Origin of the sequence: Herbaspirillum sp. (assembly GCF_017744395.1) — a bacterium.
Classification (GTDB): domain Bacteria; phylum Pseudomonadota; class Gammaproteobacteria; order Burkholderiales; family Burkholderiaceae_D; genus Herbaspirillum.
Genome location: NZ_JAGIBI010000007.1, coordinates 1 through 221,617, shown reverse-complemented (window position 1 = coordinate 221,617; position 221,617 = coordinate 1). Strand labels below are relative to the sequence as shown.

The following is a 221,617-nucleotide window of genomic DNA, read 5'->3' as shown; positions in this document are numbered from 1 at the left end:
TGCACGCTGGCTTAAAAGTCAGGCCGCAGCGGGTGCAACCTCCACCTTTTGCATCTTCGGCAGGAACGCCGCCAGCAAGCCGATCAGCGGCAGGAAGGCGCACACCTGGTAGACGAAGTAGATATCGGTCAGGTCGGCCAGCTTGCCCAGCAAGGCCGCGCCGATGCCGCCCATGCCGAATGCGAAGCCGAAGAATAGCCCCGATACGGTGCCGATCTTGCCCGGCATCAGTTCTTGCGCGAACACCAGGATGGCCGAGAATGCCGAAGCCAGGATCAGGCCGATGATCACCGACAGCACGCCGGTCCAGAACAGGTTGGCATAAGGCAGTATCAGCGTGAACGGCGCCACGCCCAGGATCGATGCCCAGATCACCGCCTTGCGGCCGATGCGGTCACCGATCGGGCCGCCGGCCACGGTGCCGACCGCTACCGCGAACAGGAAGACGAACAGGTGGATCTGCGCATCCTGCACCGACAACTGGAACTTGCTGATCAGGTAGAAGGTGAAGTAGCTCGACAGGCTGGCCATGTAGAAGTACTTGGAAAAGATCAGCAGCAGCAGGATGCCTACCGCCTGCGTGACCTTGCTCTTGGGCAGCGGCACATAGGCCGGCCCCTTCTTCTTGGCCTTGCCTTTGGCCGCGCTGTGTTGGCGCGCATACCAATGGCCGATCTGGCGCAGCACGACGATCGCCACCAGCGCCGCGATCGAGAACCAGGCGATGCTGGCCTGGCCGCCTGGAATGATGATCCACGCCGCCAGCAGCGGCCCCATGGCGCTGCCGGCGTTGCCGCCTACCTGGAACAGCGACTGCGCCAAGCCATGCCGTCCGCCCGACGCCATGCGCGCCACGCGCGAGGCTTCCGGATGGAACACCGATGAGCCGGTGCCCACCAGCGCCGCCGCCAGCAGCAGCACGCCGAAGTTGGGCGCCACCGACAGCAGCAGCAGGCCGCACAGCGTCGAGCCCATGCCCACGGCCAGCGAATACGGTTTCGGGTGCTTGTCGGTGTACAGGCCGACCAGCGGCTGCAGCAGAGAAGCGGTGACCTGGAAGGTCAGCGTGATCAAACCGACCTGGGCGAAACTGAGATGGAAATTGCCCTTCAACAGCGGATAGATCGCCAGCAGCAGCGACTGGATCATGTCGTTGAGGAAGTGCGAGAAGCTGATCGCGCCGAGTACGCGGAAGCCGGTTTTCTCGGCCGGCTGCGGAGCCGATGAGGGCGGCATGGACGGCGGACTGTCCGGCACGTTGTCGAGTGCTGTCTCCATAGTCATTATTGGTGTTCCTGCAAGATGGGATGACTCCGCCGGAAAGCCGCTCAGGCTTTGGATCGGAGGGGAAGCCGCAATTTTATGCCTGTCGGCGCGACTTGTCTTTTGGCGCCCCAATTTGGGCCTGATGCCTCAGCGCGCGCGCCGGAATGTCAGGTTGTAGCGGCAGCGTCCGGTCAACGGATGCTCGCCCTCGGCCAGCGTATCGACGCCATGGAACAGCAGCCGCGCCGGCCCGCCCCACACCACCACATCCCCGCTCTCCAGCCGCATGCGGCGCGGTCGTTCGCTGCGTTCCATGCCGCCGAACAGGAAGGTGGCCGGCAAGCCGAGCGACACCGAGACGATAGGCTGCGCCATGTCGATCTCGTTCTTGTCCTGATGCAGCGACATGCGCGCGCCGGGTTCGTAACGATTGACCAGGCAGGCATCCGGATCGAAGCCGGCGAAGCCGGCCTCCTGCGCCGCCTGCGCGGCCAGCTGCGCAAACGCCGCCGGCATCGCGGGCCAGGGTTGCCCGGAAAGCGGATCCTCATGCTGGTAACGGTAGCCACGGCGATCCGTCACCCAGCCGTATTGCCCGCAATTGCTCATCGCCACCGACATGCGGAAACCGCCCGGCGTCTGCATGTGGCGCAATGGCGATTGTTCAATGACCATTTCAATGGCTTGCACCAATTCCCGCGCTTGCTCCGCTGCGAATGCGCGCAGCAGCACCGCCCCTTGCGTGATCGGCTCACGGGCAGGCTGCGCGGGAAGATCGCTGAACAGGTCCAGGGTCATGGTTTGGCGGCGCGTTCCTTCTCCAGCAATGCTTGCTTACGCTCCACGCCCCAACGATAGCCGGAGAGCGAGCCGTCCAGCCGCACGATGCGGTGGCAAGGAATCAGCAAGGCGATCTCGTTATTGGCGCAGGCGCTGGCCACGGCGCGCACCGCCGCCGGACTGCCGATGCGTTCGGCCAATGCGGAATAACTCAGGGTGACGCCCGGCGGGATGCTGCGCAATGCCTGCCACACGCGCTGCTGGAAGGCCGTGCCGCGCACATCCAGCGGCAAATCCAGCCCGCGCTCCGGCGCCTCGATAAAGCCCAGCACCTGCGCCAGCATCTGCTCGAATTCGACGTCGCCGCCCACCAGCTCGGCCTTGGGGAAACGGTCCTGCAGCTCGCGCACCAGCACCTCCGGATCGTCGCCCAGCGTGACTGCGCAAATGCCCTTGGCGGTGGCCGCCACCAGCAAGGCGCCCAGCCAGCACTGCGCCACCGCGAAACGGATGCGCTCGCCGCTGCCGCCCTGGCGATAGGCGCTGGGCTTCATGCCCAGCCGTTCGCCGGTCTGTTCATAAAAGCGGCCGCTGGAATTGAAGCCGGCGTCATACATCGCCTCGGTCACGCTGGCGCTGCCCGGCAGGCGGCTGCGCATGCGCTCGGCGCGCTGGCCGTCGGCATAGGCCCTGGGCGTGACGCCGGTGTGCGCCTTGAACAGGCGATGGAAATGGTAGCGGCTCAGCCCCACCGCGTCGGCCAGTTCTTCAAGCGGCAGCGGCGCATCGGCTTGCTCGATCAGGCGGCAGGCTTGCGCCACCGCCTGCGCCTGGCGCTCCTCCAATGAAGGCTGGTCGGGCTTGCAGCGCTTGCAGGCGCGGAAACCGGCGGCCTCGGCGGCGGCGCAACTGGCATGGAAGGCGACATTCTTGCGCAAGGCCGGACGCGCCCCGCACGAAGGCTTGCAATACACGCCGGTGCTGTGCACCGAATAATAGAATTGGCCGTCGGCCGCCTTGTCGCGGCGCTGCACGGCTTGCCAGCGGGCGTCGTCATCGGCATAGGCAGGCGCCGCCGCATCCGGCATGGGCGGAACGGTCTTGACGCTGCGGGTGGAATGTCGGGTAGCCATGGTATGCATGATGCGCTCCTTTGATCGCGACTGGTAATGCATGCAGTCTACGAAGCGCCAGGGCCTGCCGCACTCCGGCGCTTGCTTTCAAATTCGCGCCCAGGGATTTACTGTGAAAACCGGATGCGCTGGCGCGATTTCACCGGCTGCATCACATGTTCCAGCGGCAGTTCGTGCGATTGCTTGACCTTCTTCAGGGTGATGTTGGACTTCACGTTGGTGACCCCGGGCAGGCGCAGCAACTGGGTCATCATGAATTCGGAAAAGCTCGCCAGGTCGGGCGCCACGATGCGCAGGATATAATCCGCCTCGCCGGTGATGGAAAAGCACTCGATCACCTCCGGCATGCCTTCCACCGATTTCTCGAACAGTTCGCCGCGGGTTTCTCCCTGGCGGTCCAGTGTCACGGTAGTGAAGGCGGTCACCCCCAGGCCGACCACGGCGGCATCGAGCACGGCGGTATAGCGCTCGATCACATGGGCTTCTTCCAGCCGCTGCACGCGGCGGCTGATCTGCGAAGTGGACAGGTGCACCTTCTGCCCCAGGGCGCTGTTGGTGATGTGTCCGTCGCGCTGCAGCTCGGTCAGCAAGGCGAGGTCGTAGCGGTCGACGTTGATGATGCTCATATCTCTCTCCAAAATCCCAATTTAAGAATTATTTGTGCATATTATCGACCATATCGCGCAAAAAACAATCACATATTGCGTCAATGGCACAATAAAATCCCAGCATGAGCCGGCGATATCGCGGTTCTCCCTTTAAAACACAGAGGATCAGCCTGCCGCACCCGCCAATCCATGCCGAAATGGCAAGCATGGCGTCCCGCGATCCGGGAAAGGCAAGCGCGGCGACCGATCCGCCCCGACACGAGGAGACAACTCATGGGCCACGCAGAAAGCAATCTCACCTCCGCCGCAAAACCGCAGGACCTGTTCGACAATCCGATGGGCACCGACGGTTTCGAGTTCGTCGAATACGCCGCGGCCGACACCAGCGCCATCTCCTCCGTGCTGGAACTGATGGGCTTCATCGCCGTGGCGCGCCACCGCTCCAAGAACGTCACCCTGTACCGCCAGGGCCAGATCAACTTCATCCTCAACGGCGAACCCGACAGCAGCGCCGCCGCCTTCGCCAAGGTGCACGGCGCCTCGGTCAACGCCATGGCGTTCCGCGTCAAGGACGCGGCCTACGTCTACAAGCGCGCGCTGGAACTGGGCGCCGAAGGCGTGCAAGCCAAGCTGGGGCCGATGGAGCTGAACATCCCGGCCATCCGCGGCATCGGCGGCTCGCTGCTGTACCTGGTGGACCGCTACGGCGACAACGGCTCGATCTATGACGTCGACTTCCAGTTCCTGCCCGGCGTCGACCGTAATCCCAAGGGCGTGGGCCTGACCTATATCGACCACCTGACCCACAACGTGGTGCGCGGCGCGATGGATACCTGGTCGTCGTTCTACACACGCCTGTTCAACTTCCGCGAGATCAAGTACTTCGACATCGAAGGCAAGATGACCGGCCTGAAGTCGCGCGCCATGACCAGCCCCTGCGGCAAGATCCGCATCCCGATCAACGAGAGCGCCGACGACAAGTCGCAGATCGAGGAATTCATCAAGCAGTACAACGGCGAAGGCATCCAGCACATCGCGCTGGGCACCGACGACATCTACCAGACCGTGCGCAACCTGCGCAGCCGCGGCGTGCCGCTGCAGGACACCATCGCCACCTATTACGACCTGGTCGAGCGCCGCATCCCCGGCCACGGCGAAGACCTGGAAGCGCTGCGCGAACTGAAGATCCTGATCGACGGCGCCCCCACCGCCGGCCAGGGCCTGCTGCTGCAGATCTTCACGCAGAACGTGATCGGCCCGGTGTTCTATGAAATCATCCAGCGCAAGGGCAACGACGGTTTCGGCGAAGGCAACTTCAAGGCCCTGTTCGAATCGATCGAGCTCGACCAGATGCGCCGCGGCGTGATCTGACCCGCCATCCTGCGCGGAAAAGCAAAGCGAGGCTGATGCCTCGCTTTTTTCATCCCAGGTAAATTTCAGGATTTGCGCTAAAGAAATTCCGGCCCGCGTCGTAACCGCATACAAGAACCCACTGAGGGCTCTGTTTGGCTGCGTCTTTGATCAGGGGCTGGAACTTTCATGACCGTTGTTTCCCAATTCGCCGAATCCGCCGATACGCTCGACAGCGATCCTTCCGAACTGGTCGCGCAACTGAACAACCGCATCGTGCTCCTGCAGCAGCAAATGCAGTCCCTGAACCGGTTCCCGGCCAACAAGGACGCCAAGCGGCAGCGCAGCATCCTGCAGCAGCAGATCCGCGCCTTGTACCAACAGATCTTCCTGCGGGAGCAGCAACATAGCGCCAGCCGCCAGCGCGGCGAAAACTACCTGAGCATGGCATTGTCAGTGGCAGCCCATGCCGCGCATGCGCGTCACCGCAAACTGGGCGCAGCCGGCTGACCTTGCCCTCTTGTCCATGAAAAAAGCGATCCCCGGGATCGCTTTTTTGTTTTGCGCGGCGCCTTTATCGCGTGTGATAGCGGATACGCGAAACGCTCACCAGACAAGCCGCCCCGGCCAGCAGGGCCGCGCCCCACAGCACCAGCGCATACGGCGCCGACGACAGCGTCAGCAGCAGCGCCACCATCGACGCGCCGACGGTCTGGCCGGCCAGGCGCGCAGTACCGAGCATGCCGCTGGCGCCGCCGGTGCGCGAACGCGGCGCCGCACTGATCAGGGTACGGTTGTTGGGCGACTGGAACAGGCCGAAACCGAAGCCGCAGAGCGCGAACAGCAGCACGATCGTGACATCCGATGTCGTCGGCTCCAACGTCAGCAGCGACAGCAAACCGATGCACATGATGCCCATGCCGACGCCGCCCAGCAGCCCTGCCGACATGCGATCCGACAGCTTGCCCGCCGGCGCGCCGGTCAGCGCCACCGCAATCGGCCACGCCGTCAGCAACAGGCCGGCGTGCGCCGCGCTCATGCCCAGGTGGTTCTGCAGCATGAAAGGCAGCATCACGAAGGTCGCCATCTGCGCCGCGAACGAGCAGAAGGAGGTGCCGATCGACAATGCGAACAAGGGGATACGCAGCAAATCCAGCGGCAGCATGGGAGCGGTGGTGGACTGCAGCTTCAGCAGCAAGACCAGGCTGAGCGCCGTCAGCAGCGCGCACAGCGCCACCACGCCCCAACCCTGCACGTGGCCGACCGCATCCACCGTGTACAGCAGGAAACCGACGAACACCATGCACACCAGCGCACTGGTCCGGTCGTACTTGCGCCTGGACAGCGGATTGAACGGCAACGCCTTCCAGCCGATCGCCAGCGCGGCAATGCCCAGCGGGATATTGATCAGGAACAGCCAGTGCCAGGAAGCGAAATGCAGGATGAACCCCGCCACGGTCGGCCCCAGCGCATTGGCGGTGCCGGCCACCAGCGCGTTGTAGCCGATCGCGCGGCCCAGCAGCCGGGTCGGGTAGATGAAGCGGATCAGCGCGGTATTCACGCTCAGGATGCCGGCCGCGCCAATGCCTTGCAGCACCCGCGCCAGGCTCAGCTGCAACATGTCGCCGGCGGCCGCGCAGGCCAGCGAGGCCACGGTGAACAGCACCAGCCCCATCAGGTAGACCCGGCGGTAGCCGGCCACTTCCCCCAGCGAAGCCAGCGGCAGCAGGCATACCGCCATGGCGATCTGGTAGCTGTTGATGATCCAGATGGCATCGGCATCGGTCGCCCGCAGGTCGTGCGCGATGGCCGGCAAGGCCAGGTTGGCGATGGAGCCGTCCATCACCGCGATGACCACCGCCAGCACCACGGCGGCGATGGCCAGGATGCGTTGCTTGCCGGGTAAGCCGTCGGCGTCCGGCATCGGGCCGCTATTGGTCTTTGCTTGCACGTCTTGTTCCTGTCTGGCCGCGCCCGCGGGCGCGATGAAAGGCCGTCATCCTATCACCGGACGGCCCGGCCGAGGCCAAGCGCCTCATGCGCGCAGTGGGGAAAAGCGGGTCACGCCCCAGGATTCTCAGGGCGGGTTCAAACAGGTGGCGGGATATTTTCAAAACTGAAACATCGGCTTGGGAGGGACAAGACCGGCTGGTACGCCAGGGAAACTGCCTGGAAATGATCCTCCGGCAACAATTTGGAGCGGACCAACGGCATCGGCGCCAACGCCGATGGCGTCACTGGAAGGCCGAAATCGGCGTCAGTTTCTTGCCGCGCGGGATGTTGAATTTGCTCCTCGGACCGTACCACTTGTTCCACAAGGCATCGATCTCGCCGGACTTCTCCAGGTTAACCAGCGCGGCGTTGACCGCCGCCAGCAATGCCGGCTCGCCCTTCTTCACGCCCATCGCGGTCGGCTCCCACGACAGGGCCCCTTCGACGAACCTGAATTTGCCGTCGGAGTCGTTGACGAAACGGATAGCCAACGGCTGCGACAAGGCCAGCCCGTCAACCTTGTTCTGCGCCAGCGCCAGGAAGGATGCGGCCGTATCCGGATAGGCCTGGACATGCGCTTTGGGCAGCATGCGCCGCGCCGCCTGCTCAGGCGTGGAATTGCGGTTGGCGCTGATGCGCTTGCCCGCCAGGTCGGGGATCCGGTTGATGCCGGAATCGCTGCGCACGATCACGCGGATCGGGGTCTGGTAATGGGAGGCGGTGAAATCGATCTGGCGGGCGCGCTCGCGCGTATAGCCCAGCGCCGCCACCACCAGGTCGGCATTGCCCTGCATCAGCGCGGGCAGGCGCCCCTCCACCGTCACGTCCTTGTGCTCCATCTTCACTCCCAGCTGGTGCGCGACGGCGTTGCACATGTCGACGTCGAAACCAACCACCTGGCGCGTCTGCGGATCGGGGAAGCCGAGCGGCTCGTTGTTGTTCAGCGTGGCGCAGACCAGTGTGCCGCGCGCCTTGATGTCGGCCAGGCGGTCGGCATGCGCCAAGGAGGAAAAAGCCAGCAAGGCAGCCAATGCCGCCGCGCCCATGCCGGTTTTCTTGATGCGCCCCGAAATCATTGCCCGCGTCTCCCTGAAATGAACCGAGAGCATAGCGTGAAACAAAGCCGGATGCCATGCCCGCGGAGGGGCCGGGCGCTCACCGCGCCGGCATCCCAAAGGCAGAAAAAAAGCGCATCCGAAGATGCGCTTTCCATCCTTGCCGGCAAGAACGATCAGCCATGCCCGAGGTAAGCCTTGCGCACATCGCTGTTGGCCAGCAGGTTGGCGCCGGTATCGTGCAGCACCACGTGGCCGTTCTCCAGCACGTAGCCGCGGTCGGCCACGCCCAGCGCCTTGTTGGCGTTCTGCTCGACCAGGAACACCGTCACCCCGCTCTCGCGGATGGTGCGGATGATCTCGAAGATCTGCGCGATCACCAGCGGCGCCAGGCCCAACGTCGGCTCGTCCAGCAGCAGCAGGCGCGGACGGCTCATCAGCGCGCGGCCGATAGCCAGCATCTGCTGCTCGCCGCCGGACATGGTGCCGGCGCGCTGCGCAGCCCGCTCCTTCAGGCGCGGGAACAGGCCGAAGACGTAATCGATGCCTTCTTCGATCTCGCTGTCCTTGGCGAAGAAAGCGCCCATCTTGAGGTTTTCCAGCACCGTCAGGCTGGGGAACACGCGGCGGCCTTCCGGCGAGATCGCCATCCCCAGGCGCATGATCTCGTGCGTGGGCAATTGCGTGATGTCGCGCCCTTCGAAGAGGATACGGCCGCTCGACGCGCGCGGACGGCCGCACAGCGTCATCAGCAGCGTGGTCTTGCCGGCGCCGTTGGCGCCGATCAGCGTCACGATCTCGCCCTTCTCCACGTTCAGGGACACGCCATGCAGCGCCTCGATGGCGCCGTAGTGGGTATGCACCTTGTCAAACTGCAGCATCATTCTTCTCCCAGGTAAGCCTTGATCACGCGCTCGTCGCTGCGCACCTGCTCCGGCGTGCCGATGACGATGGGCTTGCCGTGCTCCATCACCAGGATGCGGTCGGAGATGCCCATGATCAGGCTCATGTCGTGTTCGATCAGCAGCACCGCCACGCCATCCTCGCGGCGCAGGCGGTCGATCAGTTCGCTCAGCTCCTGCTTCTCGTGCGGGTTGAGGCCGGCGGCCGGCTCGTCCAGCAGCAACAGGCGCGGCCGGGTGATCATGCAGCGCGCGATCTCGACGCGCCGCTGCAGGCCGTAGGACAGGGTTCCGGCCTCGCGGTTGGCCAGCGCGGTCAGCCCCAGGCGATCAAGCCAGTAGGCGGCCCGCTGCAGCGCTTCCTTCTCGGACTTGCGGTAGGCCGGCGTCTTCAGCAGGCCAGACAGCAGGTTGGTGTTGACCTGGTGGTGTTGCGCCACCAGCAGGTTTTCCACCACCGTCATCGACTTGAACAGGCGGATGTTCTGGAAGGTGCGCACCAGCCCTTGCTGCGCCACCTGGTGACTGGGCTGGCGGGCGATCGAGGCGCCATCCAGGACGATATCGCCCGAGGTCGGCTGGTAGAAGCCGCTGATGCAGTTGAAGACGGTGGTCTTGCCGGCGCCGTTGGGGCCGATGATGGCGAAGACTTCCTTGTCCTTCACCGACAGCGACACGCCGTCCACGGCCAGCAGGCCGCCGAAGCGCATCGACAGGCCGGAGACTTCCAGCAGGTTTTTCACTTGGTCACTCATTGCGGCAGCTCCACATGCGGACGGGTGGCAGGCAGCAGCCCTTGCGGACGCCACATCATCATCAGCACCATCACCAGGCCGAAGATCAGCATGCGGTACTCGGCGAAGCTGCGCGCCAGTTCCGGCAGCACGGTCAGCAGGATGGCGGCCAGGATCACGCCCAGCTGCGAACCCATGCCGCCCAGCACCACGATGGCCAGGATCAGCGCCGACTCGATGAAGGTGAAGGATTCCGGCGTCACCAGGCCCTGGCGCGCCGCGAAGAAGGAACCGGCCAGGCCGGCGAAGGCCGCGCCCAGCGTGAAGGCCGAGAGCTTGACCTTGGTCGGGTTGATGCCCAGCGAACGGCAGGCGATCTCGTCTTCGCGCAACGCCTCCCAGGCGCGGCCCATCGGCATGCGCAGCAGGCGGCTGGTGACGAAGTAGGTGAACAGCACCATCAGCAGCGCCAGGAAGTACAGGAAGATCACCATATGGCCGCCCTGGTACTCCAGGCCCAGCAACTGGTGGAAGGTGGTGCCGCCCTCGGTGAGCGGATTGCGCGCCATCGCCACGCCGAACACGGTCGGCTTGGGGATGCCGGAGACGCCATCCGGGCCGCCGGTCAGGCTGGTCATGTTGTTGAGCAGCAGGCGGATGATCTCGCCGAAGCCCAGCGTCACGATGGCCAGGTAGTCGCCGCGCAGGCGCAGCACCGGGAAGCCCAGCAGGAAACCGAACAGCGCCGACATGGCCGCCGCCAGCGGCACGCACTCCCAGAAGCTCAGGCCGAAATACTGGTTCAGCAGCGCGTAGGTGTAGGCGCCCACCGCATAGAAGCCGACGTAGCCGAGGTCAAGCAAGCCGGCGAAACCGACCACGATGTTCAGGCCCAGGCCCAGCACCACATAGATCAGCGCCAGCGTCATCACGTCGACATAGCCGCGCGAACCGAAGAACGGCCACACCAGCGCCACCACCAGCAGCAGCGACACGGCGGCGCGCTGGCTGCGCGGCTGCAGGCGCGGCAGCGACGGCAGCTTGATGCCGGCCGAAGTGCGCGACAGCGCCGGCTTGAGCATCTGGAACACGAACACCGCCAGCATGGCCACCAGCACCGGCGTCCAGTGGGTGTTCAATACCACGCGATAGCCTTCAAGCTGCAATTGCATGCCCAACAGTGGGATCGTCAATACGGCGGTAACCAGCGCCGCCGCCACGGCGTTTTTAAAAGTGACAGGCATCATGCCTCCTTGGAGATTACGTTTTCCGTCAGGCCCATGGTTCAGACCTTCTCGACATCCGGCTTGCCCAGCAGGCCGGTGGGACGGAACAGCAGGATCAGCACCAGCAGTCCGAAGGACACCACGTCCTTGTATTCCGACGGCAGGTAACCCGAGGCAAAGGTTTCGGCCAGGCCCAGCAGCACGCCGCCCAGCATCGCGCCGGGAATGCTGCCAATGCCGCCCAGCACCGCGGCGGTGAAGGCCTTGATGCCGGCGATGAAGCCGATGTAGGGATTGAGCTTGCCGATGGTCAGCGCGATCAGCACGCCGCCGACGGCCGCCAGCATCGCGCCCAGCACGAAGGTGAAGGAGATCACGCGGTTGGTGTCGATGCCCAGCAGGTTGGCCATGCCCATGTCTTCGGCGCAGGCGCGGCAGGCGCGGCCCATGCGCGAACGCGCGATGAACAGCGTCAGGGCGACCATCAGCACCAGCGTGACGCCGACGATGACCATGCGCGAATAAGGCACGGTGACGGTGAAGTCGCCGCCCATCTGGAACTCCAGCGCGCCGGAGATCAGCACCGGCACCGACATGTCGCGCGCGCCCTGGCCGATCTGCACGTAGTTCTGCAGGAAGATCGACATGCCGATGGCCGAGATCAGCGGCACCAGGCGCGGCCCGCCGCGCAGGGGCCGGTAGGCCACGCGCTCGACGGTCCAGCCGTACAGGCCGGTGACCAGCACCGACACGACCAGCGCGCCGCCCAAGAGCAGCGGCAAGGGGTAGCCGCTTTGCACGCCGATGGCCGTCAGCGTAACCAGCCCGACATAGGACGCGATCATGTAGATCTCGCCGTGGGCGAAGTTGATCATGCCGATGATGCCGTAGACCATCGTGTAGCCGATGGCGATCAGCGCATAGATCGCGCCCAGGGAAAGCCCGTTGACGAGCTGCTGGGTCAGTTGTGGGAGCAATTCATTCATAGGAGGGAAATCTGATGTGGAAATGCCCCATCCTGACAGCGATGGGGCATTTCCGGGTTTTACGTCAGTCGGTACTCGACGGCGCCAACGAGACCGTAGAACTTACTTGGCTTCGGTCTTGGTGGCGTCCTTGTGCCAGGTGTAGACGACGAAGTTGAACGACTTCAGGTCACCCTTCTTGTCGTATTCGACATTGCCGATCGGGGTCTTGAAGCTGTTGGCGTGGATATAGGCGGCCACCTTGGTCGGATCGGTCGACTTCGAGCCGGCGATGGCGTCGGCGATGATCTTCACGCCCGAGTAGGCCGGCATCTGGAACGGACCGTTCGGATCGCGCTTTTGCGCGTTGAAGGCCTTCACCAGCGCGGCGTTGGCCGGGTCGGCGGCGAAGTCGGCCGGCAGGGTCACCAGCATGCCTTCGGAGGCGGGGCCGGCGATGGCGGTGATGTCCTTGTTGCCCACGCCTTCAGGTCCCATGAACACGGCCTTGACGCCCTGCTCGCGCGCCTGGCGCATGATCAGGCCCATTTCCGGGTGGTAGCCGCCGAAGTAGACGAAGTCCACGCCTTGCGACTTGAGCTTGGTGACGATGGCGGAGTAGTCGCTGTCGCCGGCGTTGATGCCTTCAAACAGGACCACGGGCACCTTGGCCGCATCCAGCGCGGTCTTGACCGAAGTCGCCACGCCCTGGCCGTAGGACTGCTTGTCGTGCAGCACGGCGACCTTCTTCGGCTTGAGCTTCTCGATCACGTAACGGGCGGCGGCGGGACCTTGCTGGTCATCGCGGCCGATGGTGCGGAAGATGTACTTGTGCGGCTTGGCTTCGGTCAGTTGCGGTGCGGTCGCCGACGGGGTGATCATCACCACGCCTTCGTTTTCATAGATGTCCGAAGCCGGGATGGTCGAGCCCGAGCACACGTGGCCGATCACATACTTGATGCCCTGGCTGACGATCTTGTTGGCCACCGCCACGGCTTGCTTCGGTTCGCAGGCGTCGTCCATCAGCACCACTTCGAACTTGTTGCCGTTGGCGCCGCCGGCGGCATTGATCTGCTCCACGGCGGTCAGTGCACCGGCCTTGACCATGTCGCCGTACTGGGCGACGGCGCCGGTCATCGGGCCGGCGATGGCGATCTTGACCGTTTCAGCGTGGGCGGCGCCCGAGAAGGCGGCAACTGCGGAGACTGCCAGAGCGATCTTGGTCAGACGGTTTGCGGATTTCATTGACGTTTCCTCCAGGTATTTTCGGTTCAAGGGGCGGCCAGCAAATGCTTGCGCACATTGGGACGCCGATTCTCTGACCCTTATTATTTTCGGGTCCGGCCGGCGCATGGGGGCAGAGTGTAACACCACCGTCATATACGACAACTTTTTTTTGAGAAATCGGCATACCCCGTCATTTCATCCCCTTTAAATTTCATTTTTCACACGTTTTGTTCGTTATTTATTCGATTTCAAAAAATATCGCCCTCTTCGCACCGCACCATCGGCATGTCTTTTCCACGTGCTGAGAACGCCCGGCAGATGCTGAACTTTTGCTGTGCATACTCACTCCAGAGGCATTTGCACATTTACAATGAGCGCCCGCCCTGCGCCCTTTCCCGCATGTCCAGGTCGGGACAGACCTGCACAACAAGATGCCCTCTCCATTTTCACTCTTCACGCCGCGCCAGCGCCATTCGCTGCTGGGCGCAATGTTCTTCGCGGCCGCCTGCGCGATGCCGGCGCTGGCCGCCGACCTGAAGCAATACCAATACCGGCAGACCTTCATCAGCGCCTGCCGCGCCGATCCGCGCACCGATGTCATCCGCACCTATTGGAAGGACGAAACCGGCGCGCCGCTGGGCACCTTCGTGCGGCTCGATGCCCTGCTGCACGCGCAGCACCAGGAAATGCTGTGCGCCACCAACGCCGGCATCTACGACAAGCAGCTGCAGCCGCTGGGCCTGTACATCGAGAACGGCAACGTGCTGCGCAAGCTCAACACGCGCCAGAACGCCTACGGCAATTTTTATATGCAGCCCAACGGCGTGTTCATCCTGGGCGAACGCCAGGCCCACATTGTGGAAACCTCGGCGTTTGCCGCCGAAGCCGACCGCTGGATCGCTATGAGCCGCTATGCCACCCAATCCGGACCGCTGATGGTCGTGAATGGCAAGGTCAACGCCCGTTTCGACCCCAACTCGCCCAATGCCGTCGTGCGCAACGCCGTGTGCCTGGACGCCGAGGGGATGGTGACGCTGGCCATCGCACGCAACCCGATCAACTTCTACGACTTCGCGGTGTTCCTGCGCGACGAGCTCAAATGCAGCGATGCGCTTTACCTGGACGGCAGCATCTCGCGCATGTACCCCACGCTGGAAGCCAATATGGGACCGGCTTTCGGAGCGATGATCGCAGTCATGAAAAAGCCCGCTGCAAAATAGAGATGCGCTGCGGCGCACCCCATCCCGCTGGCCGGGAAAATCCGAACCGGCAAAAAAAAGCCCGCAGCAAGTCACCGCGGGCAAGTTCCCTCGCATGAGGGAGGTTGAAGGAACAGTTCAACCTCCCCTAGGAGTCGGGGCCTGAAAAAAAAGTTCGGGGATATTTCTTCGCCGCTTGTCCGCGCCGGACGTTCGCCTGCGCCAATGTAAAACGCCGCAACGGCCATGCCGTTGCGGCGCATGCAGTGCTGTTCCCACTGCCAGGGACTTGCTCTGCGGCGTTGGCCGCCGTCCTGCCGCACCGCTGGTCCGGTGCCCAGGCTCAGGCTTACTTCTTCTCGCCGCTGTCGCCGGAAGCAGGCGCCGGAGAAGAGGAGTCGGCCGGCGGTACGGCTGCAGGCGCCGCCGGCGTTGCCGACGAGCTGCCCGAATCGGCCGGGCTTGCCGGCGCAGCCGAGGAGCCGGCCGGCGGAGGCGCTGCCGGCGCTTCGTCGCGCTGCTTGTTGCAACCGGCCAGGACAGCGGTGAATACGGCGGCAGCCAGGAGTGTGTGGCGAATCAACATATTTTTCCTCCAAAGGTTGTTAATCAGATTGGCCGAAAATCAACGGTTTGCCGACATTCGACCGTCTCTACCCGATCGATTATTCCCTCTTCGGCAACAGCCGCCTGTCAGAAAACGACGCATATTCATGTCAGCCATCCAAGGCGTATTTCCACTCAAACCGGCACGAAAAACCCGTATCATCGCCACCTATGACTGACACCATCGCCTCCCGCCTGAACCGTGCCGGCTACCGTGCCGCCGTTCCCGCCCTGTTGGCCGCGCTCCTCGTCGCGCCGGCCGCGCATGCCGACATCGTTCCGGTTTCTCCGGCGCAATGCGCCGCGATGAAAGCGCGCCACGTGATCACGCCGGCCAATCCCGTCCCCTGTTCGCGCCTGTCCACGGTCAGCTTCGACTACACCGGCTTCGACGGCGCCACGCGCAGCGGCTCGGTGGTCGTGCTCGATGCCGTCGCCCCGCAGGTGGAGTCGCTGTTCGGCGAATTGCTGCTGCGCTCGGTGCCGCTGGCCGGCGCCGTGCCGCTGGAGCATTTCGACGGCGACGACGAAAAGTCGATGGCGGCCAACAATACCTCCGCCTTCAACGGCCGCCCCATGACCGGCGGCGGCGGCTGGTCCAAGCATGCGTATGGCGTTGCGATCGATATCAATCCCTTGCAGAACCCTTATGTCGCCAAGCCCGGCAGCGCGCAGCAGCAGGTGCTGCCGCCGCAGGCCGCCGCCAGCTACCTGCAGCGCACGCCGGTACGGCCCGGCCAGGCCGAAGACCTGGTCGGCGTGTTCTACGACCACGGCTTCCTGGTCTGGGGCGGCAACTGGAAGGAACCGATCGACTACCAGCACTTCGAGATCGGCAGCCGCGCCTTCGTCCGCAAGCTGGCCGCCCTGCCGCGGGCGCAAGCGCGCGCCGAGTTCGAACGCTATGTGGCGCGCTACCGCAGCTGTGCCGGCAAGGCTACCCAGGCGCCAAACGACGATGACGATAACGAGGTACCGGAAGATATCGCCCTGCGCGACAGCTGCGCAGCGCGCATGCGCCGGTGAGCATGCGCGCCCGGCTGGCGTAAAGACCTGTAAGACCAGGTTAAAAAGCGTGATGCGGCGCCACTCCCGCCGTTTGCCCGCCTATACTCTGCCGGCAATCATCGAGTCCGGGCCGTGCGGCCCGGTGGCACACGCTTTCTCTTGAGGATGAACACCATGCCGATCAATGCCGTCACTTCCAGCCAGCACGCAACCGCGCACGCCGCCCCTGTGCAACCGGCGAAAAAGCCCAACATCTCGTTCGCCGACCTGATGGTGGCCAGCCAGCCGGTGGCCCAGCCGGCCAGCAGCCCTTTCAGCGGCACCCCGGCCACACCGGTCAACAAGGCCTGAGCGGCCCGGTTGGCACAGACCCGCTGCAATAACAACAAAGCCCGGAAGGCTGCCGCCTCCGGGCTTTTTCACATTGTCACCTGCTTGGCCGGCGCCGATATACTGTGCCTTCCATAAAAAAGGGAGGAAAGGCATGGAACAAGCCAAGGCTGCGGACATCCTCATCAGGCCGGCGCGCCCCGATGACTTTGCGCGATGGAAAATCCTCTGGGATGACTACAACGCCTTCTACGGCCGCTCCGGCCCCACCGCCCTGCCGCGGGAAATCACCGACACCACCTGGGCGCGCATCCACGACGAAACCGAACCGGTGCACGCGCTGGTGGCCGAAAGCGCCGGCCGCCTGCTGGGCCTGGCCCATTACCTCTACCACCGCAACACCATCCTGATCGGCCCCACCTGCTACCTGCAGGACTTGTTCACGGTGGAAGCCGCGCGCGGCAAGGGCGTGGGCCGGGCGCTGATCGAAGAACTGTACCGGCGCGCCGGCGCGGCCGGCGCCGAACGCGTCTACTGGCACACCCACCACACCAACGCCACCGCGCGCCGCCTGTACGATACGGTGGCGACCGACTCCGGCTTCATCGTCTATCGCAAGGCGATCTGAAGCCGGCCGGGACGCCGCAGCTCATTGCTGGGAGTTGGCCTCATTGAGCGCATTGACGATATCGGCGCGCGTCAGGTCCGGCGCGAACTGCAGGATGAAATCGTAGGCGTAGCCGCGCAGGTAAGCGCCGCGGCGCACCGCCAGGCGGGCGATGTTGGGCTTGAACAAGTGGGCCGCGTTGATCGCCGCCAGCCCCTGGTGCTGGCCCTGCTCCACCGCCATCGACGCCACCAGCCCCACGCCCATGCCCAGCGCCACGTATTGCTGGATCACGTCGGAGTCCATCGCGGTCAGCACGATATCCGGCTCGATGCCGGCCTGGCGGAACGCTTCGTCGATATGGCCGCGGCCGGTGAAGCCGACGTCATAGGTGATCAGCGGCCAGGTCGCGAGATCTTCCAGGCTGACCTGTTCCAGCCCCAGCAGCGGATGGCCCTGCGGCACCACCAGCACGTGGCTCCAGGTATAACAGGGGAAGGACACCAGTTCCTTGAACTGCGACAAGCCTTCGGTAGCGATGCCGATGTCGGCCTTGCCCGAGATCACCCATTCGGCGATGTGTTCCGGCGCGCTCTGCTGCAGGGCGATGCGCACCTGCGGGAAGGCGTCGCGGAAGGCCTGCACCACGCGCGGCAGCACGTAGCGCGCCTGCGTGTGGGTGGTGGCGATGGACAGCGTGCCGCTCTCCTCGCCGGCGTATTCCTTGCTGGCGCGGCGCAGGTTCTCGGCTTCCAGCAGCAGGCGTTCGACGATGCCCAGGATGCCCTTGCCGGGTTCGGTCAGGCCGGTCAGGCGCTTGCCGTTGCGCTCGAAGATCTCGACGCCCAGCTCCTCTTCCAGCTCGCGGATCTGGCGCGACACGCCCGGTTGCGAGGTGAACAGCACATTGGCCACTTCGGTCAGGTTGAAGCCGCAGCGCGCGGCTTCGCGGATCGATCGTAATTGCTGGAAATTCATTGCGCCTGCCCTCCGCCCTGGTCGGCAAATACCTGCAAGCGGCGTGGCTTGACCACCAGGGTCTCGCCGCTCTTCAGGTTCAATTGGGAAAAACGCTCGCTGGAAATCACCGCCTCGATCAGTTGCGCATTGTCGTCGCGCTCCAGTTCCAGCTGGGCCAGCGGGCCGATGGCGTGCGAGCGGCGTAGTTGCACCACGATGCCTTCGGCCCCGGGCGAATAGCGCTCCACCTCGATGTCGTGCGGACGCACGAAACCGACACCGGCGGCATCGCGCGCATCGCCGTGGCCGGGCGCATCGAACTGCACGGCGCCGGTATCGAGCACGCCTTCGTGCAGGCGGCCGTGGAACAGGTTGACGTTGCCCAGGAAGCCGTAGACGAACGGCGACGCCGGATGGTTGTAGACCTCGGCCGGGGCGCCGATCTGCTCGACACGGCCCTTGTTCATCAGCACCACCTGGTCGGCCACCTCCAATGCTTCTTCCTGGTCGTGCGTGACGAAGATGCTGGTGACGTGCAATTCGTCATGCAGGCGCCGCAGCCAGCGGCGCAGCTCCTTGCGCACCTTGGCGTCGAGCGCGCCGAACGGTTCGTCCAGCAGCAGCACGCGCGGCTCCACCGCCAATGCGCGCGCCAGGGCGATACGCTGGCGCTGGCCGCCGGAGAGCTGCGGCGGATAGCGGTCGGCCAGCCAGTCGAGCTGCACCAGCTCCAGCAGGCTCTTGACCTTCTCGCGGATGGCCGCTTCCGAGGGCCGCTGGCTGCGCGGCTTCACGCGCAAGCCGAAGGCGATGTTGTCGAACACCGTCATGTGCTTGAACAGCGCGTAATGCTGGAACACGAACCCGACCTGGCGCTCGCGCACGTGGCGCGCCGAGGCATCCTCGCCGTCCAGCAGCACCTGGCCGGAATCGAGCGATTCCAGGCCAGCGATGATGCGCAGCAGCGTGGTCTTGCCGCAGCCGGACGGCCCCAGCAACGCGGTCAGCTCGCCCGCCGGGAAGTTCAGGGAAACGTCGTCCAGCGCGGTGAAACTGCCGAAACGCTTGTTGATCTGTTTGACTTCGATGCTCATGGACTGCTCCTGTTATTCGTGGTCGGCCACGGCCTGTTGCGTGTGGAGGCGCCACTCGACCAGGCTCTTGGCCGCCAGCGTCACCAGGGCCAGGAAGGCCAGCAGCGACGCCACCGCGAAAGCGCCGGTGATGTTGAATTCGTTGTAAAGGATCTCGACCTGCAGCGGGATGGTGTTGGTCTCGCCGCGGATGTGGCCCGACACCACCGACACCGCGCCAAACTCGCCCATGGCGCGGGCGTTGCACAGGATCACGCCGTACAGCAGGCCCCACTTGATGTTGGGCAGGGTCACGTGCCAGAAGGTGCGCCAGCCGGAAGCGCCAAGCACCAGCGCCGCTTCTTCCTCTTCACTGCCTTGCGACTGCATCAGCGGGATCAGCTCGCGCGCCACGAACGGGAAGGTCACGAACACGGTCGCCAGCACGATGCCCGGCACGGCGAACAGGATCTTGATGTCGTGCTCGCGCAGCCACGGGCCGAAGTAGCCCTGCATGCCGAACAGCAGCACATAGATCAGGCCCGAGATCACCGGCGATACCGAGAACGGCAAATCGATCAGCGTCAGCAGCAGGTTCTTGCCGCGGAACTCGAACTTGGCGATAGCCCAGGCCGCGGCCACGCCGAACACCAGGTTCAGCGGCACGGCGATGGCGGCGGTCAGCAGCGTGAGCTTGATGGCCGACCAGGCGTCGGGTTCGACGACCGATGCGACATAGACGTCCCAGCCTTTGCGCAGCGCTTCATAGAACACCGCCACCAGCGGCACGAACAGGAACAGCGTCAGGAACACCAGCGCTATGCCGATCAGCGTGGCGCGTACCCACAAGGGTTCCAGCGTGGCGCCCGGCGTCAGCGGCGGCTCGCCGCGATGGGCCGCTTCGGCGGCAATGGAGGTTGCAGCTCCGCTCATCATCTCAATTCCTTTCCGACTGGCCGCGCTTGCGGGTCCAGGCTTGCAGCAGGTTGATCGCCAGCAGCAGGGTGAACGACACCAGCAGCATCACCATCGCAATGGCCGTGGCGCCGGCATAGTCGTACTGCTCCAGCTTGGTCACGATGAATAGCGGCGTGATCTCCGACACCATCGGCATATTGCCGGCGATGAAGACCACCGAACCGTATTCGCCGGTGGCGCGCGCAAAGGCCAGCGCGAAGCCGGTCAGCAGCGCCGGCAGCACCGTCGGGAAAATCACGTACCTGAAGGTCTGCCAGCGGTTGGCGCCGAGGCTGGCGGCAGCCTCTTCCAGTTCGCGCTCTGCCTCTTCCAGCACCGGCTGCACGGTACGCACCACGAACGGCAGGCCGATGAAGGTCAGCGCCACCAGCACGCCCAGCGGCGTGAACGCCACCTTGATGCCCAGAGGCGCCAGCAGGCTGCCCAGCCAGCCGTTCTGCGAATACAGCGTGGTCAGCGCAATGCCGGCCACGGCGGTCGGCAGCGCGAACGGCAGGTCGACCAGGGCGTCGATGATGCGCTTGCCGGGGAAGCGGTAACGCACCAGCACCCAGGCTACGATGCCGCCGAATATCACGTTGAGCACCGCGCCCAGCAACGAAGCGCCGAAGGTCAGGCGATAGGAAGCCATCACGCGCGGCGATGTCACCGCATCAACGAAGCCGCCCCAGGTCAGGGTGAAGGTCTTGAGGAAAATCGCCGACAGCGGGATCAGGACGATCAGCGCCAGATAGAAGATGGTAAAGCCCAGCGACAGGCGAAATCCCGGCAGCACCCGCTTGGGCCGGGCCGGGCTGGACGCCCTGCCGACGGCCTGCGACGCCGGAATCGATGCAGTGGAAGCGGTCATGGAGCGTTCTCTTTTTATTACAAATGCGACTATAGAGAGCCGATATTCGCATTCGAACGTTATAAAGAGAACGAAGTTTTTTGCATTCCTTTAGACGAAAAACGAATAATGATGGACTGATGCCCGCAAAAAATGAAAGGCCGGTGCAGCGCCCCCCCTTGGCCGAGATGGACGGACGGCCCTTGCAAGAGTAGGATTAAATCCTATCCGTATCGAAGGAGTCCTCCATGCGAACAACCCAGCAAATGAGCATCACCTTGCCCAACGACATGGCAGACGTGGTAAAGGCCAAGGTGCGTAGCGGCGAGTACGCCAGTGAAAGCGAAGTGATCCGGGACGGAATGCGGGCCTTGATAGCGCGGGATCGCGCTGTGGAAAACTGGCTGCACAATCAGGTTGGCCCTGCCTATGATGCGTTGAAGGCCGATCCAACCCGCGCCGTCACCGCTGACCAGGTGCGTGCCAGACTGGCCGCCGAACACACCAAGGCACGATGAACTATCGCGTCGTCTTCAGCCCGGAAACCCTGGAACAGCTTGCCGAGCTTTACCGCTACATCGCGGAAGCTGCATCGCCCGATGTAGCGGCGCAATATACCGAGGCTCTCGTGAGCCACTGCGAAAGCCTGAGTACGCTTCCCCTTCGCGGGACGCAACGCGATGACGTGCGACCTGGCCTGCGCATGACGAACTACAAGAAGCGGACGGTCATCGCCTTCGATGTGGACGCCGAGGTGGTGTCCATCATCGGTATCTTCTACGGCGGGCAAAACTACGAAACGATCTTGCGCGACGACGACATGGAACATTGAGCCCTTCGGCTGCGACAACACTTTCCGCTCAAGAAGCCCGATCGCACTAATTCTGTCATCCGATATCACCAATCTGACGGCTGCGCCTGCGCCAGCAAGTCCAGCAGCAGTTCCTGTCCTGCCAACCAGTCGTCCAGGCCGGATTCGGCATTGATATGCCCCAACGCCCCGGCATTGTAAAAAGACGCGCCCCAGGTCTTGGCCCATTGGCGGGCGCGCGGTGCGCTCATCCAAGGATCGTTTTCGCTGCCGACCACCAGCGCGGGAAACGACAGGCGATGGCTGACCTCATCGCTGACCTCGAACTTGCCTGGATCGGCCGGCGCCACCAACAGGGCTGCCGCGATGGGAGAAGCCGTGCCCGATCGGGCCTGCAAGGCGGCCGCGCGGTGCACCGTGGTCAGGCAGCCGAAGCTGTGCGCCACGATCACCACCGGCCGCGCAGATTGCGCCAACACCTCATCCAGGCGCTGCGACCAGCGCGGCAGCTCGGGCCGGCTCCAGTCGGTCTGTTCGACCCGTTCGAAAGCCGGGTAAAGCCGCTGCCAGCGCGATTGCCAATGCTCCGGTCCGCTGCCGTGCAAGCCAGGCACGACCAGCACGCGATAGTCCGCCAGATGCACCGGGGCGGGAGCGGTGGCGCGGCGGGACAACGATGTGCTCATGGGATCCTCGCGCAAAAGGGCATCACATAGAAAATACAGCAGCCGGCGTCAGGCCGCCTGCGCCCCCGGCAGCGACAAGCGCGCGCCCGGGGTATCCCACAGGTAGCCTTGCGCATGGATGGACTGGGCCAGCGCGCTGCCGTACTGCTCCAGCGTATCGAACACCTCGCGGTTTTCGACGCGCTTGAAGAAGATGCGCACGCCCTGCTCCGCCGCGCGCAGCAGCAGCAGGCCGACGCTGTCGGGGTCGGGCAGTTCGCGGGCATCGACCTTGATCAGGTCGGGCCGCACCTTGTCCAGCAGGCCCAGCGCCTCCAGCGGGCTGTTGGCGGAAACGCCGAGGCGGAAACCGTTGCGCCGGTAGTTGTCCAGCACATAGTTGAGCAGCCAGCGCTGGTTGGGCGTGACCACCGGCAATTGCAGCACGATGCGTTCGTGCGGCAGCTCCAGCGCCGACAGGATGCGGCGGTAGGCCACGCCGTGGTTGCTGTTGACCGCGGCCAGCAGGCGCGCATGCACCGACAGGTGCAGCTCGGGCGCATCGCGGCCGGCCTGGCGGTAGTAATTGATCGCGTGCAGCATGCGGCACAGCCGGTCCAGCTCCACCGACTCGTCGTCGCTGGCGGCCTGGTCGAGCAGTTTCCACAGGTGCAAGCCGTCGTCGATCCCGGAGTAGCTGCGCGCGAAAGCCTCGTAGGCCACCACGCCGCCGTCGCCGAAGGCGCGCACCGGCTGGAATGCCGAGGTCAGCGAAGTGTTGAAATAGCGCCCGACGGCACGTCCCTGCTCATCCAGCCAGACCTTCGAGGTGGTGTGCGCGGCTTGGTTGAGGCGCTCCAGATAAGCATCCAGTGCCTGAAATGTCATTCCGGCGGCTCCATGAAAAATACGGCGGCTGCCAGCCGCCGTGGAACGATGGCAGCTTGTTACAGCTTGGCGATGGAGACTTCGGTCGCCTTCACCAGCGCGACGACTTCGCTGCCGATGGTCAGGCCGAGATCCTTTACCGAACGGGTGGTGATGACCGAGGTGACGATGCCGGCCGGCGTTTCGACGTCGACTTCGGATACCACCGAACCTTCGATGATGGCTTTGACTTTGCCCTTGAACTGGTTGCGGACGTTGATGGCTTGAATGGTCATGCTGTGCTCCTTGGTGGATGATGCGGCGCCGGCACCTGCCTCGCCGCGATGGTTGAAATTCGGTTCGTGATTGATTGCTACACTGCCCACTGCACCTGCTGCACGCCGCGCGGCGCGAACAGTTCCAGATCTTGGTCGTTAGCCGGCTGCTCGCTGCCGGGATGGCGCAGCACGCGCGCCAGGATCGCCTCTTCCAGCAGCGCGAACTGCGCCTGGCCGCGGGAACGCGGGCGCGCCAGTTCGATGCGCTGGTCCAGCGCCACATGGCCGTCTTCGATCAGCAGCACGCGGTCGGCCAAGGCGATCGCCTCCTGCACGTCGTGCGTGACCAGCAAGGCGGTGAAGCCGCGCTCCTGCCACAGCGATTCGATCAGTTGCTGCATCTCGATGCGGGTCAGGGCATCGAGCGCGCCCAGCGGTTCGTCCAGCAACAGCAGTTGCGGATCGTGCACCAGCGCGCGCGCCAGCGCCACGCGCTGCCGCTGCCCGCCCGAGAGCACCGCCGGCCATTCGCCGGCGCGTGAATCCAGGCCGACATGGCGCAGCGCCTGCAAGGCTTGCGGCGCGGCCTGCTTGGGCAAACCCAAAGCCACGTTGGCCAGCACCCGCTTCCACGGCAACAGGCGCGCATCCTGGAACATGATGCGGATCTCCGGCGCGTCGTTGTCTTGCCCGTAGATCACCTCGCCCTGGCTGGCATCGTCCAGTTGTGCTACCAAACGCAGCAGCGTGCTCTTGCCGCAACCGCTGCGGCCGACGATGGCGACGAACTCGCCCGGTTCGATGTTCAAATTGATGTCGTGCAGGACTTCGCGTCCGCCGAACGACTTCGACAAGGCCTGCAGGCGGATGCCGATGCCGCGGCTGCCGGCGCCGGATGCAGCGCGGCTGAGTTCATGGTTTTCCTGTGCATGGATACGCATCGGAGTTTCCTCTAGATTCATTGATAACCCGGATGCCAGCGCAGCCAGAACCGTTCCAGCGCACGCGCCGCGCTGTCGGCCAGTTTGCCCAGCAAGGCGTAGAGCAGGATGCCGACCAGCACCACATCGGTCTGCAGGAATTCGCGGGCGTTCATGGTCATGTAGCCGATGCCGGCCTGGGCGGAGATGGTCTCGGCCACGATCAGCAGCACCCACACCAGCCCCAGCGCGAAGCGCAGCCCGACCAGGATGGACGGCAAGGCGCCCGGCAGGATCACGTCGCGGTACAGCGCCCAGCCCGACAGGCCGTAGCTGCGCGCCATCTCGATCAGGCCGCGGTCGACCGAGCGGATGCCGTGGTAGGTATTCAGGTAGACCGGGAAGAACACGCCCACCGACACCAGGAACAACTTGGCCGTCTCATCGATGCCGAACCACAGGATCACCAGCGGGATCAGCGCCAGCGCCGGGATGTTGCGCACCATCTGCAGCGTGGTGTCGAGCAGCAGCTCGGCCCAACGCAGGCTGCCCGACAGCAGGCCCAACACCAGGCCTAGGCCGGCGCCGACGGCGAAACCGGAGGCTGCGCGGGCGCTGGAAACGGCCAAGTGACGCCACAGCTCGCCCGACGCCGACAGGTTCCAGATCGCCTTCAACACCGCAAACGGCTCGGGCAGGATGCGGCTGGAGAGCCAGCCGGCCTGGGCCGCGATTTCCCACCAGACCACCAGTGCCAATGGCAGGATCCAGCCGATCCAGCTGCCGCCCTGCGCGGTCTTGCCCTTGGCGGCGGTTTTGGTTTTGGCTGCCGCCAGCACGCCGGCGGCGTCGACGGGAAGATCGGAAGTTGCAGTCGTCATGGCCGCCTCAGCTTGCCGACACGCGCACCGGCGCGGCCTTGGGCACTTCGGTATTGCCGACGATTTCGCCGAAAGGACCGGTCAGGTTGTGGACCTGCGGCGCGGAGCGCTGCGTACGCGGCAGCAGCGGGAACACCAGTTCGGCGAAGCGGTACGACTCTTCCAGGTGCGGATAGCCGGACAGGATGAAGGTGTCGATGCCGAGCTCGGCGTATTCCTTGATGCGCGCGGCCACGGTCTCGCCGTCGCCCACCAGCGCCGTGCCGGCGCCACCGCGCACCAGGCCGACGCCGGCCCACAGGTTGGGGCTGACTTCCAGCTTGTCGCGGCGGCCGCCGTGCAAGGCCGCCATGCGGCGCTGCCCTTCGGAGTCCATGCGGGCGAAGTTGGCCTGCGCCTTGGCGATGGTCTCATCGTCGAGGCGGCTGATCAGTTCATCGGCGGCGCGCCAGGCGGCTTCATTGGTCTCGCGCACGATCACGTGCAGGCGGATGCCGAAGCGCAGCGTGCGGCCGGCCTTGGCGGCGCGCTCGCGCACGCGGGCGATCTTCTCGGCCACGGCCGCGGGTGGCTCGCCCCAGGTCAGGTAGACATCGACCTGCTCAGCGGCGAGGTCGATCGCCTCGTCGGAAGAACCGCCGAAGTACAGCGGCGGATAAGGCTGCTGCACCGGCGGGTAAAGCGCCTTGGCGCCCTTGACCTTGAGGTGCTTGCCGTCGAAATCGGTCTCGCCGCCGGTATGGGTCTTGGCCAGCACGTCGCGCCAGATCTTCAGGAATTCGTCGGAGATTTCATAGCGTTCGGCATGGCTGCCGAACACGCCATCGCTCTCCTGCTCGACCGGGTCGCCGCCGGTGACCACATTGATCAGCAGGCGGCCGTTGGACAGGCGGTCGAAGGTGGCGGCCATGCGCGCCGACAGCGTCGGCGCGGTCAGGCCGGGGCGTACCGCGATCAGGAACTTGAGGCGGGTGGTCGCATCGATCAGGCTGGCGGCGGCCACCCAGGCATCCTCGCAGGAGCGCCCGGTCGGCAGCAGCACGCCGTCGTAACCGAGCGTGTCGGCCGCCACCGCGACCTGCTTCATGTAATCGTGGGTAACCGGGCGCGCGCCTTCGGCAGTGCCGAGGTAGCGGCTGTCGCCGTGGGTAGGAATAAACCAGAAAACGTTCATGCGTGACTCCTGCGGGGAAAACTGTTTCGCCCCGCCTTGTTCATTTATTTCAGGACGGCGTCGCTGACCTTGAGTTGCTTGGGGATCAGCTTGAGTTCGAAGAAGGCGTCGGCGATCTTCTGCTGCTCGGCCAGCACGGCGGCGTCGACCGGCTTGTAGATATGGGCGTAGCGCTTCAGGCCGGTTTCGATGATGTCGGCATCCAGCCCCTGGATCGGCGCCAGCTGGGCCGCGGCCTGCGCGGTATTGGCGCGCACCCACTGGCCCTCGCGGGTGATCTCTTCCAGCAGGACTTTTTCGATCTGCGGGTTCTTCGTCGCGAAGGGACGTGCGCTCAGGAAGAACTGGTGGTGATTGACTACACCCACGCCGCTGGCCAGGCGCCGTGCGCCGACCTGCTTCTCGGCCGCGGCCTGGAACGGATCCCAGATGGCCCAGGCATCGATCGCGCCTTTCTCGAAGGCGGCGCGGGCATCGGCCGGGGCCAGGTAAACCGGCTGGATATCGTGATAGGCCAAGCCGGCTTTCTTCAGCAACGCCACCACCAACCAGTGCACGTCGGAACCTTTGTTGAAGGCGACCTTCTTGCCCTTCAGTTCAGCCACGCTCTTGAGCGGCGAATTCTTCGGCACCAGCAGGCCTTCGGCGTCGGGGGTGGGAATTTCATAGGCGGTATAGACGAAATCGGCGCCCGCGGCTTGCGCGAAGACCGGCGGCGCTTCGCCGACATAGCCGAAGTCGACCGAGCCGACATTGAGCGCTTCCAGCAGTTGCGGACCGGCGGCGAACTCGGCCCATTTCACTTCCACGCCCAGCGGCTGCAGACGCTTTTCCAATGTGCCGTGCGCCTTGAGCAGCACCAGCGTGTTGGCTGCCTTTTGATAACCGATGCGCAGCACCTTGGCGTCCTGCGCCTGGGCCGTGCCCGCGCTGCCTACGCTCAGCGCCAGCGCGCCCAGGGTAATGGCCGACAGGCGCGCCAGGGTGGCGCGGCGCTGCTTGAATTTGTTCTTGGCTTTCAAAGGTGCTCTCCAGTTCTTGGGCGTGCAAGCGGCCTTCCGCTGCACCAGCCGGTGATGTAATCGGGTCAAGAGAATGCTGCGGCGGCGCTGCGCCGCCCAAGGTTCAAACGCTACATCGCACTTGCGAGAACGGAATCTCGCGGAATTCCTGCGGCGCCGCCTTGTGCAGCGCCAGCAGGCTGGAAGAAAGCTGCTCCACGCCCTCGTCCACGCGCGCGGCGATGGGCGCGTCCAGCGCCAGGCCGTTTTCCTCGCTCCAGGTGACCTGGGCTTCGGTGGCGTAGATGCTGGGCAGCACGTGTTTCGGATTGAGCGAAGACAGTACCGGGCGCAACGCGTAATCCAATGCCAGCATGTGCGACTGGCTGCCGCCGGTGGCCAGGGGCAGCACCAGCTTGTTGGTCAGGCCGAACTGCGGCAGCAGGTCGAGGAAGGCTTTCAGGATGCCGCTGTAGGCGGCCTTGTAGACCGGGGTGGCGATCACCACGGCAGCGGCTTCTTCCACGCTGGCCAGCGCGGCCTTGATCTGCGCATCGTTCCAGTCGGCGCGCAGGATGGCCTGCCCCGGCAAGTCGCGCACTTCCAGCCGCGCATAACGATGGCCGCGTTGCGCCAGCTTTTCGCCAACGTGGTTCAAGAGGCGGGTGGATCGTGACGGCGCCGAGGGGCTGCCGGCCAGTAACAGGATGGTCATGTCGTTCTGCTGTTCTTGCTTCGTTGCGCTTCGTTGCGTTAAGCGCAGGCCGGCTTCCGGCCTGCACTGCTGGTCAAATCACTTCTTGCTCGGCACGTACAGCTGGTCGAAGGTGCCGCCATCGGCGAAGTGCGCCTTCTGGGCCTTCTGCCAGCCGCCGAAATCCTTGTCGATGGTGACCAGGTTCAACTTGGGGAACTGCGACGCGTACTTGGCGGCGGTCTTCGGATCGACCGGGCGGTAATAGTTCTTGGCGATGATTTCCTGGCCTTCGTCCGAATACAGGTGCGCCAGGTATTCCTCGGCCACCTTGCGCGTGCCGCGGCGGTCGGCCACCTTGTCCACCAGCGCCACCGGCGGTTCGGCCAGGATCGAGATGGAAGGCACGACGATGTCGAACTTGTCCGGGCCCCATTCCTTGAGCGAGATCAGCGCCTCGTTTTCCCAGGCCAGCAGGACGTCGCCGATGCCGCGCTCGACGAAGGTGATGGTGGCGCCGCGGGCGCCGGAATCGAGCACCGGCACGTTCTTGAACAGCTTGGAGATATAGTCGCGCGCGGCGGTCTCATTGCCGCCCTTCTTCTGGCCGTAGGCCCAGGCCGCCAGGTAGTTCCAGCGGGCGCCGCCGGAGGTCTTGGGGTTGGGCGTGATGACGGAGACGCCCGGCTTGATCAGGTCGTCCCAATCCTTGATCTGCTTGGGATTGCCCTTGCGCACCAGGAACACGATGGTGGAGGTATAGGGCGAGCTGTTGTGCGGCAGGCGCTTTTGCCAGTCGGCCGGCAGCAGCTTGGCCTTTTCCGAGATCTCGTCGATGTCGTAGGCCAGCGCCAGGGTCACTACGTCGGCATCGATGCCGTCGATCACCGAACGGCCCTGCTTGCCGGAACCGCCGTGGGAAGCCTTGATGGTGACGTTGTCGCCGCTCTTGGCCTTCCAGTATTTGGCGAAGGCCTTGTTGTAGTCGGCGTAGAGTTCGCGCGTCGGGTCGTAGGAGACGTTGAGCAGCGAGACGTCGGCCGCCTGGGCCACGTGGGCGACTTGCGCCAGCACCAGTGCGGCGGCGATGGTTTTGATGATGTTCTTGAGTTTCATATCCGTTCCGTTCCCGATCAGTGTTGTCTACATGCGTTTTTGTTTGGAGAGCACAGGTTAATGAGCACCCTTCCAAAAAAGAACGAATACTTTCTTCTCTGGTTATGCGAAAAACAGATATGCAAGATCAGGCGCGGGGAATAAGGAACGACGGCCTTATATCAAAACCGATAGAAAATGCTGGTAGCGACGATGCCGCAAGGCACACATGCACAGTACCCGGCCACGAGGAAGCCATGCCAGCCAGGGGGATTGAGCGAACGCTGGTGCTTAAGCAGGTTTCCTGCAAGGAATGCCTTCGGCCGGATGACAGGTATGGAAACCATTCACATAAAAGCACGATCGGACTTTTTGTTGTTTTCACAATGTGGTATAACTATCCCATTGCAACGCACCAGACTGCATCATGAAAAAAGAAGCGGCAGGCGAAACGGAAAACATCTCAATCCAGGTCATCGAGCGCATGGTGTCGCTGCTCGACGCGCTGGCGGCCTATCCCGACCCGGTAAGCCTCAAGGAGCTGTCCGCGGCTACCGACCTGCATCCGTCGACGGCCCACCGCATCCTCAACGACCTGGTGGTCAAGCGTTTCGTCGACCGCGTGGAGCCTGGCACCTATCGCCTGGGCATGCGCCTGCTGGAACTGGGCAACATCGTTAAGAGCCGCCTGTCGGTGCGCGAAGCCGCGCTCGATTTCATGCGCGCCCTGCACCGCAAGACGCACCAGACCATCAACCTGTCGGTGCGCCAGAGCGACGAGATCGTCTATATCGACCGCTCCTTCTCCGAGCGTTCCGGCATGCAGGTGGTGCGCGCCATCGGCGGCCGCGCGCCGCTGCACCTGACTTCGACCGGCAAGCTGTTCCTGTCGGTGGACGATCCCAAGGCGGTGCGCGCCTACGCGACCCGCACCGGGCTGGCCGGCCACAACAAGAACTCCATCACCGACCTCTCCAAGCTGGAACGCGAACTGTCCATGGTGCGCGCGCTCGGCTACGCGCGCGACAACGAGGAACTGGAACTGGGCGTGCGCTGCATGGCCGCGGGCATCTGCGACGACTCCGGCAAGCTGGTGGCTGGCTTGTCGATTTCGGCCCCGGCCGACCGCCTGCAGGACGCCTGGGTGGAAGACCTGATCAGCACCGCCAACCAGATTTCCTCCGCGCTGGGGTTCGACCGCGGCCGGAACTGAACGCTTCCCGATCCCTTCCGGATGCGACGGACGTAAAAAAAGCGAACCATCGGTTCGCTTTTTTCTTGGCCGCCAGGCGACGTCGTCGTCAGCCCTGGTCGGCGCGCACCATCTTCACGCGGGTCAGGTTCTTCGGCGAGTCTTCCACCAGCCACTTGCGCATGCGGGCGGCATCGCCTACGTGCGACAGGCGGCCCTTGGAATCCAGGAACACCATCACGATGGGACGGCCTTCGATGCGGGTCAGCATCACCAGGCAATGGCCCGCTTCGTTGATGAAGCCGGTCTTTTGCAGGCCGATGTCCCAGTCCTTGCTGGAGGTCAGGCGGTTGGAGCTGTTGTACTGCAGCGCGTGGCCGCTCGGTTCGACCATGTATTTCGGGTCGGTCGAATACTGGCGGATGATCGGATACTGGTAAGCCGCCACCACCAGCTTGGCCAGATCGCGCGCGCTGGCGACGTTCTGGCTGGACAAGCCGGTCGAGTCGACGTAGCGGGTATCCATCATGCCCAGCGAGCGGGCCTTGGCGTTCATCGCCGCCACGAAGGCCGGCAGGCCGCCCGGATAGTTGCGGCCCAGGGCGGAAGCGGCGCGGTTTTCGGAACTCATCAGCGCGATGTGCAGCATGTCGTCGCGGCTCAGTTGCGCGCCTACGCGCAAGCGCGAGCTGCTGTGCTTTTCGCGGTCGACATCGTCTTCGGTGACGGTGAGGATCTCTTCCATGTTCATGTGCGCTTCAGCCACGACCAGTGCGGTCATCAGCTTGGTGACCGATGCGATCGGCAGCGCCACGTTGGAATTCTTTTCAAACAGGACTTGCGAGCTGGCCTGGTCGATCACCAGCGCCACGTTGGAACGCAGCGCCAACGGGTCCTGCGTCAGGTTCAGGCCGGCCATGTCGCCCGCGGTCATCACCGGCGGCACCGCGGCGACCGATGGCGCGGCCGAGACGCGCTGGTAGCTCACGTGGCGGCGGCCCTTGACCATGGTGACCTTGCGCACCAGTTTCTCGCGGTTGTTCAGCGAACCCTTGGCGACGGTTACCGGACGTTTGGCGACCGCTTTTTTGGCAGCAGCCTTCTTGACGGCGGTTTTTTTGGTGGCAGCGGTTGTCTGGGCATTGGCGGGCGCCAAACCAGCGTGTATGAATAATAGCGTTGTAAAAATGGCCAGCGCTGATTTGAACATAGGTGGCTCTCCCCCCAAATTAACCCGGATAATACATAAGAGAAACGTTGGCAGTGTAGCAAAAAGCAGAAATTCCGCAAGAGAATTAAGTAGTTAGCGCAATTAATTAAACGACTTTCTACTTATCGCCAGGCCCCGATCCCCACGGTAGCCCATATTTTTCTTATGTTGATGGCGATTCTTTGAATCCGCTGGGCGCAGATCTGCCAACGTCGGCGCAAAAACTGAGACATGATACCAGTGTAAAACCCTGCCCGGCACTGTTATCGCTATCGCAAAACTCATCAGTATCGGTATTGCGCAGGCTATCCAGGCCGATTCCACACACCCCGTCCGGGACCATCGGCCCGGATGGCGGGAATAACGGCGGAAGAGGCCCTGCCGTTGACGGTGCAATCGAGGAAAACGGGGGGATCCGGAAAAGCCCATCCTTTGCCACGGCAAGGATGGGCTTCGCCAACCATCAGGGCTTGCGCGCATCCAGCATGGCGACATCGATCGAGAACGAATACGTTCCATCCAGCGCGAAGTAGCCTTTCACCTCTTGCGGCGCGCTGTCCCACAGCGCCTTGATGGCGGCGACATTGGCGGCCGGGGTACGCATGCGCGCCACCCAGCTGTCGAATTCCAGGCGCAGCTTCCAGGTCTTGTCCGAGGCGATCGAAAAGCCCGCCTGCCCGAGCAGCTTGCGCCACGAATTGAGGCTGATGTTGCGCACGTGCGAAGTGTCGCGCAGCAGTTCGATGGCCTGCACATAGGTATCGGCCAGCACGTCGGCCGGCGCCGCCGTGTCGATGGCGATGAAGCGCCCGCCCGGCTTGAGCACGCGCAGCACCTCGCGCAATGCCTGCGGCACGTTGCGCCAGTGATGCACGCTGAAGCGGGTGCATACCAGGTCGAAGCTGGCATCGGGGAAATCGAGCTTGTCGGCGCTGCCCTGGCGCACGGCGAGATTGTCCAGGCCGCGCTCTTTGGCGGCCGATGCGACCACGTCCAGCATCTGTACCGACAAGTCGTAGGCGATTACTTTCTGCACCACCGGCGCCACCGCGAAACTGGCGTGGCCGCCGCCGCAGCCCAGGTCCAGCACGCGCGCGTCAGGAATGGACGAGGCGATCCGCGCCAGTTCCTGCAAGTCCGCGCCCTGCGCATGGACCGCGCTGGTGAGATAGGAAGCGGCGGTGGATCCGAATTGTTCTGTCACGACTTGCTGATGGCTGCGCATGGGCTTGGCTCCTGTTGCTGTGGTGGGATGAGGCAGCCCAGTCTAGACTTTTTTTATCCTGTTACAAGTTGGTCATTTATACTATTATCCAATGCAATAGCCTCCTCTCGATCACGGACCCGCATGGATAACGACCAGGCCAGACGCCGCGCCCTCGGCGAATTCATCAAGACCCAGCGCGAACAGACGCCGCCCGCGCAGGCCGGCCTGCCGCAGCTTTCGCTGGGACGCCGCCGCACGCCCGGCCTGCGGCGCGAAGAAGTGGCGCAGTTGTGCGGCATCAGCGTGACCTGGTACACCTGGATCGAGCAGGGCCGCACCGACTCGGTGTCGCCGCAGGCGCTGGCGCGCATCGCCGAAGCATTGCACCTGCCGCGCGCCAAGCGCGCCTACCTGTTCGAACTGGCGGGAAAAAAGGATCCGGTATTGCCGGAGCACGGCGGCGAATCGGCGATCGCGCCCGAGATATTGGAAACGGTGCGCCATTTCCGCGCCCCCGCCTACCTGATGGACCGCTACTGGAACGCGCTCGCCTGGAATCCGGCGGCGCGCAAGCTGTTCGCCGGCTGGCTCGATACCCGCGCGGGCAACCGCAACCTGCTGCACTTCATGTTCTGCACGGAAGAAGCGCGCCAACTAACCGGCGACTGGGAACAGCGCGCCCGCCGCGTGGTGGCCGAATTCCGGGCCGATTGCGCGCCCTGGTTGGACGACCCGCAAGTGGTATCGATGGTGGAGGAACTGTCGGCGCGCAACGCGCTGTTCAAGCGCGCCTGGCGCCTGCAGGATGTGGTGGAACGCGAAGGCGGGGAACGCCGTTTCCACCATCCGCAGATGGGCGACCTGAGCTACCGCCAGGTCAACTTCCGCGTGGCCAACCGGCCGGACCTGAAGCTGGTGACGCTGATGCCGGACAGCGCCGGCATCGAAGCAGCCTAGCCTATTTGCGCACCACGAAGGCCACGCCGATGACGCCGACCAGCATGCCCAGCGCGCCGATCAGGCTGAAGGCTTCGCCGAACATCAGCCAGGCCATCACGGCCGTGGTCGGCGGCGTCAGGTACAGCAGGCTGGTGACGCTGGTGGCGGCGCTGCGGCGGATCAGCGCGAACAGCAGGAAGATGGCGCCGATCGACAAGGCCAGCACCGACCACAGCAAGGCGCCGATGAATTGCGGCGTCCACGATACCTGGCTGAGATGCCAATCCAATCCCTCAAAGGCCACCGCGAACGGCAGCACCACCACCGCCGACGCCAGGAACTGGATCACGGTGCCGGTACGCAGGTCGAAATGGGCGCAATAGCGCTTCTGGTACAAGGTGCCCGCCGTGATGCAAAACAGCGCGAACACGCACAGCGCGATGCTGGCCGTTGAAAGCCCGATCAGCGAAATCTTGTTGGCCACCACCAGCCCGACGCCGCACAGCCCCAGCAGCAGTCCCAGCCATTGCCGCTTGCGCACCGACTCGCCCAGCAGCGGCGCGGCGAACGCGGTGAGGATGGGCTGCAGCCCGACGATCAGCGCCGACAATCCGGCCGGCATGCCGATCTTGATCGCGCACCACACACCCGCCAGGTAACCGGCCTGCAGCAGCACGCCGGCCACCGCCACATGGCGGATGCGGCCGTGCGGCCAGGGCGCGCCAAACAGCAGCACCAGCGGCAGCAGCACCAGCAGCACGCCGACAAAGCGCAGCAACAGGAAGGTCAGCGGCGGCGCGTACGGCAAGCCGAACTTGGCGACGATGAAGCCGGTGCTCCAGATCAACACGAACACCAGGGGAACCAGGCTCAGCAGAGCCTGCTTTTGCCGGCTGCTGCCGGCGGCGGAGTGCATCATTTCTTTTTCCAGGATCGGCCGCGCGCATGCGCGGCTTCGGTCATCTCATCCGTCGTTCCAGCCTCGGGCGTGGAGGTTGGCGAGCTTTATTGTTTGCAGGTGGACGGCCACGGTCTGTTCTATCTCCCTGCCGTAGCCGCCCGCCATCGTAACCGCAACCGGGATTTTGTGCTGGCGGGCAAAGGAAAACACCGCCTGGTCGCGCGCCGCCAGCCCTTGCATGCTCAATTTCATCTTGCCCAGCCGGTCGCCCTCGTGGGGATCGGCGCCGGCCAGGTAGATCAGCAACTGCGGCGCGAACTCCGACTGCAGCCTGTCCAGCGCCGGCGCCAGCGCGGCCAGGTAATCCGCATCGCCCGCGCCGTCCGGCAAGGCCACATCGAGGTCGCTGCGTTCCTTCTCGAAAGGATAGTTGTTTTCCCCGTGCAGGGAGAGCGTGAAGATCGAATCGTCGCGCGCCAGGATCGAGGCCGTGCCGTTGCCCTGGTGCACATCGAGGTCGACGATGGCCACCCGCGAGGCGCGCTGTTCGGCCTGCATCAGCCGCGCGGCGACAGCCGAGTCGTTGAACACGCAAAACCCGGCGCCGCGGTTGGCATAGGCATGGTGGGTGCCGCCGGCCAGGTTGACCGCGATGCCTTCAGCGAAGGCGGCGCGGCAAGCGGCGATGGTGGCGCCGGACGAACGGCGCGAGCGTTCGACCATCTCCGGCGTCCAGGGAAAACCGATCTCGCGCTGCTCGGCGGGACTGAGTTCGCCGCGGCTCACGCGCATGACGTATTCGGGATGGTGAGCCAGCGCCAGCTCGCCGTCGGAAGCCGGCATGGCCTCATGAAACTCCAGCTCCGGCAGCGACCGCTCCGCGCCTTCGCGGATCATGCGGTACTTGATCATCGGAAACCGGTGGCCGGGCGGCAACGGCAATACGAAATGGTCGCTGTAGTAGGCTTTCAAACCGGATTTCCAGGAAACAGTTCAGGGGATCGGGCGCATGGAAGCAGCGTCCCGCCCGCGCCAATGACGCGATGCAGGATGTTAGCACTTGCGGATGAGCAAATGCTTGCCAGACAAGCAAAACCAAACCCGGCCGTCCAGGTTCCCGGCCCGCACCACCTTATCTATCTGGCAGTCTTCTCACTGGTAAAACCACTGAAGAAACGCGAATTGCCATATTCAGAAAATTATATTTCCCATGAGATGAAAATCATTGACTTTATGTTTTTTTAAACTAGAATCATTTTGTGCAACGCATCATATTTCAATAAGAATTACATCGGAGATCATTTCCAGCCAGTTCAGATCGGTCCGTAAGCAATCCCTGTAGTCACAATCCTTTTCATCAACCCCCTCAAGCCAAAGGATGTACCAACATGACCACCTACACCGAACAATTTTCCGCCGCAGCCAAAGCCAACGCCGAAGCGCAGATCGCCCTGTTGAGCCAGCTGGCCAGCAAGACCTTTGAAGGCGTCGAGAAATTGGTGGATCTGAACCTGAAAGCCGCAAAATCCTCGCTCGAAGAAAGCCAGGCCACCGCGCAAAAGCTGTTCGCGGCCAAGGATGTGCAAGAGTTCTTCTCGCTGTCCTCCGCCCAGGCGCAGCCGACCGTCGAAAAATCGGTCGCCTACGGCCGCCACCTGAGCAGCATCTTCTCCAGCACCCAGGCCGAACTGGCCAAGGCTGCCGAAGCCCAGATCGCCGAAGCCAACCGCAAGGTCTTCTCGCTGATCGACGAAGCCGCCAAGAATGCGCCGGCAGGTTCCGAGCAAGCCATTTCCCTGCTGAAGTCGACCATCGGCAACCTCAATGCCGGCTATGAGCAGTTCACCAAGAGCGCCAAGCAGGCTGCGGAAGTGATCGAAGCCAACGTCACCAATGCCGTCGACCAGCTGTCGCAGGCCACCACCAAGGCGACCAAGAGCGCCAAGAAATAAATTGCTTGCAAGACGGCACCGACGGGCACGCGCAACAGCGTTCCGCCGGTGCTTCAAAAACGCGAGCCAGACAAGAGATTTTTGTCTATGATGAGTTTCAGGCAGTTGATGATTCTCGCGGTTGCCTGCGGGAAAAACTGCATGCCGTAGCCAGGGGATGGCGAAGCGGCAAACCAGGTGATTCCGTATTAGTGAATGGCCCTTGCGGCGAACAGCCGCCGGGCCGGCGCGAACAGATTGTCTCCTCGGTATCCGATTCCTCCTACGATACCGTTAAATGCCTCGGCGACGCTGGGGCATTTTTTTATGGGCAACCGGGATTCTTGGTCGCTTAGTTGTTCACCTGGAATTCCGCCTTCAACTGGCGCAAGCCTTCCTGCATCTTCTCGAATGCGGGTTCGACCTGCTGCGGGTCGCCCTTGACGCCTAGGTCGATGTGGCGGCGGGTCTTCTCATCGCCCACGTGCGGCAGGCTGAATACCTTCACCAGCGGGAATTGCGCCTCGATCAGCTCCATCAGGGGCGTGAGCGTCGATTCGGCCGCCTCGAACACCAGCATCGACTTTTCGGCCCAGGCGCGCCTGTGGAACAAGTCGGCGTAATGGCTCTCCAGCACCCACTCGAACATCGGCCAGGCCATCACCGGGAAACCGGGTGCAAAATAATGCGCGCCTTCACCGCTGGTGTTGCGCACCGAGAAACCTGGGATCTTGTTGTACGGATTGGGGATGATGGCAGCGCCCTGCGGGAACTCGCCCATCTTCAGGCGGTGCAGGTTCTCCGGCGCGTTGTAGTCGGGTTCGACGCCGGCTTCGCGCGCGACGTCGGCGATGCGTTCCTGGATCTTCTCCCTGGCCTGCGGATGCAAGGCCAATGGCACACCCAGCGCCGCCGCCGCGCATTGGCGCGTATGGTCGTCCGGCGTGGCGCCGATGCCGCCGGTGCAAAACACGATGTCGCTGCCGGCCAGGGTGCGCTTCAAGGTGGCGGTGATGCGCTCGGGCTCGTCGCCCACGTATTCCGCCCAGCCCAGCTGCATGCCGCGCTCGGACAACAGCTCGAGCACCTTGGGGAAATGCTTGTCGATGCGGCGGCCGGAAAGGATTTCGTCGCCGATGATGATGAGTCCGAATGCCATGCGTCTGCCCTGCCGGTAAGGTTGATCAAACTCCGGGAATTATGCCCGATTCCGCATGCGCCGTTCAGCGCGGCCCGGCGTCGATGATGTCCGCCGCCGGCTGGATAGGATCGCCGCCCGGCTCCGGGCCATCCGGCGGCTGGCCGCTGCGGTAGCGCAGCAATGCCTCCAGGCTGTAATACTGGAACCACAGGCCGGTGAACACGAACACCAGCACATACAGCCAGATCGCGCCGGCCGCCAGTATCGGGAAAAAGATCACCGACAACGCCCCGCCCAGCCATAGCAGCGTGGGCGCCGCGCCCATGGCGCCCGCGATGGTGCCGATCGCCAGCAGCGGCCAGCGATGCAGGCGCAGCACCGCGCGGCGCTCGTCGGCGCTGGCGAAGTCGGCCAGGGTATCGTAGGCCATCACGCGATAGGTCAGCCAGCCCCACAGCAGCGGATGGACGACGAAGGTCAGCGGCGGGATCAGCGACACCGGCAGCGTCACCAGCCAGCCCACCACGAACACCGCGAAGCACCACAGCGACGTCCACAGGCTGCCCCACCAGTTGCCGCCGCGGCGCCGCTCCAGCAGCGGGTAATGGCGCGTGCCGATATGGCTGGCGATGGCGGGAATGGTGAACAGGCCGACGAATACCAGGGCCGTCAAAATCATCAGCGGCAACAGCGCCCACATCGCCAGCATGGGCACGATCACGGTCTTCAGGGCGCCCATGCCGAACCAGTTCAGGACGGTGCCGGCAGCGCCGAACATGCTGTTGGTGACGAAGTAGTCCTGCAGCCAGTCGATCATCGGCTGCAGCCCCAGCCACAGCCCGACCGTCCAGATGGCGAGCGAAAACACGAACGGCAGCACCGTCAGCAGCAGCATGCGGATATGCAGCTGCGACAGCAGCGCGCGCCCGAAGGAGGACAGCAGGAGCCGCATCAGCGCGCCTTCCTGCGCGAGAATTCGACCAGGCGCTTCAGGCCCAGCCATTGCTGCATCCAGAAGCCGCGTCCGTAGTCGCGCCCCTTGCCGGCCGGCGGCGGCAGCTGGTCGCGCACGCCGGTCTGGGCGAAGCCCTGGCCGAAATGCGCGGTGCGAAACAGCATGTCCCAGACCGGGAACAGCACCGCGAAGTTGTGCCCGCCCAGGGTATTGCGGCCATGGCTTTCATGGCCGATGCCGATGGCGTGGTGCAGTCGGTGGAAGCGCGGCGACACCAGCAGGCGGTCGCCGATGCGGCCGAAATGGATGCGCACGTTGGCATGCTGCAGGCTTTGCAGCATGCGCGACAGCGACACCAGCAGGATGTATTGCGACGGCTCGACCCCGATCAGCAACGCCACCAGGCCGAGGAAGACGTCGTGCACCAGGTCGTCCAGCACGTGGTTGCGGTCGTCGCTCCACAGGTTCATGTTCTGCTGGCTGTGGTGCAGGCTGTGCAGCGCCCACATCCAGCGCACATTGTGCTGGGCCCAGTGGTAGGCGTATTCGCACAGGTCCAGCACCACCAGGTACAGCAGGAAGCTGGCCAGCGCGCGGTCGGTCACGCCCGGCCAGATCTGGTCGAGGTTGAAGGTGCCCCAGCCTTCCAGGTGCAGCAGCTCGGCCGCGTACGACAGCGCCGGGTCGAGCAGCAGGAAGGCGAGGATGGGGATCACGCCCAGGCGCTGCAGCACGGTGTAGATGAAATCGTTCCAGCGCGCGTAAGGGTCGGTGATCCTGTGCACCGGGATCACCGACTCCAGCGGACGCAGGATCAGGAACAGGATCACCAGCTCGCAGATGCCGACCAGCACCCACTCGGTGCCGGTGAAGGCTTCTTCGACGAATTCCCCCATGCCGATGAAAAACACCAGCGGCTGCACGATGGTTTCGAACAGCCAGCCCTGGACTGCGGCAAAGAGGTCGGAAATGGTCTGGATCATGAATCAGTCTTATGCGTATGTTCCATGGAGCGCCATGGCGCCTGCCGCTGCCCGCTCCACAGGCTCAACAGTACCCCGCTTCGATCAGGGACGCGCTTGCGCGTTCCCCGTCCCCGCGAACAAATGCCGGTAGGCCGGATGCTCGCGCAGCGTGGCGAAGCAGAACCCCTTCTGCTCCAGCCCTGTAATCAGCGGCTCCAGCACGGCCGGCGCCCAGGCATCCCGGCGCGACCAGATGCCCATGTGGGCCAGGAAGATATCGCCATCCTTCAGGCTGCCCAAGGCCTTTTTCAGCAGCATCTCGTTGGGAAACTTGTCGCTGGGCAGCTCGTCCCCCGAGAAACCTGCCGGCGCCCACGCCACGTGCGCATAGCCGCAGGCCTGCCCGGCCTTGAGCAGGTTGGGCGTGAGCTTGCCGCCCGGCGCCCGCCACAATGGATCGAGCTTGCGGCCGGTCAATTCTTCGAAGCGCTTGTCCACGCGCCGCATTTCCCCGCAATACTGGGCCGGCGTCCACTGCAGCTTCTGGCCGGCCTGGGCGCCGAATTGCGGTTTCACCTCGATTTTGCCGTCCGGCAAGTCGCGCAGCGCGTAGACATGGTCGAAGGTATGCGTGCCGAAGGCATGGCCCTGCGCCGCCAGGCGCTTCCACAGCGGCTGCCAGCCTGGATCCAGGGAATAGTCGCCGTGGACGGTTTTCTCGTTGGCCAGGAAAAAGCTGGCCTTGATATGGTGGCGCTGCAAGGTTTGCTCGATCAGCTCGGCCTGCGACTGGCTGCCGGTGTCGAAGGTCAGGTAAATGGTGCCTTTGCAGGCGGCCGGAGCCGGCACAGGCGCCTGCGCAAAGGCCTGGCCGGCCGCCAGGAGGGCGCACAGGACCAGGCCTTGGAATGGCTGTGCAGGCAATGCCTGCTGCAAGCGCTTGTCAGACATCGGGAGCGCGGTTATACAGGTAGATGCCATGCGGCGAGCGACCGACCGGGATCACCTTGGTCACCGAACGGCTGGCCAGGTCGATCACCGCCACCTTCTTGATCCAGCGCAGCGTGACCCACATGGTCTTGCCGTCGTCGGTCACTTCCATACAGTCCGGGCCGCCCGGCACCTTGATGGTGCCGACGTTTTCCAGCGTGTGCATGTCGACCACGTTGATGGTGTTGGAGACGCGGTTGGAGACATAGACAAAGCGCTTGTCGCCCTGGGCGCGGAAATTGTGGGCGCCGGCGCCGGTCTTGATCTGCTTGACCAGCTTCTGGGTGCGCCAGTCGATCACCTGCACGTAGTCGCTGCCCATGATGCCCACCAGCAGGTACTTGTTGTCGGGCGTCATCATGATGCCGGCCGGCAGCTTGCCGACCGGGAGCGTCCACTTCACCTGCTGGCTGGCCAGGTCGATGGCGCTGACCTGGTCGCTGCCCTGCTGGGTGATGAAGGCGGTGGTGCTGTCGCTGTCGAAGGCGATATGGCTGGGCGTCTTGGCCAGCGGGATACGCTTGGACAGCTTGAGGTCGGCGCCGTCATAGCTGTAGACGTCGACGCGGTCCAGGCGCAGGCCGGTGGCGACGAACCATTTCTGGTTGGGCGAGAAACCGATCTGGTAGGGGTCGACGATATTGCGCAGGCGGCGCTGGACTTCACCGGTCTTGGGATCGAGGAACAGCAACTGGTTGCCGGTGGCGCTGGCGACGATCAGGGACTTGTTGTCCGGCGTGGCCATCAGGTGGTGCGGCTCCTTGCCGACCGAGAAAGTGGAAATTTCCTTGTGGCTGGACTGGTCCAGCAACGATACCGAGGCATCGCCGGAATTGAGCACCACCACCACATTCGCCTGGGCGGAAGCCGCCAGGACGGCTGAAACGCATGCTGCGCGGAAAAAAGCGGTAACAAGTTGACTGGATCGACGCAACATGACTGACTTTACACAAAAAAGACTGATTTTATCGTGCGCAAGGCACATCCAGCCACCTTAACGCGCACCCATGCGATCCGGCTGACAGCGGGCTGACGCATTCTGCAAAAATTCCGGCATTTTGGTTTACACTGCCTGCCGTTCCGGTCTCTGCCCGCCACCGGGGCCGCCAGGCGCCGAAAAAGCTGCCAACCCAGGCTGAGGCAACCGCAATCCCCACCCTCCTGAAAGGAACAAGATGTCTGCAATCACCACAGCTTCCGGGCTGCAATATGAAGAAATCAACGTCGGCTCGGGCGCTGAAGCCAAGGCCGGCAGCCACGTCACCGTGCACTACACCGGCTGGCTGCAAAACGCCGACGGCAGCGCCGGCAGCAAATTCGACTCCAGCAAGGATCGCAACGACCCGTTCGAATTCCCGCTGGGCGCCGGCCATGTGATCAAGGGCTGGGACGAAGGCGTGCAAGGCATGAAGGTCGGCGGCGTGCGCAAGCTGATCATCCCGGCCGGCCTGGGCTACGGCGCGCGCGGCGCGGGCGGCGTGATTCCCCCCAACGCCACGCTGATCTTCGAAGTCGAACTGCTGGCCGTCTGAGCGGCCCGGAGAAGACCACGATGAGCACCCTGCAAGAGCAATTCGAAGCCGCCGTCGAGCAGTCCAAGAGCCTGCCCGAACGTCCCGACAACATGACGCTGCTGAAGATGTACGGCCTGTACAAGCAAGGCAGCAGCGGCGACGTCAGCGGCGAACGTCCCGGCATGACCGACTTCGTGGCGCGCGCCAAGTACGACGCCTGGGCCGCGAACAAGGGCATCGCGCAAGCCGATGCGCAACAGCAGTACATCGACCTGTTCAACGACTTGAAGGGTTGATCGCCTCCCGCCCTTTGGGCGGAAAGCGGCAAAGCAAACAAAACGGGCGCGCCTGCCATGCAAGCGCGCCCGTTTTTCATGCCGGCCCGGTTTAGGCTTTGGCTACACCGGGATTGAGCAGATTGGGGGGCGTCTGTCCCGACAAGGCCGCGATCAGGTTGTCCGCCGCGCAGTTGGCCATGGCCAGGCGGGTCGGCGTCGAAGCGCTGGCGATGTGGGGCGTGAGCACCACATTCGTCAGCGACAGGAACTCCGGCTTGAAGGCCGGCTCGTTCTCGAACACGTCGACCCCGGCGGCGGCGATGCGCCCGGCGCGCAGCGCTTCGATCAGCGCGGCATCGTCGACGATGCCGCCGCGGGCGATGTTGGTCAGCGTCGCGGTCGGCTTCATCAGCGCCAGTTCGGCCGCGCCGATGGTGTGGTGGGTCTCCTTCGAATACGGCAGCACCAGCACCACGTGGTCGGCACGTCGCAACAACTCTTCCTTGCCCACGTATTGCGCATTGTTGGCGCGCGCTTCCTGTTCCGGCTGCAGGCGCGAGCGGTTGTGGTACAGCACCTGCATGTCGAAGCCCAGCGAGCGGCGCGCGATGGCCTGGCCGATGCGGCCCATGCCGATGATACCCAGCGTGGAACCGTGCACGTCGGGGCCGACGAAGCTGTCGTAGCTCCACTTCTTCCACTTGCCGGCGCGCAGGAAATGCTCCGACTCGGTGATGCGGCGCGCGGTGGCCATCATCAGTGCCCAGCCGAAGTCGGCGGTGGTTTCGTTGAGCACGTCGGGCGTGTTGGTCGCCATCACGCCGGCCGCGGTGGCGGCGGCGATGTCGATGTTGTTGTAGCCGACCGCCATGTTGCACACCGCCTTCAGTTGCGGATTGGCGGCGAACAGCGAGGCCGTGATCGGCTCGCTGGGCGTGGCGAACAAGCCATCCTTGCCCCTGGCCTTGGCCAGCAGTTCCTCGGCCGAATAGATGCGGTCTTCCTGGTTCGACTCGACATCGAAATGCTGCTCCAGGCGCGCCAGCACCTCGGGAAAGATGGCGCGGGATACGAATATCTTTGGTTTCATGGCTGTCTCTTTATGATTCGCTCAGGGGTGGATTTTGCACTAGAAAAAAAGGAAGGTCATGGCGACGAACAGCGGCACCAGGATGCCGCAGGACCATGCCATGTAGCCGAAGAAGGACGGCATGCGGATGCCGCGCTCCTCGGCGATGGCCTTGACCATCATGTTGGGCGCATTGCCGATGTAACTATTGGCGCCCATGAAGACGGCCCCGGCGGAAATCGCCGCCAAGGTCGAAGCCAGCGGCCCCATCAGTTCACGCGCGTCACCCGAGGCGGTGTTGAAGAACACCAGGTAGGTCGGCGCATTGTCGAGGAACGAGGACAGCAAGCCCGTCATCCAGAAATACATGGCGTCGTCCGGCCGGCCGTCCGGCCCGGTCACGGCGCGCACCACCGCCGCGAAGGCGCCCTGCTCGCCGGCGCGCAGCATGGCGATGACCGGGACGATGGTCAGGAAGATGGCGGCGAACAGCTTGGCCACCTCCTGCATCGGCCCCCAGGTGAATTCATTGCCGGCGCGCGCTGTAGCCGGTGTCAGCGCCAGCGACAGCAGGATGACCGCGACCAGCGCGCCATCGCGCATCAAGTTCTGCCATTCCAGCGGCGTGCCCAACACTTCGAAGGCCACGCCCGGCTTCCAGATCCCGCTCATGAGCACCAGCGCCACGACCGCCGCCAGCAGCGCGAAGTTTGACTTGCCTTCGAAACTGAGCCGGGAATCCGGCGTCGGGTCGGCGCCGGCCGGCCTGCGCTCTTCCCGGTTCAGGTAATAGTGGCGGTCGATCAGGTAAAAGACCGCCAGCAGCGCCGCGCACAGGAACAGCATCGGCGCCAGGAGATGGCGCGCGGTCCAGAAGAAGTCGACGCCCATCAGAAAGCCCAGGAACAGCGGCGGATCGCCCAGCGGCGTCAGCGAACCGCCGGCATTGGCCACCAGGAAGATGAAGAACACCACCACATGCGCCACATGCTTGCGGTCATCGTTGGCGCGAATCAGCGGGCGGATCAGCAGCATCGCGGCGCCGGTGGTCCCCATCACGCTGGCCAGCGCCGTTCCCAGCGCCAGCAGCCCGGTATTGAGCGCGGGCGTGCCGCGCAGGTTGCCGCGCACGCAGATGCCGCCGGCCACGGTAAACAAGGCCGTCAGCAGGATGATGAAGGGAAGGTATTCGGCCAGCAAGGCATGCACCATCACCGCCAATGCCGCCTGCGCGCCTTGCGCGGCGGCGAACGGCAGCAGGAAAGCCAGACCCCAGCCCGCCGCGATCTTGCCGAAATGGTGGTGCCACAACGCCGGCGCCAGCAACGGCAACACGGCGATCGACAGCAGCATGCCGGCGAACGGCACGGCCCAGACGACAGAAAGCGTTACTGTCTGGGCAGCCAAGACAGTCGCCACACTCACCCTTTTATCTCGAACACCTGCCGCAGGTAATTCACATACGCCAGGTCGTCGCACATGTTCTTGGAAGGCGTGTCCGACAGCTTGGCCACCGGCTGGCCGTTGCAGCGGACCATCTTCATGACCACCTGCAGCGGCGTGTAGCCGAGGTCGTTGGTAAGGTTGGTGCCAACGCCGAAGGCCACGCGCGCGCGATCCTTGAAGCGCAGGTAGAGCGCGCTCACCTTGTCGAAATCCAGGCTGTCGGAGAACACCAGCACCTTGGACGACGGGTCGACGCGGTTGTCGCGGTAGTGCTGGATCAGGCGCTCGCCCCATTCGAACGGGTCGCCCGAGTCATGGCGGGCGCCGTCAAAGAGCTTGCAGAAATACATGTCGTAGTCGCGCAGGAAGGCGTCCATGCCATACACGTCGGAGAGCGTGATGCCGAGGTCGCCGCGGTATTCGCGCGCCCAGATCTCGAAGGCGAAGGTCTGCGAATCGCGCAGGCGCGGTCCCAGCGCCTGGCAGGCCTGCAGGTATTCGTGCGCCATCGTGCCCAGCGGCGTCAGGTCGTGCTGCATGGCGAACATGACGTTGGAGGTGCCGGCGAAGTGCGAACCCATGGTCTGCTTCATCTCGGCGATGACCTCGGCATGCCAGCTGCGCGAGAAGCGGCGGCGCGTGCCGTAGTCGGCGATGTTGCAGCCGGCCAGCTGGCTGTCGCCGGTGATCAGCGAAATCTTCTTGCGCAGCCGTTCGCGGCCTTCGGCAAGGTCGGGCGAGCGCTGGGTGCTGCGGAAATAGACTTCGTTGACGATGGCCAGCACCGGCACTTCGAACATGATGGTGTGCAGCCACGGCCCCTTGACGCTGATCTCGATCTCGCCGTTGCCGGAGGCGGCCGGCTGCACCGTGATGTATTTCTCGTTGAGGTGAAACAGGTCGAGGAAGTCGACGAAGTCGCTCTTGATGAAGCGCAGGCTGCGCAGGTAGTTCAGTTCCTCTTCCTTGAAGCGCAGCCGGCACATGGCGGCGATCTCGGCGCGGATCTCGTCCACGTAGGGAGTCAGGTCGACCCCCTCGTTGCGGCACTTGAAACGATATTCGACCTGGGCGCCGGGAAAATGATGCAGCACCACCTGCATCATCGTGAATTTGTACAGGTCGGTATCGAGTAAGGATGTGATGATCATGATTCCGATGCGGCCACGGCCGCATGCTGAGGTATTGATGTGCGGCCAGGCTCCCGGTGGAAGCCTTGCTGCGCCGTGGCCGCTATCTTAACCCGGATCGAAAAAACAGATTCCCCGCATCCCGCATGAGTTTTTTTAGCCTCAACCCCTATTTATTTCATCGCCGAAGCCGGGCGGCGGCTGCGCACATAGACGTCGCCGGGCAAGTAGGCCGCGCCGTCCAGATAGCGCCAGTTGCTCATGCTGCTGCGGCCGTCCTTCTGCGAAACCTGGCCGACGAAGGCGCCCATCGAGGCCTGCTGGTCGAGCGCGCGGAACGCGATCGGCCCCAGCGGCGACTCCAGCGGCATGCCGCGCAAAGCCGTGACCAGCGCTTCGCCGCCGGCGCCGCCCGACTTCTTCAGCCCGGCGGCGATCGCCATCATGGTGGTATAGCCGAACACCGACGACAACTGCGGATGCTGGCCGAACTTCTTCAGGTAAGCCTCCAGGAAACGCTGGTGCTCCGGCGTGGCGATCTGTTCCCAGGGATAGCCGATCGCAGTCCAGTCGCGGATGGCTTCGCTCTGCGCCGGGTCCAGGCTCTGGGCGCCGGCCGAGGCCATCGAGACCACCCGTATCCCGGCGAACAGCTGCTGGCGGTTGCCGGCCTGGACGAACTTCTGCAGGTCGTCGCCGAAGGTGGCGTTGAAGATGGCGTCCGGGCGCGCCTGGCGCATCACGCGCACCACCTCGTCGGCCTTGATCTTGCCCAGCGCCGGCCACTGGTCGCTGACGAACTCGACGTCCGGGCGCGCCTGCTTGAGCAGCAGCTTGAAACTGGCCACGGCGCTCTGGCCGTATTCATAGTTGGGCGCCACCACCGCCCAGCGGCGGCCCGGCATGCGCGCGGCCTGCTCTGCCAGCATGGCGGCCTGCATGTAGGTCGAAGGCCGTACCCGGAAGGTATAGCGGTTGCCCTTGTCCAGCGTAATGGCGTCCGACAAGGCGTCGCCGACCACGAACACGGTCTTGCTGCGCGCGGCTTCGCGCGACACCGCCAGCGCCACATCGGACAGCATGGTGCCGGTCAGCACCGCGACGCGCTCGTCACGCACCAGTGCGCGGGCATTGCGGGCGGCCTGCCCGGCATCGCCGTCGTCCTCGCGCGCCACCAGTTCCAGCGGCCGGCCTTGCACGCCGCCGCCGGCATTGATTTCTTCCAGCGCCAGCGCCAGGCCGTTGCGGTAGCCCTGGCCGGCCGTCGACAGGCTGTGGTGGCTGTTGATTTCGCCGATGCGGATGGCGTCGGCGGCGCCTGCAGCCGGGGCCAGGCTCCAGGCGACGGCCGCGGCCAGGCCGGCCAGCAGGGGGGGAAATCGGAAACGATATGCTTGTTTGGGCTGTTCAGCATCCACGCCGGGACATCCTTTTCTTGAATCTGGCAGTCCAGCGGCGTACTGCCCCGCCCTGCCCGCTCGCCTGGACAGCCCGGCCGGAACGGCCTTGCAGCGGCGCGCGACAGGCATTGGCGGCGGCTTTCCCTATCGCTGGATCATTATTTACTTATACGTAATCTGTATAAGCCTCGTTTGTGGGAAAAATCGAATTACCTTAAAATACAAGGCTTTGCAGCAGGGTGCGCAAGGGATTTCCGGCCGCGGGAAACAGCGAGGAAAGCACCCCGAAACAGAACAGCGCCAGCCTGCCGCAGATGATTTTAACCGTGCCATATTGCCATCAATTGCGGCGCAGTTAGCCATCGGTTTTAAGAATATTTACAGATAGGACAGTTATGACCCACGTTGTCACCGATTCCTGCGTTCATTGCCGCTACACGGATTGCGTGGACGTTTGCCCGGTGGATTGCTTCCGCGAAGGCCCCAATTTCCTCGCGATCGATCCGGACGAGTGCATCGACTGCGCGGTGTGCGTGGCCGAATGCCCGGTCAACGCGATTTACGCGGAAGAGGACGTGCCGGCCGACCAGCAGCATTACATCAAGCTCAACGCCGACCTCTCCCGCAACTGGCCTTCCATCACCAAGACCAAGGCTCCGTTGCCCGACGCCGAGGAATGGAAGGACAAGACCGACAAGCTGCAATACCTGCAGCGCTGACCGTCGCGGCGCTTGCGGCCCCGGGCCGGCGCCTCCACGAGCCGTAACAGCTCCAGCATTGCGGTTGCGCATCCAGCCCGGCCTTGCGTCGCCCCGCCAGATGCGCAACCGCTTGCGTTTTGCCTCCGGTAATTGAAACAGGAATCTCAAGAAATCATGGAAAACAACGTCAAGGCCGCAGCGGCCCAGGGCCTCATCGAAACCGATGCCGTCATCATCGGCGCCGGCCCGGTCGGCCTCTTTCAGGTGTTCGAACTCGGCTTGCTGGAAATCAAGGCGCATGTGATCGATTCGCTGCCGGTCGTCGGCGGCCAGTGCGTTGAGCTGTACCCGGACAAGCCGATCTACGACATCCCGGCCGTGCCTGTCTGCACCGGCCAGGAACTGACCGACAACCTGCTCAAGCAGATCGAGCCGTTCGAGCCGACCTTCCACCTGGGCCAGGAAGTGACCCTGGTGAACAAGCGCGAAGACGGCCGTTTCGACGTCGAAACCTCCACCGGCACCCGCTTCATCACCAAGACCATCTTCATCGCCGCCGGCGTCGGCTCGTTCCAGCCGCGCACGCTGAAGGTCGAAGGCATCGAGCAGTTCGAAGGCTCGCAGGTGTTCTACCGCGTCAAGGATCCCGCCAAGTTCGAAGGCAAGAACATCGTCATCTGCGGCGGCGGCGACTCCGCGCTGGACTGGGCGCTGAACTTCGTGGGCAAGGCCGAATCGGTGATCCTGCTGCACCGTCGCGAGGAATTCCGCGCGGCGCCGGCCTCGGTCGCCAAGATGAAGGACCTGTGCGAACAGTACGAAATGCAGTTCCTGGTCGGCCAGGTCACCGGCACCGAGATCAAGGACGGCAAGCTGGCCGAGGTCAAGGTCACCGGCGCCGACGGCGTCACCCGCCGCCTGCCGCTGGACATGCTGCTGGTGTTCTTCGGCCTGTCGCCCAAGCTGGGCCCGATCGCCGAGTGGGGCCTGGACATCGAGCGCAAGCAACTGAAGGTGGTCGATACCGAGAAGTTCGAGACCAACGTGCCGGGCATCTTCGCCGTGGGCGACATCAACACCTATCCGGGCAAGAAGAAGCTGATCCTGTCGGGCTTCCACGAAGCGGCGCTGGCGGCTTTCGGCGCGGCGCCCTACATCTTCCCGGAAAAGAAGATCCACATGCAGTACACCACCACCTCGCCCAAGCTGCACAAGATCCTGGGCGTGGAAACGCCGGTGTTCGACTGAGCAGAAATTTCCATTAGGAAATAAATTCGCGCAAAGCCCCTGCCATGCAGGGGCTTTTTTCATTTCCGCGCCGCGCCTGTATTGCCGCACGCTACACTTTCAGCCGGTTTTTCTGCATTTGGTCTTACCAGCATAAAAGTCCCTGGAGAAGCGTGCTATCCTACTGCGTCGCAACACGGTCAAGTTGACAACAATATGTAATCGGTGCGCTCCGTCATCGAATAACCATCGTCAAACGTTTGTTGCACATGCTAGCTTCCGCGCCGAACCGCGGCCAACCGGGCCACGAGCCCCGTTTCCCTGCCGGACGCCGCCAGCCAGCGCTTGTATAAAGGTCAGCTATGCTTTATCAATTGCATGAACTCAACCGCGCGTTTCTGAACCCGATGATGCAATGGGCGGAAACCTCGGCCAAACTGTTTTCCGATCCGGTTTCCCCGCTCGCCCATACTCCCTTCTCCCAACGTATCGCCGCCGGCTACGAGCTGCTGTACCGCTTGTCCAAGGAATACGAAAAGCCGCAGTTCAACATCCGTGAAGTCAACGTCGACGGCAAGCCGACCGGCATCGTCGAGGAAGTCGTCGAGACCAAGCCCTTCTGCCGCCTGATCCATTTCAGGAAGGACCTGGGCGCGCGCCAGGCCGCCGCGCTCAGGCAGCCGACCGTGCTGCTGGTGGCGCCGCTGTCGGGCCACCACGCCACCCTGCTGCGCGAAACCGTGCGCACATTGCTGCAGGAGCACGACGTCTACATCACCGACTGGACCGACGCCCGCATGGTGCCGGTCGAACAGGGCGATTTCCACCTGCACGACTACGTCTATTACGTGCAGGACTTCATCCGCCTGCTGGGCCCTGACTTGCACGTGATCTCCGTGTGCCAGCCGACCGTGCCGGTGCTGGCGGCCATTTCGCTCATGGCCAGCGCCAACGATCCCAAGCTGCCCAAGACCATGACCATGATGGGCGGCCCGATCGATGCCCGCAAATCGCCCACCGCGGTCAACGACCTGGCCACCGAGAAGCCCCATTCGTGGTTTGAAAATACCGTCATCTACAGCGTGCCGGCCAACTACCCCGGCTTCGGCCGCAAGGTCTATCCGGGCTTCCTGCAGCACGCCGGCTTCGTGGCGATGAACCCGCGCCGCCATGCGCAGAGCCACTGGGACTTCTACATGCACCTGCGCGACGGCGACGACGCCTCGGCCGAGGAGCACCGCCGCTTCTACGACGAGTACAACGCCGTGCTGGACATGCCGGCCGAGTTCTACCTCGAAACCATCAAGATCGTGTTCCAGGACTTCGACCTGGCGCGCGGCACCTGGAAGGTCGAAGGCAAGCCGGTACGCCCGCAGGACATCAAGTCGGTGGCGCTGTTTACCATCGAAGGCGAGCTGGATGACATCTCCGGCTCCGGCCAGACCGAAGTGGCGCACGAACTGTGCAGCGGCATCCCCAAGGCCCGCAAGCAGCACTTCACCGTGCCCAAGGCCGGCCACTACGGGATTTTCTCGGGCCGCCGCTGGCGCGAGGTGGTCTGTCCCAAGATCGCCGAGTTCATCCGCAGCAAGGCCTGATCCGGCCAAGCCGACACCCATCCGGCGCCCGCGTCTTCCGCGCGGCGCCGGATTTTTTATGGACGCCGCGCGGCATGACTTCATGCCGATTTCCCCGGATAATGTCGCCTTTACGCTGTTTGTCGAACTGTCCCACCGTGCCGCCATCCGCCACCACACCGTCCGCCCCGCCCAGCCTCGCCGACCGGATCGAAGACCTGCTGCCGCAAACCCAGTGCACCAAATGCGGCTACCCGGCCTGCCGTCCCTACGCCGAGGCGATCGCCGATGGCCGCGCCGCCTATAACCAGTGCCCGCCCGGCGGCGCCGAGGGTATCGCCCGCCTGGCGCAATTGCTGGAGCAACCGCTGTTGCCGCTGAACCCCGCCAATGGCCGGGCACAGCCGCGCCTGCTGGCGGTGATCGACGAACAGGCCTGCATCGGCTGCACGCTGTGCATCCAGGCCTGCCCGGTGGACGCCATCGTCGGCGCCGCCAAGCAGATGCATACCGTGGTCGACGACCTCTGCACCGGCTGCGAACTGTGCGTGGCGCCCTGCCCGGTCGATTGCATCGCCATGGAAGACGCCACGCCGGGACGCACCGGCTGGCAAGCCTGGAGCCAGCAACAGGCCAACGCGGCGCGGGCGCGCCACGACTGGCGCAGCATCCGCCTGCAGCGCGACAAGGCGGAGAACGACGCCCGCCTCGCGGCCAAGGCAGCCACCAAGCTCAAGGAAGTGGCAGCCGCCGAAACCGGCACGCCCGAGCAGCAAGCCGAACAGGCGCGCAAGAAAGCCATCATCCAGGCGGCGCTGGAGCGCGCCCGCCTGAAGAAACTGCAAGCCGAACAGGAACAGACGCCCAAGCCCTGACCCCACCCTACCGCCGCCGACCAACGATACAAGAAAAGCGACCGCCATGAACCCGACCAAACGCCGTGAAATCTTCGAGCGCCTGCGCCTGGCCAATCCGACGCCGACCACCGAACTGGACTACACCACGCCGTTCGAACTGCTGATCGCGGTGCTGCTGTCGGCGCAGGCCACCGACGTCTCGGTCAACAAGGCCACGCGCAAGCTCTACCCGGTGGCCAACACGCCCGAGAAAATCTACAAGCTGGGCGTGGACAAGCTGATCCCCTACATCCAGACCATCGGCCTGTTCCGCACCAAGGCCAAGAACGTGATCGAAACCTGCCACATCCTGATAGAGCAGCACGGCGGCCAGGTTCCGCAAACGCGCGAGGAGCTGGAAGCCTTGCCGGGCGTCGGCCGCAAGACCGCCAATGTGGTCCTGAACACCGCCTTCGGGCATCCGACCATCGCCGTCGATACACACATCTTCCGCGTCGCCAACCGCACCGGGCTGGCGCCGGGCAAGGATGTGGACGAGGTGGAGCGCAAGCTGATGAAGTTCGTGGCGCCGGAATTCCGGCAGGACGCCCACCACTGGCTGATCCTGCACGGCCGCTACACCTGCATCGCGCGCAAGCCGCAGTGCTGGAACTGCGTGATCGCCGACCTGTGCGAATTCAAGCAGAAGACGCCGCTGCCGGAAAAAGGCGTGTAAGCGAGGCGTATCGGCGTCCGTCAGCGCACCGTGCCGCCGTTGATCTGCATCACCGGCACCCAGCGCATCTCCTTGACCTCGTACATGGTGAAGAGAGGGTTGAGCAGGTCGCCCTCCCCGTTGAAGGAGATCGGGCCGCTCACGCCATTGAAGCGCAGCTTGTGCAGTTCCTGCACGATGGCCGACGGCTCCGTGGTATTGGCCTGGCGCACGGCATTGACCAGGGCCTGCGCGGCGTCGTAGGCGAAGGTGGCGTACAGGTCGACATCGGTATCGAAATTCTGCCCATAGCGCTGGCGGAAGGTTTTCCAGCCCGGCATCCTGTCCAGCGGCAGCCCCGGCTCCAGCACCAGCGCGCCATTGCCGTCGGCGCCCGCTTGCATCAGGAAAGGCAGGCCGATCGTGCCGGCCGAGGCCATCAGCCGGCTGCCGATCTTCAGGCGCTTGATGGCCTTGGCCAGCAGCCCGGCCTGCCAGTCGAGGCCGCCGAAGAAGATCAGGTCGGGGTTGCGCTTGCGGATTTCGATCAGCGGCGCGTTGAAATCCGAGGTCTTGCCGCTCACCGAATAACTGCCGGTCACTTCGATCCCCAGGTCGCGCGCGATCTGCGCCACCTGCTGCGCCAGTCCCTGGCCGAACGGCGTGCGGTCGTCGATGGTGGCCAGCGTCTTCACGCCCAGCTTGCGCGCCGCATATTCGGCCGAGAACCGGCCCAATGCATCGTTATTGGGAATCGTGCGGAATACGCCCGGGTATCCCTGCGCAGTAAACTTGCGGCTCATCGTCGCAGGCGATATCTGGGCCACACCCGCGGCATGGTACACAGACGCCGCCGCCAGGCTGGCGCCGCTGTTCCAGTGGCCGATCACGCCGACCACATGCTGTCTCACCAGGTAACGCGCGACATACTCGGCGGTGGCGGCATCGGCGCGGTCGTCCTGCGCCACCAGCCTGAAACGGTAAGACTTGCCGGCGATGAGCACGCCGCGACGGTTGGCTTCATCCAGTGCCAGTTGCACCGCATCGCGCATGCTCTTGCCCACGCCCCCGGACGGCCCCGACAGGGGACCGGCAAAGCCGACCGGCAGTATCTCGCCCTCGCCGGCGGGATCGGCTTGCGCCATTGCCTCGGCCGGCGCGCTCTCGGCAGCCTTCCTTTGCGCAAGCGGCTTGGCCTGCCCGGCGGACGCGACGAAAACGCCGGCCGCGGCCAGCAAGGCGATGGCAACGCAACGGAACCGAAAACGGCGCGGCAAACGGAGGCGCGGTAAAACGCTGCCTGCAGGACGCATGCGATTCCCCCCTCTTCGTATTTTTTCTCCCGGCAACAATATTACTCCAAGACAATCTTACCGGGGAACAGGAAACGATGAGCGGCAGGGTTCCCGAACCGCATGCCCGCCTGAAAGCGGCGGCAATGCGACGTAAAATAGAGGTTTCGGCTTTCGTTACCCCGCACCATATGTTCACCCCTTCCCAGCACGATGTCCGCCGCTTCTTCTGCGATGCCTACCGCAAGCACCGGAGCCGCGAAGTGCTGACCCCGCTCGAAGCGATCGCGCGCGACTGGATCATCCAGCATCCTGAATATGAAGACGCGCTGGGCGACGCCGAACGGGCCATCGCCGCCGACTATTCGGTGGAGAGCGGCCAGACCAACCCGTTCCTGCACCTGTCGATGCACCTGTCGATCACCGAGCAGATCTCGATCGACCAGCCGCCCGGCATCCGCGCCGCGTTCCAGATGCTGGCGCAGCGCCGCGGTTCCGAGCATGAGGCGCACCACGAGATCATGGAATGCCTGGGCGAGATGATCTGGAATTCCCAGCGCAACGGCCTGCCGCCGGATGGCGCTGCCTATATCGACAGCATCAGGCGCCGCGCGCAGGGCTGAAACCGGCCTGCCTGCACCTGAAAAAAAAGCCACGCATCAGCGTGGCTTTTTCATTGCGCCGGCAGGCGAACCGCTTACTTGCGCAGCACCAGCGTACCCGGCAGGCTATGCAGGTAGGCGGCGATATTGTTGATGTCCTGGTCGGTCAGCGGTTTGGCCTGCGCCGACATGATGGCGTTGGTGCGGCCGTTCATCGCGCTGTCGCCGCGGCGGTACGCCACCAGCGCATGCTTGAGGTAATCCGCATGCTGGCCGGCCAGCTTGGGATAGGCCGGGTCGATCGGGGAATTGAAATCCTTGCCGTGGCAGGAAGCGCAGTTGTACTTCTCGACCAGCGCGCGTCCGGCGGCAAGGTCGGCGGCCTGGGCGGACAAGGCGGTGGCGGACAATACGGCCAATGCTGCGGCCATACGGGTGGTAGTCATTTTCATCTCGTGCGTCCCCTTCACTTCTGCTGCGAATAATAGGCTGCCAGGTCGGCGATATCCTGGTCCGACAGGCTGGCCGCGATGCCATGCATCGACGGATGCTTGCGTTCGCCCTTCTGGTAGGCGCGCAGCGCGTTTTCGATGTATTGCGGGGACTGGCCGCCCAGCATGGGCACCTGGTAGACCTCGGGGAAGGTACTCTTGTAGCCGGGGATGCCGTGGCATCCGATGCACATGGAAACTTTATTTTCAGCAGCCTTGGCATTACCGACGATGTCCGCCGCGGACGCACTGCCGACAACGCCGCTCAAGGCAAGAAGCACGAGGTGTTTTTTCATGTTCGCAGGGTAAAAGTAAATTGGACTGACTTAAACGAAACGAATCTTTTGCACCAGAACAGTTTGTCTTACTGGTTCATTTGCACTGGTTCTGCAGGTTTGGCTGTTTTGCTGTGGCTCAACCGTTCTTTCGGCTTAAGCGTGTCTCTCCACTCCCCCTGCTTACGCAAAAAACCGTTCGATTCTAACCCAATAGGCTCAGCATCGTCATCCCTTCCCGGGAGCACCCGGAATCGGCGGCAATAGCCCGCCCGGAGCGGGCTTTCCGGGGTTGCGCCAATATATGCACCGCAATATGCCGGGTATTGTCTTGGCAATAAATCAATAATCAGCCATACCGTCGCATCCGCTCAGGGAGGACGCTGCGTTCATCCTCACCCGGTTGCCCGGCCTGCGTTTTCCTGCCGTCATCGATATCGGCGGGAGGCGCGCTGTCGCCACTATTGCCACCGCCACCGTCATCGTCACCGCTGTCGTCCTCTTCATGCGTTGCCGCATCGGCAGCCGCGCGGGCGCGTCCGGGAAAGATGAAAAACGCCGGCGCAGCGATGAAACGGCGCAACAAGGCCCTCTGGACGAAACGCCGCATGCGGCGCGGCACGTCGCGCGCGCGCAAGGCCAGCGTCAAGGCGCAGGCGAACGCCACGGCCACGCTCAGGAACGCGGTCACGGCAACGCCCGCGGCCGCCAGCCAGAATTCCGGCGTGGCCAGCGCTTGCCAGCCCAGGCTGAATGCGGCCGCCGTCAACGTGCCGGCAGCCAGCGTCACATGGCGCACATCCAGCGGCAGGCCGAAGAACTCCGCCAGCACCGGCGTCATCCCCAACAGCAAGCCCAGCACCACGCTGCCGGAAATGGTCGCGACATTGCGTTCCAGCCAGGCCGCGCAGCGCTCGGCGCGCAAGGGGCCGAGCGCATGCACCAGGCGGCGCTGGTTGGCCAACGTTTCGCGCACGCGGCGCAAGGCGAACCAGTTGTCGGCGAACCCCGCGGCCAGGCTCGACAGCCATAGCAGCACGCCGGTCAGCGCGGCATAGAGCGGCGTGGGGCCGACCAACGACAGGGAAGCCAGGTCCGCATGCGCCTGCGCGGCCTGCATCGGCACCACGCCGAACAGGAACCAGCCGGCCGTGCAAACCAGGGCCGCCACCGGCGCCACCGCCAGCAGGTTGCCGAAAATGGCGGCCGATTGCGAACGCAGCAGCAAGCCCGCTTCCGCGACCAGGCCGCGCATGCCCTCGGCATCCAGCTCGCCCATATGCGAGGCCAGCGTCGGCGCCGCCACGGCCGGCTGGCGCGTCGCCAGCACGCCGCCCACCGCGGCGATCAGCAGGAAGCTCACCGCGTAGTTGAGCGAGGCCAGCGCGCCTTCGAAGAAATGCGCCGTGCCCAACCGGGCCACGCCGACCTGCAGCAACGCGGTGCCCGCCAATACGGCGCCGCCCAGCAAGCCGCCGCGCACCACCTTGCGATAGCCGGCGGCATCGCGCGCGATCGCCTGTTCGCCATGGTCGGCGTTGCGCTCGACCATCTTGCGCGCCAGCAGCGCGAAGCTGCGGCGCATCAGGCCGCGCACCGAACTATGGTTGTGGTGCGCCGAAATCAGGTCGGACAGCAGCAACTGCACCCGCCCCGCCCCCGGCTCGCCGGGCACGGCCGCGCGCACATCGATCAGGCGGCCGATGCGCTGCAGGTGCGCGCGCATGCGCTCGACGCGGTACACCAGGCTGACCGAGACGCCGTACTCGTCCAGGTGGGCATAGATGCGGTCGGTCTGCGCATGGCATACCGCCACCAGCATGCGCACGCTGCGCAGCGCGCCCTGGTCGTGCGGGCTGGCGCGCAGCCATGCCTCGATCTCGCGCCGCAGCGCCAAGAACGGCGTGGCGCGCATCGGCATCTTGGGTTCCAGGCGCTGGCGGAAGGCCGGGCTGATGCCGTCGGCGATGACCGTAGCGGTGAGGTAGGTGATGGCCTCCTCGATCTGCTGCCAGTACATGTGGGAAATGCCGTCGTCGGCGAACAGCTTCCACAGCCGCGCCAGCAGCGCATTGTCGAGCTCGAGCAACCAGTTGGCATCATCCGGGTCGGGGAACAGCGCGGTGAAGAGCGCCGACAGGTCGGTCGGGGAAAAGTGGCGCGGCAGCACCATGCGCGCCAGGCGCTCGGACAGTTCGCCGAAGAAGCCAGGCTCGTGCGGCAGGCCGGTGGTGGAAAACAGTTCGGGGCCGTTGGCCTCGCGCAGCGTCTTTTGCAGCGCGTGCTGCACATTGCGGCGCACGTCGCGGTGCTGGTCCAGCCAGTCCAGCATGATCTCCAGCCGCTGGCTGCGCACCTTGCTCCATGACTGCCGGTCCAGCAGCGACACCGCCGAGCGGTGCCGCAGCCATTCGCTGACGTCGATCATCCAGTTGGCGCGCTCATGCCAGGCCGATGCGGGATCGGCGCGGCGCATCAGGCTGTCGAGTTGCTTGTCGACATCATGGCGGGCCATGTAGCGGGCTTGCATGCCGTGCCACAAGCGTCTCCACACCACCAGCATTTTGAAGAACAGGAATTTCATGTGTCTTGTCAACGTTATGTATGCGGAATCGCGTATATAAGGGCGATTTCGCAAATTTCAACCCGCGCGGCCGGCGCCGGGTTTTCCCTTATACTCGTTCAAATTGACAAGCCGATGTCTTGCACCGCAGTACCATGCGCAAGACGGTGCGAATCAACCATAGAGACATCACCTGAGACCGCGCCCATGAACGATCATTCCGCACGTCCGCAACGCTTTACCGGTTCCGACACCTACGTCGCCACCGACGACCTGAAACTGGCCGTCAATGCCGCGCTTACGCTGCAGCGCCCGCTGCTCATCAAGGGCGAGCCCGGCACCGGCAAGACCATGCTGGCCGAGGAAGTGGCCGCCGCGCTTGACCGCCCGCTGCTGCAATGGCATATCAAATCCACCACCAAGGCCCAGCAGGGCCTGTACGAATACGACGCGGTCTCGCGCCTGCGCGATTCGCAGCTGGGCGACGAACGGGTCAAGGACATCCACAACTACATCGTCAAGGGCGTGCTGTGGCAGGCGTTCATCTCGGACGAACCGGTGGTGCTGCTGATCGACGAGATCGACAAGGCCGACATCGAGTTTCCCAACGACCTGCTGCGCGAAATCGACCGCATGGAGTTCTACGTCTACGAGACGCGCGAAATGGTCAGGGCCAAGCACCGTCCGCTGGTGGTGATCACCTCCAACAACGAGAAGGAATTGCCGGACGCCTTCCTGCGCCGCTGCTTCTTCCACTACATCAAGTTCCCCGACAAGGACACGATGCGGCAGATCGTCGACGTGCACTTCCCGCGCCTCAAGCGCGACCTGCTGGCGCAGGCGCTGCAGAGCTTCTATGAAGTGCGCGACGTGCCGGGCCTGAAGAAGAAGCCCTCGACCTCGGAGCTGATCGACTGGCTCAAGCTGCTGATGGCCGAGGACATCCCGGCCGAAGCGCTACACAGCAAGGACGGCAAGGCGGCGGTGCCGCCGCTGCACGGCGCGCTGCTCAAGAACGAGCAGGACGTGCACCTGTTCGAACGCCTGGTATTCATGTCGCGCAATAATCGTTAACCATCACCAGCTGACTTCCATCCGCCCGGAGACGCCATGCAATTCCTCTCGCCGATCACGCTCAAAGGCCATTTCGCCAATGTCGAACCGCTGTCCCTGGAGCACCACGACGCGCTGATCGCCGCGGTCTCCGACGGCAAGCTGTGGAAGCTTTGGTACACCTCCATCCCCAAGCCGGAAAACATGCGCGCCGAGATCGAGCGCCGCCTGCACCTGCAGCAGCAAGGCAGCATGCTGCCCTTCGTGGTCCGGCGCAACGATACCGGCGCGCTGTGCGGCATGACTACCTACATGAATGCCGACGCCGCCAACCGCCGCGTCGAGATCGGCTCCACCTGGTACGCCGCCAGCGCCCAGCGCACCGGCATCAATACCGAATGCAAGCTGATGATGCTCACGCACGCCTTTGAAGACATGCACTGCATCGCCGTCGAGTTCCGCACCCACTGGATGAACCAGCAATCGCGCGCCGCCATCGCCCGCCTAGGCGCCAAGCAGGACGGCATCCTGCGCAACCATCAACGCATGGCGGACGGCTCGCTGCGCGACACCGTGGTGTTTTCCATTATCGAATCCGAATGGCCCTCGGTGCGGCGCCACCTGCAGTACAAGCTGGGGCGATGAACAAGTTCGCAACGCCATGCTGATCGATTTCTTCTTCACCGTGAAAGATGCCGGCGTGCCGGCCTCGATCAAGGAATTCCTCACCTTGCTGGAAGCGATGGACAAGCAGCTCATCGCGCCCTCGATGGACGAGTTCTACTTCCTGTCGCGCCTGACGCTGGTCAAGGACGAGGCCAACTTCGACAAGTTCGACCGCGCCTTCGGCGCCTACTTCAAGGGCATCGAGACCATCTTCGATAAGAAGCCCGAGATCCCGCTGGAGTGGCTGCTGAAGAAGCTGGAGCGCGAACTGACGCCGGAACAGAAGGCCGCCATCGAGAAGTTTGGCTACGACAAGCTGATGGAACGCCTGAAGCAATTGCTGGAAGAACAAAAGGAACGCCACGAAGGCGGCAGCAAGTGGATCGGCACCGGCGGCGTCTCGCCGTTCGGCCACGGCGGCTACAACCCGGAGGGCATCCGCATCGGCGGCGCCGGCAATAATCAGGGTAAAAACCGCAGCGCGGTCAAGGTGTGGGATGCGCGCGAATACAAGGACTACGACGGCGAGCGCGAACTGGGCACGCGCAACATCAAGGTCGCGCTGCGCCGCCTGCGCAAGTTCGCCCGCGCCGGGCTGGAAGAAGAACTGGCGCTGGACGACACCATCCGCGCCACCGCCAGCAACGCCGGCTATCTCGACATCCGCATGCAGCCTGAGCGCAAGAACAACATCAAGGTGCTGATGCTGTTCGACGTTGGCGGCTCGATGGACGACCACATCGCGCGCACCGAGGAGCTGTTCTCGGCGGCCCGCACCGAGTTCAAGAACATGGAGTTCTTCTACTTCCACAACTGCGTCTACGACTACCTGTGGAAGAACAACCGGCGCCGCCATGCCGAACGCTTCCCGACCTGGGACGTACTGCGCAAGTACACGCCCGACACCAAGCTGATCTTCGTCGGCGACGCCACCATGAGTCCTTACGAAGTGATACAGCCGGGCGGCTCGGTGGAATACAACAACGCCGAGGCCGGCGCGGTCTGGCTGCAGCGTTTCACGGCCGCCTTCCCGCACTTCGCCTGGCTCAATCCGGAACCGGAAGGCCTGTGGCAATACCGGCAATCGATCGCGCTGATCCGCCAGTTGATGAACGACCGCATGTTCGCGCTCACCATCGACGGACTGGAGCGTGCCATGCGGTTGTTGAGTAAATAAGCCTCTTCTTCAGGCAGCGACCGGCGTATAACCCGCCTCTGCAATCGCCTCCGCAAACTCCTGCGCCGGCAGCGTGCTGTCGATGACCACGCGCTTTTCTGCCACGGCGATGTCGACCTTGGCGTTGGCATCGACATCTTTGACGGCCTTGGTAATGACACCCGCGCAGTGGTTGCAGGTCATGTCGTTGACGGTGAATGTCGTGCTCATGCTGGTTCCTTTTCAGAAAATGAAGTAGACAAGCACAAGCTTAAACCTTCCAACAATGGCAAGGTCAAGCACTCCAAACACCATTCCATGCGAAAATCTCGCTTGACCTTACCATCATGGGAAGGATGATGATGCAGCCATGACCATCCTCTCCCCGGAGTTTTTGCCATGACCAGCACCACCCGTGAATTCAGCCTCGATATCGAAGGCATGAGCTGCGCCTCCTGCGTCAACCGCGTCGAGAAGGCCTTGAAGAAGGTGCCGGGCGTGTCGGCCGTCAGCGTCAACCTCGCCACCGAAACGGCCAGCATCTCGACCCTGGATGACGTCCCCCTCCCCACCCTGATCGCCGCCGTCGAAAAAGCCGGCTACCAGGCCAGCGCGCATGCGCAGCCTGAAGATGCGCCACAGAAGAAAGCAAGTCCCGCCCTGCCCTCCTGGTGGCCGGTGGCGCTGTCGGCCGCCTTGTCGCTGCCGCTGGTGCTGCCGATGCTGCTGATGCCCTTCGGTGTGCAGCTCGAATTGCCGCCGCTGTGGCAATGGCTGCTGGCCACGCCGGTGCAGTTCTGGCTGGGCTGGCGCTTCTACCGCGCCGGCTGGGGCGCGCTGCGTGCGCGCTCGGGCAACATGGACCTGCTGGTGGCGCTGGGTACCAGCGCGGCCTACGGCCTGTCGCTGTACCAATGGCTGGGTACACAGTCGATGGATGGCCATGCGATGGCCGCGCCGCATCTCTACTTCGAAAGCGCCGCCGTGGTGATCACGCTGGTGCTGCTGGGCAAATGGCTGGAAACCCGCGCCAAGCGCCAGACCGCCGACGCCATCGCCGCCCTGAACGCCTTGCGCCCGGACAGCGCCCGCGTGCGCCGCGACGGGCGCGACCTCGACGTGCCGCTGGCGCAAGTGCGCGTGGGCGACCTGGTGGTGCTGCGCGCCGGCGAGCGCGTGCCGGTCGACGGCGTGGTGTGCGAAGGCCGCAGCCACCTGGATGAATCCATGCTGACCGGCGAAAGCCGCCCGCAAGAGAAGGAACCTGGCGGCAAGGTGTCGGCAGGTTCCATCAATGCCGACGGCCTGCTGCTGGTCGAGACTACCGCCATCGGCGCCGAGACCGTGCTGGCTCAGATCGTGCGCATGGTGGAACAGGCGCAGGCTGCCAAGGCGCCGATCCAGCGGCTGGTGGACCAGGTCAGCGCCGTCTTCGTGCCGGCCGTGCTGGTGCTGGCATTGATTACATTGATCGGCTGGGGCCTCTATGCCGGTGACTGGGAGCAGGCCTTGCTCAACGCCGTCGCGGTGCTGGTGATCGCCTGCCCCTGCGCGCTCGGGCTGGCCACGCCGACCGCGATCATGGCCGGCACCGGCGTGGCCGCGCGCCACGGCATCCTGATCAAGGATGCGCAGGCGCTGGAGATCGCGCACCGCATCGACGTCGTCGCGTTCGACAAGACCGGCACGCTGACCGTGGGCCGCCCGCGCCTGACCGAATGGCAGGCGCTGCAGGACGACGCCCGACTGCTGGCGCTGTCGGCGGCACTGCAGGCCGGCAGCGAGCACCCGCTGGGCCGCGCGGTCGTCGATGCTGCCATGGCACAAACCGGATTGCCGGATCTGCCTGCCACCGATGTGCGCAGCGTGGCGGGCCGCGGCATCGAAGGCAGCATCGATGGCGTGTCTTATTGCCTGGGCAGCAGCCGCTGGATGCAGGAACTGCAAGCCTCCACGCAAGCGCTGCAGCAGCGCGCCGACGCACTCCAGCAGCAAGGCCGCACGCTGTCCTGGCTGGCGCGCAAGGATGGCGAGTGCGCCGAGATCCTCGGGCTGCTGGCCTTCGGCGACGAGATCAAGCCGGGCGCGGCCGACGCCGTGCGCAAGCTGCAGCAACTGGGCATCGCCACCGTCATGCTGACCGGCGACAACCGCGGCGCGGCGCAACAGGCAGCGGCGCAATTGGGCATCGGCGACTTCCGCGCCGAAGTGCTGCCGGCCGACAAAGCCCGCGCGGTCGAGGCGCTGCGCCAAGGCCGCGGCAACCGGCCAGCCGTGGTGGCGATGGTCGGCGACGGCATCAACGACGCCCCGGCGCTGGCGGCGGCCGATGTCGGCATCGCCATGTCCACCGGCACCGACGTCGCCATGCAGGCCGCCGGCATCACCCTGATGCACGGCGACCCGGGGCTGGCGGCCGACGCCATCGACATCTCGCGCCGCACCTACGGCAAGATCCGCCAGAACCTGTTCTGGGCCTTCATCTACAACCTGGTCGGCATCCCGCTGGCGGCTTTCGGGCTGCTCAACCCGATGCTGGCCGGCGCCGCCATGGCCTTCTCCAGCGTCAGCGTGGTGAGCAACGCCCTGCTGCTGCGCCGCTGGAAACCTCATCAGGAGTGACACCATGAATATCGGAGAAGCCGCCCACGCCTCGGGCGTGAGCGCCAAGATGATCCGCCATTACGAAGAGACCGGCCTGATCCCCAAGGCCGGGCGCACCGATGCCGGCTACCGCGTCTACAGCGAACGCGACGTGCACCTGCTGCGCTTCATCCGCCAGTCGCGCCAGCTCGGCTTTTCGATGAAGCAGATCGCCGACCTGATCGGCCTGTGGCTGGACCAGTCGCGCCCCAGCCGCAAGGTCAAGCAACTGGCCGAGGCGCATATCGGCGAACTCGACCAGCGCATCCGCGAACTGCAGGCGATGAAGTCGACGCTGGAACAACTGGCGCACAACTGCCACGGCGACAACCGCCCCGACTGCCCCATCCTCGACGCGCTCGGCGCCGATGACGGATGCTGCGCGCACGCAGCGGGAGCGTCAGTATGACAACACTGCGCTGGGGCATCATCGGCTGCGGCGCCGTCACCGAACGCAAGAGCGGCCCGGCCTACCAGAACACGCCCGGTTTCGAACTGGCGGCGGTGATGCGGCGCGACGCCGCGCTGGCCGCCGACTATGCGCGGCGCCATGGCGTGCCGCGCTGGTTCGACGATGCCGACGCGCTGATCGCCGACGCCGGCATCGACGCCGTCTACATCGCCACTCCGCCGGATACGCATTTGCATTACGCGCTGAAGGTGGCCGCCGCCGGCAAACCCTGTTGCGTGGAAAAACCGATGGCCGCCAGCCATGCCGAATGCCAGGCCATGCAGGCGGCATTCGAACGCGCCGGCCTGCCCTTGTTCGTGGCCTACTACCGGCGCTCGCTGCCGCGTTTCGAGCAGGTCCGCCAATGGCTGGCCGAGGGCCGCATCGGCGCGCCGCGCCACATCCACTGGCAACTGGCGCGCACGCCGGGCGCGGACGACCTCAACGGCATTTATCGCTGGCGCACCGACGCCCGCATCGCGCCGGGCGGCTATTTCGACGACCTGGCCAGCCACGGCCTGAACCTGTTTTCGCACTTCTTCGGCGAGGTGGAGCAAGCCTGCGGCATCGGCGCCAACCAGCAAGGCCTGTACAGCGCCTGCGACGCCGTGGTCGGCAGTTGGCGCTATGCCTCGGGCGTAACCGGCAGCGGCAACTGGCATTTCGGCAGCTTCGCCCGCGCCGACCGGGTCGAGATCACCGGCAGCGCGGGCAAGATCGAGTTTTCGGTATTCGAGGAGCAGCCGCTGCTATTGACGACGACTGCCGGCGTCGAACGCATGGAAATTGCGAATCCGGAACACATCCAGTCGCATCACGTGGCCAACATGCGCGCGCACCTGGCCGGCGGCGTGCGCCATCCGTCCTGCGGCGACAGCGCCGCTCATACGGCGTGGATGATGGATCGTATCCTGGGCAAGGCGGAAGACTGACACCTCAATGGCAGCCGCCGCCGTGGCTGCCGAGATTGGCCGGTTTCACCTCGTCGGGCAGGTTCGCCAGCCCCTGCAGGATGCCGCAGTCGCGCGCCGGCTGGTCGGCGTCGCATTGCGCGCGCAGCGTGTGCAATTGTTCCTGCAAGGCCTTCAATTGCTCGATGCGCTAGGCCACATGGCCGATGTGCTTGTCCAGCAGCGCGTTGACCTCGCCGCAGTTCTGCTCGGGCGCGTCGCGCAGGCGCAGCAGTTCGCGCACCTCGTCCAGCGTCATGTCCAGCGAGCGGCAGTGGCGGATGAATTGCAGCCGCTCGACGTGGCGTTCGCCGTACAGCCGGTAGTTGGCCTGCGAACGGGTCGGTTCGGGCAGCAGGGTTTCCTTCTCGTAGTAGCGGATGGTTTCGACCGGGCAATCGGCCAGTGTTGCCAGTTCGCCAATTTTCAGGGTATCCATGGTGCGCTTGACCTTATAGTTACTCCAGGGTTTTTAATATAGCTCAACCCCACATTCGCTGCACAAGGAGAAGCCGATGGCCGGACACAAGCACGAACATTCCCACCGCCACGACCATGATCACGACCATCATGCCCATTCGCACGCGCATGCCGATGCCTGCTGCGGCAGCCACGCGCACCAGGCGCTGGATGCAGCCATGCCGGTACCGCCGACGCGCAAGCTGGACGGCGCCAGCGAACAAGCGGTGTTCTTCATCCAGAAGATGGACTGCCCCACCGAGGAAAAGCTGATCCGCGAACGGCTGTCGCAGATGACCGGCGTCGGCGCGCTGGAGTTCAACCTGATCCAGCGCGAACTGACGGTGCAGCACCAGTTGCCCTCGATCGCGCCCATCGTCGACACCCTGACGGCGCTGGACATGCTGCCGGCGGTCAAGTCCGATTCGCTCGATGCGGCAGCCGGCGGCGCAGCCATCGACCAGGCCGCGGCCTACCGCATCCCGACCCGGCGCTGGATCATGCTGGGCCTGGCCGGCCTCGCCGCGCTGGGTTCCGAGGTGGTGGCCTGGACCAGCGGCGACGACCATTCGCTGCCGGTAATCGCGCTGGCCCTGCTGGGCATCGCGCTGGGTGGCATCGGCACCTTGAAGAAGGGCTGGATCGCGCTGCGCAACTTCTCGCTGAACATGAATTTCCTGATGTCGCTGGCGGTCATCGGCGCGGCCGCGATCGGCCAGTGGCCGGAAGCGGCGGTGGTGATCGTGCTGTTCACGCTGGCCGAGATGATCGAGGCGCTGTCGCTGGACCGTGCGCGCAACGCCATCGCCGGCCTGATGGCGATGGCCCCCGACCTCGCCACCGTGCGCGGCGCCGACGGCAGCTGGAGCGTGCTGCCCGCGCGCGAAGTGGCGCTGGACGCCGCCGTGCGCGTGGCCCCGGGCGAACGTGTGCCGCTGGACGGCGTGATCACTGCCGGCACGACCAGTATCAACCAGGCGCCGATCACCGGCGAAAGCATCCCGGTGGCCAAGCAGGTCGGGGATGCGGTATTCGCCGGCACCATCAATGAGCATGGCGCGTTCGAGTTGCGCGTCACCGCCGTCCAGGGCGACTCCACGCTGTCGCGCATCGTCAGGAGCGTGCAACAGGCGCAAGGCCAGCGCGCGCCGACGCAGCGTTTCGTCGACCGCTTCGCGCAAGTCTACATCCCGGCCGTGGTCGCCATTGCGGTCCTGGTGGCGGTGCTGCCGCCGCTGTTGATCGGCGCCGATTTCCAACCCTGGCTGTACAAGGCGCTGGTGCTGCTGGTGATCGCCTGCCCCTGCGCACTGGTGATCTCCACCCCGGTCACCATCGTCAGCGGACTGGCGGCGGCGGCGCGGCACGGCATCCTGATCAAGGGCGGCGTCTATCTGGAACAGGGACGCAAGCTGCGCGCGCTGGCGCTGGACAAGACCGGCACCATCACCTTCGGCAAGCCGGCCGTGACCGACGTGGCGGCGCTCGACAGCGGCGCCGACCAAGCCGCGCTGCTGCGGTTGGCCGTCTCGCTGGCGGCGCGTTCCGACCACCCGGTCTCGCGCGCCATCGCCGCGCAGCAAGGCGCAGCCGCACTGGAAGTGAGCGACTTCGAAGCGCTGGCCGGACGCGGCGTGCGCGGTCGGATCGACGGCGATCTGTACCACCTGGGCAACCATCGCCTGGTGCATGAACTGGGCATGTGCAGCCCCGAACTGGAGGCGCGCCTCCAAACCTTCGAGAAGCAAGGCAAGACCACCACCCTGCTGTGCCGCGGTGCCCGCCCCGAACTGCTGGTGGCGGTGGCCGACACGGTGCGCCCGAGCAGCCGCGCAGCGGTGGCCGACCTACAGCAGCTGGGCGTGAACGTGGTCATGCTGACCGGCGACAACACGCATACCGCACAAGCCATCGCCGCCCAGACCGGCATCGCCGACGCCCGCGGCGACCAGCTTCCGGATGACAAGCTCAAGGCCGTCGAAGAGCTGGGTATGCGTTACGGCGAAACTGGCATGGTGGGCGACGGCATCAACGACGCCCCGGCGCTGGCGCGCGCGCAGATCGGTTTCGCCATGGGCGCGGCCGGCACCGACACCGCGCTGGAAACCGCCGACGTCGCCCTGATGGACGACGACTTGCGCAAGATCCCCGACTTCATCCGCCTGAGCCGCACCGCGCACCGGGTGCTGGCGCAGAACATCGCCGTCGCGCTGGGCATCAAGGCGGTGTTCATGGCGCTCGCGCTGGCAGGCATGAGTTCGCTGTGGATGGCGGTGTTCGCCGACATGGGCGCCAGCCTGATCGTGGTGTTCAACGGCTTGCGGCTGGTGCGCGCCATACCGGCGCGCAACGGCTGAAAACAGGGTGTTATACTCCCCGCCATGATCCTGCGTGCAAAAATCCTCCTGTTGTGGCTGCTGGCGCTGGCGATCCCCGTCCAGGGTTTCGCCGCCGCGCTGCAGGCTTGCGCGCCGGCCTCCGTGGTACAAAGCGCTGCCGCCGGGCCGGCGGCGCAGGCAATGCAAGCAATGCACCAGCATGGCCAGCACGCCGGCCATGACATGCAAACCGTGCAGGCGACAGATGCCGCCCCCGCGCACGACATTGCGCACCACGCGCAACACCAGGGCGCTTCCTGCAGCTACTGCGCCGCCTGCACTACCGGCGCGGTACTGCCGCTGGCGCTGGCTGCGCCGCCCGCCCCCGATCTTCCCTCGCGCGAATTCATCGCGCTGCCGGCTTCCGGCTTCGTCGGCTACCTGCCGGAAAACCCCGACCGGCCTCCTGCCTCGCTCTGACCGTTGAACGCGCACCTGCCGGTGCGCCTGCCCTGCCGCGCCCAAGAACCTGTTCTACGCGGCGGATGACGTTCATCATCAGACGAGGATTACATGATTCCCCTGGTTTCACCTCCCTTGCGCGCGAGCGTGCTGGCAGCCTGCGCGCTGCTGGCCGGCTGCGCGCAGTTGTCGCCGGACGGCGGCTTCGGCCGGGTGCAGGATATCGCCGCGCAAAAGCTCGGCGCCGCACCCGCCTGGAACCGCACGCTGGAAGATACCCGGCGCAGCGAAACGCGCGTCGCCCAGTTGTTGCCCGCCGGGCAACTGGCCAATGCCGACGATGCGGTGCAGATCGCGCTCATCAACAACCCCGACCTGCAGGCATCCTTCGCCGAACTCGGCGTGGCCGAAGCCGACCTGGTGCAGGCCGGCCGACTGCCCAATCCCGGCTTCTCGTTCGCCCGCACGCATGCCGGCGACGACATCAAGATCGAACGCAGCCTGACGCTGGGCCTGCTGCAACTGGTCACGATGCCGGCCGCCTCGCGAATCGAGGCGCGCCGCTTCGAGCAGGTGCGCCTGCAACTGGCCGCGCGCGTGCTGGCCACCGCGGCGCAAACCCGCCAGGCGTACTACAAGGCGGTCGCCTCGCAACAGGGACTGGCGTATCAGGAACAGGTCGGCCAGGCTGCCGAAGCCGCGCATGAACTGGCGGCGAAGATGGCCGAGCGCGGCAACTACAGCCGCCTGGATGCGGCACGCGAGCAACTGTTCTACGCCGAAACGCAAACCCGCCTGCAACGCGTGCGCCGCGAAGCGCTGCAAGACAAGGAAACGCTGGCGCGCCTCATGGGCCTGCCACCCTCCTTCACGCTGCCGGCGCGCCTGCCCGCCTTGCCCAGGCAGATCGATACCGCCGACGACATCGAACGCCAGGCCGTCGAGCAACGCCTTGATGTGCAAGCCGCACGCATGGAACTGGAAGGCCTGCGCGCCTCGCTGGGGCTGACACGCGCCACCCGCTTCGTCAACGTGCTCGATCTCGGCGCGCTGCGCACCTCCGAAAGCGGCAAGGCGCCCGAGATCGGCTACCAGGTCAGCCTTGAGATCCCGCTGTTCGACTGGGGCCAGGCGCGCGTAGCCAAGGCCGAGGCGATCTACATGCAAAGCGCCAACAAGCTGGCCGCCGCCGCGCTGGACGCCCGTGCGCAAGCCCGGCTGGCCTGGCGCGAACGGCAGGACGCGTATGCCCTGGCGCGGCGCTACCGCGACGACATCGTGCCCCTGCGCAGCCGCATGTCCGAAGAAACCCTGCTGCGCTACAACGGCATGCTCATCAGCGTGTTCGAACTGCTGGCCGATGCCCGCGAACAGGCCGCCACCGTCAATGCCGCCATAGAGGCCGAACGCGATTTCTGGATCGCCGACGCCGGCCTGCAGCTGGCGCTGGGCGGCCCCGCCGCTACCGCAGCCCCACAACAAGGAAAGCAACCATGAGCGATACCAACATCAGCCGCCGCGCCTTCCTGCAAGGCTCGGCCCTGGCCATGACCGCCTCGGCCATCAGCCGCGCCGGCGCGGCCAGCCTGCCCGAAGCGCCGCTGCAGCAAAGCGCCCAGACCCAGCCGCCGCTGGAGCCTGGCGGCGGCCGCCCCTACCAGCCGGTCGTGACCTTGAACGGCTGGAGCCTGCCGTGGCGCATGAAGAACGGCGTCAAGGAATTCCACCTGGTGGCCGAACCGGTGGTGCGCGAAATCGCGCCCGGCATGAAGGCCAACCTGTGGGGCTACAACGGCCAGAGCCCCGGCCCCACCATCGAGGTGGTCGAGGGCGACCGGGTGCGCATCTTCGTCACCAACAAGCTGCCCGAGGCAACCTCGGTGCACTGGCACGGCCAGCGCCTGCCCAACGGCATGGACGGCGTGGCCGGGCTGACCCAGCCGGGCATCCCGCCGGGCAAGACCTTCGTCTACGAATTCACCGCGCGCCGCGCCGGCACCTTCATGTACCACCCGCACGCCGACGAGATGGTGCAGATGGCCATGGGCATGATGGGCTTCTGGGTCACCCACCCCAAGGATCCCGACTTCATGCGCGTGGACCGCGACTTCGTGTTCCTGCTCAACGCCTACGACATCGAGCCGGGCGCGGCCACGCCCAAGGTCAGCACCATGACCGACTTCAACCTGTGGACCTGGAACAGCCGCGCCTTCCCCGGCATCGACCCGCTGGTGGTGCGCCACAACGACCGCGTGCGCATCCGCGTGGGCAACCTGACCATGACCAACCACCCGATCCACCTGCACGGCCACGAGTTCACCGTCACCGGCACCGACGGCGGCTGGACGCCGCCGGCCTCGCGCTGGCCGGAGGTGTCGGCCGACATCGCCGTGGGCCAGATGCGCGCCATCGAATTCGACGCCACCGAGGAAGGCGACTGGGCCCTGCATTGCCACAAGGCGCACCACACGATGAACGCCATGGGCCACGGCGTGCCGACCATGATCGGCGTCGACCAGTCGAAACTGGCCGCGAAGATCGGCAAGCTGATTCCCGACTACATGGCCATGGGCGACAAGGGCGGCTCGATGGACGGCATGGAAATGCCGCTGCCCGATAACACGCTGCCGATGATGGCCGGCAACGGCCCCTACGGCGCCATCGAAATGGGCGGCATGTTCAGCACCGTCAAGGTGCGCAGGAACCTGGCGCGCGGCGACTACCGCGATCCCGGCTGGTACCGCGCGCCGGCCGGCAGCGTGGCCTACGAATGGCAAGGCGGCGCCGCGCCCGCGCCGCACAGCGCGCCGCAAAAGCATGGCGGGCACTAGAAGCCCGCCTCGCCATCACCATGGATTTGAATTGAACCGACCATCCCACCGAAAGGAAAGACCATGAAACTCCTGAAGACCTCCGCCTCCCGCCTGCTGGCAGCCTCCATCCTTGCTGCGGCACTGCCGCTGCCCGCGCTGGCCGCCGGCATGGAAGGCATGCCCCACGCCCAGCACCAGCATGCGGGCGAGGACGACGCCATCGGCCGCCCCGGCCAGCCAGGGCAAGCCGCGCGCACCGTCAAGGTCGACATGACCGACGGCATGCGCTTCTCGCCCGCCAGCGTGCAGGTCAAGCAAGGCGAAACCATCCGCTTCGTCGTCACCAACAGCGGCAAGCTGCGGCACGAGCTGGTGCTGGGCAGCGCCGACGACCTCAAGGCCCACTACGCCGCCATGCTCAAGAATCCCGACATGGAGCACGCCGACGCCAACCAGGTCACACTCGACGGCGGCAAGCACGGCGAACTGCTGTGGCAATTCGACCGTGCCGGCACCGTGCAATTCGGCTGCCTGCAACCCGGCCACTACGACGCCGGCATGAAGGGCAGCGTGACGGTTGCCGCCTCCCGCAAACATTGATGGCCACCGAAAGGAAAAACATGCAACGACGACACTTCAGCCTGGCCGCGCTGGCGGCCCTGGCCCTGCCCGTCCTGGCGCATGCGCAGAAATCCCGGCCGCGCATCGCCGTCTACAAGGACGCCAACTGCGGCTGCTGCAGCCAGTGGGTGGCACACCTGCAAGCCGCCGGCTTCGACGTGGCCAGCCACGACGTCGACGATACCGGCGCCTACCGCCGCCGCTTCGGCATGCCGGAGCGGCTGGCCTCCTGCCACAGCGCCCAGGTGGCCGGCTACGCCATTGAAGGCCACGTGCCGGCAGCCGACATCCTGCGCCTGCTCAAGGACAAGCCGCGCGCCATCGGCCTGGCCGTGGCGGGCATGCCGGCCGGTTCGCCCGGCATGGAAGACCCGCGCAACCCGAAGGCGCGCGCCGCGTATGAAGTGCTGCTGGTGGCCGGCGACGGCTCCACTTCCACCTACCGCCGCTATGAAGCCATTTCCGGCTGATCATCCGGACATCGACGAAAGGAACGCATGAACATCTTCACCCATACCCTCCCCCGCCTGCTGCTGGCCGCAGCGCTGGCGCTGCCCGCCATCGGCGCACTGGCGCAGGATGCCGCCCCGCAAGTACAAGGCGAAATCCGCAAGGTCGACGCCGGCGCCGGCAAGCTGACCATCCGCCACGCCGAGATCCCCAACCTGGAGATGCCGCCGATGACCATGGTGTTTCGCGCCGCGCCCGAACTGCTGGCCAAGGCCCGCGAAGGCGACAAGGTGCGCTTCACCGCGCAGCGCGTGGATGGCGCGCTGACCGTGACGTCGCTGGAAACGCAGCAGTAATGGCCTGGAAGCCCGTTCCCGCGCCGTCCGGGAACGGGTCCGGAGAGCGGCCAGCAAATTTCGTCGCCTGCAAGACAATCCGGGGCTGCCGTTGGCGTTATCATCTGACGCTTATTCCAAGAACAGGTCCCGGCCCCGCGCCAGGGAAACCAGAGGAGAACGGCATGCCCCACCCTATCGGCACCACCCCATCGGCCTACGGCTATCCGCTGCTGATCAAGCAATTGCTGCACAGTTCGCTGGCCACCGCCCCGGACCAGGAAATCGTCTACGGCGAACGCCGCCACAGCTATGCCGAGTTCTACCGCCGCGTGCAGCGGCTGGCCAATGCCCTGAAGGAAGTCGGCCTGCAGCCGGGCGATACCGTGGCCGTCATGGACTGGGACAGCCACCGCTACCTGGAATGCTTTTTCGCCGTCCCCATGATGGGCTGCGTGCTGCAGACGGTGAACGTGCGCCTGTCGCCAGAACAGATCGCCTATACGCTCAACCATGCCCAGGCCGACGTGCTGCTGGTCAATTCCGACTTCATGCCGGTGCTCAAGCAGATTCGCGGCGAACTCAACACGCTCACCCGCTGCGTGCTGCTGACCGACGACGGCACCGTGCCGCCCAACGGCCCCGGCTTCGCCGGCGAATACGAGGCGCTGCTGGCGCAGGCCGAAGCCGCCTATGACTTCCCCGACTTCGACGAGAACGCCCGCGCCACCACCTTCTATACGACCGGCACCACCGGCCTGCCCAAGGGCGTCTATTTCAGCCACCGCCAGTTGGTGCTGCACACGCTGGGCGCGACCGCCGGCCTGGCGCTGGCGCCGCAACAGGGCCGCCTGCACCGCGACGATGTCTATATGCCGTTGACGCCCATGTTCCACGTGCACGCCTGGGGCCTGCCTTATGTCGCGACCATGGCCGGGCTCAAGCAGGTGTACCCGGGCCGCTACGTGCCGGACAACATCTGCCGCCTGGTCGTGCGCGAAAAAGTCACCTTCTCACATTGCGTGCCGACCATCCTGCAGATGGTGCTGGGCTGCGAGGCGGCCAAGGAAGCCGACCTGTCCGGCTGGAAGATGATCATCGGCGGCTCGGCCATGACCAGCAGCCTGGCCCAGACCGCGCGCGAACGCGGCATCGACGTCTTCACCGGCTACGGCATGTCGGAGACCTGCCCCATCCTGACGCTGGCCCATGTGCCCACCGCCGAGCTCGGCGGCGAGACCGACGCCGCCCTGCGCGTCAAGACCGGCCGGCCGCTGCCGCTGGTCGACATCCGCACCGTGGACGAAGACATGCGCGACTGCCCGCGCGACGGCCACAGCACCGGCGAAGTGGTGGTGCGCGCGCCCTGGCTGACGCAAGGCTACCTGCACCAACCCGACGCCTCGGAGGAGTTGTGGCGCGGCGGCTGGCTGCACACGCAGGACATCGGCAACATCGATCGGCGCGGCTACCTGCAGGTGACCGACCGCATCAAGGACGTGATCAAGACCGGCGGCGAGTGGGTGTCGTCATTGCAGATCGAAGAGATCATCGCGCGCTATCCGGGCGTGGCGGAAACCGCGGTGATCGGCGTGCAGGACGGCAAATGGGGCGAACGCCCGGTGGCGCTGGTGGTGTTGAAGCCGGACGCGGCCGGCAAGGTGACGGCCGAAGATATCCGCAATCATGTGCTGGCCGCCTCCGACAGCGGGCAGATTTCGCGCTACGGCGTGCCGGACCGGGTGCAGTTCGTCACGGAACTGGCGCGCACCAGCGTGGGCAAGCTCAACAAGCGGGTGATGCGGGAGCAGTATCCCTCTGCCTGATTCGCTTTCCTGTCTCGCCGTCATCCCGGCGAAGGCCGGGATCCAGTGGCGTCCGTCATGCCGCGACAGCCGTCGAACGACGCTGGGTCCTGACTTTCGTCAGGACGACGGAGGGAAATGCACAAACAATAGTTGCAAACAAAAACGCCGTCCGGCCATCAAGCCGAACGGCGTTTTCACATGAAAAGCAGCTTCAGGCGATCAGTTGAAGATCACCGTCTTGTGCCCGTTCAACAGGATGCGGTGCTCGGTGAACCACTTCACCGCGCGCGCCAGCACCACCGATTCGATATCGCGGCCGATAGCGGTCAGCGTATCCGGGCCCATGGAATGGTCCACGCGCTCGACGCCCTGCTCGATGATCGGGCCTTCGTCCAGGTCGCTGGTGACGAAGTGGGCGGTGGCGCCGATCAGCTTCACGCCGCGGTCATGCGCCTGGTAGTACGGCTTGGCTCCCTTGAAGCTGGGCAGGAAGGAGTGGTGGATGTTGATGGCGCGCCCGCGCAGGGCATCGCACATCTCGGGCGACAGGATCTGCATGTAGCGCGCCAGCACCACCAGGTCGACCTTGTTGGCGTCGACGATTTCCATGATGCGCTGTTCCTGCGCGCGCTTGGCTTCCATCGGCGCGCCGGTGGCCAAAGGCAGGTGGTGGAAGGGAATGTTGTAGCTGGCGGCCAACTGGTAGAAATCGGTGTGGTTGGACACGATGGCCGGGATCTCCACCGGCAGCAGGCCGCTCTTGTAGCGGAACAGCAGGTCGTTGAGGCAATGGCCGATCTTGGACACCATCAGCATCACGCGCGGCTTCTTGGCGGCGTCGTGCAGTTGCCAGTTCATCTGCAAGGCATCGCCCAGCACGCCGAAATCGGTGCGCAGCTGGGCATCGCTCATTGCCGCGTCTTCCGAGGCGAAATGCACGCGCATGAAGAACAGCTTGGACTGGCCGTCGCCGAACTGGGCGGAGTCGATGATGTTGCAGCCGTGGTCGGCCAGGAAGCCCGAGACGCGATGCACGATACCGCGCTGGTCCAGGCAGGACAGGGTAAGGATGTATTCCGGGTGAGCCATGAGAATGAACTGAAAAACGCCAGCGTCCAGCCGCGCGGAGGATCCGGCAAGCCGTTGCCGGCGAATCGTTGCCGGCAAAGAAGACGAAAGGCGCTATTGTCGCATGGCGAGCCCATGCAGACAAAATCCCATCCCGTTTCCCCCGTTTTCCACCCCGTTTTATAGGCACACAAGCGCAGACAGCCCGGTTTTCCGGGCTATTCACGCAAAATATTTCAAAAGGGAAACAAAACGGCGCCGCCGAAGCGGCACCTGCTTCCCTGGACGCCCGGGCTGCCTCAGGCGGTCTTTTGCAGCAATTCCTTCTGTTCCTGGGCGCTGCCGACCTGCAGGTCGCCCGCCAGTTGGCCGCCTTCCTCGATGACCAGCTTGCCGTAGCGGATCTTGCCGGTGACCTTGCCGCTGGCGTAGATCACCAGTTTCTGGCGCACCGTCAGGTCGCCGTCGAATTCGCCGCGGATCTCGGCCAGGTCGATCTCGGCCGAGCCCTTGAAGGCGCCGCGCTCGGCGATCTGCACCACGCGGCAATTGATGGTGGCCTGGACGCGGCCTTCTACCACCAGCGTATCGCAGTCCTCGATCTCGCCCTTGACCTTGATGTTGGGGCCGACGGTGAGCTTGCTGCCGCTTTCCCCGGTGGCAGGCGCCGCATTGCTGCTGACCGAGGAAGGATATTGACCGGGTTTCTGTACGCTGGAGACGTTGCTGCCGGGTGCCTGGGAGGCGTTGCTGAAGGGTGAGTTGGTCGAACTGGTTTCGCGTTTGCCGAAGAGGGATTCTGAGCGAAGCATGTGATCTCCTGAGATTTGATAGAGCGTGCAAAACGGGAAGCACGAAAGAAACAAGACAGTGCGCATACCGGCCGCTGACCGAACCAGCGCATGCAGATGCTGCGCGAATTCGGAAGGCCTTCGGTCGGGCCTTGCTAACGGATGCCGGATGCGCTCCGCGGCACAAACAGGTTCATGAATTTGCAGTCTCCGCGGTCATGCCGGAAATGCTTGCCATGCAACAAACCTGTGCGATTCGGCAAAGTCTCTTTTCGAAAGTTCACGAGAATTTTGTAACAGCAAAACGCTGTGCCCCTCTTCGGCAACGGAACCAGAAAAGCGTCGCCTGCAGGCGACACATCTCCTCCAGAAATACGCGCCCCGTCTGGCATTGCGGCCCGATAAAATTTTTTATATAGATAAGCGGAATCGCCGAAACGGCGCCCGCTCCGCCGTCAACACCACGCCGAAAACTACGCCGCCGGTTTAATATGCGCGCCTTGCTTTTCAGGCGAAGCCAAGGCTCATCCGTACGCCGGCAACACATCGTGAAACCCTCGATGTTGTGACACCTTGTAAGCATGTGCAAGGGAATGTCACCCTTCCTGCATGGGCAGCCGAACCGTTTTATGATGCAGGCTTCGCGCAGCCCTTCCTTCCGGTCGCGGCCAGCAACGCCAACGTCAACTCCCGGATATCACCATGAGCAATCGCCCACTCCCTCCGCAGGAGCCGCTGGATTCTTTCGGCGCCAACATCTTCCCCGCGCAAGACCATCCGAACGCCGCCCGCATCCTGGCCGCGGTGATCGCAACGATCAGCTGGTTCGCCTTCGTCGCGCAGACCGACATCACCATTGGCCGCCTGCTCTCGCGCGGCGGCGGCGTGCTCGACGGCCTCGAACGGCTTTCGATGTACCTGACCAACCTCACCATCCTGCTGGGCGCGCTGTGCTTCACCTCGCTGGCGCTGTCGCTGAAGACGCCGCTCAGCCGTTTCTTCCGCCAGCCGTCGGTGGTCTCGGCCATCGTGACCTACCTGGCCTTCGTCGGCATCGCCTATAACCTGCTGCTGCGCCGGCTGTGGACGCCGACCGGGTTTCACGCGCTGGTCAACGAGAGCCTGCACACGGTGGTGCCGCTGCTGGCGATCGTCTATTGGATTTTCTTTGTGCCAGTCTTCCAGGCTTCATTGAGGAAGTCGCTGCTGTGGCTGGTCTATCCGCTGGGCTACCTGTTCGTCACGCTATGGCGCGGCGCCCTGTCGGGCTTCTATCCCTACCCATTCATCAATGTCAGCACCTTGGGATACCCGCGCGTAATCGTTAACTCCAGCCTGTTGTTCGCGGGTTTCCTGGCATTGATGGCGTTGTTCATCGTGGTCAACCGTTCCGGCAAGCCGGCCTTCCTGCGCAGATGAGGAAGGCCTTGCCGGGGAGCCGCTCAAGCCAGCGGCTCGGTGAGCGCCAGCAGCAGCATGAACAGGATGCATACGCTGAAACCGGCAGTGATGGCGATATATTGAACAGCCTTGAGCAGCATGGATTCTCCCAAAGACCGATGCCCGCCGCACATTGCCGCTATCGGCATCGGTTCACCTCTGTTAATGACGGAATGCATTTCATGGATAGGCTGGAAATGCGCTCCATGCAAGCCGGGCAATTCTAATTGCCCGCGCCGCGCCGAATGATGTCGGCGATGCCACATTTACTTCGTTTTTCACCCGTCCCCTCTGCCCCCGCCTGAAACGGCAACCGCCCCGGAGCTGAAGTCCTTCTCCCTCAAAAAAGACACATCCTTGTCATCCGGCCGCGCTATCCTCCTCCTGTTCCATGCCAGCCCCATAACAATATCGAACAGGAAACTCCATGAGCCTCCACGACGACTCCGCCCGCAGCGGCAGCAATCCGCCCGAACCCGAACAGCAAGCCCCGCAGAACAACAGCCGCCGCCGCTTCCTGGGCGGCATGGCGGCCCTCGGCGCCGGCGGCGCCCTGGGCGCCTGCGCCACCGACGGCCAGGGCGGCGGCGTGCCCTACCCCAGCGGCAACCCGGCCGACGCCGCCGCGCTGGACCAGGCCCTGCGCGACAACGTCAAGACCATCGTCGTGATCTACGCCGAAAACCGCAGCTTCAACAACCTGTTCGGCGACTTCCCCGGCGTCGAGAAGCCCTTGTCCGCCCTCAAGCCCTCCGACTACACCCAGCGCGACCGCGACGGCAGCGTCCTGAAACAACTGCCGCCGGTCTGGGGCGGCGTGCTCGGCAAGGAGCAAACCGTCGAAGGCGTGACCTACGAGGCCGGCAAGCAATACCAGAACAACCTGCCCAACGCGCCCTTCGCGCTCAAGGGCCCGCAAGGCGAAGCGCTGCCGCTGGGCCTGGTCACGCGCGACCTGTGGCACCTGTTCTACCAGAACCAGATGCAGATCAACGGCGGCAAGAACGACGGCTTCGCGGCCTGGGCCGATTCCGGCGGCCTGGTGATGGGCTACTACGGCGACACCAGCTACAACCTGCGCCTGTGGGACATCGCCCGCGAATACGTGCTGTGCGACAACTTCTTCCAGGGCGCCTTCGGCGGTTCCTTCCTGAACCACCAATACCTGGTTTCCGCCGCCGTGCCCTATTACCCGAACGTGATGGAGTCGGTCTCGCGCACCCAGGTCGCCAAGCTGGTCGGCAACGATCCGCAGGGCACCGAACTGGCGACCGCCGAAGGCAGCCCGGCCAGCGCCTTGCAAGGCGCGCCCAAGTTCGGCCCGAGCGCGCTCACGCCGGACGGCTACGCGGTCAACACCATGGCCCCGCCGTACTGGCCGACCTGGACCCGCGACCGCAACAACCCGGCCTATGCCGAACCCAACCAGCCCAGCGTGCTGGTGCCGCAGACGCACGAGCACATCGGCGACAAGCTCAGCAAGAAAGGCATCGAGTGGGCCTGGTACGCCGGCGCCTGGCAAGCCACGCTGGATGAATTCAAGGATTCCAAGGGCATCCCCAAGATCCCCAACTTCCAGTACCACCACCAGCCGTTCAACTATTTCAAGAACCTGGGCCCGGAAAACCCGGCCGAACGCAACAAGCGCCTGCGCGACGGCGGCCTGGGCGACGAAGTTCGCACCAACCGTTTCCTGGCCGACGTCGAAGCCGGCCGCCTGCCGCCGGTGACCTTCTACAAGCCGCAAGGCAACCTGAACATGCACGCCGGCTACGCCGACGTCGCCTCGGGCGACCGCCACATCGCGCACATCGTCAAGAGCCTGCAAGCCAGCCCGCAGTGGAAGAACATGGTGGTGGTCATCACCGTCGACGAAAACGGCGGCTGGTGGGACCACGTGGCGCCGCCCAAGGGCGACCGCTGGGGTCCCGGCACGCGCGTGCCGGCGCTGGTGGTGTCGCCCTTCGCGCGCCGCGGCACGGTGGACCACACGGTGTACGACACCGCCTCCATCCTGCGCCTGATCACCCGCACCTTCGGCCTGGAAAAGCTGGATGGCCTGAAGCAGCGCGACGACGCCATGATCGCGCGCGGCCAGAAGCCGATGGGCGACCTGACCAACGCGCTGCAGTTCAAGGGCTGAATACTGCTCAGCGCTAACGAAAACGCCGCCGCGAAGCAAGTCGCGGCGGCGTTTTTCATTGGCGGCGCAACAGATGCATGCATGCGCCTTAAATTTATATCACAATATGATATATTAGCCTCTTATCTCAATCCACATGCCGGTCGCTTCAAAGATATGGGTACGACCGGCCGACCTTTCCCGTAATGAAACACAAACGCGACTACACGGCGGACAACCGCCTGCTCTACCTCTCCGCGATCGCGCTGGGCATCGGCGCGCTCAGCACCTGCGCGGCATGGCTGCTGCTCAAGCTGATCGCGTTGTTCACCAACCTGTTCTATTTCCAGCGCTTCTCCTTTTCCGGCGCCTCGCCGGCCGCGCATGCGCTGGGCTGGATCGCCATATTCCTGCCGATCGCCGGCGGCCTGGTCGTCGGCCTGATGGCGCGCTACGGCAGCGAAAAGATCCGCGGCCACGGCATCCCCGAAGCGATCGAAGCCATCCTGTTCGGCAAGAGCCTGATGTCGCCCAAGGTCGCCGTCCTCAAGCCGCTGTCCTCCGGCATCGTCATCGGCAGCGGCGGCCCGTTCGGCGCCGAAGGCCCGATCATCATGACCGGCGGCTCGATCGGTTCGCTGCTGGCGCAGTTCCTGCACCTGACCGCGGCCGAACGCAAGACCCTGCTGGTGGCCGGCGCCTGCGCCGGCATGACGGCCATCTTCGGCACGCCGATGGCGGCGCTCCTGCTGGCGGTCGAACTGCTGCTGTTCGAGTTGAAGCCGCGCAGCCTGCTGCCGGTGGCGCTGGCTTGCGCGCTGGCCGGTTTCCTGCGGCCGCTGGTGGTCGATGCCGGCCCGCTGTTCGCCATGCAGGTCGCCGCTCCGGACACCCTCGCCTTCGCCTCCTGCATCGCCGCCGGCCTGGCCAGCGGCGTGCTGGCCGCCGTGCTGACGCTGGCCTTGTACCGGGTGGAGGACTGGTTCCACCACCTCAAGCTGCACTGGATGTGGTGGCCGGCCATCGGCGGCGTTGCGGTCGGCATCGGCGGCTGGCTCGAACCGCGCGCGCTGGGCGTCGGCTACGACGTGATCGCCGACCTGCTGCACCACAACATGCTGTTATCGGCCGCCCTGGCGCTGCTGGCGGTGAAAGCCGTCATTTGGCTGATCGCGCTCGGCTCAGGTACCTCCGGCGGCGTGCTGGCGCCGCTGCTGATGATGGGCGCCGGGCTCGGCCTGGTGCTTTCGCCCTGGCTGCCAGGCGGCTCGCCCGAGCTATGGGCGCTGGTGTGCATGGCCGGGGTGCTGGGCAGCGTGCTGGGCGCGCCGCTGACGGCCATCGTGTTCGCCTTCGGCCTCACGCATGCCGGCGAGGCGCTGCTGCCGCTGATGGCCACCGTCACCGTCGCCTACGGCGTGAACGTGCTGCTGATGAAACGCTCCATCATGACCGAGAAGATCGCCCGCCGCGGCCTGCACGTGCACCGCGAATACGGCATCGATCCGCTCGAACGCCAGCATGTGGAAGACCTGATGACGCGCGCGCCGCAAAGCATCGACATCGGCATGCGCGTGGACGAGGCGCTGGCGCTGTGCCGCGGCGGCGGCCATGTGCACCGCTACTATCCTGTGGCCGACAAGGGCCGGCTGGCCGGCATGCTGGCCCTGCGCACGCTGGAGCAAGCCGATCCGGCGCAGCCCTGCCGCGAACTGCTGGCGCAGCAGGAAGACGCCAATGACACCTTCCTGCTGCCGCAGATGAACGCGCGCATCGCCGCCGGCGCAATGGCGCGCCTGCAAGCCGGCCGCCTGCCGGTAGTGGCCGATCGCAAGCAAATGAAGCTGGTGGGGATACTCTCGCTGTCGGACCTGGCGCGCGCCAGCAGCACGCATGCGGAAGAGGAGTCGGTCAGGGAAAAACTGCTGGGATTCTGAGCCAAGAAGGCTCAGTGCATGCTGCCGTCGATGAATTCCTTCGACCACTGCAAGCCGGCGGTGCGCACGCAATTGAAATCGGGATAGACGTTGTCGCGGTCGCGCCAGTGCGCCACCGGCTGCCGTCCCCATTTGATGATTTCTACGGACAAATGCCAGCCGTCGGCCGATTGAAGGCCCACGATGCTGATATCGAAGCTCCGATACTGCGCGGCGTAGGTAAGCGAATGTATTTTTTTGTTTTCCATGGGCAACTTTCGCGACCTAGCATTATACGGCGCAAAAATCGCAAATGGCCAAGGATTCGAAACCCTTGGCCGGCAGGCTTTTTTCGGCCGCCAACGCCGTCCGCGCATTTTTGATAGCATGCCTGCATGGATACCTCGAACACCCCCGAACTGAGCGCCCTGGCCGATACGGCGGGACTGGGCCTGTCCGCCGTCGTGGCCGGCCTGCGCACCTCGCGTGAAGTCACCAACAAGATCCGCTACCGCGGCGAGATCCGCGAACTGCCTTCGCGCGAAGCGATGCAAAAGCTGCTGGAGCACCTGCGCGCGGCGCTGTTCCCCACGCATTACGGCCACACCGACCTGTCCGACGAAACCATCGACTACTTCGTCGGCAGCCAGCTCAACGCGGCGCTGTGCGTGCTGAAGGAACAAGTACGCCGCGGCCTGTATTTCTCCTCCGACGAACCGCAGGACGAAACCGAACTGCGCCTGCGCGCGACCGCCATCACCCGCGATTTCGCGCACCGCCTGCCGGGCATCCGCGACCTGCTGGTCAGCGACATCCAGGCCGCCTACAACGGCGACCCGGCCGCCTCCAGCATTTCGGAAATCCTGCTGTGCTATCCCGGCACCACCGCCATCATCTACCACCGCCTGGCGCATGCGCTGCACCAGCTCGGCGTGCCGCTGCTGGCGCGCCTGGTGGCCGACATCGCGCACTCGGCCACCGGCATCGACATCCACCCGGCCGCGCAGATCGGCCCTAGCTTCTTCATCGACCACGGCACCGGCGTGGTAATCGGCGAGACCACCATCATCGGCCGCAACGTGCGCCTGTACCAGGCCGTCACGCTAGGCGCCAAGCGCTTCCCGACCGATCCGGACGGCTCGCTGGTCAAGGGCATCCCGCGCCACCCCATCGTCGAGGACGATGTGGTGGTTTATGCCGGCGCCACCGTGCTGGGCCGCATCACCATCGGCCAGGGTTCGGTCATCGGCGGCAATGTCTGGCTCACGCACAGCGTGCCGCCGGGCAGCAACGTCTCGCAGGCGGAAATGCTCAGCGAGTGCGGCAAGCTGTAAAAATCAACATGCCGCCGGCGCTCAGCCGGCCAGCGGGAAGCAGCGCTGCAGGAAGAACAGGCCGCCCAGCAGCGCCAGTCCGATGAAGAAGATCGCGCCGATCAGTTTCTTCTCGGTCGGCTGCAGCGGTTCGATGGCGATGGGGCCGAGTTCCTGGTGCAGGTAGTGTTCGGTCATGCGGGCTCCGGGTGTCATGGCTATAAGCGCCATCCTAGCCAAGCCCGCCTCCCGCTGGAACGAAGCAATCCGCACATGCATATCCGCCGTGCGTATAACACCCGACAACGCCCGGCTATTCGGCAGTAGCCGCCACCTTCGGCTGCGCCGGTTCGCGGCCGCAAGCCAATGCCGCCAGCGCCAGCGCGGATGCCGCCAGGCTGTAAATCCACAACGACGACATCACCGGCAGCAGCAGCCCGGCCATGATCGGCCCCAGCCCGGCGCCGATGTCGCGCCAGATGGCCCGCCCCGCCAAGGCATGCACCCGTTCGGCCGGCGGCGTGCGCGCGGCGACGATGGGCGGCAGCAGCGGCAGCTGCAAGGCGCGCAGCACCACGATGAAACCGGCGAACAGCCACAGCACGCCGCCGCCGAAACCAACCAGCGCCGCGCAGGTCGCCAGCGACAGCACCACCAGCACCCGCACCGCGCCGAAACGCTCGGCCAGCCAGCCGCCCAGCGGGCTCAGCACGATCTCGCCGAAATAGCGCAAGGCCATCAGCACGCCCGCGATCAGCTCGGCATGTTCGGAAAACGACTGCTTGCTCATGTACGACAGACCGACGATGAACAAGCCGTCCAGCGTCAAGCCTTCCAGGAACGACCACCAGTCCAGCGCATTGGGCAGCTTCCAGCTGCGCGCCGGCGGTTCCGGATAAGCGTGGGCCGGCAGGCGGCGCGCGGCCAGCAAGCCGAGCGTGGCGGTCAGCGCCACCAGCGCGAACACCATGCGCGGTCCGTAGTGGCTGGCCAGCAGCGCCGCCAGCGGCAGCCACAGCATCGGGCCGACGGCGATCACGCCGCGCGAGCGGCCGGAACGGCGCGCGGCGCCGATCGGATAGGCGGTCGACATGGCCTGGGTCGACAGGTTCAGACCGGCGAAGGCCATGCCCCACAGCAGGCGCAACGGCAGCAAGGCCCAGAAGCCGCTGGCGACGGTGTAGCTCAGCGCGCACACCACGGCGGCGCAGACCGCCAGCGTGCAGGTCGGCCGGTCGCCGCGCCGGGCATAGAAGCGCGCCACCCAGCGGTAGCCCGCGATGCGCACCAGGCGATTGGCCGCCAGCAGCAGCCCGACCTCGGCCAGCGTCACATGGAACTGCTCGGCATACATCGGCAGCAGCAGGTAGAGCACGATATCGCAGGGCAAGGCGGCCGACAGCGATAGCGCGGCATGGCGCGAATCGATGTCGGCCTGGCGGAGTTCGGGAGGAGTCATGGCCATCATCATGCGGTGCGCAATGGCGGCCTGACAAACGATATTAATTCCAACCATGCGTGATAAAATCTGACGCATGGCCGACCTCACCCTCCCGCTCAACGCCATCCGCGCCTTCCTCGCGGCCGCGCGCCACCAGAGCTTCACGCTGGCCGCGCTGGAACTCAACGTCACCCACGGCGCCGTCAGCCGCCAGATCAAGAACCTCGAAGACTACCTCGGCATGCCGCTGTTCGAACGCCGCATCCGCCAGGTGACGCTGACCGAGCGCGGCCGCCAGTTCTTCGAAGAAGCCAGCCCGGCGCTGGAGATGCTGGCCGCCGCCGCGCGCCGCGTGATGAAGGATGCGCCGATGCGCTCGGTGAGCATCAACGTGCGCCCCTCGTTCGCGGTGCGCTGGCTGATCCCGCATCTCTCCGAGTTCGTCGAACGCTATCCCGGCATCGAGCCGCAGGTCATCACCAGCGTCGCCACCGTCGACCGCTCTGCTTCGCCGTTCGACATCGCCATCCGGCGCGGCGAAACCAACTGGCCGGAAACGCTGAAGGTGCAGCGCTTCCTTGAAGACGAACTGCTGCTGGTGGCCTCGCCGGCGCTGCTGAAGAACACGCCGCTGCCCGACGCGCGCGCCATCGCCGGCCACACGCTGCTGCTCTCGCGCAGCAGGAGCCGCGACTGGGATGAATGGAAAAAGCACGCCGGCCTGAAGCGCTCGCGCACCCAGGCCATGCTGCATTTCGACCACCTGCACTTCGTGCTGCAGGCGGCGGTGGATGGTTTGGGGCTGGCGCTGTCGCCGGTCTCGCTGGCCGACAACGACCTGCGCTCGGGGCGGCTGGTCTGCCCGCTGCCGGCGCTGCGCATGCCGCTGGCCCCCTACTACCTCGGCATCAACCCGCAGGCCGGCGCCGAGGCGCAATTATTCGCCAAATGGCTCAGCGGTGCGACCGCCACGGCGTGAGCGCATCCGACAAGCGCCGCATCGCCAGGTCGAACAGGTAGGCGATCAAGCCGATCAGTACGATCCCCATCACCACCACATCGGTGCGCAGGAAATTCGACGCATTGAGCACCAGCTGTCCCAGCCCCGCCGTGGCCGCCACCATCTCCGCCGCCACCAGCGTGGTCCAGCCGAAACCGATGGCGATGCGCAAGCCGGTCAGGATATCCGGCAATGCCGCCGGCAGGATCACATGGCGCAGCAGTTGCCAGCGGCTGGCGCCCATCGACAGCGCCGCATGCAATTGCTCGCCCTGCACCCCGGCCACGCCGGCGCGCGTGGATACCGCGATGGGCGCGAAGCAAGCCAGGTAGATCAGCAGCAGCTTGGCCGTCTCGTCGATGCCGAACCAGATCACGATCAGCGGCAGGTAAGCCAGCGGCGGCAGCGGCCGGTAGAACTCCAGCAAGGGATCGACGATGCCGCGCGCCACCCGGCTGCTGCCCATCAGCAGCCCCACCGGCACCGCCGTAACGGCCGCCAGCAGGAAGGCTCCGAACACCCGCCACAAGCTCCAGGCGATGTGCTGCAGCAGCGGCAAACCGCCCTGCACGTTGCCCTCCCAGGCCTGCACCGCCGCCAGCCACACCGCCGACGGCGGCGGCAGGAACAGCGGCGCGATCAGGCCGGCCGCCGTCACGCCCCACCAGCCCAGCAGCAATGCGATCACGGTGACTACGGTGATCGCGGTGGTCGGCCCACTGCCGGGACGCGGATAGGTGCGCGCCGGCGGTAATACCGCAGGTATGGCTTGCGGGCGATCGCCTTCGACGGCGATGCCCTGATGAATGACAGTATCGGCATTGCTCATGGTTTTCCTCCGTGAACCAGTTGCAGCAAGCGCTCGCGCCAAGCGATGAACTCCGGCGACGACTTGGCCGCGCGGGCGTCGCCGCTCTCGACATAGCGCCGCAGGAACGGCAATTCGAAATCATGCTCGATGCGGCCCGGCCGCGGCGACATCACGATCACGCGGCTGCCGAGGAACAGCGCCTCCTCGACGCTGTGGGTAATGAAGAAAACCGTCTTGCCGGTACGCGCCCACACCTGCGCCAGCAACTCCTGCACCGACTCGCGGGTGAGCGCATCGAGCGCCCCCATCGGCTCGTCCATCAGCAGCACGCGCGGATCGTTGGCCAATGCGCGGGCGATCCCCACGCGCTGCTGCATGCCGCCCGACAGCTGGTAGACCGGCGACGCCGCATGGCGCTCCAAGCCGACCAGTTGCAGCTTCTCATGCGCCACCGCCAACCGCTCGGCGCGCCCCATACCGCGAAAGCGCAGCCCCAGGGCGACGTTGTCCGCCACGTTCAGCCACGGCATCAGCGCATGCTTCTGGAACACCACGCCCAGCGCCGGTCCGGGTCCGGTGACCGGCTCCCCATCCAGCAGCACCTCGCCCTGCGAAGGCCCGATGAAACCGGCCAGGCAATTGAGCAAGGTGGTCTTGCCACACCCGGACGGCCCCAGCGCCACCACGAACTCGCCCGGCGCGATGGACAAGTCGACCCCGGCCAGTGCCAGCGGATCGTCCGGCCGCGCAGATGCAAAACGCACCGACAAGCGGTGCGCTTCGATCCGTCCGCCGGCGGGTTGGCCGGCGTTCAAGGGAGCGGAATGGCTCACTGCGCCGCCTTGCGCACCCAGGCGGCATTCACGCCGGCCGCGTAATCCGGCAGCACGTTCTGGATCGTGCCCTGGCTCTTCAGGAACGCCGCGGTCGCCGCCAGCGACTTGGCCGCACCGCCGCCCAGCCACTCGGCCGATGCCTGCTGCTGCAAGGTCGGGAATTCATACAGCGCCAGGCTGGCCGGCACCTCCGCCGCCTCCGCGCCGGACCACTTGGCCACCGCCTTCACCTGCGCCGAATCAGCGCTCCAGGCGGCCTTGTTCTTGCGGTAGTTGTCGTCGGTCTCGGCCAGCACCTTGACCAGGTCGGTCAGGAAGGCGTCGTTGTCCTTGGCGAATGCCTTGGAGACGACGATGCCGTCGAAGGTGGCCTTGCCGGTTTCACGGGCGATCTTGCCGGAGGTGGTCAGCACGGCGCCGTTCTTCTTGGCCTTGGCCAGCACCGGGTCCCAGATGAAGGTGGCATCGATGTCGCCGCGTTCCCATGCCGCTGCGATCTCGGGCGGACGCAGGTTGACGATCTTCACGCCGCGCGGATCGACCTTGGCGTTTTCCAGCGCCAGCAAGGTGTGGAAGTGCGAGGTCGAGACGAACGGCACGGCCAGGCGCTTGCCCTTGAGGTCGGCCAGCGCGTTGACGCCGCTGCCGTTGCGGGCAACCAACGCTTCGGCGTCGTTGATGTTGTCGAGGATCCAGAACAGCTGGATATCCAGGCCTTGCGACAGGCCGGAAGCGATCGGGGCCGAACCTGCCTCGCCGATCTGTACCGAACCGGAGGCCAATGCGCGGATAACGTCGGCGCCGCTGGCCAGTTTGCGGAAGGTGATCTTGTAGCCGGTTTTCTTTTCCAGGGCCTGGGCGTCTTGGGCGTAGCGCCATGGCACCACCATGTCCTGGTAGGCGATGACTACCTCTTTCGATTGGGCCAGTGCGTTGGTTGCTGCCAGCAGGGTGGCCGAGATTGCCAAGGTCTTCAGGAATTTCTTCATTTTTTGTTTTGGTGGATTTTGGGGAGTCTCAGTATAGGAAGGGCTGTTTTTCTGAGACACGAATATTTCCGTGGATGCTTATTCGGTTTTTTGTTTTGTTGTTTTGGGTAGTCTGGTCTTGCTGCGTGCAGATGTACTGGCTTTAGTCTTTTCTTTCTTCGGTCGAAGCGGAGCGCCGGGGGCGGCCCGGCAGCCGCTCACTTTCTTTGGCCCGCCAAAGAAAGTAAGCAAAGAAAACGGCCCCTAAGTGCCAGCCCCTTCGGGGTTCCCGTTGGAGCGCCATGAAAAATGGGCTCGGCAGAGTCGCTTCGCTCCGACTGCCGCGCTGATCCATTTTTCATGGCGCTCCAACGGCTGGCCCACAAGGGGAAATGCTTAACTGCCTCGCCTGCGGCATCGGGATGGGGATCGTGGTTTGCTATCTTCTGGGGACTTGCTGGCGTCTTAACGACACTGGATCCTGACCTTCGTCAGGATGACGGCGACAGCAAAATAGCGAGCCACCGCATCGATGCCGCAGGCGAGCAGTAAGCACCGCAAGGCCGAAGGCGAGCCGGACACGTAGTCCGCTTCTGACCAGCCGCTGGAATGGGGAGAAAAATGGATCAGAAAGGACGCCGGAGCGAAGCGACTTGCGGCCTTTCCCATTTTTCTCCCCATTCCAGCGGGAACCCCGAAGGGGCTGGTTAGTAGCGGTCGCCTTCTTTTGCTTACTTTTCTTGGCGAGACAAGAAAAGTGAGCGGCTGCCGGGCCGCCCCCGGCGCTCACCTCCGACCGGAGAAAGAAAAACCTAAAGCCAGTACATCTGCACGCAGCAAGAGCAGACTACGCAGCAGCAGCCTTAACACAATAAGCAGAAATAGCCTGCAACACAGCATCATCCTCACCAGCAGCCGGCACATCATCAATCCGCACTTGCGGATAAACCTGCCGCAGTTGCGCCAGCAATTGCGGCAAGTCGCGCCGCACATGCCCGCCCTGCCCAAGAAAGACCGGCACGACGGTAATTCGCTGCGCACCGCCAGCCACGGCTTGCGCGGCGGCAGCAGGCAAATCGGGCTGCATCAGTTCCAGAAAAGCCAGTTGCACATCCACGTCAGGCATGGCGGCCTGCACCAACGCGCGCAGACGTTCGAACGGCGCCGCCCAGGCCGCATCACGCGCACCGTGGGCGAACAAAATCAGGCTTTGGGAAACAGGAGCAGGCATGATTGTCAGGTACGTTCAACCCACCACAACGCGCCGATGGCCAGCACCATGAACAGCAAGCTGGGCAGCGCCGCCGTCACGAAGGCCGGCCAGGTATTGAGCAAGCCGAGGTGCGAGAACAGGCTGTTGATCAACTGGAAGCATACGCCGATCATGATGCCGGTGAAGATCTTCAGGCTCACGCCGCCGGCGCGGAAATGCAGGTAGGCGAACGGCAGCGCCAGCGCCATCATCACGAAGATCGACAGCGGATAGACGATCTTCTTCCAGAACGCGATTTCGTAGCGGTCGGTGCGCTGGTTGTTGGCTTCCAGGTGCTTGGTATAGGCGCGCAGGTCGTAGGCCGACATGCGGTCCGGATCGGCGAACAGCACCGACAGGATTTCCGGCGTCACTTCCGACACCAAGCGCATGCTGTCCAGCTTGACGGTCTTGATCGGATCGGTGATCTTGCGGTCCTTGCTGCCGCCGGAGAAGTCCGATTGCTGCACATTCGACAGCTTCCAGACATGGTCGCCTTCGTAATCCCCGCTCTTGGCGGTGACCATGCGCGCCATGTGGAAGTCCTTGTCCAGCTCGTACAGCTTGACGCCTTCGATACGGCCATCCGGGGAAATCGACTGGATGTTGATGAAGCGGCTGCCGGTGACATTGCCGTCCAGGCCGTTGTCCCTGATCACGTCCTTGGCCCACATACCGGAACGGAACTGCGACGACAGCGATGCGCCCTGGGCCTGCAGCTTGAGCTTCTCGGCCCATTCGGTGGCCTTGGGGGCGACGATCTCGCCGAACACGATCGTCAGCACCGCGAAGCCGACGCCGATGCGCGCCAGCACGCGCGCGGCCATGCCGGTGGACATGCTGGACACGCGCATGATGGTGAACTCGGAGCGCGCCGCCAATTGCGACAGCGTATAGATGGTGCCGATCAGCACCGCCGTGGGCATCAGTTCATACACGTTGCCCGGCAACCCCATCAGGACATAAAGCACCGCCTGCTGCAACTGGTAGCCGTTGCGGCCGACCTGATCCAGCTGCCCCATCATCTCGAAGAAGGCGAACAGCGCCAGGAAGGCGGCCAGTGCGAACAGTACCGAACGGGTGATCTCGGTCGTGAAATAACGTTGGATGACTCTCATCTCAGGCCTCGCGCTTGAAGATCAGGGCGCGGCGCACGGCCGACCAGATGACCGCCGGATGATAGCGGCTGTTGATATTGAGCCGCAGCGCGAACATGCCCACGATCAGCAACGCCACCACCGCATGCACCGGCCACCAGCCCAGCATGAAGGACATGCGTTCCTGCGCCACCGATGCCTGGAACACGCTGACCGTGTTGCTGTAGATCACGAACAGCAGCAACGCCACCAGCAGGCCCAGCGAACGGCCCGCGCGCGGGTTCACGAAGGACAAGGGAATGGCCAGCAGCATCAGGGAAATCCCCATCAGCGGCAACGCGATGCGCCACAGCAATTCGCCGCGGGCAAAGCCATCCCTCTTCGCCAGCAGCTCGTTCATCTGCAGCGCCCGCGCCGACCGGTCGCCGGCGGCTGACTGCGACTGGGCGCCGATCAGGAGGCCGTAGCGTTCGAAATCGACGATCTGGAAATCCGGCAGGCCCGGCGCGCCGTCATAGCGGCGGCCCTGGTTCATGACCACGAACTTTTCGCCGTCCTTGTCGATCACGGTCTCGCCTTCCCTGGCCACCACCACGCTGTTCTTGCCGTCGGCGCCGATGGTATTGACGAATACGTTGCGCACCTTCGACGCATCTCCGGAAATGCCTTCGACGAAGAAGATGCGGTTGGCGCTGGCCGATTCCTGGAACTTGCCCGGGGAGACGCGCGCGATATCCTCGCGCTTTTCAAAACGCTCCCGGTATTGGCTGCTCTGCTGGTTGGCCCAGGGCGTGACGACGAAGGAAAGCAGCGCCACCAGGGCCACGATGGGCCAGCCGAACAGCAGCACCGGCTTGATCCAGCGCGTCAGGGACAACCCCGCGGAAAACCAGACCACGATCTCGGAATCCTGGTAGCTGCGGGTCATCACCAGCAGCACCGAAATGAAGCCGGTCAAAATCAGGATCACCGGCATGTAATTGAGCGACTGGAAACCGATCAGGGCGATCACGTCCTGCGACGCGACCTCGCCGCCGGCGGCCTGGCCGAGAATCTTGATCAGCATCACGGTCAGCGTGATGGTGAAGAGCGTGGTGAAGACGGCACCTGCGGTGCTGGTCAATTCGCGTCGAAGTGCGCGCTGGAAAATCATTCGAAACCGGGAATGTGTGTAATTGGCGGAGGCAAATCCGGAAAGGCCCTGTTTGCCCCGGCAAGCCAGACATCGACGAAGCATCTTCCGACGCGCATGGCGGCGAAATGGGCTCTATAATCGCCGGGTAAACCTAACAAAGGCCAAACAAAGGACGAACGATGGACTTTAGCACAAAATCATTGGACGCAAAAAACGCTGTAACCGCCGTCAAGACTGGCGCACTGGTGGTCGGCATCCATGAAAACCGCAAGCTGACCAAGGCTGCCGCCGCGCTGGACAAGCTGGGGGCGATCAGCGCCGCGCTGAAGTCCGGCGACATCTCCGGCAAGCCCGGCTCGACCCTGCTCCTGCGCGGCGTGACCGGCATCGCCGCCGAACGCATCGTGCTGCTGGGCCTGGGCGCCGAAGACGACATCTCCGACAAGAACTTCGCCGCCGCCGCGCAAGCGCTGGTGCGCACGCTGGCCACGCTGGGCTGCGACGACGCGGCGCTGGCGCTGCCGTTTTCCGGCATCAAGGGGCGCGACCTGGCCTGGGCCATCCGCAACGTGGTGCTGGCCGGCCGCGACTTCACCTACCGTTCCGACGCCCTGAAAAGCAAGAAGGACCCCGCCCCCACCGGCGTGAAGAAAGTTACCTTCCTGACATCGGCGGACAACGCCGCGGCCGCCAAGACCGCCCTGGCCGAAGCCGTGGCGCTGGCCAACGGCATGGCGCTGACCAAGGAACTGGGCAACCTGCCCGGCAACGTCTGCACCCCGACCTACCTGGCCAACACCGCCAAGAAGCTGGCCAAGGACTACAAGCTGGGCGTGGAAGTGCTGGACCGCAAGCAGCTCGAGGCGCTCAAGATGGGCAGCTTCCTGTCGGTCACCAACGGCAGCGAGCAGCCGCCCAAGTTCATCGTCCTGAAGCACATGGGCGGCAAGGCCAAGGATGCGCCGATCGTGCTGGTCGGCAAGGGCATCACCTTCGACACCGGCGGCATTTCCTTGAAGCCGGGCCTGAACATGGATGAGATGAAGTACGACATGTGCGGCGCCGCCTCGGTGCTGGGCACCTTCCGCGCGATCGCCGAACTGGGCCTGAAGCTGAACGTGATCGGCGTTATCCCGACCTGCGAGAACATGCCTTCCGGCCGCGCCACCAAGCCGGGCGACATCGTCACCTCGATGTCCGGCCAGACCATCGAAGTGCTCAACACCGACGCCGAAGGCCGCCTGATCCTGTGCGACGCGCTGACCTATGTCGAGCGCTTCAAGCCGGCCGCCGTGATCGACATCGCCACCCTGACCGGCGCCTGCATCGTGGCCCTGGGCCACCACAACTCGGGCCTGTTCACGCGCGAAGACGAAGCCCATGACCGCCTGGCCGACGAACTGCTGGCAGCCGGCCGCGCCACCGGCGACACCGCATGGCGCATGCCGGTGCAGGACGTCTACCAGGAACAGTTGAAATCCAACTTCGCCGACATCGCCAACATCGGCGGCCAGCCGGCCGGCAGCGTCACCGCCGCCTGCTTCCTGGAGCGCTTCACCCGCAAGTACACCTGGGCCCACCTGGACATCGCCGGCACCGCCTGGAAGAGCGGCGCCGCCAAGGGCGCCAGCGGCCGCCCGGTACCGCTGCTGACCACCTACCTGCTGAATCAGGCGCGCGCCGCCAAGCCGGCCCGCGCTTGACGAACGATGGCGCGGCGCCCCTAGCGCGCCGCGTCGTCCCGCCCCCCGAATCGGAACCATCATGAAAACATCCATCGCGATCTCACTGGCCTTGCTGTGCGCCGCCCCTGCCATGGCGCAGCAGGCGTCGCCCGACAACGCGGCGCTGCCGGATCGCATCGTCGGCGACCTCGGCGCCGGCGTCTACCACCTCGAACCCAATGTGCTGGGCAAGCGCGACCGCAACACCGTGCTGCCTTACGCCTACTTCGATTACGGGCGCTTCTTCGCCCGCCTCGATACGTTCGGCGTCAAGACCGCCAGGATCGGCGCCGGCTACCTGGAACTGGCGGCCCGCGTGAACTTCGACGGCTTCGATGCCGAGCGCGGATTGCGTCGTCGCTCCAACCCCATCCCGCTGGGCATCGGCACTTTCCAGGAAACCCCTTACGGCGCGTTTTTCCTGAATGCCTTTTATGACTTCAACCAATCGCACGGCACCCTGGCCGAAGCGATTTACGCGGCCCAGATCGATGCCGGGCCGGTCAGCATCTATCCGCAGATCGGCGTGGAGCGCCGCAGCGCCGGCTACAACGATTATTTCCTCGGCGTGAGCGCTGCCGAGTCGGCCGCCAGCGGCTACCGCGAATACCATGCCGGCGCTTCCACCAACGCCATCTTCGGCCTGAGCGCGGACATCCCGGTGAACGCCGACTGGCGGGTCAACCTCACCTGGCGCCGCAAGTGGCTGGGCAGCGGCGCATCCGACAGCCCCCTCATCAACCACAAGATCGAGGACATGGGCCTGGTCTCGTTGAACTACCACTTCAAATAATCGGACAGCACTGCCGGCGGCGGTTTTGCCGTCGGCAAAAAGCGACGCTCCGGCCGCCGAAAATTTCCCTCCGGAATAATCCCGTCCGGTTTTGTAAGACAAGCCGGAAACGGCCCCCTCCCCCACTCCTACGACGCAACGAAAATCCCCTGCGGCCGGCAAGTTTTTGTTGTGGTTTCGCCATCCAGACGCTACGCTTTTGGCGTCTGCTCTTCAAACAAAGTCCCTCCGGGACAAATACAAACCGAGGCGGCAAGCGCTCCGGCATAACAATTCAAGCACCGGATTTTCCTTCAGGGTCTGTTTGCATTTGATCTGAACGGCAAATGCCGGATGTGGTTTATCCGAACGAAAATTCCTTCGCGATGATGAGGCATACGTACGCCATCTTCGTTCGGACCAAATGCAAACAGGCCCTGGATATGCATTCTTCGGAATGAATTCAAAGAAAGAGGTATCGCATGAACAAACTCGCAAGCAGCCTGATACTGGCCACATCCCTGGCCGCAAGCGCATCCCTGGCCAACGCGGCACAGATCGAGAAGCAAAATCATATCAACCTCAACGGCGGCACGTCCGATCTTGGCGCCAGCTTTAGCGCCAAGGACAGCGGCAAGACCTTCCTTGAAAACTTCACATTCAAGTACAGCGGTCTTTTCGCCTTGTCGGCGGCCACGATCTCCACGGCACTGGGCAGCGACTCCGCGCTTGACCTGAGCAACTTCACGCTCAGCGGCAACGGCCACAGCTACACCGGCACCAAGAGCACGGTCGGCAATACGCAGTACTACACGCTCGACCTCTCCAACCTGACGGCCGGCAAATATACGCTGGCCGTGGCCGGCACCGTCCTCGGCTCGCGCGGCGGCAGCTTCGGCGGCAACATCAGCGTCTCGGCAGTACCGGAAGCCTCCACGCTGGCCATGATGCTGGGCGGCCTGGCAGTGGTCGGCTTCGGAGCATGGCGCCGCCGCAAGTCGGATAAGGCATCGCCGTCCAACGGATCGGGGTTGATGCCTGCATAAAGAGCGGCAAAAGCAGCACCGCAAGCGCAAAGCTGCGTTACAGGCCTTGCGCTTGCTGATGTATTACGATCAGGCGGCAATGAATACGGTAAGATGACGGCCTTCGTCCGCAAGGGCGAAACTGCCCGTTCATCCTCTGCCATCGACACAATGAAAATCGCCACCTGGAACGTCAACTCCCTGAAGGTCCGCCTGCAGCAAGTGCTCAAATGGCTGGAAGACAATCCGGTCGACGTGCTGTGCCTGCAGGAAACCAAACTCACCGACGACAAGTTCCCCGTGGCCGAGATCGCCGCGGCCGGCTACATGGTGGAGTTCAGCGGGCAGAAGACCTACAACGGCGTGGCCATCCTTTCGCGCCATCCGATGAGCGAGGTCGTCAAGAACAACCCGCTGTTCCCGGACGAGCAGCAACGCATCATCGCCGCCACCATCGATGGCGTGCGCTACGTGTGCGCCTATATCCCCAACGGGCAGGCGCTGGATTCGGAAAAGTATCCGTACAAGCTGAACTGGCTGGCGGCGCTGCACGAATGGCTGCTGCAGGAACAGGCCAGGTATCCGCGCCTGGCGCTGCTGGGCGACTACAACATCGCGCCGGAAGACCGCGACGTGCATGACCCGGCTGCCTGGAAAGACCAGGTGCTGGTGTCGGAACCGGAGCGCGAGGCCTTCCGCAAGCTGCAGGCGATGGGACTGACGGACTCGTTCCGCCTGTTCGAACAACCGGAAAAGATCTATAGCTGGTGGGATTACCGCCAGATGGGCTTCCGCCTCAACCGCGGCCTGCGCATCGACCACATCCTGCTCTCTCAGGAATTGAAAGAGCGTTGCACCGCCTGTGTGGTCGACAAGGTGCCGCGCAAATGGGAACAGCCGTCCGACCATGCGCCGGTGATCGCGACGCTGGAAGACTAAGCCCCTGTTTTCAGGAAGCGTCTTCTTTCTTGTTGCGCATGTTCTTCTCGAACTGCGCATCCAGCTTGCTCACCCGCTTGGGCGTCTGCGGCCCGTAGGCGTTGACGAAGGCGACGAAGTCGTCCAGTTCCAGCGCCTCGCTCAATTTCTCCATCGGCTGGCCGGCCACGCGCTGGATCAGCTGGAAACGCTCATCCGACGTGCGCAGCATCGAATACTGCCTGGTGGCCGCACGCTTGTTGAGGCGCTCGATGGCGCTGGCGGCGCGAGTCGATCTCATATGCTCGCCTCCTCCAGGTTCAGTTGCCAGTAGCCGACATCCAGCCAGCGGTCGAACTTGCGGCCGACCTGGCTGAAATGCGCGCATTTCACGAAACCCATGCGCTCATGCAAGGCCACGCTGGCCTCGTTGGGCTGGGCAATGCCGCCGATCACCAGGTGCACGCCCTGCGCTTTCAACATTTCGAACAGGCGCGCATACAGGCGCTTGCCGGCGCCGCGCCCGGCCGCATCCCGATGCAGGTAGACCGAGGCTTCGACGGAATGGCGATATGCCGCGCGCGGCTTCCACTTGCTGGCGTAGGCGTAGCCCAGCACGACGCCATCCTCTTCAAACACCAGCCAGGGGAACTGCGCCTGCACTTCGGCCATGCGCGCCTGCATGGTCTCCACGCCGACCGCTTCGGTCTCGAAGCTGATGGTGGTGTTTTCGACGTAGTGGTTGTAGATGCCGCAGATGGCTGCGGCATCGGAAGCAAGGGCGTGGCGGATGGGATCGGACATGGCAATCGGGGACGTGGCCGGTAAGCGGCAAAGCGTACAGTTTAACCAAAAGCCGCCTGCCGCGCCCGCCGCACCAGCCGCGCGCCAGCGTGGCGCATTAACCGCGCCACGCCGCCTGCACCTGCTCCAGCGCCGCCGGATCCTCGATGGTGGGCAGGTCGCCCGGGTCGCGTCCTTCGCAGATGGCCTGGATCGCCCGGCGCAGCAGCTTGCCCGAACGCGTCTTGGGCAGCAGCCCGACGAACAGCACGCGCGAAGGCCGGCCGACGGCGCCGATCTGCTTGTCCACCACGCCCATGATCTCGGCCTCCAGCGCCTGCTTCTGCTGCGGCGTGGCGGCGGCATCGGGATTCTTCAGGATGACGAAGGCATAGGCCGCCTGCCCCTTGAGCTTGTCTTCCACGCCGACCACCGCCACCTCTGACACGTTCGGATGGCTGGAAATGCTTTCCTCGATCTCGCGCGTGCCCAGCCGGTGGCCGGCGACGTTGATGACGTCGTCAGTGCGCCCGAGGATGAAGTAGTAGCCGTCCGCATCGCGGATGCCCCAGTCGAACGTGGAGTAGGTCTCGTGCGCGAAGTTGCGCCAGTAGGTGTTGACGAAACGCTGGTCGTCGCCGTACACGGTCTGCATGCAGCCCGGCGGCAAGGGACCGTCGATCACCACCACGCCCTTCTCGTTGGCGCCGCATGCCTGGCCGGTGGCCTCGTTGATGATGGACATCTTGTAGCCGGGCATCGGCACGCCCGGGCTGCCCAGGCGCGTAGGCTTGTCGTCCACGCCGCGGGCGATCGAGATGATGGGCCAGCCGCTCTCGGTCTGCCAGTAGTTGTCGATCACCGGCACGCCCAGTTCGCCGCTGATCCAGCTCGAGGTGGTTTCATCCAGCGGCTCGCCGGCCAGGTACAACGCCTTGAGCGAGGAAGTGTCGTACTTCTTCATGCATTCCGGCGGCTGCTTCTTCAGCACGCGAATGGCGGTCGGCGCCGAGAACATGCGCGTGACCTTGTACTTCTCGACGATGCTCCACCAGATGCCGGCATCGGGCCGGATCGGCAAGCCTTCGTAAAGCACGGTCGCCATGCCGTGGATCAGAGGGCCGTAGACGATGTAGGAATGCCCCACCACCCAGCCGATGTCGGAAGTGCAGAAATAGGTTTCCCCGGGCCGGCCGCAGAAGATGTGCTGCATGGAGGAGGCCAGCGCCACCGCGTAGCCGCCGACGTCGCGCTGCACGCCCTTGGGCTTGCCGGTGGTGCCGGAGGTGTAGAGGATGTAGCTGGTCTCGTTCGATTCCAGCCAGGTCACCGGCACCTGCGTTTCCCGGTACTTCTCGCGCAGCGGCTCGTAGTCGACGTCGCGCTCCAGCGTGCGCGGCATTTCCGCCAGGCCGCGGTCGACCAGCAGCACGCGCGCCGGCCGGTGCGAAGCCAGCCGGATCGCCTTATCGAGCAAGCCCTTGTATGGGATCACCTTGCCGCCGCGCGAACCGGCGTCGGCCGACACCACCAGGCGCGGCTTGGCGTCGTCAATGCGCGAAGCCAGGCTGTTGGAAGCGAAGCCGCCAAACACCACCGAATGCACGGCGCCGATGCGCGCGCACGCCAGCATGGCGAACACCGCTTCGGCGATCATCGGCATGTAGATCAGCACCCGGTCGCCGCGCGCCACGCCCAGCGACTGCATGGCCGCGGCCATGGCCATCACCTCCTGCTGCAGTTCGGCGTAGGTATAGGTGCGCTCGCTGCCGGTCTCGGTGGAAACGGCGATCAGGGCCGGCTGCTGCGCGCGCTGCGGCAGATGGCGGTCGACCGCGTTATGGCAGAGGTTGGTGCGGCCGCCGATGAACCAGCGCGCAAACGGTGGCTGCGAGTAATCCAGCGTCCGGGAAAACGGCTGGTCCCAGTGGATACGCTCGGCTTCCTTGGCCCAGAAGGCTTCCGGCTGCTCGATGGACTGCTTGTAGAATTCCTCGTATTGCATGACGTCTCCTCATGTCTTTCGAATTGGAATCTGGAACATGAATTGCCCTGCCCGCCGGCATTCATTGTTTGTTATTTGCGGGAGATATGGAGAAGCCGGGCAGCGAGCGCCGCCCTGAGAGGAGAAGCGCGCATCCGCCAGGCCGGACCCAACGCATGCGCGAACAGGCGGCGGACCTACCTGGTCGTGCAACCGTTGGCGAGCTGCTGTCCGATCTTCGAATTGAGCAGCATCGACTTGGCCGGGATCTGGATCCACACCAGCCCTTCCCCCTTGTTCTCCAGCCGTACCGCACCGGTCGTCGTGCCGACCGGAGTCATCGTATACGAATTGCCCTTCCACACCAGCGTCGCGCCGTCGGTGGCGCGGCCGTCCATGCGCAACTCCACCTTGTTGCCCAGCTCGCAATTGAAGTTGCCGGTCACCAGTTGCGTGGCCCAGGCCGGACGGCCGGCGGCCGGCGCATTGGATATCTGGGACAGCGCCGGCTTGGTGTCGCTCACCGGTACGGGTGTCGAAGAACAGGCGGCAAGCGCAGCCGTGGCGGCGCATGCGGAACAGAACTTGAAGGCGGAGGAAAAGCGCGAAGCGTTGAATGCGGTCATCGGGATATCCAAAAGATGATTGAATCCGGATCAAGGAGGGCAAAACTGATCCGACCGCATCTTAGCAATTTATTGCAATTCGCTCGTACTTCTCCGATCTCTTGTTACAAATCTCCGCATCTCCACAGCAGCCGGCAGCGTACGGATGAGCTGCCGGCGGCGCCTCCTTACTTGCGCTTGGCGATCGGCACGAACTTCAGGTCTTCCGGGCCGACATAGTTGGCCGACGGGCGGATGATCTTGTTGTCCACGCGCTGCTCGATGATGTGCGCGGCCCAGCCCGAGGTGCGGGCGATCACGAACAGCGGCGTGAACATCGCGGTCGGCACGCCCATCATGTGGTAGGACACGGCCGAGAACCAGTCCAGGTTGGGGAACATCTTCTTGATGTCCCACATCACCGTTTCCAGGCGTTCGGCGATGTCGAACATCTTGGTCGAGCCGGCGTCCTTGGACAGCTTGCGCGCCACTTCCTTGATCACCTTGTTGCGCGGGTCTGCGATGGTGTAGACCGGGTGGCCGAAACCGATCACCACTTCCTTGTTCTCGACGCGGCGGCGGATGTCGGCCTCGGCTTCGTCCGGGTTGTCGTAGCGCTTCTGGATCTCGAACGCCACCTCGTTGGCGCCGCCGTGCTTGGGGCCGCGCAGCGCGCCGATGGCGCCGGTGATGGCCGAGTACATGTCGGAACCGGTGCCGGCGATCACGCGGCCGGTGAAGGTGGAGGCGTTGAATTCATGCTCCGCGTACAGGATCAGCGAAGTGTGCATCGCCTTTTCCCACTGCTCGGACGGCTTTTCGCCATGCAGCAGGTGCAGGAAATGGGCGCCGATGGAGTCGTCGTCGGTCTCGACTTCGATGCGGTTGCCGTTGTGGCTGTAGTGGTACCAGTACAGCAGCATCGAACCCAGCGACGCCATCAGGCGGTCGGCGATGTCGCGCGCGCCGGGCATGTTGTGGTCGTCCTTCTCCGGCAGCACACAGCCCAGCGCGGAGACGCCGGTGCGCATCACATCCATCGGGTGCGAGGCCGCCGGCAGCCATTCCAGCGCCGCCTTCACATTGGCCGGCAGGCCGCGCAGCGCCTTGAGCTTGGCCTTGTAGGCGCGCAGTTCGGCCGCGGTCGGCAGCTTGCCGTGCACCAGCAGGTGGGCGATCTCTTCGAATTCGCAGCTATCGGCCACATCCAGGATGTCGTAGCCGCGGTAGTGCAGGTCGTTGCCGGTCTTGCCGACGGTGCACAGCGCGGTGTTGCCGGCGGCCACGCCGGACAGCGCCACGGATTTCTTGGGCTTGAAGCCTGCTGCCTGTTGTTCGCTCATCGTGTTCTCCTCAAGGTGTCGGTAGTTTTGGTCTTACTTATTTTTCTGCTGCGCAAACAAGGCATCCAGCTTGTTCTCGTAGGCGTGGTAGTCGATGCGGTCGTAGAGCTCCATGCGCGTCTGCATGGTGTCGACCACGTTCTTTTGCGTGCCGTCGCGGCGGACCGCGTTGTAGACGTTCTCGGCCGCCTTGTTCATGGCGCGGAACGCCGACAGCGGGTACAGCACGATGCCCACATCCGCGCTCTTCAATTCGTCCACCGTGAACAGCGGGGTCGAACCGAACTCGGTGATGTTGGCCAGGATCGGCACCTTCACCGCGTTGGCGAACTGCTTGTACATCTGCAGGTCGGTGATGGCTTCCGGGAAGATCATGTCGGCGCCGGCTTCGACGCAGGCCACCGCGCGCTCGATGGCGGCATCCAGGCCTTCAACAGCCAGCGCATCGGTGCGCGCCATGATCACGAAATTGTCGTCGGTACGGGCATCCACCGCGGCCTTGATGCGGTCGACCATCTCCTGCTTGCTAACGATTTCCTTGCCCGGGCGGTGGCCGCAGCGCTTGGCGCCGACCTGGTCTTCGATGTGCACGGCGGCAGCGCCGAACTTGATCATCGACTTCACGGTGCGCGCCACGTTGAAGGCCGAGGCGCCGAAGCCGGTGTCGATATCCACCAGCAACGGCAGGTCGCAGACGTCGGTGATGCGGCGCACGTCGGTCAGCACGTCGTCAAGGTTGGAGATGCCCAGGTCGGGCAAGCCCAGCGAGCCGGCCGCGACGCCGCCGCCGGACAGATAGATCGCACGAAAGCCGGCGCGCTTGGCCAGCAGTGCGTGGTTGGCGTTGATCGCGCCGATGACCTGCAACGGGGATTCTTCCTGGACTGCCTTGCGGAATGCCGCGCCTGCGGAATGGATAGCCATGTGACACCTTCTGAGTGGGTTGCTGGATACGCTGGGGGCCGGGGCTGGTCACGACAACAGCGGCGGCGTTTCAGCGGACAAACTGGCAGACCGTATTGCAACGCCCGTGCCACCCTCCCGGCCGGAACGCGAATCTTCTCGCCGGCCGCGCCCCTCCCCTCGTACCAAATGAAGAAAAATCAATCACTTAGGCAAGCCCCGGCCATAGTGGCAATACGACAGCTCCCCGTTTCATCAGCCTTCGCCCAAACGATGCAGATGTTTCATATGTGTTACATTCATGTTTCATGAAACACATCTTGAAACACCACTCTTTACGATGAAACGCCCCGCCTACCGCGATGCCGACCGCCCGGCCGACAAACCCGTCGTCTGGACGGTATCGGTTTCGCGCCTGTCCGAGCTGTTCCGCGACATCACGCTGGAATTCGACGACCTGGCCGATATCGAGCCGATCCAGCTCGGTTTCGACGATGCGGTGCGCCATATCCGCGAACGGCTGGCGACCGAGCGCTGCGATGTGGTGATCTCGGCCGGCTCCAATGGCGCCTATCTCAAAAGCCGCCTGCCGGTGCCGGTGATCGTGGCCCGCGCCAGCGGTTTCGACGTGATGCAGGCGCTGGCCCGCGCCCGCAAGCTGACCCCGCGCATCGGCCTGGTCACCTACCAGGAAACCGTGCCGGCATTGGCCGAGTTCCAGCAGATGTTCGGCCTGGACATCGTGCAGCGCACCTACGCCACCGAAGAAGACGCGCGCGCCCAGGTCAACGACCTCAAGGCCGCCGGCATCGAGGCGATCGTGGGCGCCGGCCTGATCACCGACCTGGCCGAGGAAGCGGGCCTGCAAGGCGTCTTCATCTATTCCTCTGCCTCGGTGCGCCAGGCCTTCGAGGATGCGCTGGAACTGGCGCGCCTGACCCAGTTGGAGTCCACCCGCGGGCGCAGCCTGCCGGTGGCCGACACGCTGCGCGCACGCCACCACCTCAACGACCTGCGCGGCGAGTCGCCGGCGATGGAAGCGGTACGCCATTCGATCACGCTGTTCGCACGCTCCCCGGCCACCGTGCTGATCCAGGGCGAAACCGGCACCGGCAAGGAACTGGCGGCGCAGGCGATCCATCGCGCCCATCCGCTGATGCAGGGCAAGGTGCAGGTCGCGCATCCCTTCGTGGCGGTCAACTGCGGCGCGCTGGCCGAGTCGCTGCTGGAATCCGAACTGTTCGGCTACGAGGAAGGCGCCTTCACCGGCTCGCGCCGCGGCGGACGCGCCGGCCTGTTCGAAGCGGCCCATCGCGGCACGCTGTTCCTGGACGAGATCGGCGAGATGCCGCTGCCGCTGCAAACGCGCCTGCTGCGTGTGCTGGAAGAACGCGAGGTGGTGCGCGTGGGCGGCACGCGGCCCATTCCGGTGAACGTGCGCATCATCAGCGCCACCCATTGCGACCTCGATGCGCGCGTGCGCGAAGGACGTTTCCGCGCCGACCTGTATTACCGGCTGGGCGTGCTGCGCCTGCAACTGCCGCCGCTGCGCGAACGCCGCGAAGATATCCTGAACCTGGCCGAATGGCACCTCAAGCACGCGCTGGCGGCGCTAGACGTGCGCCCGCATGCCAACCTGCATGCCGAAATCGCGCACTGCGCGCCGCTGCTGGCCGCCTACGCCTGGCCGGGCAATGTGCGCGAGCTGCGCAACATGATGGAACGGCTGGCGCTGTTCCTCGCGGCCGAACCGCTGCAGGCGCTGACCCCGGCGCTGATACAAGGCATCGCCCCGGAAATCGGCACGGCCGGCGCGCCGCCGGCGATACCGCAATCCGAACCGGCACCCCTGCCCGATGCGCAGGACATCCTGGCGGTCCTGCAGCTCTGCCGCGGCAACCGCGCGGCGGCGGCGCGCCAGCTCGGCATCAGCCGCACCACGCTGTGGCGCAAACTGAAGGAAGCCGGCGCGCAATGACGCGCCGGACGTGATTCACCGCCTATTTTCACAGCCCATTTTCCGCCCGTTTCCTGCGGCCTGATAATAGGCATACACTGCGTCTTGACAGCGCCTCCGCCCGCAACCTATTCTCAGCCGCTATACCAAGCGGCAGCCCACTGCCATCATCCACACGCAGCCAGCGTCACTCAAAAAAGGGAGAACCCATGACCAGCACCACTGCCGCACCGGCAGCCGGATACACGCATCCGCAAGCCCGGCGCGCCATCGTTTCATCGTCCATCGGCAATGCGCTGGAATGGTTCGACATCCTGATCTACGGCGCCTTCGCGGTCGTCATCGCCAAGCAGTTCTTCCCGACCGGGAATGAGACCGTCTCGCTGCTGCTGACCTTCGGCACCTTCGGCGTCTCCTTCTTCATGCGCCCGCTGGGCGCGGTGGTGCTGGGCGCCTACTCCGACCGCGTCGGCCGCAAGTCGGCGCTGATGCTGTCGATCATGCTCATGACGCTGGGTACCGCGCTGATCGCGTTCATGCCCAACTATGAAAGCATCGGCCTGCTGGCCCCGGCCGGCATCGCGCTGGGCAAGATGATCCAGGGTTTCTCGGCCGGCGGCGAATTCGGCAGCTCGACCGCCTTCCTGGTCGAACACGCGCCGCACCGCCGCGGCTTCTTCTCCAGCTGGCAGGTCGCCAGCCAAGGCGTGAGCCTGCTGCTGGCGGCGATCTTCGGCGCCGTGCTCAACAACATGCTGACGCCGGAACAACTGGCTTCCTGGGGCTGGCGCGTACCGTTCGTGTTCGGCCTGCTGATCGCCCCGGCCGGCGTCTATATCCGCCGCCACCTGGACGAATCGCCTGAATTCAAGGATGCCAGCGAGAAGACCGATTCCCCGCTGCGCGACACCTTCACCAGCCAGAAACTGCGCCTGCTGATCGGCGCCGGCAGCGTGATCATGGCTACCGTCTCGGTCTACCTGTCGCTGTACATCCCGACCTACGCGGTCAAGCAGCTCGGCCTGCCGGCCTGGTCCTCGTTCGCCGCCATGTCGGTGGCCGGCCTGATCATGGCGGTCGGCTCGCCGCTGGTGGGCACCTGGTCGGACAAGTTCGGCCGCACCCCGTTCATGATTGCCAGCAGCGCGCTGTACATCGTGCTGACCTACCCGATGTTCGTGTTCCTGACCAATTCCCCGGGCTTCCTGCAACTGCTGTTGCTGCAAACCGTGATCGGCGTGCTGATGACCATGTACTTCGCCGCGATGCCGGCGCTCTTGGCCGACATCTTCCCGGTCAAGACCCGCGGCACCGGCATGTCGCTGGCTTATAACATCGCCGTCACCATCTTCGGCGGTTTCGCCGGCCTGATCATCACCTGGCTGATCGACTTCACCGGCAACAAGCTGTCGGTGAGCTACTTCGTCATCTTCGGCGCCGCGCTGAGCCTCCTGGCCAGCCTGTCGGCGCGTGTGGTGCTGCGCCTGCGCTAAACCTCGCGCAACAGAGCCCCAATGCAAATGGCCCGGATCGCATGCGATCCGGGCCATTTGTCTTTGTGCCTGCCGTTTGTTCCGGCGGCCAGGCGCTCAGTCGTCCTCGGCGCCGCCGATACCCAGCTCCTGGATCTTGCGCGTGATGGTGTTGCGGCCGATCCCCAGGCGCACCGCCGCATCGTTCTTGCGGCCATGCGTATGCTTCAAGGCGATCCTGATCAGCGCCGCCTCGAACTGGCGGCCCAGGATATCCATCACTTCCGGCTGTTGCTGCGCCAGCATCTGCGCGGCCTCGGCTTCCAGCAGCGCAACCCAGTTGGCATGGCCGGCGGGCTCGGGCGCCGCCGCATAGGCTGCATCGCCGGCGGCCGGCGCCGACATGGCCGGCGAAGCCGCGGCCGACAGCGGCTGCGGCGCGTGCGTGCGCTCTTCCACCAGGTCTTGCGGCAAGTCCTTGACCTCGACCGTCTGGCCGGGCGCCATCACGGTGATCCAGTTGCACAGGTTTTCCAGCTGGCGCACGTTGCCGGCGAACTCCAGCTTCGACAGGAACTGCATCGCCTGCGGCGACAGGCGCTTGGCTTCCACGCCCAGCTGGCGCGCGCTTTGCGCCAGGAAGTGGCGCGCCAGGATGGGGATGTCCTCGCTGCGCTCGCGCAGGCTGGGCAGGCGCAGGCGGATCACGTTCAGGCGGTGGTACAGGTCTTCCCGGAACAAGCCTTCGCGCACGCGCTGCTCCAGGTTCTGGTGGGTCGCCGCGATCACGCGCACATTGGCCTTCAGGGACTGGTGGCCGCCGACGCGGTAGAAATGCCCGTCCGACAGCACGCGCAACAGGCGCGTCTGCAGGTCCAGCGGCATGTCGCCGATTTCGTCGAGGAACAGCGTGCCGCCCTCGGCCTGCTCGAAGCGGCCGCGGCGCATCGCCTGCGCGCCGGTGAAGGCGCCGCGCTCGTGGCCGAACAGTTCGGATTCCAGCAAGTCCTTGGGGATGGCCGCGGTGTTGAGCGCGACGAAGGGCTGGCTAGCGCGCGGACTGTGCTTGTGCAACGCGCGCGCCACCAGCTCCTTGCCGGAACCGGATTCGCCGGTGATCAGCACCGTCACGTTGGATTGCGACAGGCGGCCGATGGCGCGGAACACGTCCTGCATGGCCGGCGCCTGGCCGAGGATTTCCGGCGTCTGCGCGGCTGACTGCTCGACATCGGTTTCGCGCAGGCTCTCTTCGAGCGCGCGGCGGATCAGTTCGACCGCCTTGTCGACATCGAACGGCTTGGCCAGGTATTCGAAGGCGCCGCCCTGGAATGCCGAGACGGCCGAATCGAGGTCGGAGAAGGCGGTGATGATGATGACCGGGATGCCGGGGTGCCGGGCCTTGACGGTCTGCAGCAATTCGAGGCCGGACGCGCCCGGCATGCGGATGTCCGACACCAGCACCTGCGGCGTGCTGCTATCGAGGGCCTGGATGGCGTCGCGTGCGCTGGAAAAACTTTGCGTGGCCAGGTTTTCACGGGCCAGCGCCTTTTCGAGTACCCAGCGTATCGATTCGTCGTCGTCAACAATCCAGATTGGCTTCATAAATAACTTTTCCTGGGTGGGTCATGCTGTTAAATGCTTCTGTTTTTATTTCGCGCCGCTTGCATCCATCCGCTTACGGCAGCGGGATGAGTATCCGGAAATCGGTACATCCCGGCCGGCTCTCGCATTCGATCACCCCCATGTGCTGGTGGACGAAGGTCTGCGCCAGCGTCAGTCCGAGCCCGCTGCCGCCCTCGCGTCCCGACACCAGCGGATAGAAGATCCGTTCCTGGATGTCGGGTGGGATGCCCGGGCCGTTGTCGATGACATGCAAATCTAGTGCCAGCCGGTAGCGCACCTTGGACAGCGTCACCTGCCGGCTCACCCGCGTACGCAGGATCAGTTCGCCGTCGCCGGCGCGGATGCGCTCGGCCAGCGCTTGCGCGGCGTTGTGGACGATGTTGAGCAGCGCCTGGATCAGCTGTTCCTTGTCGCCGCGGAATTCGGGGATGGAGAGGTCGTAGTCGCGCTTGATGGTCAGTCCCTGCGGGAACTCGGCCATGATCAGGCTGCGCACGCGCTCGCACACTTCGTGGATATTGACGTCGCCCACGATGTGCGGATGGCGGTGCGGCGCCAGCAGGCGGTCCACCAGCGTCTGCAGCCGGTCGGCCTCCTTGATGATGACCTGGGTGTATTCGCGCAGCTCCTTCAGGTGGCGCTCAGGCAGTTCCAGTTCCAGCAACTGGGCCGCGCCGCGGATGCCGCCCAGCGGGTTCTTGATCTCGTGCGCCAGGTTGCGGATCAGCTCCTTGTTGGCCTGGCTCTGGTCGAACATGCGCTCTTCGCGGTCCAGCTTGAGCTGCTGCACGTTCTCGCGCAACTCGAGCAGCACCGGCGTGTCCGGGTTGTCCAGCGGCGTGACGATGGCGTGCACCTGCAAGGGCTCGCGACTGGCGCGCTCCAGCACCAGGTCGAGGCGCTTGTCGGCGAACTGGTGTTCGATGGCCTGGGAGAACAGCGCCGAGAGTTCGGCGCCGTTGAGGAAAAGCTCCGGCAGCTTTTGCTGCGACAAGACCTTGAACGAGCTTTCCAACAGGTTTTCTGCCGCGGCGTTGGCATACACGATGCCGCCCCGCTGATCCAGAATGATCACCGCCGAAGCCAGCAGGTCGAGGCCGTCAAGCGAGGGTAAATTAGTCTTCATCCGGATATCCCGCCCTTGAAATCGTTGATGGCCAATGACGCGGCGCGATCCTTCGCGCCCCGCATTCGCCGCCTTTGAGAATGTTCTAGCAAGTTTCGGGCAAGCCCATGCGGCGCGCGCGTTGCGCCTCATTCCCGCAGCGCCTGCTCGAATGCGGCGATGGCCTTCCCGCTTTGGGCGATCGCCTCCGCCAAGGCCGCGGTGCGCGCCTGGTAGCGCGCGTAATTGCGCTCCTCGCCGCGACGCTCGGGAGCGCCGCCGTTGTATTCGCGCCTGAGCTCATCGAGCCTCTTGCGTTCGGCCGCAAGGCGTTCGCGCATGACTGCCTTCCTGTCGCCATCCACCGCCGTTGTTACCGGCACCGGCGACGCATCGTTCATCGCTTTACCGGCACTGGTTGCGCCGATCCGGCCTATCGGCGCCAGCGTACGCCTGCGGCAATTCGCCGCCTGCGCATCGTCGCGATACTCGACACCATCGACGCCATCGGCGCCGTCGCACACATACATCGCCGCGGCATGGCCCCACGCCGCGCCGGCCAGCAATGCCGATGCCAGATACTGCCCATACCTCACATACTCATACTTCATCGCATCCTCCGGAAAACCTCCACCGCCTTATGACAAGGCGGCGCGCATTCCGGCGGCGCATAAATAAAAAGGGGAAGCAAGCTTCCCCTTTTTTGAACACCCGTCTTCGATTACAGCGAATAGTACATATCGAATTCGATCGGGTGGGTGGTCATGCGATAGCGCTGCACTTCCTGGCGCTTCAGATCCAGGTAGGCGTCGATCATGCTGTCGCTGAACACGCCGCCGCGGGTCAGGAACTCGCGGTCCTTGTCCAGGTGATCCAGCGCTTCTTCCAGCGAGGAGCACACGGTCGGGATCAGCTTGTCTTCTTCCGGCGGCAGGTGGTACAGGTCCTTGGTCGCGGCTTCGCCCGGGTGGATCTTGTTCTGCACGCCGTCCAGGCCTGCCATCAGCAGGGCTGCGAAGCACAGGTACGGGTTGGCCAGCGGATCCGGGAAGCGGGTCTCGATGCGGCGGCCCTTCGGGTTGGCCACGTGCGGGATACGGATCGAAGCCGAACGGTTGCGTGCCGAGTAGGCCAGCTTGACCGGAGCTTCAAAGCCGGGAACCAGGCGCTTGTACGAGTTGGTGCCGGGGTTGGTGATCGCGTTGAGCGCCTTGGCGTGCTTGATGATGCCGCCGATGTAGAACAGCGCGAATTCCGACAGGCCGGCGTAGCCGTCGCCTGCGAACAGGTTCTTGCCGTCCTTCCACACGGACTGGTGCACGTGCATGCCCGAACCGTTGTCGCCGACCAGCGGCTTCGGCATGAAGGTCGCGGTCTTGCCGTAGGTATGGGCGACGTTCCAGATCACGTACTTCAGGGTCTGGGTCCAGTCGGCGCGCTCGACCAGGGTCGAGAACTTGGTGCCCAGTTCGTTCTGGCCGGCGCCGGCCACTTCGTGGTGGTGCACTTCAACGGGGATGCCCAGCGATTCCAGGATCAGGGACATTTCCGAACGCATGTCCTGGAAGCTGTCGACCGGGGGAACCGGGAAGTAGCCGCCCTTGACGGTCGGACGGTGGCCGGAGTTGCCGCCTTCGATCTTGGCGCCGGTGCTCCAGGAAGCTTCTTCGGAGTCGATCTTGACGAAGCAGCCGGACATGTCTTCGCCCCAGCGCACGCCGTCGAAGATGAAGAATTCGGGTTCCGGGCCGAAGTAGGCGGTGTCGCCCAGGCCGGAGGACTTCAGGTAGGCTTCGGCGCGCTTGGCGATGGAACGCGGGTCGCGGTCGTAGCCCTTGCCGTCGGACGGCTCGATCACGTCACACTGCATGTACAGCGTGGTTTCTTCCATGAACGGGTCGATGTTGGCGGTGTTCGGATCCGGAATCAGCAGCATGTCGGAGGCTTCGATGCCCTTCCAGCCGGCGATCGACGAACCGTCGAAGGCATGGCCGGATTCGAACTTGTCGATGTCGAAATGCGAAACGGGCACGGTCACGTGCTGTTCCTTGCCACGGGTATCAGCGAAACGGAAGTCGACAAACTTGACTTCGTTGTCCTTCACCATCTTCAAAACCTCTGCGGCCGTCCTTGCCATGCGAATCTCCTAAAACGAGGAAGTAGTATAAATTTGGGTATTGAGCCGTTTTCTGCGACTGGATCTTTGCATTTGATACAACGGTCTTGCGCCGGAACTCAGCCCGGGATGATAGCAGATTCCATGCCACCGCCCTTTGAAGATGCAACAACGGAACATTTCAGGGAAAATCAGGGGCTGGACGGCCGCTTCGCTGAATGGATGAGCATGAAATACATGCATCATTTTAGTGCAATTTAGTAAAAATGCACCAATAAATAACATTTTTGTGCGCGAGACAGATAATTGGCACTTTTGCGGTGCATTCGGTCGCACCGTGAATATGGCCCTGCACGAAAGGCTTGCTCTTTCCAATTCGCAATTTTTGACAATTTCCTATCAAGACAGCCCCAGCGAGACACCATGACCCAAGAACAGCTCCTCATCACAGCAAGCCAGCGCGCCCAGGACGGCCAGCTTCCCTATCGCGGCGCCGTCACCCCGCAAGAAGCCTTCGCCCTGATCCAGGGCGATCCCGCCGTCAAGCTGGTGGATGTGCGGACCAAGGCCGAACGCGACTGGGTCGGGATGGTGCAGATCCCCGCCGCTCAGCACCTGTTCGTCCAATGGAACCTGTATCCCGAAGGCAAACCCAATCCGCAGTTCCTCGAACAGCTCAAGGAAGCGGCCGGTCCGGATGACATACTGCTGTTCCTGTGCCGCTCCGGGGTGCGCTCCAAGCACGCGGCCAAGCTGGCGACCGAAAACGGCTATCGCCATTGCTTCGACATCGTCGAAGGCTTCGAAGGCAACAAGGATGCGGATGGCCACCGCAAGACGGTGGAAGGATGGTGCAAGGCCGGCCTGCCTTGGGTGGGCGCCTGAAGAAGCGGGCAAAACGGATCGCCCGTTTTGCCCGTTCTTGAAACGCCTCGCGTTTTATTTATAAGATTTCCGGAACAGGAAACTGCCGGTCAGGCACCCAGCAGCGCGTCCAGTTCCGCCATCAGCGCGGCGATGGATGAGAAACCGGCAGCGCCGCTGTGCGCCGCCGCCTCGATGCGTTCCAGCAGCGCGACGATGCGTTCGCGCCGCATCGTCAGCGCCGCCCCCTTCATACGGTGCGCCAGGCGCTGGACGGCCGCGATGTCGGACACGGCATGGGCCGTGCGCATCGCCGCCAGGTCCTGCAGAGAGGTCGCGCGAAACAAGTCCTCAAGGTCGACCGGCCGCGCCTCCGCCGGCACGCTGGTGGCTTGCCCGTCCGCCTCGTAATCGCACCACAGCGACAGCATTTTCTCGAATTCCCCTACCGGCAACGGCTTGCCCAGGATGCCGTCCATGCCGCTTTCCAGGCATAGCTGCACATGGGCGGCATCGGCTTCGGCCGAGATACCGATCAGCGGCGTGTAGCCGGCGTCCGGATCGCCCGCCTCGGCCTCGCGCACCCGGCGCGCCACTTCATAACCGTTCATGTCCGGCATGTAGCAATCGAGCAGCACCAGGTCATAGCGCTGCGCCTGTATGGCCGCCAGCGCGGACCCGCCGTCCTCGGCGCCGGCCACGCGGCAGCCGAGCCGGCGCAACTGCTTCTCGATCGCCAGCCGGCTGGTCGCCGAATCGTCCACCACCAGGATCCGCGGTCCTTGTTCGCTCATTTGTCGATCGTCCTTATCTTGGGAGGTCTGTGCTCAGAGGTCCGTAAGCTGATGCTGAATCTTGAACAGCTCGCTGTCGTTGCGCACGCCGAGCTTGCGGAATGCCGACTGCTTTTGCCCGCTGATGGTCTTGACGCTGCGCGCGAATTTCTCCGCGATCTGGGTCACGGTCATGCCATCCAGGCAGCAGCGCAGCACCTCGCGCTCGCGCGGCGACAGCTCCGAGCTTTCGGAAAGGGAATCCGAAACCGCCCTGCTCCCCGCGGCCTCCTCGCCCGGGTCGGAGGAAAGCATCGAAGACAATTCCGCGGCCATGTCGTTGTTCAGGTAGACACGCCCCACGGAAATGGTGCGGATCGCCTGTATCAGTTCCGACAGTTCCTGCGACTTGCCGACAAAGCCGCGCGCGCCCGCCTTCATCGCCAGCGCCACCGTGGCCGGGTTGTAATGCGAGGAGGAAACCAGGATCTTGCTGTCGGGGAAACGCACCCGCAGGGCGCGGATCAGGTTCAGCCCGTCGATATCGTTGGCGCCCAGCGAGTAGTCGATCACCAGCAGGTCGGCAGGCGTGGCGCGCAAGGCCGCCATCATCTCCTTGCTGCTCGAAAACGTCCCCACGATCTGGAAGTCCGGTTCCTCGGACAGGCGCCCCGCCAATCCGTAGCGGACCACGGCGTGGTCGTCGAGCAAGGCGATGCGAACCGTCGATACAGATGCCCAGGTCATCATGGATTCCTTTTATTCTGGCTGATGGCCCCCCCGGGCCGCGACTGACTCCTGTCAAAGTGTATCAATAGCGCGCCTCGCCAAACGGGCGAATAAGACCATGATTCCCCGCCCTTCAGGCCGGCAAACGCCTGTCGCAAGAGGATGCCCCCGTCGCGCGGCGCACGGCGCGCAGGAACTCGGACGCCTTCATCGGCGGCGAGACAGCGCCCTGCACCAGCCGACATCCCAGCTTGCGCATGGCCTCGGATGTTTCCATATCGTCCACGCCGCAAGCCACGACCTCCAGGCCCAGGCGCGCCCCGATACCGAGGATGCCGTCCACCATGCTGCGCGCGAGGCCGTGGCGCGGCACCTGGTCGATCAGGCCGGCATCGATATGGATGCCGGTGAACGGCATCTCGGAGAGCATGCTGATATTGGCGCTGCCCGCGCCAAAGCCGTTGAGCAGCAGGCCGAAGCCCTTGATGCGCAAGCGGTTGAGCGAAGCCGACAAATGCACCTGCCGCACCGGCGCGCCGGTTCCCGTGAGGACGATGGAGACTTGCTCCGGGCTCAGCTGGTGCTGGCGTACCCGGTCGGCCAGATAGTCGGCGATTTCCGGCGTCTGCAACGTCTGCGCGGAAGCCTTGATGCTGCACGACAGGCAATGGCCGGCCGCCTTCAATTTTTGCTGCATCCGCAGCACGTGGTTGGCGGTGCGGTAAAACAGCACCAATCCCAGCCCCTGCTGTTCGATCAGGGCCATGAAGCGCTCCGGGCGCAACTTGCGGAACCGGGGATGGTTCCAGTGCACCTCGGCCGCCGCCGCGGCCATGCGCAAGTTTTCCGGCGCCACCTGCGGGCAGTACCACACGTCGAACTCGTCGACATCGCAAATGGCCCGAAGCAAATCGTCGTCGTTAATGTCCGGCAAGGCATCGTCGGCGCCTGCGCGGCGGCGCGGCTTGCCCAAGGCGAGCGCCAATTCGACCACATAGCGCAGGGCAACGCCGGACAGCGGCTTGGGCAGCGCTTCAACGACCGCGAATCCGGCGCTCCTGGCCAGCCGGATATGCGACTCCAGCATGCCCGCGCCCAGCACGCTTACCCATACCAGCATCGGGAACTGCCGCGGCGCCCCTCGCCCCGCTCCCTGAGCGCCGTGCGCCAGCTCCGCATGCCGTACGATGAATTGCGGCCCATCCACATTGGGCATGCCGATGTCGCAGAAGACCAGGTCGGCCCCATGCGCGCCCATGAGCCCGATCGCCTCCTGGCCGTCGGCCGCCTCCAGCACCTTTTGCGCCCCCATGCGCCTGAGATTGCCGGCCAGGACCGCCCGTTGCAGCGGCTCATCCTCGACAATCAGAATGGACAGGTCCGAGATCGATTTCATGATATTTCAGGTTGTTTGCCCAGCGTTTCCGGCCACGCTCCAGGCTGCGATTCTGTTCCCGCCCCCTCTCGCCTCCAATAGGAATCCTCTGGAATGCCTCCCGAAAAAATTAAAGAAATGACGGAAACACAATCAAATGCCGGTCCTCCCTGTTGGCGCCGGAATCCACAGCGGCGCCGATATTCCCGCACCGCCCCCGCAGACTGAATTAGAATCGGACAGGCCAATCCCCAAGCATCCAACCGATCATGAAAAGGCGGATCTTCCGTACACTCTGGGCACTTGCCGTTCCCGCCGCAGCGCTTGCCGGGCCGACCGCGCACTTGCGCGTCACCGGGCACATCATGCCCAATGCCTGCGTGCCGCATTTGATCGGCGGCGGCGTGGTCGACTACGGCGCCATCCCCTCCAGCCGCATCTCGCAACATGCCCCGACGTTGTTGCCCGTCAGGTCGGTCGGCCTGCAAGTGTCTTGCAACACCCCGACCCGCGTGGCGATCCGCCTGGTCGACAACCATCCGCAGGCCACCACCAATAGCATGGTCAAGGCATCGGCTCGCCCCAGCATGCTGCGCGACGAGCGCTATTTCGGCCTGAAGAGCGAGGATGGACTGCGGGTGGGCGGCTATGTGCTGCGCTTCCAGGCGCGCGGCAACGACGCCGCCCCCAACCTGCAAATGCAGGCCGCCGGCAATGCGGCAAGCGGCGCCTGGAGCGCGCGCACCGATGGCATGCTGCAGCAGAACACGCTCTATACCTGGGCCGCCGACCAGCGCAACATCCCGGCCAACATCCAGGAAAGGGGCGCCACGCTGAGCATCCAGCCCGTCATCGACAGCCGCGGCGAAGGGCTCAAAGATGACATTCCGCTGGATGGGTCCGCGACAGTCGAACTGGTCTATCTCTGAATCTGAAACCGGCCCGCCACGCTCCCGATACCGCCATGACCGTCCTCCGCGCTCCCCGCCGTTCGCTGCTCCATCCGTTACTGCTGTGCGCGGGACTTTGCGCTGCCGGCGCCGTCGACTCGGCCAATACGGTACCGATGGAAATCACCGCCACCCTGACCCCGGCCGCCTGCACACCGACGCTGTCCAGCGGCGGCGTGGCCGACTATGGGACGATGAGCGCCAGCATCCTGCGCCAAGGCCAGTTCACGACCTTGCGGGCCATGAGCATGACCTTTTCGGTCAACTGCGATGCCGCCGCCAAATTCAGCGTCAAGGTCATCGACAACCGCCGCGCCTCGGTGGTGCCGGGCATCGTCGCCGCCGCCTCGGGCGACGGTTCGCTGGGGGACGACTACAACTTCGGCCTGGGCGCCGTCGCCGGCCGCAACGTCGGCGGGTACACCATCCGCTTCATGCCCGACACCTATACCGGCGACTATCAGCCGGTACGGCTGATGTCGTCCTCTGACGGCAATATCTGGAACAATAGCGGCAACGGCATCGCCTCCAAGCGGCTGCAGTTCTCATGGGGAAGCAGCAGCGGCACGCCCGACGCCTACAAGGCGGTCTCCGGAAGGCTGTCGGTGCAAGCCTATATCAACAAAGCCGAAAACCTGCCCCTGACCCAGGACATCCCGCTCGACGGCTCCGCCACGCTGGAGTTGCATTACCTGTAAGAACCTGCCCCCCCTCCTTCGCTCCGGAAAAACGGCCAAAACAACTGAAAAAGAGGCATAAACCGCCTGTTTTTCCCTCGCTTGCCATCGCCGCATATGGGCGATGATCGAAGGCAAAACTTCGTTCCGGGGGGAAACAAGATGGCCGCTTTCACCATGCAACAAAAACCGGTTTTCCAAACGCGCGGCATGGCCTGCCTGGCGCTGCTGGCACTGGCCTGCGCCGCAGCGCCGGCCGCCCGCGCCAGCGGCATGCTGCCGGAAACATCGGTCGTGATCGTCAACGAGGCCGATGGCGAAGCCAGCATGAACGTCAAGAATACCGACGCGGCCGCCACCCTGCTCTACACCTCCATCCAGAACCTGCCGGAAGACAAGGAGGCGCTGCTGGTGGTCTCGCCGCCGGTGGCGCGCGTGGAACCGGACCAGACGCAACTGGTGCGCTTCATCCTGCAATTGAAGGAGCCGCTCAAGACCCAGCGCCTCAAGCGCGTGACGTTCGAGGGCATTCCCCAGAAGGGTCCCGACGGCGGCGTCAAGGTGACCATGAACGTGCGCCAGAACCTGCCACTGATCATCCATCCCAAGAACCTGCCCCTGAACCGCGAACCCTGGAAACTGCTGACCTGGTCCATCAACGGCGACTCGCTGGTGATGAAAAACGACAGCGCCTATGTGGTGCGCTTCGCCCAGGCGCTGGCGCTGCTGCCATCGATGACCGAAGTCGACATGAGCCGCACCTACATCCTGCCGGGCGAACAATTGAGCGCGCCGATCCAGGGCAATCCGGCCGGCACCACCGCGGTCCGCATCGCGCCGGCGACGGTGTACGGTTTCTCGGTCGACCATTTCGACGCTCCGCTGGGCAAACCCTGAGCCCTGACGGGTGGCGACCGCGGACAACGACGGCCTGTCTTCTTCCGGTACGCGGCAACGGCATACCGGCGCCATGGTCGCGCCGCCTCTTCCCATCGGTGAAATTCCGGCGGCCCTTTCACGGCGCCGCCATCGCTTGCTCGCCCTTGGCGGCGGCCTGGCCGCGGCGCTCCCGGCCTGGGCGCAACTGCCGGCGGGGTTCGACCTGGACATGCTGCGCGAGCGCGGCATCGATCCGCAAATCGCCGAATACTTCAAGGACGCCGCCCGCTTCCGCCCCGGCATCAACATCGTCACCCTGTTCGTCAACGGGCAGCAGCGCGGACGCATCGATGCGCGCTTCGACGACAAGGGCGAACTCTGTTTCGACCAGAACCTGCTCGACAAGGGAGGCCTGAAGACGCCCGAAAAAACGCTGCCGGCAAGCGCGCAATGCCATGACTTCAAAGGCGCCTATCCGCAGACCGGGATCGAACTGCGGCCGGGCAAGGAAGAAGTCGCGCTGGTCGTGCCGACCGATGCGCTGCGTCCCAACGAAAGCGACTTCTCCGGCTTCGCCACCGGCGGCAGCGCGGCCCTGCTCAACTATGACGTGATCGCTTCGCGCAGCCAGTTCGGCAACAGCTCCAGCAGTTTCCTCGGCGCCAATCTCGAATACGGATTCAACACGCGCGACTGGATCGTGCGCGGGCGCAGCATGTATTCGGAACAAGACCGCACTTCGCAGCGCCAGCACCTGTACGCTTATGCGCAACGCACGCTGGTCGGCTACAAGTCGATCTTCCAGGGCGGCCAGATCAACATCCTCAACAGCCCCTTCGCCGCCGGCCCCATCACCGGGCTGCAGATCGTGCCGGAAACCGCCCTGTCCTCCAGCTCGCTCAACAACGTGATGGTGGAAGGCATCGCCCAGACCCAGGCGCGCATCGAAGTGCGCCAGAACAATGCCCTGATCTATTCCACGGTGGTGCCCAGCGGCCCCTTCGCGCTGGCCGACCTGCCGCTGCTCAACGGCACCACAGACCTGGATGTCACGGTGATCGAAGCCAATGGCGCGCAGCGCCGCTTCACGGTGCCTGCGGCATCGCTGCACGGCGGCAACCTGGGCATGCAGCGCGGCTATTCCTTCGCGCTGGGCAAGCTGCGTTCGCTGGGCAACGCCACCGGCAGGCAACCCTGGCTCGCCACCGCCAGCGGCGGCTGGCCGCTGGGCCGCAACAGCACGCTCAACGCCGGCCTGATGGGCGCCACCGGCTACCAGGCGGCAAGCTGGGGCGGCAATACCCAGATCGGCGGCCATAACCTGAGCTTCCAGCAGCGCTTCTCGCATGCCTCCGGCGAGGGCGAACGCGGCACCCAGTTCACGCTCGCCACCAACAGCATCCTGACGGCAAGCACGTCCCTGGGCTTGTCCACCACCCAGCACACCCTGGGCTACCGCGACCTCAACGATACCGTCATCGACCAGCGCAGCGAACTGGCCGAGCAACTGCTGCTCACGCCGGGCCAGGCGCCGACGACGCAGTACGCGCGCTACCGCGGCCAATACACGGCTTCGCTCAACTGGAGCAATACGCTGCTGGGCGGCTTCCATCTCTCGTACTCCCGGGCCACCTTGTTCTACGGGCAAAGCACCCAGCGCGTCATGGCTTCCTGGGGGCGCAGCTTCGACAACGTCAGCGTCAACCTGAATATCGAACACCAGATGGGCGGCACCGGCACGCTGGGAGGCAACGCCAATACCTTCTACCTCACCGTCAGCATCCCGCTGGGCAAGCGCAGCGTGCGCAGCTACGTCAACAACAGCGGCGGCTACCAACGCCTGGGGGCCTCGTACAACGAACGCTTCAATGACTATGTGAACTACACCGTCACCGCCGAACGCAACCAGCAGACCGGCGACAACGACCTGTCCACCCAGTTCGCAATGCTGCCGCGCTATGCGCAGGCCAATCTCGGCTACGCGCGTTACGGGTCGGGCAATACGGCCTACAACGGCGGACTGCGCGGCGGCATGGTGCTGCACCAGGGCGGCTTGACGTTCTCGCCCTACGCGGTGCAGGACACCTTCGGCATCCTGCGCGTGGGCGATGTGTCCGGCGTGAAGGTCGGCACCCCCTACGGCCCGGTCTGGACCGACTGGAAAGGCCAGGCCGTGATCTCCCAATTGCCGCCCTACGCCAGCACCCGCCTGGAAATCGCCACCAAGAGCCTGCCCCGCAACATCGACATCAAGAACGGGCTGAAAGTGCTCGATCCCGGCCGCGGTTCGGTCAGCCATGTCGACTTCGATGTGCTCAAGGTCCGGCGCATCCTGCTCAACGCCAAATCGCCGGATGGCCTGGCCTTGCCCAAGGGCGCATTCGTGCTCGACGCCGACAACCAGTTCGTGACCACCGTGGTCGACGACGGCCAGCTATTCCTGCTCAACGGCGTGCCGGCCGGCGCCCTGCGCGTCATCCTGCCGGACGAGAAGAGCTGCGTGCTGCAATACAGCTTGCCCTCCGCCCCCGATCCCAATATGTTCTACGAGACGGCCGACGCGGTATGCCGGCCCGACATGCACGCGCAATCGAAAGGAATCTCCCATGCGCCGGCCTGACTTCGTCCTTGCCCTGGCCCTGCTGGCGGCCGCGTCGCTGACGGCGGCGCCGGCCCGTGCCGACGGCGCCGACAACTGCCAGATGCAGATCAGCAACCCCGCCGTGGACTATGGCTCCACCACGCGCGCGGAACTGCTGAAAAAGCAGGTCTCGCCGCTGGCGATGAGCCTGGGACGGCAAAGCGTCACGCTCTTCGCCACCTGCAAGGTGCCGACGCTGATGACGCTGTTCTTCCACGGCGCCGCCGACAATGCCGACACTTATCGGCTGGGCAATGGCGGCGCCTTCACGCTGCGCGTGCTCAATGCCAGGCTGGACGGCCATGTGGTCGGGCTGGGCAGCGTCATGGTGCCGGGCCAGCAACCGGAAACCCAGGCCGAAAGCGTGATACTGCGGCCCGATACCGGCGCCGTGCCGATCCTCAACGACGTGCCGGTCAAAGGCAGCTCGCTGCAATTGCAAGTCGACATCGATGCCGTCATCTCCACCACCGGCAGCCGCGTCAACGACCTCACCGTCTTCCGCGGCGCGGGCAACTTCGAGCTGTTCGAACATTGATACAACGGCAATTCCTCCAGCCTGACAACGGCCAGGGGCTTTGTAACGCCGTGTAACGCTCTCCCATCCTGCCAACCTAATCCGCACAGCGGCGTTATAGGACGTGTCCCCCCATCTCCCGGCCCGCCATCGTTGCGGGCCGGGACATTGTCGGCAGCCAACATCAACGTCGAGGCCCGTTCATGCGCCCGTTCCTGCGTCCGTCTTGCCAAGCGATTCCCCCGGCCACGCTGCCGGCTCTCCTGCGCCGGCAATGCCTGCTGCTCCTGCTCGCATGCTGCGCGGCATCGGCCGTCGGCGCCGACCTGTCGCCGCAGGAGCGTGCCCTGCATGTGCTGGACCGGTTGGCCTACGGCCCGCGCCCCGGCGACCTGGAGCAGGTCGAGAAAATGGGCGTCAAACGCTACATCGACCAGCAACTGCACCCCGAACGCATCCCCCTGCCGCCCGACCTGCAAACCCGCCTGGATGCGCTGCCGGGCCTGCAGATGACGCCGGCGCAATTGTTCGTCGACTACGGCCCGCCCTCGTTCGACAAGAATGCCTCGAATGAGGAAAAACAAGCCGCCCGCCAGCGCGCCGCGCGCGAGCTGACGCCGCAATTCCACCAGGCGCGGCTGCTGCAGGCCACCGAAAGCCCGCGCCAGCTGCAGGAAGTGATGACCGAATTCTGGGCCAACCACTTCAATGTCTTCGAAGGCAAGGAATGGGTGCGCTACTGGGTCGGCGACTATGAGAAGAACGCCATCCGCCCGTACGCGCTGGGCAATTTCCGCGACCTGCTGGGCGCGGTCGCCCACCATCCGGCGATGCTGTACTACATCGACAACTGGCTTTCCAGCGGCGCCGGCACGCCGGGCGCGCGCGGCCGCGTCAAGGGCCTCAACGAAAACTACGCGCGCGAACTGATGGAGCTGCATACGCTGGGCGTGGACGGCGGCTACCAGCAAGCCGACGTCGTCGCCCTGGCGCGCATCCTGTCGGGCTGGACCATCGACGTCAACGCCATGAAAGGCGGCGCCGCCCCCTTCTCCTTCGACGCCCGCCGCCACGATGCCGCGCCCAAGGTGTTCCTCGGCAGGCCGCTCGCCGGCGCCAGCGGCTACCAGGAGGGTGAAGCGGCGCTGGACATCCTGGCCAACCATCCGTCGACGGCGCGTTTCATCTGTACCCAGCTGGTCCAGTATTTCGTCGCCGATAAACCCGATCCGGCGCTGGTGCGGCAACTGTCGCAAAAATTCCTGGCCACCCGCGGCGACATCCGCGCGGTGCTGCAAACCTTGTTCGACAGCCCGCAGTTCTGGTCGCGCGCCAATTACCAAACGCAGTTCAAGACGCCCTACCAGTTCGTGGTCTCCGCGCTGCGCGCCACCGCCACGCCGGTGGTGAACGGCAAGGCGGTCAACGGCGCATTGGGCCAGTTCGGCATGCCGCTGTACGGCTGGCTCACGCCCGAGGGCTACAAGTACTCCCAGGAAGCCTGGCTCAATCCCGATGCGCTGCTGCGCCGGATCAACTTCGCCGGCGGCCTGGCCGGCGGCAAGTCGCCGATCGCCCGCGCCGAGGGCGCGCCGCCGCCGTCCAATGCCGACGCGCGCCCGGCCGATCCGCAGCAATTGCTGGCCACGCTGGGCCCGGCCATCACGCCGGACAACGCGGCCAGGATCGCCGGCGCGCCCGGCAACCTGCAGGCCGGCCTGATCCTGGGCAGCCCGGATTTCATGAAACGCTGAACACTCCCACGCCAAGGACCGACATGAACCGCCGCGACTTCATCCGCTATCTCGGCGCCGCAGGCAGCGGCGCCATCCTGGTGCCGGTCGGCTTGTCCGGCTGCGCCGTGGTGCCCACCGGCGACAAGACCATCCACCGGGCCGCCGCCGCTACCCCGGCCAAGCTGGCCTACGGCTCGCCCAGGCCGCGCGCGCATGCCGATGGCGACGGCGCGCCGCGCATGGTGGTGGTATTCCTGCGCGGCGCCGTCGACGGCCTGAACGTGGTGGTGCCGCACGGCGAGCCCGAGTACTACCGGGCGCGCCCGACCATTGCCGTGGCACGTCCCGGCCAGGCCAACGGCGCCATCGACCTGACCGGCTACTTCGGCCTGCATCCGGCGCTGCAGCCGCTGATGCCTTACTGGGAAAGCGGCCAGTTGGCCTTCGTCCACGCATCCGGCTCGCCGGACGCCTCGCGCTCGCATTTCGAAGCGCAGGACTACATGGAAACCGGCACCCCGGGCCAGCACAACACGCGCGACGGCTGGATGAACCGCCTGATGGGCTACCTGCCGCCGTCCGAATCGCCGTTGCAGGCGCTCTCCGTGGGCGACGCCACGCCGCGCATCCTGAGCGGCAGGAACGTCGTGGCCAACCTGCAGACCGGCCGCGCCGCCGCCCGCCCCGGCCTGATCGACCAGCCGCGCATGATCCAGGCCTTCACGCCGCTGTACGGCGGCGACGATCCGATCGCCAAGGCCTACCGCGACGGCATCGCCGCGCGCCGCGAACTGATGGCCGAAATCAACAGCGATGAACAGCAGATGGCCAACAACGGCGCGCCGCTGCCCAACGGCCTGTCGCTCGATACCGCGCGCCTGGGCCGCCTGATGCGCAAGGACCCGCGCATCCGCCTGTCGTTCCTGGCGGTGGGCGGCTGGGACACGCACACCAACCAGGGCAACGGCGCCGGCCAGTTGGCCGGACGGCTGGGACCGCTGGCCACCGGGCTGGCGACGCTGGCGCGCGAACTGGGGCCGGCCTTCAACGACACGGTGATCGTGGCGGTCTCGGAATTCGGCCGCACCTTCCGCGAGAACGGCAACGGCGGCACCGACCACGGCCACGGCAACGCCATGTGGCTGCTGGGCGGCAACCTGCGCGGCGGCAGGATCTACGGGCAATGGCCGGGCTTGAACCAGGCGGCCCTGAACGAAGGGCGGGACCTGGCGATCACTACCGATTTCCGCGCGGTGCTGTCCTCGGTGGCGGAACGGCATATGCGCATCAGGGACCAGGAGCTGGAAAAGATCTTCCCGCAATATGCGGCCGGCGGGCATGGGGTGCCGGATTTGTTCATTTGACTATCGACGGGCGTGCTCCAAAAGAAAAATGCCGTTCAGCATCTCACTGAACGGCATTTTTTCTGCAAGCTGTCGAAGCTTACTCAGCCTCTTCGATCCACGCGGCCTGGATCGCCTCCAGGATGCGCTCGCCCACGTGCTTGGGATCGTCATCGAAACCGTCGAGCTCCATCACCCAGCGGTACAGGTCGGTGAAGCGGATGGTCTTGGGGTCGATGTCCGGAAACTTGTCATACAGCTCCTCGGCGATCTGCTGGGTGTCTATCCATTTCATGTTCGGTTCCCCCGGATCAATGGTTTTCGGAAGCGTGGTTGATCGTGTACTTGGGGATTTCGACGGTCAGGTCGTCCTCGCCCAGCACCACCTGGCACGACAGGCGCGAATTGGCTTCCAGGCCCCAGGCCATGTCCAGCAAGTCTTCTTCCTTGTCTGAAGGATCATTGAGGGTATCGAAGCCTTCGCGGATCACCACGTGGCAAGTGGTACAGGCGCAGGATTTTTCGCAGGCGTGCTCGATCTCGATGTCGCTGTCGAGCAGCGCATCGCACAGGGTCTTGCCGGCCGGCGCGTCGATCACCGAGCCTTCGGGGCACAGGACCGGATGGGGGAGGATGACGATCTGAGGCATAGGATGACTTTCAGCTGTTCAATTCAGTTTGATTACGACACTTCGTCGAGTTTCTTGCCGGCCAGCGCGGCATGCACGCTGCGGTCCATGCGGCGCGCCGCGAATTCTTCGGTGCCGCGCGCCAGCGCATCCACCGCGGCCTTGATGGCGAGGTGGTCGCTGCCTTGGGCGGCGGCGGTCACGGCCGCCAGCTGCTGCTCAATGGCGGCGCGCTCTTGCGCGCTCAGCAGCGCGCTGTCGGCCGCCAGTGCGGATTGCGTGGCCAGCACGATGCGCTCGGCCTCGACCTGCTCTTCGCGCAAGGCGCGGCGCTGCATGTCTTCGTCGGCCGAGCTGAAGGATTCCTGCAGCATGCGCGCGATCTCGTCGTCGGCCAGGCCGTAGGACGGCTTGACGCTGATCGAGGCTTCCACACCCGAGGTGACTTCGCGCGCCGACACCGCCAGCAGGCCGTCGGCATCGACCTGGTAGGTCACGCGGATGCGCGCCGCACCGGCCGCCATCGACGGGATGCCGCGCAGCTCGAAGCGCGCCAGCGAACGGCAGTCGGCCACCAATTCGCGCTCGCCCTGCACCACGTGGATCGCCATCGCGGTCTGGCCATCCTTGAAGGTGGTGAATTCCTGCGCGCGGGCGCAAGGGATGGTGGAGTTGCGCGGGATGACCTTCTCGGCCAGGCCGCCCATGGTTTCGATGCCCAGCGACAACGGGATCACGTCCAGCAGCAGCCAGTCGTCGCCCGGGGCGCGGTTGCCGGCCAGCAGGTTGGCCTGCACGGCCGCGCCCAGCGCCACCACCTTGTCGGGGTCGATGTTGGACAGCGGATTGGTCTTGAAGAACTCGCCCACCGCGCGGCGGATGGTCGGCATGCGGGTGGCGCCGCCGACCAGCACCACGCCGTCGACGTCTTCCACGGTCAGGCCGGCGTCGCGCAGGGCCTTGCGCACCGGCGTGATGGTCTTGGCCACCAGGTGCTGGGTCATGGCCGCGAATTGGTCGGCGGTGATCGACAGGTGCACCTGCTCGCCCGATTTCAGCGCCGCATCGATCTGCACTTCCGCCTTGGTCGACAGCAGTTCCTTGACTTCGCGCGCCTTGACCATCAGCAAGCGCGTGTCTTCATCCGACAACGGCTGCAGTTGCGCTTCCTGGCTGATCCAGCAGAACAGGCGGTGGTCGAAGTCGTCGCCGCCCAGGGCCGAGTCGCCGCCGGTGGCCAGCACTTCGAACACGCCGCGGGTCAGCTTGAGGATGGAAATGTCGAAGGTGCCGCCACCCAGGTCGTAGACCGCGAAGATGCCTTCGGAATTGTTGTCGAGACCGTAGGCGATGGCCGCGGCGGTCGGCTCGTTCAACAGGCGCAGCACGTTGATGCCGGCCAGTTGCGCGGCATCCTTGGTGGCCTGGCGCTGGGCGTCGTCGAAGTAGGCCGGCACGGTGATGACGGCGCCGACCAGGTCGTCGCCGAGCGCGTCTTCGGCGGTCTGGCGCAATGTCGCCAGGATCTGCGCCGAGACTTCCACCGGGCTCTTCACGCCGGCCACGGTCTTCAGTTGCACCATGCCCGGCGCATCCTGGAAGTCGTACGGCAGGTTCTCGGCGTGGGCGATGTCCTTCAGGCCACGGCCCATGAAACGCTTGACCGAGACGATGGTGTTGCGCGGGTCGGTAGTCTGCGCGGCTTGCGCCTTGTAGCCGATGTTGGCGTGGCCGTTGGGCAGGTAGCGCACCACCGAAGGCAGCAGCACGCGGCCCTCGTCGTCGGCCAGCACCTCAGGAATGCTGTTGCGCACGGTAGCCACCAGCGAATTGGTGGTGCCGAGGTCGATGCCCACCGCCAGGCGCCGCTGGTGCGGCGCGGTGGACATGCCCGGTTCGGAAATCTGGAGTAAGGCCATAAGAATTAGATCGGTTCGTTATTCACGCATTATTCGGGAAGGGCCATCCGGATGCCGAGGCCGATGAAAGCGCAGCCTGCAAGGCGGTTCAGATGGACGGAAGCGGATGCGCGGCGGCGGAAGTACGCGCCGACCGCGCCGGAAAACAGCGCGATGGCGCTGAAGATGATGAAGGCCTGGACGATGAACACCAGCGCCAGCAGCAGCATCTGCAGCGGCACACGGCCGGCTTCGGGATGTACGAACTGCGGCAGGAAGGCGATGAAGAACAACGTGACCTTGGGATTGAGCATATTGGCCAGCACGCTTTGCCAGTAGATGCGCTTGAGCGGCACGCCGGGCGCGCCCTCATCCTGAGCCAGCGAAATGCCGGCCGCGGCCGAACGCAGCGTGCGGTAGCCGAGGTAGGCCAGGTAGGCCGCGCCCGCGTATTGCAGCGCGTGGTAGGCCGGCGGGTAGGCCTTGATCACGGCGGCGAAACCCAGCACCGCCAGCAAGGTATGGAACACCAGTCCGGATGAAAAACCGGCGGCGGCCACCAGGCCGGCCTTCCTGCCCTGCGCGATGCCGCGCGTGAGCACATAGATATTGTCCGGCCCAGGCGCCAGGGTCAGCGTCATCGCGGCCAGCAGGAACAGGAAGATGTCGGGCATGTCGTCGCCTATCCTTCGACCAGCGCGAACGCGTCGCCGATCTCGCCGCCGAACTTGTCGAGGAACATCAGCTGGCGCACCAGCTGCGCCGCCTGGACGTAGTCGCCGGCGTCCAGCAGCTTTTCGATGCGCGCCACCTCGGCCTTCTTCTCGGCCTGCAGCTCGCTGTTCAACTGCTCCAGCGCGTCGATGTCCTTGCCGGCCTTGGCATCGTCCAGCGTCTCGCGCCATTCCATCTGCTGCATCAGGAAGGCAGGCGCCATCGCGGTGTTGGATTCGGTCTGCAGGTCCACGCCGTTCAGCTCGCACAGGTAGCGCGCGCGGCGCAGCGGGCTTTTCAGGGTCTGGTAAGCCTCGTTGGCGCGGGTGGCCCATTGCATCGCCACGCGCTTCTCGGCGTCGCTGGCGTGCGCGAACTTGTCGGGATGGGCCTGGCCCTGCACCCGGTGGTACGCCTGCTCCAGCGCCTTCATGTCGATGGCGAAGCGTTGCTGCAACTGGAACAGGTCGAAATGGTTTTGCATGGCTGAAAAATAAAAAGCCTGTCGGACTGCAACAGGCTTGGCACATCGATACCATTGGAACGCTGGAACCGCCGCATCGTCGGCCGGACGATGGCAGCGCTGTCACAGGTTCGGCTAAGCACTGGCCGCGGGCGATGCGCCGCGGCGGAACAAGCGGGGACGGCCAACCGCGCCGTCGCCGCATCACATCAGATGCGGAAGCTCTCGCCGCAGCCGCACTCGTCCTTGACGTTGGGATTCTGGAACTTGAACCCTTCATTCAATCCTTCGCGCGCGAAGTCCAGTTCGGTGCCGTCGATGTAAGGCAGGCTCTTGGGATCGACGAAGACGCGGATGCCGTGCGATTCGAACACGGTATCCTCGGCGACCTGCTCATCCACATATTCCAGCTTGTACGCCAGGCCGGAACAGCCGGTGGTGCGCACGCCCAGGCGCAGGCCGATGCCCTTGCCGCGGCGCTCCATGTACCGGCTGATGTGTTTTGCTGCCTTCTCTGTCAATGTGATTGCCATGATGCCTGCCTTGCTGCTGTCAAATGATGCTGCGAACCCGATCGAGATCAGGCCGCGGCCTTCTGCTCGGCGCCGTGCTTGGCCTTGTAGTCCTGCACGGCGGCCTTGATCGCGTCTTCCGCCAGGATCGAGCAGTGGATCTTCACCGGCGGCAGCGCCAGTTCTTCGGCGATCTGGGTGTTCTTGATCGACAGCGCCTGGTCCAGCGTCTTGCCCTTGACCCATTCGGTCACCAGCGACGACGAAGCGATCGCCGAGCCGCAGCCGTAGGTCTTGAACTTGGCGTCCTGGATCACGCCGTCGGCGCCCACCTTGATCTGCAGCTTCATCACGTCGCCGCAGGCCGGCGCGCCGACCATGCCGGTGCCGACGGTCTCGTCGCCCTTTTCAAAGGCGCCGACGTTGCGCGGGTTCTCGTAGTGGTCGAGTACTTTTTCCGAATAAGACATGTTGTGCTCCTTGAATTTAGTGTGCCGCCCACTGGATCGTGGAAAGGTCGATGCCGTCCTTGTACATGTCCCACAGCGGGGACAGTTCGCGCAGCTTGCCGACCTTGCTCTTGATCAGGTTGACGGTGAAGTCGATATCTTCCTCGGTCGTGAAACGGCCGATGGTGAAACGGATGGAACTGTGCGCCAGCTCGTCGCTGCGGCCCAGCGCGCGCAGCACGTAGGACGGCTCCAGGCTGGCCGAGGTGCAGGCCGAGCCGGACGACACGGCGATGTCCTTGATCGCCATGATCAGCGATTCGCCCTCGACGTAGTTGAAGCTCACGTTCAGGTTGTGCGGCACGCGGTGTTCCATGTCGCCGTTGACGTAGGTTTCCTCGATTTCCTGCAGGCCCTTGGCCAGGCGGTCGCGCAGCGCGCGGATGCGTTGCAGTTCCTCATCCATCTCTTCGCAGGCCAGGCGGAAGGCTTCGCCCATGCCGACGATCTGGTGCGTGGCCAGCGTGCCCGAGCGCAGGCCGCGCTCATGGCCGCCGCCGTGGATCTGCGCCTCGATGCGCACGCGCGGCTTGCGGCGCACGTACAGCGCGCCGATGCCCTTGGGGCCGTAGGTCTTGTGGGCCGAGAAGCTCATCAGGTCGACCTTCCAGTTTTCCAGGTCGATCTTGACCTTGCCGGTGGCCTGGGCGGCGTCGCAATGGAAGATGATGTTCTTGGAACGGCAGAATTCGCCGATTTCCGGGATCGGCTGGATCACGCCGATTTCATTGTTGACCAGCATCACCGACACCAGGATCGTATCCTCGCGCACGGCGGCGGCGATCTGCTCGACCGTCACCAGACCGTTGTCCTGCGGCTGCAGGTAGGTCGCCTCGAAGCCCTGGCGCTCCAGTTCGCGGAAGGTGTCCAGCACCGCCTTGTGCTCGGTCTTGACGGTGATGATGTGCTTGCCGCGGGTCTTGTAGAACTGCGCCGCGCCCTTGATCGCCAGGTTGTTGCTTTCGGTGGCGCCGGAGGTCCAGATGATTTCGCGCGGGTCGGCATTGACCAGCTTGGCCACTTCCTCACGCGCCTCTTCCACCGCCTTTTCCGCCGACCAGCCGTACATGTGGCTGCGCGAGGCCGGATTGCCGAACTGCTCGCGCAGGTAGGGAATCATCTTGTCGGCCACGCGCGGATCGACCGGGGTGGTCGCCGAGTAGTCCATGTAGATCGGGAAGTGCGGAGCCTTGATGGTCTCCAGCAAGCTTTTTTCCAGCGGTGCGTTCATAAGTAAAAACTCCAAATCAGGCTACGGCTTGCGGGCGGTGCATGACCACCACGCTTGGCTTGTCGGCGGCGCGATGCTCCGCCATCTTGTGTTCCTTCTGCTGGTCGACCAGGTCCTGCAAGGACACCGAGTCCAGGTACTCCACCATCTTCTCGGTCAGGGTCGACCACAAATCGTGCGTCATACAGCGCGGGCCGCCCGGATGGGTGGCGCTGTGGCAGTTTTCCTTGCCGCCGCACTGCGTCGCGTCCAGCGGCTCGTCCACCGCGATGATGATGTCGGCCACCGACACCTCGGCCGCCTTGCGGGCGAGGTTGTAGCCGCCGCCGGGGCCGCGCACGGATTCCACGATATTGTGGCGGCGCAGCTTGCCGAACAGTTGCTCCAGATATGATAAGGAAATTTCCTGCCGCTCGCTGATCGCGGACAGCGTGACCGGGCCGTTGCCCTGGCGCAAGGCCAGGTCAATCATCGCGGTCACGGCAAAACGGCCTTTGGTGGTTAGTCGCATGAAATTCCTGCTCCAGAAACAATTGAATCCCGGTTCCCTGAATTCCCGAATATTTGAGTCAAGTATATCAAACCCGAGTAATCCTGTCAGGTACTAATTGCTGCCGGGCAGGCGCTTTCCAGGGGCGGCAACAGCCCTGCCTAGGAATGTCCGCCAAGTCCCAGCTTCCGGCAGGCTTTTTCCCGTCATCGGCCGTTAACGGTCTGGTAAGATGTCGCAACTCTTTTCTCATCCGGCGTTCGCGCCGGCGGCATTTCAACAACGGTAACGTCATGGAAGCAAGCGACACCCCCAACCCGCCGCTGCGCCCGCGCCGCAAGCCCCAGAGCCTGTCGCAGGAAGTGGTCGCCGCGCTCTCGCAGATGATCGACAGCGGCAGCCTCAAGCCGGGCGACAAGCTGCCCACCGAATCCGAGATCATGCAAAGCCAGGGGGTCTCCCGCACCGTGGTGCGCGAGGCCATCTCGCGCCTGCAGGCCGCCGGCGCGGTCGAGACCCGGCACGGCATCGGCACCTTCGTGCTGGAGCCGAAAAAGGGTTCCAACATCAATATCGATCCGGCCACCATCACCACCATGCGCGACCTGCTGGCCTTGCTGGAACTGCGCATTAGCCTGGAAACCGAAACCGCCGGCCTGGCCGCGGCGCGCCGCACCGATGAGCAGTTGCGCGAGATCCGCGAAGCGCTGGACGCCTTCCGCGCCAACCAGTTGTCCGGCGGCGACACGGTCGGCCCCGACTTCCGCTTCCACTTCGCCATCGCCAACGCCACCGGCAACCGCTACTTCATCGAGATCATCAGCCACCTCGGCATGGGCGTGATCCCGCGCAAGCGCATCAATACCGCCGAGCTGGCGCACGACCAGCAGGCCAGCTACCTCGACCGGGTGCAGCGCGAGCACGAAGACATCTATGAAGCGATCGCCCGCGGCGACGCCGAAGCGGCCCGGGCCGCCATGCGCAACCACCTGACCAACAGCCGCGAACGCCTGCGCCGCGCCCAGATGGAAGCCGAATCCGGCGCCTCTGCCGCCTGACCGCCCTCTCTTCCTTCCCGCAACACCCGACAGCCGGCACCTAAAAAATGCTGGCTTTCTTAAAATTCATGTTGTACGATGACTGATATCCTATTTGGATACGTAAGCAAAACAAGAATACGCAAGCATCCCATCCAATTCTTAACGGCGTAGCGAAACCATGTACACACCCCAAGACCTGAAAACGATCCTCTCCTCCGGCCTGCTGTCGTTCCCGCTGACCGACTTCGACGAGCAAGGCGACTTCCGCCCGAAGACCTACATCGAGCGCCTGGAATGGCTGGCCCCGTACGGCGCTAGCGCCCTGTTCGCCGCCGGCGGCACCGGGGAATTCTTCTCGCTGGTGCCGGGCGAGTACTCCGACATCATCCGCACCGCCGTCGATACCTGCCGCGGCAAGGTGCCCATCATCGCCGGAGCCGGCGGCTCCACCCGCGCCGCCATCGCCTATGCGCAGGAAGCCGAGCGCCTGGGCGCGCACGGCATCCTGCTGATGCCGCACTACCTGACCGAGGCCAGCCAGGACGGCATCGCCGCCCACGTCGAGGCGGTCTGCAAGTCGGTCAAGTTCGGCGTCATCATCTATAACCGCGCCGTCTGCAAGCTCAACGCCGACACCCTGCAAAAGCTGGCCGACCGCTGCCCCAACCTGATCGGCTTCAAGGACGGCATCGGCGAGATCGAGCCGATGGTGCACATCCGCCGCAAGCTGGGCGACCGCTTCACCTACCTGGGCGGCCTGCCGACCGCGGAAGTCTATGCCGCGGCCTACAAGGCGCTGGGCGTGCCTGTGTACTCCTCGGCCGTGTTCAACTTCATCCCCAAGACCGCCGTGCAGTTCTACCAGGCAATCGCCAAGGACGACCACGCCACCGTCGGCCGCCTGATCGACGAGTTCTTCCTGCCCTACTTGGCGATCCGCAACCGCAAGGCCGGCTACGCCGTCTCCATCGTCAAGGCCGGCGCCCGCATCGCAGGCCACGATGCCGGTCCGGTGCGTACGCCGCTGACCGACTGCACGCCGGAAGAACACGAAGAACTGGCCGCGCTGATCAAGAAGCTGGGACCGCAGTAACGCCTGTCTCCGCCGCCCCGGGCAAACCGGGTGGCGGAAACGCAGGAACGAAAAAAAACCTTCGCCAAGGCGAAGGTTTTTTCATGCTTGCCGGTCGCGCAACCGGCGCCGGATCAGAACTCTTCCCAATCCTGGCTCTCATCCTTGGCGCGGCTGCTGCCGGCGGCGGGTTTCGGCGCCGGCGGCGTAGCCAACTTGGGCGCGCTGGCGGGCGCCGCGGCCGGCTTCGGTGCCGGTGGTGCTGCCGGCGCCCGCTTGGGGGCCACCGGCAGTGGCTTGGCCGCCTGCGCATGCGCCTCGATCTTGAAGATGCTCACCGCCCCGACCAGGTTGGTCGCCTGCGACTGCAGCGATTGCGCGGCGGCGGCGGCCTGTTCGACCAGCGCGGCGTTCTGCTGGGTCACCTCGTCCATCTGCGCGATAGCCTGGTTGACCTGCTCGATGCCGGTGCTCTGCTCGCGGCTGGCTTCGGCGATCTCGCCGACGATGTCGGTCACGCGCTGCACGCTGTCGACCACGTCGCTCATGGTCATGCCGGCCTGCTCCACCAGTTGGCTGCCGGCTTCCACCTTGGCTACCGAGTTGTCGATCAGGCCCTTGATCTCCTTGGCCGCCGCCGCCGAACGCTGCGCCAGCGAGCGCACTTCCGACGCCACCACCGCGAAGCCGCGGCCCTGTTCGCCGGCGCGCGCGGCTTCCACCGCCGCGTTCAACGCCAGGATGTTGGTCTGGAAGGCGATGCCGTCGATCACGCTGATGATGTCCACGATCTTGCGCGAGGATTCGTTGATGGCCTGCATCGTGTCGACCACCTGGGATACCACTTCGCCGCCGCGGCTGGCGGTGGAAGAAGCCGAGTGCGCCAACTGGTTGGCCTGCATGGCGTTCTCGGCGTTCTGGCGCACGGTGCCGGTCAGTTGCTCCATCGAGGCGGCGGTCTGCTCCAGCGAACTGGCTTGCTGCTCGGTGCGCGAAGACAGGTCCAGGTTGCCGGCCGCGATCTCCTTGGCGCTGGTATCGATGCTTTCCGAACTGCCGCGCACCCGCGAAACGGTATTGAGCAGGCTCTGCTGCATGCTGCGGATGGCATTGAACAGGCGGCCGATCTCATTGCTGCTGCCCACCTCGACCTTGGCGGTCAGGTCGCCGTTGGCCACCTGGTCCAGCACGGCGACCGCGCGATTCAAGGGCGTCAGCACGATATTGCGCAGCATGAAATGCACCGCCAGCACCAGCAGTATCGCCCCGGCCAAGCCTGCCGCCACCAGCCACACCACCATCCGGTATTCATGCTCGCGCTGGCTGGCCGTGTTGCCGTTGAGCTCCATCGCCAGTTTCTGGTACTTGTCCAAGGCCACCGACATCCGGGAACCCGCTCCGCGGATCTTCTTTTCGTTCAGTTCGGCATAGGCGGCCGCATTGTCCGCCCTGAGCAGGTCATCGGCCTGCTTGAGCAAATCGGACAAGGCCTTGCCCGACTCGACCAGTTCGGTCTTGATGGCCGGATCCTGGCCCGGCAGGTCAGGCAGCGCGGCGAATTCGTCGAGCTCCTTCAAACCGCGTTCATAAGTCGTCTTGGCGCTCTTGAAAGTCGCCTCTTTGATAGCGGCTTCATTCTGTTCCTTCAGATTGGCATAGATGCTCGCATGCGCGGAACGGGTGCGCGTCGTGTCCTTGTAGACATCGTTGATGAGCACGGCGCGCACCGTGAGCTGATGGACGAATTCCGTATCCTGGTTGGCCCGTCCCAAGGCAAAAACGCCGACGCCGGCGCCGACCACGATCATGCATGAAAACAGCGCCAGCGCGCCCATCAAGCTGAAGCGAACCGTTAAATTCCGCATTCCCTCTCCTCTTTTCACTTAGTTTTTGCAATCAATACGCCAAGAACGTCGTACTGGAAGATACCGCAACAGCCCTTGCCCCAATATCCCGGTAAATCGGCAAAAACGGCCTTGTTTCCCCATTAGGCCCGCCATGCCCCATTGCAGGCGGGCTTTCCCGTACCTATTTTGCAACGCAAACCCGCGCCCGCATCTGCTCTGGATCAAATGCAAGCAAATCCCGGGGCGGATGCGGTTACGTCGGATAGCGTCGGTTCAGGGCAAATCGATGATTTCGACTCCGCCAGCGGGAAACCGCAGGAGGGTCTTGTCCTGGTTGGCCTGGCTGGCGGCGGATGCAAAAAAGGATCCGCGAACGGATCCTTGCGGGCGATCAGGTCACCGGCGCCGGGTTGAACAGGGTCAGCGCATTGTGCAGCTTCCAGTGTTCGGCCCAGGTCTTCTTGCCGCTGGCCACGTCCAGCATCAGCCGGAACAGCTCCCAGCCGACGTCTTCGATCGTGGCCTCGCCGCTGGCGATGCGGCCGGCGTTGACGTCCATCAGGTCGTGCCAGCGGCGCGCCAGGTCGTTGCGGGTGGCGACCTTGATCACCGGCGCCGCGGCCAGGCCGTAAGGCGTGCCGCGGCCGGTGGTGAAGATGTGCAGGTTCATGCCGGCGGCCAGCTGCAGCGTGCCGCAGATGAAGTCGGAAGCCGGCGTGGCGGCGTAGATCAGGCCCTTTTGCCTGAGCTTGTCGCCCGGCGCCAGCACGCCGGAGATCGGGCTGCTGCCCGACTTGACGATCGAACCCATCGCTTTTTCGACGATGTTGGCCAGCCCGCCCTTCTTGTTGCCGGGGGTGGTGTTGGCGCTGCGGTCGACGCCGCCTTGCTTCAGGTAATTGTCGTACCAGTCCATCTCCCGGATCATGGCCTGCGCCACTTCCTCGTTGACCGCGCGCGAGGTCAGCTGGTCGATGCCGTCGCGCACTTCGGTCACTTCCGAGAACATCACCGACGCGCCGGCGCGCACCAGCAGGTCGGTGGCGAAGCCTACGGCCGGATTGGCGGTCACGCCCGAGAAGGCGTCACTGCCGCCGCACTGCACGCCGACCACCAGGTCGGAGGCCGGGCAGGTCTCGCGGCGACGCTTGTCCAGTTCGGCCAGGCGCGCCTCGGCCATGCGCATGATCGAATCGATCATCGAATTGAAACCGACGTGTTCCGCATCCTGCAGGCAGACCACGTAGGGCTCGCCTTCCTTGTGGATCGGGATCATGTTTTCCGGCAGCAGGCGGTTGGGCTGCAGCTTTTCGCAGCCCAGACTGACCACCATGGCTTGGCCGCCGAAATTGGGGTTCAGGCTGATATTGCGCAGCGTGCGGATCGGGATGCCGGCATTGGGCGCGTCGATGGCCACGCCGCATCCGTAGGTGTGCTCCAGCGCCACCACGTCTTCCACGTTCGGATACCTGGGCAGCAGCTCGGCGCGGATGCGCTTGACCGCATGCTCGACCACGCCGGCCACGCATTGCACGGTGGTGGTGATGGCCAGCAGGTTGCGCGTGCCGACCGAGCCGTCGGCGTTGCGGTAGCCCTCGAAGGTATAGCCTTCCAGCGGCGGCAGCGGCGCCGGCTTTTTGGTGGCGATCGGCAGGTTGTCCAGCTCGCGCGCCGGCGGCATCTGTACCAGCGATTCCTCGATCCAGCTGCCCTTGGGGATGTCGCGCACGGCGTAACCGATGGCCACGTCGTAGCGCACGATGGCTTCGCCCTGCTTCAGGTCGCGCAGCGCGATCTTGTGGCCTTGCGGCACGCGGTCGACCAGGGTCAGGCCGTCGGGGAACACGGTGCCGGCCGGCAAGCCGCCGTCGTTGACGACGATGGCGACGTTGTCCGTGTCGTTCATCATGATGTAGCGCGGGCTGGCTGCGGCGCTGGAGGTGGTATCGATGCTCATGCTGTTTTCCATTGAAACGAAAACGGCGACCCGTCTTTCGAGGGGCCGCCGATAACTGCGGATCAGGCGTCTTTCAATTCAACGCGCTTGATTTCCTTGACGATGACGAGATAACTGATCACGGTGATCAAGGCATTGATGCCGACGAACACCAGGGCGCCGGCGAAGGAACCGGTCTCCTTGACGATGTAGCCGATCACGATCGGGGTGGTGATGCCGGCGACGTTGCCGAACATGTTGAACAGGCCGCCCGACAGGCCGACGATCTGCTTGGGCGCGGTGTCGGCCACCACGGCCCAGCCCAGCGCGCCCACGCCCTTGCCGAAGAAGGCCAGCGCCATGATGCCCACCACCATCCACTGTGCCTCCACGTAGTTGCACAGGATCATGGTCATCGACAGCAGCATGCCGCCGACGATGGGGATCTTGCGCGCCCAGGTCACCGAGAAGCCGCGCTTGATCAGGCGGTCCGAGATGATGCCGCCGACCACGCCGCCGATGAAGCCGCACACCGCCGGGATCGAGGCCACGAAGCCGGCCTTGAGGATCGACATGCCGCGCTCCTGCACCAGGTACACCGGGAACCAGGTCAGGAAGAAATAGGTGATCACGTTGATGCAGTACTGGCCGATGTACACGCCCAGCAGCATGCGGTTCGACAGCAATTGCTTGATGTAGCCCTTACCCTTGGCCGAGGACGCCGCCGGCTTCCGGGTATCCATGTCGACCAGGCCGCCGCCCTGCTCGATATGTTCCAGCTCGGCCGGGTTGATCATCGGATGATCCTTGGGGCTGTAGATGATCCTGCCCCAGATCATCGCCAGCAGCAGGCCGAAGATGCCCATCACAGTGAACACATGGTGCCAGCTGAACGCGTGGACAATCCACGCCATCAGCGGCGTGAACAGCACCGCCGCGAAATACTGCGCCGAGTTGAAGATGGCCGAGGCGGTGCCGCGCTCATTGGTCGGGAACCAGGCGGCGACGATGCGGCCGTTGGCCGGAAAGGACGGAGACTCCGCCAGCCCCACCATGAAGCGCAGCAGGAACAGCGCCACCACCGCGGCGGCGGTACCCATCCAGGTCACGCCGGCCTGCAGGACGGTAAACACCGACCACAGGGCGATGCTCCACATATAGATCTTCTTGGAACCGAAGCGGTCCAGCAGCCAGCCGCCCGGCAATTGCGCCAGCACGTAAGCCCAGCTGAAGGCGGAGAAAATGTAGCCCATGGTGACCGGGTCCAGGCTCAGCTCGCTCTTCATCGCCGAACCGGCGATCGACAGCGTGGCGCGGTCGGCATAATTGACCGTGGTCACGATGAACAGCATGAACAGAATCAGATAACGGACATGGCTGGCCTTGACCGCTCCTGCGGCAGCCGCCGTGATATTGCTTTGCGCCACTTTTTTCTCCAGATCTCGTTCGCCTTCAAGAGGATTCGGTGGTCCCGGCCGCACATTTCGCCCTTCTGTCCTCCCGGCCTTTCGCACCGAACGAGGCCGGAAAACCGGGAAAACGAGCCAGGATGGGCAGGCGTCTCTTTTTAGCGTTTTGTTTTTAATGAAAGAATATTAATTGTCGTAAGACATCGTACAACAATGAGGGCGAGTATATCAGGAGTCCCAACTTTCGCAATAGGCTTTGTGAAGCCACGCCGCAAGGCCAGTCCCCAAGCCGGATAGCGCCAAGCTGCGGTATCATGCGCGCATTCTTCCAATCCCCCGCCAAACCGCAACATACGATGAACAGTTCCCCTTCCCTGCAGCCGCCCGCCGCGCGCGGCGCCTCTTCCTGGCTCAAACCCGCCCTGTTCCTGCTGGTGGCGGTCATCGGCTTGTACTACGTCAAGTGGTCGCCCTATTACCTCAAGTCCTTCGTCGCCGCCGACAAGCACAGCATCGGCGCCTCGATCCTGGCCGACACGCCGGATTCGCCCTGGGCCGCCGCGCTGGCCTATGCCCAGGTCTATTTCCTGGCGATCTGGAAGGCGGCCGTATTGGGCGTGCTGCTGGGTTCGCTGGTGCAGGTGCTGATCCCGCGCGACTGGCTGCTGCGCATGTTCGGCCGCGCCGGCCTGGGCTCGACCATCCGCGGCGGCCTGTTCGCGCTGCCGGGCATGATGTGCAGCTGCTGCGCCGCGCCGGTGGTGGCCGGCATGCGCCGCCAGCAAGTGTCGGTGGGCGCCGCGCTGGCGTTCTGGATCGCCAATCCGGTGCTGAACCCGGCCACGCTGGTGTTCATGGGCTTCGTGCTGGGCTGGAATTTCGCCGCGCTGCGTTTGGTCGCCGGCGTGCTGCTGGTGGTGGGCGTGTCGCTGGTCGCGCAGCGCGTCTCGCAACCGGAAGCCTTGCCGCAAGCGGCGCTGGAAGCGGTCGCCGAAGCGGAAGAAGCGCCCGGACAGCGCGGCTTCCTGGCGCGCTGGGCGCAGAAGCTGTGGCAACTGTTCTGGAGCACCATGCCGGTCTACATCCTCGCCGTACTGGCGCTGGGCGCGGCGCGCGTGTGGCTGTTCCCGCAGGTGGACGCGGCGATGGGCAACAGCCTGCTGTGGATCGTGGCGCTGGCCGTGATCGGCACGCTGTTCGTGATCCCGACCGCCGCCGAAATCCCCATCGTGCAATCGATGCTGACGCTGGGCCTGGGCGTCGGCCCGGCGGTGGCGCTGCTGCTGACGCTGCCCAGCATCAGCCTCCCCTCGCTGCTGATGCTGCGCAAGTCGTTCACGCCCAAGGTATTGGTGACGGTGGCGCTGCTGACCATGCTGGTCGGCGTGGTCAGCGGCCTGGTGGCAATCGTCGTTCTCTAAGGACGGTACCGGCGCAGGAAATCCACCACTTCGGACTGGTTTCCTGCGAACAGCAGGCGGGAGCGCTTGGACTCCCGCTGATAGTCGTACATCGGATCGTAGTACTCGCTCAGCAGGCTTGCGATCCAGGCGCGGTGCAGGTCGACCTCGCCCTCCTTCTCCTGGCGCGCAAGCGCGTCTTCCATCATCTGGTTCAAGCGCCGGTAGCGCTCGTCGCCCAGGCGCCTGGATAGCTTGCCCAACGCCGCCAGCAGATGCTCGCGGTAGCGCGCAAAACCGTTCTCCGCATCCAGCGCCATGTATTCGGCGCACAGCCCGCTGACGTAGTCGCGCAGGATGCGCTCGATGCGTCCCTCGCGGCTGTCTTCCAGCCACACCATGGGAAATTTCTGCATGCTCTGGTGCAGCGACAACGGCAAGGCGCAAGTGCCGATCAGGCGGCTCTCGTCCTCCAGCGCGAACCAGGCATGGCCGCGCGCCTGCTGCTTGATCAGCGCAATCGCCAGGCGGTGTTCGAAGTCGATCGGCGACGGCTGCGCGGTGGCATGCTTGCCGAAGCTGGAACCGCGGTGGTTGGCATAGGCTTCCAGATCCAGCGCGTTGTCCAGCAAGGCCAGCACGTCGGTCTTGCCCGTGCCGGTCATGCCGCCCACCACCACGAAGCCGGCCTGCGCCACCGCCTGTTCCACCGCCTCCATCAGGAAATGGCGCATCGCCTTGTAGCCGCCGGCAATGCGCGGATAGTCGATGCCGGCCTCGGACTTGAGCCATTGCTGGGTGATCCCGGAACGCAAGCCGCCGCGGAAGCAATACAGGCAACCGTCCGGGTTGGCGCGCGCGAAATCGGCCCAGGCCCGGATGCGCGCCTCCTTCACGGCGCCGCTGACCAGTTCATGGCCCAGCTTGATGGCGGCATCCTGCCCCTGCTCCTTGTAGCGGATGCCCACCGCGTGGCGTTCGTCGTCGTTCATCAGCGGCAGGTTGACCGCCGTCGGGAACGCGCCTTTGACGAACTCGACGGGCGCCCGCGCGTCCAGCATCGGCGTGTCGCCGATGAACAGGGCGCGGCTGGGCTGGATATCCGCCATCAGACGACCTCGACCGCGTAACGCTGTCGCTCCACCAGTTCGCCGATCGGCGCCAGTTCCAAGCCCAACGCAGCGGCGGCCGCCAGGAATTCGGGATTGCCGTCCGGCTTCACCGCCACCAGCAAGCCGCCGCTGGTTTGCGGGTCGCACAGCAGGTTCTTCTGCGCTTCGCTCAGGGGGCTGATCTTGGCACCGTAGCTGTCGTAATTGCGGCCGGTGCCGCCCGGCACGCAGCCTTCGGCCAGGTAGTGCTCCACGCCGGGCAGGCTCGGCACGAGGGCATGCTGGATGCGGGCCGACAAGCCGCTGCCCTCGCACATCTCGACCAGGTGGCCCATCAGGCCGAAGCCGGTGACGTCGGTCATCGCCGCCACGCCGGCCAGCTTGCCGAAGCGGCTGCCGGGCTTGTTCAGCACGCACATCCAGTCGCGCGCCGCGCCGACATCCTCGGGACGCAGCTTGCCCTTCTTCTCGGCGGTAGTCAGGATGCCGATGCCCAGCGGCTTGGTAAGGTACAGCAGGCAGCCGGCGCTGGCGGTGTCGTTGCGCTTCATGTGGCGCTTCTCGACCACGCCGGTCACGGCCAGGCCGAAGATCGGTTCGGGCGCGTCGATCGAATGGCCGCCCGCCAGCGGGATACCGGCGGCATCGCAGGCCGCGCGGCCGCCGCGCACCACTTCGCGCGCCACTTCCGGCGCCAGCACGTTGACCGGCCAGCCGAGGATGGCGATCGCCATCAGCGGGTCGCCACCCATGGCGTAGATGTCGCTGATGGCATTGGTGGCGGCGATGCGCCCGAAGTCGAACGGATCGTCGACGATGGGCATGAAGAAATCGGTGGTGGAGACCACGCCGCGCTCATCGTCCAGCGCGTACACGGCCGCGTCGTCGCGCGAGGCATTGCCGACCCACAGCTTGGGGTCGAGGTGCTGCGCGCCGCTGCCGGCGAGAATGACTTCCAGTACCTGCGGCGAGATCTTGCAGCCGCATCCGGCGCCATGGCTGTACTGGGTCAGGCGGATCGGTTCGCTCATCGGGATATCCTGGCAAATCAAGGGAAGCCGATTCTAGCAGCGTTTGCGGCGAACGACAGATTAAGCGGCCCGCCGCTCATCGGCCCCGGAAACGAAAAAGCCCCGCAAGAAACTTGCGAGGCTTTGGAATGCTTGGCTCCCCGACCTGGACTCGAACCAGGGACCTGCGGATTAACAGTCCGTCGCTCTACCGACTGAGCTATCAGGGAATTGCCGAGGGCGCGATTATGAACGAATTTTTCTTTGGCCGCCAGAGTGCGCGGAAGAAATTTTTTACATCATTCAGTATCGCCGTTGCGCTTCTCATCCCATGCGCAAACTGAACTCTTTAAACTCTTTATTCAGCCCCGTCGATTGCCGTCGCGTCTGCATCGAGATGCACTGCCGACGACCACCAACCGGGTTCAATGAAAAGGCCCCGCAATTTCTTGCAGGGCCTTTCGTATTCTTTGGCTCCCCGACCTGGACTCGAACCAGGGACCTGCGGATTAACAGTCCGTCGCTCTACCGACTGAGCTATCAGGGAACAGCTGAGAAAAAGATTATGACCTGAATTTTTGATTCTGTCAAAAACTTTTTCACACAAGCCGTTTTCCCGGGGACGGGAAAACGGCCCGCGGAAGTATTACAGCACCTTGGCGATGGCGTCGACCACCACGTCGATGTTCTTGCTGTTCAGCGCGGCCACGCAGATGCGGCCGGTGTCGACGGCGTAGATCGAGAACTCGTTGCGCAGGCGGTCCACTTGCGCCTTGGTCAGGCCCGAGTAGGAGAACATGCCGCGCTGCTTGATGACGAAGTCGAAGTCGTGGCCGGGAGCCTTTTCCTTCAGCTTGGCGACCAGCAGCTGGCGCATTTCGCGGATGCGCACGCGCATCTCGGCCAGTTCGTCTTCCCACAGCTTGCGCAGTTCGGGCGATGCCAGCGCGGTCGCCACGACCTGGCCGCCATGGATCGGCGGGTTGGAGTAGTTGGTGCGCACCACGCGCTTCAGTTGCGACAGCACGCGGGCAGCTTCTTCGGCGCTGGCGGCAGCGATCGACAGCGCGCCGACGCGCTCGCCGTACAGCGAGAACGACTTCGAGAACGAGTTGGAGACGAACAGCGGGCCGCCGGCGTCGGCGAAGCGGCGCACCACCTTGCCGTCTTCTTCGATGCCGTCGCCAAAGCCCTGGTAGGCCATGTCCAGGAACGGCACCAGGCCGCGCGAGGTCACGACTTCGATGACTTGGGTCCACTGGTCGGCGGTCAGGTCGGCGCCGGTCGGGTTGTGGCAGCAGGCGTGCAGCAGCACGACCGAGCCGGCCTTCATGGTCTTCAACGCATCCAGCATGCCGGCGAAGTTCACGCCGCGGGTGGCCGCGTCATAGTAGGGATAGGCGTTGACCTTGAAACCGGCCATTTCGAACAGCGCGCGGTGGTTTTCCCAGCTCGGGTCGCTGATCCAGACTTCGGTGCCGGCCGGCGAGAAGTGCTTCAGGAAGTCGGCGCCCAGCTTCAGCGCGCCAGTGCCGCCCACGGCTTGCACGGTGATCGCGCGCTTTTCCTCGATCACGGCGCTGCCGGCGCCGAACACCAGTTCCTGCACGGCGCGGTCATAGGTCGCCAGGCCGTCGATCGGCAGGTAGGTGCGCGGGGCCAGCTTGGCGATCAGTTCCGCTTCCGCTTTCTTCACGCATTCCAGCAGCGGCACCTTGCCGTTGTCGTCGTAGTAGACGCCCACGCCCAGGTTGGTCTTGGCTGGGTTCTTGTCGGCGTTGTAGGCTTCGGTGACGCCCAGGATGGGGTCGCGCGGCGCCATTTCGATGGCGGAAAACAGGGAGGCGGAGACAGGTGCGTTCATCGTGATAACATGAAAAGTTAGCTGCAACGGAGCGCTGCAGGAATGGATGGATGCATGGCCTAGGCTGCCAGCCCTGCACCGATTTGCAACATCGCATTCTAGCAAATGTCGATGCCCAATCACAGATACAGGCAGGCGTAAAACCAGGCCGAATCTGCATGCGCCCATGCGGAAATGACATAGCCGCCGGCATTGCCGGCCCGCAACGCCCTGTTTCCGGCACGCCGCCGCCCCGAAACAGGCAAACCTCAACCGAAGCGGGTTACCGACCACCATGGCTGAACTGACAACGATTACCCCCGAACTCGACGACAGCAAGTTCGTCACCTTCCCCGATTCGCCCTACAAGCTCTACCAGGTGTTCCCGCCGGCCGGCGACCAGCCCGCCGCGATCGACAAGCTGGTGGAAGGCATCAACGACGGCCTGTTCTTCCAGACCCTGCTGGGGGTGACCGGCTCCGGCAAGACCTACACCATGGCCAACACCATCGCCCGCCTGGGCCGGCCGGCCATCGTGTTCGCTCCCAACAAGACGCTGGCGGCGCAGCTCTACAGCGAATTCCGCGAGTTCTTCCCGCACAACGCGGTCGAATACTTCGTCAGCTACTACGACTACTACCAGCCGGAAGCCTACGTCCCGCAGCGCGACCTGTTCATCGAGAAGGATTCCTCGATCAACGAGCACATTGAGCAGATGCGCCTGTCCTGCACCAAGTCGCTGATGGAGCGGCGCGACGTGGTGATCGTGGCGACCGTCTCGGCCATCTACGGTATCGGTAATCCCAACGAATACCACCAGATGATCCTGACCCTGCGCGCCAAGGACAAGGTAGCCCAGCGCGACGTCATCGCGCGCCTGATCCAGATGCAGTACAAGCGCAACGAGACCGACTTCGGCCGCGGCACTTTCCGCGTGCGCGGCGACACCATCGACGTGTTCCCGGCCGAGCATGCCGAACTGGCGGTGCGCATCGAGATGTTCGACGACGAGATCGACAGCCTGCAGCTGTTCGACCCGCTGACCGGCCGCGTGCGCCAGAAGATCCCGCGCTTCACCATCTACCCCGGCTCGCACTACGTGACGCCGCGCTCGACCGTGCTGCGCGCCATCGAGACCATCAAGGAAGAACTGCGCGAGCGGCTGGAATTCTTCCGCAAGGAAAACAAGCTGATCGAGGAACAGCGGCTGGAACAGCGCACCCGCTTCGACCTCGAGATGATGACCGAGATCGGCTTCACCAAGGGCATCGAGAACTACTCGCGCCACCTCTCCGGCGGCAAGCCGGGCGACCCGCCGCCGACGCTGGTGGATTACCTGCCGCCGGACGCGGTGATGTTCCTGGACGAGTCGCACGTGCTGATCGGCCAGTTGAACGGCATGTACAACGGCGACCGCGCGCGCAAGGTGAACCTGGTGGACTACGGATTCCGCCTGCCTTCGGCGCTGGACAACCGGCCGCTGAAATTCGACGAGTTCGAAAAGAAGATGCGCCAGACCGTGTTCGTCTCGGCCACCCCGGCCGAGTACGAGAACAGCCACGCCGACCAGGTGGTGGAACAGGTGGTGCGCCCGACCGGCCTGGTCGACCCGGTGATCGCGGTGCGCCCGGCCACCACCCAGGTCGACGACCTGATGCAGGAAATCACCGACCGCATCGCCCGCGACGAGCGTGTGCTGGTGACCACGCTGACCAAGCGCATGGCCGAGCAGCTGACCGAATTCCTGTCCGACAACGGCATCAAGGTGCGCTACCTGCACAGCGACATCGACACGGTGGAACGTGTGGAGATCATCCGCGACCTGCGCCTGGGCACCTTCGACGTGCTGGTCGGCATCAACCTGCTGCGCGAGGGCCTGGACATCCCCGAAGTGTCGCTGGTAGCGATCCTGGACGCCGACAAGGAAGGCTTCCTGCGCTCCGAGCGCAGCCTGATCCAGACCATCGGCCGCGCCGCCCGCAATCTGAACGGCATGGCGATCCTGTACGGCGACAAGGTCACCGACTCGATGCACAAGGCGATCAGCGAAACCGAGCGCCGGCGCGCCAAGCAGCTGGCCTTCAACGAAGCCAACGGCATCGTGCCGACCGGCATCAAGAAGGAAATCCGCGAACTGATCGACGGCGTGTTCAACCCGTCGGAAGCGCGCGCCGAGCTGATGGTCGCGCAGGAGCAGAAGAACTACGAGGCCATGAGCGAAAAGCAGATCAGCAAGGAGATCAAGCGCCTGGAGAAACAGATGCAGGAGCACGCCAAGAACCTGGAGTTCGAAAAGGCGGCGGCCGCGCGCGACCAGTTGCACCTGCTGAAGCAGCAATTGTTCGGGGCGCCGGGGAGCGATACGGCTGCGGCTTGAGTCGTTGCGCCGGAGGCGTGCCGGCAATACCGTTATAAAATGCGGCCACTTTCCAAAAGCGGCCGCATAAATTACTTGTCATGACTACGCCTTCAAACGCCCTTCCCCCCGTCTTGCTGGATTTGATCCAAAGCGCCGATCCCTCCTGGCACGCCGCACTGCGGGCAGGACTGGAAGCGATCGCCAAAGCCGACCCGGCGTATCTGGCCGTACTGGCGCAAGACAACTACCTGCCCACCGAAGGCCGCCTGTTCGCCGCGTTCAAGCAAGCGATGGACAAGGTTCGCTACGTGCTGGTCGGCGAAGGCCCCTACCCGCGCGCGGCCAGCGCCACCGGCGTGTGTTTCATGGACGGCGCGGTGGGTTCATTGTGGTCGGACAAGGGCTTGTCCAAGCAGGTCAATCGCGCCACCTCGCTGCGCAACTTCATGAAGATGCTGCTGGTGGCGGACGGCAGCCTGCAGGCCGGCAATACCAGCGGCGACGCGCTGGCCGGCATTTCCGCCCGGGCCCAGGCCGATGCGCAAGGCACGGTCCAGACCCTGGCCGACCTGCAAGCCAACCTGGAAGCGCAAGGCTTCCTGCTGCTCAACGCCAGCCTGGTGTTCCGCGAACACGTGGCGCCGGTCAAGGATGCCCGCGCCTGGAAACCCTTCTTCGAAACCGTGCTGCGCGCCCTCGCGGAGCATGCGGCGGCCCGCGGCGCAACGCCGCCGATGCTGGTCCTGTGGGGGAAAATCGCCGAGCAGCTGGATAGCCTGCCGCTGGCCAGGGCCTTCCCGCGCGCGGTGGCGGAACACCCCTACAACCTGAGCTTCATCGAACACGGCGGCATGCAGCAATTGTTCGGCGGCATGCGCTTGCTGACGAAACAAGCCTGAAGACATGAAAGCAGGCATCCGCGCATCATGCGATGCGCGGATGCGAAACCTCAGAACTCTTCCCAGTCGCCGCCGTCATCCGACTTGGGCTTCGACACGGCCGCCGGCGCTGGCGCAGGCTTGGGTGCGGGCGCCTTGGCCGTGGCGGGCAAGGCCGCCGCAGGTTTGGCAACGGCCGGCTTCTTCGCCGCCGGAGCCAGGGCCGGCGCTGCCGCGGCATGTACCGGCGCCGCCGGGCGCGGCAACGGCGCGGCGGCGTGCCGCGGCTCGCTGTCATCCAGCTTGAATCCCGCCACCACATCGGCCAGGTGTGCCGCCTGCTCCTGCAAGGACTGGGCAGCCGCGGCGGCCTGCTCCACCAGCGCCGCATTTTGCTGGGTGGCCTCGTCCATCTGCGTGACCGCGCGGCCGATCTCGGCGATGCCCGAACTCTGTTCCTGGCTGGCGGCGCTGATTTCGCCGACGATATCGGTCACCCGGCGCACGCTGGCCACCACTTCGGTCATGGTGCTGCCGGCCTGCTGCACCAGTTCGCTGCCGGCTTCCACCTTCTGCACGGAATCGTCGATCAGGCCCTTGATCTCCTTGGCGGCGGTTGCGCTGCGCTGGGCCAGCGAGCGCACTTCGGAAGCCACTACCGCGAAGCCGCGTCCCTGTTCGCCGGCGCGCGCGGCTTCCACCGCCGCGTTCAGCGCCAGGATGTTGGTCTGGAAGGCGATACCGTCGATCACGCTGATGATGTCGACGATCTTGCGCGAAGATTCGTTGATCGAGCTCATCGTATCGACCACCTGCCCCACCACCTGGCCGCCCTGCACCGCCACTTCCGAGGCCGATACCGCCAGCTGGTTGGCCTGGCGCGCGTTGTCGGCGTTCTGCTTGACGGTGGAGGTCAGTTCTTCCATCGCCGAGGCGGTCTCTTCGAGCGATCCGGCCTGCTGCTCGGTACGGCCGGAAAGATCCAGGTTGCCGGTGGCGATCTCGCTGGACGAAGTCTTGACCGATTCGCTGGCGCGGCGGATTTCCAGCAGGGTTTTCGAAATCTTGTCGGCGAAACTGTTGAACGCACTCGAGATCTGCGACAGCTCGTCGCGCCCTTGCGTGTCCAGGCGGCGTGTCAGGTCGCCCTCGCCGGAAGCGATGTCTTCCATCGCATCGCGCACCACGCCCAGCCGGCGCAACAGGGCGGTGATGGTCAGCGTCAGCAGCACCGCCGCGACCACGATGGCCAATACCGCCAGCACCGCCGACAAGGTCATCAGCGAGCGGATCGAATGGGTCGCCTCGGCGTAGTCGAGCGCCACCGCCAACGACCAGTCGGTGCCCTCGATCGGCTGCACGAACAGCAGGTACCTGGTGCCGCCGATGACGGCCTCGCCGCCCTGGTGCATGGAGGCCAGCGACTGCGCGCTCAGGTTCTGGTCGAGCGCGGATACCGGCTTCAAGGCCAGTTCCTTGTTGGGATGGGTGACGATCACGCCGTCCTTGCCGACGATGAAGGCGAAGCTGCCCGGCGTGGGCTTGATGCCGGCGACGTTGCGCACCACGTTATCGAGCTGCACGTCGGAACCAACCACCGCCTGCAAATTGTCCTTGCCGCCCACCGGTTCGGCGAAAGTCACCACCAGCTTGCCGGTGGTGGCATCCACATACGGAGCGGTCAGCACCGGTTTGCCGGCGTTCGCCGCAGCCTGGTACCAGGGGCGGGCAGTCGGGTCATAGCCGGGCGGCATCGGATGCAGCGACAGCATGCGCTTGTCGGGATAGCCGATGTAGGCATCGTCGAAGGAGCCGGCCTCCATCGCCGCCGCCACGATGGGCAGCACGTCGCTCTGCTTGAGCGCCTGTTTCATGGAAGCGGTGATGGTGCGCTTGCTGCGCACCCAGTCGGCGATATTGGCCGCGTTGCTGCCGGTCAGCTGGGCAGTCTGGGCCTGCAATGCCTCCAACGTGTCGCGCCGCACGGTAAAGATGTTGGCGGCGGAAAGGATGATCATGGCGGCCGCCACGATCAGGACGCAAATCACGATCAAACGCGCGCGTAAGGACGACAGCATGGTTTTCCCCTTGGGTGATGGCACAAACAATGTAATTAACAGGAACGTCGAACGCTGCTGCCGGCACCCGTGCGCAGCGCCCGCCCTTCCGCTAGGCGGGCCATGCGGCGACACTGCCCGACTCCCCTCGGCAACATCGGCCGCGCACGGCTATTCGTTCTCTGCAGATCAATATAGCAGCGCCTCTTTTCATTGTCATTTCGAACAGAGGTTGCGCCGCAACAACCGTCATACGGGAATATGGGTTTCAAAAATGAAAAACCCCGCATCAGCGGGGTCATGGCGGAATTTGCGGTACAGCCCCGGGGGCTGCCTGCGCCTGGCATCTGCAGGTCTGGACGGGACATCGTCAGGTCCGTCCGCGGCTCCGACGATTACGCTATCGAAGGATCGGAGCCGGTCTCTTTATTTACTATGATGTCGCGACTCGCCGAGTCGGACAACTTGCTTCAATGGCTTGCGGCTTCATGCCTGGCTTGCCGGCCTCGACGGCGCGGCCTTACATCTTGCCCCTGCGGGCGGCTTGGATCAGATATCAGATCTGCGACTGCAGCTTCCAGACGGCTTGCATATGGCCGTTTTCGAGTTGGCGCAGGCGGTTTTCCAGTTCCACGTGGTCTTCCACGCCGGCAAAGCTGTCGGCATCATACAGTTCGGAGGCATCGTTGCGCACCGGCTTCAAGGCATGGGCGGCGGCGATACGCTGGACGACGAACTTGGCCAGTTCGGCCAGGGCGCGCAAATTGTTAGAAAAACCGGCATCTTTTACAAATATACTCACGGTAGACATGATCTTCACTCACTGTTAAACGTTTCGGTGATTGAAGAATAAGGTCGCCATACGCTTTTGCAAAGCAACATTTTCCGACACCAATATAAGTTTTTCTAACACCATGTCCTCTTCCCTGCCCCCGCTCAAGACCCTCAAAGTGTTCGAAGCGGCAGTCCGGACGCGGAGTCTGACGCTGGCGGCCCAGGAGTTGTTCATCACCCACAGCGCTGTCAGCCAGCAGATCAAGACCCTGGAGGAGTACTTCGGCCAACCGTTGTTTTTACGCCAGTCGCGTGGCGTGGAGCCAACAGAAGCGGCGCTGGCCTTCTACGGCGAGGTCAAGGCCAGCCTGGACCGCATCGCGCTGGCGGCCGAGCAGCTGACGCTGGCCGGCAAGAGCCGCGTGGTGCGCCTGATCGCCGCGCCTTCGGTAGCGATGCGCTGGCTGATCCCGCGCCTGTCGCAGTTCCAGATCGACAACCCGCGCATCGAGGTGCGCGTGGCCACCACCATGTCGGAACATTTCGAAGACGTGAAGGACCCGTTCGACGTGATCATCTGGCGCAGCCCGCTGGAACGCAGCGGCTATGAATGCGTGCGCTTCCTGGACGATGTCTCGGCGCCGCTGGCCTCGCCGCACTTCCTCGAGCTGCATCCGGTCAGGACGCCGCGCGACCTGGTGGAAATGCCGCTGATCCACCTTTCCAGCCGTTCGCTGGCCTGGTCGCAATGGCTAGGCAAGGCCGGCGTGGCGGTGCGCAAGAAGATGCCGGGCACGGTCTATGAACACTTCTTCCTCAGCCTGCAGGCGGCCGCCACCGATCTCGGCGTGGCCATGGGCACGCTGGCCCTGGTCGACGACGACCTGGCGCACGGGCGCCTGGTGCAACTGTTTCCGGAAGTGGTGCTGCATGGGGAGGGATTCCACATGATGTACCGCAGCGCCGCCGACTCCAATCCGGCGCTCAAGACCTTCATCACATGGCTGACGCAGATGGGGCAGGCTTCCGCCTACGATGCGCAGCGTACGCATCCGGCGGATTTCCCCGGCGAGCATTGAAACCCCGCGGCCCCGGCCGGGGCCGGCGGGGCGGCCGCACTCAGTCGGCCGACTTCAGCACGTGCACGGAACGGCTGGCGATCAGGTCCTTGGCCTTTTCGCGGTAGTCGATCATGTGCGGCAGCGTGAAGTGCAGGCGCAGCGCATCTTCGCTGGCCCATTTCTCGATGAAGGCGAAGGTATCGGGTCCCAGCGGCGCCTGGTTGGGGCCGAAACCGTCCACATCGACCGTCAGGCCGTATTCGATGCAACCCTCTTCCGCGCGCACGGCGGCGAGGTTGGCGCGGCCCAGCGCCAGCAACTCTTCGCGCTTGCCGGGCTTGGCGGTGATGATGGCCACGACGGTGATGGTGCTCATGCTTGTCTTCTCCTGATGAGGGGTAAATGGAGCCGACAGCATACGCGATTTGTCCTCAAGCCGTCCGCGCTCAGTTCAGGCGGATCTTCTCCAGCAGTTGCCCGATGTTGTAGCGCATCAGCGCCAGATAATCCGGCGCCGGCCCGCCGGCCCTGGACAAGGCATCGGCATACAGCTTGCCTCCGGGCGTGACGCCCGTTTCGCGCGCGATCTGCTGCAGCAGTTTCGGGTTGCTCATGTTCTCGAAAAACAGGGCCTTGATCTTCTCGGCGCGGATCTGGCGGATCAGCGCCGCCACTTCCCGGGCGCTGGGCTCGCTGTCGGTGGACACGCCCTGCGCGGCCAGGAAGCGCACCTTGTAGTGCGCGCCGAAGTATTCGAACGCATCGTGCGAGGTGATCACACGGCGCTTGGCCTCGGGAATCTGCGCGAACTGCTGGATGGCCCAGCGGTCCAGTTCCTGCAGCTTGCCGACATAGGCCTCGCCGTTCTTGCGGTAGGCGGCGGCGCCGGCGGGATCCAGCCTGGCTAGCGCGGCGACGATGTTGCGCGTGTAGACGATCACGTTCTGCGGATCCTGCCAGGCGTGCGGGTCGTCCTTGCCGTGGTGATGCCCGTCGTCGTGTCCGTCATGCTCATCTTCGCCGGCCAGCTCGCGGCTATGGATGCCGGCCGAGGCGGTGACGATGGCGCCGCGGTAATTGGCCGACTGCGCCAGGCGCTCCATCCAGCCCTCGAAACCGAGACCGTTGACCACTACCAGCTTGGCGCGCGACAGCGCCTTGATGTCGTCCGGCGCCGGCTGGAACACGTGGGCGTCCTCGTCCGGGCCGACCAGCGTGGTGACGGCGATGCGGTCGCCGCCTACATTGGCGACGATATCGCCCAGGATGCTGAAGCTGGCCACCACCGGAATACGCCCGGCAGCGGCCGCCGGCAGGCTGGAGACCAGCGCCAGCGCGGCCAGCAGAATGGAAAAGGGACGAAGGATGCGCATACGGACTCCGGAAAACACAGACAAAAATCAGCCCCGCAGGTGCGGGCGCTTGAGCAGTCGCGGCAGCCAGCCGCGCGGCGCGAACAGCAGCGAAAGCGCGTACAGGGCGCCGGCGCAGACGATGATCACCGGGCCGGACGGCACCGAGGCGTAATACGAAATCAGCAGCCCGGCATAGCCGGCCGCCACCGCCTGCAGCACGCTGTTGCACAGTTGCGCCGGCAAGGTGTCGTGCCACAGCCGCGCCGACACCGCCGGCAGCATCATCAGGCCGACCGCCATCAGCGTGCCCATCGTCTGGAACGAGGCCACCAGGTTCATCACCACCAGCATCAGGAAGGCCTGCTGGTACAGCTCGCCGGCGCGCCCGTTGCCGCGCCCGACCGACATGTAGCCGGGATCGAAACTCTCCAGCAGCAGGCCGCGGTAGAGCGCGGCGATCGCCAGAACGCTGGCGCTGGCGACGCCGGCGATGAGCAGCAGGCCCTGGCTGTCCACGCCCAGCACGTTGCCGAACAGGATGTGCAGCAGGTCGAGCTGGGTGCCGTGGCGCGAGATCAGGATCACGCCCAGCGCCAGCGCCACCACGTAGATGGCAGCCAGGCTGGCGTCTTCCTTGATCTCGGTATGGCGGCTGATCCAGCCGGCCATCGCCACCACCAGCACGCCGGCGGCGAAGCCGCCGATCGACAGCGCCGGCAGCGACAGCCCGAAGAAGATGAAACCCACCGCCACGCCCGGCAGCACCGCATGGCTCAGGGCCTCGCCGAACAGGCTCATGCGCCGCAGCGTCAGAAGCACGCCCAGCGGCGCGCTGCCCAGCGCCAGCGCGAACGCCGCCACCAGCGCGCGGCGCATGAAAGAGAATTCCTGGAAAGGTTCGATGGCGAATTGATGGAAAGCCGACCACATCGTCATTGCAGGCCGCCCTTTCCGGTCGCGCCATGATGATGATCGTGATGGCTGTCGTGTCCATGCCCATCATGCCCATGATCGTGATCGTGCGATTGGACGCGCGACAAGGCCAGCAAGTCGTCCTCCCGGACTTCGCATACCGGCGCGTGCTCGTCCACCGCCTCGGCCATGGCGCGGGCGCGCACCAGGTTGTCGTCGCACAACACCTCTTCGGTATCGCCCCAGGCCACCACGTTGCGCGCCAGCAGCAGCGTCTGCGGGAAGGAGCGCCGCACCTGGTCGTAGTCGTGCAGCACGGCGATCACCGTGCGCCGCTCCGCATGCCAGGAGGCGATGATGCGCAGCAGGTCGCTGGTGGTGCGGGTATCGATGGCGTTGAACGGTTCGTCCAGCAGGATCACCTCGGCATCCTGCAGCAGGATGCGGGCGAACAGCACGCGCTGGAACTGCCCCACCGACAAGCTGGAAACGGCGCGCGAGGCGAAACCATCCAGCCCCACCGCCGCCAGCGCCTGGCGCGCACGGGCCGCCATGCCGGCGTCGATGCCGCCCCAGTTGCCCTTGCCCGGCCAGTAACCCAGCAGCACGCAATCCAGCACCGAGATCGGAAAGCTGCGGTCGATCTCGGCCTGCTGCGGCAGGTAGGCGATGCGGCGCGCATCCACATGCGTGACGACCCGGCCGCCGTTGCAGCGGACCAGGCCCAGCATGCTTTTGAGCAAGGTGCTCTTGCCGGCGCCGTTGGGGCCCACCACCGCGGTCAGCGAACCGCGCGCGAAGACGCCGCTGACGTGGTGCAAAGCCGGATGCCGCCGGTAGCTGACGGTCAGGTTTTCAAGAGAAATGGCAGCCGTCATGTCAGCCCTCGCCCAATGCCCACGACACGCCCAGCCACAGCAGCAGGCAGACCGGAAGCACCGCCAGCACGCGCAGCCACCATGGGCTGGCGAGCACGCCTTGCTTCATCAACAAACGAGAGAGAACCGACACGGCAGACAACCTGACCAAGAAGGATGCAACGCGGCCGGCATCCCCGGGAAGTACGGCTTCCGGGAGGATCGCAACCGAGTTGCAAAAAATGGGAAAGCACGAATTATAATGCAACCCTGTTGCAGAATGTAACAAGACTGAATTTTTCCGTCGGCCAGGCTCAAAATGCTGAGCCAGACCAGCGCCCTTGCCAAGCCGGCAAGCCGCCGAAGTCCCAACACCAACGAAAGACTCCCATGCCCCGCCTGCCCTTCGCCGCTTCCATCCTTGCCGCCACGCTGCTAAGCCTGCCCGCCCTCGCCGCCGACAGCCACGACCACCACGGCAACCATCCGGCCCATGAACACGGCGTGGGCAAGCTGGATGTGGCGCTGGAAGGCAATACCCTGACGCTGCACCTGGATACGCCGCTGATCAACCTGGTCGGCTTCGAACATGCCGCCACCTCGGCCCGCGACAAGCAAACCGTGCAGGCGATGGCCAAGACGCTGCGCGATGTCGGCGCCATGTTCGCCACCGACGCCGCCGCCCAATGCAAGCCGGCCGAGATCCAGCTGGAATCGGCCGTGCTGCCGCCGGCCCTGCTGGGAGAAAAAGCCGCATCCGGCGCTGCCGAGGCCACCGCCTCCAACGACGGCCATGCCGACCTCGATGGCGACTTCGCGCTGGTCTGCGCCAGCCCCGGCATGCTCAACACCGTGGACGTCGGCGGCCTGCTGCGCGCATTCCCGGGCTTCCAGCGTATCGACGTCCAGTTGGCCACGCCCAAGAAACAAGCCGCATTTCAACTGACGCCAGGCAATACCGCCATCCCTCTCAATTGATCCGCGCCACGAAGTCAGGCCATTGACAGCGGGTCGGCGTATCATCGCGCCAGCCCGCTCCAGCATCTCCCCTGTTGACATGACCCAGCCGCAACCCGCCATCCACCTGCGCAACCTCAGCTTCACCTGGCCCGGCCAGCCGCATCCCGCGCTGGCACTGGACGAATTGCGGGTGGCCGCGCGCGAGCACCTGTTCATCAGCGGTCCCAGCGGCAGCGGCAAGAGCACGCTGCTGGCGACCATCGGCGGCATCATCGCGCCGCAGGCCGGCAGCGTGGAAGTGCTGGGGCAGGCGTTGCAAGGCTTGCCCGCCGCGCGGCGCGACCGTTTCCGGGTGGACCATATCGGCTTCATCTTCCAGCAGTTCAACCTGCTGCCTTATCTCTCCGTTACCGACAACGTGCTTTTGCCCTGCCAGTTCTCGCCCTACCGCAAGGAACGCGCCTTGCAGCAAGGCGGCAGCTTGCCGGAGGCCGCCCAGGCGCTGCTGGCGGCGCTGGACCTGGCGCCCGCCTTGTGGGCGCGCCCGGTGACCCAGTTGTCGATCGGCCAGCAGCAGCGGGTGGCGGCGGCGCGCGCGCTGATCGGCCGCCCCGAGATCATCGTCGCCGACGAGCCGACCTCGGCGCTGGACAGCGACCGCCAGCAAGCCTTCCTCGACCTGCTGCAGCGCGAATGCGGCCACGGCGAATCGGCGCTGGTGTTCGTCAGCCACGACCAGCGCCTGGCCGCACGCTTCCACCGGCGCATCGCGCTGGAGCAGCTCAACCGCGCCGCCGATATCGGAGCCGCCGCATGAAGACGCTGCTGCGCCTGGCCATGCACAGCGCATGGAACCGCCGTTTCACGCTGGGCCTGATGCTGCTGGCCATCGCCCTCTCCACCACCATGCTGCTGGGCATCGAACGCGTGCGCCATGAAGTGCGCGCCGGCTTTTCGCAATCGGTGTCGGGCACCGACCTGGTGGTGGGCGCCCGCACCAGCCCGATCCAGCTGATGCTGTACGCGATCTTCCGCATCGGCGGCGCCACCAACAACATGGGCTGGGACAGCGCCCAGACGCTGGCGCGCAACCCGGCCGTGGCCTGGACCATCCCGATCTCGCTGGGCGACTCGCACCGCGGCTTCCCGGTGCTGGCCACCAATGGCGACTACTTCCGCCACTTCCATTACGGCGATGGCAAAGCCTTGCAACTGGCGCAGGGCCGTCCCTTCGCCGACGTCTTCGAGACCGTGCTCGGCGCCGAAGTCGCCGCCAGGCTGCACTACAAGCTGGGCGACCATATCGTGCTGGCGCACGGCATGGGCAACGCCCACCTGGCCCAGCATGCCGACAAGCCCTTCGTGGTGACCGGCATCCTGGCGCGCACCGGCACCCCGGTCGACCGCACCGTGCACATCGGGCTGGATGCGATGGAAGCCATCCACCTCGACTGGGAAGGCGGCGCGCCGCTGCCCGGCCTGCACATCGCGCCGGCGCTGGTGAAGAAGTTCGACCTCACGCCCAAGAGCATCACGGCGGTGCTGGTCGGCCTCAAGAACCGCGCGCGCGTATTCGCCGTGCAGCGCGACATCACCGACGGCGAAGGCTACAAGGAACCGCTGATGGCGGTGCTGCCCGGCGTCGCGCTGGACCAGTTGTGGGACGTGGTCGGCATCGGCGAAAACGCGCTGCTGGTGGTGTCCGGCATGGTGGTGGTGGTCGGCCTGGCCGGTCTGGTGGCGGCGATCCTCGCCAGCCTGGGCGAACGCCGCCGCGAACTGGCGATCCTGCGTTCGGTCGGCGCGCGCCCCTGGGATATTTTCCTGCTGCTGTCGATCGAAGGCTTAGGCGTGATGCTGGCCGGCGTCGTCTCGGGCGTGCTGTTGCTGACTGTCCTGCTGCTGGCGCTGGGGCCGACGCTGGCGGCGCAATTCGGTATCGCGCTGCAGCCGGCATGGCCTGCGGCCGGCGAATTACAATTGCTGCTCTGGACGGTGGCCGCCGGTTTCGCGGCCAGCCTGCTGCCGGGCCTGCGCGCCTACAAACTCAGCCTGTCCGACGGCCTGACGCCAAGAATCTGATCGACCGACACCTATGAAATCTCTCTACTGGATAGGCGGCATCGCCGCCGCCGGCCTGCTGATCGGCACCGGCGTACGCCTGGCCGCGCACTCCGGCGACGAAGCGCCCGCCGCGCCTGCTGCCGCTGCCACGGCGCCACAACCCGCAGGCGGCCCGCTGGCCGGCGCGGTGCCCGCCGTCACCGCGCGCGCCGATGCCGGCAGTACCGTGGCCGGCGTGGCTGCCGCAAGCAACGGCCAATACCAGGTCGGCGACCACCTCAGGCAAAGTCCCGCCGTCACCGACCAGCCATACAAAGCCTCCGGCAAGGTGGTCGACGGCTACCGCGAAATCGCCTGGGAAAGCCTGATCCCCAAGGACTGGGATGCGATGGCGCCGTTCAAGGGCCTCAAGCTGGACCAGCTGGACGACAACGACCCGCGCGCCGATGCCGCCTTGTGGAAGGCCAAGAAGTACTGGAAGGACGCGCCGGTCGATCCGTCCATGCAAGGCGCGGCTGTGCGCCTGCCCGGCTTCGTCGTATCGCTCGACCGCGAAGGCGAGGCGCTCAAGGAGTTCCTGCTGGTGCCCTATTTCGGCGCCTGCATCCACGTGCCGCCGCCGCCGGCCAACCAGATCATCCACGTCAGCAGCAGCAAGGCCGTCAAGAACGTGCGCACCATGGATGCGGTGTGGATCAGCGGCGTGCTCAAGGTCGAGCGCTCCGACTCGTCGATGGGTTCCGCCGGCTACAGCATGACGGCCGTGAAGGTCGAGCCATATACCGCGCCCGATAATGGCTGAGCACGGCCTGGCCACTTATGCACAGATTTTGGGTACAAGCCTGTGGATATGGTTTTGAAAAACCACCTAAACCATTGAAATAAAAAGAAATTCCATTGCCGTTGCATTGTGGAGCATGCAACGGCGGCGCCTCCCTCAAGCTCCCACTCCGCAATCGCATGCGCCAGCCGCAATCCCTTTTCCGGCAAGGCTTTCTGCTCATCGCCGAGAACTGGTGGACAAGTTCTCCACAAGCTCTCCGTCCCCCACTGGAATACGGCTTATCCCCAAGGCGCCGCTTGTGCACAAGCGGCGCGCTTATCCACACATTTTGGTGGCAAGCCTGTGGAAAACCCTTGGGCAAGCAGGCTAAGCCATTGATCTGAAAGACATTTCCATTTCCGTAGCAAAGCGCGGCAAAACCGTGCCCTGCGCTGCCGCCCGACCGGCCCGCGAAGATATCCACACTTTTTGGGAGTAAGCCTGTGGAAAAGATTTTGACAAGCGACTCAAGTCATTGAAAAGAAAAGGTATTCCATTTCCGGTGCAACTTTGTGCCAAGGCCGGGCAATGCGGAGAAAGGGAGGGAAAACAGGCAGAGGGATCGGAGCGTCACCCGCCCACAGCCCACGACAAGACCGTGGACGGGTGTGGACGCACCCCGCGCCGCGTGACCGGATCAGGCTTGCGCCTGCCGGGAAGGGAGGATCGCGGCTTCCAATACGTGTGCGTACTGCCGGGTTACAACGCCACTTCCGGCATTGGCGTGAAGCGCTAACAGCAGAAATCGAATCCGGTGGCGGGTAGAACAACCCGCAGAAAAAAATAGCCTGCGATGCGCTCGCATCGCAGGCGAAACATCTGCAACAGGTACAGAGGAGACGGACTGGAGTGTAGCGGCGGCTTGTGACATGGAAATGACATCGCGCCGCGGTGAAACCGGGTGCGATTATTTTTTGCCGCCGCGGCGGCATGTCATGCTGCCGTAACACATACCGGTTATCGTGGCGTCTCTAGTGCGGTACATGCAACCGATATGCATGATCGCATGGTGTGTTGGACACTCGTCCAGCACACCCTCCTCCGGAGGCCTGCCCTCCACACCCGATATCTCCCCAGGTTTTCAGGCAACGCTTACCAGACGCCGTCGACGGCCACCGGATTGAGCTTGATGCGCGAGACTTCGCCATCGCCGCCTTGCAGCGCCAGGTTGTCCGGCATCGCCTTGGGCGGCTTGCGGTACCACTCCAGGCACACTTGCGACAAGTTGGTCAGCGCTTTCTTGGCCATGAACTGCTGCAGCAGCTCGCGCGTCAGTTCCAGGTTGGAGGACAGGAAGAAATCGCCCGGCGCCGCCAGCGCGGTCGCCGATGCGCTCATGCGTCCCAGGTCCTTCTGGAACATGCGGCGCGGCACCGGTACCGCATGGCCTGCCGCGGCGAGCAGTTCCTGGAATACCGGCGCCATGAAATCGATTGCGTAGCCATCGCATTGCACCCAGGCGTGGAATGCGTCATGGTTGCTCGAGACGGCCCGGGCGTCGTCGTCCAGCACGCCGAAGGACAGCGCGCCGCCGCCCTCCTGGTTGATCAGGTAGAACGCCGCGCCTGCGACCGGAAACGCATTGCGTTTATAGAACTTCTTGAGCACTTGTGCCGCGGTGACGCTGAAGAAAAAACTGGCGGCCGGAATATCCGCCTCGACGCTTTGCAGCACGGAATGCACGACGCGGAAGATACGCTGATAGTCGGCCAACGGGATCAGCGGGCGCAGGTTCTGCGCGGAAGGATGTGAGTTTTGCATGCCGCTATTTTCTCACGGAAAAGAACGGGCAAGCCGCTGGCTGCCCCCGGGAGTGCGACTGCACACTCCCGCTGCGTGACGCGCCTTGGTACTGCCATGCAGCTTCACGACTTGCCGTTCCACCCTCAAGACACTGCTTTACTGCAACTGCACTTGCTCACCCGTGCTACTGACTGCGGGTACTGCCACTACACTTGCCACTTGCTGCTACTGCTGCCGCAAACATTGTTGCGGCATTCCCCCTCTGCTACTCCCCCCCTCAAGATTCTTCCTTATTCTGCCCCTGCAAAAAGCAGGAACAGTTCAGGGGATGATGTTGCGCGCAATGGCGCAACGACTGGCCGACATCCATCTCCGAAAACGCCCACATGGGATCGGCGCCGGCTTCCTGGAACAACAGGGAGGAAGCCGCCTGCTCCTCGCCGCGCTTGCCTGCATCCGCATCATCCAGCGCCATTTCCAGGCGGCCCCATTCGCGGTCGGCCGTCACGAACAGGTACATCAGCACGGTGCAAAACAGCAGGTAGCTGATGAACATCAGCGTGACCTCACCGGGTACGGTTTCAGCGATTGCATACATGACGGCCTCCCATCGACATTCATTCGCAAGAGATCCATATGGCAATCCGGCATTCGCACTTCGAAATCCGGAGATACGGACCGCGTTTCATTGATGTTCATGGTAGGCATTCCCCGCCCCGGCAACCATCGGGGAATTCCTGAATCTGCGCAGGGCGTATGGCATGCGCGCCACATAGGGAAAAACCTGAGAACGGGCGCGAAGAAGGAGCAAAAAAGAAAACCCGCCAGGCTTGCGCGTGGCGGGTTCAAACTCAATGTCCAAGTCCATGAGGTATTGAGGAGACGGGACAACTATATCGAAGCCGCCTGCCGCACGGAACGAAGCATTCGTCATGCGCTTATGCGCCGACGGCATAAGCGGCGGCAGCTTGACGGGAATTCAGCCCGGCCCGGCCGCCAGCCAGCGCTCCACCAGGCGGGTCCAATACGCGGCGCCGACCGGAATGTTCTCGTCGTTGAAATCATAGTGCGCGTTATGCAGCATCGGCTGTCCCTGGCCGTTCCCTACCCGCAGGAAGCAACCGGGGCGCTGTTGCAGGAAGTAGGCGAAATCCTCGCTGCCGGCAATCGGGCCGAACGGCGCGATCACATTCTCTTCGCCTACCAGCTCGACGGCCACGCTGCGCGCGAACTCGGTCTCGGCGTCGCTGTTGACCAGCACCGGATAGCCGCGCAGGTACTCGATCTCGGCGCGCGCGCCATAACTGCCGGCATGCGCCTCGGCCAGCGCGCGGATGCGCGTTTCCAGCAGTTCGCGCACTTCAGGCTTGAAGGAGCGCACGCTGAGTTCCATGGTCGCGTACTCCGGGATCACGTTGGAGGCGTTGCCGGCATGCAGCGCGCCGACGGTGACCACCGCCGTTTCCATCGGATCGACATTGCGCGAGACCACCGTCTGCAACGCCATCACCAGGCTGGCCGCCGCCACCACCGGATCGACCGACAGATGCGGGCGCGCCGCGTGGCTTCCCTTCCCGACGATCCTGATCTTGACCGTATCGCAGGCCGCCATGAACGGGCCGCTGCGAAACATGAAGGTGCCGGCCGCCACGCCCGGATGGTTGTGGATGCCGAACACCGCATCGCAGGGAAAGCGTTCGAACAGGCGGTCTTCCAGCATCTTCTGGGCGCCGCTGTCGAAACCCGCCTCCTCGGCCGGCTGGAAAATCAGGTGCAGCGTGCCGTCGAAATTGCGCGTGCGCGCCAGATGGCGCGCCGCCCCCAGCAGCATGGCGGTATGGCCGTCGTGGCCGCAGGCATGCATGGCGCCGTGGTGGCGGCTGGCATACGCAAGTCCCGTCTGTTCGACGATGGGCAAGGCATCCATGTCCGCCCGCAAGCCGATGCTGCGCGGGCTCGCGCCCACGCGCAGCGTGCCCACCAGGCCGTTGCCGCCGATGTTGCGCGTGACCGCGTAACCCCACTCTTCCAGCCGCGCCGCCACCAGCGCCGCGGTATCCGCCTCCTGGAAGGAAAGTTCGGGATGCTGGTGCAGATGGCGGCGGATGCCGACGATGTCTTCCCTGATGTCGTCCAGGTCATCGACCCGGCAATAGGCCTTGGTGGCAGTGGCGTCAGTCAATCTCATTCTCCGATGAATACAAAGGCAACAAAGACAAAGTCATGCTGCCGCGCGGCGCGCCATGACTTGCGTGCCTTGCTCCGCCAGATCCCAGAACAGCCCCGCCATCACCTGCAGCGACTCGCGCGATACGCTGGCCAGTATATGCTCGTTGGGCGCGTGCTGCGAGCAGGCCGGATAGGAGTGCGGCACCCACAGCGTAGGCAGGCCCAACGTCTCGGAGAACACGTCGTTGGGCAGCGAGCCGCCCAGGTTGGGCAACAGCGTCGGCTTCTTGCCGCTGGTCTCCTGCATCGAGGCCAGGCCCCAGCGCACCCATTCGTCGTCCGGATCCAGCCGCGTGGCGGCGAACTGCACGCCCGACAGCGTCACCTCGACGTCGTCGTAGCCGTGCGCATCGAGATGGGCGCGGATGTTGGCGATGAAGTTGCCGTCATCGCTGCCGACCACGAAGCGGATCTGGCAATGCGCGCTGGCGTGGCCGGGAATGGCGTTGACCGGTGCTTCCGGATTGCCGGTCTTGAAGGCCAGCACTTCCAGCGTGTTCCAGCCGAACACGCGCTCGGCCGGCGTCAGGCCGGGTTCGCCCCACTCAGCGTCGACCTCGGGATCGGTCGCCCCGCCGCCCACCTTCACATCGGCCAGCGCGTCGCGCACGCTTTGCGGCAGCGAAGCCGGCAGCAGGCTGGGCACGCGGATGCGGCCGCGGCCGTCGACCAGGCAGGCGATCGCATTGGCCAGGCGCACGCCGGGATTGCGCAGCAGCCCGCCCCAGTTGCCGGAATGGTGGCCGCCGTCGCGCAGGTTGATCTTGAGATCGAAATTGCAGCCGCCGCGCGAGCCGAGGAACATGGTCGGCGTCGGCGCGTTCACGCGCGGGCCGTCGGAGGCGATGAAGACGTCCGACTTCAAGCGTTGCGCATACTGCTTGCACACCGCGTTCAGGCCGGGCGATCCGGTCTCTTCGCCCATCTCCAGGATCAGCTTGACGTTGTAGCCGAGCTTGCCGCCGCGCGCCTTGATCACCTGCTCCAGCGCCACCAGGTTGATCGTATGCTGGGCCTTGTTGTCGGCGGTGCCGCGGCCGTACCAGCGGTCGCCGTCGACCACGATCCGCCACGGCGAGAGACCCTCGCGCCATTGCTTGTCGTAGCCGCGCACCACGTCGCCGTGGCCGTAGGTCAGCAGCGTGAAGGCAGCGCCCTGTTCCATGCGCTCGGCGATCAGGAAGGGACTACCGCCGGGCAGCGGGTTCTCGATGATTTCGCTGGTGAAACCCAGGCCGGCCAGATAAGGAGCGATTTCCTGCGTCAGGTAGTCGTACAGGATCGGGCGGCTGGCCGGCTCCTGGCTCTCGGTGCGGATGGCCACGCGGCGCTGCATCGTCTCCATGAAGCGTCCGTCGTCGAAATAGGCCTCTACGCCGGCGATGGCTTGTGCTCTGCTCATGCTGCTTCTCCTCTGTTCAAACGCGTTTCGTCAAAAATCGGAATGCGACCGCCCCTGCCGGCTTCGGCGTCCCTGCTTCATCGGGGCGGGTCTTACGGGTCTTACGTGCCGTACTTCATGCCGCAGCCAGCTCCGGCAACCCGCGCCCCGGCTCGGGCGTGAGCGCCGAAGCCAGCAGCATGCGGGTATAGGGATGCTGGGGATCGCTGAAAATCTTCTCGCGCGACTGCAGCTCGACGATGCTGCCCTTGTTCATCACCGCCACCCGGTCCACCAGGTGCTCCACCACGCCCAGGTCGTGGCTGATGAACAGGTAGGTCAGGCCGAATTCGGCCTTCAGGTCCAGCAGCAGGTTCAGGATCTGCGCCTGCACCGACACGTCCAGCGCCGAGGTCGGCTCGTCGCAGATCAGGACGTCGGGACGCAGGATCAGCGCCCGTGCGATCGCCACGCGCTGGCGCTGGCCGCCGGAAAGCTGGTTCGGATACTGGCCGTAGGTGCGCTCGGGCATGCCGACCAGGTCGAGGATCTGGCGCACCATCCGGTCGCGCTCGGCGGCGTTGCCGATGCGGTGGATCTGCAGCGGCAGGCCGACGATCTCGGCCACGGTCTTGCGCGGGTTCAGCGAGGAATACGGATCCTGGAAGATCGGCTGGATATGGCGCGCATGTTCCTTGCGCTGGCCGGGGTCGACCTCGCGGCCGTTGAACAGCACATTGCCCGAACTGGGCTCCAGCAGGCCCAGCAGCATCTTGGCCAGCGTGCTCTTGCCGCAGCCGGACTCGCCCACCAGGCCCAGCGTCTCGCCGCGGTACAGGCGCAGCGAAACGTCGTTGACCGCGCGGATCTCTCCCGGCTCCCGGAACATGCCGCGCTTGAGGCGATACACCTTGGACAGCGTGCACAGTTCCAGCGCGATGTCCCCCTGTGGCGCTTCAGGCGGCGCCAGCCGCAGTTTTTCCATATCGTCCATGTTCATGCCAACGCCTCCATGCGTTCGGTGAGCGGCGCTGCATCCAGCTTGTGGCAGCGGGCCAGATGCGGGCCGGCGGCGCCGCCCCGGTCGGCCATCGGCGGCTCGGCCTCGCACCCCTCGTCGGCCAGCGCGCAGCGGTTGCGGAAGGCGCAGCCGGAAACCTTGCCGACCAGGCTGGGCACCACGCCCGGAATGGCCTGCAGGCGGCTTCCCGGCAAGGTCTTGCCGCGCACCGGGATGCAGTTGAGCAAGCCGCGCGTATAGGGATGGCGCGGCGCGGCGAACAATTGGCCGACATCGGCGGTTTCCACCACCTGCCCGGCATACATCACCGCCACACGGTCGGCGATGCGCGAGACCACGCCCAAGTCATGGGTGATGAAGATGACGGCGGTGCCGAACTCCCGCTGCAGCTCGCGGATCATGCGCAGGATCTGCGCCTGGATGGTGACGTCCAGCGCGGTGGTCGGCTCGTCGGCGATGATCAGGTCGGGGCCGCACATGAGCGACATGGCGATCATCACGCGCTGGCGCAGGCCGCCGGAGAGCTGGTGCGGATACTGGCGCAACCGGTCCTCGGCATTGGCGATGCCGGTGCGGTGCAGCAGGTAGATGGCCCGCTCGCGTGCCTCGGCGCGGGTCACGCCGGGCTGCTGCAGCATCGCCTCGCACAATTGGTTGCCCAGCGTGTAGGCGGGATTGAGCGAAGTCATCGGCTCCTGGAAAATCATCGACATGCGCGTGCCACGCAGCCGCATCAACTGCTTCTCGGACATGCCGTTGAGATCGGCGCCATCGAACAGGATATGGTCGGCGCCGCACTTCGCCTTGCGCGGCAACAGGCCCATCAGCGCCAGCGACGTCATCGACTTGCCGCAGCCGGACTCGCCCACCAGGCACAGCATCTCGCCGCGCCTGACCTGGAAGTCGATGCCGCGCACCGCATGCAGCATACCGTTGTCGGTGGGCAGGTCCACCTTCAGGTTTTTCACATCGAGCAGTACGCTCATGGTGCTCTCCTCGTTTCGCTCAGTTGCGGCCATCGGGCGCATTGACGTCGCGGATGCCGTCGCCCACCAGGTTGATGGCCAGCACCAGCACCGCCAGCGCCAGGCCCGGGATGACGATCACCCAGGGCTTGAAAAACATGTAGGACTTGCCTTCGGACACCATCAGCCCCCACGACGGCGTCGGCGGCTGCACGCCCAGGCCGAGGAAGGACAGCGTGGCCTCCAGCAGGATCGCGTGGGCCATCTCCAGCGTCGCCACCACGATCAGCGCGCCCATGATGTTGGGCAGGATCTCGCGCACCAGGATGTAGGGCGTGGAGGCGCCGATGGACTTGGCGGCGGCGATGAATTCGGCGTCGCGGATCTGCTGCGTGGCCGAGCGCGTCACCACGGCGAAGCGGTCCCACAGCAACAGCCCCAGCAGCACGATCACCACATTGAGCGAACCGCCCACCAGCGAAGCCATCGCCAGCGCCACCAGCACCACCGGCATGGCCAGGCGGGTGGTGATCAGGTAGCTGATGACGGCGTCGGTGCGCCCGCCGAAGTAGCCGGCCAGCACGCCCAGCGTGGTGCCGATCAGGCCCGAGATGAGCGCGGCGGCGAGGCCGATGGTCAGCGACACGCGGGCGCCGTAGATCAGGCGCGAGAGATAGTCGCGCCCCAGCTTGTCGGTGCCGAGGATGTGTTCCCAACTGCCCTGGGCGTTCCACACCGGCGGGATCAGGCGCGCCGAGACGTCCTGGTTGAACGGGTCGTGCGGCGCCAGGAGCGGCGCGAAAATCGCCGCCAGCACGATCAGCGCCAGCACGGCCGAACCCAGCACCAGGCCGCGGTGGCCGAGCAGGCGGTTGAGCTTGCGGCGCCAGGCCGGCGCCGGCTTGACGGCGACCTGCAGCAGCGCGCCCGGCTGCAAGGTAGGGGAAGTAAGGTTCATGTCTGTTCCCTGCGGATTAACGGGTACTTAACGGGTACGGATGCGCGGATCGAGCAGCGCATTGATGACGTCGGCCAGGAAGGTCAGGCCGATGTAGAACATGGCGATGATCAGCACCACCGCCTGCACCACCGGATAGTCGTTGCGCGAGATGGCGTCCCAGGCCAGCTGGCCCAGGCCCTGCATCGAATACACCGACTCGATCACCACCGAGCCGCCCAGCATGAAGCCCAGCTCCACCGCCGCCAGCGCCACTACCGGGATCACCGCGTTGCGCAGCGCGTGCTTGAACACCACCTTCGATTTCGACAGGCCCTTGGCGCGCGCGGTGCGGATGTAGTCCGAGCCCAGCACCTCCAGCATGCCGGCGCGGGTCAGGCGCATCATCGCCGGCATCGCGTAGTAGCCCAGCGCCACGGCCGGCAGGATGAAGTTCTGCCAGCTCTCGTTGCCCGCCACCGGCAGCCAGTGCAGCGTGACGGCGAACACCAGGATCAGCGTCAGGCCGAACCAGAAACTGGGCATGGCCTGCCCCACCACCGCCACCAGCAGCGCGGCGCGGTCCAGCCAGGTGTCGCGGTAGATGGCGGCCAGCACGCCCAGCGGAATGGCGGTCAGGATCGCCAGCAGCAAGGCGCTGCCGCCCAGCTTGAAGGTGATCGGCAGGCGCTCGGCGATCATCTCCATCACCGAACCCTGGAAGTAGAAGGAATTGCCGAAGTCCAGGCGCACGGCCTTGCCCAGCCACTCGAAGTATTGCGTGGCCACCGGACGGTCCAGCCCGAACTGCGTGCGCACCGCCTCCACCTGGGCCGCCGTGGCTTCGGGACCGGCGATCGAGACGGCGAGGTCGCCCGACATGTGCAGCAGCGAGAAGCTGACCACGGAAACCGTCAGCGCCACGCACAGGGCGATGGCCAGACGGCGCAGGATGTAGATCAACATGGCGGCCTTTCCTCTTTGGGTTGGCGGGGCGGCGGGTCAATGGCGCCGGGCAGTGCTTGCAAGTTGCGCGCCTGCCCGGCGCAGGCACATTATTTCCACGACGCCTCGTAGAAGCGCGGCAGCTCATCCGGATAACCCTGGAACTTCAGCTGCGCGTTGTACGCGTAGAAGGTCGAATACGAGAACATCGGCGCCACGTATGCCTGCCTGGAGATCAGCTCCTGCGCCTTGGTGTAGTTGGCCTTGCGCACCGCCGGGTCGATCGAGGTGTCGGCGGTCTGCAGGTACTTCTGCAGTTGCGGGTCCTTGGTGATGTCGTCGGCGCTGCCCTTGAAGTAGACGCCGGCGAAGGCCGAGGTGTCGTTCATCGAGAACGAGCCCCAGGAATAGAAGCTCATCGGCGTCTTGCCGGCGCGGTATTCGTTCTGCAGGGCCGCGAACTTCATGTAGTGCAGGCGGGCGCGGATGCCGACCTTGTGCAGGTCGCCGATGATGGCCTCGGCCACCTCGCGTTCGCGGTAGGCGTAGATGTCGGTGTCGAAGCCGTTGGGATAGCCGGCTTCGGCCAGCAGCTGCTTGGCCTTGGCCGGGTTGTAGTCGAACTTGATGGCGGCGTTGCCGTCGCAACCGAACTGGGTGCGGAAACAGGCGGTATAGACCGGCTGGCTGCCGCCGCGCATCAGGTTGTCGGCGTAGCCCTTGCGGTTGATCGCATGGTTGACCGCCTGGCGCACGCGCACATCCTTGAACGGCGAATTGGGCGCCGAGGTGCCGGTGGCGTCCAGCGTGATGAAACCGACGCGCATGGTCTCGCCGCTTTGCACCGTCAGCTTGGGATTGGCCTTGAGCGAATCGGCCTGGTCCGGCGGCACGCGCCAGATCCAGTCGATGGCGCCGGTCATCAGCTGGGCGGCGCGGGTCTCGGGGTCGGGGATCACCACGAACTTGATGTTGCCGATCGAAGGCTGGCCCTGCGGGCTGTCCTTGAAGTAGTTGGCGTTCTTGACCAGGGTCACGCCCTGCCCCGGCGTCACGCTGGTGACCTTGTACGGGCCGGTGCCGATCGGCGCCTTGGAAAAGCCTTCCAGGCCGACCTTCTTGAAATAGGCGGCGGGATAGATCGGCAGCGGGCCGGCCAGATACTCCAGCGCCGCCGGGAACGGTCCCTTCAAGTTCAGGCGTACCTTGTAGTCGCCCAGCTTCTCGGCGTTCTTGATCCAGTCGGTGTTCTGGCGCGTCACGGCCTTGGATTCGGACGACACGGCGTAGTTGAAGGTGAACACCACGTCGTCGGCGCTGAACTTGTCGCCGTTCTGGAATTGCACGCCCTGGCGCAGGTCCAGCACCAGCGCGGTGGGCGACTCCCACTTCCAGGCGGTGGCCAGTTGCGGCTTGTATTCGTTGGTCTTGGGATCGCGGTAGACCAGCGTGTCCCAGATCAGGTGGGCCAGGATGACGCCTTCACGCAGGTTGTTGTGGTACTGGCTGATGTTTTCGACCTCGCTGTCGGAAGCGTAGATCAGGGTGTCGTTGGCCTTGTTGGCCATGGCCGACCACGATGCCGCCGCGCCGGCGACCAGCAGCGCACAGCGTGACCAGCCCAGTACGGATTTCCTTAGTGCGTTCATTCCACCCCCTTCATCCGATAAGAGAAATTTGAAAAAACAGCGACGTCGAGGGCATACTAGGCCACGATTTAGCGATGCCGCAATAAGCAAATTTCTAAGCCTGCGTTGCCAAAAACAGATGGCAGAATTTGTGCACCACAATGTGATGCCGCCCTGAGAACCGGCATCGCAGCTGGGCTGCAAACTTGAAAGCAGGTGCAGCATTTTTTCCGGCGGCATGGCGGCATCGGCTGCACCAAAGGCGTGAAGCGCGCACCAAATAAATCGTTTGAATATTTTTCCCCGTGCCTTGGCCGGCGGGGGATCATCACAGCAGGCAAAGCCTGGAACGAGGTCGGAAATGAAATCGCAGCATCTGCAAGACACCGCCCTGCGCTACTTCCTGGAAGTGGTCCGCTGCGGCTCGATCAGCGAAGCCTCGCAACGGCTCAACGTGGCCAGTTCGGCCATCAGCCGCCAGATCAGCAGCCTTGAGGAAACCCTGGACACGGTGCTGTTCGAGCGCCGACCGCGCGGCATGGTGCTGTCGGCCGGCGGCGAGATGCTGGCCGCGCATGCGCGCAAGATGGCGCTGGAAGCCGACCGCGTGGTGGCCGACCTGCAGGCCTTGAAGGGATTGCGCAGCGGACGGGTGCGGCTGTCGGCCTCGGAAGGTTTCTCGATCGATTTCCTGCCGCGGCTGATCAACGCCTTCCAGAAGAAATACCCGGGCTTCGTGTTCCAGCTCTTCGTGGGCGCGCCGGCAGTGGTATCGCGCCAGGTGCGTGAGGGCAATGCCGATATCGGCCTGACCTTCTCGCGCCTGCCCGAGCCGGAGATCAAAGTGGTCCACCGCCAGCCCGGCCCGATCGCGCTGGTGATGCGCAACGAGCATCCGCTGGCGCGCTTCCGCCAGATCTCGCTGTCGCAGATCCGCCCCTATCCGATGGCCCTGCCCGATCCTACCACCACGCTGCGCCAACTGTTCGACATCGCCTGCAGCCGCCAGCAGGTGGTGATCGAACCGGTGATGACCAGCAACTACATCCAGTCCCTGCACAACTACGTGCTGGACAACGATGCGCTGTCGATCACCGGCGAGGTCACCGTGCGCTACCGTATCGCCAGCGGCGAACTGACCATGCGGCCGATCCGCGACTGTCCCGACGACGGGCGCTTCGTCGAGGTGCAGACGCTGGCCGGGCGCACGCTGCCGCGCAGCGTGGAAATCTTCCTCGAATACCTGGTGGCGGACTTGAGCAAGGACCTGTAGCCGCGCCGGCGGCTGGCAAGGGGCGCCCCTCGCCTCATTTCAGCGATCCGCAAACGCGTCCGTGGCCCGGATCAGCTTATCCAATATCCCCGGTTCGCTGTATGCATGGCCGGCGCGGTCGACCAGGTGCAGTTGCGCATCCGGCCAGGCACGGGCCAGCTCCCATGCCGACCGGGCCGGCGTGGCCAGGTCGTAGCGGCCCTGCACGATGACGCCGGGAATGCCCTTCAGGCGCGCCGCATTGGCCAGCAACCGTCCCTCTTCCATGAAGCCGCGATGGAAGAAGTAATGGTTCTCGATGCGCGCGAAGGCCAGCGCGAACAAGGCATCGTTGAAGGAGTCGATCATCTTTTCGTCGGCCACCAGCGTGATGGTGCTGGCCTCCCAACGGCTCCAGGCGCGCGCCGCTTCCAGCTTAGCGGCTTCATCGGCGCCGGTCAGGCGCTTGCGGTAAGCCGTCACCAGGTCGCCGCGTTCGGCCTCGGGGATCGGCGCCAGGAACTCGTCCCAGCGATCCGGCGCCATCCACGACGCGCCTTCCTGGTAGTACCAGTCCAGCTCCGCCTTGCGCAGCAGGAAGATGCCGCGCAACACCAGCTCCGTCACGCGTTCGGGATGCGTCTGGGCATAGGCCAGTGCCAGCGTACTGCCCCAGGAACCGCCGAACACCTGCCACTTGTCGATTTTGAGCATCTCGCGCAGGCGTTCGATATCGGCCACCAGGTCCCAGGTGGTATTGGCGTCCAGGTTGGCATGCGGCAGCGAGCGACCGCAGCCGCGCTGGTCGAACAGCACGATGCGGTATTTCTCCGGATTGAACAGGCGCCGGTGCGAGGGGCCGCTGCCGCCGCCGGGGCCTCCGTGCAGGAACACCACCGGCTTGCCGCGCGGGTTGCCGCATACCTCCCAGTACACGCGATGGCCGTCGCCCACGTCCAGCAAGCCCTTGTCGTAGGGTTCGATGGGCGGATAGAAGGTACGCAGCTCAGGAGTGGCGTCGGCGGACTGGGGCGCGGCTGAAGTCATTGGCAGTTCCTTATCGGGTTGATTGCAGTGGGACAGTATAGGTCTTGTCGACCGATCCTTCACTCAACCACGAGCTCGGTATTGTTCTTCACCTCGTTCAACACGAAGAAGGAACGCAACTGGCGCACGCCCGGCAGGCGCAGCAGGGTGTTGGCGTGCAGCCGGTTGAAGGCTTGCAGGTCCTTCACGCGCAGCTTGATCCAGTAGTCGAACTCCCCCGCCAGCAGCAGGCACTCCTGCACTGCGGCGATCTCGCGCACCGCCTTCTCGAATTCGGCGAAGCTCTCCGGCGTCGAGCGGTCCAGCACCACGCCCACCGTCACCAGCACCGGCAGGCCCAGCTTTTCCGGATCGAGGATGGCGCGCACGTCCTTCACGTAGCCCTCGTCCATCAGCCGTTTGGTGTGGTTCCAGCAGGCCGTGGCGCTCATGCCGACCTTCTTGGCCAGCTCGGCGTTGCCGATGCGGCCGTCCTTCTGCAGCGCCTTGAGGATGCGCTTGTCCATGCGATCGAGTGACATGATGATTCTTCCGATTAATGTTTATCTTAAGGATTTTTATTTTAAAAAATAAAAAACCATCGATTTAACCAACCAGATAATGGCATAAATTCGGAAACACCATTTAAACGGCCAAGCGTAAAGTTGATCCCGGCGATTCGATGCGGATCGGACCATTTTCCTGAACTGAACCTGAACCGGAGCAACCCATGCTGGCACTCGACAAACTCTTCCCGCGCAAGACGCTGGGCTTCTTTCCTTCCCCGATCCACAAGCTGGAACGCCTGTCGGCAATGCTGGGCACCGAAATCTGGGCCAAGCGCGACGACGTCTCCTCCGGCCTGGCCTTCGGCGGCAACAAGATCCGCAAGCTGGAATGGCTGGTGGCCGACGCGCTGGCCAAGGGCTGCGACACGCTGGTCTCGATCGGCAACATCCAGTCCAACCACACGCGCCAGGTATGCGCCGCCGCCGCCGCGGTCGGCATGAAGTCGTACACCGTGCAGGAAACCTGGCTGGAATGGGACGACCCGGTCTACGACAAGGTCGGCAACATCCTCTTGACCCGCATCATGGGCGGCAATCCGATCATGGGCGGCTACGGCTACTCGACCACAGAGAAAGACACCTGGGCCCAGGCGCTGGAAGATGTGCGCAAGAAAGGCGGCAAGCCCTACCCCATCCCCGCCGGCGCCTCCGACCATCCGCTGGGCGGCCTGGGCTACGCCAACTTCGCCGACGAAGTGGCGATGCAGGAACAGCAACTGGGCATCTTCTTCGACAACATCGTGGTGGCGACCTGCACCGGCTCCACGCAAGCCGGCATGGTGGTCGGCTTCGCCGCGCAGGAAAAGCGCCGCCGCGTGATCGGCATCGACACCGCCGACGACGAGGCGATGACCCGCCGCGCCGTCACCAAGATCGCCAACGACACCTGCGAGCTGATCGCCTCCAAGGGCGGCAAGAAGGTGGTGCTGAAAGACGCCGACATCGAGATCATCCCCGACTACAGCGGCCCGGCCTACGGCCTGCCCAGCGAGCAGACCATCGCCGCCATCCGCACCGCCGCCGAAATGGAAGCGATGCTGACCGACCCGGTGTACGAAGGCAAATCCATCGACGGCCTGATCGACATGGCCAAGAAGGGCCACTTCAAGGGCCAGCGCGTGCTGTATGCCCACCTCGGCGGCGCGCCGGCGCTCAATGCCTACTACAAGGCCTTCGAGGATCCGGAAAACCTGACCAAGCTGGCGCGCGAAGCGCGCTACAAGGAATAAGCGGCGAACAAGGTCTGCAAAACAAAAGCGGCACGCAATCTTGCGTGCCGCTTTTTTTATCTTCAGAGACTTGGGATTTGGATACGCCGCTCAGGACAGGACATCGATACCGTGCTTGCGCACCGCATTGAGCAAGGTGCGCGCCATGCCGCTTGGTTGCTTGGCGCCGGATTCCCATTGCTTCACGGTCGACTCGCTGGTGCCAAGGTAACGGGCGAATACCGTCTGGCTCAGCCGGTTCTGGTGACGGATGGCACGCACATCCTCCGCACTGAGCATGACTTCCGACAAACACATCTGGTCAAAATGCCGCATGGTCAGCACATCAAGCACGCCTGCCTCATGCAGATCCCGCGCCGCGCTATGCACCGCTTCCAACGCAGGGCTTTGGGCGTGAGGCCGTTTGCGCCTCACGACATATGCACCAGCCAATTGCCTGACCGCACGTTGTCCGGAGCTCGCTTTAAGCTTCTTGCCGGAGTCTTCGGCCGCCAAGCGGCTTTTGTTTTTTCTTTCAATCATGTTTCACCTCCACCAATGTCCCCTGCCTCACCAGCCGGCTCAAACAGTGTTCGTCGAACTTCGCGTATTGATCGGCAAGGCTGCGGAAAGCTTGCAGCTCATTGCGCCGGATATTCGCCATATCGCTCTTGGCGAACAGGAACACAAAGAAAAAATGCCCGCCACTACACGCAAGCACGATGGCCCTGTCGGCATTCTGGCTGAGGCGCTTCTTCCACACCCCGCCCCCCAGATCATCGGCCTGTCCCTTCAGCAACTGGTTAATCGCCATCTGCGGCTCGCCATCGGCAATGCCAAAGCGGCGAGCCTCGCGTGCAAACCATCGGGTCTTGAAAATTCGGCGGACATCGTCATCCTCCGTAGACCGGGACAAGAATTTCGACATTTCAAATCAGTTCACTGAGTGTACCACTTCAGTTTTGCAAAAAAGAACAAGGCTGAAAACATAGCGGTTTCTCGCGGCAAAAATGCCACATCGTTGCCGATCGCACTGACATTTCCATCAACTTCGATTCCCCCTCGCTTGATCAGCATCAAAGCTCCGCCCCCGCTTCACGCGTACCTTTCGGGCATCTTCACTCGTCAGGTAGAAACCGTGAAAAAACTCGTGACCATCGCTGCCGCCGCTGCGGCTTTCGCTTCCACCTTTGCCGCTCCCGCCGCCTTCGCCCAGGAAGCGCAAAGCCCCTGGCTGGTGCGCGTGCGCGCCGTCAACATCAGCCCCGAGAACAAGTCCGACCCGGTCGCCGGCGTGACCACCCAATCGGATCAACTGACCGTCAGTTCCAAGACCATTCCGGAATTGGACATCAGCTACTTCTTCACCCCGAACATCGCGGCTGAGCTGATCCTGACCTATCCGCAAAAACACGACGTGCGCCTCTCCGGCCAGAACATCGGCAGCTTCAAGCAACTGCCGCCGACCCTGCTGCTGCAATACCACTTCACGCCGGAATCGCGCTTTTCACCTTATGTCGGCGCCGGCATCAACTACACCCGCATTTCCAACACGAACGTGCTGGGCGGCGCGGCCGAGCTGGACAACCACAGCTTCGGCGGCGCCCTGCAGGCCGGCCTGGACATCAAGATCGACAAGCACTGGCTGGTCAACTTCGACCTCAAGAAAGTCCAGATTCGCAGCGACGTGAAGATCGGCGGCGCCAAGGTCAGCAGCGTCAGGATCGATCCCTGGCTGTTCGGCGTCGGCATCGGGTACCGCTTCTAAGCGCCATTCCCGAACGCACACCGCAAGAAGAGGTTCCCTCACATGCCGCCAACTTCGCACACCTCGCCGGTCGCCCCCGGCGCGCCGATGCCACACCGCAAGGTCATCCGCTCGTGGGTGGTTCCGATCAGCCAGCGCAACACCGCCGTGGCGCTGCTGCTGTCGGCCATCGACTACTGCCTGTTCGGCCTCGGGCTGGCAGCCATCGTCTGGATGCCATGGATGATCGGCAAGATCCTGCTGGGCATGGCCACCGGCTTCGTCATCGGCCGCCTGTTCATCCTCGGCCACGATGCCTGCCACCAGAGCTTCACGCCCCATCGCAGGCTCAATACCTGGCTGGGCCGCATTCTCTTCATTCCGTCGCTCACGCCCTACAGCCTGTGGGCGATCGGCCATAACGTGGTGCACCACGGCTACACCAACCTGAAGGGGTTCGATTTCGTCTGGCAGCCACGCAGCCTCGAGGAATTCCGCGCCCTGCCGCGCTGGCGCCGGCAGCTGGAACGCATCTACCGCAGCGGCTGGGCGCCCGGCCTGTACTACATGGTGGATATGTGGTGGAAGCGCATGTACTTCCCCTCGAAGCGGCAGATGCCCACCCGCCGCGCAGAATTCATGTGGGACGGCGTGCTGGTCAGCCTCGCGGCCGCAGCCTGGATCGCCATGCTGGCCTGGGCCGCGCAAGCCACCGGCCAGTCGTTCTGGGGCCTGTTCGTCGCCGGCTTCGCGGTCCCCATCCTGTTCTGGAAAGCGATGATGGGTTTCGTGGTCTATGTACACCACACGCACACCGCGGTGGCGTGGTACCAGGACAAGGCCACCTGGGCCGCGGCCCAGCCCTTCGTCTCCACCACCGTGCACCTGACCTTCGGCCGCTGGTGGGGCGCGGCGCTGCACCACATCATGGAACACACCGCGCACCACGTCGACATGAGCGTGCCGCTGTACCGCCTGAAGCAGGCGCAGAAGAAACTGGAAACCATGCTGCCCGGCCGCATCGTGATCCAGAAGTTCTCCTGGCGCTGGTACTTCGATACCGCGCGCCGCTGCAAGCTGTACGACTTCAACCGCCTGTGCTGGACCGATTTCCGCGGCCGCCCCACCAGCAAGCCGCTTCCCATGCCGGAAACCGCAAGCCCAGGCTGAACCGTTCCGGCATTTCGCTCCCAATAACAAGACGGCCGCATGGAAGGGCAATCGCGGATCCCCGGTAAACCCGCGATACCGCCCAACTATCCCCATCAAGGCCGCCCCTCTCCCTTCCCTTTTCCCGCAGCCTTTCCCGATTACTTTCCGCTTGCTTGATCTGGGACAAGAAATACCGTCTGATTTCGCCATGGCGCCGATACACGGCTGCCCTGCAGACTTAGAATGGGGCCATCACAGATTGCCACATCTTCGCCGGGACATCGTATGAACCAGTCTTGCCACTCCACCCTCAACGCCGCCGCGCCGCTGCACCAGGCATCGCCCCTGGCCGCCGCGCGCGAAGCCGCCAGCAGCTCAGCCCTGCGCAGTTGCACCGCCTGCGGCATGCACCAGCTGTGCCTGCCGATGGGCCTGGACGAGGCCGACATGAAGCGGCTGGACAAGATCATCGGCCGCCGCAAGGTGGCGCGGGACGACTTCCTGTACCGCATCGGCGACCGCTTCACGGCCCTCTACGCGGTGCGCGTGGGCCACTTCAAGACCTACCAGGAAAACCTCGACGGCGACCGCCAGATCACCGGCTTCCAGATGCCCGGGGAATTGCTGGGCATGGACGCCATCAGCACCGAACGCCACCAGTGCGACGCCGTGGCCCTGCAAGACAGCGAAGTGTGCGAGATCCCGTTCGCGCGCCTGGAGCAGCTGTTCGGCCAGATCCCGCACCTGCTGCGCCATTTCCACCGCATCATGAGCCATGAGATCACCAGCGAGCAGAACGTCATCATGCTGCTGGGGAACATGCGCGCCGAACAGCGCTTCGCGGCCTTTCTGATCAACCTGTCCTCGCGCTACGCGGCGCGCGGCTATTCGTCGACCCGCTTCCAATTGCGCATGACGCGCCAGGATGTGGGCAACTACCTGGGCCTGACCATCGAAAGCATCAGCCGCCTGATCTCCAAGTTCCGCAAGCAGGGTCTGCTGGCGGTGGAACAGCGCGATGTGGAAGTGATCGACCTGCCGGCGCTGAAAAAGCTGGCCGCGGGCGTCGACGCCTGCACCCCGCCGGGCGCCCGCGCGGCAAGCTGAGCCGGTCCGCAACGATTCACGCCAGACGGCGCGCCCGCCCCGGCGGGGCCGATTGCGTCAGCCGCACGGCCAGCAGGCCGGATGCGGCGAAACTTCCCCAAAAGCAAAAGAACCCTATCGTGTAGGCGCCCAGCGCGTCCCACTCGCGGTGACCCGCGGCGACCGCCAGGTCGGCCGGATCGAACAGGGAAAAGAACATGCCTTCGGCCGCGGTGGCCATGAGAAATGCCACCCAGCCGACGATGGCGTAATTGCGTAGCTTCCTGCGCATTGCCTTCTCCTTTGCGTTTTGCCTGCATCCGTGCCCGGGATGCGTACCGGTCTTGCCGCCGGCTGGGATTGAAACGTTTGCCGCGCTGCCCCTATTCCGCCGGCGCATAAGCCTGCGCGCTCATTTCCAGTTCACGCTGCTGCGGCCAGGCCCAGTTGCCGTGCAGGCGCCAGGCATGGCTGCCGTCTTCGGCCACCAGGCGCCAGCGGGCCTGCTCCAGTTCATCCAGCGGTACGGCAAAGCTGCCGTCTGCCGCCGGCCTGGCGAGCAGCGCGCGGTCGCGGGCAGGCTGGGTCGGGTGCGCCAGGTTCAGATAGAGTATGCCGCCCTGCGCCGGTTTCTCCGCCATTTGCAGGCGGCCGCGCAGCATCCCCGCCGCCGGGTCGTAGGCCAGGCGGATATCGGCGCCCAGGCGCCAGGCTTCGCGGTCGCGCCGCAAATCCTTGTTGATGGCCTTGCCCTGCTTGTAGTAATCATCGGCCACCAGCGCGTCGCCATGCCTCACCGCCAGCCAGGCGGTGAACAGGCCGGCCACCACCACCACGGCCGGCCCCGCCATCAGCAGCCAGGGCCAGCGGTGGCGGTACCAGGGAATGGCGGCGGCGGACAAGGTCTGGGCGTTCGGATACATGGTCGGTCTTCCTTCAAAAAATGGTCAGCGGCGCGGCACGATGAATACCGCCTTTTCGCTCACATGCAGCGCCGGATCGTCTTCCGCCTGCAATTCGAAATAGATCTTGTTGGAGCCGCTCTCGCCGGCCCCGTGCGGAGCCCGCACCCGCACCGGCACCGACAGGGTCTGGGTGGCGGCCATGTCGATCACGTCGGACGGCGCCACCGTCAACCCGGCGATGCCGCTGGCGGCAATGCGGTAACGATGGCCACGCTCGTCGGTGTTGATGACTTGCAGGCGGTATACGTTCTCGATGATGCCGTCTTCCACTTCGCGCCCCATCGAGCCGCGGTCGCGGATCACGTCCAGCTTGAGCGGCATGCGCACCCACAACGAAGCGCAGAACAGCCCCGCCACCGCCGCCAGGATCGCGCTGTAGGCCAGGATGCGCGGGCGCAGCAGCCGGCGCCTGATGGCCGCGGCCGGCAAGCCCTGCTCCACGGCGTTCTCGGTGGAATAGCGGATCAGCCCGCGCGGGCGCCCGATCTTGTCCATCACGCTGTCGCAGGCATCGACGCAGGCGGCGCAGCCGATGCACATGTACTGCAGGCCCTGGCGGATGTCGATGCCGGTCGGGCATACCTGCACGCACATCGTGCAATCGATGCAATCGCCGGCGCTGGAAGCCTTGGCTGCCTTGGCTGCCTTGGCCGCATTGGATTGCCGCATGCGCGGCTCGCCGCGGCGCGCGTCATAGGTGACGATGAGCGAATCGCGGTCGAACATGGCGCTCTGGAAGCGCGCATAGGGGCACATGTACTTGCACACCTGCTCGCGCATCCAGCCGGCATTACCGTAGGTGGCGAAGCCGTAGAACAGGATCCAGAAGATCTCCCAGGGGCCGAAGGCAAAGGCCGCCAGTTCGGGCAGCAGCGCGCGCATGGGCGAAAAATAGCCGACGAAGCTGATGCCGGTCCACAGCGCCACCGCGCCCCAGGCCGCATGCTTGGCCGACTTGCGCCACAGTTTGTCCAGCGACCACGGCTGGCGGTCCAGGCGCATGCGGGCGCTGCGCGAGCCTTCGATGTGGCGTTCTATCCACATGAAGATTTCGGTGTAGACCGTCTGCGGGCAGGCATAGCCGCACCAGACCCGCCCCGCCACGGCGGTAAACAGGAACAGGCCGAAGGCGCAGATGATCAGCAGCGCCGCCAGCCAGATGAAATCCTGCGGCCACAGCACCAGGCCGAACAGGTAGAACTTGCGCGCAGCCAGGTCGAACAGCACCGCCTGGCGGCCGTTCCAGTTCACCCAGGGCAAGCCGTAGAACACCAGTTGCGTCAGGAACACGCACAGCCAGCGCAGGCTGGCGAAGCGCCCCTTGATCTCGCGCGGGTAGATCTCTTCGCGCGCCTGGTACATGCGGATGACGGCGAACTCGTCCTTGCGCGGCTTGCCTCCGGACGGAGGTTCGGCATCCGTGCCTTGCCTGGTTTTCATCGCAGCTTCTTTCATGGTCTTGCCCGATCTGCCTTCAGTTCGCACGCGGCCATCCCGGCTTTCGCCAGGACGACGGCGCGGCATTACTTCGCCGCCGCATTGCTCGGCCGGTTCGACAAGCTCCACACATACGCCGCCAGCACATGCACCTTGGGTTCGCCAAGGAACTCGCCGAAGGCCGGCATGGTGTTGTCGCGGCCCTTGGTGATGGTTTCCTTGATGGTGTCGATGCTGCCGCCGTAAAGCCAGATCTTGTCCGACAGGTTGGGCGCGCCGAGCGCCTGGTTGCCCTTGCCGCCGGCGCCGTGGCAAGCCATGCAGGCGCCGAACCTGGACTTGCCGAGTTCGGCCTTGATCGGGTCATGGGTGGAGTCCGACAGGCTCAGCACGTAGTTGGCGACGTTGTCGACATCCTTGTCCGAACCCAGCGCGGCGCCCATCGGCGGCATGACGCCGTGGCGGCCCTTCATGATGGTTTCCTTGATGGTCTCGGGCGCGCCGCCGTGCAGCCAGTCGTCGTCGGTCAGGTTGGGAAAGCCCTTGTTGCCGCGCGCGTCGGAGCCGTGGCATTGCGCGCAGTAGGTCAGGAACAGGCGCTCGCCGATGGCATGGGCCTGCGGATCGGCGGCGACCTGCTTCAGGTCCTGCTTCAGGTAATTGTCGAACAGCGGGCCGTACTTGGCGTTGGCCGCGCGCACATCGTCGTCGTGCTCGGCGGTCGACTTCCAGCCCAGCGTGCCGGCGAAGTTGCCCAGGCCGGGATACACCACCAGGTAGCCGACCGAAAAGACGATGGTCAGGTAGAACAGCCACATCCACCAGCGCGGCAGCGGGTTGTTCAATTCGGTCAGGTCTTCATCCCAGACGTGGCCGGTGGTGGCGCCGGCGCCGGGCTGCTCGCCCTTCTTGACCTTCCAGGTCGATTGCTGCCACAGCAGCAAGGCGCAGCCGATGATGCCCAGCACCGTCAGCACGACGATCCAGATGTTCCAGAAACCGCTGGTGAAATCAGCCATGGCGCGCCTCCCCATCCTGCTCGGCCGGGGCCGGCTGGCCGATGTCGCCATCGGCGAACGGCAGCATCGCCGCCTGGTTGAAATCGGCCGGCTTGTGGCTGACGTAGGTCCACCAGATGATGCCGGCAAAGGTGACGAAGCTGGCCAGCGTGATCAGGCTGCGCGCGTCAGTCAGGAAATCGATGTCCATGTTCTTATCTCTCCGCCTTGATCAGTACGCCCAGTTCCTGCAGGTAGGCGATCAGCGCATCCTGCTCGGTCTTGCCGGCCAGCGCGGCCGGGGCTTGCTTGATCTCTTCTTCGGTGTAGGGGTCGCCCAGGCGCTGCAAGGCGCGCATGCGCGAGACGATGTCGTAGCGGTCCAGCCTGGTCTGCTCCAGCCACGGGTAGGCCGGCATGTTGGACTCCGGCACCATGTCGCGCGGATTGTGCAGGTGAGCACGGTGCCATTCGTCGCTGTAGCGGCCGCCCACGCGGGCCAGGTCGGGGCCGGTGCGCTTTGAGCCCCACTGGAACGGGCGGTCGTAGACCGACTCGCCGGCCACCGAATAGTGGCCGTAGCGCTCGGTTTCGGCGCGCAGTGGCCGGATCATCTGCGAGTGGCAGTTGTAGCAGCCTTCGCGGATGTAGATGTCGCGCCCGGCCAGGCGCAGCGCCGGATAGGGCGTTAGCCCGGCGATCGGCTCGGTGGTCGATTTCTGGAAGAACAGCGGCACGATCTCGGCCAGCCCGCCGATGCTCACCACCAGCACCACCAGCCCGATCAGCAGCCAGGGATTCTTCTCGATCCATTCATGTGAAAACTTCATTCTTTCCCCCAATCAGTGCGCAGCGTTGGCCACGGCAGGAATCGGCGCGTGCGCCAGCTTGGCGCCCCACATGGTGCGCACCGTGTTGTAGGCCATGATCAGCATGCCGGACAGGTACATCAGCCCGCCGATGAGGCGGATCACGTAATACGGATAGGTGGCCTTGACGCTTTCCACGAAGGTGTAGGTGAGCGTGCCGTCGCTGTTGACCGCGCGCCACATCAGGCCTTGCATCACGCCGGCGATCCACATGGCGGCGATGTAGAGCACGATGCCGATGGTGGCGACCCAGAAGTGGATTTCCACCAGATCCTTGCGCCACATCTCGGTCTTGCCGGACAGCCGCGGGATCAGGTAGTACATCGAGCCCATGGTGATGAAGCCGACCCAGCCCAGGGCGCCGGAGTGGACGTGGCCGATGGTCCAATCGGTGTAGTGCGACAAGGCGTTGACGGTCTTGATGGCCATCATCGGGCCTTCGAAGGTGGCCATGCCGTAGAAGGACAGCGACACCACCAGGAACTTCAGGATAGGGTCGGTGCGCAACTGGTGCCAGGCGCCCGACAGCGTCATCATGCCGTTGATCATGCCGCCCCAGGACGGCGCCAGCAGGATCAGCGAGAACACCATGCCCAGCGACTGGGTCCAGTCGGGCAGCGCGGTGTAGTGCAGGTGGTGCGGGCCGGCCCACATGTAGGTGAAGATCAGCGCCCAGAAGTGCACGATCGACAGGCGGTACGAATACACAGGCTTGTTGACCTGCTTGGGGATGAAGTAATACATCATGCCCAGGAAGCCGGCCGTGAGGAAAAAGCCCACCGCGTTGTGGCCGTACCACCACTGGATCATCGCGTCCTGCGCGCCGCTGTAGGCCGAGTAGGACTTGGTCAGCGTGGCCGGCATGCTGATGCCGTTGACGATGTGCAGGAGCGCCACCGCGATGATGAAGGCGCCGTAGAACCAGTTGGCCACATAGATGTGCTGCACCCGGCGCTTGACGATGGTGCCGAAGAACACCACCGCGTAGGCCACCCACACCACGGCGATCAGGATGGTGATGGGCCATTCGAGTTCGGCGTATTCCTTGCCGCGGGTCAGGCCCATCGGCAACGTAATGGCAGCGGCCACGATCACGAGCTGCCAGCCCCAGAAAGTGAAGGCGGCCAGGAAGTCGGAAAACAGCCGCACCTGGCAGGTGCGCTGCACGACATAGTAGGACGTCGCCATCAGCGCGCTGCCGCCGAAGGCGAAGATCACCGCGTTGGTATGCAGGGGCCGCAGCCGGCCGAAGCTCAGCCAGGGAATCCCCATGTTCAGTTCGGGCCATGCCAGCTGGGCGGCGATGATCACCCCCACCAGCATCCCGACTACGCCCCACAGGATGGTCGCCACCGTAAACTGGCGCACCACCTTGTAGTTGTAGCTATTGTCTTTGCTCACGAAACTCTCCCCGCTATGTTGAGTACTTGTCCGCTGCCAGCTTACGGAGGGCGCCCCCGGCGGGCATTGACATGCATCAAAATGGGGAAAAACAAAGGGGGAAAAGGCGGGAACCCGGCTACCCTGCCGCCTGGTCATCGGCGGCGACCGGGCTGTCGTCGTCATGCAGGATCCGCAGCGCCGGCCCTTCCAGGTCGTCGAACTGACCGCCGTCGCTGGCGCGGAAGAAAACCCCGATCGCCAGGAACACCAGCACGGTGCTCAGCGGGATCAGCACATACAGCGCCTCCATCAGCGCGCTCCTTCCCATGCCGGCAGCGCTGCCGCGGCCGGGCCGGCCGGCTGCCGGCGCGCCCGGCTCAGGCGCAGGGCATTGCCCACCACCAGCAGCGAACTCAGGGACATCCCCACCGCCGACATCCAGGGATCGAGCCAGCCGAACGCCGCCGCGGGGATCGCCAGCAGGTTGTAGGCCGTGGCCCATGCCAGGTTCTGCCGCACCACGCGCATGGCGCGCGCGGCCGTCTGCGCGCAATCGGCCACCGCTTGCAGCCGGTCCGACATCACCACCGCGTCGGCGCTGGCCTGCGCCAGCGCGGCGCCGCGGCCCATGGCGAACGACACGTCGGCCGCGCGCAGCATGGCGGCATCGTTGATGCCGTCGCCGACGATAGCCACCACCGCCCCGCCCTGCTGCAGCGCCTGCACGTATTCCAGTTTCCGCTGCGGCGAACATTGCGCCACCACCTGGTCGACGCCGGCCTGGGCGCCGACCGCGGCGCATACGTCGGCCTGGTCGCCGCTCAGCAGCACGGTGCGCACCCCGCGCGCGCGAAAGGCCGCCACGGTGGCGGCGGCATCCGGGCGCAAACTGTCGGCCAGGTCGAAACGCGCCAGCCAGCCATGCTCGTCGCCCAGGTAGACGCTGCCGGCGCCGGGGACGGCCGAACCGGGCAAACCCGGCGGCAGGCTGCCGCTCAATTCGGCCACGAACGCCTGCGCACCGATGCGGTGGCGGCGCCCGCCGATCTCGCCTTGCATGCCGGCGCCGGCGAAAGACTGCACATTCCCGCAAGGAACCACAGCGATCCCGCGCCGTTCGGCCTCCTCGTTCAAAGCCTTTGCCAGCGGATGCAGGCTGCCGCGCTCCATCGCCGCGACAATCGCCAGCACTTGCGCGTCATCCAGCAATCCCAAGCGCTGCGATTGCACCAGGCGCGGCCGGCCCTGGGTCAGCGTGCCGGTCTTGTCGAACACCGCGACATCGGCGCGGCTCAGGGTTTCCAGCACATTGCCGCGCACCACCAGCGTGCCCTCGCGCAACAGGCGGTCGGCGGCCGCCGCCAGCGCCGATGGCGTGGCCAGCGACAAGGCGCACGGGCAGGACACCACCAGCACCGCGATGGCGGTCGGCCAGGCCTGCGCCGGGTCGATCAATTGCCAGGCCAGGAAGGTCGCCGCCGCCAGCGCCAGCAGCATCAATACGAAGCGCGCCGCCACGACATCGGCCCACTGCGCCAGGGCCGGCTTGCCGGCGCCGGCCTGCTCGGCCAGGCGGGTAATAGCCGCCAGCGTGCTCTCGCGGGTGGCGCGCACGACCCGCAGCAACAGCGGATGATTCAGGTTGACCGCCCCGCCCGGCGCTTCCTGCCCGGCCTGCAGGCGCTGCGGGCGGCTTTCTCCGGACAGCAGGGACAGGTCCAGCGCGGCCTCCCCTTCGATCAATTCGGCATCTGCCGCGATGGTATCCCCCGGCCGCGCCAGGATCACGTCGCCGGGCTTGAGCCGGGCGGCCGGCACCAGCGTGGCCTCACGGCTGTGCGGATAAGCGGCCAGCAATAGCGCCGAGGCCGGGAAGGTCTGGTGCATGCGTTCCAGCGCGCCGGCCGAACGGCGCCGCGCCGCCGCCTCAAGATAACGGCTGGCCAGCAGCAGGAAGATGAACATGCTGACGCTGTCGAACCAGATCTCGCCCGTGCCGCGGAAGGTGGCGACCGTACTGGCGGCAAAGGCGGCGGCGATGCCGATGGCCACCGGCAGGTCCATGCCCGGCCTGCGCGCGCGCAGGCCGGCCCAGGCGCCGGCGAAGAACGGCAAGGCCGAATAGAACACTGCGGGAATGGTCAGGAACAGGCTGGCCCAGCGCATCAGCGCCATCATCTCGGGATCGATGCCGTCGCTGCTGAGGTAGGCCGGCACCGCATACATCATCACCTGCATCATGGACATGCCGGCCACGAACATCTGGCGGAACAGCCGGCGTGCGGCGCGCCGCGCCTGCTCGCCCTGCCGCAGCGGGTCGAAGGGATAGGCGGTGTAGCCCAGCGCGCGCAAGCCGCGCAGCACCGCCGAAACCGGGCACAGGGCCGGATCGCGCCGCACGCGCAGGCGACCGGTGGCGACGTTCATCTCGGCCGCCAGCACGCCGGGCAGGCGCGCCAGGTAGCGCTCGATCAGCCACACGCAAGCCGAACAGCGCAAGCCGTCCACCGACAGCAGCAGATCGGCCGCCCCGCTATCGCCGGGAAAGTCCGGGCCGGCGGGCAGGTCGGCCAGCGCCAGTTCGTCCGGCAGCAATTGTTCGGGATCGACGCGCGCGGAAGGGGCGCTGCGCCGCAGGTAGAAATCTTCGCAGCCGCTGTCGACGATCAGTTGCGCCACGCTGCGGCAGCCGACGCAGCACAGCTCGCGCGGCGCGCCGCCGATGAGCAGTTGCAGCGGTTCGCCGGCCGGCACCGGCTGGCCGCAATGGAAACACGGTTGTCTCTCCGCCTTCGCTATGCTCATCGCGCGCCTCCATGCGGCGTGACACACAACACGTCGAGCCATCCCTGGGCGATGCCGAGGCCGCCGATTCCGGCCGCGCGCAGCAGGCCCAGTACGCCGAAGGCCAGCACCGCCAGCCCGGCGCCGCGGCGCCAGGATGGATGCGCGGCCAAGGACCGCAGGCGTTCGCCAGACAGCCCTGCCGCCATCAGCACCGGCAGGGTGCCGGCGCCGAAAGCCAGCATGGTGAGCGCGCCGCTGGCGGCGTCGCCGGACAGCATGGCGGTCAACAGTACGCTGTAGACCATGCCGCACGGCAGCCAGCCCCACAGGCTGCCCAGCAGCAGCGCCTTGGCTTGGCTATCGACCGGAACCAGCCGCATGGCCAGCGGCCGCAGCCGCGCCCACAGCGCCTGCCCGAAATGTTCGAGGCGCGCCAGGACGCCCCACCATTGCGTCAGGTACAGCCCCAGCAGCACCAGGATCAGGTTGGCCGCGACGTAGGCGGCGCGCTGCAGCGGCGACATCCAGCCCAGCACATCGGCGCCGCGCAGCAGGCCGGAGGCGATGCCGCCCGCCAGCGCGCCGGCGGCCGCATAGCTGGCCAGGCGTCCGGCGTTGTAGCACAGCACGCGGGCCAGCTCGCCGATGGCGGCGCCGGCGGTTGGAACGGTCTTGATGGCGATGACGCGGCCCCCCGCATAGGCCGGCTTCCCGGGGGCGGCGGAACTGAGCGCGCCGACGATGCCGCCGCACATGGCCACGCAATGGACACTGCCCATCAGGCCCACCAGGAAAACCGGGAAGAGGTTCAAGGCTCGCGCTCCCGGCGGCTCAAACCGTCTGCGAGTAGCGCTGCGGCGCATCCGCCTTCTCGCGGTCCTGCGCCAGGTAGCGGTCGAACACCATGCAGATGTTGCGGATGAGCAGGCGGCCCTTGGGTTCGACCGTGATCCACTCGGGCTCGATCTTGATCAGGCCCTCCGCTTCCAGCGCCTGCAGCTTTTCCATCTCGGCCGCGAAGTATTCGCGGAAGACGATCGGGTAAGCGATCTCCAGGGAGTTGATCGACAGTTCGAAGTTGCACATCAGGCGCTGGATGATCAGGCGCCGCAGCACGTCGTCCATGCCGAGCTGGATGCCGCGGGCGATCGGCAGCGTGGCGTTTTCCAGGCGCGCATAGTAGCCGTCCAGGGTCTTCTCGTTCTGGCTGTAGCTGCCGCCCACGGCGCTGATGGCCGAGACGCCGCAGGCCACCAGGTCGGTCTCGGAATGGGTCGAGTAGCCCTGGAAGTTGCGGTGCAGGCGGCCCTGGCGCTGGGCCACGGCGAGGTCGTCGGTGGGCTTGGCGAAATGGTCCATGCCGATGTAGACGTAGCCGGCCGCGGTCAGCTGGCGGATGCACAGCGACAGCATGTCGAGCTTGCTGTCGGCGCCGGGCAGGTCGTCTTCGCGGATCTGCCTTTGCGTCTTGAACAGTTGCGGCATGTGGGCGTAGTTGTAGACGGCGATGCGGTCGGGGCTGGCGGCGATCACCTTGGACAGCGTGCGCACCATCGACATCACGTTCTGCTTTGGCAGGCCGTAGATCAGGTCGATGCTGACCGAGCGGAAACCGGCGTCGCGCGCGGCGCGGATGATCTCCAGCGTCTGCTGCTCGGATTGCACGCGGTTGACCGCGCGCTGCACGTCGGGATCGAAGTCCTGCACGCCCAGGCTGATGCGGTTGAAGCCCTGCGCGCGCAGCGACTGCACGCGCGCGGCCGATACCGTGCGCGGATCGATCTCGATGGAATATTCGCCGACGCTGTCCGGGGCCAGCGTGAAGCAGGAGCGGATGTGCGCCATCAGGTCGCCCATCTGCTCATCCGACAAATAGGTCGGCGTGCCGCCGCCGAAGTGCAGCTGCTCGACCTGGTTCATGCCGGAGAACAGCGAACCCTGCATGCTGATCTCGCGCTTCAGGTAGCTCAGGTAGAGCGCCGCCTTGGCGCGGTTCCTGGTGACGATCTTGTTGCAGGCGCAGTAGTAGCAGATGGTGTCGCAGAACGGGATATGCAGGTACAGCGACAAGGCGCGCCAGGCGCTCATGCTGCGGCGGTCGGACACCGCATGCAGGTAGTCGGCGACGGCGAAGTCGCCGGAGAAACGGTCGGCGGTCGGATAGGACGTGTAGCGCGGACCGCGCTGGTCCATCTTGCGCAGCACGCTCTTGCTCATGCCAGCCAGGCTGGCGGAATCGGGCGTCTGGGACGGGTAAACGACTTGCATGCGATGCTCCTGGCCGGCCGCCCGGGAGGATGGCGGGCGGGATGCGCGACAGGCGCAACGCGCCGCGGGCCGCTTCGCCGGGCGAACAGGGATTGGTTGGAGACTGCAGGATAGGCGCGGCGGGCGATGGGTGCCTTGATATGCATCAAACAGGCGGGAACGCCCGCCGCTTGCGGGAGCGGCCGGCCCCGGCGCTGGGCGGGACCGGCGCGGTATGGTAAAGTAGCGCCTCTTCGCGTCCCGCGCGCGTGCGCCGGATGCCCATCCATGGGTTCCCTAACCCCATTCATCAAAAAGGTCCATATGACAACTTTTGATTGGCGCCGGCACGCGGCTGTGCTGGCCTGGCTTTCGCTGTTCCACCTGCTGGTGATCATTTCCAGCAACTACCTGGTGCAGTTGCCGGTAGCGATCTTCGGCTTCCATACCACCTGGGGCGCGTTCAGCTTTCCGTTCATCTTCCTGGCCACCGACCTGACGGTGCGTTTCTTCGGCGCGCCGCTGGCCCGGCGCATCATCCTGGCGGTGATGCTGCCGGCGCTGTTCGTCTCCTACGTGGTGTCGTCGCTGTTCTACATGGGCCAGTGGCAAGGCTTCGCGGCGCTGGCGCATTTCAACCTGTTCGTGGCGCGCATCGCCGTGGCCAGCTTCACGGCCTACGCGCTGGGCCAGATCCTCGACGTGCACGTATTCAACCGCCTGCGCGCCAGCCGGCGCTGGTGGCTGGCGCCTTCGGTGTCCATGCTGTTCGGCAATGCCAGCGATACCCTGGCCTTCTTTTCGATCGCCTTCTGGCGCAGCGACGATCCCTTCATGGCCGCCCATTGGGTGGAAATCGCGGTGGTGGACTACTGCTTCAAGATCGCCATCAGCCTGGTGTTCTTCCTGCCGGCGTATGGCGCGATGCTGTCCATGCTCAAGAACTGGATGGCGCGGCCGCTGGCGGCAGACCCGGCGTAATCGGCTCCGCCGATTACCGCCCTGCAATATTTCCCGCCAGACGGTAAACTTGCGGTTTCGCGCGGCGATCCCCGCCGCGCCCTCCCTCCTTCCAGGAATCCGCATGAACTGGCCCCTGTTCGCCCTCGCCGTCGCCGCCTTCGGCATCGGCACCACTGAATTCGTCATCATGGGCCTGCTGCCCGATGTCGCCCGCGACCTCGGCGTCTCGGCGCCGGCGGCCGGCATGCTGGTCTCCGGCTATGCGCTGGGCGTGGCGGCAGGCGCCCCGATCCTGGCCATCCTCACCGCCAAGTGGCCGCGCAAGCAGGCGCTGGTCGGGCTGATGGCCCTGTTCATCCTGGGCAACGTGCTGTGCGCGATCGCCCCGACCTACGGCTTCCTGATGGTGGCGCGCGTGGTGACCGCCTTCTGCCACGCGGCCTTCTTCGGCATCGGCTCGGTGGTCGCTGCGGAACTGGTCGCGCCGGAAAAGCGCGCCCAGGCCGTGGCCCTGATGTTTACCGGCCTGACCGTGGCCAACATCCTGGGCGTGCCGCTGGGCACCGCCTTCGGCCACGCGGCCGGCTGGCGCTCCACGTTCGGCGTGGTGACCGGCATCGGCGTGCTGGCGGCCGTGATGCTGTGGGCCATGCTGCCCAAGAAGATCCCCATGCAGGGCGGCGACATCTTCCAGGAATTCCGCTCCATCATCGACACCCGGGTGCAACTGTCACTGCTGACCTCGACGCTGGCCTCGATCAGCATGTTCACCGTGATCACCTACATCGCCTACATCCTGCTCGACGTGACCGGCTTCAGCGCCAGGGAAGAAAGCTGGGTGCTGCTGCTGTTCGGCGCCGGCATCACCGTGGGCGGCCTGGTCGGCGGCAAGCTGGCGGACTGGAAACTGATGCCGGTGCTGTGCACCGTGTTCATCTGCATCGCCATCGTGCTGGGCCTGTTCTCTTGGACCAGCCATTACAAGTGGCCCACGCTGGTGACCATGTTTGCCTGGGGCGCCTTCTCCTTCGCGGTGGTGCCGGGCGCGCAGATCCGCGTGCTGGACACCGCGCGCGGCGCGCCCAACCTGGCCTCGACGCTGAACCAGGGCGCCTTCAACCTGGGCAACGCCACCGGCGCCTGGCTGGGCGGCACGGCGATCGCGGCCGGCCTGCCGCTGACCGACCTGCCGCTGATCGGCGCGGCGGTGGCCTTGCTGGGGCTGGCGACCGTGGCCTTGTCGGCCTCGCTGGACAAGCGTCCCAAGCTCGCCGCCTGAGGCCGTACGGCGCAACGAAAAAGGCGCTTGCCCTTGACGGGGCAAGCGCCTTTTCTTTTACAGCACCGGCAATGTTCAGGCGGGATTGAGGTTGGCCGAAGCCAGATAGTTGTCGAAGAAATGCTCGCAGCGGGCCAACTGTTCCAGCGTGACAAATTCGTTGGGCTTGTGGGCCTGGGCGATATCGCCGGGACCGCAGATCACGGCCGGCATGCCGGCTGCGCCGAACAGGCCGCCCTCGGTGCCGAAACCGACCTTGTGCGCGCGCTCATCGCCCAGGATGCGCAGCGCGGACGCGACGATGGGATCGTCGGCCGGGGTGTTCATGCCGGGATACGCGGTCAGGGTTTCGAACTCGATGCGGCCCTGCGCCCCTTCGATGGCCATCTGCGGCACCACTTCCCGCTGCGCGTACGACTTCACTTCCTCGAACACCTGCTGCGGATCGACGCCCGGCAAGAAACGGTGTTCGAACACGAACTCGGCCTTGTCGGGAATGATGTTGGGGGCGTTGCCGCCATTGGACAGGGTGGTGACGATGGAGGAATACGGCACATCGAAGTCGTAGTCCCGGGCTTCCGAATCGCGCACGCGCATGGCGATCTCGCGGATCTTCAGCTGCATCATCGCGGCGAAGTCAATGCTGTTGATGCCCAGGTGCGGGCAGGAAGAGTGCGCCGCATGGCCATGCACCGAGCAGCGGTAGGAACGCTTGCCCTTGTGCGCGATCACGGCCTGCATCGAAGTCGGCTCGCCGATGATGACGCCGGTCGGCTTGATGTCGTTATGCTTCAGGTCGGCCAGCAGTTCGCGCACGCCCAGGCAACCGACTTCCTCGTCGTAGGAAAACGAAAAATGCAGCGGCGTATGCAAGCGGCCCTGGTCGACGGCGGCCAGGCGCGCCAGGCAGACGGCGATGAAGCCTTTCATGTCGCAGGCGCCCCGGCCGAACAGCTTGCCGCCGGCCACGTGGGCGGCGAAGGGATCGGTATCCCAGTTCTGGCCGGTGACCGGCACCACATCGGTATGGCCGGAAAAGACGGTGCCGAAGCGGGACCGGCCCTGCGCCGCGCCGGCCACGGTCGCGAACAGGTTGGCCTTGCGCCGCTGGGCATCGTAGGTCAGGCGGGTCTGCGCGCCCAGGCCTTCCAGGTAATCGCGCACCCATTCGATCAATCCGAGGTTGGATTCGCGGCTGACGGTGTTGAAGCCGATGAGGGTCTTGAGGATATCCAGCGTCTGCTTCGTCGGCTCCGAAGCGGCTGTCTTGAGAGGTGGGTTCATGATGTGTTTGCCTGTTCGATTCTGCCCGGATTCTGCCCGAATACGCGCGCGTTACCCGGCACTCCCGCCATTACACCCCATTTCAGCCGCCCGCGCTTGCCGCGCCGCACGAAAATCCGCCGCCGGGAAACGCAAGCTCATCCGCGGCGACCAAGAAAAACGCCGCCCGGAATCGCTTCGGGGCAGCGTTGCCGGCCTCCGGCCGAACGGCAGGAAAGAGGCTTACTTTTCGCGCGTGCCGATATGCGCATCGAACTCGCGCTGCGCTTCTTCAAGCTTCTTCAGCGCGGTCTGCCAAGGCTCGTAATCGGCCAGCGTCAGCCATTGGCCGGCGGGATTTTTCTTCCACTCCTCCAGCTTAGCGGTCATCAGCTCATATTCCTCAAGCTGGGCTTCGAGCAAAACCTCAATTTGCTTTTTCAGCGCTTCAGCGCGTTCAATCCAGGGATCCTGCGTTTCCATACTCGCCTCCATAAGATCGGCGCATCGTAACATGAACGCCGGCAGGCAAAACAGTCGCTTTCCTCGGAATCCAGTCCAATCGCCGGACGAAACTCCGGCGATTCCTTATCTGGTAATCAGCGAGCATCAATTCCTGGCGCCTGATACATTGGCACTTCTCATCCGCATTCCGCCATTTTTCATGTCCGACTTGCCCCAACTCTTGCTGATCGCCGGTGTCCTCTTGCTGAGCGTCGCCAGTCCCGGCCCCAATTTCGCCTTGGTGACATCCACGTCGATGGGCATTTCCAGGCGCGCGGGCATCCTCACCGGACTGGGCTTTTCGCTGGCATCGGGAACATGGGCGCTGCTGGCCATCGGCGGAGTGAATTTCCTGATGAGCCACGCTCCCGCCGTCCATACCGCCATCAGGCTGGCTGGTGGCGCCTACCTCCTGTGGCTCGGCTTGAAAATGATTGCCACCGCCCGCCAGCCCATCAGGAACGAGTCGGCGCGCCAATCAAGCGGCGCATCGTCCCTGGGCAAGGCCTTTGTCGTCAGCATGACCAATCCCAAGTCGATCGGGTTTTACGGCAGCATTTTCTCGGTCATGGTCCCTTCAGCTGCGCCGCTTTGGTTCGACGCCGCCGTGGTTCTTCTCGCGCTGTCCATTTCAGCGCTCTGGTATTGCAGCCTGGCGCTCCTGTTTTCACACCGGCTTGCGCGTTCGGTCTATGGAAAGCTCAAGGTATTTGTGGAAACGGCGATGGGGATATTCCTTGTCGGGATGAGCGGCCGGGTTCTTTTCGGCCGATGACATACCTCGGCCGGCAGTATTGCGCGGCTAAGAGTTCGACATCTTCATCAGCACCAGAGCGGCGACGATCAGTATCCCTGCGATGACGCGCATGGCGCTGATTATGAAAACGATCATGTGCTGGCGTTCATGGATATCGGCCCGGTCAACCCTGGCCATGTGCTGGTCGCCCCCAAGAAGCACTACGCCAGCATCTTCGATATTCCGCCAGAAACGGCGCAGGAAGTCATGGCCGTAGCGCAGCAGATCGCTATCGCCGTGAAAGAGACCTTCCACTGCCCCGGCCTGATGCTCTTCCAGGCGAACGGGAAGGAAGGCGAGCAGACCGTTTTCCATTTCCACATGCATATCGTCCCGCGCCATCAAGATGACGGTGCGGGCCTGATCTGGCCCCGCCGCCAATGCACATCCGAGCAGCTCGCCGCGCACGCCTGCTTGCTTCAGGGCAAGCTCCAGATCAATTAGTCCAGCCGGTTTGCGGCGACACTTATCGCTGCTCCGCAGCCGGCAGAACCCAGGATGGATGGCGATTAGTAAAGCTGGCTGGTCGGCCTGAAAAGCACCTCGTTGATATCGATGTCTTCGGGCTGGCTGATGGCGAATGCGACCACACGGGCAAATGAGTCGGCGGAAATAGCCCGCTCGTAAACCGCTTTCATGCCGGCGGCGATATCGGGATCCGTGATCGTTTGCGTCAGCTCGGTGGCGACGGCGCCGGGAGAAACAATTGTCGTCCTGATGTTGTGCGGCTTCACCTCCTGGCGCAGCCCTTCGGAAAGGGCTCGCACCGCGTGCTTTGTCGCCGCATAGACCGCGCCGCCCGCGCCAACCTTGTGGCCCGCAACCGATGACACATTGATGATATGGCCGCTCTTTTGCCGAACCATGTGGGGCAACACGGCCGCTATGCCATGAAGCACGCCTTTGATGTTCACGTCGATCATGCGGTCCCATTCATCCACGTGAAGCTTTTCCAGCATGGAACTCGGCATCAGGCCCGCATTGTTGAGCAGCACATCAACCCTGCCGTAGAGCTTGATCGCTCGCTCCACAAGCCGCTGCACCTCTTCCAGGCGCGTCACATCGGTGGCGACCACAGCCTCACCGCCGGCATTGATTTCGCCGGCCAGTTTTTCCAGCCGGTCGACACGCCGGGCACCCAGCACAAGCCTGGCGCCAAGCGCCGCGAGATGCCTGGCAGCCGCCTCTCCCAGGCCGCTGCTCGCGCCGGTGATGACAACGACTTTGTCTTTGATATTGTCTTGCATGGCAATTCCTTTGTATGGTTTTGGGATGCTAGAACTGGGAAGGGTCGTAGCCGGGCTTCTGGTACAACGTGTCCCATTTTCCGAGGATGTCGGGGTTGTAGACCTCATCCAGCCAGGCGGCTGGCTGCACCACTTCAATTCCGACGGAAACGGACTCCTTGCCATATCCGAGGATGGCGGTCACGGCCTTGGTGATGGCGTCGGCAAGCTGCTGCTTTTGCTGCTCCGACTTGCCTGGCCATTGCTTTACGATGACATGCGGCATAGTCGCCTCCCTTATTGCGTTTGCGGATACTGCTCGTCGCTGACGTGCTCCAGCCAATCGACGACTTTGCCATCAAGCGATTCCTGGATCGCGATATGGGTCATGAAGGTACCGGCGCTGGCGCCATGCCAATGCTTGACGCCGGCGGGAATCCAGACCACGTCGCCGGGCTTGATGGCCTCAAGGGGGCCGCCCCACCGTTGCACGTAGCCGGAACCGGCCGTCACAATCAACGTCTGGCCGCGCGGATGCGCATGCCATGCGGTGCGCGCGCCGGGTTCGAAAGTCACACTGCCGCCCGAAGCGCGTGCCGTGTCATTGGCCTGGAACAACATGTCCACCCGGACGGTTCCGGTAAACCAGTCGACCGGCCCTTTCATGGAAGAAACGCTTCCACAACGCTGGACTTCAATTTCCATTTCCGACTCCTGTTCCTGTGCCTGCCTGCGGCGGCGGGATGCGCCGCATAGCGGATGCCTGAACTATAGGGATCACCTGGTTCCACCGGTAGCTGCTAGACTTGGCAAACAGATATGAGCCAAATTCATGATGAAGAATATCGACCTTAACGTCCTGCGGGCATTCTTCGTGGTTGCGCGAGAGCGGAGCTTCACCCGCGCGGCGGCGCAGCTCGGGGTCTCGCAGTCCGCCCTGAGCCATTCCATGCGGGGGCTGGAGGAAAAACTGAAGCTCCGCCTGCTGACCAGGACGACGCGCGGAGTCTCTCTTACTGAGGCGGGAGAAAGGCTGCTTCTGAAGGTCGGGCCTTACTATGAAGGGATTGCATCGGAACTGGATTCGCTAAGCGCCCTACGGGAAAAGCCCGCAGGCCTCATCCGCATCTCCGCCCACGATCATGCCGCGGACACCATCCTGTGGCCGAAGCTGAAGGATTGGCTCAAGCAATATCCGGAAATTTCCGTAGAAATCAATATCAACTATGGATTGGTCGATATCGTGAAAGAACGTTTCGATGCGGGCGTCCGGAGCGGGGATTTGATTGCGCAAAACATGATCGCCACCCGCATCGGTCCGGACTTCAAGATGGCGGTAGTCGGTTCGCCCGGCTACCTTGATGCAAACGGCCGTCCGGCAACGCCGCATGACCTGGCGGCCCATAACTGCATCAATCTCCGCATTCCCACGCATGGCGGGCTATATGCCTGGGAGTTCGCGAAGGGAAACGAAGCATTGCAGGTTCATGTGCAAGGCCAATTTATTCTCAATACCACCCCGAAAATGCTGGAGGCGGCGATTGCCGGGTATGGCCTCGCCTATGTGCCCTACGATGTAGCGGAGCCTTACTTTTTCGGCGGTCAGTTACGAAGCGTGCTTGAAGAGTGGTGCCCGACTGTGCCTGGCTACCATTTGTATTATGCGAACCGCCGGCAGGCTTCGCCGGCATTTTCCTTGGTAGTCGGCCATCTCAGGATTTGAATGAGGCCATCTGGGATCAGTAGCCAGGGGCTTGTTGAGTTGCACCCAAAGTTGCCCCATATCCGATATAGCTGCCTGCCCCGCCTTGTTTGATTCTTTTTTGTAGCGCCCCGGAACATGGCCAAACACAAGCCCAAAATCAAAAAACCGCTGCAAGCCAAGGCTTACAGCGGTTTTCACTTATCTGGTTGCGGGGGCAGGATTTGAACCTACGACCTTCGGGTTATGAGCCCGACGAGCTGCCAGACTGCTCCACCCCGCGTCTGAAGAAAAAGATTATAGGACACCTGGAAATAGAATGCAAACATTATCTGCAATCTTTTTACAGTGATACACTGCTACCCGCACATGCCGCTGTCTGCGCACCAGTTTTTCCGTGTCGCAAGCCCGGCTGATGGATGGAGCCAGGCGCATGCATGCCGATAACAACCAAATCAAGCCACGACGATCCTCTTCTATGAAATTCTGTTCCGAATGCGGTCAGCCGGTGTCGCTGCAGATTCCCCAGGACGACACGCGACCGCGTTTCGTCTGCGGTAGCTGCGGCACGATCCATTACCAGAATCCCAAGATGGTGATCGGTTCGCTGCCCGTGTGGGAACGGGACGGCCAGGTCAAGGTGCTGTTGTGCAAGCGCGCCATCGAGCCGCGCCTGGGTTACTGGACGCTGCCGGCCGGTTTCATGGAGAACGACGAGACCACCGAGGATGCCGCGGTGCGCGAGACCGAGGAGGAAGCCGGCGCGCGCATCAGGCTGCATGAACTGTTCTCGCTGGTCAATGTGCCGCATGTGCACCAGGTGCACCTGTTCTATCGCGCCACCCTGCTCGACCTGGACTACCAGGCGGGCATCGAGAGCCTGGAAGTCGAACTGTATACAGAGGAGCAGATTCCCTGGGAAGACATCGCTTTTCCAACGGTGGAGTTCACGCTGCGCGCTTTCTTCGCTGACCTGAAGAAGCTGCGCGCCGGTGACGGCGGCTTCACGCTGCACACCGACGACATCCGGCGCCGCATGATCTGATCCGGCGGGAGCTCCGGATGATCGCCTGGCTCAACATCGATACCCCCTTTCCCGACGTCTCGCACGCGCTCAAAGATCCTCCGGGCTTGCTCGCGGCCGGCGCCGACCTGTCGCCGCCGCGCCTGCTGGAAGCCTACCGCCAGGGCATCTTCCCCTGGTTCTCGGACGGCCAGCCAATCCTCTGGTGGAGCACCGATCCACGCATGGTCTTGCGCACCTCGCAATTCACTGTCTCCGACAGCCTCAAGAAAACCCTGCGCCGCATCGAGCGCAGCCGCCATGGCGACGGGCTGTGGCAAGTCACGTTCGATACCGCCTTCGAAGAAGTCATGCGCGGCTGCGCCGGGCCGCGCCGGCATGAGCAAGGCACCTGGATTTCGCCGGAAATCATCGAGGGCTATACCGGCCTGCACCGCGCCGGCTATGCGCATTCGTCGGAAGTGCGGCTCAATGGCGAACTGGTCGGCGGCGCTTATGGCGTGTCGATCGGCAGGATGTTTTACGGCGAATCGATGTTCGCCCGGGTCAGCGATGCCTCCAAGGTGGCGCTGGCGCACCTGGTGTTTTTCCTGCGCAGCCATGGCGTGGAGCTGATCGACTGCCAGCAGGAAACCTCGCACCTGGCTTCGCTGGGCGCCCGCCCCATCCCGCGCGACGATTTCCTGCGCCACTTGCGCACGGCCATCCGCGCCCCGCAGATCACCGGCTGGCGGCCGCTGAACCTGCTGGAAACCGGCATCCCGCCGACAGAGTGCCCCTGAGCATGCGCCGGAGCCTGTGCCGCCACAAGACATCATCCAAATAGTGTAAATTAGTGCATGGCTTATCGCCTGGCGGCCATCGTTCCCCTGCCGCCGGGTTCCCGCACGACAGGACAGGACGCCCATGACGCATCTCAAAGACTTGCCGTTCTCCACGTTGCAGTTCTATGCAACCGCGCCCTATCCGTGCAGCTATCTAGACAACCAGCAGGCCCGCTCGCAAGTAGCCACGCCTTCCCACCTGATCAACGCGGACGTGTATTCGGAACTGGTCAAGACGGGATTCCGGCGCAGCGGCATCTTCACCTACCGCCCCTATTGCGACGGCTGCAACGCCTGCACCCCGGTGCGCATCCGGGTCGCCGACTTCGTGCGCAACCGCAGCCAGCGCCGTGCCTGGGAGCGCAACCGGCACCTGGTGGCGCTGGTGACCAACCTGACCTACGCGCATGAGCACTACGAGCTGTACCTGCGCTACCAGTCGGTGCGCCACGCCGGCGGCGGCATGGACCAGGACAGCCGCGACCAGTACGCGCAGTTCCTTCTGCAAAGCAAGGTCAACACGCGCCTGGTGGAATTCCGCGAACCCGATGGCGTGCTGCGCATGGTCAGCATCATCGACGTGCTCAACGACGGCCTGTCGTCGGTCTATACCTTCTTCGATCCGGACATGCCGGCCTCCTCCTTCGGCACCTACAACATCCTGTGGCAGATCGAACAGGCGCGCCAGCTGGAGATGCCCTACGTCTATCTCGGCTACTGGATCAAGGAAAGCCCGAAGATGGCCTACAAGACCAACTTCCAGCCGCTGGAAGCGCTGCACAAGGGCGAGTGGGCGCCGCTGGAAGGCTGACGCCGATACCACACCCAAGGCCGCCAAATGGCGGCAACCGCGGCCGGACACGTTAGAATAGCGGCACTTTTTCACCGCCATCCGCCATTTCCCATCGTGTCCGACAAATTCCTCTACGCGCTCGCGCGTCCGCTGCTGTTCTCCCTCGAACCCGAGACCGCCCACCACCTGACACTGCCGGCGCTGCGCTGCGCCGCGCGTTACAGCCTGACCGACATCATCGCCAAGCCGGCGCGCGACCCGCGCACCGTGATGGGCATCGAATTCCCCAATCCGGTCGGCATGGCCGCCGGGCTGGACAAGGACGGCGCCTACATCGACGGCCTGGCCGCGCTGGGCTTCGGCTTCATCGAAGTCGGCACGGTCACCCCGCGCGCGCAGCCGGGCAACCCGCTGCCGCGCATGTTCCGCCTGCCGGCTGCCGGCGCGGTGATCAACCGCATGGGCTTCAACAACGGCGGCGTCGACGCCTTCGTGGCCAACGTCCAGGCCTCGCGCTTCTACCAGGAAAAGCAGGGCGTGCTGGGCCTGAACATCGGCAAGAATGCCGACACGCCGATCGAGCGCGCCGCCGAGGATTACGTGCACTGCCTGGAAAAGGTCTATCCCTACGCCAGCTACGTGACGGTCAATATTTCCTCTCCCAATACCAAGAACCTGCGCCAGTTGCAGGGCGCCTCCGAACTGGATGCGCTGCTGTCGCAATTGAAGTCGGCCCAGCGCCGCCTGGCCGACCGCCACGGCCGCTATGTGCCGGTGGCGCTGAAGATCGCGCCCGACATGGACCAGGAACAGGTCAAGAACGTGGCCGACGCGCTGCTGCGCCACAAGATCGACGGCGTCATCGGCACCAACACCACCATCACGCGCGACGCCGTCAAGGGCATGCCGCACGGCGAGGAAGCCGGCGGCCTGTCGGGCAAGCCGGTGTTCGATCTGTCCAACCGCGTGATCCGCGGCCTGAAGGCGGAACTGGGCGACGCCCTGCCGATCATCGGCGTGGGCGGCATCTTCAGCGGCGCCGATGCGCGCGCCAAGGTCGACGCCGGCGCCTCGCTGGTGCAGCTCTACACCGGCCTGATCTACCAGGGGCCGGCGCTGGTGCGCGAATGCGCCGAGGCGCTGCGCGCGCCGGCTGCTACTGCGGCGGCCCGCCACTGATCTTCCCTTCGCGTTTCACGGGGGCGAAAAAAAACAGCAGGCTTGCGCCTGCTGTTTTTCATTTCCGGTAACGACAACCTCAGTTCTTGGACGACTCGCGATTGAGGTTGAAAATCCGCCGGGCATTGGCGTCGGATTCGGATTTCTTTTCAAAATCGGTCTTCTCGCAGCCGGCCAGCACTGCGCCGACCGCCAGCGTCAGCAGCATGACGACAACACGCATGATATTCCCCTGAAAATTCGGATAAAGCGCTCTTGGGCGCCGGCAATCGCATTTCCGCACAGCAAGCTGCCGGCAAGCGCCATTTTATGCCCAAAACGGCTATTGCGATGCCCGGCCCGAAGAAGATTCCGATACGGCTTAGCCGCCCAGTTTGAGACTGGCCGGCGTCATCTCGATGGTGCGCCCGTCATCGGCGCCGCGCCCGCCATGTTCCAGCCCCGCCTGCAGGCGGAACACGCTCACCAGCGACGCCAGGTCGGCCGCCTGGTCTTGCATGGAACGCGCGGCGGCCGCGGCCTGCTCCACCAGCGCCGCATTTTGCTGGGTGCCTTCATCCATCAAGGCGATGGCACGGTTGATCTCTTCGATGCCGGTGCTCTGCTCGGCGCTGGCGGCGGTGATCTCGGCCACCACGTCGGTCACGCGGCGCACGCTCGCCACCACCTCGGCCATGGTTTGCCCCGCCTGCTCCACCAGGCGGCTGCCGGCGCCGACCTTATCCACCGAATCGTCGATCAGGTCCTTGATTTCCTTAGCTGCCGCCGCCGAACGCTGCGCCAGCGAACGCACTTCGGAAGCCACCACCGCGAAGCCGCGACCCTGTTCGCCGGCGCGCGCCGCTTCCACCGCCGCGTTCAACGCCAGGATGTTGGTCTGGAAGGCGATGCCGTCGATCACGCTGATGATGTCGACGATCTTGCGTGAGGAATCGTTGATCGAACTCATCGTGTCGACCACCTGCCCCACCACCTGGCCGCCCTGCACCGCCACTTCCGAGGCCGATACCGCCAACTGGTTGGCCTGGCGCGCATTGTCGGCGTTCTGCTTGACGGTGGAAGTCAGCTCTTCCATCGCCGAGGCGGTCTCCTCCAGCGAGCCGGCCTGCTGTTCGGTACGGGCCGACAGGTCGAGGTTGCCGCTGGCGATTTCGCCCGAGGCATTGGCGATGGTGTCGGTGCCGCTGCGCACCTGGCTGACGATATTGCGCAAGCTATCGTTCATCTCCTTGAGGGCCTCCAGCAACTGGCCGGTTTCATCCCGGCTTTGCGCATCGAACTGCGCGCTCAGGTCGCCTTGCGCCACCCGGCGCGAGACGTCGACCGCGGTGCGCAACGGGCCGATGATGCTGGCCGTGAGGCGCCACGAGCACAGCACGCCGAAACCCAGCACCAGTATTTCCAGCACCAGCATCAGCATCTTGCTGCGGGCGGCGATACCGTCGATCTCCTGCGCCATGCGGTCGATGGCGTCGCGCTGGATCTGCTGCAGCTTCTGCATCGATTCCAGGTAGCGGTTGGCGGCCGGCACGAACTCCTCGTCCAGCACGCGGTTGCTTTCGGCAAGGTCGCCGGTTTCCTTGACCTTGTTGATCTTCTCGCGGCCGGCGAGATACGCCTTGCGCTCCACCGCGATCTGGTCGAACGCGGCCTTCTCTTCCTCGCTGTTGATCAGCGGTTCGATCTTGCTTTGGGTCTCGGCCGAATTTTTGGAGGAAAGCGCCGCGTCTTTCGCGAAATACTCGGACAGGGAGGGATCGGCGCTCTTGGCGATGGCCAGCGTGCGGCGGATGCCGCCATAGAGGTTGGAGTACCAGTCCGAGATCAGGCGCTCCTTGGTCAACGGCTGGCGCATCATTTCATGGGTGGCCTCGGACAAGGCCTGCAGCCGCCAATAGCCGATGCTGGTGATGACGATCGATAGCGCCAGGATCAGGCCGAAGCCCAATGCGAGGCGTTTGCCTATCGACATATTGCTGATGATTTTCATGTATTTTCCCTGAGATTCTTCTTGATGTCGTGCGTGCGGTCTCGCCTGCGGTCCGGGAAAAGCCGGCCGCGTTGTTTTTATTGCTATGCAGAAATCCCTCACGGGCGATATTAAAAGCCAAAATTCATTGGTATGACCAGTGAAAAATGTTGCCGGACGAAAAAACCCGACACCCAAAAATTATTCCCCCAAGGAAATTGTCGCCGGTATAACAGACGAAGCCGCAATTTCCCGGCCCATTGCCGGCCGATAGCTCGCCTTCCCGGCATCGGGAAAGGCGTTGCGCCGATGGAACGCCTCGTCCGCCCTCTCGCAATGGCGAGCGATAGCGGCCTTTCCTCCCTGCATGGCGCCATGGCCGGTTTTATAATGGCCAGCTTGGGACGGCCGCGCCGTCCGCCTGACCTGACCACCATGTCCGCCAACACCATTTCCATCAACCGGCAGATGGCCCACTTCGACGGCCGCGACAGCGTCTGGCTGTTCGGCTACGGTTCCATCATCTTCAAGGCCGACTTCCCCTTCATCGAGCGGCGCCCCGCCCACATCCTCGGCTGGGTACGCCGCTTCTGGCAGGGCTCGCACGACCACCGCGGCACCGCCGAGGCGCCGGGCCGGGTGGTCACGCTGGTGGCGCAGCCCGACGCGGTCTGCTGCGGCATGGCCTACCTGATCACCCCGCAGGTCTTCGCCCATCTCGACCACCGCGAAAAGAACGGCTATTTGCGGCTGGTGACGGAGATCCATTTCGGCCCCGAGGAAAAAGCCGAAGGCCTGATCTATATCGCATCGGAAGAAAACGCCGCCTTCGCCGGCCCCGCCAGCGAGGAGGAAATCGCCCGCCAGATTGCGCGCGCGGCAGGCCCCAGCGGCCCCAACAGCGAATACCTGCTGTTGCTGGCGCAGGCGCTGCGCGAGCTGGGCAGCGACGACGCGCATGTGTTCGAGATCGAAAAGCACCTGCTGCAACTGGAGCGGGAAGCGGCGGCCGAGCGCCGCACTGCGGCAGGCTAGGCCGTGTTATCTTTGCCGGCTCCGGCAAGACACCTTCAAAAAAACACAAGGATGAGGAATATGATCAAAGCGCTCGCAGCATGTGCCACCGTGATCGCCCTGGCGGGATGCGCGGCTCCGGTCGAACGGACCGCCAGCGGGGAAATCCCGCCGGCGCGCGTCTACATCAAAAGCATGACGCAGCAGGAAAGCGGGCTGAGCCAGGTCGAGTTCACCCGCGATGGCGGCATGCTCAACAACGGAATGCTGGAACTGGCGATCAACGACGTGGTGCTGGCCCAGATCATCGGCGGCGAACACTTCAGCATCTGGCTCAAGCCGGGCAGCTACGACTTCAGCGTCAAGCCGGTGCATACCCTCAACTCGTCCAGCTATGCCGGGCAGAACAAGATGACGCTGGACGTGAAGAACGGCGCTTCCTACAAAATACGCATCGCTTCCGATATCCGCGGCCTGAAAATCGGCCCGGCCGGGCAATAAGCCTCCCGCTACCGCTACCTGTCCCCTGCATGTCGCGCGGATGAAACATCGCGCGGCGGCGCCTTTTGCGCAGCGCGTCGCTGCGCGCACTGCCCATCCAACGACGATGGCGGCTGCAAACCCTTGATACCAAAGGATTTTCGGATAATCCGGCACGGAATCAGCGTGACCGGCCCAAGTTATTCAAGAAGTCGATAACTGATATTGAGATTCAAAATTGGCGGCTTTCCGATGGAACACATATATTGCAATGCAACAGATCAACTTTTTTGCGGAGCTCACTATGAACATCGTTACCGACTTCCTGCCCTACACCCTGCTGATCGGCGCAATGGTTGCGCGCTACCTGATCTCGGTCAAGTAAGCATCCTCTCCGGGTGCCAACTTCCCTGGCGCCAAAGAGGGCTGAAAAGAAAAGCAGCCCCTCTGGAAAAGCGGTAATTGTCGCATTGCAATGCAGACAAGCCGCTTTTTTCTTTTCCCGGTTCCGACGCCTTCTTCGCTGCATTTTCCCCTTCTTATCATCGATATTGATAACAAGGTTCCTTTCCCTGCACCCGCTTTCCGGCATCTTGCAAAAGCCTGGCGCCTCATTACACTCGCTGGTTGGCCAACCGGAACGAAAGAATACGCATGAAGCGCCTTGTCTCCACTGTCGCCGCAATCGCGCTGCTGCTGGCGCTGGGCGGCTGCGCCTGCGCGCCCGGCTTCGTCGGTTTCGACAGCCGCTGCGCCTTCAGCAATGTTCCCAGCGGACAGCCCTGAGGCCGGTTGAACGGCCTCAAACGGCCTGAAATCGCCTTTACACGGGTAATTTATGGTTAATTTCAGAACCCGTATCTGCCCGCCTGCTTCTTCCCGTCACCTATCCGCCGGCAATTGCGCCAGCCATTGGCGCAAATCGTTTTGGGCCTGCGCCCTGATCCCCGGTTCCTCGTTGAATATCTCATGGTAGGCCGTAGCGTACCAATGCATGGTCTTGCGGTTCTCCGGCAAGGCATCGAAAAAAGCGCGGCTGCCGCGCGGCGCGACAAATGCATCGTCGCCCGCTACCTGCATCAGCACCGGCTGCGCGAACCGGCCGGCATCGCGCGCGGCCTGTTGCATGGCATCGAGCATGAAATTGAGCATGCGCGGCGCGATCTTGCCGTGGTTGAGCGGATCGCTGCGATAGGCCTGCACCTGCTCCGGGTCATGCGACAGGCGGCTGGCCGGCAGCGACGTCGGCAGTGCGTAACCCGGCGCCACCCGGCTCGACACCGCCAGCAGCAGCTTTTGCCAGCCCAGCATGTCCAGTGCCAATGCCGGCGATGACAGCGCCAGTGCGCGCACCGGGCTGAACCCGCCGGTGGCGAAGCGCGCCGCCACCAGGCCGCCCATGCTGTGGCCGAACAGGATAGGCACGCGCTGCGTGCGGCGCGTAAAGTCGTCGAAGGCGAGCTTCAGGTCCCGCAGCAGGTCGTCGGATCGCGCCAGGGTGCCCCGGCGGCCATCCGAATTGCCGTGGCCGCGATGGTCGCATATGCGCACCGACAGCCCGGCCTCGCCAAACAGGCGCGCCAGCGCGGCATAGCGCCCGCCATGCTCGCCCAGCCCGTGCACCATTTGCACCGCCCCCGTCGCGCCGGGCAGCAGCCAGTCGCGGCACAACAGGCGGGCGCCATCGGCGGCTTCGAGCCAGTGCTCCCGGGGCGCTGCCGGTATTTCCCGCGGCATGTTCATTCGGTCTCCGTTCCAGCTCGCCTGCGCGGCGCCGCTGCCTGTGGTGGATGAAGGGTCAAGGCTCGTGGCGCTCGTCATAGCGGCGACGCGCCCGCCATACTTCCCGCAGCCGCCGGCTCTGGCGCAGCGCCAGTTGCAGCGACGTCGCCCAGGACAAGGGGCGCGGATGCACCACCGCCCGCAATGCGCGCGAGTAGTCCAGCACCAGCCCCGGGGTCCATGCCATCGTCTGCGCGCGCTTGCGGATCTGGCTGGCCACCCAGATTTCCGGCGTCAGCATCATCCGGATCGCATTGAACCAGTGCCGGTCGCGCGCGCCGATCACGCCTTCCAGCGCCGCCTCCAGCGCATGCGCCACGGTGCTGGAGCAGTTGCGGTGCGTCAGGTTGTAGATTTCCTGCCGGCGGTAGCGGCTCCAGAAACGATCCAGCCGCTGGCGGCTGTAGTCGCGGAAGACGATCTTCTCGGTCGACTCGCACCATGCGGCCGCCTCGCTCGGGTAGTCGCTCAGGTAACGCCCCTTGACGTCGTTATCGGCGGTGGCGCGCAGCAGGCGGGCGAACTGGTCCGGCGAGCGGTCGATCTCCTGGGCCGGATAGAGGCTGATGTACAGGTCGGGCAGCACCTCCAGCGCGGCGTGGCCGGTGGAGATCACGCCATTGGTGTCCACCGCCGCGATGTAGCGGTCGATCACCGGCTGGCGCCGCGCCGGTCCCTTGGCGCTGCCAGCGGGCGTCCACACATGCACCGTCATGGAAGGCTTGTCGCCATCCTGCGGCGCAATGGCGACGTCCCGGCCGCCCTCTCCCTGCGGCTTGCCTGCGGCGCCTTCCTTGGGCGCGGCCTTCCAGCCATTGCCCAGCAGCTCGCCGCCGGCCTGCAGCATCGGCTTCATCGCCTCATCGCCACGATACAGGCCGGCATCGAATGGGCGCCTGGCTTCGGTATTGCGCTCGGCCAGCATATCGATCGACACGCGCTGCGGCAGCATGCGCGTGCGCAGCGCCAGCCAGATCATGTTCCAGCCGCCGAAGATCAGGCCCAGCGCCAGACAGAACGGCACCGTTCCCTTGTAGTGGGTGGGGTAAGGCTGGAAAAAGATGATCGCGAGGATGATCTGCACGCTGCCGCCGGCGACCGCCGCGCGCCAGCGCGGAAAGCGCACCACCATGGCGGTCGTGATCTGCAGCCCGCCGCCGATGGCGAAAGCGGTGCCGAACAGCATGGCCAGCGCCATGTTGCTGGCATGGTATGGCGTGACGATGAGCAGCGCGATCAGCAGGAAAATCGCCCCCTTCGCGTAACGCAGGGTCTTCTGCGCGCCGATGCCGCTGTTGGCGACCCAGAGAGTGGCCAGGCTTTCCAGCAGCAGCAGGTAGCCGAACAGGGTCAATGGAAAATTGAGCACGCCGTCCAGCGCGTCGATCATCAGCGAGACGCCGATGGTGCCCCAGGCCAGCCCGACGATGGCCAGCACATGCCAATTGCGGCGGATGAAATCCGCCCCCAGCAATAACAAGACAAGACGTATCACTCTGTTCCCCGGGGCATGCGCCCTTCCCTCTTCGATAGGGCAGGATTTTGCGGTTTTCCGCGGGGTAAGGCAACTCGCCGCCCGACGACATCGGCGGCAATGCTGGATCAAAACACCACGATGGCAGACAATTAGGCCCCATTCGCCTTTCCTGCCGCCCCTACCGATGCCTTTTTCCGTCCTGGTTTCCGCCATCGCCAGCGCCCTGCTGCTTCCGCCCGCCAACTCGCTGCTACTGTGCGCGGCCGGCTTGCTGCTGCGCCGGCGCTGGCGCCGGTCCGGCACCCTTCTGGCCTTGCTGGGCGCGGCCATGCTGCTGGTGCTGAGCACGCGCGCCGGCGCCATGCTGCTGGTGCGGCCGCTGGAGGACCAATATCCGCCGCTGGCCGCGGCGGGCGATGCGCAAGCCATCGTGATCCTGGGCGCTAGTCGCCTGAGCAACGCCCCTGAATACGGCCACGACGACGAAACCAGCATGGTCGGTCTCAAGCGCCTGCAGTATGGCGCCTACTTGCAGCGCAAGACCGGACTGCCGATCCTGGTCTCCGGCGGCAACCCCGACGGCTCGCCCGAAAGCGAAGCCGCGCTCATGGCGCGCACCCTGCGCCGCGATCTCGGCGCCGAAGTGCGCTGGGAAGAAGGCCGCTCCAACACCACCTACGACAACGCGGTCATGTCGGCCGGGATGCTCAAGGCGGCCGGGATCGACCGCATCCTGCTGGTCACCGACGCCATCCACATGCCGCGCTCGATGCGCGCCTTCGCCGGCGCCGGCCTGAACGCCACGCCCGCCCCGACGCTGTTCACCAGCACGGCGCGCGCCCGGCTCACCGATTATTTCCCCGCCGCATCGAACCTGCAGCTATCCAGCTATGCCATGCGCGAATGGATAGGCCAGCTCTGGTACCGGATCCGCTAAAAATCGGCGGTTTTGCCCAATCGCATGAGATGCCGGGCAATTGCAACGCTGTTCCCTGAAAGCGGCCGTCCCTTTCCTGCGTAAAGTTATCTGGATAGCACGCCGATAACGGTGTTACGCTCATCCATGCCCACGCAAGCGCAATGGAATTTCCACGGTGCACAGACACCGAAGCGACATCATTCAATCCAGGGAGACTCCATCATGAGCCAATTATCATTCAGCAAGAAACTTTGGCTGCCACTCGCCTTAAGCCTGGTCGCACTGTTTGCGATCTCGATCTTCAGCGCGGTTACCGTGCGCAATATCCGCCTGGAAGAACGCAGGAACGACCTGACCAACATCGGCCAGACCGCCCTGTCGCTGGTCAAAGGCTACGGCGCGCAGGCCGACAGCGGCGCCCTGCCCAAGGAAGAAGCCCAGAAACGCGCCATCGCCGCCATCAAGAGCCTGCGCTACGGCACCGACGGCTACTTTTCGATCTCCACTTCCAAGCAGGTGATCGTGATGCACCCGATCAAGCCCGAGCTTGACGGCAAGGACCTGTCCAATTTCAAGGACCCGGCCGGGACGCTGCTGTTCGTCGAAATCACGAAAGCCGGCGCGCCTCCCGAAGGCGGCTTCGTCAACTACCTGTGGCCCAAGGTGGGCGCCTCGGAACCAGTGGCCAAGACCTCCTTCGTGATCGGCTACAAGCCCTGGGACTGGAACCTAACCACCGGCGTCTACGTCGACGACATCAATGCCTCCTTCATGCGCACGCTGTGGCAGATGATCGCGCTGTTCGCGGTGGTGTCGCTGGCGCTGGTGGCGCTGGTGGTGTACATCAACCGCGGCATCATGCGCACCATCGGCGGCGATCCGTCGCAAGCGGCCGAAGTCGCCAACCGCATCGCCCAGGGCGACCTCACGCCCAATATCGAAATCCGGCCGGGCGATACCGGCAGCCTGCTGTTCTCCGTGCGCAGCATGCGCGACTCGCTGCTGTCGACCATCTCCAACATCAAGACTTCGGCCGACACCATCGCCACCGCTTCCAGCGAAATCGCCAGCGGCAACCTCGATCTGTCCGGCCGCACCGAGCAGCAGGCCGGCTCCCTGGAAGAGACCGCCTCGGCCATGGAAGAACTGACCTCCACCGTCAAGCAGAACGCCGACAACGCGCGCCAGGCCAACCAGTTGGCCGAATCGGCGTCGGAAGTGGCGATCCAGGGCGGCAGCGTGGTCGGCCAGGTGGTGCAGACGATGGAAGGCATCACCCAGAGCTCGCACAAGATTGCCGACATCATCGGCGTGATCGACGGCATCGCCTTCCAGACCAATATCCTGGCGCTCAATGCCGCGGTGGAAGCGGCCCGCGCCGGCGAGCAGGGCCGCGGCTTCGCCGTGGTGGCGTCGGAAGTGCGTTCGCTGGCGCAACGTTCGGCAGCGGCGGCCAAGGAGATCAAGACCCTGATCGACGATTCGGTGGCCAAGGTGGATACCGGCAGCAAGCTGGTTGAACAGGCCGGCGCGACCATGACCGAGGTGGTCGCCAGCGTCAAGCGCGTGGCCGATATCGTCGGCGAGATCAGTTCGGCCAGCCAGGAGCAGAGCGCCGGCATCGCCGAAGTGGGCAGCGCCATCTCGCAGATGGATGAAAGCACGCAGCAGAACGCCGCGCTGGTCGAGCAAGCCGCCGCGGCAGCCCAGTCGCTGCAGGACCAGGCATCCACCCTGGCCGGGCTGGTCAGCCGCTTCCGCGTCGATGCCGCGCAGGCGCACGGCATCCCGGCGGCCGCCGCGGCATCTGCGCCGCGCCCCCGGATGAGCGCGCCAGCCGCCAAGAAGCCTGTTGCGGCCGCAGCCCGTCCAGCGCCAGCCAAACCCGCTGCGCGTCCCGCCGCCAAAACGGAGGCGGCAACGACAGCCAAGCCGGCCGCCCAACCCGCCGCGCGATCGCCCTCGCGCCTGCCGGCCGGCGACGACGAAGGGGATTGGGAAACCTTCTGATCAGCCTTCCTGCCCGATCTTGTTGCCAGGCCGCATCATCGGCCTGGCGCCGCAGGCCAAGCCCGCCCAGTGCGGGCTTTTCTCATTTTTATTCGGCCGATATGGATATTGGTGAGATTTGATGCCCTTCTTACATTTTTTCTTCGCACCTTTACGACGCCCAACAGTCCAAGATGTATTCGTCATAGAATGATCGAGAACTTGCTACACAATCGGTTTGTACCTGCTTTGCTGGCGCCGCATCGCATCACCGGACTTGCCAACAGGAGGACAGCACTCTGAAAAGGAAGCAGCCATGGCCCAGTCTCCGAAAAACATCTCCGCACTGATGTGCGAGCTCAGCGTGGCCCTGGCCGAGCTGTCGGAAAAGATGAGCGACCTCGCCGTCACGCTGGAAAACCACTACCTGGAGTCGAACGCCCCCGAGCCGACCGCCATGCTGGAAGCCGCGCGCGAAACCATCGAGAAGGCGCGCAGCAACTAACGGCCGGAGTCCCTGCCCGCTTCCCCTGCTTCCCCGCCTGCCCAGTCTTCGCCCTCAATCGCCCCTCCCTCCGCCGGCCGGTTGCGCCGTGTCCATCCAGAAATCCCTGCCAAGCGCAGCCAGGCGGCTGACGATGAAGTCGGCCACCACCTGTACCCGCACCAGGTCGCGCGCATCGGCGTGCGTGAGCAGCCAGTAGGAACGCGTGAGGCTGATCTCGCCGGGAAGGACCCGGACCAGCCCCGGCTCCCGCCGCGCCAGAAAACACGGCAGCACCCCCAGGCCGACGCCGGCGGCGACCGCCTGCACCTGGCTGATCACATTGGAAATCCGGATGTGCGGCGCCAGCGACGCTGAAATCTCCCCCAGGTAATCCAGCTCGGAAGACCACATCAGGTCTTCGATATAGCCGACCCAGCGATGCCGTTCCAGTTGCCGGCGGGTGACCTCGCCATGTTCGGCCAGGTAGCCGGGGGCGGCATAGATGCCCAGCTCATAGTCGTTGAGGCGGCGCGCAACCAGTCGGCCCTTTTCCGGCCGCGTCATGCTCACCGCGATGTCGGCTTCCCGCTGGGAAAGGCTGAACATGCGCGGGTTGGCTACCAGCTCCACTTCCAGCTCGGGATGCAGGCGCGCCAGCTCCTTCAGCTCAGGCGCCAGGAAATAGGTGCCCCAGGCCTCCGGCGTGCCGATGCGCACCGACCCGGTCAGGCCCTGGGCCGCGTCGTCCTGGCGCGAGCGGATGCGGATCGCCAGGTTTTCCATCGCCTCGGCATCCGGCACCAGGCGCTCGCCTTCGGCGGTCAGCGCATAACCGGCCGAGCGGCGGTCGAACAGCGTGGCGCCGATTGCCTGCTCCAGCCCGGCGATACGCCTGCTCAGCGTGGAATGGTCCACCCCCAGCTTGCGCGCGGCCACCGTCAGGCGCCCGGCGCGCACCACCGCCAGGAAGGCTTGCAGGTCGTCCCAGTCGAATTTCCTCATGGTTTCAGCCTTGTTGGATATGTGATTTACCGCACGACGAATGTGCAAATTCCTGCATTTACGCGCGAAATTCCCAATGCTACCCTTTTCTCCACAAGGATTGCCGGATCGCGGCAACCCACACATCCAACGAGGAGACGGCATGGCAACGATGTTCAATCAACTCAAGGCGCTGGCCGAACAGGGCAAGCCGGTGCGGGTGGGCCTGATCGGGGCCGGCAAGTTCGGCTCGATGTTCCTGTCGCAGGTGCCGCGCACGCCGGGCGTGCACCTGCTGGGCATCGCAGACCTGTCGCCGCAGCGCGCCCGGCAATCGCTGCAGCGAGTCGGCTGGAAAGCCGAACAGTACGCGGCGCGCTCGTGGGACGAGGCGCTGCGGCACGGCATCACCTTCGTGCAGGACGACGCCGAGGCGATGATCGCGCGCCCGGAACTGGACATCGTGATCGACGCCACCGGCAGCCCGGCCGCCGGCATCCGCCATACGCTGCTGTGCTGCCAGCACAAGAAGCACATCATCATGGTCAACGTCGAAGCCGACGCCCTGGCCGGCCCGCTCCTGGCGCGCCGCGCGGCCGAGGCCGGCATCATCTATTCGATGGCCTACGGCGACCAGCCGGCGCTGATCGCCGAGATGGTGGACTGGGCGCGCACCTCAGGCTTCAACGTAGTCTGCGCCGGCAAGGGCACCAAGTACCTGCCGGTCTACCACCAGTCCACGCCGGACACGGTGTGGGGCCACTACGGCTTCAGCGAACAGCAGGTGGCCGGCGGCGACTTCAACCCGCAGATGTTCAACTCCTTCCTCGACGGCACCAAGTCGGCGCTGGAGATGGCCGCCGTCTCCAATGCCTGCGGCCTGCGCCCGGCCGATACCGGCCTGGCCTTCCCGCCCTGCGGCGTGGACGACCTGCCAGGCATCCTGCGCCCGCAAGCGGACGGCGGCATCCTGCCGCATTCGGGGACGGTGGAAGTGGTGTCGTCGCTGGAGCGCGACGGCCGCCCGGTGTTCCGCGACCTGCGCTGGGGCGTATACGTCACCTTCGAAGCGCCCACCGACTACGTGCGCGACTGCTTCGCCCAATACGGCTTGAAGACCGACGCCAGCGGCCGCTTCGCCTCCATGTACAAACCCTACCACCTGATCGGCCTGGAACTGGGCTATTCGGTGGCCAGCATCGCCGTGCGCGGCCAGCCGACCGGCGACACCCGGGGCTTCGCGGGCGATACGGTGGCGGTCGCCAAGCGCGACCTCAAGCCGGGCGAGAAACTCGACGGCGAAGGCGGCTACATGGTCTACGGCAAGCTGATGCCGGCCGCCGCCTCGCTCAGGCACGAGGCGCTGCCCATCGGCCTGGCGCACGGCATCGTGCTGCAGCGGCCGGTCGCGGCCGGCCATACGGTGAGCTGGGCGGACGTCGCCATCGACGCATCGCTCGAGGCGATCCGCGTGCGGCGCGAGATGGAGGATATCTTCCGCAAGGAAATGGGATTGGGCGAGCCGCGCAGGGAAAAGGCCGCCTGACGCCCTTGCCCGGCAAACGACGCTGGCACCACCATCAAAAGTCGTACTTCAGCTCCGCAAACACCGTCCGCTGCGGAAACGGATGGAACAGGAAATAGTCCCGGTTGGTCAGGTTGTCCACGCCGACCGCGCCGCTCCAGTGCCGGTCGAAACGATAGCGCACGCGCGCGTCGAACACGGTGTAGCCGTCGAATCCCTGGTAGGTATGGCTGTTGACATCGGTATTGTCCACCGTCGCGTACACGCGGCCGCTGTAGCGGCCGGCCAGCGTATAGCTCCAGCGGTCGTCCGGCTTGTAGGTCGCCACCAGCGTGGCGCGCCACTCCGGCACATACGGCGTGCGCTTGCCCACGGAAGTGGCGCCGGCAGTGGTCGGCACATAGGTGCTGTTGGCCAGGATGCGGGCATCCACATAGGTCACGCTGCCGTTCAGTGAAAAGCCGCGCAACAGCAAGTCGTTCCGTTCGAAAGCCGCCTCGATGCCGCGCTGGCGCGTCTTGTCGACGTTCTGTGTGAAGGAGGCGACGCCGCCGTTGAAGGATGCCGATTGCGAGATCAGCGCGTCGCTGACGCGTTCCTCGAACAGCGACACCCGCCATTTCCCCTGCCCCTCGGCCAGCGCGCGCTCAATGGCCAGCTCGGTCGACCAGACCTTCTCCGGCTTCAGGTAAGGATTGGCCTGCAAATACACCCCACCCGACAAGATGTTCTGGTACAGCTCGCCCACCGTGGGAAAACGGATGGCTCGGCCACTCGACAAGGTGGCCAGCCACTGGTCGTCGATCGCCCACGCCAGCGACGCCTTGGGGGAGACGCCATTGCTGCTCACCGCCGGCTGGTTGACCGGAAAACCGGCGCCGCTGGCGATGGTGTTGAAGTTATAGCCGCCGAACGCCCGCCATTGCTCGTAGCGCGCCCCCAGCGTGGCCTTGAGCGCCGGGACAAGGCGCCAGACGTCCTGCGCCCACAGCGCCGAGGTCTCGGTCTTGCCGCGCGAGTCGGATGCCAGCGTGCCGCTGCCGCCGGAAACCCAGCTCGCGGTATTCCAGGTCGGCGTGGCCAGCGTATAGCGGTCGTAATGGGCGCCGAAGCTGACCGTATGCGCACCGCGCCGGCCGGCGCCGTCTTCCGGCCGCCAGATGCCCTTGGCGTCGAGCGTGCTCCAGCCGGTGCCGCCGGCATCGGCGATGGTGCCCGCGCCGCCGCCGGCGCCAGCCGGGAAAGCGGCAGTGGAAGTGCGCGTCAGGTCGCGCGAAGCCGACATGGTGGACGCCGCCACCTGCAAATCCCACGCGCCGCCGGTCTTGCTGCGCAACTCCAGGCCTTGCATCCATTGCTGCTGGTCCACGCTGTTGGCGGAAAAACCGTTGCCATAGGCCGGCGCGCCGGCTGCGTTCCTAAGGAAAGTCTGCGGATTGGCGTTGGCCTGGTTCTGCCACATGCCCAGCGTGTAGGTGGCCGTCAGCGTCGGCGTGAAATCGTAGGAAAACTTCAGCCGCGCCGTATCCTGCACGGTGTGCGTAAGGTTGCCCGCACCCAGCACGTAGATCGGCTTGCCGGTGCGGTCCTGCGCGGCCACTGCGCCGGTCGTGCCGGCCGGAGCGGCGCCGGAGGTGATATAGGTCACCGGCGGCGAAAAACTGTCCAGGTGGTTGGCCGAGAAACGCCACGCCAGCGCCCCGCTGCGGTCGCCCAGCGAAACGTTGTACTCCTGCGCCCGGTAGGTGCCGCCGCTGCCGTACTGGCTGAAATCCTGCTGCGAATACAGTGCCTTGACGCTGGCCTCGAAACGCTCCGGCATGCGCGTGACGATCTCGGTCACCGCGCCGTAGGAGTTGCCCGGGTACTCGGCGGCGAACGGGCCGTACATGACGTCGATGCGCTCGATCTCTTCCGGCGCCACCATGAACCAGCGCGGCGAACCGTTGCCGTTGTTGTTGTTCACCAGCGCCGAGAGCAGGATGCCGTCGGCATACACCAGGCTGCGCGCGCTGGCGTTCACGCCGGTGGTGCGCGTGGCCAGCGGCGATTGGGTGTCGCCGATGTAGCGCTTGCGCACCGTGAGGCTGGGCAGGTACTTCAGCGCATCGGAGGCATCGGTGACGTTGATGCCGTCGGCGGCGGCCGCCGCCGTGACGCTGGCGCTGGTCTGCGGCAGTTGCTTGCGCTCGGCGGCCGAGGCGGTCTCGCGCACTTCGATGGCGGGCAAGGCGTCGGCCGCCTGTGCCAGGACGGCGCCGCTCCAGGCGGACAGCAGGGCCAGCATCAGCGGGCGCGGTTTGAATCGGAAGGATAAGGAATGAACGGCGGATAATTGGCGCATGGCGAACGATAAAAATCGGTAGGCGAGATCGCACGCGCAATCCCGCCTGATGGTCGGCTGACTGGAATTCAGGAGAAAACGAAGGAAGCTCAGGCCGCCGGCGGCGCCCGCGACAAGGCATTGAGCCAGATGAACAGCGGCGATGGCGCCAGATGGAACAGGCGCGGCAGGAAGTACAACGGCTGCAGGACCGCTGCGGCCAATGCCGGCGGCTGGACCGGATAAGACAACTCAGCCTGCAGCAGACAATAAGGGCATGCCGTCATGGCTTTCAGCGGAGCGGGGGCATCGTTGCCGTCCGCGCTTGAAGAAGCGCTTGCCGCGTGAGAGAGCGCGGCGCTCGCGGGGATGGAATAAGCGGTGCAAATGTCCTGCAGAAAAGTCCGCTGGCCATCGGCCATTGCACTCGCCAGGCGCGCCGCGGCCGGCAGCAGCGCCATGGCAAGCATCAGCAGCACCGCGCTCCATACGGCAGGCGCCGAGAGCAGGATGCGCGTGCACCGATTGTTATATTCATTCCCCATCGCGCGAATCTAGCACGGCCGCCGCAACGCGCGGAGGCGCCCCGTGCGCCCGGTGTCCCAAGCTCCATCCGCTTGCGAAGAAAAACCCTTTCGGCACAAGCACTTAGCGAATCCGGCCGCCACCGGGAAAGGCTGCGACATATTGCCGCAGCCCGCTGCCGGACCGGAATCCACATCCGGGCGGCCGCATGCCAAACAAGGTATGATCGCTACCCGGTTTGCCCTGCCGAACGCGCATTGGCCCGCGGCAACGGCAACCGGCCCATTCCAGATCCAGGAGAGCGTCCCCCATGCTACGCCGCAACCCATCGGGCCACCGGCCCCAAGTCCACGAATCCGCCTATGTCGACCAGACCGCCATCCTGTGCGGCAAGGTGATCGTCCATGAGAATGTCTTCATCGGCCCCTACGCCGTGATCCGCGCCGACGAAGTCGACGCCAACGGCGAGATGGAAGCCATCGTCATCGGCGCCCACTCCAACATCCAGGACGGCGTGGTAATCCACTCCAAGTCCGGCGCCGCCGTCACCATCGGTGAGCGCACCTCGATCGCCCACCGCGCCATCGTCCACGGCCCCTGCAGCGTCGGCGACGAAGCCTTCATCGGCTTCAACAGCGTGCTGTTCAACTGCAGCATCGGCAAGGGCTGCGTGGTGCGCCACAACGCCGTGGTCGACGGCTGCGACCTGCCGCCGGGCTTTTACGTCCCCTCGACCGAGCGCATCGGCCCCAAGACCGACCTCTCGACCATCGGCCGCGTCTCGGAGGCCGCCTCCGAATTCTCGGAAAACGTGGCCCGCACCAACAATGAACTGGTGCAGGGGTACAAGAAACTGCAGAACGAGTTCTGATCCATGCCTGCCTGGCAGACATCCTTGCAAACGCCCCGACTGGCCTTGCGCCCGGCGGGTCTGCAAGATGCTACGGCACTACTGGACTATCGGCTGCGCAACCGCGAGCGGCTGCAGGCATGGGAACCGGAACGCGCCCCGGCCTTCTTTACCCTTGCCGCTGCCGAGGCCCAGTTGCATGAACAAGCCGACCAGATGCAAAACGGCTCGGCGCTGCATCTGCTGTTCTCCCTGCAAAACCAACCGGCAGCCATCGCCGGCATCTGCAGCTTCACCAACATCATCCGCGGCCCCTTCCAAGCCTGCCATCTCGGTTTTTCCATCGATGCGGCGAGCGAAGGACAAGGCCTCATGCACGAAGCGCTTGCATGCGCACTGGCCGTTGTTTTCAACGAATTGCATCTGCACCGCGTAATGGCCAACCATCACCCGGAAAATCTGCGCAGCGCACGGCTGCTGGCCAAACTTGGATTTGAACGGGAAGGCTTGGCACGCGCTTATCTGCATATCAATGGCGTATGGGCGGATCATGTCCTGACCTCCCGGGTCAATGATCGTTACGTCCATACGACACCGGCCTAATAAAAAATCCGGCCTAGAAGACCGGATTTCTCATCGTTTGCGGGCAACGCCGAATCAGCTTCCCCGATACGTAGAATAAGCCCAGGGCGACACCACCAGCGGCACGTGGTAGTTCTGCGCCGGATCGGCGATGCCGAAGGCGATCACCACTTCGTCGACGAAACGCGGCGACGGCACGTCCACGCCTTGCGCGGCGAAATAGTCGCCGGCGGCGAACACCAGCTCATACTTGCCGGCGCGCACCTCGTCGCCGGCCAGCAGCGGTTCGTCGCAGCGGCCGTCGCTGTTGGTGACGGCATTCTTGATCAGGCGCTTGTTGCCGCCCTCGACCGCGTACAGCGCCAGCCTCACGCCGACACCCGGCTTGCCTTTGGTGATGTCCAGCACGTGCGTACTCAGTTTGCCCATGGTGTTTCCTTTCCCTTGTTCGTTTGGTGGCGATTGCGCGATCCAATGCCGATGGCATGGCGATGACGGCAAATGATATACCGCAGCCTTCAAGTCCATATACGAGCCACCTTATACCGCCCATCCATTCTGCGGACATAATGCCTTACCCGTGCCGCCCCAAACAGGTGCGCGCAGCAGAAAAAATCAAGACAAGGCAGGAGACATGAAAGACCCCAACTACCCCCGCGACCTGACCGGTTACGGCCGCCATGTGCCGCATGCGCACTGGCCGGGCGGCGCGCGCATCGCCCTGCAGTTCGTGCTGAACTATGAAGAAGGCGCGGAAAACTGCGTGCTCGACGGCGATGCCGGTTCCGAGACCTTCCTCTCCGAGATCATCGGCGCGCAAAGCTTCGCGGCGCGCCACATGAGCATGGAATCGATCTACGAATACGGCTCGCGCGCGGGCTTGTGGCGCCTGCTGCGCATGTTCGAGGAACGCCGCCTGCCGCTGACCGTGTTCGGCGTGGCGCGCGCCCTGCAGCGCAACCGCGAAGCCACCGCCGCCTTCCTTGAGCTGGGCCATGAGATCGCCTGCCACGGCCTGCGCTGGATCAGCTACCAGAACACCGACGAAGCCACCGAACGGCGCCACATCGCCGAAGCCGTGCAGATCATCCGCGAACTGACCGGCGCCGCGCCGCTGGGCTGGTACACCGGCCGCGACTCGCCCAACACGCGCCGCCTGGTGGCCGAGCACGGCGGCTTCGCCTACGACGCCGACAGCTATGCCGACGACCTGCCCTACTGGGAAGACGTCAAGCTTTCCGATGGCGCGAGCGCGCCGCAACTGATCGTGCCCTATACCCTGGACACCAACGACATGCGCTTCGCCGCGCCGCAGGGTTTCAACTCCGGCACGCAGTTCTTCGACTATCTGAAGGACGCCTTCGACACGCTGTACCGCGAAGGCGACCCGAACGGCCTGGACCGGCCCAAGATGCTGTCGGTCGGCCTGCACTGCCGTCTGGTCGGCCGTCCGGCACGGGCGGCGGCGCTGGCGCGCTTCCTCGACTATGTTTGCAGCCACGACAAGGTCTGGGTCACGCGCCGCATCGATATCGCCCAACACTGGCGCAAGACGCACCCGTACGCTCCCTCCGCATCCAACAGAAGCTGAGGATCGAACACTGCCGGCCCACCCCTGTCGGCAATCCGTCACACCGATCGATCGCCTGCTTTGCGCAGGCATGGGATGCGTGTATTCTGCGCATCTGATTTTTTGCCCGACCGCCGTGGCGGCACCACGGAACCGCGCATTCAAACAACAACAAACACCCAATAATGGAGGAGACACCATGCAACAAACATCCCGGCGCATCCACGGCGTCATCGCAGCCGGCCTGCTGGCGGTATCCGGCTCGGCGGCGGCCCTCGACTGGTCCGACAATGCGGTCGGCTACCGCTATGGCACCCGTTTCGCCGAGCCGTACAACCCGAACGACATCAGCAAGAACATCGTCAACTTCACCCACGCCAGCGGCTACAAGTACGGCACCAACTTCCTCAACGTCGACCTGCTGATGTCCGACAACAAGGATGACAACGCCCGCGAAGTCTACGTCACCTACCGCCACACGCTGGACATCGGCAAGATCTCGGGCAAGGACCTGTCCTTCGGCCCCGCGCGCGGCGTCGGCCTGACGCTGGGCTTCGACTGGAACACCAAGAACGACAGCGGCTACGGCTCCAAGAAGCGCATGTGGGTGGTCGGCCCGACCCTGATGATGGACGTGCCGGGCTTCCTCAACGTCAGCCTGCTGGCGCTGTTCGAAAGCAACCAGCCGCGAACCATCTCCAGCCGCTACAACTACGATACGCACCCGATGCTAAACCTGGCCTGGGGCATTCCCTTCGGCGACTCGGGCTTCGCCTTCGAAGGCTACATGAACTACATCGCCTCCAAGGGCAAGAACGAATTCGGCGGCCCGACGTCTCCCGAACTGAACTTCGACGGCCAGGTCATGTACGACATCGGCAACACCATGGGCCTGGGCAAGAAAAAGCTGCGCCTGGGTCTGGAATACCAGTACTGGCGCAACAAGTTCGGCAACCCGCACGAAGTGCCGGGCTCGCTGGCCAAGACGCCGATGGTACGCCTCGAATACCACTTCTAAGAACCTGTTCATCCCTGCTGGAAGCGGTCGGGGGAATCGCGTAAGCTGCGGTTTTCCCCGGCCGCTTTTTCATTCGCCATGCAAGCCAACGACATCCCTCCGGCCGGCATCAGCCCGGCCGAATGGCAGGTCCGCCGCGACCTCGCCGCCTGCTACCGCCTGTGCGCCCTCAACGGCTGGGACGATGTGGTCTACACCCACATCTCGGCCACCGTGCCGGGCGAACCCCAGCATTTCCTGATCAATGAATTCGGCCTGGCCTTCGACGAGATTTGCGCCTCCAACCTGGTCAAGATCTCGCTCGACGGCGCAGTGGTCGACGGCAGCCGGCGCCGCGTCAACGCCAGCGGCTTCGCCATCCATGCCGCGGTGCACGCCGCTCGGCCCGATGCGCACTGCGTGCTCCACCTGCACAACGTCAACGCCATCGCGGTCGGCATCCAGCCGCAAGGCCTGCTGCCGCTGTCGCAGCACGCGCTGCGCTTTTACGAACTGCTGGGCTACCACGATTACGAAGGCCTGGCGCTGACGCCGGCCGAGCAGCAACGTCTGGTAGCAGCGCTAGGCGATCGCCCGGCCATGCTCCTGCGCAACCACGGCAGCCTGGTGTGCGGACGCACCGTGGCCGAGGCCTTCGTGCTGCTCGATACGCTGGACAAGGCCTGCGCCATCCAGCTCAAGGCCCTGGCCGGCGCGCCCTACCCGCACCAGCCGCCGGCGCCGGTCTGCCGCAAGACGCGCGACCAGCTGCTAGGCGACGGCAGCCCGGAAGGCGCGCTCGAATGGCCGGCCCTGCTGCGCAAGCTGGAGCGGCTGGACCCCAGCTACAAAGATTGAACCGGCTCTACCCCATTATTTCAAGGAGAAACGCATGCCCACATTCAACATCCAGCTATTCGAAGGCCGCAGCGTGGAACAAAAGCGCGCGCTGGTGAAAGCCATCACCGAGGTCACCTGCGAGACCCTGCAATGCTCGCCGGAGTCGGTAGACATCATCATCCAGGATGTAAAGAAAGAAAATTGGGCGACCGGCGGCAAGCTCTGGTCGGATTGAAGTTCCGATATTAAATCCCGATATCGGCAGGTAAAAAAATAGCCCCTTGCGGGGCTATTTTCTTTGCTGCGCGCGTCGCGGATCAGAAGCGGATATTGGCGCTCAGGACCGCCGAGCGGCCCGGTCCCATGTGCGCATAGTGGGTGGTGAAGGCCTGGTCGTAGTACAGCTTGTCGGTCAGGTTCTGCACGTTCAGTTGCAGGGTCACGTTCTTGTCCACGACATAGGTCGCCATCGCGTCGTAACGGACGTAGGACGGCACATACAGGCTGTTGGCCGGATTGCCGAACACGCGCGAGACGTAAAACGCGCCGCCGCCGATGGTCAACTTGGGCAGGACCTGGTAGGTCGTCCACAGGCTGGCGCTGTCTTTGGGCGTATTGGGGAACTGGTTGCCGTTGTTGATCGAGTTGGCCGCCAGCGGCCCATTGTCGACCAGCTTGGCATCCAGGTGGGTATAGCCGCCGAACACCGTCCACTTGCGGGTCAGGTTGCCGGAGATACCCAGCTCGAAGCCGTTCACGCGCTGGGTGCCGGCGACCGCCTGGGTATTGGCGTCCACCGCCACGCGAGCATTGTTCTTCTCGATGCGGAACACCGCGCCGGTCAGCGACACTTGCTTGTTGAGCAGGTCCCATTTGGCGCCGACTTCGGCGGTCTTGGTGCGCTCGGCCGGCAGCGCCTGGTTGGCGGCCGACAGGTTGTCGCCGCCATCGCCCACGCTGGCGCCCGACGGCGTCGAAGCGGTGCCGTAGGAGACATACACGCTGGCTTCCGGCGTGATCTTGTAGACCAGGCCCGCCGTGTAGTTGCGGAAGCTGTCGTTGTTCGAGAAGTTGTTGGCGCCCGTATTCTGTACCGAATGGGTCGAGTAGTTATCCCAGCGCAAGCCCAGGTTCAGGAACAATCGCTTGGTCAGCTCCATCGTGTCGAAACCGTACACCGACTTGGTGATCACGGTCGTGTTGGTGACCGTCGGAGAACGGCTGACCGTGCCGAGGAACGGATCGTTCGCATTGGGGCTGTACAGGCTGGTACACCAGTAATTGGCCAGCAAGGCGGCATTGCAAACCCGCGCCGCCCCGGTTGGCGCGCCCGAGATCACGTAGCTGCCGACATTCGTCTCCTCGTGCGTCAGCTCCAGGCCGGCGGCGAACTTGTGCTTGATGAAACCGGTCTCGAACTCGCCCGTCAGGTCGGTCTGGTTGGTCATGGTAGTGGTGTCCGATACGCGCGACTTGGGCGAACGGAACACATAACCCCGGTTGACGTTGCCGACACTGTCGTCCGGATTGGTGACGATGTAGTCCTGGCTGGTCTTGCCATAGCGGGTGGTATTGCGCAGCGACAGCTGCTTGCTGAAATCATGCTGGAACTGCACCGTGCCGATATCGGTCTGGGTGTTGCGGAAGTCCAGCGCGGTGCGGCCGTAGAACTGGCGCCCCACGTCGATCGGGCCATCCGGATTGGCCTTGCTGCGGGCCGTCCCGCTGTTGCGGTACGGCGTGCTGTAGTCGGGCATGTCGTCCGATTGCAGGTGGTAGTAGCTCAGCGTGACCGAGGTCGGGCTTTCCAGGCCGAACTTGATCGACGGCGCGATACCCCAGCGGTTGACGTCGACCGCGCTCGGGCGCCCCGGCACGCCGCTGTCGTAGTACAGCGCATTGAGGCGGAAGGCCATGTTCTCACCCAGCAGCATGTTGCTGTCGAGCGTGGTGCGCTTGTAGCTGTCGGTGCCCAGGCCGATGTTGACCTCGTTGAATGCCTCCTTCTTCGGCAGCTTGGACACCAGGTTGATGCTGCCGCCCGGGCCGCCGCGGCCGCCCGCTGTACTGTTGGAGCCGCGCGTGACTTCGATGGATTCGATGTTGAACATGTCGCGCGTCTGCGCGCCGGTGTCGCGCACGCCATCGATATAGGTCGCGCTTTGCGCATCGAAGCCGCGGATCAGCGGCCGGTCGCCCAGCGGCGTGCCGCCCTCCCCGGCCGAGAAAGTAATGCCCGGCGTGGTGCGCAGCGCTTCCTGCAGCGAAGTCGAGCCGGTCTGGCTGAGGATTTCCAAGGGGATGACGGTGATCGACTTGGGCGTATCCAGCAGCGGCGCGGTCGACTTCACCGAAGAAGTCCGGTCGACCTTCACGGTGCTGGCCGCAGTGTCGGTCACGACCACTTCAGGCAGGCTGGCATCTTTGGAGGTGTCCTTGGCGGCGCTGGTCTGCGCCATGCCAGGAGTGCTGATCGCGGCGAACAGGGTCGCGACGACGGGAGTGAACCGGCGGTCCATATCTTTCCTTTTTGATTGGTGAAAACAGATGCGGCGAAGGCCTTTGCATGGCATTCACCGCTTCCCCGATGGCGATAAGGGCTGGCGGTTCGAGAAAAAACGAAGTGGCTGGCAGGAATACGACAGGGATGTCGCCTGGATCAGAATGCTTGACTCACCCCAGCGGCGCCCCGTTAATTGTTGTGGGCACAATTATAAATGACAATCATTCTTATTATCATTAAAATCTCTTAAAAAATTTTTACATCCTTCCTCGCTCTACCGAAAGACCGCCATGCTGGTGCACATCCCGGAAGTACTCGACCAAGACGAACTCAAGGCCCTCAGGGAAAAGCTCGATGCCGCCGGCCCCGCCTGGGTGGACGGCCGCGTCACCGCCGGCTACCAGGGCGCGCCGGTCAAGTTCAACCAGCAGATCGACGAGCGCTCGGAAGTCGCCCGCCAGTGCCAGCAGATCGTGCTGGCGGCGGTCGAAGGCCACTCCACCTTCATCAGCGCCGCCCTGCCCAATGCCGTCTATCCGCCGATGTTCAACCGCTATGGCGAGGGAATGGCCTTTGGCGAACACATCGACGGCAGCATCCGCATGCTGCCCGACGGCCGCAAGCTGCGCACCGACCTGTCCGCCACCCTGTTCCTGAGCGGGCCGGATGAGTACGACGGCGGCGAACTGGAAATCCACGATACCTACGGCCTGCACCGCGCCAAGTTCGCGGCCGGCGACATGGTGCTCTACCCCGCCACCAGCCTGCACCGGGTCACCCCGATCACGCGCGGCCTGCGGGTAGCCTGCTTTTTCTGGATACAAAGCCTGGTGCGCGACGACACCCGGCGCACCCTGATGTTCGACCTGGACAACGCCATCCAGAAACTCAACGCCACCGAAGCCGACGAAACGGCGCGGCGTACGCTGATCGGCGTGTATCACAACCTGGTCCGCCAGTGGAGCGCCACATGATTGCCCTTCCCGCCCCGCCGCACAGCCGGGAAGCGCTGGATGCCGTAACCGCCGCACAATGGCAAGCCTTGTTCTCCGCTCGCGCGGAGGCGTTGGCGCATTGGCTGCAGGCTGCCGCCGCGCTGGAAGATCCGCAAGCGCAAACCCTGTTCGGGCAACTGCTGCTGGATGGCCGAGGCATCGCGCCGGATGCCGCGCGCGCCTTCGGCTGCTTCGTGCGCGCAGCGGACCGGGGCTGGCCGATGGCGATGAACATGCGCGCCCGCTGCCTCGAACATGGCTGGGGCACGCCATCCGATCCGCCGCAAGCGGCCCATTGGTACCTGCAGGCGGCACAGGCCGGCCTCGACTGGGGCATGTACAACTATGCGAACTTCCTCTCCAGCGGCCGCGTGCTGGAACAGAACCACGCACTGGCGCTGGAGTGGTACCGCAAGGCGGCGGCCCTGGGCCACGCCAAGTCGCTCAACCTGGTGGGACGCTATTACGAGGACGGCATCGTGGTCGAAGCCGACCGCGCCACCGCATTCAGGTACTACCGCGCCTCGGCCGAAGGCGGCGACTTCCGCGGCCAATACAGCTATGCCTGCATGCTGGCCGAACGCGGCCGCATCGACGACGCCAACTACTGGCTGGAGAAGATCGCCGACACCGCCACCGCCGCCTTCATGAAAAAGATCGGCAACGAATTGCAGCTTTCCGGTCATCCGAGCTTTCGCCAGATCGGCGACCGTATGTTGCAGCTGGCGGCATCGCGCTAAGGCCTAAAAAAAACGCCCGGACAAGTCCGGGCGTTTTGCTTGGGCCGTTGCCGAAAGAATCAGACAAACTGCCCGATCTTCGCCACCACCGCATCGCGCACCGATCCGCTGACCACAAAGCCGTGCGCAGCCTGGATGTCGTTGTGGAACCAGCGGTCCCCTTCCAGGCAAGCCGGAATCTGCCGGCGAATCTCGTCATACGCCGCCTGCGTCCCCTGCCCCAGCTTGAAGCCCTTCAACAAGTCTTCCGTCATCGTCAGCGCCTGCGCCGCCAGCAGCATTTCCACCCCGACGATGTATTGCGTGTTCTGCACCACCGTCATCGCCTTGCGCGCACACCAGGTCGAGTTGGAAATGTGGTCTTCGCTGTTGCCCTTGGACGGGATGCTGTCCACGCTGCCCGGCATCGACAAGGTACGGTTTTCCATCACCAGCGAGCTCAGCGAGCATTGCACCACCGGATAGCCGGTGTTGACGCCGCGGATGCCGCTCATCAGGTTGCGCGGCAGGCCCCACGAGAGCGTCGGGTCAATCAGCCGCGCCACCCGGCGTTCGCAGATGCTGCCCAGGTCGGTGATGGCCATGGCCAGCAAGTCCATCGCCTGCGCCAGGTACTGGCCGTGGAAGTTGCCGCCGGAGATGATCTCGAAGCCTTCACCCTCTTCCTTGCTGAAAATCAGCGGATTGTCGGTGGCCGAGTTGGTTTCCTTCTCGATGATGGTGTCGATGTAGTCCAATGCGTCGAACACCGGGCCGTACACCTGCGGCGCGCAGCG

Annotated in this window: 223 protein-coding genes, 3 tRNA genes and 1 pseudogene; 92 read left to right on the top strand and 135 right to left on the bottom strand. The window is 64.6% G+C overall.

Going from position 1 to position 221,617, the window contains the following annotated elements; all coding sequences use genetic code 11:
• Positions 1-18: 18 nt before the first annotated feature.
• The 4 genes from J7548_RS18060 to J7548_RS18045 all read right to left on the bottom strand — a co-directional run bounded on the left by J7548_RS18060 (position 19) and on the right by J7548_RS18045 (position 3,805).
• A complete protein-coding gene (locus tag J7548_RS18060) occupies positions 19-1,278 on the bottom strand; it encodes an MFS transporter (protein WP_290977388.1) in 1,260 nt (419 codons plus the stop codon).
• A gap of 135 nt (positions 1,279-1,413) precedes the next feature.
• Complete coding sequence (gene alkB, locus J7548_RS18055; RefSeq protein ID WP_290977266.1) at positions 1,414-2,064, bottom strand: DNA oxidative demethylase AlkB; 651 nt, start codon at positions 2,062-2,064, stop codon at positions 1,414-1,416.
• On the bottom strand, positions 2,061-3,134 hold the full coding sequence (gene ada, locus J7548_RS18050) for a bifunctional DNA-binding transcriptional regulator/O6-methylguanine-DNA methyltransferase Ada (RefSeq protein ID WP_290977386.1): 1,074 nt from the start codon (positions 3,132-3,134) through the stop codon (positions 2,061-2,063). The genes alkB and ada overlap by 4 nt, the downstream gene beginning before the upstream one ends.
• Positions 3,135-3,286: 152 nt before the next feature.
• Positions 3,287-3,805, bottom strand: coding sequence for an Lrp/AsnC family transcriptional regulator (locus J7548_RS18045; protein ID WP_290977263.1), 519 nt, complete (start codon positions 3,803-3,805; stop codon positions 3,287-3,289).
• A gap of 255 nt (positions 3,806-4,060) precedes the next feature.
• On the opposite strand from J7548_RS18045, the gene hppD reads away from it, so the two are divergent.
• Positions 4,061-5,158, top strand: a complete 1,098-nt coding sequence (hppD, locus tag J7548_RS18040) for a 4-hydroxyphenylpyruvate dioxygenase (protein ID WP_290977258.1) — start codon at positions 4,061-4,063, stop codon at positions 5,156-5,158.
• A gap of 168 nt (positions 5,159-5,326) precedes the next feature.
• Positions 5,327-5,647 carry a FlxA-like family protein gene (locus J7548_RS18035; RefSeq protein ID WP_290977255.1) on the top strand — a complete coding sequence of 107 codons (321 nt, stop codon included), beginning with the start codon at positions 5,327-5,329 and terminating at the stop codon, positions 5,645-5,647.
• Positions 5,648-5,711: 64 nt separating this feature from the next.
• Here J7548_RS18035 and J7548_RS18030 read toward each other — a convergent pair whose 3' ends face one another.
• The 7 genes from J7548_RS18030 to J7548_RS18000 form a co-directional block, all read right to left on the bottom strand.
• The gene (locus tag J7548_RS18030; protein ID WP_290977253.1) at positions 5,712-7,088 is read right to left on the bottom strand and encodes an MFS transporter; all 1,377 of its coding nucleotides are present in this window, start codon (positions 7,086-7,088) and stop codon (positions 5,712-5,714) included.
• Between the two features lie 283 nt (positions 7,089-7,371).
• The gene (locus J7548_RS18025; protein WP_290977384.1) at positions 7,372-8,175 is read right to left on the bottom strand and encodes a transporter substrate-binding domain-containing protein; all 804 of its coding nucleotides are present in this window, start codon (positions 8,173-8,175) and stop codon (positions 7,372-7,374) included.
• A gap of 185 nt (positions 8,176-8,360) precedes the next feature.
• Complete coding sequence (locus J7548_RS18020; protein WP_290977382.1) at positions 8,361-9,065, bottom strand: ABC transporter ATP-binding protein; 705 nt, start codon at positions 9,063-9,065, stop codon at positions 8,361-8,363.
• The gene (livG, locus tag J7548_RS18015) at positions 9,065-9,841 is read right to left on the bottom strand and encodes a high-affinity branched-chain amino acid ABC transporter ATP-binding protein LivG (RefSeq protein ID WP_290977250.1); all 777 of its coding nucleotides are present in this window, start codon (positions 9,839-9,841) and stop codon (positions 9,065-9,067) included. Before livG ends, J7548_RS18020 begins: the two co-directional genes overlap by 1 nt.
• Positions 9,838-11,064: a high-affinity branched-chain amino acid ABC transporter permease LivM gene (locus J7548_RS18010; protein WP_290977380.1), complete on the bottom strand. Its 1,227-nt coding sequence runs from the start codon at positions 11,062-11,064 to the stop codon at positions 9,838-9,840. The genes livG and J7548_RS18010 overlap by 4 nt, the downstream gene beginning before the upstream one ends.
• Positions 11,065-11,105: 41 nt before the next feature.
• Positions 11,106-12,032: a high-affinity branched-chain amino acid ABC transporter permease LivH gene (livH, locus tag J7548_RS18005; RefSeq protein WP_290977247.1), complete on the bottom strand. Its 927-nt coding sequence runs from the start codon at positions 12,030-12,032 to the stop codon at positions 11,106-11,108.
• Between the two features lie 102 nt (positions 12,033-12,134).
• Positions 12,135-13,256, bottom strand: coding sequence for a branched-chain amino acid ABC transporter substrate-binding protein (locus J7548_RS18000; RefSeq protein ID WP_290977244.1), 1,122 nt, complete (start codon positions 13,254-13,256; stop codon positions 12,135-12,137).
• A 470-nt stretch (positions 13,257-13,726) separates the two neighbouring features.
• Here J7548_RS18000 and J7548_RS17995 point away from each other — a divergent pair, with 470 nt between their 5' ends.
• Positions 13,727-14,458 carry a phosphodiester glycosidase family protein gene (locus tag J7548_RS17995; RefSeq protein WP_290977378.1) on the top strand — a complete coding sequence of 244 codons (732 nt, stop codon included), beginning with the start codon at positions 13,727-13,729 and terminating at the stop codon, positions 14,456-14,458.
• A 328-nt stretch (positions 14,459-14,786) separates the two neighbouring features.
• Here J7548_RS17995 and J7548_RS17990 read toward each other — a convergent pair whose 3' ends face one another.
• On the bottom strand, positions 14,787-15,023 hold the full coding sequence (locus J7548_RS17990) for a hypothetical protein (RefSeq protein ID WP_290977241.1): 237 nt from the start codon (positions 15,021-15,023) through the stop codon (positions 14,787-14,789).
• Between the two features lie 191 nt (positions 15,024-15,214).
• On the opposite strand from J7548_RS17990, the gene J7548_RS17985 reads away from it, so the two are divergent.
• The 3 genes from J7548_RS17985 (at position 15,215) to J7548_RS17975 (ending at position 17,009) form a co-directional block, all read left to right on the top strand.
• Positions 15,215-16,069: a M15 family metallopeptidase gene (locus J7548_RS17985; protein ID WP_290977239.1), complete on the top strand. Its 855-nt coding sequence runs from the start codon at positions 15,215-15,217 to the stop codon at positions 16,067-16,069.
• A gap of 156 nt (positions 16,070-16,225) precedes the next feature.
• Positions 16,226-16,402 carry a hypothetical protein gene (locus J7548_RS17980; protein WP_290977237.1) on the top strand — a complete coding sequence of 59 codons (177 nt, stop codon included), beginning with the start codon at positions 16,226-16,228 and terminating at the stop codon, positions 16,400-16,402.
• A 133-nt stretch (positions 16,403-16,535) separates the two neighbouring features.
• Positions 16,536-17,009 carry a GNAT family N-acetyltransferase gene (locus J7548_RS17975; protein ID WP_290977235.1) on the top strand — a complete coding sequence of 158 codons (474 nt, stop codon included), beginning with the start codon at positions 16,536-16,538 and terminating at the stop codon, positions 17,007-17,009.
• A gap of 21 nt (positions 17,010-17,030) precedes the next feature.
• On the opposite strand, the gene J7548_RS17970 is transcribed toward J7548_RS17975, so the two are convergent.
• Genes J7548_RS17970 through cysT form a run of 4 tightly spaced genes read right to left on the bottom strand, consistent with a single transcriptional unit; the run spans position 17,031 to position 20,849 of the window.
• Entirely contained in the window at positions 17,031-17,966 is a 936-nt protein-coding gene (locus tag J7548_RS17970; RefSeq protein ID WP_290977232.1) for a CysB family HTH-type transcriptional regulator, read from the bottom strand.
• Positions 17,963-19,042 (bottom strand): sulfate ABC transporter ATP-binding protein, encoded by a 1,080-nt coding sequence (locus J7548_RS17965; RefSeq protein WP_290977229.1) that lies wholly within the window; start codon positions 19,040-19,042, stop codon positions 17,963-17,965. The genes J7548_RS17970 and J7548_RS17965 overlap by 4 nt, the downstream gene beginning before the upstream one ends.
• Positions 19,043-19,054: 12 nt before the next feature.
• Positions 19,055-19,954, bottom strand: coding sequence for a sulfate ABC transporter permease subunit CysW (gene cysW, locus J7548_RS17960; protein WP_290977226.1), 900 nt, complete (start codon positions 19,952-19,954; stop codon positions 19,055-19,057).
• A 4-nt stretch (positions 19,955-19,958) separates the two neighbouring features.
• Positions 19,959-20,849, bottom strand: a complete 891-nt coding sequence (gene cysT / locus J7548_RS17955; RefSeq protein ID WP_290977223.1) for a sulfate ABC transporter permease subunit CysT — start codon at positions 20,847-20,849, stop codon at positions 19,959-19,961.
• Between the two features lie 227 nt (positions 20,850-21,076).
• On the opposite strand from cysT, the gene J7548_RS17950 reads away from it, so the two are divergent.
• A complete protein-coding gene (locus tag J7548_RS17950; RefSeq protein WP_290977220.1) occupies positions 21,077-21,346 on the top strand; it encodes a type II toxin-antitoxin system ParD family antitoxin in 270 nt (89 codons plus the stop codon).
• Positions 21,343-21,660, top strand: a complete 318-nt coding sequence (locus tag J7548_RS17945) for a type II toxin-antitoxin system RelE/ParE family toxin (protein ID WP_290977217.1) — start codon at positions 21,343-21,345, stop codon at positions 21,658-21,660. Before J7548_RS17950 ends, J7548_RS17945 begins: the two co-directional genes overlap by 4 nt.
• A gap of 65 nt (positions 21,661-21,725) precedes the next feature.
• Here J7548_RS17945 and J7548_RS17940 read toward each other — a convergent pair whose 3' ends face one another.
• The 9 genes from J7548_RS17940 to J7548_RS17900 all read right to left on the bottom strand — a co-directional run bounded on the left by J7548_RS17940 (position 21,726) and on the right by J7548_RS17900 (position 29,235).
• Positions 21,726-22,325, bottom strand: coding sequence for an alpha/beta hydrolase (locus tag J7548_RS17940; RefSeq protein ID WP_290977214.1), 600 nt, complete (start codon positions 22,323-22,325; stop codon positions 21,726-21,728).
• 48 nt (positions 22,326-22,373) lie between these two features.
• Complete coding sequence (locus tag J7548_RS17935; RefSeq protein ID WP_290977211.1) at positions 22,374-23,192, bottom strand: EAL domain-containing protein; 819 nt, start codon at positions 23,190-23,192, stop codon at positions 22,374-22,376.
• Between the two features lie 59 nt (positions 23,193-23,251).
• Positions 23,252-23,467: a TOBE domain-containing protein gene (locus tag J7548_RS17930; protein WP_006464491.1), complete on the bottom strand. Its 216-nt coding sequence runs from the start codon at positions 23,465-23,467 to the stop codon at positions 23,252-23,254.
• A gap of 77 nt (positions 23,468-23,544) precedes the next feature.
• Positions 23,545-24,390 carry an ATP-binding cassette domain-containing protein gene (locus tag J7548_RS17925; RefSeq protein ID WP_290977194.1) on the bottom strand — a complete coding sequence of 282 codons (846 nt, stop codon included), beginning with the start codon at positions 24,388-24,390 and terminating at the stop codon, positions 23,545-23,547.
• A gap of 17 nt (positions 24,391-24,407) precedes the next feature.
• On the bottom strand, positions 24,408-25,250 hold the full coding sequence (ssuC, locus tag J7548_RS17920) for an aliphatic sulfonate ABC transporter permease SsuC (protein WP_290977191.1): 843 nt from the start codon (positions 25,248-25,250) through the stop codon (positions 24,408-24,410).
• 7 nt (positions 25,251-25,257) lie between these two features.
• Positions 25,258-26,424, bottom strand: a complete 1,167-nt coding sequence (ssuD, locus tag J7548_RS17915) for an FMNH2-dependent alkanesulfonate monooxygenase (RefSeq protein ID WP_290977189.1) — start codon at positions 26,422-26,424, stop codon at positions 25,258-25,260.
• 44 nt (positions 26,425-26,468) lie between these two features.
• Positions 26,469-27,446 carry a sulfonate ABC transporter substrate-binding protein gene (locus tag J7548_RS17910; RefSeq protein ID WP_290977187.1) on the bottom strand — a complete coding sequence of 326 codons (978 nt, stop codon included), beginning with the start codon at positions 27,444-27,446 and terminating at the stop codon, positions 26,469-26,471.
• A 103-nt stretch (positions 27,447-27,549) separates the two neighbouring features.
• Positions 27,550-28,140 carry an NADPH-dependent FMN reductase gene (ssuE, locus tag J7548_RS17905; protein ID WP_290977185.1) on the bottom strand — a complete coding sequence of 197 codons (591 nt, stop codon included), beginning with the start codon at positions 28,138-28,140 and terminating at the stop codon, positions 27,550-27,552.
• A 78-nt stretch (positions 28,141-28,218) separates the two neighbouring features.
• Positions 28,219-29,235, bottom strand: coding sequence for a sulfate ABC transporter substrate-binding protein (locus J7548_RS17900; protein ID WP_290977182.1), 1,017 nt, complete (start codon positions 29,233-29,235; stop codon positions 28,219-28,221).
• 406 nt (positions 29,236-29,641) lie between these two features.
• Between J7548_RS17900 and J7548_RS17895 the strand changes: the two genes are divergently transcribed.
• Positions 29,642-30,427, top strand: a complete 786-nt coding sequence (locus tag J7548_RS17895; protein ID WP_290977179.1) for an IclR family transcriptional regulator — start codon at positions 29,642-29,644, stop codon at positions 30,425-30,427.
• Between the two features lie 88 nt (positions 30,428-30,515).
• Here the strand turns inward: J7548_RS17895 and pbpG are convergent, their stop codons facing one another.
• Together pbpG and J7548_RS17885 are read right to left on the bottom strand one after the other, a co-directional pair.
• Positions 30,516-31,616 (bottom strand): D-alanyl-D-alanine endopeptidase, encoded by a 1,101-nt coding sequence (gene pbpG, locus J7548_RS17890; RefSeq protein ID WP_290977176.1) that lies wholly within the window; start codon positions 31,614-31,616, stop codon positions 30,516-30,518.
• A gap of 463 nt (positions 31,617-32,079) precedes the next feature.
• Complete coding sequence (locus J7548_RS17885) at positions 32,080-32,841, bottom strand: class I SAM-dependent methyltransferase (protein ID WP_290977173.1); 762 nt, start codon at positions 32,839-32,841, stop codon at positions 32,080-32,082.
• 123 nt (positions 32,842-32,964) lie between these two features.
• On the opposite strand from J7548_RS17885, the gene J7548_RS17880 reads away from it, so the two are divergent.
• Positions 32,965-33,780 carry a helix-turn-helix transcriptional regulator gene (locus J7548_RS17880; RefSeq protein WP_290977170.1) on the top strand — a complete coding sequence of 272 codons (816 nt, stop codon included), beginning with the start codon at positions 32,965-32,967 and terminating at the stop codon, positions 33,778-33,780.
• 1 nt (position 33,781) lies between these two features.
• Here the strand turns inward: J7548_RS17880 and J7548_RS17875 are convergent, their stop codons facing one another.
• Complete coding sequence (locus J7548_RS17875) at positions 33,782-34,681, bottom strand: DMT family transporter (protein ID WP_290977168.1); 900 nt, start codon at positions 34,679-34,681, stop codon at positions 33,782-33,784.
• Between the two features lie 45 nt (positions 34,682-34,726).
• On the bottom strand, positions 34,727-35,575 hold the full coding sequence (locus J7548_RS17870; RefSeq protein WP_290977376.1) for a histone deacetylase: 849 nt from the start codon (positions 35,573-35,575) through the stop codon (positions 34,727-34,729).
• Between the two features lie 476 nt (positions 35,576-36,051).
• On the opposite strand from J7548_RS17870, the gene phaP reads away from it, so the two are divergent.
• The gene (gene phaP, locus J7548_RS17865) at positions 36,052-36,615 is read left to right on the top strand and encodes a TIGR01841 family phasin (protein WP_290977166.1); all 564 of its coding nucleotides are present in this window, start codon (positions 36,052-36,054) and stop codon (positions 36,613-36,615) included.
• 331 nt (positions 36,616-36,946) lie between these two features.
• On the opposite strand, the gene J7548_RS17860 is transcribed toward phaP, so the two are convergent.
• The 5 genes from J7548_RS17860 to J7548_RS17840 all read right to left on the bottom strand — a co-directional run bounded on the left by J7548_RS17860 (position 36,947) and on the right by J7548_RS17840 (position 41,582).
• Positions 36,947-37,753 (bottom strand): molybdopterin-binding protein, encoded by an 807-nt coding sequence (locus J7548_RS17860; protein WP_290977164.1) that lies wholly within the window; start codon positions 37,751-37,753, stop codon positions 36,947-36,949.
• Positions 37,754-37,817: 64 nt separating this feature from the next.
• Complete coding sequence (locus J7548_RS17855; protein WP_290977163.1) at positions 37,818-38,687, bottom strand: EI24 domain-containing protein; 870 nt, start codon at positions 38,685-38,687, stop codon at positions 37,818-37,820.
• Positions 38,687-39,673, bottom strand: a complete 987-nt coding sequence (locus J7548_RS17850) for a sterol desaturase family protein (RefSeq protein WP_290977162.1) — start codon at positions 39,671-39,673, stop codon at positions 38,687-38,689. Before J7548_RS17850 ends, J7548_RS17855 begins: the two co-directional genes overlap by 1 nt.
• A gap of 84 nt (positions 39,674-39,757) precedes the next feature.
• Positions 39,758-40,606 (bottom strand): polysaccharide deacetylase family protein, encoded by an 849-nt coding sequence (locus J7548_RS17845; RefSeq protein WP_290977160.1) that lies wholly within the window; start codon positions 40,604-40,606, stop codon positions 39,758-39,760.
• Positions 40,599-41,582 (bottom strand): cytochrome D1 domain-containing protein, encoded by a 984-nt coding sequence (locus J7548_RS17840; RefSeq protein WP_290977158.1) that lies wholly within the window; start codon positions 41,580-41,582, stop codon positions 40,599-40,601. Before J7548_RS17840 ends, J7548_RS17845 begins: the two co-directional genes overlap by 8 nt.
• A gap of 238 nt (positions 41,583-41,820) precedes the next feature.
• Between J7548_RS17840 and J7548_RS17835 the strand changes: the two genes are divergently transcribed.
• Together J7548_RS17835 and J7548_RS17830 are read left to right on the top strand one after the other, a co-directional pair.
• Entirely contained in the window at positions 41,821-42,177 is a 357-nt protein-coding gene (locus J7548_RS17835; RefSeq protein ID WP_290977156.1) for an FKBP-type peptidyl-prolyl cis-trans isomerase, read from the top strand.
• 20 nt (positions 42,178-42,197) lie between these two features.
• The gene (locus J7548_RS17830) at positions 42,198-42,455 is read left to right on the top strand and encodes an acyl-CoA-binding protein (RefSeq protein WP_290977153.1); all 258 of its coding nucleotides are present in this window, start codon (positions 42,198-42,200) and stop codon (positions 42,453-42,455) included.
• 91 nt (positions 42,456-42,546) lie between these two features.
• Here the strand turns inward: J7548_RS17830 and J7548_RS17825 are convergent, their stop codons facing one another.
• The 4 genes from J7548_RS17825 to J7548_RS17810 all read right to left on the bottom strand — a co-directional run bounded on the left by J7548_RS17825 (position 42,547) and on the right by J7548_RS17810 (position 47,500).
• Complete coding sequence (locus J7548_RS17825; RefSeq protein WP_290977150.1) at positions 42,547-43,527, bottom strand: D-glycerate dehydrogenase; 981 nt, start codon at positions 43,525-43,527, stop codon at positions 42,547-42,549.
• Between the two features lie 39 nt (positions 43,528-43,566).
• On the bottom strand, positions 43,567-44,913 hold the full coding sequence (locus J7548_RS17820) for a sodium:proton antiporter (protein ID WP_290977148.1): 1,347 nt from the start codon (positions 44,911-44,913) through the stop codon (positions 43,567-43,569).
• Positions 44,914-44,927: 14 nt separating this feature from the next.
• Positions 44,928-46,103 carry a nicotinate phosphoribosyltransferase gene (gene pncB / locus J7548_RS17815; protein WP_290977145.1) on the bottom strand — a complete coding sequence of 392 codons (1,176 nt, stop codon included), beginning with the start codon at positions 46,101-46,103 and terminating at the stop codon, positions 44,928-44,930.
• 152 nt (positions 46,104-46,255) lie between these two features.
• Positions 46,256-47,500, bottom strand: coding sequence for an ABC transporter substrate-binding protein (locus J7548_RS17810; RefSeq protein WP_290977142.1), 1,245 nt, complete (start codon positions 47,498-47,500; stop codon positions 46,256-46,258).
• Between the two features lie 88 nt (positions 47,501-47,588).
• Here J7548_RS17810 and J7548_RS17805 point away from each other — a divergent pair, with 88 nt between their 5' ends.
• The 6 genes from J7548_RS17805 to nth all read left to right on the top strand — a co-directional run bounded on the left by J7548_RS17805 (position 47,589) and on the right by nth (position 52,559).
• Positions 47,589-47,870 (top strand): hypothetical protein, encoded by a 282-nt coding sequence (locus J7548_RS17805; RefSeq protein WP_290977139.1) that lies wholly within the window; start codon positions 47,589-47,591, stop codon positions 47,868-47,870.
• A gap of 7 nt (positions 47,871-47,877) precedes the next feature.
• Positions 47,878-48,201 (top strand): ferredoxin FdxA, encoded by a 324-nt coding sequence (gene fdxA, locus J7548_RS17800; protein WP_290977137.1) that lies wholly within the window; start codon positions 47,878-47,880, stop codon positions 48,199-48,201.
• Between the two features lie 156 nt (positions 48,202-48,357).
• On the top strand, positions 48,358-49,431 hold the full coding sequence (locus J7548_RS17795) for an NAD(P)/FAD-dependent oxidoreductase (protein ID WP_290977134.1): 1,074 nt from the start codon (positions 48,358-48,360) through the stop codon (positions 49,429-49,431).
• Between the two features lie 341 nt (positions 49,432-49,772).
• Positions 49,773-51,008 carry a polyhydroxyalkanoate depolymerase gene (gene phaZ, locus J7548_RS17790; RefSeq protein WP_290977131.1) on the top strand — a complete coding sequence of 412 codons (1,236 nt, stop codon included), beginning with the start codon at positions 49,773-49,775 and terminating at the stop codon, positions 51,006-51,008.
• A 137-nt stretch (positions 51,009-51,145) separates the two neighbouring features.
• Positions 51,146-51,862: an electron transport complex subunit RsxB gene (rsxB, locus tag J7548_RS17785; RefSeq protein WP_290977374.1), complete on the top strand. Its 717-nt coding sequence runs from the start codon at positions 51,146-51,148 to the stop codon at positions 51,860-51,862.
• Positions 51,863-51,908: 46 nt separating this feature from the next.
• On the top strand, positions 51,909-52,559 hold the full coding sequence (gene nth / locus J7548_RS17780; RefSeq protein WP_290977128.1) for an endonuclease III: 651 nt from the start codon (positions 51,909-51,911) through the stop codon (positions 52,557-52,559).
• A 20-nt stretch (positions 52,560-52,579) separates the two neighbouring features.
• Here the strand turns inward: nth and J7548_RS17775 are convergent, their stop codons facing one another.
• Positions 52,580-53,683 carry a branched-chain amino acid ABC transporter substrate-binding protein gene (locus J7548_RS17775; protein WP_290977126.1) on the bottom strand — a complete coding sequence of 368 codons (1,104 nt, stop codon included), beginning with the start codon at positions 53,681-53,683 and terminating at the stop codon, positions 52,580-52,582.
• Between the two features lie 338 nt (positions 53,684-54,021).
• On the opposite strand from J7548_RS17775, the gene J7548_RS17770 reads away from it, so the two are divergent.
• A complete protein-coding gene (locus tag J7548_RS17770; protein WP_290977123.1) occupies positions 54,022-54,453 on the top strand; it encodes a DUF1841 family protein in 432 nt (143 codons plus the stop codon).
• A 74-nt stretch (positions 54,454-54,527) separates the two neighbouring features.
• Here the strand turns inward: J7548_RS17770 and J7548_RS17765 are convergent, their stop codons facing one another.
• The 3 genes from J7548_RS17765 to J7548_RS17755 form a co-directional block, all read right to left on the bottom strand.
• Positions 54,528-54,878, bottom strand: a complete 351-nt coding sequence (locus J7548_RS17765) for a cytochrome c (RefSeq protein ID WP_290977120.1) — start codon at positions 54,876-54,878, stop codon at positions 54,528-54,530.
• Between the two features lie 20 nt (positions 54,879-54,898).
• Positions 54,899-55,219: a cytochrome c gene (locus J7548_RS17760; RefSeq protein ID WP_290977117.1), complete on the bottom strand. Its 321-nt coding sequence runs from the start codon at positions 55,217-55,219 to the stop codon at positions 54,899-54,901.
• Positions 55,220-55,547: 328 nt separating this feature from the next.
• Positions 55,548-57,782, bottom strand: a complete 2,235-nt coding sequence (locus J7548_RS17755; RefSeq protein ID WP_290977115.1) for a site-specific recombinase — start codon at positions 57,780-57,782, stop codon at positions 55,548-55,550.
• Between the two features lie 186 nt (positions 57,783-57,968).
• On the opposite strand from J7548_RS17755, the gene J7548_RS17750 reads away from it, so the two are divergent.
• The 3 genes from J7548_RS17750 to J7548_RS17740 are packed head-to-tail and all read left to right on the top strand — an operon-like array spanning position 57,969 to position 60,657.
• Positions 57,969-58,835, top strand: coding sequence for a MoxR family ATPase (locus tag J7548_RS17750; RefSeq protein ID WP_290977112.1), 867 nt, complete (start codon positions 57,969-57,971; stop codon positions 58,833-58,835).
• A 36-nt stretch (positions 58,836-58,871) separates the two neighbouring features.
• Positions 58,872-59,459 carry a GNAT family protein gene (locus tag J7548_RS17745; RefSeq protein WP_290977109.1) on the top strand — a complete coding sequence of 196 codons (588 nt, stop codon included), beginning with the start codon at positions 58,872-58,874 and terminating at the stop codon, positions 59,457-59,459.
• 16 nt (positions 59,460-59,475) lie between these two features.
• Positions 59,476-60,657: a VWA domain-containing protein gene (locus J7548_RS17740; RefSeq protein ID WP_290977106.1), complete on the top strand. Its 1,182-nt coding sequence runs from the start codon at positions 59,476-59,478 to the stop codon at positions 60,655-60,657.
• A 9-nt stretch (positions 60,658-60,666) separates the two neighbouring features.
• Here J7548_RS17740 and J7548_RS17735 read toward each other — a convergent pair whose 3' ends face one another.
• Positions 60,667-60,867 carry a heavy-metal-associated domain-containing protein gene (locus J7548_RS17735; RefSeq protein WP_290977104.1) on the bottom strand — a complete coding sequence of 67 codons (201 nt, stop codon included), beginning with the start codon at positions 60,865-60,867 and terminating at the stop codon, positions 60,667-60,669.
• A gap of 168 nt (positions 60,868-61,035) precedes the next feature.
• On the opposite strand from J7548_RS17735, the gene J7548_RS17730 reads away from it, so the two are divergent.
• From J7548_RS17730 to J7548_RS17720, 3 genes are read left to right on the top strand one after another with little or no spacing between them, the layout of a single operon-like run.
• Complete coding sequence (locus J7548_RS17730) at positions 61,036-63,258, top strand: heavy metal translocating P-type ATPase (RefSeq protein WP_290977101.1); 2,223 nt, start codon at positions 61,036-61,038, stop codon at positions 63,256-63,258.
• 4 nt (positions 63,259-63,262) lie between these two features.
• Entirely contained in the window at positions 63,263-63,688 is a 426-nt protein-coding gene (cueR, locus tag J7548_RS17725) for a Cu(I)-responsive transcriptional regulator (protein WP_290977099.1), read from the top strand.
• Positions 63,685-64,662: a Gfo/Idh/MocA family oxidoreductase gene (locus J7548_RS17720; RefSeq protein WP_290977096.1), complete on the top strand. Its 978-nt coding sequence runs from the start codon at positions 63,685-63,687 to the stop codon at positions 64,660-64,662. The genes cueR and J7548_RS17720 overlap by 4 nt, the downstream gene beginning before the upstream one ends.
• Before the next feature lie 4 nt (positions 64,663-64,666).
• Here J7548_RS17720 and cadR read toward each other — a convergent pair.
• Positions 64,667-65,119 (bottom strand): annotated as a pseudogene (cadR, locus tag J7548_RS17715) (Cd(II)/Pb(II)-responsive transcriptional regulator).
• Positions 65,120-65,195: 76 nt separating this feature from the next.
• On the opposite strand from cadR, the gene J7548_RS17710 reads away from it, so the two are divergent.
• From J7548_RS17710 to J7548_RS17675, 8 genes are all read left to right on the top strand, one after another.
• A complete protein-coding gene (locus J7548_RS17710) occupies positions 65,196-67,496 on the top strand; it encodes a heavy metal translocating P-type ATPase (protein ID WP_290977094.1) in 2,301 nt (766 codons plus the stop codon).
• Positions 67,497-67,520: 24 nt separating this feature from the next.
• Positions 67,521-67,937: a DUF2946 family protein gene (locus J7548_RS17705; RefSeq protein WP_290977091.1), complete on the top strand. Its 417-nt coding sequence runs from the start codon at positions 67,521-67,523 to the stop codon at positions 67,935-67,937.
• A gap of 93 nt (positions 67,938-68,030) precedes the next feature.
• Positions 68,031-69,416 (top strand): TolC family protein, encoded by a 1,386-nt coding sequence (locus tag J7548_RS17700; RefSeq protein WP_290977088.1) that lies wholly within the window; start codon positions 68,031-68,033, stop codon positions 69,414-69,416.
• On the top strand, positions 69,413-70,750 hold the full coding sequence (locus J7548_RS17695) for a copper oxidase (RefSeq protein ID WP_290977086.1): 1,338 nt from the start codon (positions 69,413-69,415) through the stop codon (positions 70,748-70,750). The genes J7548_RS17700 and J7548_RS17695 overlap by 4 nt, the downstream gene beginning before the upstream one ends.
• A gap of 63 nt (positions 70,751-70,813) precedes the next feature.
• Positions 70,814-71,332 carry a cupredoxin family protein gene (locus J7548_RS17690; RefSeq protein ID WP_290977083.1) on the top strand — a complete coding sequence of 173 codons (519 nt, stop codon included), beginning with the start codon at positions 70,814-70,816 and terminating at the stop codon, positions 71,330-71,332.
• A 20-nt stretch (positions 71,333-71,352) separates the two neighbouring features.
• Positions 71,353-71,823, top strand: coding sequence for a DUF411 domain-containing protein (locus J7548_RS17685; protein ID WP_290977079.1), 471 nt, complete (start codon positions 71,353-71,355; stop codon positions 71,821-71,823).
• 27 nt (positions 71,824-71,850) lie between these two features.
• Positions 71,851-72,159 (top strand): copper-binding protein, encoded by a 309-nt coding sequence (locus J7548_RS17680; protein ID WP_290977076.1) that lies wholly within the window; start codon positions 71,851-71,853, stop codon positions 72,157-72,159.
• A 164-nt stretch (positions 72,160-72,323) separates the two neighbouring features.
• Positions 72,324-73,964, top strand: coding sequence for a fatty acid--CoA ligase (locus tag J7548_RS17675; RefSeq protein WP_290977073.1), 1,641 nt, complete (start codon positions 72,324-72,326; stop codon positions 73,962-73,964).
• Between the two features lie 201 nt (positions 73,965-74,165).
• On the opposite strand, the gene purU is transcribed toward J7548_RS17675, so the two are convergent.
• Entirely contained in the window at positions 74,166-75,035 is an 870-nt protein-coding gene (gene purU, locus J7548_RS17670; protein WP_290977070.1) for a formyltetrahydrofolate deformylase, read from the bottom strand.
• 278 nt (positions 75,036-75,313) lie between these two features.
• Positions 75,314-75,826: a polymer-forming cytoskeletal protein gene (locus J7548_RS17665; RefSeq protein ID WP_290977068.1), complete on the bottom strand. Its 513-nt coding sequence runs from the start codon at positions 75,824-75,826 to the stop codon at positions 75,314-75,316.
• A gap of 681 nt (positions 75,827-76,507) precedes the next feature.
• Here J7548_RS17665 and J7548_RS17660 point away from each other — a divergent pair.
• The 3 genes from J7548_RS17660 (at position 76,508) to J7548_RS17650 (ending at position 81,304) form a co-directional block, all read left to right on the top strand.
• The gene (locus tag J7548_RS17660; RefSeq protein WP_290977065.1) at positions 76,508-77,224 is read left to right on the top strand and encodes a Pr6Pr family membrane protein; all 717 of its coding nucleotides are present in this window, start codon (positions 76,508-76,510) and stop codon (positions 77,222-77,224) included.
• A 448-nt stretch (positions 77,225-77,672) separates the two neighbouring features.
• Complete coding sequence (locus J7548_RS17655; protein ID WP_290977062.1) at positions 77,673-79,388, top strand: acid phosphatase; 1,716 nt, start codon at positions 77,673-77,675, stop codon at positions 79,386-79,388.
• A 185-nt stretch (positions 79,389-79,573) separates the two neighbouring features.
• A complete protein-coding gene (locus J7548_RS17650) occupies positions 79,574-81,304 on the top strand; it encodes a chloride channel protein (RefSeq protein WP_290977060.1) in 1,731 nt (576 codons plus the stop codon).
• 11 nt (positions 81,305-81,315) lie between these two features.
• On the opposite strand, the gene J7548_RS17645 is transcribed toward J7548_RS17650, so the two are convergent.
• Positions 81,316-81,552 carry a hypothetical protein gene (locus J7548_RS17645; protein ID WP_290977058.1) on the bottom strand — a complete coding sequence of 79 codons (237 nt, stop codon included), beginning with the start codon at positions 81,550-81,552 and terminating at the stop codon, positions 81,316-81,318.
• 126 nt (positions 81,553-81,678) lie between these two features.
• Between J7548_RS17645 and epsC the strand changes: the two genes are divergently transcribed.
• A complete protein-coding gene (gene epsC, locus J7548_RS17640) occupies positions 81,679-82,617 on the top strand; it encodes a serine O-acetyltransferase EpsC (RefSeq protein WP_290977056.1) in 939 nt (312 codons plus the stop codon).
• A gap of 21 nt (positions 82,618-82,638) precedes the next feature.
• Here the strand turns inward: epsC and J7548_RS17635 are convergent, their stop codons facing one another.
• Together J7548_RS17635 and J7548_RS17630 are read right to left on the bottom strand one after the other, a co-directional pair.
• Positions 82,639-82,794 carry a hypothetical protein gene (locus J7548_RS17635; RefSeq protein ID WP_290977053.1) on the bottom strand — a complete coding sequence of 52 codons (156 nt, stop codon included), beginning with the start codon at positions 82,792-82,794 and terminating at the stop codon, positions 82,639-82,641.
• Between the two features lie 115 nt (positions 82,795-82,909).
• Positions 82,910-84,055, bottom strand: a complete 1,146-nt coding sequence (locus J7548_RS17630) for an MFS transporter (protein WP_290977051.1) — start codon at positions 84,053-84,055, stop codon at positions 82,910-82,912.
• Positions 84,056-84,131: 76 nt separating this feature from the next.
• Between J7548_RS17630 and J7548_RS17625 the strand changes: the two genes are divergently transcribed.
• A complete protein-coding gene (locus J7548_RS17625) occupies positions 84,132-85,016 on the top strand; it encodes a LysR substrate-binding domain-containing protein (protein WP_290977048.1) in 885 nt (294 codons plus the stop codon).
• Here the strand turns inward: J7548_RS17625 and J7548_RS17620 are convergent.
• The 7 genes from J7548_RS17620 to lptF all read right to left on the bottom strand — a co-directional run bounded on the left by J7548_RS17620 (position 84,991) and on the right by lptF (position 91,154).
• On the bottom strand, positions 84,991-85,866 hold the full coding sequence (locus J7548_RS17620; protein ID WP_290977045.1) for an ABC transporter permease subunit: 876 nt from the start codon (positions 85,864-85,866) through the stop codon (positions 84,991-84,993). The two genes, J7548_RS17625 and J7548_RS17620, sit on opposite strands and share 26 nt — an antisense overlap.
• Entirely contained in the window at positions 85,863-86,633 is a 771-nt protein-coding gene (locus J7548_RS17615) for an ABC transporter ATP-binding protein (RefSeq protein ID WP_290977373.1), read from the bottom strand. Before J7548_RS17615 ends, J7548_RS17620 begins: the two co-directional genes overlap by 4 nt.
• Before the next feature lie 44 nt (positions 86,634-86,677).
• Positions 86,678-87,673, bottom strand: a complete 996-nt coding sequence (gene tauA, locus J7548_RS17610) for a taurine ABC transporter substrate-binding protein (protein WP_290977042.1) — start codon at positions 87,671-87,673, stop codon at positions 86,678-86,680.
• A 444-nt stretch (positions 87,674-88,117) separates the two neighbouring features.
• The gene (locus J7548_RS17605) at positions 88,118-88,321 is read right to left on the bottom strand and encodes a hypothetical protein (RefSeq protein WP_290977040.1); all 204 of its coding nucleotides are present in this window, start codon (positions 88,319-88,321) and stop codon (positions 88,118-88,120) included.
• Between the two features lie 178 nt (positions 88,322-88,499).
• A complete protein-coding gene (locus J7548_RS17600) occupies positions 88,500-88,883 on the bottom strand; it encodes a CbiX/SirB N-terminal domain-containing protein (RefSeq protein WP_290977038.1) in 384 nt (127 codons plus the stop codon).
• Positions 88,884-88,888: 5 nt separating this feature from the next.
• Positions 88,889-90,022, bottom strand: coding sequence for an LPS export ABC transporter permease LptG (lptG, locus tag J7548_RS17595; RefSeq protein ID WP_290977035.1), 1,134 nt, complete (start codon positions 90,020-90,022; stop codon positions 88,889-88,891).
• A 1-nt stretch (position 90,023) separates the two neighbouring features.
• Positions 90,024-91,154 (bottom strand): LPS export ABC transporter permease LptF, encoded by a 1,131-nt coding sequence (gene lptF / locus J7548_RS17590; protein WP_290977032.1) that lies wholly within the window; start codon positions 91,152-91,154, stop codon positions 90,024-90,026.
• A gap of 161 nt (positions 91,155-91,315) precedes the next feature.
• Here lptF and J7548_RS17585 point away from each other — a divergent pair, with 161 nt between their 5' ends.
• The 4 genes from J7548_RS17585 (at position 91,316) to xth (ending at position 95,596) form a co-directional block, all read left to right on the top strand.
• Positions 91,316-92,839 carry a leucyl aminopeptidase gene (locus J7548_RS17585; RefSeq protein ID WP_290977030.1) on the top strand — a complete coding sequence of 508 codons (1,524 nt, stop codon included), beginning with the start codon at positions 91,316-91,318 and terminating at the stop codon, positions 92,837-92,839.
• A gap of 61 nt (positions 92,840-92,900) precedes the next feature.
• Positions 92,901-93,653, top strand: coding sequence for a MipA/OmpV family protein (locus J7548_RS17580; RefSeq protein ID WP_290977027.1), 753 nt, complete (start codon positions 92,901-92,903; stop codon positions 93,651-93,653).
• 461 nt (positions 93,654-94,114) lie between these two features.
• A complete protein-coding gene (locus J7548_RS17575) occupies positions 94,115-94,678 on the top strand; it encodes an FxDxF family PEP-CTERM protein (RefSeq protein WP_290977025.1) in 564 nt (187 codons plus the stop codon).
• Between the two features lie 150 nt (positions 94,679-94,828).
• Positions 94,829-95,596: an exodeoxyribonuclease III gene (gene xth, locus J7548_RS17570; RefSeq protein ID WP_290977022.1), complete on the top strand. Its 768-nt coding sequence runs from the start codon at positions 94,829-94,831 to the stop codon at positions 95,594-95,596.
• A gap of 10 nt (positions 95,597-95,606) precedes the next feature.
• Here xth and J7548_RS17565 read toward each other — a convergent pair whose 3' ends face one another.
• The 6 genes from J7548_RS17565 to prpB form a co-directional block, all read right to left on the bottom strand.
• Positions 95,607-95,876 (bottom strand): hypothetical protein, encoded by a 270-nt coding sequence (locus J7548_RS17565; RefSeq protein ID WP_290977019.1) that lies wholly within the window; start codon positions 95,874-95,876, stop codon positions 95,607-95,609.
• Entirely contained in the window at positions 95,873-96,379 is a 507-nt protein-coding gene (locus J7548_RS17560) for an arsinothricin resistance N-acetyltransferase ArsN1 family B (RefSeq protein WP_290977016.1), read from the bottom strand. Before J7548_RS17560 ends, J7548_RS17565 begins: the two co-directional genes overlap by 4 nt.
• 97 nt (positions 96,380-96,476) lie before the next feature.
• A complete protein-coding gene (locus J7548_RS17555; protein ID WP_290977013.1) occupies positions 96,477-98,363 on the bottom strand; it encodes a propionate--CoA ligase in 1,887 nt (628 codons plus the stop codon).
• Positions 98,364-98,539: 176 nt separating this feature from the next.
• Positions 98,540-98,968, bottom strand: coding sequence for a hypothetical protein (locus tag J7548_RS17550; RefSeq protein WP_290977010.1), 429 nt, complete (start codon positions 98,966-98,968; stop codon positions 98,540-98,542).
• A 167-nt stretch (positions 98,969-99,135) separates the two neighbouring features.
• On the bottom strand, positions 99,136-100,290 hold the full coding sequence (prpC, locus tag J7548_RS17545) for a 2-methylcitrate synthase (protein WP_290977008.1): 1,155 nt from the start codon (positions 100,288-100,290) through the stop codon (positions 99,136-99,138).
• A 33-nt stretch (positions 100,291-100,323) separates the two neighbouring features.
• The gene (gene prpB / locus J7548_RS17540) at positions 100,324-101,214 is read right to left on the bottom strand and encodes a methylisocitrate lyase (protein WP_290977005.1); all 891 of its coding nucleotides are present in this window, start codon (positions 101,212-101,214) and stop codon (positions 100,324-100,326) included.
• Positions 101,215-101,533: 319 nt separating this feature from the next.
• Between prpB and prpR the strand changes: the two genes are divergently transcribed.
• Together prpR and J7548_RS17530 are read left to right on the top strand one after the other, a co-directional pair.
• Positions 101,534-103,171, top strand: a complete 1,638-nt coding sequence (gene prpR, locus J7548_RS17535; RefSeq protein WP_290977002.1) for a propionate catabolism operon regulatory protein PrpR — start codon at positions 101,534-101,536, stop codon at positions 103,169-103,171.
• 188 nt (positions 103,172-103,359) lie between these two features.
• A complete protein-coding gene (locus J7548_RS17530) occupies positions 103,360-104,643 on the top strand; it encodes an MFS transporter (RefSeq protein WP_290976999.1) in 1,284 nt (427 codons plus the stop codon).
• A 96-nt stretch (positions 104,644-104,739) separates the two neighbouring features.
• Here J7548_RS17530 and ntrC read toward each other — a convergent pair whose 3' ends face one another.
• The 4 genes from ntrC to glnA all read right to left on the bottom strand — a co-directional run bounded on the left by ntrC (position 104,740) and on the right by glnA (position 109,487).
• Entirely contained in the window at positions 104,740-106,224 is a 1,485-nt protein-coding gene (ntrC, locus tag J7548_RS17525; RefSeq protein ID WP_290976996.1) for a nitrogen regulation protein NR(I), read from the bottom strand.
• Between the two features lie 73 nt (positions 106,225-106,297).
• Positions 106,298-107,371 carry a nitrogen regulation protein NR(II) gene (gene glnL, locus J7548_RS17520; RefSeq protein WP_290976993.1) on the bottom strand — a complete coding sequence of 358 codons (1,074 nt, stop codon included), beginning with the start codon at positions 107,369-107,371 and terminating at the stop codon, positions 106,298-106,300.
• Between the two features lie 128 nt (positions 107,372-107,499).
• Entirely contained in the window at positions 107,500-107,961 is a 462-nt protein-coding gene (locus J7548_RS17515) for a hypothetical protein (RefSeq protein WP_290976991.1), read from the bottom strand.
• Positions 107,962-108,071: 110 nt separating this feature from the next.
• Positions 108,072-109,487: a type I glutamate--ammonia ligase gene (gene glnA / locus J7548_RS17510; protein ID WP_290976988.1), complete on the bottom strand. Its 1,416-nt coding sequence runs from the start codon at positions 109,485-109,487 to the stop codon at positions 108,072-108,074.
• Between the two features lie 402 nt (positions 109,488-109,889).
• Between glnA and J7548_RS17505 the strand changes: the two genes are divergently transcribed.
• Positions 109,890-110,351, top strand: a complete 462-nt coding sequence (locus J7548_RS17505; RefSeq protein ID WP_290976986.1) for a rhodanese-like domain-containing protein — start codon at positions 109,890-109,892, stop codon at positions 110,349-110,351.
• Positions 110,352-110,440: 89 nt separating this feature from the next.
• On the opposite strand, the gene J7548_RS17500 is transcribed toward J7548_RS17505, so the two are convergent.
• The 3 genes from J7548_RS17500 to J7548_RS17490 all read right to left on the bottom strand — a co-directional run bounded on the left by J7548_RS17500 (position 110,441) and on the right by J7548_RS17490 (position 113,228).
• Positions 110,441-111,124 (bottom strand): response regulator, encoded by a 684-nt coding sequence (locus tag J7548_RS17500; RefSeq protein WP_290976983.1) that lies wholly within the window; start codon positions 111,122-111,124, stop codon positions 110,441-110,443.
• Positions 111,125-111,157: 33 nt separating this feature from the next.
• Entirely contained in the window at positions 111,158-111,850 is a 693-nt protein-coding gene (locus J7548_RS17495; protein ID WP_290976979.1) for a response regulator transcription factor, read from the bottom strand.
• Between the two features lie 115 nt (positions 111,851-111,965).
• Positions 111,966-113,228: an EAL domain-containing protein gene (locus J7548_RS17490; RefSeq protein ID WP_290976976.1), complete on the bottom strand. Its 1,263-nt coding sequence runs from the start codon at positions 113,226-113,228 to the stop codon at positions 111,966-111,968.
• Between the two features lie 248 nt (positions 113,229-113,476).
• Here J7548_RS17490 and J7548_RS17485 point away from each other — a divergent pair, with 248 nt between their 5' ends.
• The 7 genes from J7548_RS17485 (at position 113,477) to J7548_RS17455 (ending at position 121,971) form a co-directional block, all read left to right on the top strand.
• A complete protein-coding gene (locus J7548_RS17485) occupies positions 113,477-114,136 on the top strand; it encodes a DUF1120 domain-containing protein (protein WP_290976973.1) in 660 nt (219 codons plus the stop codon).
• 35 nt (positions 114,137-114,171) lie between these two features.
• Entirely contained in the window at positions 114,172-114,855 is a 684-nt protein-coding gene (locus tag J7548_RS17480) for a DUF1120 domain-containing protein (protein WP_290976971.1), read from the top strand.
• Between the two features lie 141 nt (positions 114,856-114,996).
• The gene (locus J7548_RS17475; protein WP_290976968.1) at positions 114,997-115,731 is read left to right on the top strand and encodes a fimbria/pilus chaperone family protein; all 735 of its coding nucleotides are present in this window, start codon (positions 114,997-114,999) and stop codon (positions 115,729-115,731) included.
• 10 nt (positions 115,732-115,741) lie between these two features.
• Entirely contained in the window at positions 115,742-118,333 is a 2,592-nt protein-coding gene (locus J7548_RS17470; protein WP_290976966.1) for a fimbria/pilus outer membrane usher protein, read from the top strand.
• On the top strand, positions 118,320-118,892 hold the full coding sequence (locus tag J7548_RS17465) for a hypothetical protein (protein WP_290976963.1): 573 nt from the start codon (positions 118,320-118,322) through the stop codon (positions 118,890-118,892). Before J7548_RS17470 ends, J7548_RS17465 begins: the two co-directional genes overlap by 14 nt.
• 182 nt (positions 118,893-119,074) lie before the next feature.
• The gene (locus J7548_RS17460; RefSeq protein WP_290976961.1) at positions 119,075-120,625 is read left to right on the top strand and encodes a DUF1800 domain-containing protein; all 1,551 of its coding nucleotides are present in this window, start codon (positions 119,075-119,077) and stop codon (positions 120,623-120,625) included.
• A 23-nt stretch (positions 120,626-120,648) separates the two neighbouring features.
• On the top strand, positions 120,649-121,971 hold the full coding sequence (locus J7548_RS17455; protein WP_290976959.1) for a DUF1501 domain-containing protein: 1,323 nt from the start codon (positions 120,649-120,651) through the stop codon (positions 121,969-121,971).
• A gap of 79 nt (positions 121,972-122,050) precedes the next feature.
• On the opposite strand, the gene iscX is transcribed toward J7548_RS17455, so the two are convergent.
• The 9 genes from iscX to iscR all read right to left on the bottom strand — a co-directional run bounded on the left by iscX (position 122,051) and on the right by iscR (position 128,417).
• Positions 122,051-122,245: a Fe-S cluster assembly protein IscX gene (gene iscX, locus J7548_RS17450; RefSeq protein WP_290976956.1), complete on the bottom strand. Its 195-nt coding sequence runs from the start codon at positions 122,243-122,245 to the stop codon at positions 122,051-122,053.
• A 16-nt stretch (positions 122,246-122,261) separates the two neighbouring features.
• Positions 122,262-122,600: an ISC system 2Fe-2S type ferredoxin gene (gene fdx, locus J7548_RS17445; protein ID WP_290976953.1), complete on the bottom strand. Its 339-nt coding sequence runs from the start codon at positions 122,598-122,600 to the stop codon at positions 122,262-122,264.
• 32 nt (positions 122,601-122,632) lie between these two features.
• A complete protein-coding gene (hscA, locus tag J7548_RS17440) occupies positions 122,633-124,498 on the bottom strand; it encodes a Fe-S protein assembly chaperone HscA (RefSeq protein ID WP_290976951.1) in 1,866 nt (621 codons plus the stop codon).
• Positions 124,499-124,527: 29 nt separating this feature from the next.
• On the bottom strand, positions 124,528-125,151 hold the full coding sequence (locus J7548_RS17435) for a LysE family translocator (RefSeq protein ID WP_290976948.1): 624 nt from the start codon (positions 125,149-125,151) through the stop codon (positions 124,528-124,530).
• 8 nt (positions 125,152-125,159) lie between these two features.
• Positions 125,160-125,675, bottom strand: a complete 516-nt coding sequence (gene hscB / locus J7548_RS17430; protein WP_290976945.1) for a Fe-S protein assembly co-chaperone HscB — start codon at positions 125,673-125,675, stop codon at positions 125,160-125,162.
• Positions 125,676-125,863: 188 nt separating this feature from the next.
• Positions 125,864-126,187 (bottom strand): iron-sulfur cluster assembly protein IscA, encoded by a 324-nt coding sequence (gene iscA / locus J7548_RS17425; protein ID WP_290976942.1) that lies wholly within the window; start codon positions 126,185-126,187, stop codon positions 125,864-125,866.
• A 47-nt stretch (positions 126,188-126,234) separates the two neighbouring features.
• Positions 126,235-126,636 carry a Fe-S cluster assembly scaffold IscU gene (iscU, locus tag J7548_RS17420; RefSeq protein ID WP_050466091.1) on the bottom strand — a complete coding sequence of 134 codons (402 nt, stop codon included), beginning with the start codon at positions 126,634-126,636 and terminating at the stop codon, positions 126,235-126,237.
• A 16-nt stretch (positions 126,637-126,652) separates the two neighbouring features.
• Positions 126,653-127,906, bottom strand: a complete 1,254-nt coding sequence (locus J7548_RS17415; RefSeq protein ID WP_290976938.1) for an IscS subfamily cysteine desulfurase — start codon at positions 127,904-127,906, stop codon at positions 126,653-126,655.
• 16 nt (positions 127,907-127,922) lie between these two features.
• Positions 127,923-128,417: a Fe-S cluster assembly transcriptional regulator IscR gene (gene iscR / locus J7548_RS17410; RefSeq protein WP_290976936.1), complete on the bottom strand. Its 495-nt coding sequence runs from the start codon at positions 128,415-128,417 to the stop codon at positions 127,923-127,925.
• 272 nt (positions 128,418-128,689) lie between these two features.
• On the opposite strand from iscR, the gene J7548_RS17405 reads away from it, so the two are divergent.
• Together J7548_RS17405 and kdgD are read left to right on the top strand one after the other, a co-directional pair.
• Positions 128,690-129,454: a FadR/GntR family transcriptional regulator gene (locus tag J7548_RS17405; protein ID WP_290976933.1), complete on the top strand. Its 765-nt coding sequence runs from the start codon at positions 128,690-128,692 to the stop codon at positions 129,452-129,454.
• A gap of 160 nt (positions 129,455-129,614) precedes the next feature.
• Entirely contained in the window at positions 129,615-130,529 is a 915-nt protein-coding gene (gene kdgD / locus J7548_RS17400; RefSeq protein ID WP_290976931.1) for a 5-dehydro-4-deoxyglucarate dehydratase, read from the top strand.
• A 113-nt stretch (positions 130,530-130,642) separates the two neighbouring features.
• Here the strand turns inward: kdgD and J7548_RS17395 are convergent, their stop codons facing one another.
• From J7548_RS17395 to J7548_RS17385, 3 genes are all read right to left on the bottom strand, one after another.
• A complete protein-coding gene (locus J7548_RS17395; RefSeq protein ID WP_290976928.1) occupies positions 130,643-132,373 on the bottom strand; it encodes a methyl-accepting chemotaxis protein in 1,731 nt (576 codons plus the stop codon).
• Positions 132,374-132,746: 373 nt separating this feature from the next.
• Complete coding sequence (gene garD, locus J7548_RS17390; protein ID WP_290976926.1) at positions 132,747-134,312, bottom strand: galactarate dehydratase; 1,566 nt, start codon at positions 134,310-134,312, stop codon at positions 132,747-132,749.
• Positions 134,313-134,374: 62 nt separating this feature from the next.
• The gene (locus J7548_RS17385) at positions 134,375-135,718 is read right to left on the bottom strand and encodes an MFS transporter (protein ID WP_290976923.1); all 1,344 of its coding nucleotides are present in this window, start codon (positions 135,716-135,718) and stop codon (positions 134,375-134,377) included.
• Positions 135,719-136,056: 338 nt separating this feature from the next.
• Here J7548_RS17385 and J7548_RS17380 point away from each other — a divergent pair, with 338 nt between their 5' ends.
• Entirely contained in the window at positions 136,057-137,121 is a 1,065-nt protein-coding gene (locus J7548_RS17380; protein WP_290976921.1) for a permease, read from the top strand.
• On the opposite strand, the gene mnmH is transcribed toward J7548_RS17380, so the two are convergent.
• The 5 genes from mnmH to J7548_RS17355 all read right to left on the bottom strand — a co-directional run bounded on the left by mnmH (position 137,118) and on the right by J7548_RS17355 (position 141,086).
• On the bottom strand, positions 137,118-138,209 hold the full coding sequence (mnmH, locus tag J7548_RS17375; RefSeq protein ID WP_290976919.1) for a tRNA 2-selenouridine(34) synthase MnmH: 1,092 nt from the start codon (positions 138,207-138,209) through the stop codon (positions 137,118-137,120). The genes J7548_RS17380 and mnmH overlap by 4 nt on opposite strands.
• Complete coding sequence (selD, locus tag J7548_RS17370) at positions 138,209-139,243, bottom strand: selenide, water dikinase SelD (protein ID WP_290976916.1); 1,035 nt, start codon at positions 139,241-139,243, stop codon at positions 138,209-138,211. The genes mnmH and selD overlap by 1 nt, the downstream gene beginning before the upstream one ends.
• Positions 139,244-139,376: 133 nt before the next feature.
• Positions 139,377-139,452, bottom strand: a tRNA-Asn gene (locus J7548_RS17365).
• A gap of 241 nt (positions 139,453-139,693) precedes the next feature.
• Positions 139,694-139,769: transfer RNA gene (locus J7548_RS17360), tRNA-Asn, on the bottom strand.
• Between the two features lie 99 nt (positions 139,770-139,868).
• Positions 139,869-141,086 carry an amino acid aminotransferase gene (locus J7548_RS17355; protein ID WP_290976914.1) on the bottom strand — a complete coding sequence of 406 codons (1,218 nt, stop codon included), beginning with the start codon at positions 141,084-141,086 and terminating at the stop codon, positions 139,869-139,871.
• 274 nt (positions 141,087-141,360) lie between these two features.
• Between J7548_RS17355 and uvrB the strand changes: the two genes are divergently transcribed.
• Both uvrB and J7548_RS17345 read left to right on the top strand, forming a co-directional pair.
• A complete protein-coding gene (uvrB, locus tag J7548_RS17350) occupies positions 141,361-143,442 on the top strand; it encodes an excinuclease ABC subunit UvrB (protein WP_290976911.1) in 2,082 nt (693 codons plus the stop codon).
• Positions 143,443-143,522: 80 nt separating this feature from the next.
• Positions 143,523-144,323: a uracil-DNA glycosylase gene (locus J7548_RS17345; RefSeq protein ID WP_290976909.1), complete on the top strand. Its 801-nt coding sequence runs from the start codon at positions 143,523-143,525 to the stop codon at positions 144,321-144,323.
• 50 nt (positions 144,324-144,373) lie between these two features.
• Here J7548_RS17345 and J7548_RS17340 read toward each other — a convergent pair whose 3' ends face one another.
• Together J7548_RS17340 and J7548_RS17335 are read right to left on the bottom strand one after the other, a co-directional pair.
• A complete protein-coding gene (locus J7548_RS17340; RefSeq protein WP_290976907.1) occupies positions 144,374-146,380 on the bottom strand; it encodes a methyl-accepting chemotaxis protein in 2,007 nt (668 codons plus the stop codon).
• A 535-nt stretch (positions 146,381-146,915) separates the two neighbouring features.
• Positions 146,916-147,170: a hypothetical protein gene (locus J7548_RS17335; RefSeq protein WP_290976905.1), complete on the bottom strand. Its 255-nt coding sequence runs from the start codon at positions 147,168-147,170 to the stop codon at positions 146,916-146,918.
• Between the two features lie 103 nt (positions 147,171-147,273).
• Between J7548_RS17335 and J7548_RS17330 the strand changes: the two genes are divergently transcribed.
• The gene (locus tag J7548_RS17330; RefSeq protein ID WP_290976903.1) at positions 147,274-148,212 is read left to right on the top strand and encodes a LysR substrate-binding domain-containing protein; all 939 of its coding nucleotides are present in this window, start codon (positions 147,274-147,276) and stop codon (positions 148,210-148,212) included.
• A gap of 40 nt (positions 148,213-148,252) precedes the next feature.
• On the opposite strand, the gene J7548_RS17325 is transcribed toward J7548_RS17330, so the two are convergent.
• From J7548_RS17325 to J7548_RS17305, 5 genes are all read right to left on the bottom strand, one after another.
• Positions 148,253-148,570 carry a putative quinol monooxygenase gene (locus J7548_RS17325; protein ID WP_290976900.1) on the bottom strand — a complete coding sequence of 106 codons (318 nt, stop codon included), beginning with the start codon at positions 148,568-148,570 and terminating at the stop codon, positions 148,253-148,255.
• Positions 148,571-148,640: 70 nt separating this feature from the next.
• Positions 148,641-149,567, bottom strand: coding sequence for a metal ABC transporter substrate-binding protein (locus tag J7548_RS17320; protein WP_290976897.1), 927 nt, complete (start codon positions 149,565-149,567; stop codon positions 148,641-148,643).
• A 27-nt stretch (positions 149,568-149,594) separates the two neighbouring features.
• Entirely contained in the window at positions 149,595-150,485 is an 891-nt protein-coding gene (locus tag J7548_RS17315; protein WP_290976895.1) for a metal ABC transporter permease, read from the bottom strand.
• A complete protein-coding gene (locus J7548_RS17310; RefSeq protein ID WP_290976892.1) occupies positions 150,482-151,339 on the bottom strand; it encodes a metal ABC transporter ATP-binding protein in 858 nt (285 codons plus the stop codon). The genes J7548_RS17315 and J7548_RS17310 overlap by 4 nt, the downstream gene beginning before the upstream one ends.
• Before the next feature lies 1 nt (position 151,340).
• Positions 151,341-151,472, bottom strand: coding sequence for a hypothetical protein (locus J7548_RS17305; RefSeq protein ID WP_290976890.1), 132 nt, complete (start codon positions 151,470-151,472; stop codon positions 151,341-151,343).
• Between the two features lie 236 nt (positions 151,473-151,708).
• Here J7548_RS17305 and J7548_RS17300 point away from each other — a divergent pair, with 236 nt between their 5' ends.
• The 4 genes from J7548_RS17300 (at position 151,709) to J7548_RS17285 (ending at position 155,144) form a co-directional block, all read left to right on the top strand.
• Positions 151,709-152,296 (top strand): DUF2796 domain-containing protein, encoded by a 588-nt coding sequence (locus J7548_RS17300; RefSeq protein ID WP_290976887.1) that lies wholly within the window; start codon positions 151,709-151,711, stop codon positions 152,294-152,296.
• A 79-nt stretch (positions 152,297-152,375) separates the two neighbouring features.
• Positions 152,376-153,095 carry an ABC transporter ATP-binding protein gene (locus tag J7548_RS17295; RefSeq protein ID WP_290976885.1) on the top strand — a complete coding sequence of 240 codons (720 nt, stop codon included), beginning with the start codon at positions 152,376-152,378 and terminating at the stop codon, positions 153,093-153,095.
• Complete coding sequence (locus J7548_RS17290; RefSeq protein WP_290976882.1) at positions 153,092-154,360, top strand: ABC transporter permease; 1,269 nt, start codon at positions 153,092-153,094, stop codon at positions 154,358-154,360. The genes J7548_RS17295 and J7548_RS17290 overlap by 4 nt, the downstream gene beginning before the upstream one ends.
• Before the next feature lie 13 nt (positions 154,361-154,373).
• On the top strand, positions 154,374-155,144 hold the full coding sequence (locus J7548_RS17285; RefSeq protein ID WP_290976879.1) for a DUF3299 domain-containing protein: 771 nt from the start codon (positions 154,374-154,376) through the stop codon (positions 155,142-155,144).
• A gap of 1,113 nt (positions 155,145-156,257) precedes the next feature.
• Here the strand turns inward: J7548_RS17285 and J7548_RS17280 are convergent.
• The 10 genes from J7548_RS17280 to J7548_RS17235 form a co-directional block, all read right to left on the bottom strand.
• Entirely contained in the window at positions 156,258-156,926 is a 669-nt protein-coding gene (locus J7548_RS17280) for a DUF2026 family protein (protein ID WP_290976877.1), read from the bottom strand.
• A gap of 259 nt (positions 156,927-157,185) precedes the next feature.
• Complete coding sequence (locus J7548_RS17275) at positions 157,186-157,506, bottom strand: hypothetical protein (protein WP_290976874.1); 321 nt, start codon at positions 157,504-157,506, stop codon at positions 157,186-157,188.
• An 87-nt stretch (positions 157,507-157,593) separates the two neighbouring features.
• Positions 157,594-157,842: a hypothetical protein gene (locus J7548_RS17270; protein ID WP_290976872.1), complete on the bottom strand. Its 249-nt coding sequence runs from the start codon at positions 157,840-157,842 to the stop codon at positions 157,594-157,596.
• Between the two features lie 45 nt (positions 157,843-157,887).
• Positions 157,888-159,090, bottom strand: coding sequence for a M20 aminoacylase family protein (locus tag J7548_RS17265; RefSeq protein WP_290976870.1), 1,203 nt, complete (start codon positions 159,088-159,090; stop codon positions 157,888-157,890).
• Positions 159,091-159,129: 39 nt separating this feature from the next.
• Positions 159,130-160,539, bottom strand: a complete 1,410-nt coding sequence (locus J7548_RS17260; protein ID WP_290976867.1) for a M20 family metallopeptidase — start codon at positions 160,537-160,539, stop codon at positions 159,130-159,132.
• A gap of 115 nt (positions 160,540-160,654) precedes the next feature.
• Positions 160,655-161,518 carry an ATP-binding cassette domain-containing protein gene (locus J7548_RS17255; protein ID WP_290976864.1) on the bottom strand — a complete coding sequence of 288 codons (864 nt, stop codon included), beginning with the start codon at positions 161,516-161,518 and terminating at the stop codon, positions 160,655-160,657.
• Entirely contained in the window at positions 161,515-162,525 is a 1,011-nt protein-coding gene (locus J7548_RS17250; protein WP_290976861.1) for an ABC transporter ATP-binding protein, read from the bottom strand. The genes J7548_RS17255 and J7548_RS17250 overlap by 4 nt, the downstream gene beginning before the upstream one ends.
• A 19-nt stretch (positions 162,526-162,544) precedes the next feature.
• Complete coding sequence (locus J7548_RS17245) at positions 162,545-163,462, bottom strand: ABC transporter permease (RefSeq protein ID WP_290976858.1); 918 nt, start codon at positions 163,460-163,462, stop codon at positions 162,545-162,547.
• 27 nt (positions 163,463-163,489) lie between these two features.
• The gene (locus J7548_RS17240; RefSeq protein WP_290976855.1) at positions 163,490-164,407 is read right to left on the bottom strand and encodes an ABC transporter permease; all 918 of its coding nucleotides are present in this window, start codon (positions 164,405-164,407) and stop codon (positions 163,490-163,492) included.
• Between the two features lie 89 nt (positions 164,408-164,496).
• Positions 164,497-166,035, bottom strand: a complete 1,539-nt coding sequence (locus tag J7548_RS17235; protein WP_290976851.1) for an ABC transporter substrate-binding protein — start codon at positions 166,033-166,035, stop codon at positions 164,497-164,499.
• Positions 166,036-166,375: 340 nt separating this feature from the next.
• On the opposite strand from J7548_RS17235, the gene J7548_RS17230 reads away from it, so the two are divergent.
• On the top strand, positions 166,376-167,287 hold the full coding sequence (locus J7548_RS17230) for a LysR family transcriptional regulator (protein WP_290976848.1): 912 nt from the start codon (positions 166,376-166,378) through the stop codon (positions 167,285-167,287).
• A 39-nt stretch (positions 167,288-167,326) separates the two neighbouring features.
• Here the strand turns inward: J7548_RS17230 and pip are convergent, their stop codons facing one another.
• A complete protein-coding gene (pip, locus tag J7548_RS17225) occupies positions 167,327-168,313 on the bottom strand; it encodes a prolyl aminopeptidase (RefSeq protein ID WP_290976845.1) in 987 nt (328 codons plus the stop codon).
• A 59-nt stretch (positions 168,314-168,372) separates the two neighbouring features.
• On the bottom strand, positions 168,373-168,834 hold the full coding sequence (locus J7548_RS17220) for a winged helix-turn-helix transcriptional regulator (RefSeq protein ID WP_290976842.1): 462 nt from the start codon (positions 168,832-168,834) through the stop codon (positions 168,373-168,375).
• A gap of 191 nt (positions 168,835-169,025) precedes the next feature.
• On the opposite strand from J7548_RS17220, the gene J7548_RS17215 reads away from it, so the two are divergent.
• Positions 169,026-170,090: a 1-aminocyclopropane-1-carboxylate deaminase gene (locus tag J7548_RS17215; protein ID WP_290977371.1), complete on the top strand. Its 1,065-nt coding sequence runs from the start codon at positions 169,026-169,028 to the stop codon at positions 170,088-170,090.
• Positions 170,091-170,180: 90 nt separating this feature from the next.
• Here the strand turns inward: J7548_RS17215 and J7548_RS17210 are convergent, their stop codons facing one another.
• From J7548_RS17210 to J7548_RS17200, 3 genes are read right to left on the bottom strand one after another with little or no spacing between them, the layout of a single operon-like run.
• The gene (locus tag J7548_RS17210) at positions 170,181-170,612 is read right to left on the bottom strand and encodes a DNA-binding transcriptional regulator (RefSeq protein ID WP_290976840.1); all 432 of its coding nucleotides are present in this window, start codon (positions 170,610-170,612) and stop codon (positions 170,181-170,183) included.
• A complete protein-coding gene (locus J7548_RS17205; protein ID WP_290976837.1) occupies positions 170,605-170,997 on the bottom strand; it encodes a type II toxin-antitoxin system RelE/ParE family toxin in 393 nt (130 codons plus the stop codon). Before J7548_RS17205 ends, J7548_RS17210 begins: the two co-directional genes overlap by 8 nt.
• Positions 170,998-171,008: 11 nt before the next feature.
• Positions 171,009-171,146 carry a hypothetical protein gene (locus tag J7548_RS17200; RefSeq protein ID WP_290976835.1) on the bottom strand — a complete coding sequence of 46 codons (138 nt, stop codon included), beginning with the start codon at positions 171,144-171,146 and terminating at the stop codon, positions 171,009-171,011.
• Positions 171,147-171,207: 61 nt separating this feature from the next.
• Here J7548_RS17200 and J7548_RS17195 point away from each other — a divergent pair, with 61 nt between their 5' ends.
• The 3 genes from J7548_RS17195 to fnr all read left to right on the top strand — a co-directional run bounded on the left by J7548_RS17195 (position 171,208) and on the right by fnr (position 174,075).
• Complete coding sequence (locus J7548_RS17195; RefSeq protein ID WP_290976833.1) at positions 171,208-171,837, top strand: OmpW family outer membrane protein; 630 nt, start codon at positions 171,208-171,210, stop codon at positions 171,835-171,837.
• Between the two features lie 42 nt (positions 171,838-171,879).
• On the top strand, positions 171,880-172,986 hold the full coding sequence (locus J7548_RS17190) for a fatty acid desaturase (RefSeq protein WP_290976831.1): 1,107 nt from the start codon (positions 171,880-171,882) through the stop codon (positions 172,984-172,986).
• 267 nt (positions 172,987-173,253) lie between these two features.
• Positions 173,254-174,075 (top strand): fumarate/nitrate reduction transcriptional regulator Fnr, encoded by an 822-nt coding sequence (gene fnr, locus J7548_RS17185; RefSeq protein WP_290976828.1) that lies wholly within the window; start codon positions 173,254-173,256, stop codon positions 174,073-174,075.
• Between the two features lie 16 nt (positions 174,076-174,091).
• On the opposite strand, the gene J7548_RS17180 is transcribed toward fnr, so the two are convergent.
• The 11 genes from J7548_RS17180 to hemN all read right to left on the bottom strand — a co-directional run bounded on the left by J7548_RS17180 (position 174,092) and on the right by hemN (position 184,761).
• Positions 174,092-174,346, bottom strand: coding sequence for a hypothetical protein (locus J7548_RS17180; protein ID WP_290976825.1), 255 nt, complete (start codon positions 174,344-174,346; stop codon positions 174,092-174,094).
• Between the two features lie 91 nt (positions 174,347-174,437).
• Positions 174,438-174,977, bottom strand: a complete 540-nt coding sequence (locus tag J7548_RS17175) for a FixH family protein (RefSeq protein ID WP_290976822.1) — start codon at positions 174,975-174,977, stop codon at positions 174,438-174,440.
• Positions 174,978-175,001: 24 nt separating this feature from the next.
• A complete protein-coding gene (gene ccoG, locus J7548_RS17170; protein WP_290976819.1) occupies positions 175,002-176,459 on the bottom strand; it encodes a cytochrome c oxidase accessory protein CcoG in 1,458 nt (485 codons plus the stop codon).
• Between the two features lie 83 nt (positions 176,460-176,542).
• On the bottom strand, positions 176,543-177,475 hold the full coding sequence (gene ccoP / locus J7548_RS17165) for a cytochrome-c oxidase, cbb3-type subunit III (RefSeq protein WP_290976817.1): 933 nt from the start codon (positions 177,473-177,475) through the stop codon (positions 176,543-176,545).
• Positions 177,468-177,665 (bottom strand): CcoQ/FixQ family Cbb3-type cytochrome c oxidase assembly chaperone, encoded by a 198-nt coding sequence (locus J7548_RS17160; protein ID WP_290976814.1) that lies wholly within the window; start codon positions 177,663-177,665, stop codon positions 177,468-177,470. The genes ccoP and J7548_RS17160 overlap by 8 nt, the downstream gene beginning before the upstream one ends.
• Positions 177,666-177,669: 4 nt before the next feature.
• On the bottom strand, positions 177,670-178,284 hold the full coding sequence (gene ccoO / locus J7548_RS17155) for a cytochrome-c oxidase, cbb3-type subunit II (protein WP_290976811.1): 615 nt from the start codon (positions 178,282-178,284) through the stop codon (positions 177,670-177,672).
• Positions 178,285-178,296: 12 nt separating this feature from the next.
• A complete protein-coding gene (gene ccoN / locus J7548_RS17150) occupies positions 178,297-179,724 on the bottom strand; it encodes a cytochrome-c oxidase, cbb3-type subunit I (protein WP_290976809.1) in 1,428 nt (475 codons plus the stop codon).
• Between the two features lie 118 nt (positions 179,725-179,842).
• Positions 179,843-180,016 (bottom strand): cbb3-type cytochrome oxidase assembly protein CcoS, encoded by a 174-nt coding sequence (gene ccoS / locus J7548_RS17145; RefSeq protein WP_290977369.1) that lies wholly within the window; start codon positions 180,014-180,016, stop codon positions 179,843-179,845.
• A complete protein-coding gene (locus J7548_RS17140; RefSeq protein ID WP_290976806.1) occupies positions 180,016-182,511 on the bottom strand; it encodes a heavy metal translocating P-type ATPase in 2,496 nt (831 codons plus the stop codon). Before J7548_RS17140 ends, ccoS begins: the two co-directional genes overlap by 1 nt.
• A complete protein-coding gene (locus tag J7548_RS17135) occupies positions 182,508-183,305 on the bottom strand; it encodes a sulfite exporter TauE/SafE family protein (RefSeq protein WP_290976804.1) in 798 nt (265 codons plus the stop codon). Before J7548_RS17135 ends, J7548_RS17140 begins: the two co-directional genes overlap by 4 nt.
• Before the next feature lie 19 nt (positions 183,306-183,324).
• The gene (gene hemN, locus J7548_RS17130) at positions 183,325-184,761 is read right to left on the bottom strand and encodes an oxygen-independent coproporphyrinogen III oxidase (RefSeq protein WP_290976801.1); all 1,437 of its coding nucleotides are present in this window, start codon (positions 184,759-184,761) and stop codon (positions 183,325-183,327) included.
• Positions 184,762-185,064: 303 nt separating this feature from the next.
• Here hemN and J7548_RS17125 point away from each other — a divergent pair, with 303 nt between their 5' ends.
• The gene (locus tag J7548_RS17125) at positions 185,065-185,721 is read left to right on the top strand and encodes a 7-cyano-7-deazaguanine/7-aminomethyl-7-deazaguanine transporter (protein WP_290976799.1); all 657 of its coding nucleotides are present in this window, start codon (positions 185,065-185,067) and stop codon (positions 185,719-185,721) included.
• 103 nt (positions 185,722-185,824) lie between these two features.
• Positions 185,825-186,982: an MFS transporter gene (locus J7548_RS17120; protein ID WP_290976796.1), complete on the top strand. Its 1,158-nt coding sequence runs from the start codon at positions 185,825-185,827 to the stop codon at positions 186,980-186,982.
• Positions 186,983-187,057: 75 nt separating this feature from the next.
• Here the strand turns inward: J7548_RS17120 and argE are convergent, their stop codons facing one another.
• A complete protein-coding gene (argE, locus tag J7548_RS17115) occupies positions 187,058-188,266 on the bottom strand; it encodes an acetylornithine deacetylase (protein WP_290976793.1) in 1,209 nt (402 codons plus the stop codon).
• A gap of 222 nt (positions 188,267-188,488) precedes the next feature.
• Positions 188,489-188,728 carry a hypothetical protein gene (locus J7548_RS17110; RefSeq protein WP_290976790.1) on the bottom strand — a complete coding sequence of 80 codons (240 nt, stop codon included), beginning with the start codon at positions 188,726-188,728 and terminating at the stop codon, positions 188,489-188,491.
• 181 nt (positions 188,729-188,909) lie between these two features.
• On the opposite strand from J7548_RS17110, the gene J7548_RS17105 reads away from it, so the two are divergent.
• Both J7548_RS17105 and J7548_RS17100 read left to right on the top strand, forming a co-directional pair.
• Positions 188,910-189,524 (top strand): LysE family transporter, encoded by a 615-nt coding sequence (locus tag J7548_RS17105; RefSeq protein ID WP_290977367.1) that lies wholly within the window; start codon positions 188,910-188,912, stop codon positions 189,522-189,524.
• Positions 189,525-189,653: 129 nt separating this feature from the next.
• Positions 189,654-189,989 (top strand): HIT domain-containing protein, encoded by a 336-nt coding sequence (locus tag J7548_RS17100; RefSeq protein WP_290977365.1) that lies wholly within the window; start codon positions 189,654-189,656, stop codon positions 189,987-189,989.
• Between the two features lie 65 nt (positions 189,990-190,054).
• On the opposite strand, the gene J7548_RS17095 is transcribed toward J7548_RS17100, so the two are convergent.
• From J7548_RS17095 to J7548_RS17085, 3 genes are read right to left on the bottom strand one after another with little or no spacing between them, the layout of a single operon-like run.
• Positions 190,055-190,792 (bottom strand): SDR family oxidoreductase, encoded by a 738-nt coding sequence (locus tag J7548_RS17095; RefSeq protein ID WP_290976787.1) that lies wholly within the window; start codon positions 190,790-190,792, stop codon positions 190,055-190,057.
• Between the two features lie 28 nt (positions 190,793-190,820).
• On the bottom strand, positions 190,821-191,057 hold the full coding sequence (locus tag J7548_RS17090; protein ID WP_290976785.1) for a tautomerase family protein: 237 nt from the start codon (positions 191,055-191,057) through the stop codon (positions 190,821-190,823).
• A gap of 11 nt (positions 191,058-191,068) precedes the next feature.
• On the bottom strand, positions 191,069-191,476 hold the full coding sequence (locus tag J7548_RS17085; protein WP_290976781.1) for a cupin domain-containing protein: 408 nt from the start codon (positions 191,474-191,476) through the stop codon (positions 191,069-191,071).
• Positions 191,477-191,606: 130 nt separating this feature from the next.
• Here J7548_RS17085 and J7548_RS17080 point away from each other — a divergent pair, with 130 nt between their 5' ends.
• Positions 191,607-192,494: a LysR family transcriptional regulator gene (locus J7548_RS17080; protein ID WP_290977363.1), complete on the top strand. Its 888-nt coding sequence runs from the start codon at positions 191,607-191,609 to the stop codon at positions 192,492-192,494.
• 185 nt (positions 192,495-192,679) lie between these two features.
• Here J7548_RS17080 and J7548_RS17075 read toward each other — a convergent pair.
• Positions 192,680-192,756: transfer RNA gene (locus tag J7548_RS17075), tRNA-Met, on the bottom strand.
• Positions 192,757-192,951: 195 nt separating this feature from the next.
• Between J7548_RS17075 and J7548_RS17070 the strand changes: the two genes are divergently transcribed.
• The 4 genes from J7548_RS17070 to J7548_RS17055 all read left to right on the top strand — a co-directional run bounded on the left by J7548_RS17070 (position 192,952) and on the right by J7548_RS17055 (position 196,293).
• Complete coding sequence (locus J7548_RS17070) at positions 192,952-193,518, top strand: NUDIX hydrolase (RefSeq protein WP_290976779.1); 567 nt, start codon at positions 192,952-192,954, stop codon at positions 193,516-193,518.
• 17 nt (positions 193,519-193,535) lie between these two features.
• Positions 193,536-194,279 (top strand): leucyl/phenylalanyl-tRNA--protein transferase, encoded by a 744-nt coding sequence (gene aat, locus J7548_RS17065; RefSeq protein ID WP_290976776.1) that lies wholly within the window; start codon positions 193,536-193,538, stop codon positions 194,277-194,279.
• A gap of 124 nt (positions 194,280-194,403) precedes the next feature.
• The gene (locus J7548_RS17060; protein ID WP_290976773.1) at positions 194,404-195,132 is read left to right on the top strand and encodes an arginyltransferase; all 729 of its coding nucleotides are present in this window, start codon (positions 194,404-194,406) and stop codon (positions 195,130-195,132) included.
• Positions 195,133-195,228: 96 nt separating this feature from the next.
• Entirely contained in the window at positions 195,229-196,293 is a 1,065-nt protein-coding gene (locus J7548_RS17055; RefSeq protein ID WP_290976770.1) for a quinone-dependent dihydroorotate dehydrogenase, read from the top strand.
• A 79-nt stretch (positions 196,294-196,372) separates the two neighbouring features.
• Here J7548_RS17055 and J7548_RS17050 read toward each other — a convergent pair whose 3' ends face one another.
• Entirely contained in the window at positions 196,373-196,516 is a 144-nt protein-coding gene (locus J7548_RS17050) for a hypothetical protein (protein ID WP_290976768.1), read from the bottom strand.
• A 138-nt stretch (positions 196,517-196,654) separates the two neighbouring features.
• Positions 196,655-198,283 carry a methyl-accepting chemotaxis protein gene (locus tag J7548_RS17045; RefSeq protein ID WP_290976765.1) on the bottom strand — a complete coding sequence of 543 codons (1,629 nt, stop codon included), beginning with the start codon at positions 198,281-198,283 and terminating at the stop codon, positions 196,655-196,657.
• Between the two features lie 414 nt (positions 198,284-198,697).
• Between J7548_RS17045 and J7548_RS17040 the strand changes: the two genes are divergently transcribed.
• The 3 genes from J7548_RS17040 to J7548_RS17030 all read left to right on the top strand — a co-directional run bounded on the left by J7548_RS17040 (position 198,698) and on the right by J7548_RS17030 (position 200,542).
• On the top strand, positions 198,698-199,297 hold the full coding sequence (locus tag J7548_RS17040) for a gamma-glutamylcyclotransferase (RefSeq protein WP_290977360.1): 600 nt from the start codon (positions 198,698-198,700) through the stop codon (positions 199,295-199,297).
• A 60-nt stretch (positions 199,298-199,357) separates the two neighbouring features.
• On the top strand, positions 199,358-199,777 hold the full coding sequence (locus tag J7548_RS17035; RefSeq protein WP_290976762.1) for an NAD-GH domain containing protein: 420 nt from the start codon (positions 199,358-199,360) through the stop codon (positions 199,775-199,777).
• Between the two features lie 633 nt (positions 199,778-200,410).
• Positions 200,411-200,542 (top strand): hypothetical protein, encoded by a 132-nt coding sequence (locus J7548_RS17030; RefSeq protein WP_290976759.1) that lies wholly within the window; start codon positions 200,411-200,413, stop codon positions 200,540-200,542.
• A 96-nt stretch (positions 200,543-200,638) separates the two neighbouring features.
• On the opposite strand, the gene J7548_RS17025 is transcribed toward J7548_RS17030, so the two are convergent.
• Together J7548_RS17025 and J7548_RS17020 are read right to left on the bottom strand one after the other, a co-directional pair.
• The gene (locus tag J7548_RS17025) at positions 200,639-201,499 is read right to left on the bottom strand and encodes an alpha/beta hydrolase (RefSeq protein ID WP_290976756.1); all 861 of its coding nucleotides are present in this window, start codon (positions 201,497-201,499) and stop codon (positions 200,639-200,641) included.
• Positions 201,500-201,554: 55 nt separating this feature from the next.
• Entirely contained in the window at positions 201,555-203,033 is a 1,479-nt protein-coding gene (locus J7548_RS17020) for an MFS transporter (protein WP_290976753.1), read from the bottom strand.
• A gap of 166 nt (positions 203,034-203,199) precedes the next feature.
• On the opposite strand from J7548_RS17020, the gene J7548_RS17015 reads away from it, so the two are divergent.
• The 3 genes from J7548_RS17015 (at position 203,200) to J7548_RS17005 (ending at position 206,428) form a co-directional block, all read left to right on the top strand.
• Entirely contained in the window at positions 203,200-203,952 is a 753-nt protein-coding gene (locus tag J7548_RS17015) for a YdcF family protein (protein WP_290976750.1), read from the top strand.
• A 204-nt stretch (positions 203,953-204,156) separates the two neighbouring features.
• The gene (locus tag J7548_RS17010) at positions 204,157-205,944 is read left to right on the top strand and encodes a methyl-accepting chemotaxis protein (protein ID WP_290976746.1); all 1,788 of its coding nucleotides are present in this window, start codon (positions 204,157-204,159) and stop codon (positions 205,942-205,944) included.
• Positions 205,945-206,239: 295 nt separating this feature from the next.
• Positions 206,240-206,428: a hypothetical protein gene (locus J7548_RS17005; RefSeq protein ID WP_290976743.1), complete on the top strand. Its 189-nt coding sequence runs from the start codon at positions 206,240-206,242 to the stop codon at positions 206,426-206,428.
• A 54-nt stretch (positions 206,429-206,482) separates the two neighbouring features.
• On the opposite strand, the gene J7548_RS17000 is transcribed toward J7548_RS17005, so the two are convergent.
• On the bottom strand, positions 206,483-207,412 hold the full coding sequence (locus J7548_RS17000) for a LysR family transcriptional regulator (protein WP_290976740.1): 930 nt from the start codon (positions 207,410-207,412) through the stop codon (positions 206,483-206,485).
• A 151-nt stretch (positions 207,413-207,563) separates the two neighbouring features.
• Here J7548_RS17000 and J7548_RS16995 point away from each other — a divergent pair, with 151 nt between their 5' ends.
• Entirely contained in the window at positions 207,564-208,937 is a 1,374-nt protein-coding gene (locus tag J7548_RS16995; RefSeq protein WP_290977358.1) for an SAF domain-containing protein, read from the top strand.
• A 34-nt stretch (positions 208,938-208,971) separates the two neighbouring features.
• Here the strand turns inward: J7548_RS16995 and J7548_RS16990 are convergent, their stop codons facing one another.
• Entirely contained in the window at positions 208,972-211,203 is a 2,232-nt protein-coding gene (locus J7548_RS16990; RefSeq protein ID WP_290976737.1) for a TonB-dependent receptor, read from the bottom strand.
• A 146-nt stretch (positions 211,204-211,349) separates the two neighbouring features.
• The gene (locus tag J7548_RS16985) at positions 211,350-211,784 is read right to left on the bottom strand and encodes a DUF2946 family protein (protein WP_290976735.1); all 435 of its coding nucleotides are present in this window, start codon (positions 211,782-211,784) and stop codon (positions 211,350-211,352) included.
• Between the two features lie 290 nt (positions 211,785-212,074).
• Between J7548_RS16985 and J7548_RS16980 the strand changes: the two genes are divergently transcribed.
• Positions 212,075-212,635 (top strand): carbonate dehydratase, encoded by a 561-nt coding sequence (locus J7548_RS16980; protein ID WP_290976732.1) that lies wholly within the window; start codon positions 212,075-212,077, stop codon positions 212,633-212,635.
• Between the two features lie 3 nt (positions 212,636-212,638).
• Positions 212,639-213,217: a GNAT family N-acetyltransferase gene (locus J7548_RS16975; protein ID WP_290976729.1), complete on the top strand. Its 579-nt coding sequence runs from the start codon at positions 212,639-212,641 to the stop codon at positions 213,215-213,217.
• 54 nt (positions 213,218-213,271) lie between these two features.
• Here J7548_RS16975 and uraH read toward each other — a convergent pair whose 3' ends face one another.
• Positions 213,272-213,625, bottom strand: coding sequence for a hydroxyisourate hydrolase (gene uraH, locus J7548_RS16970; RefSeq protein WP_290976726.1), 354 nt, complete (start codon positions 213,623-213,625; stop codon positions 213,272-213,274).
• A gap of 205 nt (positions 213,626-213,830) precedes the next feature.
• Here uraH and puuE point away from each other — a divergent pair, with 205 nt between their 5' ends.
• The 4 genes from puuE (at position 213,831) to J7548_RS16950 (ending at position 216,838) form a co-directional block, all read left to right on the top strand.
• Positions 213,831-214,787, top strand: coding sequence for an allantoinase PuuE (gene puuE / locus J7548_RS16965; protein WP_290976723.1), 957 nt, complete (start codon positions 213,831-213,833; stop codon positions 214,785-214,787).
• Positions 214,788-214,965: 178 nt separating this feature from the next.
• Positions 214,966-215,784, top strand: coding sequence for an outer membrane protein OmpK (locus J7548_RS16960; RefSeq protein WP_290976720.1), 819 nt, complete (start codon positions 214,966-214,968; stop codon positions 215,782-215,784).
• Between the two features lie 78 nt (positions 215,785-215,862).
• A complete protein-coding gene (locus tag J7548_RS16955; protein WP_290976717.1) occupies positions 215,863-216,621 on the top strand; it encodes a class II aldolase/adducin family protein in 759 nt (252 codons plus the stop codon).
• 34 nt (positions 216,622-216,655) lie between these two features.
• On the top strand, positions 216,656-216,838 hold the full coding sequence (locus J7548_RS16950) for a 4-oxalocrotonate tautomerase (protein WP_290976714.1): 183 nt from the start codon (positions 216,656-216,658) through the stop codon (positions 216,836-216,838).
• Between the two features lie 82 nt (positions 216,839-216,920).
• On the opposite strand, the gene J7548_RS16945 is transcribed toward J7548_RS16950, so the two are convergent.
• Entirely contained in the window at positions 216,921-219,122 is a 2,202-nt protein-coding gene (locus J7548_RS16945) for a TonB-dependent siderophore receptor (RefSeq protein ID WP_290976712.1), read from the bottom strand.
• Positions 219,123-219,396: 274 nt separating this feature from the next.
• On the opposite strand from J7548_RS16945, the gene J7548_RS16940 reads away from it, so the two are divergent.
• Positions 219,397-220,080, top strand: a complete 684-nt coding sequence (locus J7548_RS16940; protein ID WP_290976709.1) for a Fe2+-dependent dioxygenase — start codon at positions 219,397-219,399, stop codon at positions 220,078-220,080.
• Positions 220,077-220,841, top strand: a complete 765-nt coding sequence (locus tag J7548_RS16935) for a tetratricopeptide repeat protein (RefSeq protein ID WP_290976706.1) — start codon at positions 220,077-220,079, stop codon at positions 220,839-220,841. Before J7548_RS16940 ends, J7548_RS16935 begins: the two co-directional genes overlap by 4 nt.
• Before the next feature lie 59 nt (positions 220,842-220,900).
• On the opposite strand, the gene J7548_RS16930 is transcribed toward J7548_RS16935, so the two are convergent.
• A partial coding sequence (locus J7548_RS16930) for an aromatic amino acid ammonia-lyase (RefSeq protein ID WP_290976703.1) occupies positions 220,901-221,617 on the bottom strand: 717 nt, incomplete at its 5' end.

What these genes read in the sequence shown, in the direction of transcription:
- J7548_RS17160 (WP_290976814.1), bottom strand. Translation starts at nt 177,665, where the DNA reads ATGGACATCGATTTCCTGACTGACGCGCGCAGCCTGATCACGCTGGCC.
- prpC (WP_290977008.1), bottom strand. Translation starts at nt 100,290, where the DNA reads ATGAGCGAACAACAGGCAGCAGGCTTCAAGCCCAAGAAATCCGTGGCG.
- hppD (WP_290977258.1), top strand. Translation starts at nt 4,061, where the DNA reads ATGGGCCACGCAGAAAGCAATCTCACCTCCGCCGCAAAACCGCAGGAC.
- J7548_RS18035 (WP_290977255.1), top strand. Translation starts at nt 5,327, where the DNA reads ATGACCGTTGTTTCCCAATTCGCCGAATCCGCCGATACGCTCGACAGC.
- argE (WP_290976793.1), bottom strand. Translation starts at nt 188,266, where the DNA reads ATGAACCCACCTCTCAAGACAGCCGCTTCGGAGCCGACGAAGCAGACG.
- J7548_RS17025 (WP_290976756.1), bottom strand. Translation starts at nt 201,499, where the DNA reads ATGAACATGCCGCGGGAAATACCGGCAGCGCCCCGGGAGCACTGGCTC.
- J7548_RS17980 (WP_290977237.1), top strand. Translation starts at nt 16,226, where the DNA reads ATGCCGATCAATGCCGTCACTTCCAGCCAGCACGCAACCGCGCACGCC.
- iscU (WP_050466091.1), bottom strand. Translation starts at nt 126,636, where the DNA reads ATGTCTTATTCGGAAAAAGTACTCGACCACTACGAGAACCCGCGCAAC.
- J7548_RS17515 (WP_290976991.1), bottom strand. Translation starts at nt 107,961, where the DNA reads ATGAAGTATGAGTATGTGAGGTATGGGCAGTATCTGGCATCGGCATTG.
- J7548_RS17660 (WP_290977065.1), top strand. Translation starts at nt 76,508, where the DNA reads ATGAGCAATCGCCCACTCCCTCCGCAGGAGCCGCTGGATTCTTTCGGC.
- ntrC (WP_290976996.1), bottom strand. Translation starts at nt 106,224, where the DNA reads ATGAAGCCAATCTGGATTGTTGACGACGACGAATCGATACGCTGGGTA.
- J7548_RS17125 (WP_290976799.1), top strand. Translation starts at nt 185,065, where the DNA reads ATGACAACTTTTGATTGGCGCCGGCACGCGGCTGTGCTGGCCTGGCTT.
- J7548_RS17095 (WP_290976787.1), bottom strand. Translation starts at nt 190,792, where the DNA reads ATGCAAGACAATATCAAAGACAAAGTCGTTGTCATCACCGGCGCGAGC.
- J7548_RS18025 (WP_290977384.1), bottom strand. Translation starts at nt 8,175, where the DNA reads ATGGGCGCGGCGGCATTGGCTGCCTTGCTGGCTTTTTCCTCCTTGGCG.
- lptF (WP_290977032.1), bottom strand. Translation starts at nt 91,154, where the DNA reads ATGATTTTCCAGCGCGCACTTCGACGCGAATTGACCAGCACCGCAGGT.
- alkB (WP_290977266.1), bottom strand. Translation starts at nt 2,064, where the DNA reads ATGACCCTGGACCTGTTCAGCGATCTTCCCGCGCAGCCTGCCCGTGAG.
- J7548_RS17745 (WP_290977109.1), top strand. Translation starts at nt 58,872, where the DNA reads ATGCAATTCCTCTCGCCGATCACGCTCAAAGGCCATTTCGCCAATGTC.
- J7548_RS17200 (WP_290976835.1), bottom strand. Translation starts at nt 171,146, where the DNA reads ATGCTGATCAAGCGAGGGGGAATCGAAGTTGATGGAAATGTCAGTGCG.
- J7548_RS17485 (WP_290976973.1), top strand. Translation starts at nt 113,477, where the DNA reads ATGAAAAGGCGGATCTTCCGTACACTCTGGGCACTTGCCGTTCCCGCC.
- ssuE (WP_290977185.1), bottom strand. Translation starts at nt 28,140, where the DNA reads ATGACCATCCTGTTACTGGCCGGCAGCCCCTCGGCGCCGTCACGATCC.
- J7548_RS16985 (WP_290976735.1), bottom strand. Translation starts at nt 211,784, where the DNA reads ATGGGGAATGAATATAACAATCGGTGCACGCGCATCCTGCTCTCGGCG.
- J7548_RS17255 (WP_290976864.1), bottom strand. Translation starts at nt 161,518, where the DNA reads ATGAACATGGACGATATGGAAAAACTGCGGCTGGCGCCGCCTGAAGCG.
- J7548_RS17645 (WP_290977058.1), bottom strand. Translation starts at nt 81,552, where the DNA reads ATGGAAAACAAAAAAATACATTCGCTTACCTACGCCGCGCAGTATCGG.
- J7548_RS17460 (WP_290976961.1), top strand. Translation starts at nt 119,075, where the DNA reads ATGCGCCCGTTCCTGCGTCCGTCTTGCCAAGCGATTCCCCCGGCCACG.
- J7548_RS17355 (WP_290976914.1), bottom strand. Translation starts at nt 141,086, where the DNA reads ATGAACGCACCTGTCTCCGCCTCCCTGTTTTCCGCCATCGAAATGGCG.
- J7548_RS17500 (WP_290976983.1), bottom strand. Translation starts at nt 111,124, where the DNA reads ATGAGCGAACAAGGACCGCGGATCCTGGTGGTGGACGATTCGGCGACC.
- J7548_RS17730 (WP_290977101.1), top strand. Translation starts at nt 61,036, where the DNA reads ATGACCAGCACCACCCGTGAATTCAGCCTCGATATCGAAGGCATGAGC.
- fdx (WP_290976953.1), bottom strand. Translation starts at nt 122,600, where the DNA reads ATGCCTCAGATCGTCATCCTCCCCCATCCGGTCCTGTGCCCCGAAGGC.
- J7548_RS17770 (WP_290977123.1), top strand. Translation starts at nt 54,022, where the DNA reads ATGTTCACCCCTTCCCAGCACGATGTCCGCCGCTTCTTCTGCGATGCC.
- J7548_RS17735 (WP_290977104.1), bottom strand. Translation starts at nt 60,867, where the DNA reads ATGAGCACGACATTCACCGTCAACGACATGACCTGCAACCACTGCGCG.
- J7548_RS18020 (WP_290977382.1), bottom strand. Translation starts at nt 9,065, where the DNA reads ATGCTGCAGTTTGACAAGGTGCATACCCACTACGGCGCCATCGAGGCG.
- uvrB (WP_290976911.1), top strand. Translation starts at nt 141,361, where the DNA reads ATGGCTGAACTGACAACGATTACCCCCGAACTCGACGACAGCAAGTTC.
- J7548_RS17250 (WP_290976861.1), bottom strand. Translation starts at nt 162,525, where the DNA reads ATGAGCGTACTGCTCGATGTGAAAAACCTGAAGGTGGACCTGCCCACC.
- J7548_RS17005 (WP_290976743.1), top strand. Translation starts at nt 206,240, where the DNA reads ATGGCCCAGTCTCCGAAAAACATCTCCGCACTGATGTGCGAGCTCAGC.
- J7548_RS17030 (WP_290976759.1), top strand. Translation starts at nt 200,411, where the DNA reads ATGAAGCGCCTTGTCTCCACTGTCGCCGCAATCGCGCTGCTGCTGGCG.
- J7548_RS17100 (WP_290977365.1), top strand. Translation starts at nt 189,654, where the DNA reads ATGGATATCGGCCCGGTCAACCCTGGCCATGTGCTGGTCGCCCCCAAG.
- J7548_RS17245 (WP_290976858.1), bottom strand. Translation starts at nt 163,462, where the DNA reads ATGAACCTTACTTCCCCTACCTTGCAGCCGGGCGCGCTGCTGCAGGTC.
- J7548_RS17060 (WP_290976773.1), top strand. Translation starts at nt 194,404, where the DNA reads ATGACGCATCTCAAAGACTTGCCGTTCTCCACGTTGCAGTTCTATGCA.
- J7548_RS17045 (WP_290976765.1), bottom strand. Translation starts at nt 198,283, where the DNA reads ATGAAAATCATCAGCAATATGTCGATAGGCAAACGCCTCGCATTGGGC.
- J7548_RS17320 (WP_290976897.1), bottom strand. Translation starts at nt 149,567, where the DNA reads ATGCGCATCCTTCGTCCCTTTTCCATTCTGCTGGCCGCGCTGGCGCTG.
- J7548_RS17825 (WP_290977150.1), bottom strand. Translation starts at nt 43,527, where the DNA reads ATGAAACCAAAGATATTCGTATCCCGCGCCATCTTTCCCGAGGTGCTG.
- J7548_RS17940 (WP_290977214.1), bottom strand. Translation starts at nt 22,325, where the DNA reads ATGAGCACATCGTTGTCCCGCCGCGCCACCGCTCCCGCCCCGGTGCAT.
- J7548_RS17455 (WP_290976959.1), top strand. Translation starts at nt 120,649, where the DNA reads ATGAACCGCCGCGACTTCATCCGCTATCTCGGCGCCGCAGGCAGCGGC.
- J7548_RS17550 (WP_290977010.1), bottom strand. Translation starts at nt 98,968, where the DNA reads ATGACCGCATTCAACGCTTCGCGCTTTTCCTCCGCCTTCAAGTTCTGT.
- J7548_RS17900 (WP_290977182.1), bottom strand. Translation starts at nt 29,235, where the DNA reads ATGAAACTCAAGAACATCATCAAAACCATCGCCGCCGCACTGGTGCTG.
- J7548_RS16980 (WP_290976732.1), top strand. Translation starts at nt 212,075, where the DNA reads ATGCTACGCCGCAACCCATCGGGCCACCGGCCCCAAGTCCACGAATCC.
- J7548_RS17405 (WP_290976933.1), top strand. Translation starts at nt 128,690, where the DNA reads ATGGAAGCAAGCGACACCCCCAACCCGCCGCTGCGCCCGCGCCGCAAG.
- J7548_RS17490 (WP_290976976.1), bottom strand. Translation starts at nt 113,228, where the DNA reads ATGAAATCGATCTCGGACCTGTCCATTCTGATTGTCGAGGATGAGCCG.
- J7548_RS17990 (WP_290977241.1), bottom strand. Translation starts at nt 15,023, where the DNA reads ATGTTGATTCGCCACACACTCCTGGCTGCCGCCGTATTCACCGCTGTC.
- J7548_RS17970 (WP_290977232.1), bottom strand. Translation starts at nt 17,966, where the DNA reads ATGAATTTCCAGCAATTACGATCGATCCGCGAAGCCGCGCGCTGCGGC.
- J7548_RS17310 (WP_290976892.1), bottom strand. Translation starts at nt 151,339, where the DNA reads ATGACGGCTGCCATTTCTCTTGAAAACCTGACCGTCAGCTACCGGCGG.
- J7548_RS17845 (WP_290977160.1), bottom strand. Translation starts at nt 40,606, where the DNA reads ATGTCTGACAAGCGCTTGCAGCAGGCATTGCCTGCACAGCCATTCCAA.
- selD (WP_290976916.1), bottom strand. Translation starts at nt 139,243, where the DNA reads ATGAGCGAACCGATCCGCCTGACCCAGTACAGCCATGGCGCCGGATGC.
- iscX (WP_290976956.1), bottom strand. Translation starts at nt 122,245, where the DNA reads ATGAAATGGATAGACACCCAGCAGATCGCCGAGGAGCTGTATGACAAG.
- iscR (WP_290976936.1), bottom strand. Translation starts at nt 128,417, where the DNA reads ATGCGACTAACCACCAAAGGCCGTTTTGCCGTGACCGCGATGATTGAC.
- J7548_RS17270 (WP_290976872.1), bottom strand. Translation starts at nt 157,842, where the DNA reads ATGACGAATGCTTCGTTCCGTGCGGCAGGCGGCTTCGATATAGTTGTC.
- garD (WP_290976926.1), bottom strand. Translation starts at nt 134,312, where the DNA reads ATGAGCATCGATACCACCTCCAGCGCCGCAGCCAGCCCGCGCTACATC.
- J7548_RS17995 (WP_290977378.1), top strand. Translation starts at nt 13,727, where the DNA reads ATGTTCTTCGCGGCCGCCTGCGCGATGCCGGCGCTGGCCGCCGACCTG.
- J7548_RS16960 (WP_290976720.1), top strand. Translation starts at nt 214,966, where the DNA reads ATGCAACAAACATCCCGGCGCATCCACGGCGTCATCGCAGCCGGCCTG.
- J7548_RS17295 (WP_290976885.1), top strand. Translation starts at nt 152,376, where the DNA reads ATGACCCAGCCGCAACCCGCCATCCACCTGCGCAACCTCAGCTTCACC.
- J7548_RS17505 (WP_290976986.1), top strand. Translation starts at nt 109,890, where the DNA reads ATGACCCAAGAACAGCTCCTCATCACAGCAAGCCAGCGCGCCCAGGAC.
- J7548_RS18010 (WP_290977380.1), bottom strand. Translation starts at nt 11,064, where the DNA reads ATGCCTGTCACTTTTAAAAACGCCGTGGCGGCGGCGCTGGTTACCGCC.
- fnr (WP_290976828.1), top strand. Translation starts at nt 173,254, where the DNA reads ATGAACCAGTCTTGCCACTCCACCCTCAACGCCGCCGCGCCGCTGCAC.
- tauA (WP_290977042.1), bottom strand. Translation starts at nt 87,673, where the DNA reads ATGAAGAAATTCCTGAAGACCTTGGCAATCTCGGCCACCCTGCTGGCA.
- J7548_RS17330 (WP_290976903.1), top strand. Translation starts at nt 147,274, where the DNA reads ATGTCCTCTTCCCTGCCCCCGCTCAAGACCCTCAAAGTGTTCGAAGCG.
- J7548_RS17260 (WP_290976867.1), bottom strand. Translation starts at nt 160,539, where the DNA reads ATGAGCAGAGCACAAGCCATCGCCGGCGTAGAGGCCTATTTCGACGAC.
- J7548_RS17605 (WP_290977040.1), bottom strand. Translation starts at nt 88,321, where the DNA reads ATGGGAAAGGCCGCAAGTCGCTTCGCTCCGGCGTCCTTTCTGATCCAT.
- J7548_RS17210 (WP_290976840.1), bottom strand. Translation starts at nt 170,612, where the DNA reads ATGATTGAAAGAAAAAACAAAAGCCGCTTGGCGGCCGAAGACTCCGGC.
- J7548_RS17720 (WP_290977096.1), top strand. Translation starts at nt 63,685, where the DNA reads ATGACAACACTGCGCTGGGGCATCATCGGCTGCGGCGCCGTCACCGAA.
- J7548_RS17080 (WP_290977363.1), top strand. Translation starts at nt 191,607, where the DNA reads ATGAAGAATATCGACCTTAACGTCCTGCGGGCATTCTTCGTGGTTGCG.
- J7548_RS17180 (WP_290976825.1), bottom strand. Translation starts at nt 174,346, where the DNA reads ATGCGCAGGAAGCTACGCAATTACGCCATCGTCGGCTGGGTGGCATTT.
- pbpG (WP_290977176.1), bottom strand. Translation starts at nt 31,616, where the DNA reads ATGTTCAAATCAGCGCTGGCCATTTTTACAACGCTATTATTCATACAC.
- J7548_RS17740 (WP_290977106.1), top strand. Translation starts at nt 59,476, where the DNA reads ATGCTGATCGATTTCTTCTTCACCGTGAAAGATGCCGGCGTGCCGGCC.
- glnL (WP_290976993.1), bottom strand. Translation starts at nt 107,371, where the DNA reads ATGAAGACTAATTTACCCTCGCTTGACGGCCTCGACCTGCTGGCTTCG.
- fdxA (WP_290977137.1), top strand. Translation starts at nt 47,878, where the DNA reads ATGACCCACGTTGTCACCGATTCCTGCGTTCATTGCCGCTACACGGAT.
- J7548_RS17620 (WP_290977045.1), bottom strand. Translation starts at nt 85,866, where the DNA reads ATGAGCAATGCCGATACTGTCATTCATCAGGGCATCGCCGTCGAAGGC.
- J7548_RS17120 (WP_290976796.1), top strand. Translation starts at nt 185,825, where the DNA reads ATGAACTGGCCCCTGTTCGCCCTCGCCGTCGCCGCCTTCGGCATCGGC.
- J7548_RS17930 (WP_006464491.1), bottom strand. Translation starts at nt 23,467, where the DNA reads ATGACCATTCAAGCCATCAACGTCCGCAACCAGTTCAAGGGCAAAGTC.
- J7548_RS17750 (WP_290977112.1), top strand. Translation starts at nt 57,969, where the DNA reads ATGAACGATCATTCCGCACGTCCGCAACGCTTTACCGGTTCCGACACC.
- uraH (WP_290976726.1), bottom strand. Translation starts at nt 213,625, where the DNA reads ATGGGCAAACTGAGTACGCACGTGCTGGACATCACCAAAGGCAAGCCG.
- J7548_RS17755 (WP_290977115.1), bottom strand. Translation starts at nt 57,782, where the DNA reads ATGAAATTCCTGTTCTTCAAAATGCTGGTGGTGTGGAGACGCTTGTGG.
- J7548_RS17015 (WP_290976750.1), top strand. Translation starts at nt 203,200, where the DNA reads ATGCCTTTTTCCGTCCTGGTTTCCGCCATCGCCAGCGCCCTGCTGCTT.
- J7548_RS17280 (WP_290976877.1), bottom strand. Translation starts at nt 156,926, where the DNA reads ATGCAAAACTCACATCCTTCCGCGCAGAACCTGCGCCCGCTGATCCCG.
- ccoP (WP_290976817.1), bottom strand. Translation starts at nt 177,475, where the DNA reads ATGGCTGATTTCACCAGCGGTTTCTGGAACATCTGGATCGTCGTGCTG.
- prpB (WP_290977005.1), bottom strand. Translation starts at nt 101,214, where the DNA reads ATGGCTATCCATTCCGCAGGCGCGGCATTCCGCAAGGCAGTCCAGGAA.
- phaZ (WP_290977131.1), top strand. Translation starts at nt 49,773, where the DNA reads ATGCTTTATCAATTGCATGAACTCAACCGCGCGTTTCTGAACCCGATG.
- J7548_RS17850 (WP_290977162.1), bottom strand. Translation starts at nt 39,673, where the DNA reads ATGATCCAGACCATTTCCGACCTCTTTGCCGCAGTCCAGGGCTGGCTG.
- J7548_RS17765 (WP_290977120.1), bottom strand. Translation starts at nt 54,878, where the DNA reads ATGACTACCACCCGTATGGCCGCAGCATTGGCCGTATTGTCCGCCACC.
- J7548_RS17625 (WP_290977048.1), top strand. Translation starts at nt 84,132, where the DNA reads ATGGCCGACCTCACCCTCCCGCTCAACGCCATCCGCGCCTTCCTCGCG.
- J7548_RS17010 (WP_290976746.1), top strand. Translation starts at nt 204,157, where the DNA reads ATGAGCCAATTATCATTCAGCAAGAAACTTTGGCTGCCACTCGCCTTA.
- J7548_RS17190 (WP_290976831.1), top strand. Translation starts at nt 171,880, where the DNA reads ATGCCGCCAACTTCGCACACCTCGCCGGTCGCCCCCGGCGCGCCGATG.
- J7548_RS16950 (WP_290976714.1), top strand. Translation starts at nt 216,656, where the DNA reads ATGCCCACATTCAACATCCAGCTATTCGAAGGCCGCAGCGTGGAACAA.
- J7548_RS17140 (WP_290976806.1), bottom strand. Translation starts at nt 182,511, where the DNA reads ATGAGCATAGCGAAGGCGGAGAGACAACCGTGTTTCCATTGCGGCCAG.
- iscA (WP_290976942.1), bottom strand. Translation starts at nt 126,187, where the DNA reads ATGGCAATCACATTGACAGAGAAGGCAGCAAAACACATCAGCCGGTAC.
- J7548_RS17700 (WP_290977088.1), top strand. Translation starts at nt 68,031, where the DNA reads ATGATTCCCCTGGTTTCACCTCCCTTGCGCGCGAGCGTGCTGGCAGCC.
- J7548_RS17695 (WP_290977086.1), top strand. Translation starts at nt 69,413, where the DNA reads ATGAGCGATACCAACATCAGCCGCCGCGCCTTCCTGCAAGGCTCGGCC.
- J7548_RS17870 (WP_290977376.1), bottom strand. Translation starts at nt 35,575, where the DNA reads ATGATCAAGTACCGCATGATCCGCGAAGGCGCGGAGCGGTCGCTGCCG.
- glnA (WP_290976988.1), bottom strand. Translation starts at nt 109,487, where the DNA reads ATGGCAAGGACGGCCGCAGAGGTTTTGAAGATGGTGAAGGACAACGAA.
- J7548_RS17240 (WP_290976855.1), bottom strand. Translation starts at nt 164,407, where the DNA reads ATGTTGATCTACATCCTGCGCCGTCTGGCCATCGCCCTGTGCGTGGCG.
- J7548_RS17345 (WP_290976909.1), top strand. Translation starts at nt 143,523, where the DNA reads ATGACTACGCCTTCAAACGCCCTTCCCCCCGTCTTGCTGGATTTGATC.
- J7548_RS17235 (WP_290976851.1), bottom strand. Translation starts at nt 166,035, where the DNA reads ATGAACGCACTAAGGAAATCCGTACTGGGCTGGTCACGCTGTGCGCTG.
- J7548_RS17475 (WP_290976968.1), top strand. Translation starts at nt 114,997, where the DNA reads ATGGCCGCTTTCACCATGCAACAAAAACCGGTTTTCCAAACGCGCGGC.
- mnmH (WP_290976919.1), bottom strand. Translation starts at nt 138,209, where the DNA reads ATGGCGGATATCCAGCCCAGCCGCGCCCTGTTCATCGGCGACACGCCG.
- J7548_RS18060 (WP_290977388.1), bottom strand. Translation starts at nt 1,278, where the DNA reads ATGGAGACAGCACTCGACAACGTGCCGGACAGTCCGCCGTCCATGCCG.
- J7548_RS17795 (WP_290977134.1), top strand. Translation starts at nt 48,358, where the DNA reads ATGGAAAACAACGTCAAGGCCGCAGCGGCCCAGGGCCTCATCGAAACC.
- J7548_RS17885 (WP_290977173.1), bottom strand. Translation starts at nt 32,841, where the DNA reads ATGCGCAGCCATCAGCAAGTCGTGACAGAACAATTCGGATCCACCGCC.
- J7548_RS17040 (WP_290977360.1), top strand. Translation starts at nt 198,698, where the DNA reads ATGTCCGCCAACACCATTTCCATCAACCGGCAGATGGCCCACTTCGAC.
- J7548_RS17395 (WP_290976928.1), bottom strand. Translation starts at nt 132,373, where the DNA reads ATGCGGAATTTAACGGTTCGCTTCAGCTTGATGGGCGCGCTGGCGCTG.
- J7548_RS17275 (WP_290976874.1), bottom strand. Translation starts at nt 157,506, where the DNA reads ATGTATGCAATCGCTGAAACCGTACCCGGTGAGGTCACGCTGATGTTC.
- J7548_RS17560 (WP_290977016.1), bottom strand. Translation starts at nt 96,379, where the DNA reads ATGTCCGATCCCATCCGCCACGCCCTTGCTTCCGATGCCGCAGCCATC.
- J7548_RS17175 (WP_290976822.1), bottom strand. Translation starts at nt 174,977, where the DNA reads ATGTATCCGAACGCCCAGACCTTGTCCGCCGCCGCCATTCCCTGGTAC.
- J7548_RS17300 (WP_290976887.1), top strand. Translation starts at nt 151,709, where the DNA reads ATGCCCCGCCTGCCCTTCGCCGCTTCCATCCTTGCCGCCACGCTGCTA.
- J7548_RS17975 (WP_290977235.1), top strand. Translation starts at nt 16,536, where the DNA reads ATGGAACAAGCCAAGGCTGCGGACATCCTCATCAGGCCGGCGCGCCCC.
- J7548_RS16990 (WP_290976737.1), bottom strand. Translation starts at nt 211,203, where the DNA reads ATGCTGGCCCTGCTGTCCGCCTGGAGCGGCGCCGTCCTGGCACAGGCG.
- J7548_RS17650 (WP_290977060.1), top strand. Translation starts at nt 79,574, where the DNA reads ATGAAACACAAACGCGACTACACGGCGGACAACCGCCTGCTCTACCTC.
- ccoS (WP_290977369.1), bottom strand. Translation starts at nt 180,016, where the DNA reads ATGGAGGCGCTGTATGTGCTGATCCCGCTGAGCACCGTGCTGGTGTTC.
- J7548_RS17925 (WP_290977194.1), bottom strand. Translation starts at nt 24,390, where the DNA reads ATGCGTATCCATGCACAGGAAAACCATGAACTCAGCCGCGCTGCATCC.
- J7548_RS17290 (WP_290976882.1), top strand. Translation starts at nt 153,092, where the DNA reads ATGAAGACGCTGCTGCGCCTGGCCATGCACAGCGCATGGAACCGCCGT.
- J7548_RS17335 (WP_290976905.1), bottom strand. Translation starts at nt 147,170, where the DNA reads ATGTCTACCGTGAGTATATTTGTAAAAGATGCCGGTTTTTCTAACAAT.
- J7548_RS17830 (WP_290977153.1), top strand. Translation starts at nt 42,198, where the DNA reads ATGAGCACCCTGCAAGAGCAATTCGAAGCCGCCGTCGAGCAGTCCAAG.
- J7548_RS16945 (WP_290976712.1), bottom strand. Translation starts at nt 219,122, where the DNA reads ATGGACCGCCGGTTCACTCCCGTCGTCGCGACCCTGTTCGCCGCGATC.
- J7548_RS16975 (WP_290976729.1), top strand. Translation starts at nt 212,639, where the DNA reads ATGCCTGCCTGGCAGACATCCTTGCAAACGCCCCGACTGGCCTTGCGC.
- J7548_RS17655 (WP_290977062.1), top strand. Translation starts at nt 77,673, where the DNA reads ATGAGCCTCCACGACGACTCCGCCCGCAGCGGCAGCAATCCGCCCGAA.
- J7548_RS17680 (WP_290977076.1), top strand. Translation starts at nt 71,851, where the DNA reads ATGAACATCTTCACCCATACCCTCCCCCGCCTGCTGCTGGCCGCAGCG.
- livH (WP_290977247.1), bottom strand. Translation starts at nt 12,032, where the DNA reads ATGAATGAATTGCTCCCACAACTGACCCAGCAGCTCGTCAACGGGCTT.
- J7548_RS17555 (WP_290977013.1), bottom strand. Translation starts at nt 98,363, where the DNA reads ATGCAATACGAGGAATTCTACAAGCAGTCCATCGAGCAGCCGGAAGCC.
- hemN (WP_290976801.1), bottom strand. Translation starts at nt 184,761, where the DNA reads ATGCAAGTCGTTTACCCGTCCCAGACGCCCGATTCCGCCAGCCTGGCT.
- J7548_RS17575 (WP_290977025.1), top strand. Translation starts at nt 94,115, where the DNA reads ATGAACAAACTCGCAAGCAGCCTGATACTGGCCACATCCCTGGCCGCA.
- J7548_RS17945 (WP_290977217.1), top strand. Translation starts at nt 21,343, where the DNA reads ATGAACTATCGCGTCGTCTTCAGCCCGGAAACCCTGGAACAGCTTGCC.
- J7548_RS17985 (WP_290977239.1), top strand. Translation starts at nt 15,215, where the DNA reads ATGACTGACACCATCGCCTCCCGCCTGAACCGTGCCGGCTACCGTGCC.
- J7548_RS17085 (WP_290976781.1), bottom strand. Translation starts at nt 191,476, where the DNA reads ATGGAAATTGAAGTCCAGCGTTGTGGAAGCGTTTCTTCCATGAAAGGG.
- J7548_RS17855 (WP_290977163.1), bottom strand. Translation starts at nt 38,687, where the DNA reads ATGCGGCTCCTGCTGTCCTCCTTCGGGCGCGCGCTGCTGTCGCAGCTG.
- J7548_RS18000 (WP_290977244.1), bottom strand. Translation starts at nt 13,256, where the DNA reads ATGAAATCCGCAAACCGTCTGACCAAGATCGCTCTGGCAGTCTCCGCA.
- J7548_RS17875 (WP_290977168.1), bottom strand. Translation starts at nt 34,681, where the DNA reads ATGATGCACTCCGCCGCCGGCAGCAGCCGGCAAAAGCAGGCTCTGCTG.
- J7548_RS17435 (WP_290976948.1), bottom strand. Translation starts at nt 125,151, where the DNA reads ATGCCCGACATCTTCCTGTTCCTGCTGGCCGCGATGACGCTGACCCTG.
- J7548_RS17340 (WP_290976907.1), bottom strand. Translation starts at nt 146,380, where the DNA reads ATGCTGTCGTCCTTACGCGCGCGTTTGATCGTGATTTGCGTCCTGATC.
- J7548_RS17315 (WP_290976895.1), bottom strand. Translation starts at nt 150,485, where the DNA reads ATGACGATGTGGTCGGCTTTCCATCAATTCGCCATCGAACCTTTCCAG.
- cysW (WP_290977226.1), bottom strand. Translation starts at nt 19,954, where the DNA reads ATGAGCGGAGCTGCAACCTCCATTGCCGCCGAAGCGGCCCATCGCGGC.
- ada (WP_290977386.1), bottom strand. Translation starts at nt 3,134, where the DNA reads ATGCCGGATGCGGCGGCGCCTGCCTATGCCGATGACGACGCCCGCTGG.
- J7548_RS17230 (WP_290976848.1), top strand. Translation starts at nt 166,376, where the DNA reads ATGAAATCGCAGCATCTGCAAGACACCGCCCTGCGCTACTTCCTGGAA.
- J7548_RS17530 (WP_290976999.1), top strand. Translation starts at nt 103,360, where the DNA reads ATGACCAGCACCACTGCCGCACCGGCAGCCGGATACACGCATCCGCAA.
- J7548_RS17285 (WP_290976879.1), top strand. Translation starts at nt 154,374, where the DNA reads ATGAAATCTCTCTACTGGATAGGCGGCATCGCCGCCGCCGGCCTGCTG.
- J7548_RS17705 (WP_290977091.1), top strand. Translation starts at nt 67,521, where the DNA reads ATGATCCTGCGTGCAAAAATCCTCCTGTTGTGGCTGCTGGCGCTGGCG.
- purU (WP_290977070.1), bottom strand. Translation starts at nt 75,035, where the DNA reads ATGGCTCACCCGGAATACATCCTTACCCTGTCCTGCCTGGACCAGCGC.
- J7548_RS17585 (WP_290977030.1), top strand. Translation starts at nt 91,316, where the DNA reads ATGGACTTTAGCACAAAATCATTGGACGCAAAAAACGCTGTAACCGCC.
- pip (WP_290976845.1), bottom strand. Translation starts at nt 168,313, where the DNA reads ATGACTTCAGCCGCGCCCCAGTCCGCCGACGCCACTCCTGAGCTGCGT.
- J7548_RS16935 (WP_290976706.1), top strand. Translation starts at nt 220,077, where the DNA reads ATGATTGCCCTTCCCGCCCCGCCGCACAGCCGGGAAGCGCTGGATGCC.
- J7548_RS17665 (WP_290977068.1), bottom strand. Translation starts at nt 75,826, where the DNA reads ATGCTTCGCTCAGAATCCCTCTTCGGCAAACGCGAAACCAGTTCGACC.
- livG (WP_290977250.1), bottom strand. Translation starts at nt 9,841, where the DNA reads ATGAGTGACCAAGTGAAAAACCTGCTGGAAGTCTCCGGCCTGTCGATG.
- hscA (WP_290976951.1), bottom strand. Translation starts at nt 124,498, where the DNA reads ATGGCCTTACTCCAGATTTCCGAACCGGGCATGTCCACCGCGCCGCAC.
- J7548_RS17935 (WP_290977211.1), bottom strand. Translation starts at nt 23,192, where the DNA reads ATGACATTTCAGGCACTGGATGCTTATCTGGAGCGCCTCAACCAAGCC.
- J7548_RS17860 (WP_290977164.1), bottom strand. Translation starts at nt 37,753, where the DNA reads ATGGCATTCGGACTCATCATCATCGGCGACGAAATCCTTTCCGGCCGC.
- J7548_RS17205 (WP_290976837.1), bottom strand. Translation starts at nt 170,997, where the DNA reads ATGTCGAAATTCTTGTCCCGGTCTACGGAGGATGACGATGTCCGCCGA.
- lptG (WP_290977035.1), bottom strand. Translation starts at nt 90,022, where the DNA reads ATGAGAGTCATCCAACGTTATTTCACGACCGAGATCACCCGTTCGGTA.
- J7548_RS17105 (WP_290977367.1), top strand. Translation starts at nt 188,910, where the DNA reads ATGTCCGACTTGCCCCAACTCTTGCTGATCGCCGGTGTCCTCTTGCTG.
- phaP (WP_290977166.1), top strand. Translation starts at nt 36,052, where the DNA reads ATGACCACCTACACCGAACAATTTTCCGCCGCAGCCAAAGCCAACGCC.
- J7548_RS18045 (WP_290977263.1), bottom strand. Translation starts at nt 3,805, where the DNA reads ATGAGCATCATCAACGTCGACCGCTACGACCTCGCCTTGCTGACCGAG.
- J7548_RS17950 (WP_290977220.1), top strand. Translation starts at nt 21,077, where the DNA reads ATGCGAACAACCCAGCAAATGAGCATCACCTTGCCCAACGACATGGCA.
- hscB (WP_290976945.1), bottom strand. Translation starts at nt 125,675, where the DNA reads ATGCAAAACCATTTCGACCTGTTCCAGTTGCAGCAACGCTTCGCCATC.
- puuE (WP_290976723.1), top strand. Translation starts at nt 213,831, where the DNA reads ATGAAAGACCCCAACTACCCCCGCGACCTGACCGGTTACGGCCGCCAT.
- J7548_RS17220 (WP_290976842.1), bottom strand. Translation starts at nt 168,834, where the DNA reads ATGTCACTCGATCGCATGGACAAGCGCATCCTCAAGGCGCTGCAGAAG.
- ccoO (WP_290976811.1), bottom strand. Translation starts at nt 178,284, where the DNA reads ATGAAGTTTTCACATGAATGGATCGAGAAGAATCCCTGGCTGCTGATC.
- J7548_RS17090 (WP_290976785.1), bottom strand. Translation starts at nt 191,057, where the DNA reads ATGCCGCATGTCATCGTAAAGCAATGGCCAGGCAAGTCGGAGCAGCAA.
- cueR (WP_290977099.1), top strand. Translation starts at nt 63,263, where the DNA reads ATGAATATCGGAGAAGCCGCCCACGCCTCGGGCGTGAGCGCCAAGATG.
- J7548_RS17000 (WP_290976740.1), bottom strand. Translation starts at nt 207,412, where the DNA reads ATGAGGAAATTCGACTGGGACGACCTGCAAGCCTTCCTGGCGGTGGTG.
- J7548_RS17710 (WP_290977094.1), top strand. Translation starts at nt 65,196, where the DNA reads ATGGCCGGACACAAGCACGAACATTCCCACCGCCACGACCATGATCAC.
- J7548_RS17110 (WP_290976790.1), bottom strand. Translation starts at nt 188,728, where the DNA reads ATGGAAACGCAGGATCCCTGGATTGAACGCGCTGAAGCGCTGAAAAAG.
- J7548_RS17690 (WP_290977083.1), top strand. Translation starts at nt 70,814, where the DNA reads ATGAAACTCCTGAAGACCTCCGCCTCCCGCCTGCTGGCAGCCTCCATC.
- J7548_RS16940 (WP_290976709.1), top strand. Translation starts at nt 219,397, where the DNA reads ATGCTGGTGCACATCCCGGAAGTACTCGACCAAGACGAACTCAAGGCC.
- cysT (WP_290977223.1), bottom strand. Translation starts at nt 20,849, where the DNA reads ATGACCGCTTCCACTGCATCGATTCCGGCGTCGCAGGCCGTCGGCAGG.
- J7548_RS17465 (WP_290976963.1), top strand. Translation starts at nt 118,320, where the DNA reads ATGCGCCGGCCTGACTTCGTCCTTGCCCTGGCCCTGCTGGCGGCCGCG.
- J7548_RS17835 (WP_290977156.1), top strand. Translation starts at nt 41,821, where the DNA reads ATGTCTGCAATCACCACAGCTTCCGGGCTGCAATATGAAGAAATCAAC.
- J7548_RS17035 (WP_290976762.1), top strand. Translation starts at nt 199,358, where the DNA reads ATGATCAAAGCGCTCGCAGCATGTGCCACCGTGATCGCCCTGGCGGGA.
- J7548_RS17565 (WP_290977019.1), bottom strand. Translation starts at nt 95,876, where the DNA reads ATGAGATCGACTCGCGCCGCCAGCGCCATCGAGCGCCTCAACAAGCGT.
- J7548_RS17840 (WP_290977158.1), bottom strand. Translation starts at nt 41,582, where the DNA reads ATGTTGCGTCGATCCAGTCAACTTGTTACCGCTTTTTTCCGCGCAGCA.
- J7548_RS17635 (WP_290977053.1), bottom strand. Translation starts at nt 82,794, where the DNA reads ATGACCGAACACTACCTGCACCAGGAACTCGGCCCCATCGCCATCGAA.
- J7548_RS17600 (WP_290977038.1), bottom strand. Translation starts at nt 88,883, where the DNA reads ATGCCTGCTCCTGTTTCCCAAAGCCTGATTTTGTTCGCCCACGGTGCG.
- J7548_RS17480 (WP_290976971.1), top strand. Translation starts at nt 114,172, where the DNA reads ATGACCGTCCTCCGCGCTCCCCGCCGTTCGCTGCTCCATCCGTTACTG.
- J7548_RS17880 (WP_290977170.1), top strand. Translation starts at nt 32,965, where the DNA reads ATGGATAACGACCAGGCCAGACGCCGCGCCCTCGGCGAATTCATCAAG.
- J7548_RS17580 (WP_290977027.1), top strand. Translation starts at nt 92,901, where the DNA reads ATGAAAACATCCATCGCGATCTCACTGGCCTTGCTGTGCGCCGCCCCT.
- J7548_RS16955 (WP_290976717.1), top strand. Translation starts at nt 215,863, where the DNA reads ATGCAAGCCAACGACATCCCTCCGGCCGGCATCAGCCCGGCCGAATGG.
- J7548_RS17050 (WP_290976768.1), bottom strand. Translation starts at nt 196,516, where the DNA reads ATGCGTGTTGTCGTCATGCTGCTGACGCTGGCGGTCGGCGCAGTGCTG.
- epsC (WP_290977056.1), top strand. Translation starts at nt 81,679, where the DNA reads ATGGATACCTCGAACACCCCCGAACTGAGCGCCCTGGCCGATACGGCG.
- J7548_RS16995 (WP_290977358.1), top strand. Translation starts at nt 207,564, where the DNA reads ATGTTCAATCAACTCAAGGCGCTGGCCGAACAGGGCAAGCCGGTGCGG.
- J7548_RS17495 (WP_290976979.1), bottom strand. Translation starts at nt 111,850, where the DNA reads ATGACCTGGGCATCTGTATCGACGGTTCGCATCGCCTTGCTCGACGAC.
- aat (WP_290976776.1), top strand. Translation starts at nt 193,536, where the DNA reads ATGATCGCCTGGCTCAACATCGATACCCCCTTTCCCGACGTCTCGCAC.
- J7548_RS17895 (WP_290977179.1), top strand. Translation starts at nt 29,642, where the DNA reads ATGAAAAAAGAAGCGGCAGGCGAAACGGAAAACATCTCAATCCAGGTC.
- J7548_RS17965 (WP_290977229.1), bottom strand. Translation starts at nt 19,042, where the DNA reads ATGAGCATCGAAGTCAAACAGATCAACAAGCGTTTCGGCAGTTTCACC.
- nth (WP_290977128.1), top strand. Translation starts at nt 51,909, where the DNA reads ATGAACCCGACCAAACGCCGTGAAATCTTCGAGCGCCTGCGCCTGGCC.
- J7548_RS17380 (WP_290976921.1), top strand. Translation starts at nt 136,057, where the DNA reads ATGAACAGTTCCCCTTCCCTGCAGCCGCCCGCCGCGCGCGGCGCCTCT.
- J7548_RS17415 (WP_290976938.1), bottom strand. Translation starts at nt 127,906, where the DNA reads ATGAACGCACCGCTGGAAAAAAGCTTGCTGGAGACCATCAAGGCTCCG.
- pncB (WP_290977145.1), bottom strand. Translation starts at nt 46,103, where the DNA reads ATGATCATCACATCCTTACTCGATACCGACCTGTACAAATTCACGATG.
- J7548_RS17325 (WP_290976900.1), bottom strand. Translation starts at nt 148,570, where the DNA reads ATGAGCACCATCACCGTCGTGGCCATCATCACCGCCAAGCCCGGCAAG.
- ssuC (WP_290977191.1), bottom strand. Translation starts at nt 25,250, where the DNA reads ATGACGACTGCAACTTCCGATCTTCCCGTCGACGCCGCCGGCGTGCTG.
- J7548_RS17630 (WP_290977051.1), bottom strand. Translation starts at nt 84,055, where the DNA reads ATGACTCCTCCCGAACTCCGCCAGGCCGACATCGATTCGCGCCATGCC.
- J7548_RS17675 (WP_290977073.1), top strand. Translation starts at nt 72,324, where the DNA reads ATGCCCCACCCTATCGGCACCACCCCATCGGCCTACGGCTATCCGCTG.
- kdgD (WP_290976931.1), top strand. Translation starts at nt 129,615, where the DNA reads ATGTACACACCCCAAGACCTGAAAACGATCCTCTCCTCCGGCCTGCTG.
- J7548_RS17685 (WP_290977079.1), top strand. Translation starts at nt 71,353, where the DNA reads ATGCAACGACGACACTTCAGCCTGGCCGCGCTGGCGGCCCTGGCCCTG.
- ssuD (WP_290977189.1), bottom strand. Translation starts at nt 26,424, where the DNA reads ATGAACGTTTTCTGGTTTATTCCTACCCACGGCGACAGCCGCTACCTC.
- J7548_RS17070 (WP_290976779.1), top strand. Translation starts at nt 192,952, where the DNA reads ATGAAATTCTGTTCCGAATGCGGTCAGCCGGTGTCGCTGCAGATTCCC.
- xth (WP_290977022.1), top strand. Translation starts at nt 94,829, where the DNA reads ATGAAAATCGCCACCTGGAACGTCAACTCCCTGAAGGTCCGCCTGCAG.
- ccoG (WP_290976819.1), bottom strand. Translation starts at nt 176,459, where the DNA reads ATGAAAACCAGGCAAGGCACGGATGCCGAACCTCCGTCCGGAGGCAAG.
- J7548_RS17775 (WP_290977126.1), bottom strand. Translation starts at nt 53,683, where the DNA reads ATGGCGCAAGCCGATCCCGCCGGCGAGGGCGAGATACTGCCGGTCGGC.
- J7548_RS17760 (WP_290977117.1), bottom strand. Translation starts at nt 55,219, where the DNA reads ATGAAAAAACACCTCGTGCTTCTTGCCTTGAGCGGCGTTGTCGGCAGT.
- prpR (WP_290977002.1), top strand. Translation starts at nt 101,534, where the DNA reads ATGAAACGCCCCGCCTACCGCGATGCCGACCGCCCGGCCGACAAACCC.